The 230,686-nt window shown below is 61.9% G+C and carries 199 protein-coding genes, 2 tRNA genes, 2 pseudogenes and 2 riboswitches (2 of these 205 cut by a window edge); of the genes and pseudogenes, 102 read left to right on the plus strand and 101 right to left on the minus strand.

Features of this window, described 5'->3' with window-relative positions:
- Positions 1-1,095: the 3' portion of a class I SAM-dependent methyltransferase gene (locus tag DAES_RS12750; RefSeq protein WP_013515446.1), read on the plus strand. Its footprint begins 168 nt before the window's first position; 1,095 of the gene's 1,263 nt are visible here — the last part of the coding sequence; its start codon lies off the left edge, out of view; its stop codon occupies positions 1,093-1,095.
- An 8-nt stretch (positions 1,096-1,103) separates the two neighbouring features.
- On the opposite strand, the gene DAES_RS17650 is transcribed toward DAES_RS12750, so the two are convergent.
- The 3 genes from DAES_RS17650 to DAES_RS12760 are packed head-to-tail and all read right to left on the minus strand — an operon-like array spanning position 1,104 to position 3,905.
- Positions 1,104-2,153: a hypothetical protein gene (locus DAES_RS17650; protein WP_013515447.1), complete on the minus strand. Its 1,050-nt coding sequence runs from the start codon at positions 2,151-2,153 to the stop codon at positions 1,104-1,106.
- Positions 2,140-2,799, minus strand: coding sequence for a hypothetical protein (locus DAES_RS17655; protein WP_013515448.1), 660 nt, complete (start codon positions 2,797-2,799; stop codon positions 2,140-2,142). Before DAES_RS17655 ends, DAES_RS17650 begins: the two co-directional genes overlap by 14 nt.
- An 8-nt stretch (positions 2,800-2,807) precedes the next feature.
- Positions 2,808-3,905 carry a hypothetical protein gene (locus DAES_RS12760; RefSeq protein WP_013515449.1) on the minus strand — a complete coding sequence of 366 codons (1,098 nt, stop codon included), beginning with the start codon at positions 3,903-3,905 and terminating at the stop codon, positions 2,808-2,810.
- Positions 3,906-4,054: 149 nt separating this feature from the next.
- On the opposite strand from DAES_RS12760, the gene DAES_RS12770 reads away from it, so the two are divergent.
- Positions 4,055-5,214, plus strand: a protein-coding gene (locus tag DAES_RS12770) for an IS3 family transposase (RefSeq protein ID WP_407635878.1) whose coding sequence is annotated in 2 segments (ribosomal slippage) — positions 4,055-4,327 and positions 4,330-5,214 — 1,158 coding nt in all. Because the reading frame shifts where the segments join, the coding sequence is not laid out codon by codon here.
- Positions 5,215-5,232: 18 nt separating this feature from the next.
- On the opposite strand, the gene DAES_RS17660 is transcribed toward DAES_RS12770, so the two are convergent.
- The 18 genes and pseudogenes from DAES_RS17660 to DAES_RS17665 all read right to left on the minus strand — a co-directional run bounded on the left by DAES_RS17660 (position 5,233) and on the right by DAES_RS17665 (position 25,577).
- Positions 5,233-5,823: a hypothetical protein gene (locus tag DAES_RS17660; RefSeq protein ID WP_157864862.1), complete on the minus strand. Its 591-nt coding sequence runs from the start codon at positions 5,821-5,823 to the stop codon at positions 5,233-5,235.
- A 34-nt stretch (positions 5,824-5,857) separates the two neighbouring features.
- A protein-coding gene (locus DAES_RS12775) for an IS3 family transposase (protein WP_407635878.1) occupies positions 5,858-7,017 on the minus strand; the annotation gives its coding sequence in 2 pieces (ribosomal slippage) (positions 5,858-6,742 and positions 6,745-7,017; 1,158 coding nt in all).
- Positions 6,983-7,369, minus strand: coding sequence for an AAA family ATPase (locus DAES_RS18115; RefSeq protein WP_083808655.1), 387 nt, complete (start codon positions 7,367-7,369; stop codon positions 6,983-6,985). The genes DAES_RS12775 and DAES_RS18115 overlap by 35 nt, the downstream gene beginning before the upstream one ends.
- A 371-nt stretch (positions 7,370-7,740) precedes the next feature.
- Entirely contained in the window at positions 7,741-8,514 is a 774-nt protein-coding gene (locus DAES_RS12785) for an HAD-IA family hydrolase (RefSeq protein ID WP_013515452.1), read from the minus strand.
- 50 nt (positions 8,515-8,564) lie between these two features.
- Positions 8,565-9,956 carry a ribulose-bisphosphate carboxylase gene (locus DAES_RS12790; RefSeq protein ID WP_013515453.1) on the minus strand — a complete coding sequence of 464 codons (1,392 nt, stop codon included), beginning with the start codon at positions 9,954-9,956 and terminating at the stop codon, positions 8,565-8,567.
- Between the two features lie 34 nt (positions 9,957-9,990).
- Positions 9,991-10,917: a phosphoribulokinase gene (locus tag DAES_RS12795; RefSeq protein WP_013515454.1), complete on the minus strand. Its 927-nt coding sequence runs from the start codon at positions 10,915-10,917 to the stop codon at positions 9,991-9,993.
- Between the two features lie 32 nt (positions 10,918-10,949).
- Complete coding sequence (gene glpX / locus DAES_RS12800; RefSeq protein ID WP_013515455.1) at positions 10,950-11,939, minus strand: class II fructose-bisphosphatase; 990 nt, start codon at positions 11,937-11,939, stop codon at positions 10,950-10,952.
- Between the two features lie 321 nt (positions 11,940-12,260).
- A complete protein-coding gene (locus DAES_RS12805) occupies positions 12,261-13,064 on the minus strand; it encodes a hypothetical protein (protein ID WP_041271441.1) in 804 nt (267 codons plus the stop codon).
- A 96-nt stretch (positions 13,065-13,160) separates the two neighbouring features.
- Complete coding sequence (locus tag DAES_RS12810) at positions 13,161-14,534, minus strand: sigma-54 interaction domain-containing protein (RefSeq protein ID WP_013515457.1); 1,374 nt, start codon at positions 14,532-14,534, stop codon at positions 13,161-13,163.
- A gap of 76 nt (positions 14,535-14,610) precedes the next feature.
- Positions 14,611-15,609 (minus strand): type I glyceraldehyde-3-phosphate dehydrogenase, encoded by a 999-nt coding sequence (gene gap, locus DAES_RS12815; RefSeq protein ID WP_013515458.1) that lies wholly within the window; start codon positions 15,607-15,609, stop codon positions 14,611-14,613.
- Positions 15,610-15,828: 219 nt separating this feature from the next.
- On the minus strand, positions 15,829-16,587 hold the full coding sequence (gene rpe, locus DAES_RS12820; RefSeq protein WP_013515459.1) for a ribulose-phosphate 3-epimerase: 759 nt from the start codon (positions 16,585-16,587) through the stop codon (positions 15,829-15,831).
- Between the two features lie 9 nt (positions 16,588-16,596).
- Positions 16,597-17,670 (minus strand): class II fructose-bisphosphate aldolase, encoded by a 1,074-nt coding sequence (fba, locus tag DAES_RS12825; RefSeq protein WP_013515460.1) that lies wholly within the window; start codon positions 17,668-17,670, stop codon positions 16,597-16,599.
- A gap of 19 nt (positions 17,671-17,689) precedes the next feature.
- On the minus strand, positions 17,690-19,135 hold the full coding sequence (gene pyk / locus DAES_RS12830; protein ID WP_013515461.1) for a pyruvate kinase: 1,446 nt from the start codon (positions 19,133-19,135) through the stop codon (positions 17,690-17,692).
- A 5-nt stretch (positions 19,136-19,140) separates the two neighbouring features.
- The gene (locus DAES_RS12835; RefSeq protein ID WP_013515462.1) at positions 19,141-20,313 is read right to left on the minus strand and encodes a phosphoglycerate kinase; all 1,173 of its coding nucleotides are present in this window, start codon (positions 20,311-20,313) and stop codon (positions 19,141-19,143) included.
- 32 nt (positions 20,314-20,345) lie between these two features.
- Positions 20,346-22,361 carry a transketolase gene (tkt, locus tag DAES_RS12840; RefSeq protein WP_013515463.1) on the minus strand — a complete coding sequence of 672 codons (2,016 nt, stop codon included), beginning with the start codon at positions 22,359-22,361 and terminating at the stop codon, positions 20,346-20,348.
- A gap of 375 nt (positions 22,362-22,736) precedes the next feature.
- Positions 22,737-23,954: an NAD(P)/FAD-dependent oxidoreductase gene (locus DAES_RS12845; RefSeq protein ID WP_013515465.1), complete on the minus strand. Its 1,218-nt coding sequence runs from the start codon at positions 23,952-23,954 to the stop codon at positions 22,737-22,739.
- 170 nt (positions 23,955-24,124) lie between these two features.
- Positions 24,125-25,199: pseudogene (locus tag DAES_RS12850) on the minus strand (IS3 family transposase); the annotation flags it as partial.
- A gap of 168 nt (positions 25,200-25,367) precedes the next feature.
- Complete coding sequence (locus DAES_RS17665; RefSeq protein ID WP_157864863.1) at positions 25,368-25,577, minus strand: hypothetical protein; 210 nt, start codon at positions 25,575-25,577, stop codon at positions 25,368-25,370.
- A 203-nt stretch (positions 25,578-25,780) separates the two neighbouring features.
- Here DAES_RS17665 and DAES_RS12860 point away from each other — a divergent pair, with 203 nt between their 5' ends.
- Entirely contained in the window at positions 25,781-26,200 is a 420-nt protein-coding gene (locus DAES_RS12860) for a M48 family metallopeptidase (protein ID WP_083808656.1), read from the plus strand.
- 2 nt (positions 26,201-26,202) lie between these two features.
- Here the strand turns inward: DAES_RS12860 and DAES_RS12865 are convergent.
- Positions 26,203-27,338 (minus strand): IS3 family transposase gene (locus tag DAES_RS12865; RefSeq protein ID WP_157864856.1). Its coding sequence is split into 2 segments (ribosomal slippage): positions 26,203-27,083 and positions 27,083-27,338, totalling 1,137 coding nucleotides; the frame shifts between segments, so codons are not numbered across the junction.
- A gap of 77 nt (positions 27,339-27,415) precedes the next feature.
- Here DAES_RS12865 and DAES_RS12875 point away from each other — a divergent pair.
- Positions 27,416-27,682 carry a M48 metallopeptidase family protein gene (locus DAES_RS12875; RefSeq protein WP_269077514.1) on the plus strand — a complete coding sequence of 89 codons (267 nt, stop codon included), beginning with the start codon at positions 27,416-27,418 and terminating at the stop codon, positions 27,680-27,682.
- A gap of 249 nt (positions 27,683-27,931) precedes the next feature.
- Here the strand turns inward: DAES_RS12875 and DAES_RS12880 are convergent, their stop codons facing one another.
- The 4 genes from DAES_RS12880 to DAES_RS17410 all read right to left on the minus strand — a co-directional run bounded on the left by DAES_RS12880 (position 27,932) and on the right by DAES_RS17410 (position 37,024).
- Positions 27,932-29,146, minus strand: a complete 1,215-nt coding sequence (locus DAES_RS12880; RefSeq protein WP_013515467.1) for an ISL3 family transposase — start codon at positions 29,144-29,146, stop codon at positions 27,932-27,934.
- A 78-nt stretch (positions 29,147-29,224) separates the two neighbouring features.
- Positions 29,225-34,084 (minus strand): two-partner secretion domain-containing protein, encoded by a 4,860-nt coding sequence (locus tag DAES_RS12885; protein WP_013515468.1) that lies wholly within the window; start codon positions 34,082-34,084, stop codon positions 29,225-29,227.
- A 15-nt stretch (positions 34,085-34,099) separates the two neighbouring features.
- The gene (locus DAES_RS12890) at positions 34,100-35,863 is read right to left on the minus strand and encodes a ShlB/FhaC/HecB family hemolysin secretion/activation protein (RefSeq protein ID WP_013515469.1); all 1,764 of its coding nucleotides are present in this window, start codon (positions 35,861-35,863) and stop codon (positions 34,100-34,102) included.
- A 152-nt stretch (positions 35,864-36,015) separates the two neighbouring features.
- Positions 36,016-36,091, minus strand: a riboswitch (cyclic di-GMP riboswitch).
- 282 nt (positions 36,092-36,373) lie between these two features.
- Positions 36,374-37,024, minus strand: a complete 651-nt coding sequence (locus tag DAES_RS17410) for an IS1595 family transposase (protein ID WP_157864955.1) — start codon at positions 37,022-37,024, stop codon at positions 36,374-36,376.
- A gap of 801 nt (positions 37,025-37,825) precedes the next feature.
- Between DAES_RS17410 and DAES_RS12895 the strand changes: the two genes are divergently transcribed.
- From DAES_RS12895 to DAES_RS12910, 3 genes are all read left to right on the plus strand, one after another.
- Positions 37,826-40,081 carry an autotransporter outer membrane beta-barrel domain-containing protein gene (locus DAES_RS12895; RefSeq protein WP_013515471.1) on the plus strand — a complete coding sequence of 752 codons (2,256 nt, stop codon included), beginning with the start codon at positions 37,826-37,828 and terminating at the stop codon, positions 40,079-40,081.
- 893 nt (positions 40,082-40,974) lie between these two features.
- Positions 40,975-41,748 (plus strand): sulfite exporter TauE/SafE family protein, encoded by a 774-nt coding sequence (locus DAES_RS12905; RefSeq protein ID WP_013515472.1) that lies wholly within the window; start codon positions 40,975-40,977, stop codon positions 41,746-41,748.
- 103 nt (positions 41,749-41,851) lie between these two features.
- Complete coding sequence (locus DAES_RS12910; RefSeq protein ID WP_013515473.1) at positions 41,852-42,250, plus strand: DUF2721 domain-containing protein; 399 nt, start codon at positions 41,852-41,854, stop codon at positions 42,248-42,250.
- A gap of 130 nt (positions 42,251-42,380) precedes the next feature.
- Here DAES_RS12910 and DAES_RS12915 read toward each other — a convergent pair whose 3' ends face one another.
- The 7 genes from DAES_RS12915 to rpmH form a co-directional block, all read right to left on the minus strand.
- Positions 42,381-42,659, minus strand: coding sequence for a hypothetical protein (locus DAES_RS12915; RefSeq protein ID WP_157864864.1), 279 nt, complete (start codon positions 42,657-42,659; stop codon positions 42,381-42,383).
- A gap of 2 nt (positions 42,660-42,661) precedes the next feature.
- Complete coding sequence (gene mnmE / locus DAES_RS12920; protein WP_013515475.1) at positions 42,662-44,071, minus strand: tRNA uridine-5-carboxymethylaminomethyl(34) synthesis GTPase MnmE; 1,410 nt, start codon at positions 44,069-44,071, stop codon at positions 42,662-42,664.
- A gap of 156 nt (positions 44,072-44,227) precedes the next feature.
- Positions 44,228-45,532 (minus strand): protein jag, encoded by a 1,305-nt coding sequence (locus tag DAES_RS12925; RefSeq protein WP_013515476.1) that lies wholly within the window; start codon positions 45,530-45,532, stop codon positions 44,228-44,230.
- 45 nt (positions 45,533-45,577) lie between these two features.
- Positions 45,578-47,242 (minus strand): membrane protein insertase YidC, encoded by a 1,665-nt coding sequence (gene yidC, locus DAES_RS12930; protein ID WP_013515477.1) that lies wholly within the window; start codon positions 47,240-47,242, stop codon positions 45,578-45,580.
- Entirely contained in the window at positions 47,197-47,490 is a 294-nt protein-coding gene (gene yidD, locus DAES_RS17415; protein ID WP_013515478.1) for a membrane protein insertion efficiency factor YidD, read from the minus strand. The genes yidC and yidD overlap by 46 nt, the downstream gene beginning before the upstream one ends.
- 10 nt (positions 47,491-47,500) lie before the next feature.
- Complete coding sequence (gene rnpA, locus DAES_RS12935; RefSeq protein WP_013515479.1) at positions 47,501-47,872, minus strand: ribonuclease P protein component; 372 nt, start codon at positions 47,870-47,872, stop codon at positions 47,501-47,503.
- Positions 47,860-47,994: a 50S ribosomal protein L34 gene (rpmH, locus tag DAES_RS17420; protein WP_013515480.1), complete on the minus strand. Its 135-nt coding sequence runs from the start codon at positions 47,992-47,994 to the stop codon at positions 47,860-47,862. Before rpmH ends, rnpA begins: the two co-directional genes overlap by 13 nt.
- 244 nt (positions 47,995-48,238) lie before the next feature.
- Here rpmH and DAES_RS12940 point away from each other — a divergent pair, with 244 nt between their 5' ends.
- Both DAES_RS12940 and DAES_RS12945 read left to right on the plus strand, forming a co-directional pair.
- Entirely contained in the window at positions 48,239-48,892 is a 654-nt protein-coding gene (locus DAES_RS12940) for a lactate utilization protein (protein WP_013515481.1), read from the plus strand.
- A 110-nt stretch (positions 48,893-49,002) separates the two neighbouring features.
- Positions 49,003-49,749 (plus strand): UPF0280 family protein, encoded by a 747-nt coding sequence (locus DAES_RS12945; RefSeq protein WP_013515482.1) that lies wholly within the window; start codon positions 49,003-49,005, stop codon positions 49,747-49,749.
- 18 nt (positions 49,750-49,767) lie between these two features.
- On the opposite strand, the gene DAES_RS12950 is transcribed toward DAES_RS12945, so the two are convergent.
- The 4 genes from DAES_RS12950 to DAES_RS12960 form a co-directional block, all read right to left on the minus strand.
- Positions 49,768-50,421: a cyclic nucleotide-binding domain-containing protein gene (locus DAES_RS12950; RefSeq protein WP_013515483.1), complete on the minus strand. Its 654-nt coding sequence runs from the start codon at positions 50,419-50,421 to the stop codon at positions 49,768-49,770.
- Between the two features lie 73 nt (positions 50,422-50,494).
- Positions 50,495-50,800 carry an MTH1187 family thiamine-binding protein gene (locus DAES_RS12955; protein ID WP_013515484.1) on the minus strand — a complete coding sequence of 102 codons (306 nt, stop codon included), beginning with the start codon at positions 50,798-50,800 and terminating at the stop codon, positions 50,495-50,497.
- Positions 50,797-50,931, minus strand: a complete 135-nt coding sequence (locus DAES_RS18050) for a hypothetical protein (RefSeq protein ID WP_269077515.1) — start codon at positions 50,929-50,931, stop codon at positions 50,797-50,799. Before DAES_RS18050 ends, DAES_RS12955 begins: the two co-directional genes overlap by 4 nt.
- 127 nt (positions 50,932-51,058) lie before the next feature.
- Positions 51,059-51,865: a YkgJ family cysteine cluster protein gene (locus tag DAES_RS12960; RefSeq protein WP_157864865.1), complete on the minus strand. Its 807-nt coding sequence runs from the start codon at positions 51,863-51,865 to the stop codon at positions 51,059-51,061.
- Between the two features lie 372 nt (positions 51,866-52,237).
- Here DAES_RS12960 and DAES_RS12965 point away from each other — a divergent pair, with 372 nt between their 5' ends.
- From DAES_RS12965 to DAES_RS12985, 5 genes are all read left to right on the plus strand, one after another.
- Positions 52,238-53,224: a hydrogenase small subunit gene (locus tag DAES_RS12965; protein WP_013515486.1), complete on the plus strand. Its 987-nt coding sequence runs from the start codon at positions 52,238-52,240 to the stop codon at positions 53,222-53,224.
- Positions 53,225-53,285: 61 nt separating this feature from the next.
- The gene (locus DAES_RS12970) at positions 53,286-55,004 is read left to right on the plus strand and encodes a nickel-dependent hydrogenase large subunit (RefSeq protein ID WP_013515487.1); all 1,719 of its coding nucleotides are present in this window, start codon (positions 53,286-53,288) and stop codon (positions 55,002-55,004) included.
- A 154-nt stretch (positions 55,005-55,158) separates the two neighbouring features.
- Positions 55,159-55,713: a HyaD/HybD family hydrogenase maturation endopeptidase gene (locus DAES_RS12975; protein WP_013515488.1), complete on the plus strand. Its 555-nt coding sequence runs from the start codon at positions 55,159-55,161 to the stop codon at positions 55,711-55,713.
- Complete coding sequence (locus tag DAES_RS12980; protein WP_013515489.1) at positions 55,682-55,939, plus strand: HypC/HybG/HupF family hydrogenase formation chaperone; 258 nt, start codon at positions 55,682-55,684, stop codon at positions 55,937-55,939. The genes DAES_RS12975 and DAES_RS12980 overlap by 32 nt, the downstream gene beginning before the upstream one ends.
- Positions 55,940-56,055: 116 nt before the next feature.
- Complete coding sequence (locus DAES_RS12985) at positions 56,056-57,783, plus strand: bifunctional metallophosphatase/5'-nucleotidase (protein ID WP_013515490.1); 1,728 nt, start codon at positions 56,056-56,058, stop codon at positions 57,781-57,783.
- Positions 57,784-57,806: 23 nt separating this feature from the next.
- On the opposite strand, the gene DAES_RS12990 is transcribed toward DAES_RS12985, so the two are convergent.
- On the minus strand, positions 57,807-58,808 hold the full coding sequence (locus DAES_RS12990) for a Gfo/Idh/MocA family protein (protein ID WP_013515491.1): 1,002 nt from the start codon (positions 58,806-58,808) through the stop codon (positions 57,807-57,809).
- A 293-nt stretch (positions 58,809-59,101) separates the two neighbouring features.
- On the opposite strand from DAES_RS12990, the gene ppnP reads away from it, so the two are divergent.
- Both ppnP and DAES_RS13000 read left to right on the plus strand, forming a co-directional pair.
- Positions 59,102-59,416 carry a pyrimidine/purine nucleoside phosphorylase gene (gene ppnP / locus DAES_RS12995; RefSeq protein WP_013515492.1) on the plus strand — a complete coding sequence of 105 codons (315 nt, stop codon included), beginning with the start codon at positions 59,102-59,104 and terminating at the stop codon, positions 59,414-59,416.
- Between the two features lie 33 nt (positions 59,417-59,449).
- Positions 59,450-59,863, plus strand: coding sequence for a hypothetical protein (locus DAES_RS13000; RefSeq protein ID WP_013515493.1), 414 nt, complete (start codon positions 59,450-59,452; stop codon positions 59,861-59,863).
- 90 nt (positions 59,864-59,953) lie between these two features.
- Here the strand turns inward: DAES_RS13000 and DAES_RS13005 are convergent, their stop codons facing one another.
- On the minus strand, positions 59,954-61,204 hold the full coding sequence (locus DAES_RS13005) for an HD-GYP domain-containing protein (RefSeq protein WP_013515494.1): 1,251 nt from the start codon (positions 61,202-61,204) through the stop codon (positions 59,954-59,956).
- Between the two features lie 474 nt (positions 61,205-61,678).
- Here DAES_RS13005 and DAES_RS13010 point away from each other — a divergent pair, with 474 nt between their 5' ends.
- From DAES_RS13010 to DAES_RS13040, 7 genes are all read left to right on the plus strand, one after another.
- A complete protein-coding gene (locus DAES_RS13010) occupies positions 61,679-62,167 on the plus strand; it encodes a hypothetical protein (protein ID WP_013515495.1) in 489 nt (162 codons plus the stop codon).
- Positions 62,168-62,354: 187 nt separating this feature from the next.
- On the plus strand, positions 62,355-62,801 hold the full coding sequence (locus DAES_RS13015) for a pyridoxamine 5'-phosphate oxidase family protein (protein ID WP_013515496.1): 447 nt from the start codon (positions 62,355-62,357) through the stop codon (positions 62,799-62,801).
- Positions 62,802-62,804: 3 nt separating this feature from the next.
- Entirely contained in the window at positions 62,805-63,383 is a 579-nt protein-coding gene (locus DAES_RS13020; RefSeq protein WP_013515497.1) for a GDSL-type esterase/lipase family protein, read from the plus strand.
- An 11-nt stretch (positions 63,384-63,394) separates the two neighbouring features.
- On the plus strand, positions 63,395-64,426 hold the full coding sequence (locus tag DAES_RS13025; protein ID WP_013515498.1) for a threonine aldolase family protein: 1,032 nt from the start codon (positions 63,395-63,397) through the stop codon (positions 64,424-64,426).
- Complete coding sequence (locus DAES_RS13030) at positions 64,423-65,007, plus strand: LOG family protein (RefSeq protein WP_013515499.1); 585 nt, start codon at positions 64,423-64,425, stop codon at positions 65,005-65,007. The genes DAES_RS13025 and DAES_RS13030 overlap by 4 nt, the downstream gene beginning before the upstream one ends.
- A gap of 202 nt (positions 65,008-65,209) precedes the next feature.
- On the plus strand, positions 65,210-66,010 hold the full coding sequence (locus tag DAES_RS13035; protein WP_013515500.1) for a hypothetical protein: 801 nt from the start codon (positions 65,210-65,212) through the stop codon (positions 66,008-66,010).
- A gap of 436 nt (positions 66,011-66,446) precedes the next feature.
- Complete coding sequence (locus DAES_RS13040; RefSeq protein ID WP_013515501.1) at positions 66,447-67,106, plus strand: pyruvoyl-dependent arginine decarboxylase; 660 nt, start codon at positions 66,447-66,449, stop codon at positions 67,104-67,106.
- A 6-nt stretch (positions 67,107-67,112) separates the two neighbouring features.
- On the opposite strand, the gene DAES_RS13045 is transcribed toward DAES_RS13040, so the two are convergent.
- Positions 67,113-67,775, minus strand: a complete 663-nt coding sequence (locus DAES_RS13045; RefSeq protein WP_013515502.1) for a DsbA family protein — start codon at positions 67,773-67,775, stop codon at positions 67,113-67,115.
- 112 nt (positions 67,776-67,887) lie between these two features.
- The gene (locus DAES_RS13050; protein WP_013515503.1) at positions 67,888-69,753 is read right to left on the minus strand and encodes a lysophospholipid acyltransferase family protein; all 1,866 of its coding nucleotides are present in this window, start codon (positions 69,751-69,753) and stop codon (positions 67,888-67,890) included.
- A 210-nt stretch (positions 69,754-69,963) separates the two neighbouring features.
- On the opposite strand from DAES_RS13050, the gene DAES_RS13055 reads away from it, so the two are divergent.
- The 4 genes from DAES_RS13055 to DAES_RS13070 all read left to right on the plus strand — a co-directional run bounded on the left by DAES_RS13055 (position 69,964) and on the right by DAES_RS13070 (position 73,081).
- Positions 69,964-70,398 carry a bacteriohemerythrin gene (locus tag DAES_RS13055; protein WP_013515504.1) on the plus strand — a complete coding sequence of 145 codons (435 nt, stop codon included), beginning with the start codon at positions 69,964-69,966 and terminating at the stop codon, positions 70,396-70,398.
- 210 nt (positions 70,399-70,608) lie between these two features.
- The gene (groES, locus tag DAES_RS13060; protein WP_013515505.1) at positions 70,609-70,896 is read left to right on the plus strand and encodes a co-chaperone GroES; all 288 of its coding nucleotides are present in this window, start codon (positions 70,609-70,611) and stop codon (positions 70,894-70,896) included.
- Positions 70,897-70,944: 48 nt separating this feature from the next.
- Positions 70,945-72,600, plus strand: a complete 1,656-nt coding sequence (gene groL / locus DAES_RS13065; protein WP_157864957.1) for a chaperonin GroEL — start codon at positions 70,945-70,947, stop codon at positions 72,598-72,600.
- 109 nt (positions 72,601-72,709) lie between these two features.
- Complete coding sequence (locus DAES_RS13070; RefSeq protein WP_013515507.1) at positions 72,710-73,081, plus strand: antibiotic biosynthesis monooxygenase family protein; 372 nt, start codon at positions 72,710-72,712, stop codon at positions 73,079-73,081.
- 5 nt (positions 73,082-73,086) lie between these two features.
- Here DAES_RS13070 and DAES_RS13075 read toward each other — a convergent pair whose 3' ends face one another.
- Positions 73,087-73,617 carry a tetratricopeptide repeat protein gene (locus DAES_RS13075; RefSeq protein WP_013515508.1) on the minus strand — a complete coding sequence of 177 codons (531 nt, stop codon included), beginning with the start codon at positions 73,615-73,617 and terminating at the stop codon, positions 73,087-73,089.
- A 110-nt stretch (positions 73,618-73,727) separates the two neighbouring features.
- Between DAES_RS13075 and DAES_RS13080 the strand changes: the two genes are divergently transcribed.
- The 6 genes from DAES_RS13080 (at position 73,728) to DAES_RS13105 (ending at position 79,934) form a co-directional block, all read left to right on the plus strand.
- On the plus strand, positions 73,728-75,488 hold the full coding sequence (locus DAES_RS13080; RefSeq protein WP_013515509.1) for an aldehyde ferredoxin oxidoreductase family protein: 1,761 nt from the start codon (positions 73,728-73,730) through the stop codon (positions 75,486-75,488).
- Entirely contained in the window at positions 75,485-76,681 is a 1,197-nt protein-coding gene (locus DAES_RS13085; RefSeq protein ID WP_013515510.1) for a class II aldolase/adducin family protein, read from the plus strand. The genes DAES_RS13080 and DAES_RS13085 overlap by 4 nt, the downstream gene beginning before the upstream one ends.
- 41 nt (positions 76,682-76,722) lie before the next feature.
- Entirely contained in the window at positions 76,723-77,076 is a 354-nt protein-coding gene (locus DAES_RS17010; protein ID WP_013515511.1) for an ArsR/SmtB family transcription factor, read from the plus strand.
- 16 nt (positions 77,077-77,092) lie between these two features.
- On the plus strand, positions 77,093-78,181 hold the full coding sequence (gene arsB, locus DAES_RS13095; RefSeq protein ID WP_013515512.1) for an ACR3 family arsenite efflux transporter: 1,089 nt from the start codon (positions 77,093-77,095) through the stop codon (positions 78,179-78,181).
- Between the two features lie 34 nt (positions 78,182-78,215).
- A complete protein-coding gene (locus tag DAES_RS13100; protein WP_013515513.1) occupies positions 78,216-79,121 on the plus strand; it encodes a CPBP family intramembrane glutamic endopeptidase in 906 nt (301 codons plus the stop codon).
- 120 nt (positions 79,122-79,241) lie between these two features.
- Positions 79,242-79,934, plus strand: a complete 693-nt coding sequence (locus DAES_RS13105; protein WP_013515514.1) for a TylF/MycF/NovP-related O-methyltransferase — start codon at positions 79,242-79,244, stop codon at positions 79,932-79,934.
- A 65-nt stretch (positions 79,935-79,999) separates the two neighbouring features.
- On the opposite strand, the gene DAES_RS13110 is transcribed toward DAES_RS13105, so the two are convergent.
- Both DAES_RS13110 and DAES_RS13115 read right to left on the minus strand, forming a co-directional pair.
- Positions 80,000-80,075: transfer RNA gene (locus DAES_RS13110), tRNA-Ala, on the minus strand.
- A gap of 78 nt (positions 80,076-80,153) precedes the next feature.
- Complete coding sequence (locus DAES_RS13115) at positions 80,154-81,701, minus strand: glycosyltransferase family protein (RefSeq protein ID WP_041271795.1); 1,548 nt, start codon at positions 81,699-81,701, stop codon at positions 80,154-80,156.
- A gap of 65 nt (positions 81,702-81,766) precedes the next feature.
- On the opposite strand from DAES_RS13115, the gene DAES_RS13120 reads away from it, so the two are divergent.
- From DAES_RS13120 to ruvC, 3 genes are read left to right on the plus strand one after another with little or no spacing between them, the layout of a single operon-like run.
- Positions 81,767-82,366, plus strand: a complete 600-nt coding sequence (locus DAES_RS13120) for an RlmE family RNA methyltransferase (RefSeq protein ID WP_013515516.1) — start codon at positions 81,767-81,769, stop codon at positions 82,364-82,366.
- 54 nt (positions 82,367-82,420) lie between these two features.
- Positions 82,421-83,164, plus strand: a complete 744-nt coding sequence (locus DAES_RS13125; protein ID WP_013515517.1) for a YebC/PmpR family DNA-binding transcriptional regulator — start codon at positions 82,421-82,423, stop codon at positions 83,162-83,164.
- Positions 83,165-83,170: 6 nt separating this feature from the next.
- Complete coding sequence (ruvC, locus tag DAES_RS13130; protein WP_013515518.1) at positions 83,171-83,677, plus strand: crossover junction endodeoxyribonuclease RuvC; 507 nt, start codon at positions 83,171-83,173, stop codon at positions 83,675-83,677.
- A gap of 83 nt (positions 83,678-83,760) precedes the next feature.
- Here the strand turns inward: ruvC and DAES_RS13135 are convergent, their stop codons facing one another.
- Entirely contained in the window at positions 83,761-84,300 is a 540-nt protein-coding gene (locus DAES_RS13135) for a hypothetical protein (protein ID WP_013515519.1), read from the minus strand.
- Positions 84,301-84,465: 165 nt separating this feature from the next.
- Between DAES_RS13135 and ruvA the strand changes: the two genes are divergently transcribed.
- The 5 genes from ruvA (at position 84,466) to DAES_RS13160 (ending at position 88,207) form a co-directional block, all read left to right on the plus strand.
- Positions 84,466-85,077, plus strand: coding sequence for a Holliday junction branch migration protein RuvA (gene ruvA / locus DAES_RS13140; RefSeq protein WP_013515520.1), 612 nt, complete (start codon positions 84,466-84,468; stop codon positions 85,075-85,077).
- Positions 85,074-86,057 carry a Holliday junction branch migration DNA helicase RuvB gene (gene ruvB / locus DAES_RS13145; RefSeq protein WP_013515521.1) on the plus strand — a complete coding sequence of 328 codons (984 nt, stop codon included), beginning with the start codon at positions 85,074-85,076 and terminating at the stop codon, positions 86,055-86,057. Before ruvA ends, ruvB begins: the two co-directional genes overlap by 4 nt.
- 121 nt (positions 86,058-86,178) lie before the next feature.
- Entirely contained in the window at positions 86,179-86,334 is a 156-nt protein-coding gene (locus DAES_RS13150; protein ID WP_013515522.1) for a rubredoxin, read from the plus strand.
- A 57-nt stretch (positions 86,335-86,391) separates the two neighbouring features.
- Positions 86,392-86,631, plus strand: coding sequence for a GlsB/YeaQ/YmgE family stress response membrane protein (locus DAES_RS13155; RefSeq protein WP_013515523.1), 240 nt, complete (start codon positions 86,392-86,394; stop codon positions 86,629-86,631).
- A 400-nt stretch (positions 86,632-87,031) separates the two neighbouring features.
- Complete coding sequence (locus DAES_RS13160) at positions 87,032-88,207, plus strand: FprA family A-type flavoprotein (protein ID WP_013515524.1); 1,176 nt, start codon at positions 87,032-87,034, stop codon at positions 88,205-88,207.
- Between the two features lie 76 nt (positions 88,208-88,283).
- Here the strand turns inward: DAES_RS13160 and DAES_RS13165 are convergent, their stop codons facing one another.
- The 3 genes from DAES_RS13165 to modA are packed head-to-tail and all read right to left on the minus strand — an operon-like array spanning position 88,284 to position 90,340.
- Complete coding sequence (locus tag DAES_RS13165) at positions 88,284-88,946, minus strand: ATP-binding cassette domain-containing protein (protein ID WP_013515525.1); 663 nt, start codon at positions 88,944-88,946, stop codon at positions 88,284-88,286.
- The gene (modB, locus tag DAES_RS13170; protein WP_013515526.1) at positions 88,943-89,599 is read right to left on the minus strand and encodes a molybdate ABC transporter permease subunit; all 657 of its coding nucleotides are present in this window, start codon (positions 89,597-89,599) and stop codon (positions 88,943-88,945) included. The genes DAES_RS13165 and modB overlap by 4 nt, the downstream gene beginning before the upstream one ends.
- A gap of 3 nt (positions 89,600-89,602) precedes the next feature.
- Entirely contained in the window at positions 89,603-90,340 is a 738-nt protein-coding gene (gene modA / locus DAES_RS13175; RefSeq protein WP_013515527.1) for a molybdate ABC transporter substrate-binding protein, read from the minus strand.
- A 173-nt stretch (positions 90,341-90,513) separates the two neighbouring features.
- Here modA and DAES_RS13180 point away from each other — a divergent pair, with 173 nt between their 5' ends.
- The 5 genes and pseudogenes from DAES_RS13180 (at position 90,514) to DAES_RS13195 (ending at position 98,292) form a co-directional block, all read left to right on the plus strand.
- A complete protein-coding gene (locus tag DAES_RS13180; RefSeq protein WP_013515528.1) occupies positions 90,514-91,572 on the plus strand; it encodes a TOBE domain-containing protein in 1,059 nt (352 codons plus the stop codon).
- 102 nt (positions 91,573-91,674) lie between these two features.
- A riboswitch (cobalamin riboswitch) is annotated at positions 91,675-91,841 on the plus strand.
- A 102-nt stretch (positions 91,842-91,943) separates the two neighbouring features.
- The gene (gene metE / locus DAES_RS13185; RefSeq protein WP_013515529.1) at positions 91,944-94,229 is read left to right on the plus strand and encodes a 5-methyltetrahydropteroyltriglutamate--homocysteine S-methyltransferase; all 2,286 of its coding nucleotides are present in this window, start codon (positions 91,944-91,946) and stop codon (positions 94,227-94,229) included.
- Positions 94,230-95,132: 903 nt separating this feature from the next.
- Positions 95,133-95,999, plus strand: a pseudogene (tnpC, locus tag DAES_RS13190) (IS66 family transposase); the annotation flags it as partial.
- A 24-nt stretch (positions 96,000-96,023) separates the two neighbouring features.
- The gene (locus tag DAES_RS17990) at positions 96,024-96,176 is read left to right on the plus strand and encodes a transposase domain-containing protein (protein ID WP_269077532.1); all 153 of its coding nucleotides are present in this window, start codon (positions 96,024-96,026) and stop codon (positions 96,174-96,176) included.
- Positions 96,177-96,405: 229 nt separating this feature from the next.
- Positions 96,406-98,292, plus strand: coding sequence for a TIGR00341 family protein (locus DAES_RS13195; protein WP_013515530.1), 1,887 nt, complete (start codon positions 96,406-96,408; stop codon positions 98,290-98,292).
- A gap of 19 nt (positions 98,293-98,311) precedes the next feature.
- Here the strand turns inward: DAES_RS13195 and DAES_RS17670 are convergent, their stop codons facing one another.
- Entirely contained in the window at positions 98,312-98,554 is a 243-nt protein-coding gene (locus DAES_RS17670; RefSeq protein ID WP_049776411.1) for a hemerythrin domain-containing protein, read from the minus strand.
- Between the two features lie 31 nt (positions 98,555-98,585).
- On the opposite strand from DAES_RS17670, the gene DAES_RS13200 reads away from it, so the two are divergent.
- The 3 genes from DAES_RS13200 to DAES_RS13210 all read left to right on the plus strand — a co-directional run bounded on the left by DAES_RS13200 (position 98,586) and on the right by DAES_RS13210 (position 102,343).
- Positions 98,586-99,959: a diguanylate cyclase gene (locus tag DAES_RS13200; protein ID WP_013515531.1), complete on the plus strand. Its 1,374-nt coding sequence runs from the start codon at positions 98,586-98,588 to the stop codon at positions 99,957-99,959.
- Between the two features lie 114 nt (positions 99,960-100,073).
- Positions 100,074-100,547: a bacteriohemerythrin gene (locus DAES_RS13205; RefSeq protein ID WP_049776412.1), complete on the plus strand. Its 474-nt coding sequence runs from the start codon at positions 100,074-100,076 to the stop codon at positions 100,545-100,547.
- A gap of 839 nt (positions 100,548-101,386) precedes the next feature.
- Positions 101,387-102,343: an integrase domain-containing protein gene (locus DAES_RS13210; protein WP_013515533.1), complete on the plus strand. Its 957-nt coding sequence runs from the start codon at positions 101,387-101,389 to the stop codon at positions 102,341-102,343.
- Positions 102,344-102,495: 152 nt separating this feature from the next.
- Here DAES_RS13210 and DAES_RS13215 read toward each other — a convergent pair whose 3' ends face one another.
- Positions 102,496-104,184 carry a site-specific integrase gene (locus tag DAES_RS13215; protein ID WP_013515534.1) on the minus strand — a complete coding sequence of 563 codons (1,689 nt, stop codon included), beginning with the start codon at positions 104,182-104,184 and terminating at the stop codon, positions 102,496-102,498.
- Positions 104,185-104,335: 151 nt separating this feature from the next.
- Positions 104,336-104,422 (minus strand) — tRNA-Leu (locus DAES_RS13220).
- 282 nt (positions 104,423-104,704) lie between these two features.
- Here DAES_RS13220 and DAES_RS17020 point away from each other — a divergent pair.
- The 3 genes from DAES_RS17020 to DAES_RS13235 all read left to right on the plus strand — a co-directional run bounded on the left by DAES_RS17020 (position 104,705) and on the right by DAES_RS13235 (position 108,934).
- Positions 104,705-105,358, plus strand: a complete 654-nt coding sequence (locus tag DAES_RS17020; protein ID WP_013515535.1) for a CDP-alcohol phosphatidyltransferase family protein — start codon at positions 104,705-104,707, stop codon at positions 105,356-105,358.
- Positions 105,359-105,525: 167 nt separating this feature from the next.
- On the plus strand, positions 105,526-107,796 hold the full coding sequence (locus DAES_RS13230) for a PAS domain S-box protein (RefSeq protein WP_013515536.1): 2,271 nt from the start codon (positions 105,526-105,528) through the stop codon (positions 107,794-107,796).
- A gap of 1 nt (position 107,797) precedes the next feature.
- Positions 107,798-108,934 carry a sensor histidine kinase gene (locus DAES_RS13235; RefSeq protein ID WP_013515537.1) on the plus strand — a complete coding sequence of 379 codons (1,137 nt, stop codon included), beginning with the start codon at positions 107,798-107,800 and terminating at the stop codon, positions 108,932-108,934.
- A gap of 555 nt (positions 108,935-109,489) precedes the next feature.
- On the opposite strand, the gene DAES_RS13240 is transcribed toward DAES_RS13235, so the two are convergent.
- From DAES_RS13240 to DAES_RS13290, 11 genes are all read right to left on the minus strand, one after another.
- Positions 109,490-111,412, minus strand: coding sequence for a response regulator (locus DAES_RS13240; RefSeq protein ID WP_013515538.1), 1,923 nt, complete (start codon positions 111,410-111,412; stop codon positions 109,490-109,492).
- Positions 111,413-111,661: 249 nt separating this feature from the next.
- Complete coding sequence (gene divK, locus DAES_RS13245) at positions 111,662-112,018, minus strand: DVU0259 family response regulator domain-containing protein (protein ID WP_013515539.1); 357 nt, start codon at positions 112,016-112,018, stop codon at positions 111,662-111,664.
- Positions 112,019-112,126: 108 nt separating this feature from the next.
- The gene (locus DAES_RS13250) at positions 112,127-112,531 is read right to left on the minus strand and encodes a response regulator (protein ID WP_013515540.1); all 405 of its coding nucleotides are present in this window, start codon (positions 112,529-112,531) and stop codon (positions 112,127-112,129) included.
- A gap of 10 nt (positions 112,532-112,541) precedes the next feature.
- Complete coding sequence (locus DAES_RS13255; protein WP_013515541.1) at positions 112,542-113,468, minus strand: universal stress protein; 927 nt, start codon at positions 113,466-113,468, stop codon at positions 112,542-112,544.
- A gap of 3 nt (positions 113,469-113,471) precedes the next feature.
- Positions 113,472-114,008 (minus strand): hypothetical protein, encoded by a 537-nt coding sequence (locus DAES_RS13260; RefSeq protein ID WP_013515542.1) that lies wholly within the window; start codon positions 114,006-114,008, stop codon positions 113,472-113,474.
- Positions 114,009-114,033: 25 nt separating this feature from the next.
- Entirely contained in the window at positions 114,034-114,435 is a 402-nt protein-coding gene (gene tmcA, locus DAES_RS13265; RefSeq protein ID WP_013515543.1) for an acidic tetraheme cytochrome c3 TmcA, read from the minus strand.
- Positions 114,436-114,447: 12 nt separating this feature from the next.
- Positions 114,448-115,770 carry an electron transfer complex ferredoxin TmcB gene (tmcB, locus tag DAES_RS13270; RefSeq protein ID WP_013515544.1) on the minus strand — a complete coding sequence of 441 codons (1,323 nt, stop codon included), beginning with the start codon at positions 115,768-115,770 and terminating at the stop codon, positions 114,448-114,450.
- Between the two features lie 36 nt (positions 115,771-115,806).
- On the minus strand, positions 115,807-116,466 hold the full coding sequence (gene tmcC / locus DAES_RS13275; protein WP_013515545.1) for a TmcC family electron transfer complex membrane anchor subunit: 660 nt from the start codon (positions 116,464-116,466) through the stop codon (positions 115,807-115,809).
- Positions 116,467-116,478: 12 nt separating this feature from the next.
- On the minus strand, positions 116,479-117,738 hold the full coding sequence (gene tmcD / locus DAES_RS13280; protein WP_013515546.1) for an electron transfer complex subunit TmcD: 1,260 nt from the start codon (positions 117,736-117,738) through the stop codon (positions 116,479-116,481).
- Between the two features lie 87 nt (positions 117,739-117,825).
- Positions 117,826-118,170 carry a NifB/NifX family molybdenum-iron cluster-binding protein gene (locus DAES_RS13285; RefSeq protein ID WP_013515547.1) on the minus strand — a complete coding sequence of 115 codons (345 nt, stop codon included), beginning with the start codon at positions 118,168-118,170 and terminating at the stop codon, positions 117,826-117,828.
- Positions 118,171-118,345: 175 nt separating this feature from the next.
- Positions 118,346-119,701 carry a sigma-54 interaction domain-containing protein gene (locus tag DAES_RS13290; RefSeq protein WP_013515548.1) on the minus strand — a complete coding sequence of 452 codons (1,356 nt, stop codon included), beginning with the start codon at positions 119,699-119,701 and terminating at the stop codon, positions 118,346-118,348.
- A 192-nt stretch (positions 119,702-119,893) separates the two neighbouring features.
- On the opposite strand from DAES_RS13290, the gene DAES_RS18055 reads away from it, so the two are divergent.
- Positions 119,894-120,028, plus strand: coding sequence for a hypothetical protein (locus DAES_RS18055; protein ID WP_269077516.1), 135 nt, complete (start codon positions 119,894-119,896; stop codon positions 120,026-120,028).
- A 55-nt stretch (positions 120,029-120,083) separates the two neighbouring features.
- Positions 120,084-120,287, plus strand: coding sequence for a MarR family transcriptional regulator (locus DAES_RS13295; RefSeq protein WP_013515549.1), 204 nt, complete (start codon positions 120,084-120,086; stop codon positions 120,285-120,287).
- 8 nt (positions 120,288-120,295) lie between these two features.
- On the opposite strand, the gene DAES_RS13300 is transcribed toward DAES_RS13295, so the two are convergent.
- Positions 120,296-120,625, minus strand: coding sequence for a thioredoxin family protein (locus DAES_RS13300; protein WP_013515550.1), 330 nt, complete (start codon positions 120,623-120,625; stop codon positions 120,296-120,298).
- A gap of 196 nt (positions 120,626-120,821) precedes the next feature.
- The gene (locus DAES_RS13305; protein WP_013515551.1) at positions 120,822-123,686 is read right to left on the minus strand and encodes a sigma-54-dependent Fis family transcriptional regulator; all 2,865 of its coding nucleotides are present in this window, start codon (positions 123,684-123,686) and stop codon (positions 120,822-120,824) included.
- Positions 123,687-123,884: 198 nt separating this feature from the next.
- On the opposite strand from DAES_RS13305, the gene DAES_RS13310 reads away from it, so the two are divergent.
- From DAES_RS13310 to DAES_RS13325, 4 genes are all read left to right on the plus strand, one after another.
- A complete protein-coding gene (locus tag DAES_RS13310; protein ID WP_013515552.1) occupies positions 123,885-124,127 on the plus strand; it encodes a hypothetical protein in 243 nt (80 codons plus the stop codon).
- Positions 124,128-124,339: 212 nt separating this feature from the next.
- Entirely contained in the window at positions 124,340-124,738 is a 399-nt protein-coding gene (locus DAES_RS13315; protein ID WP_013515553.1) for a response regulator, read from the plus strand.
- 28 nt (positions 124,739-124,766) lie between these two features.
- Positions 124,767-126,014, plus strand: coding sequence for a glycosyltransferase (locus DAES_RS13320; protein ID WP_013515554.1), 1,248 nt, complete (start codon positions 124,767-124,769; stop codon positions 126,012-126,014).
- A 110-nt stretch (positions 126,015-126,124) separates the two neighbouring features.
- Entirely contained in the window at positions 126,125-126,676 is a 552-nt protein-coding gene (locus tag DAES_RS13325; RefSeq protein WP_013515555.1) for a peptidylprolyl isomerase, read from the plus strand.
- A gap of 72 nt (positions 126,677-126,748) precedes the next feature.
- Here DAES_RS13325 and DAES_RS13330 read toward each other — a convergent pair whose 3' ends face one another.
- From DAES_RS13330 to DAES_RS13345, 4 genes are all read right to left on the minus strand, one after another.
- Entirely contained in the window at positions 126,749-128,515 is a 1,767-nt protein-coding gene (locus tag DAES_RS13330; protein WP_049776413.1) for an AMP-binding protein, read from the minus strand.
- 31 nt (positions 128,516-128,546) lie between these two features.
- Positions 128,547-131,849, minus strand: coding sequence for a response regulator (locus DAES_RS13335; RefSeq protein WP_013515557.1), 3,303 nt, complete (start codon positions 131,847-131,849; stop codon positions 128,547-128,549).
- Between the two features lie 130 nt (positions 131,850-131,979).
- Positions 131,980-132,306 carry an AzlD domain-containing protein gene (locus tag DAES_RS13340; RefSeq protein ID WP_013515558.1) on the minus strand — a complete coding sequence of 109 codons (327 nt, stop codon included), beginning with the start codon at positions 132,304-132,306 and terminating at the stop codon, positions 131,980-131,982.
- Positions 132,282-133,001, minus strand: coding sequence for an AzlC family ABC transporter permease (locus tag DAES_RS13345; RefSeq protein WP_041271802.1), 720 nt, complete (start codon positions 132,999-133,001; stop codon positions 132,282-132,284). Before DAES_RS13345 ends, DAES_RS13340 begins: the two co-directional genes overlap by 25 nt.
- A 135-nt stretch (positions 133,002-133,136) precedes the next feature.
- Here DAES_RS13345 and DAES_RS13350 point away from each other — a divergent pair, with 135 nt between their 5' ends.
- The 7 genes from DAES_RS13350 to DAES_RS17025 all read left to right on the plus strand — a co-directional run bounded on the left by DAES_RS13350 (position 133,137) and on the right by DAES_RS17025 (position 141,885).
- Positions 133,137-134,621, plus strand: a complete 1,485-nt coding sequence (locus tag DAES_RS13350) for an aminotransferase-like domain-containing protein (RefSeq protein WP_013515560.1) — start codon at positions 133,137-133,139, stop codon at positions 134,619-134,621.
- Between the two features lie 99 nt (positions 134,622-134,720).
- A complete protein-coding gene (gene rarD, locus DAES_RS13355) occupies positions 134,721-135,638 on the plus strand; it encodes an EamA family transporter RarD (protein WP_013515561.1) in 918 nt (305 codons plus the stop codon).
- Between the two features lie 115 nt (positions 135,639-135,753).
- Positions 135,754-136,086, plus strand: coding sequence for an ArsR/SmtB family transcription factor (locus DAES_RS13360; RefSeq protein ID WP_236608413.1), 333 nt, complete (start codon positions 135,754-135,756; stop codon positions 136,084-136,086).
- Positions 136,087-136,154: 68 nt separating this feature from the next.
- Complete coding sequence (hgcA, locus tag DAES_RS13365) at positions 136,155-137,300, plus strand: mercury methylation corrinoid protein HgcA (protein ID WP_252989025.1); 1,146 nt, start codon at positions 136,155-136,157, stop codon at positions 137,298-137,300.
- Between the two features lie 14 nt (positions 137,301-137,314).
- Entirely contained in the window at positions 137,315-137,602 is a 288-nt protein-coding gene (hgcB, locus tag DAES_RS13370; protein ID WP_013515565.1) for a mercury methylation ferredoxin HgcB, read from the plus strand.
- A gap of 119 nt (positions 137,603-137,721) precedes the next feature.
- Entirely contained in the window at positions 137,722-139,521 is a 1,800-nt protein-coding gene (locus tag DAES_RS13375; protein WP_013515566.1) for a PAS domain-containing hybrid sensor histidine kinase/response regulator, read from the plus strand.
- A gap of 69 nt (positions 139,522-139,590) precedes the next feature.
- Positions 139,591-141,885 (plus strand): ATP-binding protein, encoded by a 2,295-nt coding sequence (locus tag DAES_RS17025; RefSeq protein WP_013515567.1) that lies wholly within the window; start codon positions 139,591-139,593, stop codon positions 141,883-141,885.
- 226 nt (positions 141,886-142,111) lie between these two features.
- On the opposite strand, the gene DAES_RS13385 is transcribed toward DAES_RS17025, so the two are convergent.
- The 4 genes from DAES_RS13385 to DAES_RS13400 form a co-directional block, all read right to left on the minus strand.
- Positions 142,112-143,125: an electron transfer flavoprotein subunit alpha gene (locus tag DAES_RS13385; RefSeq protein ID WP_013515568.1), complete on the minus strand. Its 1,014-nt coding sequence runs from the start codon at positions 143,123-143,125 to the stop codon at positions 142,112-142,114.
- A gap of 16 nt (positions 143,126-143,141) precedes the next feature.
- Positions 143,142-143,948, minus strand: a complete 807-nt coding sequence (locus DAES_RS13390; RefSeq protein WP_013515569.1) for an electron transfer flavoprotein subunit beta/FixA family protein — start codon at positions 143,946-143,948, stop codon at positions 143,142-143,144.
- A gap of 110 nt (positions 143,949-144,058) precedes the next feature.
- Positions 144,059-145,915 carry a 4Fe-4S ferredoxin gene (locus DAES_RS13395; RefSeq protein WP_013515570.1) on the minus strand — a complete coding sequence of 619 codons (1,857 nt, stop codon included), beginning with the start codon at positions 145,913-145,915 and terminating at the stop codon, positions 144,059-144,061.
- 200 nt (positions 145,916-146,115) lie between these two features.
- Positions 146,116-148,224 (minus strand): acyl-CoA dehydrogenase family protein, encoded by a 2,109-nt coding sequence (locus DAES_RS13400; protein WP_013515571.1) that lies wholly within the window; start codon positions 148,222-148,224, stop codon positions 146,116-146,118.
- Between the two features lie 316 nt (positions 148,225-148,540).
- On the opposite strand from DAES_RS13400, the gene DAES_RS13405 reads away from it, so the two are divergent.
- Positions 148,541-152,416 (plus strand): class I adenylate cyclase, encoded by a 3,876-nt coding sequence (locus DAES_RS13405; protein WP_013515572.1) that lies wholly within the window; start codon positions 148,541-148,543, stop codon positions 152,414-152,416.
- A 25-nt stretch (positions 152,417-152,441) separates the two neighbouring features.
- On the opposite strand, the gene DAES_RS13410 is transcribed toward DAES_RS13405, so the two are convergent.
- The 3 genes from DAES_RS13410 to DAES_RS13420 all read right to left on the minus strand — a co-directional run bounded on the left by DAES_RS13410 (position 152,442) and on the right by DAES_RS13420 (position 155,283).
- On the minus strand, positions 152,442-153,242 hold the full coding sequence (locus DAES_RS13410; RefSeq protein ID WP_013515573.1) for a metal ABC transporter permease: 801 nt from the start codon (positions 153,240-153,242) through the stop codon (positions 152,442-152,444).
- Positions 153,242-154,042: a metal ABC transporter ATP-binding protein gene (locus DAES_RS13415; protein ID WP_013515574.1), complete on the minus strand. Its 801-nt coding sequence runs from the start codon at positions 154,040-154,042 to the stop codon at positions 153,242-153,244. The genes DAES_RS13410 and DAES_RS13415 overlap by 1 nt, the downstream gene beginning before the upstream one ends.
- A gap of 212 nt (positions 154,043-154,254) precedes the next feature.
- Complete coding sequence (locus DAES_RS13420; protein WP_013515575.1) at positions 154,255-155,283, minus strand: rhomboid family intramembrane serine protease; 1,029 nt, start codon at positions 155,281-155,283, stop codon at positions 154,255-154,257.
- Between the two features lie 104 nt (positions 155,284-155,387).
- On the opposite strand from DAES_RS13420, the gene DAES_RS13425 reads away from it, so the two are divergent.
- Entirely contained in the window at positions 155,388-156,527 is a 1,140-nt protein-coding gene (locus DAES_RS13425) for a glycoside hydrolase family 3 protein (protein ID WP_013515576.1), read from the plus strand.
- A 48-nt stretch (positions 156,528-156,575) separates the two neighbouring features.
- Here DAES_RS13425 and DAES_RS17030 read toward each other — a convergent pair whose 3' ends face one another.
- The 3 genes from DAES_RS17030 to DAES_RS13440 form a co-directional block, all read right to left on the minus strand.
- Positions 156,576-157,049, minus strand: coding sequence for an META domain-containing protein (locus DAES_RS17030; protein ID WP_013515577.1), 474 nt, complete (start codon positions 157,047-157,049; stop codon positions 156,576-156,578).
- A gap of 119 nt (positions 157,050-157,168) precedes the next feature.
- The gene (locus tag DAES_RS13435; protein ID WP_013515578.1) at positions 157,169-158,512 is read right to left on the minus strand and encodes a TrpB-like pyridoxal phosphate-dependent enzyme; all 1,344 of its coding nucleotides are present in this window, start codon (positions 158,510-158,512) and stop codon (positions 157,169-157,171) included.
- Between the two features lie 282 nt (positions 158,513-158,794).
- Positions 158,795-159,526, minus strand: coding sequence for an SIR2 family NAD-dependent protein deacylase (locus DAES_RS13440; RefSeq protein ID WP_013515579.1), 732 nt, complete (start codon positions 159,524-159,526; stop codon positions 158,795-158,797).
- A 151-nt stretch (positions 159,527-159,677) separates the two neighbouring features.
- Between DAES_RS13440 and icd the strand changes: the two genes are divergently transcribed.
- Both icd and DAES_RS17855 read left to right on the plus strand, forming a co-directional pair.
- Positions 159,678-160,820 carry an NADP-dependent isocitrate dehydrogenase gene (icd, locus tag DAES_RS13445; RefSeq protein ID WP_013515580.1) on the plus strand — a complete coding sequence of 381 codons (1,143 nt, stop codon included), beginning with the start codon at positions 159,678-159,680 and terminating at the stop codon, positions 160,818-160,820.
- Positions 160,821-160,978: 158 nt separating this feature from the next.
- Complete coding sequence (locus DAES_RS17855) at positions 160,979-161,614, plus strand: hypothetical protein (protein WP_013515581.1); 636 nt, start codon at positions 160,979-160,981, stop codon at positions 161,612-161,614.
- A 126-nt stretch (positions 161,615-161,740) separates the two neighbouring features.
- On the opposite strand, the gene DAES_RS13455 is transcribed toward DAES_RS17855, so the two are convergent.
- From DAES_RS13455 to greA, 4 genes are all read right to left on the minus strand, one after another.
- A complete protein-coding gene (locus tag DAES_RS13455) occupies positions 161,741-163,924 on the minus strand; it encodes a glutamine synthetase III family protein (protein ID WP_013515582.1) in 2,184 nt (727 codons plus the stop codon).
- Positions 163,925-164,368: 444 nt separating this feature from the next.
- The gene (locus DAES_RS13460) at positions 164,369-165,016 is read right to left on the minus strand and encodes an RluA family pseudouridine synthase (RefSeq protein WP_013515583.1); all 648 of its coding nucleotides are present in this window, start codon (positions 165,014-165,016) and stop codon (positions 164,369-164,371) included.
- Complete coding sequence (locus DAES_RS13465) at positions 165,013-165,795, minus strand: hypothetical protein (protein WP_013515584.1); 783 nt, start codon at positions 165,793-165,795, stop codon at positions 165,013-165,015. The genes DAES_RS13460 and DAES_RS13465 overlap by 4 nt, the downstream gene beginning before the upstream one ends.
- 75 nt (positions 165,796-165,870) lie before the next feature.
- Entirely contained in the window at positions 165,871-166,365 is a 495-nt protein-coding gene (gene greA / locus DAES_RS13470) for a transcription elongation factor GreA (RefSeq protein ID WP_013515585.1), read from the minus strand.
- A gap of 367 nt (positions 166,366-166,732) precedes the next feature.
- On the opposite strand from greA, the gene DAES_RS13475 reads away from it, so the two are divergent.
- From DAES_RS13475 to DAES_RS13500, 6 genes are read left to right on the plus strand one after another with little or no spacing between them, the layout of a single operon-like run.
- A complete protein-coding gene (locus DAES_RS13475; protein ID WP_013515586.1) occupies positions 166,733-167,920 on the plus strand; it encodes a BMP family lipoprotein in 1,188 nt (395 codons plus the stop codon).
- A 3-nt stretch (positions 167,921-167,923) separates the two neighbouring features.
- Positions 167,924-169,402 (plus strand): ATP-binding cassette domain-containing protein, encoded by a 1,479-nt coding sequence (locus DAES_RS13480; protein WP_013515587.1) that lies wholly within the window; start codon positions 167,924-167,926, stop codon positions 169,400-169,402.
- Between the two features lie 8 nt (positions 169,403-169,410).
- Positions 169,411-170,463: an ABC transporter permease gene (locus DAES_RS13485; RefSeq protein ID WP_157864867.1), complete on the plus strand. Its 1,053-nt coding sequence runs from the start codon at positions 169,411-169,413 to the stop codon at positions 170,461-170,463.
- Positions 170,460-171,467, plus strand: a complete 1,008-nt coding sequence (locus DAES_RS13490) for an ABC transporter permease (protein WP_013515589.1) — start codon at positions 170,460-170,462, stop codon at positions 171,465-171,467. Before DAES_RS13485 ends, DAES_RS13490 begins: the two co-directional genes overlap by 4 nt.
- A 27-nt stretch (positions 171,468-171,494) precedes the next feature.
- Positions 171,495-172,526: a 2-hydroxyacid dehydrogenase gene (locus DAES_RS13495; RefSeq protein WP_013515590.1), complete on the plus strand. Its 1,032-nt coding sequence runs from the start codon at positions 171,495-171,497 to the stop codon at positions 172,524-172,526.
- Positions 172,523-173,902 carry a glycerate kinase type-2 family protein gene (locus tag DAES_RS13500; RefSeq protein ID WP_013515591.1) on the plus strand — a complete coding sequence of 460 codons (1,380 nt, stop codon included), beginning with the start codon at positions 172,523-172,525 and terminating at the stop codon, positions 173,900-173,902. The genes DAES_RS13495 and DAES_RS13500 overlap by 4 nt, the downstream gene beginning before the upstream one ends.
- A 93-nt stretch (positions 173,903-173,995) precedes the next feature.
- Here the strand turns inward: DAES_RS13500 and DAES_RS13505 are convergent, their stop codons facing one another.
- Complete coding sequence (locus tag DAES_RS13505) at positions 173,996-174,688, minus strand: M15 family metallopeptidase (protein ID WP_013515592.1); 693 nt, start codon at positions 174,686-174,688, stop codon at positions 173,996-173,998.
- A 190-nt stretch (positions 174,689-174,878) separates the two neighbouring features.
- Positions 174,879-175,766, minus strand: coding sequence for a PHP domain-containing protein (locus tag DAES_RS13510; RefSeq protein ID WP_041271446.1), 888 nt, complete (start codon positions 175,764-175,766; stop codon positions 174,879-174,881).
- Between the two features lie 278 nt (positions 175,767-176,044).
- Here DAES_RS13510 and DAES_RS13515 point away from each other — a divergent pair, with 278 nt between their 5' ends.
- Both DAES_RS13515 and DAES_RS13520 read left to right on the plus strand, forming a co-directional pair.
- Positions 176,045-178,567 (plus strand): diguanylate cyclase, encoded by a 2,523-nt coding sequence (locus DAES_RS13515; protein WP_013515594.1) that lies wholly within the window; start codon positions 176,045-176,047, stop codon positions 178,565-178,567.
- 92 nt (positions 178,568-178,659) lie between these two features.
- Positions 178,660-179,238, plus strand: a complete 579-nt coding sequence (locus tag DAES_RS13520; RefSeq protein ID WP_013515595.1) for a manganese efflux pump MntP — start codon at positions 178,660-178,662, stop codon at positions 179,236-179,238.
- 172 nt (positions 179,239-179,410) lie between these two features.
- On the opposite strand, the gene DAES_RS13525 is transcribed toward DAES_RS13520, so the two are convergent.
- The 4 genes from DAES_RS13525 to DAES_RS13540 all read right to left on the minus strand — a co-directional run bounded on the left by DAES_RS13525 (position 179,411) and on the right by DAES_RS13540 (position 185,170).
- The gene (locus DAES_RS13525; protein ID WP_013515596.1) at positions 179,411-180,538 is read right to left on the minus strand and encodes an HD domain-containing phosphohydrolase; all 1,128 of its coding nucleotides are present in this window, start codon (positions 180,536-180,538) and stop codon (positions 179,411-179,413) included.
- Entirely contained in the window at positions 180,535-181,737 is a 1,203-nt protein-coding gene (locus tag DAES_RS13530; protein ID WP_013515597.1) for a response regulator, read from the minus strand. Before DAES_RS13530 ends, DAES_RS13525 begins: the two co-directional genes overlap by 4 nt.
- A gap of 30 nt (positions 181,738-181,767) precedes the next feature.
- Positions 181,768-183,948, minus strand: coding sequence for a PAS domain-containing sensor histidine kinase (locus tag DAES_RS17035; protein WP_013515598.1), 2,181 nt, complete (start codon positions 183,946-183,948; stop codon positions 181,768-181,770).
- Between the two features lie 73 nt (positions 183,949-184,021).
- The gene (locus tag DAES_RS13540; protein WP_013515599.1) at positions 184,022-185,170 is read right to left on the minus strand and encodes an HD domain-containing phosphohydrolase; all 1,149 of its coding nucleotides are present in this window, start codon (positions 185,168-185,170) and stop codon (positions 184,022-184,024) included.
- Positions 185,171-185,414: 244 nt separating this feature from the next.
- Here DAES_RS13540 and DAES_RS13545 point away from each other — a divergent pair, with 244 nt between their 5' ends.
- The 20 genes from DAES_RS13545 (at position 185,415) to DAES_RS13640 (ending at position 208,751) form a co-directional block, all read left to right on the plus strand.
- A complete protein-coding gene (locus DAES_RS13545; RefSeq protein WP_013515600.1) occupies positions 185,415-186,803 on the plus strand; it encodes a sigma-54-dependent transcriptional regulator in 1,389 nt (462 codons plus the stop codon).
- 276 nt (positions 186,804-187,079) lie between these two features.
- Positions 187,080-187,355 (plus strand): hypothetical protein, encoded by a 276-nt coding sequence (locus DAES_RS13550; RefSeq protein ID WP_013515601.1) that lies wholly within the window; start codon positions 187,080-187,082, stop codon positions 187,353-187,355.
- Positions 187,356-187,358: 3 nt separating this feature from the next.
- Positions 187,359-187,742, plus strand: coding sequence for a hypothetical protein (locus DAES_RS13555; RefSeq protein WP_013515602.1), 384 nt, complete (start codon positions 187,359-187,361; stop codon positions 187,740-187,742).
- A 7-nt stretch (positions 187,743-187,749) separates the two neighbouring features.
- On the plus strand, positions 187,750-188,316 hold the full coding sequence (locus DAES_RS13560; RefSeq protein WP_013515603.1) for a GNAT family N-acetyltransferase: 567 nt from the start codon (positions 187,750-187,752) through the stop codon (positions 188,314-188,316).
- Between the two features lie 21 nt (positions 188,317-188,337).
- On the plus strand, positions 188,338-188,619 hold the full coding sequence (locus tag DAES_RS13565) for a hypothetical protein (protein ID WP_013515604.1): 282 nt from the start codon (positions 188,338-188,340) through the stop codon (positions 188,617-188,619).
- Positions 188,620-188,697: 78 nt separating this feature from the next.
- On the plus strand, positions 188,698-189,351 hold the full coding sequence (locus DAES_RS13570) for an SET domain-containing protein (protein WP_013515605.1): 654 nt from the start codon (positions 188,698-188,700) through the stop codon (positions 189,349-189,351).
- Positions 189,352-189,436: 85 nt separating this feature from the next.
- Positions 189,437-190,480: an acyltransferase family protein gene (locus DAES_RS13575; protein WP_269077533.1), complete on the plus strand. Its 1,044-nt coding sequence runs from the start codon at positions 189,437-189,439 to the stop codon at positions 190,478-190,480.
- A 183-nt stretch (positions 190,481-190,663) separates the two neighbouring features.
- Positions 190,664-191,560, plus strand: a complete 897-nt coding sequence (locus DAES_RS13580; protein ID WP_013515607.1) for a YitT family protein — start codon at positions 190,664-190,666, stop codon at positions 191,558-191,560.
- Positions 191,561-191,921: 361 nt separating this feature from the next.
- Positions 191,922-193,877 (plus strand): amylo-alpha-1,6-glucosidase, encoded by a 1,956-nt coding sequence (locus tag DAES_RS13585; protein ID WP_013515608.1) that lies wholly within the window; start codon positions 191,922-191,924, stop codon positions 193,875-193,877.
- Positions 193,878-193,879: 2 nt separating this feature from the next.
- Positions 193,880-195,166, plus strand: a complete 1,287-nt coding sequence (locus tag DAES_RS13590) for a glycosyltransferase family 4 protein (RefSeq protein WP_013515609.1) — start codon at positions 193,880-193,882, stop codon at positions 195,164-195,166.
- Positions 195,163-196,362, plus strand: a complete 1,200-nt coding sequence (locus DAES_RS13595; protein ID WP_013515610.1) for a glycoside hydrolase family 57 protein — start codon at positions 195,163-195,165, stop codon at positions 196,360-196,362. Before DAES_RS13590 ends, DAES_RS13595 begins: the two co-directional genes overlap by 4 nt.
- Positions 196,363-196,379: 17 nt before the next feature.
- Positions 196,380-200,618: an alpha-glucan family phosphorylase gene (gene glgP / locus DAES_RS13600; protein WP_013515611.1), complete on the plus strand. Its 4,239-nt coding sequence runs from the start codon at positions 196,380-196,382 to the stop codon at positions 200,616-200,618.
- A 133-nt stretch (positions 200,619-200,751) separates the two neighbouring features.
- Entirely contained in the window at positions 200,752-202,164 is a 1,413-nt protein-coding gene (locus tag DAES_RS13605) for a sigma-54 dependent transcriptional regulator (RefSeq protein WP_013515612.1), read from the plus strand.
- A 259-nt stretch (positions 202,165-202,423) separates the two neighbouring features.
- Positions 202,424-202,738 carry a hypothetical protein gene (locus tag DAES_RS13610; RefSeq protein ID WP_013515613.1) on the plus strand — a complete coding sequence of 105 codons (315 nt, stop codon included), beginning with the start codon at positions 202,424-202,426 and terminating at the stop codon, positions 202,736-202,738.
- Positions 202,722-203,078, plus strand: a complete 357-nt coding sequence (locus tag DAES_RS13615; protein ID WP_013515614.1) for a hypothetical protein — start codon at positions 202,722-202,724, stop codon at positions 203,076-203,078. Before DAES_RS13610 ends, DAES_RS13615 begins: the two co-directional genes overlap by 17 nt.
- A gap of 35 nt (positions 203,079-203,113) precedes the next feature.
- Entirely contained in the window at positions 203,114-204,364 is a 1,251-nt protein-coding gene (locus DAES_RS13620) for a KamA family radical SAM protein (protein WP_013515615.1), read from the plus strand.
- Positions 204,361-205,365: a D-alanine--D-alanine ligase family protein gene (locus DAES_RS13625; protein ID WP_013515616.1), complete on the plus strand. Its 1,005-nt coding sequence runs from the start codon at positions 204,361-204,363 to the stop codon at positions 205,363-205,365. Before DAES_RS13620 ends, DAES_RS13625 begins: the two co-directional genes overlap by 4 nt.
- Complete coding sequence (locus DAES_RS13630; protein WP_013515617.1) at positions 205,362-206,375, plus strand: D-alanine--D-alanine ligase family protein; 1,014 nt, start codon at positions 205,362-205,364, stop codon at positions 206,373-206,375. The genes DAES_RS13625 and DAES_RS13630 overlap by 4 nt, the downstream gene beginning before the upstream one ends.
- 1 nt (position 206,376) lies before the next feature.
- Complete coding sequence (locus tag DAES_RS13635; RefSeq protein ID WP_013515618.1) at positions 206,377-206,895, plus strand: GNAT family N-acetyltransferase; 519 nt, start codon at positions 206,377-206,379, stop codon at positions 206,893-206,895.
- 95 nt (positions 206,896-206,990) lie between these two features.
- The gene (locus DAES_RS13640) at positions 206,991-208,751 is read left to right on the plus strand and encodes a histone deacetylase family protein (RefSeq protein ID WP_013515619.1); all 1,761 of its coding nucleotides are present in this window, start codon (positions 206,991-206,993) and stop codon (positions 208,749-208,751) included.
- A 46-nt stretch (positions 208,752-208,797) separates the two neighbouring features.
- On the opposite strand, the gene DAES_RS13645 is transcribed toward DAES_RS13640, so the two are convergent.
- The 5 genes from DAES_RS13645 to DAES_RS13660 all read right to left on the minus strand — a co-directional run bounded on the left by DAES_RS13645 (position 208,798) and on the right by DAES_RS13660 (position 215,630).
- Positions 208,798-209,457 (minus strand): histidine phosphatase family protein, encoded by a 660-nt coding sequence (locus DAES_RS13645; protein ID WP_322785288.1) that lies wholly within the window; start codon positions 209,455-209,457, stop codon positions 208,798-208,800.
- Positions 209,441-209,611 carry a hypothetical protein gene (locus DAES_RS17680; protein WP_013515621.1) on the minus strand — a complete coding sequence of 57 codons (171 nt, stop codon included), beginning with the start codon at positions 209,609-209,611 and terminating at the stop codon, positions 209,441-209,443. The genes DAES_RS13645 and DAES_RS17680 overlap by 17 nt, the downstream gene beginning before the upstream one ends.
- A 152-nt stretch (positions 209,612-209,763) precedes the next feature.
- Positions 209,764-212,943: a beta-phosphoglucomutase family hydrolase gene (locus DAES_RS13650; protein ID WP_013515622.1), complete on the minus strand. Its 3,180-nt coding sequence runs from the start codon at positions 212,941-212,943 to the stop codon at positions 209,764-209,766.
- A gap of 31 nt (positions 212,944-212,974) precedes the next feature.
- On the minus strand, positions 212,975-214,204 hold the full coding sequence (locus DAES_RS13655; RefSeq protein ID WP_013515623.1) for a hypothetical protein: 1,230 nt from the start codon (positions 214,202-214,204) through the stop codon (positions 212,975-212,977).
- Between the two features lie 13 nt (positions 214,205-214,217).
- Positions 214,218-215,630, minus strand: a complete 1,413-nt coding sequence (locus DAES_RS13660) for a DUF4139 domain-containing protein (protein ID WP_013515624.1) — start codon at positions 215,628-215,630, stop codon at positions 214,218-214,220.
- Positions 215,631-215,849: 219 nt separating this feature from the next.
- Between DAES_RS13660 and DAES_RS13665 the strand changes: the two genes are divergently transcribed.
- Positions 215,850-216,830 (plus strand): GGDEF domain-containing response regulator, encoded by a 981-nt coding sequence (locus DAES_RS13665; RefSeq protein ID WP_013515625.1) that lies wholly within the window; start codon positions 215,850-215,852, stop codon positions 216,828-216,830.
- Between the two features lie 332 nt (positions 216,831-217,162).
- Here the strand turns inward: DAES_RS13665 and DAES_RS17820 are convergent, their stop codons facing one another.
- From DAES_RS17820 to DAES_RS13685, 5 genes are all read right to left on the minus strand, one after another.
- A complete protein-coding gene (locus DAES_RS17820; RefSeq protein ID WP_013515626.1) occupies positions 217,163-217,327 on the minus strand; it encodes a hypothetical protein in 165 nt (54 codons plus the stop codon).
- 388 nt (positions 217,328-217,715) lie between these two features.
- A complete protein-coding gene (locus DAES_RS13670) occupies positions 217,716-218,387 on the minus strand; it encodes a LexA family transcriptional regulator (RefSeq protein ID WP_013515627.1) in 672 nt (223 codons plus the stop codon).
- Positions 218,388-218,466: 79 nt separating this feature from the next.
- A complete protein-coding gene (rnr, locus tag DAES_RS13675) occupies positions 218,467-220,671 on the minus strand; it encodes a ribonuclease R (RefSeq protein ID WP_013515628.1) in 2,205 nt (734 codons plus the stop codon).
- Entirely contained in the window at positions 220,658-221,815 is a 1,158-nt protein-coding gene (gene lpxK, locus DAES_RS13680) for a tetraacyldisaccharide 4'-kinase (protein WP_013515629.1), read from the minus strand. The genes rnr and lpxK overlap by 14 nt, the downstream gene beginning before the upstream one ends.
- Before the next feature lie 37 nt (positions 221,816-221,852).
- Entirely contained in the window at positions 221,853-222,584 is a 732-nt protein-coding gene (locus DAES_RS13685) for a Bax inhibitor-1/YccA family protein (protein ID WP_013515630.1), read from the minus strand.
- Positions 222,585-222,767: 183 nt separating this feature from the next.
- Between DAES_RS13685 and DAES_RS17040 the strand changes: the two genes are divergently transcribed.
- A complete protein-coding gene (locus tag DAES_RS17040) occupies positions 222,768-223,970 on the plus strand; it encodes a sensor histidine kinase (protein ID WP_013515631.1) in 1,203 nt (400 codons plus the stop codon).
- Here DAES_RS17040 and DAES_RS13695 read toward each other — a convergent pair.
- The 3 genes from DAES_RS13695 to DAES_RS13705 are packed head-to-tail and all read right to left on the minus strand — an operon-like array spanning position 223,967 to position 226,456.
- Positions 223,967-224,395 carry a YccF domain-containing protein gene (locus DAES_RS13695; protein ID WP_013515632.1) on the minus strand — a complete coding sequence of 143 codons (429 nt, stop codon included), beginning with the start codon at positions 224,393-224,395 and terminating at the stop codon, positions 223,967-223,969. The two genes, DAES_RS17040 and DAES_RS13695, sit on opposite strands and share 4 nt — an antisense overlap.
- 28 nt (positions 224,396-224,423) lie before the next feature.
- A complete protein-coding gene (locus tag DAES_RS13700; protein WP_013515633.1) occupies positions 224,424-225,353 on the minus strand; it encodes a calcium/sodium antiporter in 930 nt (309 codons plus the stop codon).
- Between the two features lie 38 nt (positions 225,354-225,391).
- Positions 225,392-226,456, minus strand: coding sequence for a hypothetical protein (locus DAES_RS13705; RefSeq protein ID WP_013515634.1), 1,065 nt, complete (start codon positions 226,454-226,456; stop codon positions 225,392-225,394).
- 146 nt (positions 226,457-226,602) lie between these two features.
- Here DAES_RS13705 and DAES_RS13710 point away from each other — a divergent pair, with 146 nt between their 5' ends.
- The 3 genes from DAES_RS13710 to alaS all read left to right on the plus strand — a co-directional run.
- On the plus strand, positions 226,603-227,145 hold the full coding sequence (locus DAES_RS13710; RefSeq protein WP_013515635.1) for a bacteriohemerythrin: 543 nt from the start codon (positions 226,603-226,605) through the stop codon (positions 227,143-227,145).
- 117 nt (positions 227,146-227,262) lie between these two features.
- Entirely contained in the window at positions 227,263-228,360 is a 1,098-nt protein-coding gene (gene recA / locus DAES_RS13715; RefSeq protein WP_013515636.1) for a recombinase RecA, read from the plus strand.
- Between the two features lie 87 nt (positions 228,361-228,447).
- Positions 228,448-230,686 carry the 5' portion of an alanine--tRNA ligase gene (gene alaS / locus DAES_RS13720; protein WP_013515637.1) on the plus strand. Its footprint extends 401 nt past the window's final position, so 2,239 of the gene's 2,640 nt are visible here — the first part of the coding sequence; the start codon lies at positions 228,448-228,450; its stop codon lies beyond the right edge, outside the window.

Raw genomic sequence — 230,686 nt, forward strand, 5'->3', positions numbered from 1 at the left:
TGCTTGGATCCATTCGGAGGATCTGGCACAACAGCTTTGGCCTGCCAATTCCTAGGCGTCTACCCCACCACCGTTGAAGTGAATCCCTTTTTAGCAGACCTAATCGAAGCAAAATTATCTAAATACGACTGTGATAAGTTGGCAAACCTCTTTGGAAGGGTAGTTCGCTCAGCCCGAAGCAAATCAAACTTCAAAAGAATATTCGAGAAAACGCCACCAACATTCGTCGAACCAGGCGTAGCAGGCCGTTGGATCTTTGATCGCCCTGTAGCTGAACGAATTGCAGCATACTTAACCGCAATAGATAAGATTGCAGAAGGTAAAGAACACCGTCTTTTCCGAATCTTGTTGAGTGGAATTTTGATTAGGGTGAGCAATGTGATGATTAGTGGAAAAGGCCGTAGATATCGAAAAGATTGGGAAAAACGATACACTGACCCCGCACTTGTAGATCGCCTTTTCGAACAGGCAGTACGTCAGGCAATAGTTGATATTCACCGCTATTCTGAACGAGCATGTTGCGACTTTGAACTGACAAGGGGAGATTGTAGGGAAGTACTAAGGGATACAAATTCGTTTGATCTTGCCGTTTTTTCACCACCCTACCCCAATTCTTTCGACTACACAGATGTCTATAACGTTGAATTGTGGGTTCTTGGCTACCTGAAGGATCCACAAAGCAACAAAGAGCTCCGCGAATCAACACTTACTTCACACGTCCAAGTCGCGCGAAAATACGCTCTGCCGCCAGCAACGTCGATTCTATTGGAAAACGTACTTGATCGATTAAACAATGCTCGTTCAGAAATGTGGAGCAAAGCTATCCCCGATATGGTCGGTGCATATTTTTCTGACATGTCAGGTGTGATTAGTACTATAGAAAAATCTCTAGCTCCAAGAGGAGAACTATGGATGGTCGTCGGAGATAGCCAATATGCAGGCATCCACGTCAATGTCGCAGACATATTGTGCGAGCTCTCAATCGATATGGGGTTCAGTCTTGAGAAGAAGGATCCATTCCGGTCCATGCGCTCATCAGCTCAACAAGGTGGGCGCCGGGAATTGGCAGAAACACTCATTGTATTAAAAAAGTAAAACGCTTCTTAATAACGAGCATGCCTGCTTTCGGAGGCTGATGAATATAAAACCCATTGACCAAGCTTAATGTCGTAATACTCGGCCAAACACAACGCTGACCCAAAACAATCACTTCGCTCTTTGGCTATTCGCATATCAAAACAATATAATGCGCCAATTCTGCTATTTCGGTCGTCCTTATATGCTATTGCTTGCTTGACCCCCTCAACAACAATCTTCTTATAGCTCAATTTGGGTTTAGGACTACCAGAAACAGTATGGCTTCGTAGCACTTTGAGTTCCAAAACGGCATGCATCACATTGCACTGCACTGGGCTAGTGAACGGTTCTTCTAACAATATATCTAACCGTCCAGATTCACTTGTTTGCTCGGAGTATATGTGAAAACCTAGAAAATGCCCACCAAGATAATTTATTAAGGTCTCTTGAATCATACTTTCAGCCCGACTTGAAGGGAACCCATCAACCCACAAGCCAGATAATGAGCCTGGACGGAGCAAGCGCTGCCTATAGGTACTATTAACGACAGCTTCGATCCGTTCTGGGGTAATGTCAGTTGCGCCCACAGAATGCTTTGTACAATTCTCAACGTCAGCCACTCCGTTACCATAAAAACGAATTTGTCTTCCTAGTGCACTTGGATTGTATATAATCGCAGGCACATCACCACACCCCAAATGTCCACTTATCCATTCAATCAGTTGATTCCCAGTAAATGCAGAGATATCAGTATAGCTGCCCTTAATAACAGCTGGTGTAACCATCCAAAGGCGAGAGGTTAATCTGCGCAACCCATCATCAAGGGCATACTCTTCGTGAAATTCGACCCCACATGCATCTTTCGAAAATGAGGATTTAAGCAAAAAAACCGCCATGCCGTCACTCTCTAACTCAGAAGCAACGGCCTGCCGCCGAGTCACGAGTTTGTGAACCTCTCGTAAGAATCGGGTGCTCGTGGTGTGCCCGGCATCATTCCCTTTACCTGAATGAGTCGCAACAGTTTCAGCGAAGTCATCGTTTTTCCAAAGACCTAGCTGTTTATTATCCTGCGACATGGGCTCTCCGGTAGAGATGATGAACATACAGGTGAATCTTCCGACCAGGAGTTATAATCGAATCTTCCGGCATAAAATTCGCAAAATTTTCTGCAGCATTCACACTACAATTAACCTCTTTCCATTCTGCAAAATCAATAACTTCCCCTACATTTATCTGGTCACCATAGGTCGCATCTTCGTCAATAAAGGCACCAAGTTCCTCGCTGCCAAGGGCAGACAAAGCATAAGCAAGTTCTTCCAGAAAATTAAACATCTGCCTCTCATCGGCATAATCTTGAACTGAATCAAGAATAGGTTGCGCCAATCCTTCATTGATCCCGTACCGACCTTCTAGCTCCCATTGCCCATCGCTGTTTTGCATGTATTTAATATCCGAGACAGTCGCTATACCTTTCCCCACAAGTCGATCTAAGTCGTGCTGAACGTTGATATATAGTGGACCACCTTTTCGTTTGAGCAGTATCTTATCGAATGGTTCTAACTCCCAAACAGGAGCAAGTACATTTGACAAATAAGAAAACGCATGGAAATTCCGTATCGGGATTGGGGTCATGCCCGCATTGGCTGAGGCATGAAGCAACAAAACCAAACGCACATGCCGCTTAATCTCATCAATTACATGGGCATCAGTTAAACTCTTCATGTTGCCCTTTAATCCACATTAATTAGGTCATTTAATTTTTCAACATACAACTTAATATTCTGTTTAACTGCAGCAGTTTTGGCTGCGAGAGAGAACAGATCTACAATACGAGAACTACGATCTTCCTTTTCATAATCCGTCAACAAGTTTGGAATCAGCTTACCGTCCACTATATTTGACGTAATTATTAAACAATTTTTTTTATCCGGTGAACCTATTTGACTCAGAACTAGGGCTGCCTTATCAACAAATATTGCATCCAATGAAGATTCCGGCGCATCAATGATCAAACTAGTTCCGCCACCTCCAGCCGTTTCCATCAAAGCCATCCGAAATGACAAATCAATAAACTCCCGCTGACTTTCCGACACCTCATCTGGGCCACTTCGCCGACTTGCCTCAGGAAAATCGGCTCCGGTCATATCTAATGCAAAAGCAGGATACTCAATTTCTTTTTGCTGCAGTTGTCCTAACTTGGAGAACTGTGGAGACCAACTCAGGGTACAGGTTTCAAATAAAAACTCCTTAGCATATCCATCAAATGATTTCTGTATACTATCAACATGTTTATACAGAGAGTTTTTCCATGTTTCTACTAAGAAGCTAAATTTTTCCCTCATGGTGGCCACTATAATTTTTTTTGTTTCATACTTAGCTCTAAGAGAGGAAAGTTCTTCATCTCTCTTATTCAACTCCTCGTCGTCCAAAGGAATACTGTTCTTAATTTCAATTATCCGCCGAACTCGCACACCCATTGCTTCATCGAGTTGCTCTATCTCTGCCTTCTGCAAGTCATAGGCCTTTTTCACTCTTTTTAGTTCATCTTTCCTGTGGGTCAAAAAATCCTTTTTTTCGGCATAAGCGTCTCTTATTTGTTCTGCTTTTCTTCCCACAAAATCAACGACCCCATCATGAGAATCTCGATGAATACTAGAAGCACAGATAACACACTGATTGTTCTTTAGGCGATCTTGCAACACCTGTGCAGCTTTAGGGGCATCCTGCCCACATACTAAACAGAAGCCATCTGTGGCTAACTGGCCGAGTATATATTGAGCGGTCTCAGTTTGTTCTGGAAATCTTGATTGAAGTGTAAGGTATTTCATGCGTTCATATTCACGTAATGCTGACTCAAAGGAATCCTGCGCATGTAGCTCAGCACGCCGTGCCTTATTCCTTTCAAAGGATAGAGGTGGCCCCAGAAAACTGGACCACTCGTTAAGGTGGACGTATAAGAGCCCAAGGAGGCTTGAACATGTCCAACAGAAGACGTTTTTCAGCAGAATTTAAAGCCCGTGTAGCACTTGATGCATTATCCGGTGAACACACGATTTCTGAACTAGCCAGCAAGCACGGTGTTCATCCTAATCAGATCTCCACGTGGAAAAAACAGGCCAAGGAAGGAATCGTCGAATTGTTTTCCGGTAAGACTAAAAACACTCCGCAGAACAATGAAGCCCAAATCAAAGACCTCCACGCAAAGATCGGCCAGTTGCTTGTGGAGAAGGATTTTTTGCAACAAGCCTTCGCCAAAATATGAGCTGCGGGCGAAGGCGCGAAATCGTCGATAACGAGCATCCAAATCTCAGCGTCCGACGACAATGCAAAGTTCTGCAATTACAACGGTCAACATACTATTATAAGCCCATCGGCGAGTCTTCGCTCAATCTGGAATTGATGCGGAAGATCGATGAGTTGTTTATGGAATTGCCGTTTTTTGGCTCCAGACAGATGCGGAATATCCTGCAAGATACGGGATATTTTGTCGGTCGAGAGCGTGTGAGACGGTTGATGCGCAAAATGGGGTTAATGGCGGTTTATCAGAAGCCACGAACGAGCCAACCGCATCCCGGTCACAAGGTGTATCCATATCTGCTTCGAAATATACCAATTACAAAACCGAACCAAGTTTGGTGCACGGATATTACGTATATCCCCATGAAACGCGGTTTTTTGTACCTCGTTGCTATCATGGACTGGCATAGCCGCGCAGTCTTATCCTGGCGGCTGTCGAACACAATGGATACGGATTTCTGCGTCGCAGCCTTGGAAGAGGCCATTAGTTGCTATGGAGTTCCTGAAATATTCAATACTGATCAGGGATCACAATTCACCAGTTATGAGTTCACAAAGACTCTCAGAGATGCTGGCATACGGATATCAATGGATGGTCGCGGTCGCTGGATGGATAACGTCATGATCGAACGGCTCTGGCGTTCCTTGAAATATGAATGTGTGTATTTACATGAGTTGAGCACAGGAAGTGAGCTGCGTGAGGCATTGGCGTGGTGGTTTGATTTCTACAACAATCGTCGGCCTCATTTCACTTTTGACGGAATGAAGCCAATGGATGTATATCAAAGTTCCAAGCCAGAGGGGGTACCCCCTCTGGCTTGGAGTCAAAAGGCGGCGTAACCTGTAAACTTGTCCACCTTATATTCGCCGCTCAGTGGTCCGAAGAACCGAGGCCACCTCTGATATTCCCTCAATCGATTCCAGGTAACGCTCTATTTTTTCGCTATCAGCTTGTTGTAAATCTGAAAGAGATTCAAGCTCCTGACGAAGGCCGCCCGAATCTTTAACTTGAGTTTTATCAACTGCAAGCTCTTTCTCCTCTTTGAATAAGGCAGCAATGGCATTACGAATTTCTGAATCTTTCTCTAAAATTTCCCTTTCAGCTTCATACCATTTCTGAGCATCACCTTTTGATAAAAACAGTACTCTGATAAGCTGTTTTTGAGCAGTATGATCCCAAACGAGAGCCTTTCTATCTTCAAAGTAAAAAACAAGATAACGAAGTATTAATATCCAATCACCGAAGGACCATACATCAACAAGTCGAGCTATTTCATTTTGATAGAAATCCTCATCGCCACCGACCTCTCTCCCATCAATTTTGAAACTTATAAGTCTCAAATCTCCAAGGCTTCTTGTAATACAAATAGCACTCTCACCTATGCTAAGGGAAAGAGTCGCTTCAGCGTCATCAGCATTATCAGAGGTGGCCTCGGTTCTTCGGACCACTGAGCGGCGAATATAAGGTGGACAAGTTTACAGGTTACGCCGCCTTTTGACTCCAAGCCAGAGGGGGTACCCCCTCTGGCTTGGAACTTTGATATACATCCATTGGCTTCATTCCGTCAAAAGTGAAATGAGGCCGACGATTGTTGTAGAAATCAAACCACCACGCCAATGCCTCACGCAGCTCACTTCCTGTGCTCAACTCATGTAAATACACACATTCATATTTCAAGGAACGCCAGAGCCGTTCGATCATGACGTTATCCATCCAGCGACCGCGACCATCCATTGATATCCGTATGCCAGCATCTCTGAGAGTCTTTGTGAACTCATAACTGGTGAATTGTGATCCCTGATCAGTATTGAATATTTCAGGAACTCCATAGCAACTAATGGCCTCTTCCAAGGCTGCGACGCAGAAATCCGTATCCATTGTGTTCGACAGCCGCCAGGATAAGACTGCGCGGCTATGCCAGTCCATGATAGCAACGAGGTACAAAAAACCGCGTTTCATGGGGATATACGTAATATCCGTGCACCAAACTTGGTTCGGTTTTGTAATTGGTATATTTCGAAGCAGATATGGATACACCTTGTGACCGGGATGCGGTTGGCTCGTTCGTGGCTTCTGATAAACCGCCATTAACCCCATTTTGCGCATCAACCGTCTCACACGCTCTCGACCGACAAAATATCCCGTATCTTGCAGGATATTCCGCATCTGTCTGGAGCCAAAAAACGGCAATTCCATAAACAACTCATCGATCTTCCGCATCAATTCCAGATTGAGCGAAGACTCGCCGATGGGCTTATAATAGTATGTTGACCGTTGTAATTGCAGAACTTTGCATTGTCGTCGGACGCTGAGATTTGGATGCTCGTTATCGACGATTTCGCGCCTTCGCCCGCAGCTCATATTTTGGCGAAGGCTTGTTGCAAAAAATCCTTCTCCACAAGCAACTGGCCGATCTTTGCGTGGAGGTCTTTGATTTGGGCTTCATTGTTCTGCGGAGTGTTTTTAGTCTTACCGGAAAACAATTCGACGATTCCTTCCTTGGCCTGTTTTTTCCACGTGGAGATCTGATTAGGATGAACACCGTGCTTGCTGGCTAGTTCAGAAATCGTGTGTTCACCGGATAATGCATCAAGTGCTACACGGGCTTTAAATTCTGCTGAAAAACGTCTTCTGTTGGACATGTTCAAGCCTCCTTGGGCTCTTATACGTCCACCTTAACGAGTGGTCCAGTTTTCTGGGGCCACCTCTATCTGCTACTCTTTTTGAGAAACTAAGCTTGTCGGCCCGAGAAAGCTGAGTAGCTTTAAGTTTAGCATTCCCTAGACTCCCAGACTTCGTAAGGGCAGAAATGTCGTATGCTCCTGTCAGAAGACGAAACATGATATTAATAAGCGTCGTCTTGCCCAAACCGTTTGCCCCCAATATGAGGGTGAGTCCTGGCTTAAATATTATACATAACCCTTCACCGCTTTTGCCCGGATAAAGACCATAATCTTGAACAGTGAGCTTCTCGAATACGGGGAAATTGATCATATCTCTCTCATGGTTCAGATAAGTAAACAACAAGCAAGCATTTTCACACAATCATACTTCCGAATACGGCTAATCGATTATAGGCATAAACTCATATTTGACCGTTTTCAAGAGGGGGAGAGGTAATAAAAGGGTTTCAAATGCTACCATCCATTTTTTTAGTTCTTAAGATGTAGACGTTATGCCGCCTTCCACGGACTTTAAAATCTTGACGATCTGATACTCACTGAATTTTGATTTACGCATGTGAAACTCCTGCTCCTAGTTTGGGGCAGAAGTCTCTACTTTGCAATGGACCTATTATACGGGCACTTTACACAAACCACCGCCAGCAATCATACCGCTTCTGGTAATCTTATTAGAAGAATTAACTAGGAGTGGCTTGAAGAGGTAATGGGATGGACCCGCCCCTTGACAAGATGTCTTGCGGCGGCGTGCCATGCTTCAAAATGGTTTATGGTGATCGGTGTCTTTAATCCCTCCAGCGTTGTCAATCCGTGCTTCAGGCAATGAACCAATGCGATCTCCTTTCCGAATTCCTGATAACGTGTATAACCATTAGTCGTTATGATTGTCGGCACTCCTGCAGTGACAGCAGATTCCATTCCATTCTCGGAGTCTTCAACCGCGATGCAATCCATGGGGTCCAGTTCCAGCCTTCTCAGAACTTCGAGATAAACGTCTGGAGCAGGCTTCTTGCATGTAACATGTTCTCCTGACACAATAATTTCCCAATGCTCGGATTGCAGTACTCCCGAGGAGAATAAGGCTTCAACATTCGACATGGACGTTGTCGTGGCGATGGCAAGACGAATTCCTTTCTCCAGCGCCCTGTTCAAAATCTCTTTCACACCATTGCGAAGATGCAGTTTCCCAAGTCGAATGCTCTCATGATAGATTTCTGTTTTTCGAGCATGCATATCCTCGATAGAGGAAGGGAACGATTTCTCCATGCCGGAGAGCTTGGCGTAATAACGAATCCGTTCCTTGCCGCCAGTCACCTTGAGAAGCTTGCTGTATGCTTTTCGACTCCAGCGACAATCGAGACCATATTCATCAAAAACAGTATTGAAAGCTGCCCGGTGCAATTCCTCGCTATCCACAAGGGTTCCATCGACATCCCAGATTATAGCTTCAAGTGACATGTGTCCTCCTCCACGAAAAAGGAGGGGCAATTGCCCCTCCAATATAATCATTACAGGCAAAGCTGGTGGCGCCAAGTCGGGTAGAACCTGTCCGCATCCCCCGGAAAGGATTCGAATGCCCGGGCCAGTTCATTGTGCTCCTTGGCGTAGTCCAAAAGGTTCACGCCCTGTATCCAAGCGTCATGGGACTGCCTCAGCGAGAGCGCCCCGGCCGTGGGTCCATCCAAGTGCCCGAAGGCCCCACCACCAGATGTCTGGCAGATGTTTGAATGACCCAAATTATCGAAGAAGCCTGGCAGCCGCAGTGCATTCATCCCACCGGAAATCATCGGGGTTGTGGCCTTCATACCATACCATTTCTGCTTGAAGTACGGTCCCTGGGCCTCCTCCCGCTCAATCATGTAGGCCATGCTTTTGTCAGCCATTTCGCCTTCCATCTTGCCAAAACCCATGGTGCCCGTATGGATGCCCGACGCCCCTTGGAGGCGAGACATCTTACTCAGGACAAAGGCGGTGTAACCGCGTTTGGCCTGCGGCGACGTGACTGCGCCGTGACCGGCACGGTGGTAATGCAGGAACTGGTTTGGGAAGTTCCTGCGGGCGGTAGTAATAGCGGTCGGTCCGGCCACATAGCCATCGACGAGGAAAGCGACCCGACTGGCATTCTCTCCAAAGGCATTGAGGATAAATTCACCGCGGGCAATCATTTCCCTGGGGTCGTCAGCTGTGATGTTGGCGGAGAAGATCTTGGCTTCTCCAGTCTCGTCCTGAGCACGCCGCATGGCATCAGCAACGGCTGTGATGGTCTCTTTGAGGGGGGCGAACACCTGGTTACCCTGTGGTTCATCGTTCTTTACGAAGTCGCCCCCCAACCAGAAATGGTAGCAGGCATCAGCAAATGGTTTCGGGCGCAGACCCAGCTTGGGCTTGACGATGGTGCCGGCGATCATGCCACCGTTCTCGGTGGGACGTCCGAGCATGCGCCAGAAATCAGCGATGTTCTTGGAAGGCCCATCAAAGAGTTCCAAGTATTGTCGCGGCACATAGAAATCGTGCATTTTGGCGTAGGCAACATCTCCCATGCCCTGGTTGTTTCCTATGCACAATGTCAGAAAGGAGGCGAGCATGGCGCGGCCATCGATGATGTTACGATCGAAAAGCTCCACAGGATAGGCGATCTTCATCAGAGAGTCGCCGTTGCTGGCGTCACTGACTTCGTAGACCAGCGCATCGACGCCTTTGGTGAAGTCATCAGTAGTGCAGACCTCGACGTTGGTGCCGGTGGAAGACTCGGCTGCGAAGTGGGCAGCAACCTCGACATTACCGTACCCGTTGGCAGGCTTATAGATATAGGCGCACAGGACGTGATTTCCATCAGCGATCAGCTGGTCTTCCTTGAGATCAAAATTCACGTAGCGGCTTGTCTGGTCATATGCGGACATGATTGTCTCCTTTATCAAGGCACTCTCGTGCGTCTTATGCGTTCATTTTGGCGTTCATCAGGTGGTAGCAGGTCAACAATTGCGTGATGCCAAGGGGATAACTTGTTTTCTCCTCATCGCCTTCGAAGTAGCAGCCGACACCGTCGATAGTCAGGTCGTCACACTTGTCCAGATGGTCGATGATAATGTCCATGAGCGTTTCCGCGGTCATTTGCTTGATATTGCCGGTGATCTGAAGGATATCAACGGGCAGCCCCTCATCGCGCCCCAGGGTAAAGGTAAGGCACTTCTCCTTGGTTCCCGGGCGATGGTCGATGAACTCGGCAAAGTCCGGGTGATGAATAGTCGGCCTCAGAATGAGGTTCGTGTTGAGATTGGTGCCGGTCTCTTCCTCAGCCCCATCCGGGCGGTAGAAGTTGCAGACGATATCAGCAAACTTCCGTTGCGGCCTGATGTAGTTGGTTGAAACGTCGATCCTCTTGTCGAGGGAAGCCTGCACTTGATCACGGGTATAGCCACGCTTGACCGTATCCCGTTTGAACTTCCAGTCCACCCGAAGTTCCTCGTCGGGATCAAGGTAGATTTTGACATCAAATGCGTCACGCATCTTTTTGGTGTAGAAACCAAGCAGTCCCTCGACGATGACAAATTCCTTGGGCTCAATGTAAACCGGTGGATCGAAGTCACCTGTGTGGTGGTTGTAGACGGGCTTGAGAATTGCCTCCCCACGACGCAGTTGGTAGAAATTATGCTGCATAATGTCGATGTAATTGCAGTCAGGATGTAGGGCGGAAATGTTTTTTTCAGCCCGTTGCACCCGATTGAACTTATGATAATCGTCCGAACAGATGTTCGTGACCCTATCCGGGCCCAAAATCTTCTCGATACCGGCCGAGATGGTGGTTTTCCCGGCGGCTGAATCGCCCACTATACCAAGCAGTATCGGTCTGTTGCGCTGCATGGGATTCTCCTTTTATTGCTTAAAATACTGTTTTAGTCGTAATCGATGGAACTGATGCGCATGAGCTTATCGAAGCGATGGCTCGATTCGATCTTGCGTACGGTGCCGGTTAGGCCTCGCATGACCAGCGATGTGGTCTTCGCCCCCTTGCCCGTGAAGTCGACGCCCTTGAGGAAGACTCCATCGGTAATGCCTGTGGCTGCAAAGAAGATGTCATCGCTACTTACCAAGTCGTCCATCTTGAGGACCTGTTTGAGATCGCGACCGTCTTCCAGAACTCGCTCCCTTTCCATTTCTGACTGTGGGTCGAGCATGGCCTGCATCTCACCGCCGAGTACGCGAATTGCGACTGCGGCCAGAACCCCTTCCGGAGTGCCGCCTGTACCCATCATAACGTCTATGCCGGTGTCAGGAATCACGGCCATGAGCGCACCGGCCACGTCTCCGTCAGTATGTAGTTGAATACGAGCACCGGCTGTTCGAATGTCGGCAATGAGGTCTTGATGACGTTCCTTGTCCAGGACGAACACTACGAGGTCTCTGACCTCCTTGTTCAGGGATTGGGCCACCTTTCGGAGCGTGCGCTCCACCGGTTCCTCGATGTCGACCATGCCCGCTGCTTCAGGCGGGACAACCAGTTTTTTCATGTAGAAGGCTGGCCCCGGGCTGTACATGCTTCCCTCCGGGGTCATGGCCACCACAGAGATGGCATTGGGACGTCCATGGGCGAGAAGGCGTGTGCCCTCGACTGGATCAACGGCAATGTCCATTCGAGGGCCCACGCCTGAACCAACTGATTCTCCATTATAGAGCATGGGGGCTTCATCCTTTTCCCCTTCGCCGATGACAACCCGCCCATTGATGGCCATGGCGTTGAAACTGATGCGCATAGCATCAACGGCGGCGCCATCCCCATCTTCCTTGTTCCCGAGTCCAAGCCAACGTGCCGAGGCAAGCGCGGCGGCTTCAGTAACACGTGCAAGGTCCAGGGCAAGATTTCTGTCCGGCTGTCTTCTAGTCATATTTGTTTTCTCCCACAAAGGTTGTTCTTCTTACTGTTTTGAAAGAGAGACAAGGGATGGTGAATTGCGGTCACTTGATTGATTGCAGTCAATTCCCTTGCCTCTCCCTCGGAGAGGTTTTCGGCCTGCGATGTGGCCGTATCCATGACCTTGTAATTACAACTCCCGTGCCACATGGAACAAATCGCATTATAATACGAATAAGTGCATTATTATGGAGTGTTATGGCACAATCGTTTTGTGATCATGGCGTCACCATGTGCCGTGGAAGTCTCAATAGGGTGAGCTGTCAGTTGGTAAGTGTGCCGCGCATGGCACAAGTCACTGAAATACAGAACCGAAAAGATCCGCTTCCTGTGAGGTGATACCATACTCTCCGGGGAGCATCGGGCGAAGACCATCAAACGGGCTGACCGGATATTTGCAATCCGAGCCACCGGAAAAGAGTATCTCGACGTTCTTGGTCAGTGACAGTGTCCTGGCCTGCAGCACTTCATTGCTTTCAGTGCCGAAATACCCATTCTCCCTATAGGGATAGACAACCTCCACCGCATCAAGGTCCGCCGCGACCAGTTTTGCCATGAGGGGCTGCTGCCTCTCGAGGGGAGTCATCATCGGGTGAGCCCATATGGCGATGCCACCTGCTCTGTGAATCAAGTCGACGACCTCGACAGGATGAAATGGGTCAGCCAGAGACATATCCCGATCGAGATTCTCATCGGCAATGAATTGCAGTGCGTTTAGCAGGGATGGGAACATCCGGCGTTCCTGAACCAGGTATTGCAGGACAAATGTCGGATGTGGGGCCTTACCGGCAAAAGCCGCGACCCTCTCCAGGTTGACGGTGGAATCCCAGACATGGAGACGGTCGACAAACAGCGAGACGATCTCATCCATCTGCTTTTTTATGAGAGCAAAGTGCTTTTCTAGGGCCTTCCGTTGCGTATAGGAAAAGTCCATACCGAAACCTATGATTTGGGAGTCTTTGCATGAAAATTCGATGCCCAGCGCCAGCCGCAGGCGAAGTTTCGCCGCGTGTGCATAGAGCGTCTCGTCCGGGAAGGCGTCCTGCTCACAAATCCCGATGCCCTGCAAGCCGTTCTGCTTGGCCAGACTCAGCAGCAATCTGCCAGGTATCTTACTCTCCCTTGAGCGGTCCGAGTGCGTGTGCATATCATAGTGCACTGATTGTCGTGTCGTTCGAGAAAACATGCCATTCACTTAAATCCCGTATTTATTCATCTTTCTATAGAAAGTGCGACGAGGAACCCCCGAGATCCTAGACGCCTCACTTACATTTCCTCCAGCCTTGTCGAGAAAACGCATGAGCTCCTTTTTCTCGAAGTTCTCCATGACCTGATCCTTCTTGGACTGGAAGACGTCTCCTGTATCAGAAGGTGGAGGAACTGACTTGCCAATGGGACAACTGAAAGCACTTGAACCATCGATGCGTAAGGCCAGATCTTCAGGCCTGATGACATCATCCTTACACAAGATAGCGGCCCGTTCGATGACGTTTTCAAGTTCCCTGACGTTGCCCGGCCAATCGTACCGACTCATGCATTCCATTGCATCATCAGTTATACCGCACAACTTCTTGTTCAGCTTTGCTTCGGCCTTGGTGATGAGGTGATAGACCAGATACGGGATATCCATCATCCGTTCACGAAGCGGAGGGATTTCGATGGTGAACGTATTGAATCTGTAGAAGAGATCACGACGGAAGGTCTCGTTGTTCATGGCATATTCAAGATCTCTGTTTGTGGCTGCAATGACTCTTACATCAACGATCTTTATCTCGGTACTGCCGACAGGACGGATCTCGCCTGTCTGAAGGAAACGCAGCAGTTTGGCCTGAAGCTCTGGCAACATATCCCCGATTTCATCCAGGAAAAGAGTCCCGCCGTCCGCTTCCTCGAACAATCCCTTGCGATCGCTCTCGGCTCCGGTAAAGGCACCCTTCTTGTATCCAAAGAGTTCACTTTCCATGAGCGAAGAGGTCAGTGCCGTACAGTTGATAGATATATACGGCCGACTTTTCAGATGGCTTTGCTGATGAATGGCTCGGGCGATCAGGTCCTTCCCCACGCCCGTCTCACCGAGGAGAAGGACGGTTGTCGGGGTCGGTCCAACCCGTTCGATGAGATCAGATATTTCATACATCTGAGGGGACTTGCCGATGATGATGGTCTCCCCACCTGTTCGCTGATCGATTTCCCGCTTGGCAGCGCGATAACGATCTCGAAACCTGGCTTCCTTGCGTATGGATACCGTCAGGAGACGGACGAGCCTGGCGGCAGCCTTTTCCAGAATTATGACGTGTTCAGCCTTGTACATCCTGATATGTTCAGTGACAGCCTCATTGCGTGAGGCGTTGACGATGACATCCAGATTGCGAGCATTGCCAAAGGAAGGTAACGCGTTGACCAAGGGGATGCCGATGTCTTTTGCGAGCGCTATGCTCGACGGATCTGCCTGCATATCCAGCAGACAGACAATCTCGACACCGTGCACATCCTTGACCGCCTTCATGAACGGGGCACATGTCTTCCCCGAACCTGCAACCAGGACCTGTATCTTGGTGTCTTTCCACATATTCCCTCCGCCGAATGGCGGGTCTTGAAGGGACCGCGCCAACGCCGAATGTTCGGGAATGCGGTACCTCGGTTTTCTATAGAGTTGCTCCTACCTTGCGAATGAGACGGAGAAGCTGGTTGGTGAAACTCGATTCATTGTCGTACCAGATGATGCACTTGACCATTCTGGAGGACATCACGGACGTACATAGACCATCAACAACACCGCCGTAGGTCGACCCAATGTAATCGGTGGATACGAGCGGCAGTTCGGTATAGCCCATGACATTCAGGAGCGCCCCTTCCGACGCCGACTTAAACGCCGCGTTGACGTCGGCGACAGAGACATCACGACCGACATTGGCCACGAAATCCACCAGCGATACATTGGGCGTAGGCACTCGGACAGCCATGCCGTCCAGCTTGCCTTCGAGTTCTGGAATGACCTGTGTCACGGCGCGCGCCGCCCCGGTGGTCGTCGGCAGCATATTGACTGCTCCGGCTCTGGCCCGACGCAAATCCTTGTGTGTCCCGTCCAGAATACGCTGGCTCATCGTATATGAATGGATGGTGGTCATGAGCCCGTGCTCAATGCCGAAAGTCTCGTGAAGGATCTTGGCCACTGGGGCCAGACAGTTGGTCGTGCAGGATGCGTTTGAAATGATAGTATCTGATAATTTAAGTTGGTGGTCGTTGACGCCCATGACGATGGTCGCGTCACAATCAGAACTAGGTGCACTGACAATGACCTTATGACAACCACAGTCGATCATCTGTTCACAGCTGAGACGATCACGGAAAGCTCCGGTGCTTTCGATAACGATGTCGACATCCCAGGCTCCCCAGCTCCATTCGCCGGGTTTGTCGCGCGTGACGACAACCTGATGACCATTGATGGTGAATCCGTTTTCATTAGCTTCCACATCTTCGGCAAAGCGGCCGTGGACGGAATCGTACTTGAGCAGATGCGCCAATTGCGCATTGTCGGCCCGGGCATTGACCACAACGAGTTCATACCCGTCTTCATTGACAAGAAGTCTGGCAAGATAACGCCCGATGCGTCCGAATCCATTGATGCCTATCCTGATGCTCATGTTGGTCTCCCTGGCAGCAATCACCGCCATCGCTTTGCCCGTATTGGATGAACATAGTTCATCAGGGCTTTTTTCAGATCGAATACTCTTTCAATGGCATTTCCCGCTGGGTAGACGGTTTGACCCCATCTCTAAAAAAATATAAATCTAGTTTATATCAATTTATTCCAGTAACTTAATCGTTGTCTTCGGGTGTATCATCTCTTTCCGGACCAGTAGCTACCGCTCATCTCCTGATTTTCCCCGTTCACTTTGAATTGCGCCCCATCCGCACGTTGCCGTGGAGGTGTTTCCTGCCTTCGAAGACGGTGAGCAGGCCGCTGCCATGAATGTTTTGAGTCTCTCATCGTATGGAGGATGGCCAAAGAACGCTGAGCCTGAGACAAAGACATCAGCCCCTGCCTGATGCAGTTCGGCAACATTATCAGGAGTGACACCTCCATCCACCTGAATCAGGGTGTCTGCCCCGGTCAGCTTGATCATGTGAGAAAGGCCCCTGATCTTATCAATGGAAAAGGGGATGAACGACTGGCCTCCGAATCCGGGGTTCACGCTCATAATCAGAACCATATAGAGCTGCGGAAGCAGATGTTGGACGACGCTCAGCGGCGTATGCGGATTGATAGCAACGGCCGGTCGTGCGCCAAGCCTAGCGATCTCGGCCACGGTCCGCTCAAGATGGATTTCGGATTCGGCGTGCACGCAAATAAGATCGGCTCCGGCATCGACAAATTCCTGGATATATCGACCGGGTTTATCGATCATCAGGTGGACATCGAAGAAGAGATTGCTCACCTTGCGACAACGACCGATAACTGGTGGCCCGAAGGTGATGTTGGGGACGAAGTTTCCGTCCATGACATCCCAGTGAACCCATTCTACTCCTGCCTGTTCAAGCGAGGAGAGCTCCTCGGCCAGCCGACTGAAATCAGACGACAAAAGAGATGGAGATATAATGACTGTGTTCAGATTACTCATGATCACTCCTCATTGTTGGGTATTGGCAAGCGGAGCATAGGCGCCTTTGGCATAGCCAGCAGCCATGCCTTCATGTGTGGATGGCTTGATGGAGTGTGCCCAACCGGCCGATCCGAAGGCCAGAAAGCGTGAGCGGCAGACCTCTTTCATGGCTTTGGTTGCCTCGGTCAGGAACTTGCGGGGATCGAAGTTACCGGGATTCTCCACCAAGTGTTTGCGAACCGCACCTGTGGCGGCAAGACGCAAGTCGGTATCGATGTTGACCTTGCGAACACCGTGCTTGATCCCCTCTTGAATCTCGGTCACGGGAACACCGTAAGTCTGTCCGAGGTCTCCGCCGTATTCGTTTATGATCTTGAGCCATTCCTGGGGAACGGAAGACGAGCCATGCATGACCAGATGGGTGTCTGGTATGCGGGCATGGATCTCCTTGACGCGGTCAATGGAGAGAACCTCGCCTGACGGCGGAGAAGAAAACTTGTATGCGCCATGGCTGGTGCCGATAGCGATGGCTAGGGCGTCCACATGGGTTTTTGCTACAAAGTCGGCGGCTTGATCTGGGTCGGTCAACATCTGTTCACGACTGAGCTTCCCCTCGGCTCCCACGCCGTCTTCCTTTCCGGCAGTCGCTGTTTCCAAAGAGCCCAACACGCCGAGTTCGCCCTCAACAGAGACACCGCAGGCATGAGCCATGTCAGCGACCTTTCTCGTTACAGCGACATTATACTCATAGCTCGACGGCGTGCTTGAATCTTCCATAAGGGATCCATCCATCATGACGGAGCTGAACCCGTTCTGAATGGCCTGAACGCATAAACCCGGCGAAGCACCATGATCAAGATGTAGGCAGACAGGAGTGGAGGGCCACTCCTCGATTGCTGCTTGGATGAGGTGACGAAGAAAGGTCGACCCTGCGTATTTTCTGGCTCCTGCAGAGCTTTGCAGGATGACCGGGCTGTCTGTTTCAACCGCTGCCTCCATAATTGCCCGGATTTGTTCCATGTTGTTGACGTTGAATGCGGGCACGCCGTAGCCGTTTGTCGCGGCGTGGTCCAAAAGTTGTCTCAAAGAAATAAGAGCCATGGGAGTATCCTCCTGTTGGTTACCGTGTGTATTTTTCGACTCTACAGATGCGCATGGAGTTTGTTCCACCACGCTCTCCGGCAGTGTCACCGCTTGTTGTAATCACGAGATCACCGGGCTTGACCACGCCGAGCCTGACCAGTTCAGCCGCAGCAGCTTCATGCTGCTGTGATGCGCAGACCGAGGCCGGGTTGAAATTGATTGGATACACTCCCCGGTACAGCGAGACCCTACGACGGGTTTGTTCATTTTGGGACAGGGCAAAAATTGGAATGCCTGAACTGATCCTGGACATCCAAAGCGGCGTCCCGCCCGATTCGGTGAAGGCTCCGATGGCCACAGTCTCAGTATGATTGGCCGCATACATGGCCGACATGGCGACGGTCTCGTCAACATGAGTAAATTCCATGTCCACCCTGTGTCGCGAATGTCTTACCTGTTCCTGTTTCTCCGCTTCAAGGCAGATGACGTCCATTGCCGCAACCACTTCTACCGGATATTTACCAACAGCCGTCTCTGCCGACAGCATGACACCGTCAGTGCCGTCCAGGACGGCATTGGCTACATCGAACACCTCGGCCCGTGTGGGTATAGGATTGGTAATCATCGAGTCCATCATCTGCGTGGCGGTGATAACCACGCGATTGAGGCTTCGGGCTCGCTTGATGAGCATCTTTTGTACGGCGGGCAATTTGGCATCGCCGATTTCCACACCAAGGTCGCCGCGGGCCACCATGATTCCGTCAGAAACCATAATGATCGTTTCGATGTATTCCAGTGCTTCGGCCCTTTCGATCTTGGCAAGAATTGAGCCGTGCCAACCAAGCCCTGCGAGAATATCCCTGGCTTCGTCTACATCGGCTGCGTTGCGAACAAAGGAAAGTGCAAGATAATCGGCCTGCATGGTCGCCACAGCCGTCATGTCCTCCCGGTCCTTATCCGTGAGCGCCCCGGCAGAAAGACCGCCGGACAGCACGTTGACGCCTTTGCCACCGGATAGGACGCCGCCTGTGATTACAATGCAACGGACTTGGTTGCCGAGGATATCGTCAACTTCGAGGATGCATTTGCCGTCATCAAGAAGAAGGATCGTGCCAGATGATACATCCTCGGCCAGCGATGGGTACGTTATGCCGACCCTATTCGAAGTGCCGTTCTGTACGGCAACAGAGGGATCAATGATGAATGATTGACCTTCTTTTAAAACGACAGAACCGGATTCAAATCCTCGAATCCTGATCTTTGGCCCCTGCAGGTCGGCCAATACGCCAACGGTTCGGTTCAACTCGGACGCCAGTTCACGAACTCGAACAGCCATTTGGATATGATCCTGCGCAGTGCCATGAGAAAAATTGAGCCTGACAACATCGACGCCAGCCTGGATCAGATTGCGCAGGGTTGCCCTATCAGAAGTTGCCGGTCCAAGGGTTGCCACGATTTTGGTACGTCGAAGAGTATTTTTCATAATATTTATTGATGAGCCCGTGTTTCAAGTATGCTCACAGCCGGAAGTGTCTTCCCTTCCAAAAATTCAAGAAAGGCTCCGCCACCCGTGGAGATATATGTTATCATTTCGGATACGTTATACTTTTCTATAGCGGCAAGGGTATCGCCACCTCCGGCAATGGAAAAAGCCGGGCTTTCGGCTATGGACAGCGAAAGATTTCTTGTCCCCTGTCCAAACTGGTCAAATTCGAACACGCCTACAGGTCCGTTCCAGACAATGGTCCCGGCTTCTTCAAGAATTCTGGAGTAGAGAGAAGAGGTCATCGGGCCAATATCGAGGATCATTTCGTTGGCAGCAACGCGGTTGACGGAACGGAGAATCGGAGTCGCAGTCTGCGAAAACTCCCTTGCGCAGACGACATCAAGGGGGATCGGAATCTCAACACCGAGCATCTCGGCTTCATCCATCAGCTCCCGTGTGGCCTGAACCAAGTCCTGTTCAAAGAGTGACGAGCAGACATCAAACCCTGCAGCGGCGATGAAGTTGTTGGCGATACCGCCGCCGACGATGAGTTTATCCACCATAGGGAGTAGTGATTTGAGGACCGTAAGTTTTGTCGAGACTTTTGATCCGCCCACAACGGCCACGATCGGGGCCTCTGGATTCTCAAGACCCTGTTTCAATGCCTTCAGCTCCTGCACGAGAAGCGGACCGGCGCAAGCCTGTGGCGCGTATTGTGCTACAGCATATGTGGACGCCTGAGCCCGGTGGGCCGTTCCGAATGCGTCCATGACAAACACATCGCACAAGGAAGCCATGGCTCTGCCAAGTTCATGGTCGTTCGACATCTCCCCCGGAAGGAAACGGACATTTTCGACCATGATGACTTCGCCCGGATGCGGTTCGAGCCCGTGGGCCCAATCACGCTCGAACCTGACAGGAATACCAAGGAGTTCAGACAACCGGTCTGCGACGGGTTCAAGAGACAATCTCATTTCGAAAACACCAGACGTGGGTCTCCCAAGATGAGACATGAGTATCACCATAGCCCCGCGATTGAGTGCCGTGCGAATTGACGGCAGGGCAGCACGTAGTCGCTTGTCACTTGTGATAATCCCATTGTTGATGGGGACATTGAAGTCTTCCCGCATCAGCACTCGTTTTCCCATGAGATCGAGTTCGGTCATTTTCAGCATTGTCTTCCCCTATTACGATTCACAAGATCACATCAGGCAGCCATACTTGTTTTTTCCATCACCTGTTCAACCAGCGCCATCACGTTGTCGGGCGTAAAGCCGAAGTAGTCGAAGAGCTCATTGCCCGGAGCGGATTCGCCGAAACGATCAATTCCCATGACAGCTCCGTTCAGGCCTACATAGCGATACCAACCAAGGGTGGTTCCGGCCTCAATCGCGACACGGGCCGTGACACGCGGCGGCAGGACAGCGCGGCGGTAGGCCTGATCCTGCCGATCAAAGGCTTCGACGCAAGGTATAGAAACGACACGGACCTGCGTCCCCTTGGACTCCAGGGTCATGGCAGCCTCCACGGCCAACCCTACCTCGGAACCGGTCGCTATAAGAATAGCATCCGGGGTCCCGTCGCAATCCCGTAAGACATAGCCACCCCGTGAAATCTGGTCCATGGTCTCTGTTGACCTTGATTGGTACGGGAGATTCTGTCGGGACATGACCAGTGTGGATGGTCCGTCACCTCGTGTGACAGCTTGCTCCCATGCCACGGCAGTTTCGACGCTGTCACAGGGGCGCCACACGTCCATGTTGGGGATGAGCCGCAGGGAGGCGACATGCTCGACCGGTTGGTGGGTCGGCCCATCCTCACCAACACCGATGGAATCATGGGTCATCACGTAGAGGACCTTCAGTCCCATCAATGCAGACATGCGCATGGCGTTTCGCGCATAATCGGAAAATACGAGGAATGTGCCGCCATACGGGATGAAACCGCCGTGCAGGGACATACCGTTCATCATCACGGACATAGCGAATTCACGGACACCGTAGTTCATGTAGTTGCCATCCCACTCAGCAGAGGAAGCCGTCTTAGAGCCGGACCATCGAGTCAGGTTCGACCCAGCCAGATCTGCCGACCCTCCGAAGAATTCAGGAAGGACCGGCGCAAGACCTTCAATGGCATTCTGTGAGGACTTGCGGGTAGCCAGACTCTCAGCTTTGACATCGACGGAATCGATAAAATTGGATGTATGAGATGCAAAATCTTCAGGCAGCGTTCCCGTCATGCGACGAGTAAACTCGGTCGCCAGATGCGGGTAGGCCTTTTCATACTCCTTAAAGCGAGCGTTCCAACTGTCTTCGGCCATGAATCCATTCCCCTTTGCGCTCCATCTGGAATAGATCATCTTCGGAATTTCAAAAGGAGGATGGGGCCAATCCATGTTCTCGCGTGCACAGGCTATTTCATCATTCCCGAGGGGGGAACCGTGACATTTCTCGGAGCCGCAGATATTGGGCGCGCCCTGTCCGATGACAGTCTTGCAGCAGATCAGGCTTGGCTTGTCCTTATTTGCTCTGGCCTCTTCAATGGCCGCCTTGATGGATGAGGCATCATGTCCATCGACGTCACGGACGACATGCCATCCATAGGCTTCAAACCGTCCGGGAGTATCATCGGTGAACCAACCGTCAACACAGCCGTCGATGGAGATACCGTTGTCGTCGTAAAAAGCGAAAAGCTTGCCCAGCTTCAGCGTCCCAGCCAGAGAGCAGGCTTCATGGGAGACGCCTTCCATCATGCACCCATCCCCCATGAAGACATAGGTGTGGTGATCCATGATGGAGTGTCCGTCCCTGTTGAACTGGGCCGCAAACACTTTTTCCGCCACAGCCATGCCTACGGCACACGCAATGCCTTGTCCGAGCGGACCGGAAGTGGACTCCACGCCGGGTGTCATCCCATATTCAGGGTGTCCCGGCGTCCTGGAGTGGAGTTGTCTAAAGTTCTTGATATCGTCGATGGTGACGTCATACCCACTCAGATGAAGCAGCGAGTAAAGCAGCATCGACCCGTGGCCATTGGATAAAACAAAGCGATCACGATTGGCCCAGTCGGGGTTGGCAGGATTGTGGACCATGTAATCGTTCCAGAGCACTTCGGCGATGTCGGCCATGCCCATGGGAGCGCCGGGATGTCCGGATTTGGCCTTCTGGATGGCGTCCATGCTCAGGGCGCGAATGGCGTTTGCAAGTTCCTTACGTTTCGGCATGGTGCCTCCCTTCGATGTTTTCGTTAACAGTTAGAGAATCCAGGAGTAGATCCGCTCATACATTCCGCACAGATTCCTGGCGGTGGCGTTGGGCATTCCGCAACTTTTCATGCGGCAATAGATGTGCAACGGATTCAAGTAGTGACGTAACGTCTCTTTCATGATGACCTCCCGGTTCTATGCTTGACACCGGGACTACATCAAAAGACGTGCCGCAAGAGACCCCACGAAGGATCACTGCTTTTAGTTTAGTTATTGCGTGTGGTTAATAGTGGGAAATGAGTCTAAGAAAAAAGATCAGACTGTGCCAGACCTGACCCAAAAACAGTGAAGATGTGTGCGTACTGGGCCGGGAGTGGCACAGCTATCGGGGAATTATTTGGAGAAGAAATTGATGTACGACAGGAAATCGTCCAGATCTGTAGAGGGTAAGGCAGATCCAAGAAGAACACCGGATATCCATCCGGCATTGTGCGGACGGCGAGACGCACTACGGATCAAACTGCCAATGGCCTTAGGGGTTCTCAAACCCAGAAGACGTCCACCCATTTCAAGTGAAGGTCCGATCTCCTTCCATAAATAATATGGGTATTCACGTAAGGCAGCCTCATCCCAGCTCTCGCCCTTACAGGTTTTGGCAAGGACTTCTCCGGCGATTCGAGCAGAGATGATGGCATTGGTTGTTCCGTCAGAACTACATGGATTGACCAGCCCGGCGGCATCACCTACGAGAATAAAACCGTTTCCATGAATCTCCCGTATGGGATTCCCCACCGGCAAGACACCCGCTTCAATCTCACCCATCTGTTCCGCAAAGGCGAACCGTTCCTTCAATTCGGGAGAGGCCAGCGCACGCTTGAGCGCTTGCTTGGGCTTGATATTGGTGTCCTTGACTACATCCATGGGAATGGTCAACCCGACATTGGTCTGACTCGTTTCTGTGGGATGGAACCAGACGTAACCAGGAAGCACTTCTTCCGGAAAATGGACTTCAATGTTGCCCCGTATGCCAAGCACTTGGCGAAAATAACCACGGACAGCCAGGGCGCGATACTCAGGGTATCTGGGCATGTTCATCTGCCTTGCCACGAGGGAATCACTGCCGTCGGCACCGACCACGACCTTGGCGGTCCAGGACACTCCGCGACCGCCACCACGTTCACCCTTCACTCCGTATGCTTGCCCGCCTTTGACCAGCACTTCAGTTATCCGGCACCAGTCGACGACCTCAACTTCCTCTTCGGCCGCAATTTCCATCAAGAGAGCGTCGAGGAGAATCCTCCGGCAGATGATGCCCGCCTCTGATGCGGTGTCATCAATCTTGAGAATCGGCACTGTAACGGAACTAGTATCGGCTCCGTGGTAAGTAATTTTCTGAACAGGGGTATGGGGAATTTCTAGGAGGCGAGGCAAAAGCCCCAGAGAGTTTAATTCTGCGATTGCCAGGGAGGACAAGGCGTCACCGCAAGTTTTTTCCCGCGGAAATTTCTTTTGATCGAGCAGCAAAACGTGCAATCCTTGTCGGGCTGCATGGATCGCCGTACATGTCCCCGCAGGCCCTGCTCCGACCACTATTACGTCATAATCCGACATGAAAAACTCCCTTGATGAGTCTGAAGCATCATGTATACTTTCACAACTCACGAGCCAAGTGAAGAAGATAATACCTGTGTAAAGTCCCCTTTCATAGGGCCAGTTAACGGTAGAGACTCCCGACAGTTTTCGGGGGGGTTGCCCAGAGGGCAGGGGGTACCCCCTGCCCTCTGGGCAGCAAAATTTATCGGCGACATATTCCCCAGGGATTCATGAGGACGTCCCTCGTTGTACTCACGGATAAAGTCCTCCGTAATGGCCCGAACTTCGCTCAGGCTGTTGAACACGTACAAATCAAGCACTTCTTCTCTGTAGGTCCGGTTGAACCGCTCGATGTATGAGTTCTGGGTGGGCTTGCCAGGCTGAATGAACTCCAGATTCACGCCATGCGATTCTGCCCAGGCCGCCATGACAGTCCCCGAGAACTCCGGACCATTGTCCATTCGCAACCTTTCGGGATAGCAGCCACGCTCTTCGGCGACCCGATCCAGCACCCTTACCACTCTTCCTGCTGGCATATTGGTATCGATTTCCACGGCCAAGGCCTCACGGTTGTAATCATCTACAGCGTTGAAAGTCCTGAAGACGCGACCGCTGTAAAGGGTGTCCCGCATGAAATCGATCGACCAGCAATGGTTTGGCGCAAGCGGCTGGGCCACTGCCGTCCGAGAGGCTTGCGGAAGCCGCTTCTTGGCCTTGCGCTTCAGGTTCATTTTCAAGAGGCAGTAAACCCTCCAAACCTTCTTGTGGTTCCAGGGCTTGCCCTGCTGTCGAAGGACGTTGAAAAGTTTACTGAAGCCCCATGTAGGCTTTTTCTCGGCCAGTTCAGTCAAGGCTGCGATGACATCGCTATCGTCCCGCGGGTGCGGCTTGTAGGCGTAGTAGCTCCTACTGATGCCCATGGCCGCGCAGGCCTTGCGCGAGCTCAGCTCAAACGCGTTGACCATGTGCGTGACAACTTCCTTGCGTTGAACTGGCCTCAGAGTTTTTTTCGATTACATCCTTGAGCGCCATGTTTTCCAGGCTGAGGTCGGCGAACATCTGCTTGAGCTTACGGTTCTCCGCTTCGAGATCCTTCATCCGTTGGATATCGGATGCCTCCATGCCGCCATACTTTGACTTCCACTTGTAGTACGTGGCGCTGCTCACGCCGTGCTCGCGGCAGACATCGACGACAGTCCGTCCGCCTTCCACTGCCTTCAGGATCTTGACGATCTGGTACTCACTGAACTTCGATTTACGCATACAAAACTCCTGTCCCATTTTGGGCCAGAAGTCTCTACTTGGCAATGGACCTAGTTTACGGGGACTTTACACCTGTCGTAAACGAATGTTCTTATGGGCCTACCTATTGTGGGAGAGTAATAAAGTTTTTAAGTGAGTAATAAAGCTCTTTAGCAAGTAATAAAGTTGTTAAGAGAGGTAATGGCCTCGGTGTCGATTGGCGACTAAAGAAACCCGAAAGAAAGAAGAAAGAATTGGGATGGTGTCCCCGTTTTTTACGCTGATATCGACTTGTTCCTTGCCGATGATGGAGGTCTGCTGGTTCACCCAGGCGGTGGAGCCGGAGTCTTTGCCCATGCCGATGCTGGCGGAGTCGCAGGTCTCGGCAGGGGCGTCCATTCCGACCGAAGCCCCTGAATAATTAGGGAGGTGTCCCCTTAATTCCGTGAGCTAAAAGGAAAACTGAATGAAGCCCTTGCCACAAGTGGTATCAATGAAATCTTTGGTAAGCTGGATCTGATTGTCACCAAGCTGGTTGCATTAGCCAAAATCCGACATGGTGACCTCCTCGCACTGGTCGAAGAGAAAGACGACTAACAGCAATGCCAACCTACAAGGACATAGAGTATATCCTCACCCGCAGGAAGAGGAAGACTGCCAGTATCCATATTGAAAGGGATGGCTCGGTTTCGCTGATCGTACCAGACGAACTTTCCGACAATGACGTAGATACCCTCATCGAAAGCAAGCGGTACTGGATCTACAAAAGCCTTGCGGAGTGGACTGACCTGAACGCTACCCGTATCCAACGCGAGTTCGTCAGTGGTGAAGGTTTCCTTTACCTTGGTCGCTCCTACCGCCTCATGTTCGTAGAAGAACAGCGTAAGCCTCTCATGTTAAAGAATGGGTTCTTCTGCCTGCGCACCAAGAAGAATGGCAAGACTGTCTCTCCCCATGAGGCCTTCAAAGAATTCTATCGAGAAAGAGGTAAGGACAGAATCCCAGAGCGGGTGGCCCTGTGACCTTACCCCGCCGAGTATACCACCCGTAAGTTTGGGTTCTGGCTGGTCCGGTTTTCTTCATTCATGGTTCTTCCGTATTCCTCTGGGGCCAATCCGCCAAGTGCGCTGTGTGGTCGGGCTGTGTTGTAGTCCTGCCTCCACGCCTCGAGGATGTCCCTAGCCTCTGCGAGTGACTGGAACGCATGGGCGTTCAGGCACTCCTCACGGAATTTGCCGTTGAAGCTCTCCACATGCCCATTCTCCATCGGCCTGCCAGGCCGGATGAATTCCAACTGCACCCCCACGCTGGTCGCCCACTGATCCAGGGCCCTACCCGTGAACTCTGGCCCATTGTCAGAACGCAGATGCTTCGGGTATTCGCCGCGCTGGCGCAATTGCTCCAGCACCCGGACCACGCCCTCGCCCGGAATCGATGAGTCCGCTTCGAGCTTGGGGCAGCGGCGGTCCCACAGGTCAATGATCGTCAGCACCTTGATTCTGCGGCCATTGTCCAGGCTGTCACTCACGAAGTCCATGGCCCACTGCTCATTTGGGCCTGTGGGCGCGGGTTGGACCACCCGCAGGTGGCTCTGGCGCTTGCGCTTTGGCCGCAAGCGCAACGACAGTGCCTCTTCCCTGTACAGCCGCTCAACGCGCTTGTGGTTCACCACCAGACCCTCGCGGCGCAGCAGCAGATAGAGTCGGGGGCATCCGAACCGCCTACGCTCCTCGGCTAGCTCGCGTAATCGCATGCGAAGATCCTTATCGCGATCTGGCGAAGGGACGCGCCGCAACGTCCTGCGATTGAGGTCGGTCAATTGACAAGCCCGCCGCTCGGAGTAGCCGTACACCTCAATAATCTGGCGTGCGGCATGACGGCGAAGGGCGGGCTCAGTCATTTTCGGCCCAGCACCTCTTTGAGCACCTGTATGTCAAGCGCCTGATCGGCCACAAGGCCCTTGAGGCGCCGATTCTCTTCCTCAAGCTGCCGCAACCGTCGGGCCTCGGATACCTCAAGGCCCGCGAATTTGCTGCGCCACTTGTAGAACGTCGTGTCCGTGATGCCGATCTGGCGGCACAGTTCTGCCACAGGACGTCCAGCCTCCGCCTGCTTTAAAAGCCCGATGATCTGCTCTTCCGTGAACCTGCTCTTTCTCATCTTCGTGATCTCCTTTGCCGGAGTCACAAACTTATAGCTGGGATACCAAACGGGGGGAAGGTCACCTGTACCAAAAAATGCTTGATGTGCAGCCTTCAGAGATCAGAGTCATGGAACTACATCACCGCTGGGCATCATGTTCAGAGAACGGTGCTCTCAATTTCCATTGGAAGTGTATGATGGCCCCGATCACGATAATCGACTACATCGTCGTCCACGAACTTGCCCACCTCATTCAGCCACGCCACACAGATGCCTTCTGGAATGTAGTGGATAAGATTCTTCCGGATTATCGAGAACGTAAGGAGTGGCTTAAGCAACATGGTGCGGAGATGGATTTGTAAGTTGGGCTAGAGGCACACCCATGTCTATCTCTACATCAAAGAAAAGACCCGGCCAAGCCGAGCCTTTTGGGGACGTAGATAATTGGTGTCGGGGTATTAAAGGTGGGGAATTAAGGGGGCATCTCCCTAATTTCTGAAGAGTTAGGGAGGCCTTTAGGTGATGGTCAGGCCGCCAGCTGCGTTGATTTCGGTGTATTGGGCGGTCTCGTCGACATTGCATTCATCCTTGGAGGACCAGGAAAAGAAGGGTCATCCGGCTAAAGCGTACTTCGCTTCATGAATGCCCATGATTCTGAGCTTGAAGAATTCCAGATCGCGGTAGCCGTAGGCTTGACGCTTGAGCGTTTTGATCTTGTTGTTCGTTCCTTCCATTGGCCCCGATGAGATGGGGTGGTCGTACCAGGCGAGGATGCCGGAGCGATATGCTGCCATGGTTTTGCCCATCTGCATCAATGGGCCAATTCCTGACTCCATTGCCCGTTCTATCCAGCCTTGCAGAAAGCCTTCTGCTGCCATCTTGTCTGCCTGGTTCCATATCTGCCGCAGATCCTCCTTGAGGTAGTAGGACTTGGCCAGCGGCTCGTTCATCCGCAACGCCTCCTCAAGCCGACCATCCTCGCCCCGCTCCTTGTTCAGGTTCTCCGGGTTCTTCAGCAGAATCCACCGGCTACCCTTGAGCACGTTCCTGGCCAGCGTGCAGCTTAGCTCTTGGTAGAGTTTGCGCCGGACCTCAGTGAGTTTGTCGTTCATCAGCTTGACCACATGGAAATGGTCAAAAACCAAGGGCACCCCAGGCAGGTTCTCCAACACCGATCCGATGTAGGCAGTACTCATATCCGTTGCCACAGCACGGATTTTGATCCGTGAACGCTTCAGTCGTGCCCAAAACGGAATCAGCGCATCGGCTCCCTTACCGTCTCCAACGAACACGACAGCACCGCTTTGCAGGTCCATGACCAGGCTCAGGTACTTGTGCCCCTTGCGGACGCTGATCTCGTCGATGGCGATGTACTTGAGCCTGGATAGTCGCGGTCTACCGAAGCGAACTTGCAGATGGCGTTTGAGGATGTCCTTGACCCCATCCCAGCCAATGCCAAGCAGATTTGAGACATCAAGCATCGTCATCACCTTGCTCAAGGCCAACGCAAAACGCTCGAAAGCTCTGGTGTACCAGCGTCTGGGCTCGGCTATCTTGATGTCGATTCGACGAACACAGCCACAGGCTCTGCATTCCACCCGAGGAACTTCGATGGCAAGCCATACTGGCTTGAAACCGATGGGAACCGTTCGTAGCCATCGCTCCGACTGGCCCCGTCGAAGGACATCGCGACTCCCGCAGCAAGAGCAAATAACCATCTTGGGCTTTGGCCGGACAGAAAAAATCAAACTCCCGGCGACATACGACTGCCGGATGTAGTCATAGCCTTGCAGTCCGAAGGCATGGTACAGAAGACTCGTGGACATGGCGGTTCATCCTCCCGATTTTCATTGGTGTGATAATCGGTTGGACGCCATGTCCCTTCATTTTGTCAAAAGTACGCTTCACCCGGATGAACCTTTGTTCTGATACAGCCTAGACTGTAAGCCCGAGCTGGTAGTCTCCATGATTTCTGACTTTATTCCCTTAGCAGCCAAATCTACTTCCTCAAGATTTTCAGGCAGCTTATCGCCATCTCCATACACAGCCTTGCTTGCCTCTGCATACGGTTTGGCTTCAGCCTTCTGCTCTTCCGTCAAATCCGGAGCTTTGATCTGATCCGCAAGTTCAGCCACAATGGCACTCAAGGCTCCCTGCATGGGATCGCCGCCTGCAATGGCTGAGCCAGCTGCGCCGGTTGCGCCGGTGAGGATGAGATTGACCGTATCGTTCAACTGATTGGAGGTTATCTCACCTTTTGCGTAGCTTGCAAAGGTGGAACCCAGAGCAGTGCGGAAGGATTGCTCAAGGTCTTCGCCGCCGACTATGGTGCTTGTAAGAGTTTTTACGGTTGTCTTTGCCATGATTTCGCCGGGAGCGCCCATTTTAGCAAAGTCACCGGCATAGGTACTGAGCGTCCCGGCCATGATCATGGTGGCAGCCAGGGAGCGCAGACCGTCGATGGAAGCAATGCCGGATAGGTTGTTGCCCAGATCGCCACCTGCGGCAGCATCGACAAGGCTGACAGATATCTGAGCACTGAGAGACGTAACCCCGGCAGAGATGGCTGTATACATCGCCATTTCCATGCTGCTGGCCAGGATCGCCCCATTGGAGCCAGCGACTGCGAGCGTCGAAACCCCGTTGATCGTAACAAATTCGAGTCCAGTCGCTGCCAAAGCCAAACCTGACGCCGCACCCGCCGTCACCGCAGACGCGATGAGAGCGATGATGAGCATCCCGCCCGCGCCGAGGCCACCGTCCGATTTATCCCATGAATCGTGGATTTCCTGAACTGCCACCCAGTCAACATCGTCACGCTCAAGGAGGTCTTCCATCCATTTGAGGCCTTCGACGTTGGAGAGCAGTTCGGCGTCCTTGCGGACATCGCCGGTGGATTCCTTGAACTCCACGATCACGCCTTCGGGCGTGGTTATTGTCAGCGCACCGCCAGACTCTATGAGCGTGTGGATGACGGTTTCGTCGATGGCACCGACATCACTGGACGACCATGTGAGGAAGCCCATATCGGTGTCCATTTTGCGCTCATATTTCTTGTCCTTGGTCACCAGCATGGCGACCTTGCCTTCCTCGGCAATGATCTCCGTGGTATCGCCGGACTTGATGCGTGCGGACTGGAGGACGACGTCATTTTTGGCGTTGAGAACCACCTTCTCTCCCGCCTCGATTTCCGGGCGAACATTGGTGGTCGTGCTGCTCTCATCAAGAGTCATGGATTTTGCACCCATGAAGCCAGTGCTCGTAGATTCATATTTGGCGTAATTCTCAATCTGATTCGGTGCGACCTGAATGTCTCCCTCAGCTTTGAGGGTGACATTTTGAGTCGCCTTGATCTGGCTGCCTTGGAGCAAAAGACTACCCGCGCCGCTCGCCCCGGCCTCTGCCGTGACCGAGCCACCGGACTTGATGGTGGAAGCAACATTCCGTTGTTCCTTCACATCGATGGTCGTGGATTTCTTGCCACCAAAGAAGCCACCACCGCCGCCGGAGTTGTGGGAATAGAAGTCGGTCTTGTCCGTAGCTGCCGTGACGGACACGTTGCCGCCCGCCTTAATATCAACGTTGCCGTCTGCTTCGATCTGGCTACCGTGGACCGCTACATCCTGGCCTGCTTCGACAGTCAAAGCACCGCCAGTATTGATGTCACTGCGACGGTTGGTCGTGGTGTCAGTGTGGCTGTTGTAGCCGGAGCCGGATGTCGCGCTCTGCGTCTTTGTTTCCACGGTGGAGATGGCGACGTTGCCACCAGCCTTGAGCGTGGCGTCACCGCCTGCGGTCACCTCTGCACCGAGGATGCCGATATCGCGGCCAGCCTCAATGGTGAGCCCGTTCGCGGCCTCGACTTTTCCGGCCATGGCGACCTGAGTGGCGGTGGTGTCCGTGTCCTTGAACTCGACCGTGTCAGAGGCGATCACGACATCATTGCCCGCCGTGAGCGCGACAGAATCACCCCTGATGAAGCCGCCCATGACGCGGACGGAATCCGTGGCAGTCAGCCCCACATTCTGCCCGGAGATCGTGCCCTGGCGGTTGAAGATGGTATCGGCATTGATCTCGATATCATTGGCCGCAACCATCAGCCCCTGGTTGAAGACCTCACCCGATGCCTCGATCAAGGTGTCCTTGCCAATGATGACCGAGCCGCCCTGCGCGATGCGGTTCAGACTGTTCGAACCGAGGTAGACCACCGGCACAAGCACTTCCTGGCCGTTCACCGTCTGCCGCTCAAACCAAACGATATCGGCACCGAGCGCCGCCACCTGCTCGGCGCTCAGGGCGAGGCCCACGCTCAGATTGAGATCAGTCCTGGCCTGGATGGCGTTATCCATGAGCGCGACCATCTGGGCCGTGTCTGTGGCGATGCCGTCCTCGAAAAATCTGCGCCCGGTCAGCTCAAGGATCTGATTGCGCACCAATTGGGTTTCATAAAAGGCATCGCCGAGTCGCTTGTTCGCCTCGTCATTGGGATTGAACCCCATGCGGGTCAGGGCGTAATCCGAGCCATAGAAAGTGTCCAGATTGGTGAGACTCGGATCTGTCTCAATGGCGTAGTTGTGCGCCGGATTCGTATTCTCCCGGAACAGACCGTTAACCGGGATGACAGAGGTCAGGGCGGTGACGTCCGTCACTTTCTGCTGCTGCGTGGCCGGATCTGGCGCGACGATGATGCCGTTACGCTCGGTCACGCCGTTAGCCACGGCCCCGGAAGAGATGGTGACCTTGTTGCCCGCGTCAATGGTGCCGTAGGCGTAGTCGATAGGCGTGAGATACACCTCGGTACCGCCGCCCGTGGGGATATAATTGGGCGACTCGTGACTGTGGAAAATACCGCGCCCGTACTTGATGGTCGTGCGCTCGTATATTCCGCTGCCCACGTTCTCAAACGTGTTGGCATTTATGGTAATGTCGCCTGTGGCGGTCGTTATATTGCTGACCGTGTTTTTTGCATCGCCCGCTTCGATGAGGATATTGTTCTGCGCCGCGATGGTGCCGCCTAGATCATGGCCTGTGGCGGTGTCGCGGGTTACGGTGGCACGAAGGGCAAACCCGTCAGTACGGCCTATGGTGCGACCGAAGTAAACATACCGAGGGTTGTTTGCGTATGATCTGATGCTGCTCAGTTGCCCCTTTTGCGAAGCGTTCAGATAGTTAGGATTAATTGCCAGCTCGGCATCTGTCTGGGCTATGGCTGCCTGAATCTCGGCGCGGGTGTAAGCATGTTTGTCCGCCGCCAGCCCAATGGCATCCATCTGCAGCGGATAAATGAACATAATGTTTCCGCCGATACCGCTTGCAGGAGTAGGACCGATATACTGATTAAAAAGCCGAGTTGCCTGACCGGCCTGATCGTTGTACCACCACATGCAGCCTTCATCCATCTTGAGAATGTCCGCACCCTCGACCAAGGTAAATTGCGAGTTGTTGTTATGAAAACTCGTTGCCCTGAACGTCAGGCTGCCGTCCAAGGATTCGATGGAGCCCGAATCATTTTGCAGCGTGCCCATTTTCAAGCCCGCTGTCGTGCCTTCAAGGGTCATGTCGTTCTTGGACAGGATAATACCGCGATTATTGAGCAGAGTGTTAGCAACACGAAGAGTGGCGGTATCGCTAGAGTAGATAGTGCCGGTGTTATTGATATTGGTGGCAGCGATGGCAACGGTGCTGTCGCCCGCGATGAGTGCCTGATTGTCCAGTGTCCCGGCATTAATCACGACATTGCCCGCGTTCACCTTGGGTGTATCTGCCGGATCGAGCTTGGCCACGGTCACGGTTTGGCCGGTCAGGGTCGCTGTACCAACCGCCTTGACCGTGCCGGAAACTTCCACACTGTCATTTGTGGATGTCAGGGCCAGGGTCTGCGCAGACGAGGCCGCATTCTTGATCTGAATCTTACCGTCCGCCGTCATCTCCAGATGTTCGGTGGCCTGGACAATACCCTGGATATTGACGCCCACGCCCGCCTCGGTGCCGACGAGCGTGATGCGGCCCGCGTACATGCCGCCAAGGGCTGCGGAATCGATGGAGACGGTAGGCACGACAGAACCGTCCGGGACAAGCGGCGTGGTTGTGCCGGAAACAGGATTGTGACGGTTCTGACCGGTGATGATGTCCAGCCGTTTGGCATAGATGTCGGCATTGATCTGCGCCGCGCGGGTGACTAGCTCGAAGGCGTCGATGTTGTTGGTGTTGATGCCCGCACCCTCGACAAGGATGTCGCCGCCGCGAACGTCCAGACCCTGGAACGCGCCGCCGCTGAACTGGGGTGTTCCGGTGGTCAGCGTGGCCTTGGGTGTATTGATGAACCCGCCGCCGTTGATGGAAATGCCGTTGGGGTTGGCCAGAATATAGTTGGCTGACTGACCGAATATCTCGGTGTGGCCCTGAATGCTGGAACGCCCGCCGCCGGTCACCTCGTTAAGGATGGTACTCGCCGCACTGCCACCGAGATTGGCGTTGGGGGCCAAGACTCCGCCGAGCTGCGAGACGCCGGGATTGACGCTGTTGTTGAGGATGACGCCCTGTGAGGTGACATTGAAGTCGGTAAACATGTTGTGTGACATGCCGTTTTGCGGTGTCGCAATGTTGACCACGGGCACACCGTTAGGTGCCGCGTCCATGGTCGCCTGGTTCGCAGCCGGTGCACCGCCGTCCACTTGGATGCCAGCAGCATATACCATAGAAGGCGGGCACAAAATCAGCCCGATCATGAAGGCAATCAGCAGTTGTTTCAAAGATTCAAGCATGACAAACTCCCGCAACTAGAAAGAATATTTGATGGAAGAATAAAATTCGAGTTCACTCGTTTTCAGAAACGCTGGCGCATCCAGAGGGCGTGACACGGTAAAGTCCATAATCAGGCTACCGCCGGATGTACGGAAGCCAAGAGCAGCACCCTGGAGCGAGCCCTGCTCTTCTGCCTCTTTCGTGTCGCGGCGGATTGCCCCGAAATCATACCCGGCATAGAACTGCACCTGGCCCAACCACTGGGTTGTCGCTGGATATTTCGCCTTCACATCCGGCATGGTCAGAGCCAGCTCGTTACGCACATAGCCCCCGATGTCGCCGCTCAGGCTGTCGTCGTGAAATCCACGTACCGTGTAGCGGCTGCCGATACTGATGCGTTCGGAGCTGTAAAGCGTGTGTGGTGCCCATTGCCCAGAAAGCTGGGTGTTCCACGAAAAATTGGCTTGGCCCAGTTGAAAGGGCCGGAAGAAGCTGCCGTATGCGGTGAATTTGCTGAACTGAGCACGCGGCTCATCCCGCTCAGGATTTTTGTCACGCTTTGCGCCCAGGATGGGGATGCCATGGCTGTAGCCGATCTGGCCTGAAGCATACCCGCCGAGAATCCGGTGGCTGTGATTCAGGGACGCGCCAAGCGATGACAAGACCTGACTGGTGGAAGCCAACCGTGCGCCATTGAAATAGTTCTGCGTATCGCGAAGAACATGGGAAAGCGTCAGCGCGGTCTTGCTGTTGGCATCACGGTGAAGCACCCGATCGGCGGACAGGGTAGTCGTGGTCGTGTCCCCGTATGAGCTGTAATTGATACCGCCGCTTGAAACGGTGGTGCGGTAATCATAGTAACTGAGCGCACCGGAAAAGGTCCAATATCCCAGTGGTACGGAGTAAAACCCGTTGAAAGTGGCGCTCTTTTGATGTTCGCCTGTCAGCCACGCATCGGAGTCGGCGTTCATGTAGAGGTTGAGCAGGTCGTTCACCCCCACCAGATTGTCCTTGGAAAAGGAAAAGAGATATTGATTGCGTCCGGTGGAATCCTGACCGGAGTTGTCCATTCCAAAGGAGGCCCGCCATGTTTTAGACGGGGTATTGTCGACCACGATACAACTTGTGCCCGGTTTCGTGCCGGGGAGCAGTTCCATCTTCGCGTTATTGGAGGGGAGCCGGTTCATCTGATCCAGCCCCTGCTCGATATCGCGCAGGTTCAGGAAATCGCCGGTTATCAACGGGAATGCAGCCTTCAGTTCACGGATTCGTCCCTGACCGTCCTTGAACTCAATGCTTTCCACCCGTCCTTCGACAACCAGAATAACCAGTTTACCATTGGAAAAATCCTGTTCGGGAATGGCGGCTCTGGTGGTGACATATCCCTTGTCAATATACGCATTGGTAATGTCACGAATGAGATTGTTCGCATCGTTGAAGGTCAGGCATTGCCCGAGATACGGCGCTATGAGCTGGTTGATTTCCGCTCTGCTGAGGAGTGTGGCACCGGACAATTCAATGGAATGGGCCGTAAAGCAGGGTGCATCCGGCGCGGCTTTCGGCATTTCAGGAAGGCGTAAGTCCTCACCAGAGGGCGGCTTGTCCATTTCCTCCCTGTGCTGGCGTTCCAGGTCCAAACGCCGTTGTTCCTGCTGCTGCTGAATCTGGTTCTGTTGCCGAATGGCATCATCGACCGGTGCACCATGCCCCAAAACAGGTGTCAGTAGCAGAACAATAAATCCAAGAAAATAGGCAGATTTTTGAAGACGACTGAATGATCCCCCGACTGCTGAGACCACAGTCGGAGAAAGTATCCCTTTCCCATTCCCCACGTTAACCCCCTCGAAATACACACGGAAAAGGACTTCGCAAACCAACGTGCGATAGCAACAATCCGCAGGCTCTACACCAAAACATGCAAGAAGAGAGTTGGAGTTGTGACGATACTCCAATCGGTAACCCGGCTATCTCTTCTGAGATCCGTGGTTTTCCGTCTCCGCCTCACGACGAATTTGGCTTTAATAACAATCAGATATCATTTGGTTGAAGTTCCACCCCAGGAATCACCGCCAGATGAGTTGGAAGTCTATAACAAACAAAGCATAGATGAGCAAATAAATATTCATCATAGGCTTTTTCTCGAAATTTCTAACGAGTTCATCTATAATTTCTATAGTAAGACAATCTGAAGGAGAATTTAATCGGAAGGAATAGGCGTGAAGAGTACGTAGTTTAACCGTGTCAGTCTGCTGAAACGGTAATGGGATAGTAAGCTCTACTTAAAAACTTTATGGGGCTGTACCAGATAACTAGCCCATATGTTTCTTAACCAACTGTTTCAATTGTTTAAACTGACTTCGTGGATTACTGTTGTTAAAACGCCACTCACATTCCTTTAAAAATAGAGGAAAATGTTTGGCTGGGATACCATTAAATTTCCTCATATGGCGCTTGGCCTGGTTCCAAAAGTTCTCAATGCCATTGATGTGATTGTGGCTGTCTGCGAACAGTTTTGAGTGGTTGATCCTGAAGTGCTTGAACTCAGAAACATCCAATACGTTATAGCCACGCCAGCAGTCAGAGTACACGATGCTATCAGGTTGAACCTTTTCCTGAATAATTGGCAACAAGGTTTTGCTTTTGGCATCAGGAATCACCTGTGCGTATACCTTCCCGCCCCTTTTAAGAATTCCAAAAACGGGAACCTTGCCCGCTGTACCACGCCCTCTCTTGCCTTTTCGCCTGCCTCCAAAATAGCTTTCATCCACCTCGAATTCGCCAGAAAGTAACCCTTCATTATTGGTCTCTTCTGTGATGACTTCTCGGAGCCGATGAAAGTAATAAGCGGCAGTTTTAATATTCACACCAACCAGATTAGCAGCACAACGCGCTGTGGTACCAGCCACAAAATGCTCTATCAAGCGGAGCTGCTTTTCTTTCCCTAAACGGCTTTTTTTCATTGTCATAATGATAACCCAGAGGAGTTATCTGGTACAGCCCCAACTTTATTATTCAAAAAAGTAACCAAATTTGACAATAAAAACTGACGACTTAAAAACCATACTATTCAAATCTCCTTTTTTACCTCAAAAAGTTGGCTATTTTGACCTGTTCACTAAAAAACTTTATTATTCACCTACACCTATGAACATTGACCATGGTCAGGCCATGGAGATCAGTTCTCAACTTTATTACTCAATTTATATATAAGTGAAATCTGGACTTCATCTAGTTCTCGACTTTATTGTTTTTGAGGGGAAAAGGTTACCAGTAACTATGCGAGTTAGCGAGCGATACAGTTCTCAACTTTATTACTCACCGACAACCCGCAGACGACAAGTCCTGCAGTCCTCGGAATGGCAAGCGACACATGCGATGGAGTCAACCTTTCATCATTGCTGTAAAATTCCCCTTGTACGTGTTTTGCCGGACAGACGGACAGCCATGAATGGATTAAGTGGGGGCAATAGTATCCATGCGCAGAGAGGTCAGGGAAAACGAACCGATCTTTAGCGTATCCCAAGGGGGTCGTCATGCCTCTAACATACTCAGTTGGTTGTGCTTTTTTCATAGACGGGCTGTTCCGCTGTCCGCCCTGTTATCCCTTGGCTTGGAATAAAGGTGCAACGCAGACTGGGGGCTGTCCAAGCTCGAGAAAAAGGCTTTTCACGACGGACTAGAGTCGCTTCAACGGCATGGTAAGCGCACATTTTGGATCCGAAATATAAATAGAAAAATCAAAATAGTATCTGGAGCATTACATGTTTTTTTCCCAAGGATTGACTGACACCTTGTGCAGCGCAAGGCTTTCTTCGCCGCCTCGTGTTGCTCTGTTGTTTTGCGCCGTGTTTTCGCTTGGATTCATTCTCTTGCTGCCACAAAATGGCGTTGCCGCTTCCGTGACGTATGACGGGACTGACACCAATCCTGATGTGATAGGCAACCCCACGACCGAAGGCGGGGCTATAAGCATTGGTGGGTCAAGTATCGATGCGCATAAAGAGAACACTTTTTCATCAGACAATAGCGTGACCATCATTAGCGGGAGCGTCACTAAAGGAATATACGGTGGGTATTTTTTCGGAGAAACCACCGAGGGGGATGTGGCGTCCAGTCGCAACACAGTAACCATAGATCCTGGCGGTGCAACACCATATGCAGGAGGTATTAGTGTCCGTATATATGGAGGATATGCTGAATCTGAAAAGTCTTCGTCAATGACTGCCTCAGATAATACGGTGACGATCAACGGGGGGCAAGGGTATTCCGCATATGGCGGCTCGGCTAAGATCGAAAGTTACGGCAGTTACACCGCTACGGCCTCCGGCAATAGTGTCAACTTCAACGGAGGTTCCCTAGCTGACCTTGTCGGCGGGATAGCAATTTCTGCGCATGGCGGGTCAACACACGCTGCTGCCTCCGGCAATACCGTTGCTATCAGCGGCGGTACCGTTTCGCAAGTTTGGGGCGGGTATGCCGATGCAAACTCCGGCAGTGCAGACGCCAGAAACAATATTGTGACCATCAGCGGTGGCACTATCCTCTGGGATGTTAACGGCGGGCAGGCCTCTGGAGGAACCACCGGACAGGCCACACACAATACCGTGACCATCAGCGGTTCCCCGAATCTGACAGCCGCAAGCCTCTACGGGGGGAGTGCAAACTCTGAGGCTTTCAGCGGCAACACCTTGAATGTTAAAACCTCTGGGCTGACGGCGAAAGCGATTAGCAATTTTGAGCATCTTAACTTCTACCTGCCTTCCACATTGTCTGCGGACGATACCGTGCTGACAGTGACCGGCACGGCAGACCTGACAGGCAGCGGCGGGCGGTCTTCCATCGTTAATGTGGGCATTGACGGCAGTTCCTCACCCCTGCTGAAAGGCGACAGCATAACGCTCATCAACGCCGCGGCGTTGGTCACCAATGGCAGCCTCAACGCCGGGGCGAGCGGCACGGGCATGCAGGGCGTGACCCTGGTGTACAACTTTGACCTCACAGTCGAAAACAACAAGCTGTTGGCCAAGGTCTCCTCAACCGGGGCTGCAGTGAATGAACAGTCCAAGGCGCTTTCAGAGGGCTTTGTTTCCGGCCTGGGCATGGTCACGCAAGGTGCGGACGTGGCCGCCGGGCAGGGCATGGATTCTGCCGTTTCCGCGGCCAAGGCCGGGGTTGCCGGCGGCGCCGGTGCCCCTGCCGGATTTGGTGCGGTTTCCGGCGGTTCCATGCGGTATAATTCCGGCTCGCATGTAGATATCAACAGTGTCTCCCTGATGGCCGGTCTGGCCTGGGGAGCCGACAGTTCCCTCGGCCGTCTGACTGTCGGGCCGTTTGTCGAATTCGGCAGCGGCTCGTACAATACCTACAATTCCTTCAGCGCTGCCGCTTCGGTCAAGGGAGACGGCAGCACCCGCTATGTTGGCGGCGGTGTCCTTGGCCGTGTGGATCTAGCCAATGCCGGCCCCGGCAATTTCTATGTCGAAGCCTCGGGCCGGGCGGGTGGCCTGGAAAACGAATATGACTCGTACGATCTGCGCAATGCAGCCGGACGCAGCGCGGAATACGATTCGTCATCCACGTATTACGGTTGGCATTTGGGAACCGGATATGTCTGGAGCATGGCGGAGAATACCTCGCTTGACCTCTACGGCAAATACTTCTGGACGCGGCAGGAGGGCGACTCCGTCACGCTGTCTACCGGCGACAACATCAGTTTCAAGGATGTGGACTCCAGCCGTGTGCGTCTCGGCTCGCGCTTCAGCCACGCGGTGAGTGAGTATATCACTCCCTACATTGGCGCGGCCTATGAGCATGAGTTTGACGGCATGGCCCGCGCCACCACCAACGGGCTTGACATGGCTGTTCCATCCATGAGGGGCGACACCGGCACCTGTGAGCTGGGGCTTGTGTCCGCACCGTGGGCATCGGTGCCATTGTCCCTGGACCTCGGCGTACAGGGGTATGTGGGCAAACGCGAGGGCGTGACCGGCAGCTTGAAGTTAACCTATGAATTCTAGCCGCAGGAAGGCTCTGCGGCCCAGAAGAAGCCCTGCGCCTGTACAGTGTGAAGTGACCCGTCGGTGAAGCTGATTTTCGATATTCACAATGAGCGCGCAGGCCAATTGAAGCTGCTTGACGCTTTTTTGATGCGAACAGCCCGAGTCGGGGACTTGATGCTTGCTGTCTTCAGTTAACAACTTTACTGTTCGCCGACAATGTTTGTGGGAGAACAATAAAGTTGTTAACAAAAGCCGCTTCTGGTCGCTATAAACGCAGCAAACCAGAAGCGGCTTTTCTGTCAACCGCAACCGGGTGGAGCTGGCCCCGGCCTACGGCATCGTGCCCACGTCCCTGACCTCCAGTCCGTACCGTCTGGCACTCAGGTGCGGCACCTCAGGCGGTGTGGCCAGCCTGGACAACGCCCTGAGCGATGTCGCGCCCTTTGGACTCTCTCAAGCGAAGGCGGAGCAGATCGTGGAGGAGATGCTGACGACATGCCGGGAGTGGCCCCAACACTTTGCCGATTGCGGGATTCAAGAACAAGAAACGGAGGAGTAGTAGAGGCGGTTCAGGCTGATTTCCTCCTGACTCCACCCCTCGCCTGGAGATCCTGGCATGGATTTGACTATTCTGAGTTTCAACTCAGGCCAAATGAAACTGCTTCGCGCTTTTTGATGCAAAAAGCCCGAGTCAGGGACTTGAGGCTTGCCGTCTCCAGCGAACAACTTTATTGTGCGCTGTGGATTGTCAAACCAGACTGAACACCGAGCTCAGACCACCTGTAAGCACACTCGTCGACAGGGCAGCATGACGGCATGTCTTCCTGATCCGCCCGCCGCATGAAGACAACCCGGCAACGGCCCCTGAACCAAGTCCGATTGGTGTCCAAACAAACGCAAGGCAATACACAATGGATATCCTCGTCATCTGTCTGGTGAGTCTCGCCGTGTCCGGGTTGACGCTCTTTTCCGGCTTCGGCCTTGGAACCGTGCTCATGCCGGTCATGGCCGTCTTCTTCCCCATCGAAACCGCCGTGGCCATGACCGCCGTGGTTCACCTCGCCAACAACGCCTTCAAGCTGCTCCTGTTCGGCAGGCAGGCCGACTACCGGGTTGTTCTCCGCTTCGGGATTCCGGCCTTTTTCGCCAGCCTCGCCGGAGCGTGGCTGCTGATCCATGTCGCCGGGCTGCCCAGCCTGTTTCGATACGAATTGTTCGGAGCCGACTTCGAGGTCTCTCCGATCAAGCTGCTGATCGGCCTGCTCATCCTCTTCTTCGCCTGTCTCGAAATCCGCTCGAAAGGTTCGGGGTACCGCTTTGCGCCGTCATGGCTCCCGGTGGGCGGTGCGGTGAGCGGCTTTTTCGGAGGCCTCTCCGGCAACCAGGGCGCGTTCCGAAGCGCCTTTCTCCTGGGCGCAGGGCTGTCCAAGGAGGCCTTTGTCGCCACAGGCGTTGTCCTGGCATGCGTCGTGGACATCTCGCGGCTGAGCATATACGGCGGAGTGGCAGGCTCCCGGTTGATCTCGGACAATCTGCCGCTTCTTGCCGCGGCAACGGCCTCGGCCTTTGCCGGCTCGTTTGCCGGGAGCCGCCTGCTCAAGAAGGTCACCCTGACCACGGTCAGACTCCTGGTGAGCGTGCTCCTGCTCATGCTCGGAGCGGCCCTGAGCCTCGGCCTCATCTAACCAACGGTTTCATTTAGGTTTCAACCCCTGGCAGCGACGAGTCCCTGGCGCGCGACAGTGATCCCCCGACTCCTTGCCCCGGCCAATGCCACAGGAGGCACGCATGCAGATTTCCGTCACCACCCCGGCCCTGCTCTTTCCGGCCATTTCGCTGTTCATGCTCGCTTTCACCAACCGGTTTTTGTCCCTTGGCGCGCGCATCCGCACCCTGCATGACAAGTATCGGGGCGAGAAGGACGAATCCACCCGCAAGCAGATCGAGAACCTGCGCGTGCGGGTCCACATGATCCGGCGCATGCAGGGCTACGGCGTCCTCTCCATGCTCACCTGCATCTTCTCCATGGTCTGCCTGTTTCAGGAGTGGGAACTGACCGGGGCCGGACTGTTCGGCCTGAGTCTGCTCTTCCTCGTCATCTCGCTCTGGATATCCTTCCTCGAAATCCGCATCTCGGTCCAGGCCCTGGACATCCTGCTGGCGGACATGGAGCGCAGTCCGGAGTAAGGTGCGGCCATCAGCCCGCGCTTTTCCCCTCAAGGCACTCGCACGAAAAACATCCGGAGCCGACGCGTGGAAACCACCACGTCGGCTCCGGATGGTGTCATGGCACGTCCGAAGAAATGAATCGGAACCGCTAGAATTCGAGCAGCCCCAGCGGGTCAAGGCTGTCCTGCTCCACCCGGACAAAGCGGGCCACGTCGGTAAAGAGATCCTTAGATATCTCCACCAGTCGCCAGTCGCGGCCCGTGCCGAACGAGCTCCACAGCTCGGTCTCTATGCCCTGACGGATTCTGAAGGCCACGCTCTCGACCTCGGGCAGGGTACCGCCCAGGTGGGTTTGCATGAGCGGGATGAGTCCGCAGGTGACGTGGGCGACATCAATGATTTCAGTGGATTCCGGTGCGTTGTTCATGATCATTTCCCTATGCAGAAGGTGTCGAAGATGGAAGCCAGCACCTCCTGGGAGGTGATTTCGCCGGTGATGGACGAGAGTGTGACGCAGGCCGTCTCCAGCCGCACGCCGAGCAAATCGTATGGGACGGCGGCCAGGGCGTCTGCCTCAAGCTGCCGCAGCTCCTCGGCAGCCTCGGCCAGGATGGCGGCTTGGCGCGCATTGGGGGCCAGCTCGTCGGGATCGGGCTGGCCCGCGCCCGCCAGCACCCGCTCGCGGACCCGCGCACACAGGGTGTCCAGGCCATGGCCCGTGACAGACGATATCTCCACCAGTTCAAAGCCCAACCCGGCCAGGGGCGCGCCGTGGGCCGGATCGAACCCCGGCAGGTCGCGCCGGGTCAGGACCGCCAGGGTACGCTCCGGGGAGAGTACGGTGGCAAGGCTCAGAGTCCCGCTGTCCAAGGGGGCGGTGCCGTCGGCCAAGAGCAGCACGAGGTCGGCCCGGTCCATCAGCTCGCGGCCCATGGCCATCCCGGCGGCCTCGACCGCGTCTATGCGTGGAGCAGCAGCGGTGTCGGCACGCATGCCCGCCGTATCCACCAGACGGACGCTCAGGCCGTCGAGGGTGACGGTCTCCTCAAGATAATCGCGGGTGGTGCCGGGCTGGTCGGTGACAATGGCCCTGGTGCGTCCCAAAAGACCGTTCATCAGGCTCGACTTGCCCGCGTTGACCCGGCCCGCCAGGACCACCAGCGCGCCCTCGCGCCACGTCCTGGTACGGTCCACGGCCCGAAGCAGGTCCATGATGTCAACCCGGACCCCGGCCACCCCCCCGGCCAGCGCTTCGGGCGGCAGACACTCCACCTCGTCGTCCGGGAAATCCACGGCCACGGCGAGCGCTGCGCGCAAGGCTTCAAGCCGCGTCCGCAGGGCGGCGATGCGCTGGCCGAGCAGGCCAGAGAGCTTGGCCTGGGCCAGGTGCGCGGCGCTTCGGGTGGGCGCGTGGATCATCTCGGCCACGGCCTCGGCCTGGGTCAGGTCGAGGCGGCCATGCATGAAGGCGCGGTAGGTGAACTCGCCGCGCTCGGCCAGCCTGGCTCCGCAGCGCAACACTTCTTCGAGCACGGCGGCCAGCACGGCGCGGCCACCGTGACAGTTGATCTCCACCACATCCTCGCCGGTGTAGGAGCCAGGGCCGGGCATGCAGGCCACGAGAACGTCGTCAAGGACTGCGTCCCGGCCATCAACGATGCGGCCATAGTGCAGGGTGTAGGGGATGAACTCGGTGAAGGAGGCGCGGGCGGGCCTGAAGATGCGGGCGGCAATGGCCCGGCTCCTGTCGCCGCTGATGCGGACGATGCCTACCCCGCCGTCGCCTGGCGGGGTGGCGATGGCGGCGATGGTGTCTCGGGAGCGTCGGGGATCGAGCATGCCGCACTCCGGGGCACGGATCGTGCCGGTGGGGTTCTTGTGACCGCTACGCCCCGGTCCTGCCCGGTCTGGTCTGCCTGGGCGCGATCCGGGCAGGGGTGCGCGGCGAGGAAAAAAGGGGCCGGGAGGACGTGCCCACCCGGCCCCGGCGGATCGCTAGTCGCGCGAGGAGCGGTTGCCGCTTTTGCGGGTCTTGGGAACGATGAGCACGCGCTTCATGGGGCCGTCGCCCTTGGAGCGGGTGAAGACATCCTCGTTGTCCTGCAAGGCCAGATGCACCACGCGCCGGTGATAGGAAGACAGGGGCTTGGTGGACTGGGTGCGGCCCATGGACCCGGCCTTTTCAGCAAGGTGCCAGGCCACCTGACGCAGCTTGTCGTCCTGGCGCTCGCGGTAGTCGCCGGTATCCACCTGGATGCGCACCGAGGCTTCCATCTTGCGGGAGACAAGGCGGTTGACCAGATACTGGATGGAGGAAAGGGTCTGCCCTTCACGTCCGATGATCAGGCCGCTGTTCTCCTCGTCGTCGATGAAGACCTTGACCCGGTCGGATTCAAGGGTGATGTCGAGCTTGGTCTCGCCGATGATGGGGGTGAGCAGCTGGACCATGACCTCGTGCACGATCTTTTCAAGGATGACCGGATCAAAATCGGCCATGTTGGCGCGCGGCTGGTCGTCGAATTCTTCCATATCACGGACAACGGGTTCGCGGGGTATGGCGTCGCGGGGCATGGACTCGCGGGGTCCGCGATCAGGCCGGTCGCCGTTGCGCACCCTGTCCTGACGGGGTTTTTCCGGACGAGTCCTGTCCTGACGGGGCTTCTCGGAGCGCGGCCTGTCCGAGCGGGCTTTCTCGGAACGCTGGCCGTTGCCGCGCTGTCCGTCAGGCCGCTGACCTTCGCGCTGACCTTCGCGCTGTCCTTCGCGCTGGCCTTCGCGCTGGCCTTCACGTTGCCCTTCGGGACGGCCTTCGCGCTGCCCTTCGGGACGGGGCTTGCGCTCGCGGGGCTTGCGAGGAGGTTTGGCCGTCTGGTCCACGTTGCCGTTGATATCGTCTTCGGGCTCGGCTGAGAGGAAGGCGGGCTGCCTGTCGGGATCGGGCTGACTGTCAGGATCGGGCTGCCGCTCCGGGGCGGGCTCGGGGCGACGGGGCTTTCTCCCCTCCCCATCGGGGCGCGGTGCGGGCTTGGCCTTGGGCTCGGGCTTGCGGTCCTCGGCCTTGGGGGTGGTCTCCCGCTGTTCCCGCTCGGCCTCGCCGTTGAGGATGTCCGTGGTGTTGACCTGGGCGCGAGGGCGCGCCTTGACCATGGCCTTCTTGACACCCATGATGCCGAAGATGCCGGTGGAGCCGCCGCCAACAATCTCTATCTCCAGGCGGTCACGCTTGAGGTTGAAGTAGTCGCAGGCGTTTTCGATGGCTTCGTCCAGGTTCTTGCCCTGGAATTCCTTGAAGTCACTCATGTGTCTATCCTTCAGTGCCGGGGATGGAGGCCCCCGGGGGCGGTATTAGGCTTTTGCGGCCGCTTTCTTTTTTGAGGATCTGACGATCAGCAGCTGCTGTCCGATGGAGAGGACGTTGTTGAGCAGCCAGTAGATGACCAGACCGGACGGAAACTGCAGGAACATGAAGGTGAAGACGACCGGCATAAGCATCATGATCTTCTGCTGGGTCGGATCGCCCGCGCTGGGGGTCATCTTCTGCTGCAGGAACATGGTCGCGCCCATGATCAGGGGCGTTACATAGTACGGGTCCTTGGCCGAGAGGTCGGCCAGCCAGGGCAGGTCGGTGAAGGGCACATTGGCGATGAACGGGGCGTGCCGCAGCTCGACCGCGCCGAGCAGGGCCTTGTACAGGCCAAAGAAAACCGGAATCTGGACGACCATGGGCAGGCAGCCACCCATGGGGTTGACCTTGTAGGTCTTGTACAGGGCCATGGTCTCCTGGTTGAGCCGCTGCTTGTCGTCGCCGTACTTCTCGCGCAGCTTCTGGACCATGGGCTGGAGCTTCTTCATCTGCTCCATGGAGGCGTAGCTGCGCTGGGACAGGGGCCAGAAGATGAGCTTGATGACGATGGTCAGCAGGATGATGGCAATGCCGTAGTTGTGGACGTAGTCGTAGAAGAAGTTCAGGCCGATGAGCAGCGGCTTGGCCAGGAAGTCGAACCAGCCGAAATCCACGGCTTTCTCAAGCTGGTTGGGCATGGTGGCCAGCATGTCGCGGTCCGTGGGTCCGAGAAAGTAGGACGCCTTGACCGTCTTGGTGACGTTGGGCAGGAAGGTGGCGTCCTCGTTGACGGCCATGCGGAAGATGTCGTCCTGAACTCCGGCGGAAAGGGTCGCGCTCTCGCTGGCCGGGATGATGGCAAACAGGAAGTAGTTGGACTCCACGGCCCCCCACTTGAGCCCCGATGGAGAGGTTATCCCTGTTTCCTTGAGGTCGTCGCGGTCGCTCATCTCTTCGCGGCCATCGGCGCTCAGGTAGGCCACCTTGGTCGGGTTGTAGCTGTCGTCCTCGGCAGACATGGACTTGGCTGCCGCAGTGAAGGACACGGCTCCCTCGACGCCCGTGTTCCCCAGGGTGGTGACCATGGCCGACTCGGTGATGTGGTAGGTGGCCGGGTCGAATGTCAGGGTGCGCTCGATGCGGAAATCGCCGGACTGGCCGGAGAAGGTCAGGGTCTTGACACCATCGCCCTCGCCCAGGGCGAGGTTTGACCCGGCAAAGGCCCACTCACCGCGCTGCCAGGTGTGGAATTCCTTGTCGCCCGCGGTCAGGATCAGCCCGAGCGGTCCCTTGGCAAAGGCGTTGGCACCGATCAGATCGACGTTGGGGGAATCGGGCTTGATGGTCTCCCGATAGTTCTTGAGGATGAATTTTTCGAGAATGCCGCCCTGGGAGTTGAAGACCGCCGTATACAGGGGCGTGTCCACGGTTACGGCAACGCCTGCGGTGGCGATGAAATCACCGGCTGGGACGCCATGCGCCTGAGTGACGCCGGCGGCGTCGCTCTGGCTGGAGAGCGCTACGGCCCTGCGCTCGGCCTCGACCGCCTTGCGTGCCACCTCCGCCTGCTCTTCAGCCGAAGGAGCCATGAGGTACTGCCACCCGAAGATGACGATAAAGCTCAGGGCCAGGGCAATGACAAGACGGATTTGCTCCTTCTTTTCCATGGAATGATTCTCGCTTTGAGTTTGTCGGTGGGCCAAATGGCCGGGACGGGGTCATAGCCCCCGCGACACAGAGGCTGGCAACGAAGGAGGCGCCACGACACAAGAAGGCCGCCCTTGAACGCCCCGTGGCGGGTGACAGCTTCCCTGGCGTACTCTGAGCACGTCGGAGAGAACCTGCACGCCGGGGGCAACAGGGGGGAGATGAGTTTTTGATAAAACCAAATGAGCGCCAGAAAAAGTGAGCGCATCATTTCCTCTCTAAGAGGCCGCCGCTTCCGCCTTGGCGCGGGATAAAAGCGGAGAGAACTCTTCTGTGGCAAGGGCGAGGGTCAGCTGGCTGGCCTCAAGGTTCCGCTTGGGAACGACAACGATATCAAGAGGCAGTTCGAAGTCGTACTGATGCAGCCTGAAGTACTCGCGCACCACCCTTTTGATCCGGTTGCGCGCCACCGCGTTCCCCATTTTCCGACTGACGGTCAGGCCGAGACGCAGGCCACTGGGGCCGTCGTCGCGTCGCAGCACGAACAGAATGAAACGCTTGGTGAACCGCTTCCTGCCGTGCTCGTAACATGCCGTGAATTGGGGGCTGCCAAGCAGTCGGCGCTCCTTGTCCCAGACTAGACGGTTAATCTCTTGCGCCCTTTGGCGCGACGGCGACGGAGCACCGCGCGACCGTTTTTGGTGCGGGAGCGCACCAGGAAACCGTGGGTCCGCTTGCGACGGCATTTGCTGGGCTGGTAGGTACGTTTCATATCAATATCTCCTGAGAGTAGAATTTCATGGGAAAAAACTCTGTCGAACGGAAGCATATAACCGGAGCCACCACGCCAGTCAAGACCAAAATCGGCGGGCGTCCCGGTTTCGCGGCCTGACAGGGCTTCCTCGCGACCGCGGAATCTGCTACAGGTTTTTGCATCGGATGGCGAGACTTTTCTTGCGCCTCTTTCACCGGCCCTGGCGGGCGTCCACCCATTACATAAGATTATAGGAGCAACCATGGACAAGCCCATAGACGCATACTGGGACCTCGCGCTTCGCGAACTCAAGCTGCAACTCTCAGGCAACGGCTTTGACGTGTATCTGGCCGATACGGCCCTGGCCGCCGGGGATCTGGTGGTCAAAGAAATACTGCCGGAACTGAGCCCCAAGACCGTGTCCTGGGGCGGATCCGCCACTCTGCTGGCCACCGGCCTCTACGACCGGCTGCGCGCCAGCAGCGACCATGCGGCCATGGACCCGTGGGACCAGAGCCTCTCTGCCGACGAAAAATACGAACTGCGCCGCCGCGCCCTGCTGGTGGACTGTTATTTCACGGGCACCAACGCGGTCACCGCCGACGGCTGTCTGGTCAACCTCGACATGTACGGCAACCGCTGCGGGGCCATCACCTTTGGCCCCAAGAATGTCATCGTGCTCGTGGGCCGCAACAAACTGGTGCCCGATCTGGAGCGCGCCATGAACCGGATCAAGGAATACTCCGCCCCGATCAACGCCATGCGCCTGGACATGAAGACCCCGTGCGCCAAGACCGGCACCTGCATGGACTGCGATTCGCCCCAGCGCATCTGCAATGTCTGGACGATCACCGAGAAATGTCTGCCCAAGGGACGCATCAAGGTGGTGCTCATCAACGAGGACCTCGGCTTGTAGGCTGTGGAAAACATGTTCCAAACCCTGTTCCAAACCCTGTGCGCACGCCTGTTCCTTGTCGTGTTCAAACCGTGTTCCTTTCCGCTCCGGCGGGCCGGGAACCCGCGCCGATGACCAAGCGCCATCTTTCCGCAGACCGCGCCTACCGCGACAGCGTCCAGCCCCGGACAGGCGAGGTCCGCTTCCAGGTGGCCGTGGAGCAGACCGACCTGCTGGTGGTGGCCGAGGCGGACATGCGCCATGAGATGGCGGCCTTCGTGGCCCTGGCGCGCGGCGAGATCAAGACCTGGATCATGTTCCACCCGGAGTTCGCAGCCAGCCTGACCCCTGTCCACGTGCCCGATACCGCGCCCGACATCATCCGCGCCATGGCCGGGGCCGCCGCCCTGTGCGGGGTCGGCCCCATGGCCGCGGTGGCCGGAGCCGTGGCCCAGGCCGTGGCCGAGCGGTTTGTCGCTCGCAGCCCGAACCTGATTGTGGAAAACGGGGGCGACATCCACCTGTGCTCGACCCGCGAGCGCGTGGTGGCCCTGCTGGCCGAGCCGGATTCCGGGGCGCGCCTGGGCATCAGGCTTGAGGCCGGTGCCTTCCCGGTCTCCATCTGCTCGTCCAGCGGCACCATCGGCCACTCCCTCAGCCTGGGCAGCGGCGATCTGGTAGCCGTGCGCGCCAAGGACGCCCGACTGGCGGACGCGGCGGCCACGGCCCTTGGCAACCTGTTGCGCGGGCCGGGCGACATTCAGCGCGTGCTCGATCGCGCCGCCCAACTGGCCCAGTGCGGTCTCGGCGGGGTCTTTGCCCAGTGCGACTCGAAAATCGTTGCCTGGGGGGATTTGGAGTTGGTGGCCCTGGACTAAGAGGGACAGTTCACCGGATCAATCCTTGCGCTTCATGACCTCGTGGACCAGATTGCGTTCAAGCAGCGTGATGATCCGGCCATCGTGTTCGTCGCGGCCCACGGCCAGCAGCCCCTGCCCGGCCAGCCCATGAATGTATTGCTCGATGCGGTCCGTGGTGGTGACAAAAGTGTCGGCCATGGACTTGATGGCCGTGTCATAGCGCAGGGTCATGGTCCCGTTGGACGCGAAAAGGTCGAGGATACGGACCACGCCCATGCCGGTGCTCGGCACTTTCATGGCCTTCTTGGTGGTGGATTTGAGCCGGCTGACCAGCACGGTGATAATGGATGAGATGACCTTGGGCGAGTCGCGCATGTACTCCTCGAGGTCGTCCTTGGTGACCACGATGACCTTGGAGTCCTCCAGGGCGATGGCCGTGGCCGTGCGGGAGTTGTCGTCGAGAAAGAGCGCCATCTCTCCAAAAATGGAAATGGGCTTGAGGATGGCGAAGACCTTCTTGTGTCCCTCGATGATGCCGGATATCTCGATCTTGCCCTCGGTCAGGATGTAGGCCGCGTCGCCCCTGGTCCCCTCATTGAAGACCACGTTGTGCTTGAGCACGTTGCGCATCAGGAAGTTGCCGTGGGAAACCTGCTTCATCTGGACGGTCTGCTGGTGGACGATGGTCACGTCGTTGCTCCTGTGATGAATCGTTGCCTGAAAACCCGGAACCACTGGCCTTTGAGGGTGCCGCGCACCGACATCAGGACTTGTCGCGCGTTTGGCCCAGGACCGAGGCCACCTTGGAAGCCATGCCGTCCTGTCGGCCCCGGCGACTGTCCGCCGTGAAGCTGACGTATATGCGGTCGAAATCCGGCTCCAGCTCCCGGTAGCAGGCGTTGATCACGGCCATGACCTCGCCCCACTCCCCCTCCACCACCGTGCCCATGGGGCCGAGCTGAAAAGGCAGGCCCGACGCGCGGACAACCTCCACGGCACGGGCCACATAGGGCGCGAGCGACCCCGTCGCATGCAGTGGAAAGATGCTGAACTGGACGACGACGCTCACTGGCCACCTCCGGGTCTATTAATGAGAATGGCGTCCGGAATGGTCAGGGTCGTGACCCGGCCTGGGCCCGGCGCACCGGCCAGACACTGGACCAGGACAATCGGCGCGGACTCGAGGAAAATGCTTGGCATGAGCCGCTCCTTGCGCTGGCAGCGCGGCACCGAGGTTTCTCCACTCAGCCTTTTCTGCATCGCTGGCCGCAAAGAGTCAAGGCGGCACCCGCCCAGCCGACAGGGGAAAACGCAATGAGAGGGGAGTTCAACCGGCTCGTGAAAAACAGTCGTTCAGGAGGCACAGGAATCGGCCCATCATCTGCGGCCCAGGCAGGACGGGCAGCGGCCTGGCCCTGGCGGATCGCTCGGCAAGCAGGCTGAACACGAGGGGGACCACGCGCGAGTGCACCATTCCCTCGCCCGAAAAGGCCGCCAGCGCGCCGCCCGTGTCCACCGGATGCATGACCACCTCGTGGTCCTGATCCTCGGTGTACAAGGCAGCGCAACGGTCCGGCGCTGAGGTGACGAGGTATTGGCGGCAGGCCAGTGGCCGTTGGGCATGGATCAGGCAGGAGCCGTCGTGCAGGAACGGACAGGGAATGCCCAGCCCCCAGTATTGGCGGGCAAGGCGGCCCAGGGCGGCCCGATCCGTGGCCCCGGCGGAGAAGGTTGCGGTCAGCGGCGCGACCAGCCCGGCTCGGTCCAGGGCCAGGATCGCCCCGGTGAACCGCCTGACGATGCGGCTGCGCTGTGCAGCGGGCATGGCCCTGACCACATCGGCCAGATGAACGGCCTCATGCTCGCTGATGGGCACGAGTTGATGGCAACATCTGCCGCAGCCGGGGCCGCAACCGATGGCCTTGCCCGTGACGGCAAGGGTGCGCGCCGAATGGTCGTGGACCGCATCGGCCAGCGCGAAAATTGAGGGCAGCAGGCTGCGCACCGTGACAGTGCCGCCGGGCAGGGGCAGGTCCACCCGGATGGAATCGCCCAATCCGAAATCGAGCATGATCGAAGTCGCCATAATTGCCGCCTCTTCGGGCACCGAGTGGTTCGTTGTGGTGCTCTTCATGGGGTCAAGACGTTTCCTGCGCCAATTGGCGGGCATCATTCAGGCTTTGCCCGGATGGTGTTGCGTGCGAAGCCAGCGGGTCATTTCTGCCTCTGGGACAACGGAATGCATCTAGCGTGCCGGGACACTTGAAAGATAATTGCAGATGCCTATTGATTTTGTTTGTAAAGCGGGATACTACATTGTTAATTAATTTTTCCGGGGGGTTATAGCACGAACTCGGAAAAAGGATGCCAAAGATGTCACGTTTACGGTATTCGTGCCATCATTGATGGTTTAGGTCCGAGTTCGGGCGTGTGCCCGGCGGTTATGATTGAGGATAACGGTGTTCTCGTAAGTCATAACAGACTCATTTTATTACGGAGGTGTTCTATGAAATTTTCCGTAGGTCATGGCAGGGACGGAGCCGTGGAACGGCTGGAAAAACGCGGCGTCACGCGCCGTGATTTCATGAAGTTCTGCGGAACCGTGGCCGCAGTGATGGGCATGGGACCGGCTTTCGCCCCGAAAGTCGCAGAAGCCCTCACCAGCGATACCCGGCCCGACGTTGTCTGGCTGCACAACGCTGAGTGTACCGGGTGTTCCGAGTCCATCCTGAGGACTGTCGAGCCTTACATCGACGCGCTGATCCTGGATTACATCTCGCTCAACTACCACGAGACCCTCATGGCCGCTGCCGGTCATGCCGCCGAAAAGGCGCTGTGGGACACCGTTGCTGCGGGCAAATACGTTGCGGTCATCGAGGGTGGCGTGCCCACCGCTCCGGCCGGAACGGCCAACGAGCCCGGCGGACACGGCAAGGTCGGCGGTCACACCATGCTTGAAAACACCACCAAGGTTGTTGAAAAAGCCCTGGCGACCATCACCTACGGCACCTGCGCCTCCTACGGCGGCGTGCAGAAGGCCGCACCGAACCCGACTGCCTGCAAAGGCGTCGACGAGCTGTTCCCCGGCAAGCCGATCATCAACGTGCCCGGCTGCCCGCCCAACCCGTACTCCCTGGTCGGCACCATCGTGTACTATGTGACCAAGGGCGTGCCCGAGCTGGATTCCGTCGGTCGTCCTGTCGCCTTCTATGGCGAGTCCGTCCACGACAACTGCCCCAGGCAGGAATTCTTCAACATGGACCAGTTCGCCCCCTCCTTTGGTTCCGAGGAGGCTCGCAAGGGCTGGTGTCTGCGCAAACTCGGCTGCCGCGGTGTGGAGACGTACAACAACTGCCCCACCGTGAAGTTCAACCAGTACAACTGGCCCGTTCAGGCCGGCCACCCCTGCATTGGCTGCTCGCAGCCCAATTTCTGGGACGGAGAGGACTGGGACGGCAAGACCTACTTCTATGCGGATCTCACCGATCTGTAAGACTGAGTCGCGTCAGCCCGTTTCAAGCAGACTGAATAAGAATTCTTAAGGAGGATACAATATGTCTGGTTGCACTCCCAAAGCCGCTCCCATGGCCAAAGGGAAACACGATGTCATAGTTGACCCGGTCACCAGAATCGAAGGTCACCTTCGTGTGGAAGCCGTGGTCGAAAATGGCAAGATCATTGATGTCCGCAGCAGCTCCCAGCTGTTCCGCGGCCTGGAAATAATCCTGAAGGGCCGCGATCCCCGCGATGCGCAGCACTTCACCCAGCGTTCCTGCGGCGTCTGCACCTACACGCACGCCCTCGCGTCCGTCCGCTGTGTCGACAACGCTGTGGGCGTGGACAAGGTCCTGCCCCGCAACGCCACCATCATCCGTAACCTGGTGCTGGCCGCGCAGTTCATGCACGATCACCTCGTGCACTTCTATCACCTGCACGCGCTTGACTTCGTCGATGTCTCGGCCTGCCTGAACGCCGACGTCGCCAAGGCTGCCGAGATGGCCGCCGGTGTCGCCCAGACCGTCCGCAAGGACCCGGTCCTCGTCTCCAGCAAGGCAGACCTGCAGAAGACCAAGGACACCGTCAAGAGCATCGTCGATTCCGGTCGCCTGGGCATCTTCACCAATGCCTACTTCCTCGGCGGCCACCCGGCCTACGTCCTGCCGCCCGAGGTCAACCTGATCGCCACCGATCACTACCTCAAAGCCCTGCACATGCAGGTCAAGGCTGCACGCGCCATGGCTGTCTGGGGTGCCAAGAACCCGCACACCCAGTTCACCGTCATGGGCGGCGTCACCTGCTACGAAGGCCTCACCGACAAGTACATCAACGACTTCCTGGCCCTCTACAAAGAGGTCAAGGACTTCGTCCTCGACTGCTACATCCCGGACCTCCTGGCCGTTGCCGGCTTCTACAAGGACTGGGCTGCCATCGGTGGCACCACCAACTTCATGAGCTGCGGCGAGTTCCCGGTTCCGGGCGGCGAGACCGACCTGACCAGCCGGTACGTCAAGCCCGGCGTGATCATGAACCGCAACCTCGGCCAGGTGGATGCCCTTGATCCCTCCAAGATCGCCGAGCATGTCAAGCACTCCTGGTACAAGGACGGCGCGGCCCAGCATCCGTACAACGGCGTCACCGACCCCATGTACACCAGCCTGGACGACAAGACCAAGTACTCCTGGATGAAGGCGCCCCGCTACAACGGCAAAGCCGTGGAAGTCGGCCCGCTGGCCACCTGTCTGGTCAACTACGGCCTGGGTCACCCCGAGTTCAAGACCTACGTGGACTTTGTCCTCAAGGCCCTTGGCGTCGGACCCGAAGCCCTGTTCTCCACCTTGGGCCGCACCGGTGCCCGCGGTATCGAGTGCCTGATCGTCACGCTCAAGACCGACGAGTGGGTCAACGACCTCAAGGAAAACGTGGCCAAGGGCGACCGGGACATCTGCAAGGATTGGGACATGCCCGCTTCCGCCCAGGGCGTCGGCTGGGTCAACGCCCCCCGTGGCGCCCTCTCCCACTGGATCAACATCAAGGACAGCAAGATCGACAACTTCCAGCTCGTGGTTCCCTCCACCTGGAACATCGGTCCGCGCTGCGACAACGACCTCCCCGGCCCGCTGGAAGAGGCGCTGCTCGACAACACCCCCATCGCCGATCCCGAGCGTCCGGTCGAAATCCTTCGCACCGTTCACTCCTATGACCCCTGCATCGCCTGCGGCGTGCACGTCATCGACAACAAGACCGGCAATGTGAAGAAGTTCAGGATCCTGTAGTCCGCTACGGAACACGAACGCTATGAAGCGGGAGCCCGATCCCTTCGGGCTCCCGCCTTTTTTCCCAATCAAACCCTCGCGCCCCTGCTGTTGCGGCACACCCCGGAGCGCATTTGCTGTTGATTTAACCCGCGCCGTCCACTAAGTGAAAACCATGTCTGAAAGCAAAAAACGCATTCTCATCCTCGGCGTCGGCAACATCCTCTACACGGACGAGGGATTCGGCGTCCGGGTCGCGGAAGAGCTTGATCAGCAATACGAGTTCTCGCCCAATGTCGAGGTGCTCGACGGCGGGACTCTGGGCCTCAAGCTCATGGGACCGATCATGGACGCGGACTATCTGATCGTCGTGGACATCGTTCTCAACGAGGGTCAGCCCGGCGACCTGTTCCGCCTGCTTGGCCAGGACTTGAGCAAGGCCTGCGCCTTCAAGAACTCCATGCACCAGACTGACCTGCTCGACACGCTGGCCCAGTGCAGCCTGGTGGGCACGGTCCCGGACGACATCGTCCTCTACGGCGTGGAACCGGTCAATTATCAGGATCTTTCCGCCGCCCTGTCGCCGGAGCTTGAGGCCAGACTGCCCGAAGTCATGGACGCCGTGCTTGCCGAAGTGGAGCGGGCAGGCGGCAGCTTCCGCCCCAGAACCGAGTTGAACCCAGCAATGGAGAAAATCTATGTGCCTCGCGATACCAGCCGAAATTCTTGAGATCAACGACGGCGTCGCCACCTGCAAGGTGGGCGAGGGTGACACTACGGTCCAGGCATCCATCATGCTCCTGGACGAGGACGTGACCCCCGGCGACTACATCATCATCCACGCGGGCTTCGCCCTGCGCAAACTCGACCACAAGGAAGCCCAGGAAACCCTGAAGATCCTGCGCGACATGGTCGAGCTCCTTGGCGGCGACAACTACCGGCACGAGATGCTGTGACCCTTTTCCCGCGCCACGGCGAGCAAGGCCCGGAACAGCCCTGTTCCGGGCCTTTTTTCTGCGCATTCCCATTTTTTGCAAAGCCTGCTATCAGGACGAAAACTACGAGGTACACTATGCGGACGATCACTCATGTCGGCCTGATCCTGCTGCTTGTCCTGGCCCTGGCCGGGACCGCCCCGGCCCTGGAGCTGACCGTGCTCCACGTCAACGATTCCCACTCCTGGCTCGATGGGACAGGCGACACCCTGACCCTCGACGGCCAGCCCACGTCCGTCCGCCTCGGCGGCTGGTCGCGGCTGGCCCGTGCGGTGAGCGACGTGCGCGCAGCCAAGGGCAGCGTCGCGCTCCTGCATGCGGGCGACGCGGTCCAGGGCGATCTCTATTTCATGAAATTCGGCGGCAGGCCGGAGATGGAACTGCTCGACAGGCTCGGCTTCGATGCCATGACCCTGGGCAACCACGAGTTCGACCGCGGGAGCGCTTTCCTGGCCGAAATGCTCGAGTACGCCTCCCTGCCCATGCTCGGCGCCAATATCGACGCCTCAGCCGTGCCGCAGCTGGCCCGGCGGATCACGCCCTACGTCCTGCTTGAATTTGACGGCGACACGGTCGGCGTCATCGGGCTGACCGCCAGCGACACCCCGGCCCTGTCCACCCCCGGCCCGGTCCGCTTCAGCGACGAGGCCGCCGTGGCCCGGCAGCGCGTGGCCGAGCTTGAGGCACGGGGCGTGAACAAGATCATCCTGCTGACCCATGTGGGTCTTGCGCGCGACATGGAACTGGCGGCCACTGTGCCGGGCGTGGACCTGATTGTGGGCGGCCATTCCCACTCGCTGCTGGCCGACCCGGCGGCCATGAAGGCGCTGGGCAAGACCGTGGACGCAGACTATCCGGTGATGGTCAGGGGCGCGGACGGCCACGACGTGCCCGTGGTCACGGCCTGGAAATGGAGCCATGTGCTGGGCAGGATCGACGTGACCTTTGACGACGCCGGGCGCGTCACCGCAGCACAGGGGAGCCCGCTGTTGCTGGTGGCCGACGAGTTCTCGCGCAAGGATGGCAACGGCGCGCGCGTCCCCCTGACCGGCGCGGACCGCGAGGCGGCCCTGGCCGCCGTGGCCGCAAGTCCGGTGGCTGCCGTGGTTTCCGAGGACACACCAACTGCGGCGTACATAGCCCCCTTCAACGCGGGCGTGGCCTCCATGCGCCGACAGGTCATCGGCTTGGCCCAGGCCAATCTGCCGCACATCCGTGTTCCGGGCACGGACGAGAGCGGCCTCAATCTGCCGCACGGCAGCCTGCTCGCCCCGCTGGTGGCCCGCTCCATGCTCGACAGGCTGGCGGGCACAGGCTCCCCGGCGGACATGGCCCTGCTCAACGCGGGCGCAGTGCGCCACGGCCTGGACCAGGGCGACATCACCGTGGGCATGGCCTACACCCTGATCCCCTTCAACAACACCCTGTTTGTCCTGGAGATGACCGGCGGCCAGATCAGGCAGGCCCTTGAGACGGGCGTGGACCGGGGCGACGGCGCCTTCCCCTATGTGGCCGGGGCGCGCTATGTGGCGGACATGACAAAACGACCGGGTCAGCGCGTCCGGGATGTGGCCGTGGCCGGACCCGACGGCGTGTTCGCTCCGCTCGATCCGGCTCGCGTCTATCGGGTGGTGACTTACTCTTTTCTGGCCAACGGCGGCGACGGCTACACGGTCATGAACGAGGTTGCCAACCGCACGGACACGGGATTTATGGACGCGCAGGCCTTCATCGACCTCGTCACCAGGGTCAAGACCCTGGCGCCGCCGAAGTCAACGGGCGTGACCTACATCCCGGCACGCTAGCGCAGCAACCAGCGCGGGCAGTGTCAGCAGACCACCCATGAGCCAAGCCGGGCGCTTTCGAGCAGCACCTCCATGGTGTGCATGTTGGCCCAGGCGTCGGTCAGGGGGATAGGCACGGGTGCGCCATCAAGGACGGCCCTGGCGAACTGGTCCGCCTGGATGGCGTACTGGTCGCAGACGCCGAAGGTGATGGTGCGAACAGGCATGTCCTGATCGTCCTCGCGTTGCACAATGATCTGGCTCGGCACTGAGGGCGGGGCGTTGAAGGGCATAAGCAGCTCAATGCGCCCGGCAGTGCCCAGGATGTTCACCCGCTGGTGCGGGGCCAGCTGGGTGGCGCAGGTAAAGGTGGCCAGCACACCGGCAAAATCCAGCATGCCCGAAAAAAGCCTGTCAATGCCGAACCTCGGATCGCGGTTCATGAACCCGCAGACCCGTGTCGGCTCGGTGCCGAAGAGAAAGCGCGACAGGGACACGCAGTAGCACCCGATGTCCATGAGTCCGCCCCCGCCCGCAGCGGCCTGGTTGCGGATGTTGGCCGGATCGTCGTTGAAATAGGAGAAAAAGGACTGGACAGTCACGAGCTGGCCGATCTCGCCGCTGTCCACCCGCCGCTTGGCATCCTGCCACTGCGGATGGTGGCGATACATGAGCGCCTCCATGACCTTGATGTCCGGGTAGCGGCTGGTGGCGTCGATGAGCCGGTTGATGTCCTCGGTGTCCAGCCCGAGCGGCTTTTCGCAGAGCACGTGTTTGCCCGCGCGCATGGCCTGGATGGCCCAGTCCACGTGCAGATGGTTGGGCAGGGGAATATACACGGCATCGATGTCCGATGCGGCCAACAGGGCCTCGTAGCTGCCGAACCGACGGGGAATGTCCAGCGCCTCGCCCACCGCCTCGGCCCTCTCCATGGAGCGTGAGGCGATGGCCGCGATCTCGCAATACCGGCTTTTGCGCAGGGCCGGGATGACCTTTTCCCGACCGATCCTGGCAGTGCCAAGGACGCCGAACCGAACTTTTTTCATTGTCTCGCCCTTTCACCGGGTTTGCGTCCGCGCCGAAACCAGGGTCGTTTTTGCCGCAACGCACCTTCCAAACAGCCGAAAACCGCCGCCGATCCCGCTCGCTGGCCGCATCTGCGACCGCTGGTGCCGCAACAGGCCCGGCCCGCCCATCAACAGTCGATGCCTACAAAGCACCGCGCGGGTTGACGCCACGGAACTCCCCTCTTTATAACACGTTCTCCCCGGCGCGCAACTGGCGCGTCCATTTTTCAGCCACCGGGCATCGCTGGCGCGGCCCGGCACAAGGAGCCCCCATGTCGGAGTTCACCAACGTCACGGTCGAAAAAAAGGCCAACATCTACTTTGACGGCAAGGTCACCAGCCGGACCGTGATCCTGGCCGATGGCAGCAGGAAGACCCTGGGCATCATGCTGCCCGGCGACTACGAGTTCGGCACCGACGCTGCCGAGGTCATGGAGATCGCTGCCGGGAGGCTGTCCGTGCTGCTCCCCGGCAGTGAAACATGGATCGAGGTATCCGCAGGCGGGAGCTTCGAGGTGCCCGGCTCGTCCCGCTTCAAGCTCAAGGTGGCGGAAGTGGTCGACTACTGCTGCTCCTACGCCGGTTGACAGACCGCCAAACAGACACCACAAGGAGTCACCATGACCGACCAAGGCCAGAGAGTCGAATTCGACGATGCCGGACCGTATCTTTTCCAGCTGCTTGAGATTGAGCCGCAGGCCATGCTGCTTGAGGACCATCCGGTCTGCCTCCTGCAATTCGGCCAGCTCTACCTGCCGGTCAGCCTGGACGCATGCAAGGGCGTGGCCGACGCCCTCTCCAACATGAGCCAGGCCGCCATGGGACCGGAGCGCGAGGGCATGACCCCGGTGGCCTTTGACCTCGACGAGACCACGGAGCTGCCCCTGCTCACGGGCGCGGCGTCCGAGAGCTTCCAGCACGGCGAGGTCATCTATCTGGACGTGGAGTTCGGCCCGACGCGTGCGCGGCTGTGCTTCTCCATCCTGGCCGCCGCCCTGGTGGGACAGATCCTGTCCCAGGTTCCGGCAGCCTGATCCGGCCCGGAGAAAAATGAAGCAAAAGGGCGTCCCCCATGGGACGCCCCTTTTTATGCGGCTCATTTTCGGAGCAAAAACAGTGCGGAACTACCGGGGCTCGACAAAATAGGTGATGCGCGTCCGGGGTGACAGGTATTCCAGAATCTCGGCGGGCAGGTGGCCCAGCCGGATGGATTTCTCGACCCGCAGGTCGGCCTCGTCGGCCAGATCCACGATCAGGGCTTCCTTCTTGGGCACATCGGCATCGTAGAGGACCACGCTCGGATTGAGCTGATTCCTGGGGTTCACCGACATGACCATGCCCACGGCACCATTGGTCAGCTCCACCACGGTGCCGGGCGGGTACACGCCAAGGCAGCGGATGAACAGCGCCAGCAACTCCACGTCAAAAAGCACCTTCTGCTGGCCGAACATGTAGGAGAGGGCGAGATAGGGTGTCAGCGCCTGGTTGGGATCGGACGTGTTGCAGTGGTTGTCGTAGGCGTCGGCAATGGCCACGATGCGGGCCAGCCGGTCGATGCCGTCGCCCTTGAGATGGCCGGGCGTGCCGGAGCCGTCCATGCGCTCGTGATGCTGGGCCACGATGAGGACAGCTGCCGCAGGAAACACAGGTAGGGCCGCGAGCATGCCCGCGCCGGTTTCCGAGTGGCGGGCGATCAGCTCCTGCTCGGGCCTTGTCAGGTCGCCGCGCTTCTTGAGCAGCTTCTTGGGCAGGCCGATCTTGCCGATGTCGTGAAAAAGCGCGCCCAGGCCGAGCGCGGTCATGTCGTCCTTTGCCAGCCCCGCCTCCTTGCCGACCATCAGCGAGAGCACGGCCACGTTCATGGGGTGGGAGTACGCGCTCTCACCCTGGTCCACGACGTTCATGAGGTGCAGGGTGGACTCCACGTCGTCCAGAAAGAACAGGCTCAGCCGGTCCACGAATTCCATCGCCTCCTGCCCCGCCTCCTGACTGCCTGCCGAAATCCCCCTGAGGATGGCGTCAAAGGTCCGGATGCACAGGGTGAAACGCTCCTCGCACACGGCGATGCGCTGCTTCTTCTCCTTGAGCCGCCGGGTCCGGTCACGCTTGACCTGCCAGAGCCGGTCCAGGGTCTCCTGCGGGAGCGCGCTCTCCGGGGCCGGGGCCCCGGCGGACTTGCGGGCGGGCAACACGTCGGACCGCTCCGGGATGCAGATGATCTCGCGGATGCCCAGGCTCCTGAGCAGGGCTATCTGCTCAGCATCCTTGATCTTGAAGCTGTTGTATAGAAACGGGTGATCGAACCAGCTGGTTTTTTCCAGTCTGATGAATACGCCCGGTCGGAGCTGGTCCACCGAGATGCGGTATTCGGGCATGTGGGCATCTGTCATAGGATGCTAATGAATAACCCATTTCACAAAAAGATACAACGACCTTGGGCGGCTGCGCGCCCGCTCTGTCCACCCGGACTTGCCGCATTCAATATCGCCGGGACGATTGCGACACCCCTCCCTCAAGGCGTGCTGCCGCATGGCGCGGTTGACAAAAAAACACCCAATATTGTTGGGATTTTCTCATCAAAGCCGTTGATACGCAAGGGCGGCTAACAGGCATGGGCACAGCCTCCTGCTGTCCGGCACAGGGAAATGCGAAACCCACTTGCCAAGGAGCGGCCAATTATATATGTTTAAAAGTTTACCCAAAAAATGAGCAGGTTGCCAAAGGGAACGCGAAAAGTGTCCAATACCGCCATTGCCAAGGCCCGACAAATGATTTACGTCTCTCGTCTGGCAGATTCTTCTACAGCTTTTCTTGCTGAAAAAACTGCTTTTTTTAGGGGTTTTATTGTGATGACCAAGAAAAAGAAAAAATTTGCGACACCCCAGGCGCTGGGCGCAGTCTTCGTGATCCTGCTCGCCATGGCGAGCGTTGCCCTGTTCGCCCCCGGCCTGTTCATGGGCGAGCAGACGGCGAGCGACGGACTTGCTGGCACCGTTTCGGTCAAGGGCACGGTCAAGCTGACGGCCCTTGATCTTTCCAAGAATGAGGTCATGGCCCTCAACCAGGCCGTGCAGGAGCACAGGAACACCTTCAGCCAGGTGGATCTGTTCCTGGATTCCAAGGGCGGGCCTGACCAGATGGAAGGCGACACCGTCCTGGTCTGGGCCATGGTCCTTGAAACCAACGGCGAGTGCGAGATCCGGTCCTGGAGCCGCAAGGTGGCCCGGGCGGAGCTGGTCCCCCAGGTGGTGCTCTACATGAAGAAGGCGGCCCGCGAGTACGCCGAATTCCGGAAATTCCCGGATGTGACGCAGAACTTCAAGTGCCTGTACATATAAGGCCGCACAGCCGTTGCGGACACCGCTCAAGCCCCCGCGCACCCTTGCGCGGGGGCTTGAACGTTTGCGGCACCGGGCGGCTTCATGAACCGGCACCTGCCCGGATACGATCCATGCCGGAGGTTGTCATCCACGGCACGGAGGATTAAGAGACGGGGTGTCCTTTTCTGATATAATGGAGAACACCATGCGAAAAGACGTGACCAACGACCCCGCCGTGACAGGTGACATCCTGGCCAGGGCCGACGTGCTCTGGCTGGCCCTGGTGGACGCGGACGGCCCATACAGCGTGCCGGTCAACTTCGCGGCAGGTGACGGCCTGCTCTACATCCACTCGGGCAGGCGCGGTCGCAAGGCGGCAGCCCTCGATTCGGGCGCGCCCCTGGCCTTTTCGGCAGCCGTGGACATCCTGCCCAAGACCGGCGACGCGGCGTGCAAATACGGCTACCGCTTCCGCTCGATCATGGGCACCGGCGTGCCGCGCCGGGCCGAGGGCGACGACATGCGCGCCGCGCTCGACGCCATCACCCTCAAGTATGCGGGCAGGCTCCTCCCCTATGAGGACACAGCCCTGGCCGCCACGGTCGCCTACATCGTCGAGATCACGTCTCTGAGCGCGCGCATCAAGGAGTAACTCATGATCCTCTGTTTTTTCGGCGATTCCCTGACCCTTGGCGTGGGCGACGTATCCGGGCTCGGCTGGCCCGGCAGGCTGGCTGCGGCCATGCGCGGCCAGGGCATTGACGTCACCGCCTACAACCTGGGCGTGCGCAAGGACGCCACCGTGCGCATGCAGCACCGCTGGCGGGCCGAGGCCATGCTCCGCAAGATGGAAAACACGCCCTTCAGGCTGATTTTCAGCTTCGGCGTGGCCGATGTCTGCAACGATGTCCCCATCGAGGAATCCATGGGAGCGGCGGTCGCCATGCTCACCCGGGCCAGGGGCGAGGCCGAGGTGCTGGTGATCGGCCCCACGCCGGTCAATGACCGGGATAGGCGCGAGAAGATCAGTGCCCTGTCGCGCGTGGTCGAGTCCATGTGCCGCCGCCTGGACATCCCCTTTGTGCCGACTCTTGACGCCATGCACCGTTCATTCGTATACGGCCAGGCCCTGAACGAGGGTGACGGCATCCACCCCACCGGGGCGGGATACGCCGACCTGGCCGAGCACATTCTCAAGCACGACGCGGCCCGCGCCTTTTTCGGGCTCAAATAGGGGGGCAACCCATGCGATCCTTTGCCAGCGACAACAATTCCGGGGCGCATCCGGCCATCATGGAGGCCGTGGTCCAGGCCAATGCAGGCGATCTCAAATCCTACGGCGAAGACGAGATATCCATCCGCACCGACGAGGTGTTCAAGGAGTTCTTCGGCTCCCAGGCGCGCATCCACTACGTGACCACGGGCACGGCGGCCAACACCCTGGGGCTGCGGGCCGTGACCCACACGTACAACTCGGTCATCTGCGCGGCCCAGGCCCACATCAACAACGACGAGTGCGGCGCGCCCGAGGCGTTCGGCGGCATCAAGCTGGTGCCCGTGCCCTCAACCGACGGCAAGCTCACGCCCGGCAGCGTGGCCCCCTATCTCGGCCACATCGGCTTTGTCCACGCCAGCCAGCCCAAGGTCATCTCCATCACCCAGCCCACAGAGCTGGGCAAGCTCTACACCCTCAAGGAGATAGAGAATATCGTGGAGTTCGCCCACGACCGCGACCTGCTGGTGCATCTCGACGGCGCCCGGCTGGCCAACGCCTGCGCCGCGCTCGACTGCTCGTTCTTCGACATGACCACCGCGCTCGACATCGACCTGGTCTCCTTTGGCGGCACCAAGAACGGCTGCCTCATGGGCGAGGCCGTGGTCTTCCTCAATCCCGGCATCGGCCAGGGGTTCCCCTACCTGCGCAAGCAGGCCATGCAGCTGGTCTCCAAGATGCGCTTTGTCTCGGCCCAGCTCGAACGCTACCTCAAGGACGACCTGTGGCTTGAGAACGCGCGCCACGCCAACGCCATGGCCCAGCGGCTGGCCGAAAAGGCCGGGGCCATCCCCGGCGTGGAGATCAAGGGCAGCGTGGACTGCAACGCCATCTTCGCCCATATCCCGCCCAGGGCCACGGACATCCTGCTGCGCAAATACTACTTCTACGTCTGGGACGAGCACGACCACACCGTGCGCTGGATGACCTCCTGGGCCACCACCGAGGCCATGGTGGACGAGTTCGTGGCCGACATGGAAAAAGCCGTGCGGGCGGTCGCATGAAACGGGTCTGCGTCTACCTCGGCTCCAACCCCGGCCATGACCCGGCCTATGCGCAGGCCACCGACGGACTGGCCCGCGAACTGGCCCACCGCTCCATCGGCCTTGTCTACGGCGGCTCGGACGTGGGGTTGATGGGTCGGCTCGCCAACGCCTGCCTTGCCGCAGGCGGCGAGGTCGTGGGCGTCATCCCGGAACTGCTGGTGGAAAAGGAAGTGGCCCACACGGGGCTGTCCAGGCTCCACGTGGTCAAGTCCATGCACGAGCGCAAGCAGAAAATGGCCGACCTGTCCGACGGCTTCATCGCCCTGCCCGGCGGCCTCGGCACCCTGGAGGAATTCTTCGAGGCCCTCACCTGGAACCAGCTGGGCTACCACGCCAAGCCGTGCGGCCTGCTGGACATCAAGGGCTACTACACCTGCCTCGCCGAGCACATGGACCGCATGGTGAATGAAGGCTTCCTCGTCCAGGAACACCGGCGCATGGTCCTCACCGACGCCACGCCCGAAGGACTGCTCGACCAGTTCGAGACCTATGTGCCGCCTCAGGTGGACAAGTGGATTGAGAGGAAGAAGGGGCTGTAAAAGACCACTGATTCAACTGTCTATTTAGGAGATAAGACCCAACTAAGCAGGGTACCAATTTTGATTCTTTAGATCCCAGATAGATAGAGTCAGCCTTCGAGGCTACCCAGGATAGGTGCACCCTACTGTCTACCTGCAGCGAACCCTATTGACGATATCGTCAACTACGTATATCTCTCGATGTACTAATAGGAGATTCATCATGCAGATTATGCTCACAGACGAAACCAACAGAAGGCCGAGCGAAAGAAACAAATTCTTCATCTATGGTGGGATAGTGATGCCTGTTGAGGCTCTGAGCGGATTGGATGAGGGGATCAACGAAATCAGAGAAAGGGCAGGCTATAAATCAACTGATATTCTGAAGTTTGACACCAATGCGCGCCCAGAACAGGTAAGCATTGCAGACTGTACTGAGGCTAAAAGACAGGTCATAGCTTTATGCAATGAACTTGAGTGCAAATTTATCGTTCACATAATACTTCATGCCATCATTCGAAACCAGGACCAAGACCAGCACGTAAAGTGGGCAGCAGACTTTGTGATCGGGCGATATAATAAGTTTCTTAGATTGATGAATGAGGATGGGATTTGTGTCATCGACAATCTTCCGAATATGGGTCAATGGCAATATTTAGGCGAAAAGTTCTGCACCGGCCTTCATCTCCCCAACGGAAATCGTCAGCTGGATAGGATCAAGTTGTTTAGTGCGACTTGTGTTGAAGCAAGCCATGCAAACTCAGCCATGGATATTGTGCTTGGCTCTTTCAGGTACTGTGTAAACGATCCACAAAACCGTGAAGCTGCACGAGAAATGCTGAACTCAGTTGTACCTTTGGTATGGACTAAAACCCTACCTGACGGAACGAAAACAGGAAGCGGACGTGGATTGATATTCAGACCTCCCATCAATGAGATCCGGGTTGACAGCTATCGCCAAGAATATCAGACGCTCATTGACAATCTGAACACCCTTCAAAACGAACCAGATGAAGATGAATAACCCCGAGGAATTATGGAGACACCTCCCTAATTCCTGCTGCCTTCGCTTAACACCCCAGCCACCCCAGAGCATCCCTTGCACTCAAAAGTATACAACCCGTATATCAGAGTATCCAAGGCGGAACGAACTGCGCACCCGGATATTAAAACTAACCATCTCACTTCAGATTTATTCTGATTCTACTCCACTAATACATAAGACTAGATCGGCCCCCAAACATTTGACCTGAAACCACCTCTGCTACCACGCCAAGCCTTGCGGCCTGCTGGACATCAAGGGCTACTACGCCTGCCTCGTCGAGCATATGGACCGCATAATCCCACCGGCTCGGACCTCCATCATTCCGCCCCTTGCGACGAGCTGGGTTCATCCCTCCCGTTGCCGCCGACCGGCCTTGGGTGCTATGCTCGGGCAAACCTGCAACCCCGAGGTGCCCATGAAAATCGCGTCCATTGTCCCGAGCGTCTGCGCGCTCGCCCTGATTCTGGCCCTGGCCGCCCCTGCCCAGGCCGAGCAGCGGTTCGGCCCGCGCATCCCCACAGCCTACTTTGCCACCACCGGCACAGGCCAGTCCGACCAGGGCATCCCGCCCGATCCCTACGAGACTTTTTCCTACGATCTCGCCTTGCTGGAAGCGGGCATAGAGAACTTTAACGTGGTCTACTACACCTCGGTCCTGCCGCCCGAGGCCTTTGAGGTCTCCCTGGATACGGTCAAGCCGCACATCCATCACGGCTCGGTGCTGGAGACGATCATGGCCAAGGCGGGCGGCGTCAAGGGCGATACGGTCTGCGCGGGCGTGGGCCGCGTCTGGGCCAAGGACAAGTCCGGCAAGGCCATCGGCGGGTTCGCGGCCGAATACGAGCGGGTCTATGCGGGCGAAACCGTGGACAAGGCCACGGTCGAGGCGGATGCGCGCAAACAGCTCACCGCGTCCCTCAACCACGAGCTGTCCATTCGCGGCCTCGTGCGGGACGGCGAGATGCGCTTCAACATCACCTCGCTGGTGATCGAAAGGAAGTACGGCATGGCCCTGTCCGCCCTGGGTTTTGTGGGATTCATCTATCCCGACGAGTTCCCCATCAAGCGGCAGTAGGCCGGGCTACTTGCAGACCCCGGCTTCCCCAAGGGCCTTGAGCCAGGCGTCCGGGCCGTAGCCCATGACGAGGACGCCCCCGGCGATAAGCACGGGGGTGCCGGGGATTTCGGCTGTCCGGGCCAGTTCGGCCCCGGCCAGCACATGCGCCTCGTGGTCCTGCTTGAGCCGGTCGAACAGCTCAGGCAGGGTCGTGCCGGAGAGCATGGCGGGAAAGGCCTCGGCAAACTGGGCCAGCACGAGCATGCGCGCCTCGTCGAGGTCCGCGGTCTTGGGCTGACGCAGCGTGCCGTAGGCGAAATCGAGCAGCAGACCGAGCCGTTCGGTCCCTGCCGCGTCCTCGATGATCCAGGCGGCCATGTCCGAGCCGATGGAACCGGCGCGCGGGAAGAAGAGCAGCTTGAGGCTGCCGTAAAGCTCGGGATACTGGCCGAGCAGCTTGTGGCCCAGCCGGCAGTGCCAGCACAGGGGGTCGGTCACGACCACCGCCTCCATGTCGCCGGTGCCCCGGATCTCGACCACGGCGGCATCGGCCAGGGCGCGGTATTGCGGTGCGCAGCCGGGCTGGTCCGCGCTCACGGCAGGGTCGGCGGCCAACCCGGCAGCCGGGATAAAAAGGGACACCGTCAGCAACGCGGCCAGCAGGATGGGCAGGATGGATTTTCGCATGGCCGGACTGTATAGATATTCGTCCGGGAAGCCAACAGCGGAGCCGAAAAAACACCCCGCCGGAATCCCGGCGGGGTGGAGACGTGGACGTTAATACAGGACAATCACACGATCAGGCGGCCACATGCAGGGGCCGGGGGCCGGGCCTGCCGCTGCCCGGCAACCGGGACACCCCGTCGGTGGCCGCATTGGCGGCAAGGAACCGGGCCACGCCGTCGTTGCCCATGAACCGGCCAAGCACCTTGGGATCGCTGCGCAGCAGGTCCACCAGGATCAGGCCGTCCAGACAGTTGCCGAAATCCGGGTCCACGTTGAATCCGAGGATCTTGCCGCCCAGCTTGAGGTACTGCTTGAGCAGCACCGGGATGGACCGGCCAGACTCCACATCGCGCACCAGATCGGCCACATCGTCAAGCTCGCTGAAGGCAGACTCGGGCAGGGAGAAATCGATCCGGCCCAGCCGCCTGACCTTTGGAGGCCGCCTGGGCACGGCCATGCCCGCCATGTCGTGCCTGAATGCGTGCCGCTCCATGAAGCGCATGATCAGCTCGCGGGAAAGCTCGGAGTATTCGCCGGAGATGGAGACGCAGCCGAACAGCCGGGTATATTTCGGATTGTTGACCACAAAGGCGGCCACGCCCTTCCACAGGAGCAGGAGCGGCTGGTAGCTTTTCTGGTATTTCGGGGTCACGAAGGAGCGGCCCATCTCCAGGGCCGGGCCCATGGATTCGAGCAGCCCTGGCCGGTATTTGAAGAGGGTGCTGGTGTAGAGACCGGACACGCCCTGCTTGGCCAGTATCTCGTCGGTCAGACCGAAGCGGTACGCCCCGGCCACCTCGCGCTCGGCGTGATTCCAGAGGACAAGATGGCGGTAGGTGTCGTCAAAGGCGTCGATGTCCATGGGCTTGCCCGTGCCCTCGCCCACGAGACGGAAGGTCTCCTCCCTGCGGATGCCGATCTCGCGCAGGATGCGCGGGATGCGGAAGGCGTCGGCCTCGAAGACCGTGAAGTCGCCGGTGCGGATCAGGATGTTGGCGTCGGGCAGCGCGGCCACTTCGCTGGCCAGGATGTGCTTGTCGCGCGAGTTGGCGATGGGTTCCAGGGAGCGGGTCGGAACGATGGCCTTGAAGGGCGAGCGCGAATTGCCCTCCTTGCGCAGCAGATAGGTCCGAAAGCGCAGAAAATCGACAATGTCGCGATCGCTGCCGAGTCCGGCCAGCCGCTCGTTCTCGATGACGCCGCCAAGGGCCACCCGGATGGGGTGGGCCGCAGCGTGCTTCAGGTTCTCGTGGGGCAGGAGCATGGTCCGAAGCTTGGGATGGATCAGGCCCAGGGCCTGAAAAAGACCGCTGTTGCGGCCCTCGAAAAACACCGGCAGCGCAGCCGCGCCCGTCTTGCGGATGATGCGCCCGATCATGGGGTTCCAGAGCGGGTCGGCCACCATGCCCTTCTTCATCTTGAGGCTCGACACCTCGCCAGCCGGAAAGACCGCCAGCAGGCCGCCCTGCTTGAGCCATTTCATGCTCGCCTTGAGTCCGGCGATGTTCTTCTTGGCCGAGTCCGCCTTGCCAAAGGGGTCCACCTCGATGAGCAGTTCGTCCATCTCCGGGATCAGGCCGAGCATGAAGTTGGCCATGATCTTGATGTCCGGGCGCACGGAGCGCAATATCCTGACCAGGATCAACCCCTCAAGCACGCCAAAGGGATGGTTGCAGACCACCACCAGCGGCCCGGTCTTGGGCACGCGGGTCACGGGCTGTCCGTCGAGCTCGAAGCGGACGCCGAGCATGTCGAGCGCCCGGTCGATGAACGGGGCGTCGGCCTCGTCGCCCTGGAGCGCGCAGTACATGGAATTGAGGGTGTCGAGCCGAAGGACTTTCGAGAGCGGCTTGCGGAAAAGCGAAAACAGGGCATGGCGAAGGGGGTCGCCGAACGGGGAAGCAAGGTTGAGCAAGGGGCCTTTGACGAGACCGTCCATACCATCCTCCTGGATCGTGTTTGCAGGACATTACGCGCCCAGGGACGCGCCATCCCGCCGACGCGGTGACAATATCGTGCTGCCGGTGACGATTGATCCAAGGTTTGGTGACACGGCCCAGGGTCGGCCCGACGGGAACAGGTACGTGACAGACACCCAAAATATCGCTATGGGGATGACAAACAATGCAACGCGTTACAGGAGAAACGCATGACTTCACGACTCAACCTCACGGGTTTCTCCGAAGAATATCTGGTGCACATTCCGGAAATCGACGAACAGCACAGGACGTTCTTCACCCTGCTGGACACGATGGGAAAGGCGGTGCCGGACCTGTACAAACCCCTGGACGACGAGGGCGCCGACGCAATCATCGACGTGCTCGACGAACTGCGCGACTACGCCATGCTCCACTTCCGCACCGAGGAAGGGTACATGCAGGAGATCAACTACCCCGGCCTTGCCAAGCAAAAACGCGAACACAACCGGTTCATCACCGATGTCATCCGCATGCAGGGCGAACTGCTGAACGGCTCGGCCATGCCCGCCATCAAGATTCGCAATTTCATGCACGACAGGTATCGCGACCACATCCTCAACCTCGACAAACCCTTCGGCAAAACATATAAAAAAATCAAAGGGTAACCGGCAGCGCGCGGCCTGCCTCGCAATCCGGCCCGCCCTTGGTGGCATGGCCGTTTTTTTTTGCCTTGCGCGCTTGACTCTGTGTTGGTCGTGTTTATCTTTCAGCCAGCCTGGAGGAGCGCCCGGAAGGGACGCTCACGCATGCGGGACGCACCGGCCATGCCGGGCCGCGGACCGAACCGAAACAATCACAATCGGAGGTATAAAGGAATGAAGCTGAAACCGCTGAACGATCGCGTTCTGGTAAAGCGTCTGGAAGTGGAAGAGAAGACCGCAGGCGGCATTTACATCCCTGATTCCGCCAAGGAAAAGCCCATGAAGGGCGAAGTCGTCGCAGCCGGCCCCGGCAAGCTCGACGAGGACGGCAAACGCGTCAAGATGACCGTCAAGAAGGGCGACACCGTGCTGTTCGCCAAGTACGCAGGTACCGAAATTTCCGTTGACGGGGACGAGCACCTGGTCATGCGCGAGGACGACATCCTCGCCATCGTCGAATAGACGCCGCCACACCCGACCCAATCAATCCATTTTTTTTAAGGAGAATACATCATGGCAAAAGAGATTCTTTTTGATGCCAAAGCCCGCGAAAAGCTGAAAGCAGGCGTTGACAAGCTGGCCAACGCCGTCAAGGTCACCCTCGGCCCCAAGGGCCGCAATGTCGTCATCGAGAAATCCTATGGCTCCCCGATCATCACCAAGGATGGCGTGACCGTGGCCAAGGAGATCGAGCTTGAGGACAAGTTCGAGAACATGGGCGCCCAGATGGTCAAGGAAGTCGCTTCCAAGACCTCCGATGTGGCTGGCGACGGCACCACCACCGCCACCATCCTGGCCCAGGCCATCTTCACCGAGGGCATCAAGCTCGTGGCCGCGGGCCGCTCTCCCATGGCCATCAAGCGCGGCATCGACAAGGGTGTCGCGGCCATCGTCGAGGAGCTGGGCCGGATCGCCAAGCCCACCCGCGACCAGAAGGAAATCGCCCAGGTCGGCACCATCTCCGCCAACAACGACGCCACCATCGGCAACATCATCGCCGAGGCCATGAACAAGGTCGGCAAGGAAGGCGTCATCACCGTGGAAGAGGCCAAGGGTCTGGACACCACGCTGGATGTCGTCGAGGGCATGCAGTTCGACCGCGGCTATCTCTCCCCCTACTTCATCACCAACACCGAGCGCATGACCTGCGAGATGGAGGAGCCCCTGATTCTCATCAACGAGAAGAAGGTCTCCAACATGAAGGAACTGCTGCCCGTGCTTGAGCAGTGCGCCAAGATGTCCAAGCCCCTGCTCATCATCGCCGAGGACATCGAGGGCGAGGCCCTGGCCACCCTGGTTGTCAACAAGCTGCGCGGCACCCTGAACGTGGTGGCCGTCAAGGCTCCCGGTTTCGGCGAGCGCCGCAAGGCCATGCTCAAAGACATCGCCACCCTGACCGGCGGCCAGGTGGTTTCCGAGGACATCGGCATCAAGCTTGAGAACCTGACCGTCAATGACCTCGGCTCCTGCAAGCGCGTGGTCATCGACAAGGAAAACACCACCATCGTCGACGGCGCTGGCAATTCCGCGGACATCAAGGCCCGCATCGCCACCATCCGCGCCGAGATCGCCGACTCCACCTCCGACTACGACCGCGAGAAGCTCCAGGAGCGTCTGGCCAAGATCGTGGGCGGTGTGGCCGTCATCAACGTCGGTGCCGCCACCGAGACCGAGATGAAGGAGAAGAAGGCCCGCGTCGAGGACGCCCTGAACGCCACCCGCGCGGCTGTCGAAGAGGGCATCGTCCCCGGCGGCGGCGTGGTTCTGGCCCGTTGCGGCAAGATCCTGGCCAAGGTCAAGGCTGCCGACGACGACGAACAGGCCGGACTGAACATCATCGCCCGCGCCGTGGAAGAGCCGCTGCGCCAGATCGCCGCCAACGCAGGAATGGAAGGTTCCATCGTGGTGGAGAAGATCAAGGAAGGCAAGGACGGCTTCGGCTTCAACGCCGCCACCGGCGAATACGGCGACCTGATCAAGGCCGGTGTCATTGACCCCAAAAAGGTCACCCGCACCGCCCTGCAGAACGCCGCGTCCGTGGCTGGCCTGCTCCTGACCACCGAATGCGCCATCGCCGAAAAGCCCGAACCCGCCTCCTCTGCTCCGGCCATGCCGGGCGGCATGGGCGGCATGGGTGGCATGGGCGGCATGGGCGGCATGTACTAGACCATTCCCTGACCTGACCCTATAGAGAACCGGCCCGGACACATCGTCCGGGCCGGTTCTCCGTTGTGCGCTAGGCGCATCCCATCAGACCATGAGCCATGGAGACCACATGAGCCAGCCAGCCGACACGCCCGCCCCGCCCTACTACGCGGTCATCTTCACCTCGACACGCACAGACCGGGAAGACGACACCAAAGACGACCAAAACGACGGCTACGCGCAGACGGCCAGCCGCATGGTCGAGCTGGCCCAGGGCATGGCGGGTTTTCTGGGGATCGAATCCGCCCGTGACGGGCTTGGGATCACGGTTTCATACTGGGAGAGCCTGGAGGCGATCCGGGCCTGGCGCGACCACCCGGAGCATGCCAAGGCGAGGCGGCGCGGGCGCGAAGCGTGGTACAAAGCCTTTGCCATCCGCATCTGCCGGGTGGAGCGGGCGCACGGCTTTGACCACTCAGAAGCGGTCAAGAACTCTGACTGACGCCGCTACCCGATGGCTTGGCCCGCCAGGACAATGGCCTTTTCCACGGCCTGGGCAATGACCTCAGGCGGGTCGCCGACACCCTCCTCGATCAGCCCGATCTGGAGGTTCAGCTCGCGCTGCACGGCCACGGCTCCGGGGTTGAAATAGCGCTTCCACAGGGCCACGGCCTTGTCCGCCCTGTCGAGCCGGACCATGGTCAGCCCGAGGTAGAGAAAGGCGTCCATGTATTCGCGCCGGATGCGCAGGGCGCGCTCGAACTCCAGCTTGGCCTGGCGGTAGAGGCCGGTCCGGTAGAGGCACACGCCCAGACGGTAACGCACGTCGGCGTCATTCTTGTCGCTGTCCAGGCACTGGCGGTACTTCTGGCGCGCCTCCTCCCACTGCTCGTCCACATACAGGGAGTTGGCCTCCTTCATGACGTCGATGCAGGCAGCGGTGGAGGCGGCAGGCCCGGAGGCCTCCTCGTTCCTGAAACGACGCACCGCGCCGAGCAGAAAATTTCTGCGGGACTTGTCTATCTTATTCTCGGCCATGACATCCTCCGGTGCGACACCATACCCATTTCGCGGCCAGGGTCAACCGATCCCCACCGGAGCGCGGCCAACCGGTTGCCTTTTCACACTGTTCGTGGGATTCTTCGGCCATGCGCTCTCCCATTTCCGGCTGGACCGGCAAGATCCTCCACATCGACCTCGGCACGGGCGAGATGGCTGTCCAGCGCCCGTCGCGGCGGCTCTACGAAACCTGCCTCGGCGGTCGCGGGCTGGCCGGTCATTTCCTGCGCCCGGTCTGCTCCCTTGAGATCAATGACCCGGACCTGCCCCTGCTCGTCTTTGCCGGACCGCTGACAGGCACCATCGCTCCCGCCTCGGGCCGGGGGACCATCATGTCCCGCTCGCCCCTGACCGGGGCCATCTGCGACTCGTCCGTGGGCGGCAGGCTGGCCACCCAACTCAAGCGCGCGGGCTGGGACGGACTGGTCATCACGGGCCGGGCCGAAACGGTCTGCGGTATCGAAATCAGGGACGACGCGGTGCGCGTTACGCCCACCGACCTGGCCGGGACGACCACGGACGAGACCTTTGACCGTCTGGCCCAGGCCGGGCCAAGGGGCATGGCCATGGCCGCCATCGGCCCGGCAGCCGAGAACGGCTCGCCCCTGGCCTGCGTCATGGCCGACCGCCACCACGCTGCCGGGCGCGGCGGGCTGGGCCTTGTCTGGGCCGCGAAGAATCTCAAGTTCATCACCGTCAAAGGCACAGGCAAGGTCAACGTCCACGACAAGGACGGACTCAGGCAGGCGCGCGAGGACATCCTGCGGCTCACGGCGGCCTCGCCCGTGCTGCTCGGCAAACACGGCTTTTCCTGCTGGGGCACCGGGGCCCTCTTCGACCTCATGGACGCGCGGCGCATGATGCCCACAAACAACTTCGCCCAAACGAGGTTCGCGCAGGCGGGCCGACTCAACGCCGCGGCCTACAAGGCGGCTTACGGGCCGCGCAGGCACGGCTGCACCGGCTGCCACATCCTGTGCAAGAAGATCGCGGACGACGGGCGCGCCATGCCCGAATTCGAAACCATGTCCCACTTCACCGCGCTCATCGGCAACACGGACATGGATCTGGTCATGCAGGCCAACACCTTGTGCAACCGGCTCGGGCTGGACACCATCTCTGCCGGGGCCACCCTGGCCTGCTTCCGCGAGATCATGGGCGAAAACTTCACCGGGCGCACCCTGATCAAGGCCCTCTACGACATGGCCGATGGCAGCTACCTGGGCCAGGGGTCGCTCGATTTCGCCCAGTCGTGCCAGCGGCCCGAGCTGTCCATGTCGGTCAAGGGCATGGAGCTGGCCGCCTACGACCCGCGCGGAGCCTACGGCATGGCCCTGGCCTACGCCCTGAGCACCCGCGGCGGCTGCCATCTGCGCGCCTACCCGGTCAGCCACGAGATCCTGCGCAAGCCCGTGGCCACGGACCGGTTCACCTTCAGCGGCAAGGCCCGCATCATCAAGCTGGCCGAGGATGCCAACGCCGCCGTGGATTCCCTTGGCGTGTGCAAGTTCGTCTTCCTGGCCGCCGGGCTGGAGGAATACGCCAAGGCCTACACCGCAGTCACCGGCGTGGCGGTCAGTGGGCCGGACCTCATGGCCGCAGGCGAGCGCATCTGTTACAATGAACGGATCATGAACGCGCACAACGGATTCGACGCCTGCGACGACGACCTGCCCCCGCGCTTTTTTACCGAGGAAGGCTCGTCGGGCAGCGGCATCGACATCCCCCCCATCGAGCGCGCCGCGTTCCTCGAAGCCCGCGCCAACTACTATCGCATCCGGGGGCTCGACGCGGACGGCAACCCCACCCGCGACACAGCCATCCGCCTGGGGCTGGAGCCTGACCGATGAAAGCCCTGTGCGACAAATACGCCCGCAAGCTCGTGGGACAGGGATTGTGCGAGGCCGACACCCCGCTGGTGGGCGGGCTGGACGCCGAACTGGAATGGAACAAGCCGGACCCGCGCATCGCCACTCTGGCCCCGCTCTTCGACCTGCTGCCCATCAACTCGCTGGTCTTTGCCCGACCGGCAGAGCCTTACGCAGGCATCATCGACTTCCTGGCCAGCCCGGAGCCGGAAGCGCCGCCCGTGACCAGCCTGCGTCCCGAGGACACCGAGACCCGCACCTTTCTGCACGACATCCCGGTCTGCAGGGAGTTCACAGCCCAGGCCATGGCCGTGGCCCTGTCGCGGCGCAAGGCGGTCATCGTGCCGGGCCAGGGCATCGTCTCCTGCGGCACGGTCAGCCCGGAGCAGGGGTTCGTCTTCTTCTCGTCCACCCTCTTCGCCTGCTTCGTGCTCTTCTTCTCCCGCTATCTGGCCGAGGCGCGGCATGGCGCACCGAACCAACGATTCCGGGCCGCCTTCGAGGCCGCAGTGGCCCGGCTGGCCGCGCCGCGCCACGATCTGCCGGGACTGACCACCTCCCCCCTCGACACCGGGGACGCCATACTCGCGGCCATGACCGAAGCGGGGCGCGCCGTGGTCGGCCACGGGCTGGTGGACTCGTTCTTCGGCAACATTTCCTGCCGCTTGGACGACACCATCTACATCAGCCAGACCGGCAGCTCCCTGGACGAGCTTGAGGGGTGCATCGACGCCTGCCCCATGGACGGCTCCTCCACCGCCGGGCTGACCGCCTCGTCCGAACTGACCGCCCACGAGGATGTCTACCGCCTGGGTGACGCCCGGTGCATCCTGCACGGCCACCCCAGGTTCTCGGTGATCCTGTCCATGGACTGCGACAGGCAGGAGTGCCCCGACCGGGGCAAGTGCCACGTCAAATGCACCCAGTGCCGCACCGTGGAAGGCGTGCCCATCGTGCCGGGCGAGGTGGGCACCGGCTTGACCGGCCTGTGCAACACCCTGCCCCCGGCCCTGGCCTCGGCAGGCGCGGCCATTGTCCACGGCCACGGCCTGTTCACCACAAGCCCCCACGGCTTTGCCCAGGCCTTCGCCGCCCTGCTCGACACCGAGAACCGCTGCCGCGAGGCCTACTTCCACCGCCTCGATCAACTGCTGGCCGCAAAGCCCGTCACCTGATCGCCACTTGACATATCCGCTGATACGGATATGAAGTTTCTATGGAAACGTTGGCCACCCAGTTCAAATCCCTTTCGGACGCCACCCGGCTGCGGATACTCAACCTCCTGGCGGGCGGAGAGCTGTGCGTGTGCGACCTGATGGCGGTGCTCGGCCTGCCCCAATCCACCATCTCGCGGCACCTGGCCTACCTGCGCAAGCACGGCTGGGTCGATGCCCGGCGCAGCGGCAAGTGGATGCACTACCGCCGACCGCCGCAGCCCACGCCCTTCATGGCCTACGCCTTCGCGCTCCTCGACGAGGAACTCTCGACCAATGCCCAGGCCGACGCGGACACCCGCGCCCTGGCAACCCGGCTCGCCGCCGAGGGGAAGTCCCCCTGTGGCCGCGACTGACCGCAAGGAGAAGCCCATGCCCGCCGTCAAACAACTTTCCTTTCTCGACCGTTTCCTGACCCTGTGGATATTCCTGGCCATGCTCGTGGGCGTCACGCTGGGATACCTGTATCCAGGGGTCAAGGACGCCATCAACGTCTTCCAGGTGGGCACCACCAACATCCCCATCGCCGTGGGCCTGATCCTGATGATGTACCCGCCGCTGGCCAAGGTGCGCTACGAGGAACTGCACCGGGTCTTCCGCAACTACCGCGTGCTCGGCCTCTCCCTGGTGCAGAACTGGGTCATCGGCCCGCTGCTCATGTTCGGGCTGGCTATCGCCTTCCTCTCCGGCCACCACGAGTACATGGTCGGCCTCATCCTCATCGGGCTGGCCCGCTGCATCGCCATGGTCATCGTCTGGAACGACCTGGCCGACGGCGACACCGAGTACTGCGCCGGGCTGGTGGCCTTCAACTCCATCTTCCAGGTGCTCTTCTTCTCGGTCTACGCCTACATCTTCATCACCATGCTGCCCGGCTGGTTCGGGCTTGAGGGCGTGGTGGTGGACATCTCCATGGGCCAGATCGCGGAGTCGGTCTTCATCTACCTCGGCATCCCCTTCCTGGCGGGCATGGCCTCCCGGTTCATCGGCCTGAAGACCAAGGGCAGAGAGTGGTACGAGGAAAAATTCGTCCCGGCCATCGCGCCACTGACCCTCGTCTTCCTGCTCTTCACCATCCTGGTCATGTTCTCCCTCAAGGGCGAATACATCGTGCAGCTGCCCTTTGACGTGATCCGCGTCGCCATCCCGCTGTGCATCTACTTCCTGGTCATGTTCCTGGTGTCGTTCTACATGTCGGCCAAGGTGGGGGCCACCTACGAGCAGTCGGCCACCCTCTCCTTCACCGCAGCCTCCAACAACTTCGAGCTGGCCATCGCCGTGGCTATCGCGGTCTTTGGCATCGACTCGGGCGTGGCCTTTGCCGCGGTCATCGGCCCGCTGGTGGAGGTGCCGGTCCTCATCGGGCTGGTGGGCGTGTCCCTGCGCATCCGCAAACGGTTCTTCCCCCACGCCGTGAACACCCCCACCGGCGTGTGCCATGTGACTTGCAAGCCGGAGTAGACGGGGACGGACGGTTTGGGGTAGCCTCCCGGCCATGAGCATCCCGCCGTCCCGCAGCCACAAGTTGGCCCCGATCCTGTGGTTTTTGTGCCTCGTCTTCGCGGCCTCCTGGGCCGTGCAGTGGTTCCAGCTCAAGAGCGGCGTGCGCTTTGACCCGGCCAGCCCGGTGTACACGCCCACCCCGTGGCTGCTGCTGACCATGTGGGTGCCAGGGCTGGCCGCCCTTGGCGTGACCGCCTGGACCGAGCGCGGCTCCCTGCGCCGCATGGCCGACAGCCTGTCCCTGCGCACCGGACCCGCCGGGCCGTACTACCTGACCGCGCTCCTGGTCCCGATCGTCTTCGCTGTCATCCACGGGCTCAACTGGGCCGTGGGCTTCAGCGCCCCGGACCCCGGCCTGCATGCCCTGAACCAGACCTCGGCAGAGCCGCACGACCTGACCTCGCTGTTCACGGTCATGCTCCCGGCCTCCATGCTCATCGGCCCGGCCATCCAGTACGTCTTTGCCCTGGGCGAGGAGCTGGGCTGGCGCGGTTTCCTGCTGCCCCGGCTGATGGTCCTGGGCAAGCCCATGGCCTATCTTGTCCTGGGCGTAGCCTGGGGGCTGTGGCACGCCCCGCTCATCCTGGCGGGTTTCAACTACCCCGGCCATCCCCTGGCCGGTCTGGGCATGATGTGCGCCATGACCTCGGCCCTTGGCCTGTTCATCAACGAGATGACGCTCGGTTCCCGCTCGGTGTTCCTGGCCGCCTTCATCCACGCGGCGGTCAACGCCCAGGTCCAGGGCGTCTGGATGTGGCTCTTCCCGCAGGCCAACCCGCTCCTTGGCGGCAGCTTCGGCCTGATCGCCGTGCTCGTCTGGCTGGGTGTGGGCGTGCTCACGGTCCGCCTGATGGCCCGCAGCAGGGCGCGGGAGCAGGGGTCGCGGATTCCCCTCTGATCCCCTGGCCTTTGATCGCGCCGTCCTGACACGGCGTGGCACACCATTTGCTTTCATCCGCAAAAAACGGAACACCCGTCACAATTCCGGCGGGACCATCCGGCATTGCGGAGGAAGCGCATGCAGATAGAGAAGCACCAGCTGGCCCAGGCCCTGAACCTCGTCCTCGCCGACACCCCCGACGCCTGGGAGGCGGGCTATTATGGCCGGCTCATGGCCGACTGCATCGGCAGCCAGGACTACCAGTACCCGGTCTTTGACTACGAGTACAAGGACCGGCGCATCCTCTACACCCATGTCCACAACGCGGTGATCCGTTCCGGCCCCATGGATTTCTTCGAGTTCGGCGTGTTCCAGGGCGAGAGCTTCAGGTCGTGGATGGAGATCAACACCCACCCGGCGTCCCGGTTCTTCGGCTTCGACAGCTTCGAGGGGTTGCCCGAGGAGTGGCGCTCCAGCAACCTGCCCAAGGGGCATTTCTCCACCAACGGGGCGCTCCCGGACATCAACGACCCGCGCGGAACCTTCATCACGGGCTACTTCAACAAATCCCTCCACCCTTTCCTGACCGGCTATGAACGCAAGAACCGCATGGTCATCCACATCGACTCGGACCTGTGCTCCTCCTGCCTCTACGTGCTCATGACCATGAACCCGTGGATCGCACGCGGCACAGTCATCGTGTTCGACGACTTCGGCCCGGCGGACGAGTTCGCCGCCTTCCACCACTGGTACACCTCCTGCTCACGCACCTGGAAGATCCTCGGCACCCGCACCGACCTCGTCAAATTCGCGGTGGCGGTCACCAACTAGTCCAGCCTGACCCGACGCAAAAAAGGGAGCTTATGGCATGCGCCATAAGCTCCCAGACTGTTTTCTGGTGGAGACGAAGAGATTTGAACTCTCGACCCCTGCCTTGCGAAGGCAGTGCTCTCCCAGCTGAGCTACGTCCCCTTGGGTTGAGGGTAGTTATCCCTTTTTGCGGGTGGCGACAAGTGTTTTGACAAGGGGCGGGAGCAGATTGTGCCGGGGTCAGAGGCCCAGCGCGGTGAGGACCGTGTCCGCGCGGTGGGCGTAGGTATGCTCGGCCAGGATCAGGGCGCGCCAGTCGCGGCGCAGGCTGTCGCGGGCCGCAGGGTTGGCGCGCAGCGTTTGGAACCGGGGCAGGATGTCTGCCGGAGCGGCAAAGGTCACGGGGGCGGTCAGTTCCTTGGGGAATATGGCCAGACCGGGGTTGGCGTCGGTCAGCAGCAGACCGCCCGCGCACCAGACGTCAAAGTGCCGCTGGGTCAGGCCCGCAGGGAGCTGCATGCCGGTGACGTTGAGGCAGGCCGAGGCCGCGCGGTATACCGCTGGCAGGGCTCCGTAGTAGTCGAGCGGCGGGCGCACCTGGGCCGTGACGCCCGGCGCGTCGCGCCACCCCTCATCGCCGAAGATGATCGCCTCGGGTCCGGCAGCGGCCAGACAGCGCGCCCGCCACGCGTATCCGGCGGCCTCGGCCCCCACGCCCACCCGGCGCACCGCGTTGCCCGGCCACAGAGGGACAGGGACGCGCTCGCGCCACCAGTGGGAGTCGGGCCGCTGGCCGCGCGCAAGCATGGCCTCTGCCTCGGCCAGCAGGGCCGGGTCCGGGGTCAGCCCGGCAAAGAACTCGCGCTTGCCCGGGAACTCGGAGCGGCCCACGAAGACGAGTTTGTCCGCAAGGTCACTGGCGCAGTCGGGCAGCGGGCCGCTGGCGGCGCGGTCCCCGGCGAACAATTCCGGGCTGGCCGCCAGGGGCAGGTGTTTGACCCAGCGCGCCCCGCTCTCCACCAGCGGACCGATGAAGGTATGGTCCGTGACAAAGAGTCGCGCCTGTTGCCAGAAGCCGGACTTGATGCCAGTGAGCAGATTGAAGGGATTGTCCACCAGCCAGACCCCCACCCTGACCCCGGCCTCGCGCAATATCTCGAAACCAAGGCCGAACGGCTCCAGTCCCCGGAAATTGACGCTGAAGAACAGGTCGGGCACGCCCTGGGCCAGGAGCCGGGGCAGCTCGGTGCCGGGCGAACGCTCCAACGCCTCGCGGTCCACACTCAGGACGCGCAGCCCCCTGGACTCGAAGGCCAGGGCCAGCTCGCGGGCCAGCATGCCGAGTGGGTCCGAGGGGAGCCAGACGGTCTTGCCATGCAGGGTGCCGGATGCGTCCTTTGCGCCAGGGCATCCGGATCTGGCCAGGGCGACCCTGGCAGCCAGGGGGGCGAAAAAGCACGGGAACGCCTTGAGCCCGGGCCGGTAGCGGACAATGGTGGCCGAGGCAGCGCGCTCCGGGGTGAACGCCTCTGGGGCAAGGGGCGAGAATCCAGCCGGGACGGCAGCTAGCCAGCCGTCGATCTGGTCGGCCATGGCCGGGCAGTCGAGGTAGGCGGCAGTGGCGAATTGGGGAAAGTGCGCGGCAGTGGAGGCCGGGTCCGGACCGAGGCCGAGAAAGATCACTTCGGACCCGCCGGGCAGGACTTCGAACTGGGCGGGATCGTCGGGCAGGGACTGGGCGTTGCCCAGCTCGTTGACGATGCGGACTCTGACGGGGCGGTTTGCCATGCTGCACTTGGCTTTTTCGGCGTATTCGGCTAGGAATCGCTCCACGCCGAGCAAGGAGCGCTGCCATGAAACAATATCAGGACAAATACTTCAAACGGGCCAAAAAGGAAAACTACGCGGCCCGGTCCGTGTACAAGCTCAAGGAGATGGACAAGCGGTTCGGCCTCTTCAAAAAGGGGCAGACCGTGCTCGACCTCGGCGCGGCCCCCGGCTCGTGGACCCAGTACGCCGGAGAGCGCGTGGGGCCGGAAGGGCATGTCCTGGCCGTGGACATCCAGGACACCAAACACACCTTTGCCGCCAACGTCACCTTTCTGCAGGCCGACGTGTTTTCCGACTCGCCGGAGCTGCTGGCGGCCATGGAACCGCTCGCGCCCTTTGACCTTGTTATCAGCGACATGGCCCCCAAGACAACCGGAATCAAGTTCGCGGATCAGGCCAACAGCCTGGAGCTGTGCGAGCGCGCCTTCGAGGTGGCGGCCAAGCGGCTGAAGAGGGGCGGCCACTTCGCGGTCAAGATATTCGAGAGCGGCGAGACCAAGGCCTATACCGACTCACTGCGCCCTCACTTTGAAAAAATCAAGCATTTCAAGCCGTACAGTTCAAGATCAGAGAGCAAGGAGATCTTCATCGTCGCGCTTGGCTTTGCGGGGATAGACGGGTAGAATTCCCGATTATTTTTGATAACAACGCTTTTTCGAGCATATTCAGGAGGACATATGGCCGGACACAGTAAATGGGCGAACATCCAGCACCGCAAAGGTCGCCAGGACGCCAAGAAAGCGAAATTCTTCACCAAGGCAGCCAAGGACATCATCCTGGCGGCCAAGGCGGGCGGCGGGAACCCGGAGGACAACTCCGGCCTGAGACTGGCCATCCAGAAGGCCAAGCAGGTCAACCTGCCCAAGGACAGGATCGAGAACGCCATCAAGAAGGGCACGGGCGAGCTGGCGGGCGGCGACTTCATCGAGGTCATGTACGAGGGGTACGGCCCTGGCGGCGTGGCCCTGCTCGTGGACGCGGCCACGGACAACCGCAACCGCACCGTGGCCGAGATCAGGCACACCTTCAGCAAGCACGGCGGCAGCATGGCCGAGGCCGGAGCCGTGTCCTACATGTTCAGCAAAAAGGGCGTGATCATCTTCGACAAGGAGAAGTTCACCGAGGACCAGCTCATGGAAGTGGGTCTGGAGGCCGGAGCCGAGGACATCATGGACGACGGCGATTCCCTGATCGTGCACACCGCGCCCGGCGACTTCATGGCCGTGCAGCAGGCGTTCACCGACGCCGGGATGGCCTTTGAATCCGCCGAGGTGGGCCGGGTTCCCGAGAACCTCATCCCCGTGGATGTGTCCACAGGCCGCAAGACCATGAACCTGTTCGACGCCCTGGAAGACAACGACGACGTGCAGAAGGTCTACCTCAACGCAGATTTCCCGGACGAACTGTTCGAGGACGAGTAGTCGGCCATGGGCCAGGACAGCGTGGTGGTCATCGGCCTGGACCCCGGATCGCGGGTGACAGGCTACGGCATTGTCCGCGAGTGTTCGGGCCAGGCCGAGCTGGTGGTCACCGGCACCATCCGCACCCCGGCGGGCAAGGACATGGGCACGCGCCTTGGCGTCATCTACACCCGGCTGGCCGAGCTGATCACGACCCACTGCCCGGCAGAGGCGGCCATCGAGAATGTCTTCGTGGCCAAAAACCCCTCATCAGCCCTCAAGCTGGGGCAGGCGCGGGGCGCGGCCATGGCCGCCTGCGCCACCCACGGCCTGAGCGTGGCCGAATACGAGCCGAGCAAGGTCAAGAAAAACCTGGTGGGCGTGGGCGGCGCGCCCAAGGATCAGGTGGCCTTCATGGTCGCCCGCTGCCTGGGCATCCGAAAACCCGACTGGCCCGAGGATGCCTCGGACGCCCTGGCCGTGGCCATCTGCCACCTGAACGAGCGGCGCATGCGCAAGCTCATGGGCGGCTGATCGCATCACTGAAGAAGCACAAGAAAAGGTTCATCCGACACTGGCCGGATGAACCTTTTTTTCGTGCGCCGGATCGCGGGCGGCTACTGCTTGCCCTTGCCCTTTGCCTTGGATTTGCCCGTGTCCGTGCCCATGGTGTCGTCCGCGCTCTTCCCCTTGCCCTTGCCGCTGGACTTGGCATTGCCCTTGGCGTTCACCGAGGGGTGTACGCCGGTTTCATTGGCAATGGCGCCCCAGCCCATGCCGGAGGCGCGCATGGACTGGATTTCGGCGGGTGAGCGGCCACTTTTCCGGGCAATGCCCTCGACCCTGGCGGTGTCGAGCTTCTGCTCGGCATACCGGCACTGCTCGCGGGCCTGCTCCAGGTCGCGATTGGCCGTGCGCTGCTGCTCCGGGGTGCCGCCCCTTCTGACCTCGTCGTACACTGCCTGGGCCTTCCTGACCCGCTCGTCCGCCTGGGCCGCGTCCTCGACCACGGCCCTGCCGACCAGCGAGACGAGATCGTCCGTGCTCAACGGGGCTGTGTCCTGGGCGTTGACCAGGGCGGGCATGCACAGCGCGGCGGCCAGGATCATGGCCTGGAGAATGCCTCTGAGACCGGATTTCGTGACGAAAAGTTGCATGACAGCTCCTTGTGTTGGGGTGGGGGTATAATTCCTATACGCCTTATGCGGCAAAAGAGTCACGGGAAATGCGACAATCCTTGTCGCGGCGGTCCGCGTTCGGGCCGCGCATTCCCTTTGAATGTCTCGCGCCAATGGGGTACACCATGGGCACGGAGGGGACGCATGATCGGATATCTTCAGGGAACGCTGCTCGCCGCCCATGACAAGGGGCTGGTGCTGCTCACCCCCGGCGGCGTGGGCTACGAGGTGGCCGCGCCCACGTCGGTCCTGGCCCGGCTGCCCGGCAGGGGCGGCGAGGTGTCGCTCTTCGTCCACACCCAGGTGGGCGAAAAGGCCATCGATCTCTTCGGGTTCCTGGAGAGCGACGACCTCGACCTGTTCCGCACCCTCATCTCCATCGACAAGCTGGGGCCGAAAAAGGCCCTGGCCATCCTGTCCATGTTCGATGCCGAGCACCTGCGCGAAGTGGCCTATCGCGAGGACGCGACCACCCTTTCGACCGTGCCGGGCATTGGCCCCAAGTCGGCCAAGCAGATATTGTGGCACCTCAAGGACAAGGTCAACAAGCTCTCCCCTGCCCCGTCCAGGGGCAGCGCCAAGGTCGAGGGACCGCGCGGCGAATACCTCGACACCCTTGCGGGTCTCAAGGGGCTGGGGTATTCCGAGGATGAGGTGAGACCCATGATACTGGAAATCTTCGACGCCGAGCCCGACCTTGATGCCGCCGGAGCCATCCGCGCAACGCTCAGAAAGATAGCGGCGGCCCGGTCATGACCAAGAACACGCTCCCCGAGGAAAGCGTCCGGCCCCGCCGCCTTGGGGACTTCATCGGCCAGGACGAGCTGCGCGCCAACCTCGATGTCTTCATCCGGGCCGCCACCGAGCGCGACAGGCCGCTCGACCACACCCTTTTCTACGGCAACCCCGGCCTGGGCAAGACCACCCTGGCGCGGATCATGGCCAGCGAGCTGGGCGTGAACATGGTCACCACCTCCGGCCCGGTCATGGAGCGCTCCGGCGACCTGGCCGCCATCCTGACCAACCTCGACCGGGGCGACATCCTGTTCATCGACGAGATCCACCGCATGCCCGCCACGGTGGAGGAAGTGCTCTACCCGGCCATGGAGGATTTCCAGATCGATCTGATCATCGGGTCCGGCCCTGGCGCGCGCACGGTCAAGCTCGACCTGGAGCCCTTCACCCTGGTGGGGGCCACCACGCGGCTGGGGCTTTTGACCTCGCCTCTGCGTGACCGGTTCGGCTGCATCTTCCGCATCGAGTTCTACTCGCCCGAGGAGCTGGGCCGCATCGTGGAGCGGGCCGCCACCATCATCGGCGTCCATGTTGATTCCGGGGGCGCACTGGCCATCGGACGGCGGGCCAGGGGCACCCCGCGCATCGCCAACCGGCTCTTGCGCCGCGTGCGCGACTACGCCCTGGTCCACGGCGACGGCACGGTCACCCGCGAGATCGCCGAGTCCTCCCTGGAGCGGCTCGAAGTGGACCAGCACGGGCTGGACACCATGGACCGCAAGATCCTCTCGCTCATGGTGGAGAACTTCAACGGCGGGCCTGTGGGCCTCAAGACCATCGCCGCTGCCTGCGCCGAAGAGGTGCGCACCATCGAGGACATCTACGAGCCCTACCTGATCCAGTGCGGCTTTCTCAAACGCACCCCTCGGGGCCGGGTGGCCACGGCCAAGGCCTACCAGCACCTCAAGATGCGCATGGACGACCGCCTCAATCTGCTCTAGCCCCTCCGGCGGCCTGGCCGCTCTGTCCAACCCTCTGGACCGGTTCCGGCATTTTCGGCCTTGTATCCCCGTTCCTTTGTGGTATCCTCAAACCAACAAACCCCTTTGGAGGATGTACAACATGGAAAGATGGGAATGTCCGTGCGGCTATGTGTATGACCCGGCAGAAGGCGACCCGGACCACAATATCGCCATTGGCACCCGGTTCGAGGATCTGCCCGACGACTGGGTCTGCCCCCAGTGTGGCGCGGAAAAGGAGTATTTCGAGAAACTGTAGGCGCGTCGCGCCCCGCACGCCGGGCCGCGAACTCGGCCTGGACGCAAGGAGAATCACATGGGAATCGTCGCTTTTCTGCTGATCGGCCTGCTGGCCGGATTCCTGGCGGGCAAGATAACCACAGGCGGAGGGTTCGGGCTGGTCGGCAACCTGGTTGTCGGCGTGGTGGGCGCGGTGGTGGGCGGGCTGACCTTCGGCCTGCTCGGCTTCCAGACCACGAGCCTGCTCGGATCGCTGATCACGGCCACTGCCGGGGCCGTGATCCTGCTCTTTCTCATCAGCCTCGCCCGAAAATGACGCCAGAAGATGACGCCAGACATGGGCAAAAAAACACTTGCGCCGCAGCCAAAGTGGCGTATGGTGAAGCCAAGAACAAAGGAACGTTTCCAGGTAACGCCAAACAAAACCATGATTCTTTGAATCGGCTTCGGTTTCAGGCAACACCCAACAAACAGGAATCCTTTGGCTGAGGCGTTGTAACACGGCAACATCTCGACAAAATTTACGAACAGCCCCCGCATCGCGGGGGCTTTCATTTTTCGGCTTGTGCACTTCCTTTGAGCGGATTGGACAAAGGCGTGTCGCTGCTGTCAGATTTGGTGTATGCACAGACCATGACCAGCGGCAGCCACAGCTGGCGAGCCCGCACCTGACCGGGCTTCAGGTCAATTCCCCCACCCTCTGCAAGGAGACTGCCATGAGAAAGATAGTGGAATCGGTATATTGGGTCGGCGTGGTGGACTGGGACAGACGTCTTTTCGACTCCCTCATCCCCCTGCCTGACGGGACGACGTACAATGCCTATCTCATCCAGGGCAGCGAAAAGACGGCCCTGCTCGACGCCGTGGACCCGGACTTTGCCGGGACACTCATGGCCGCGATCGACACCGTTTCCAGGATCGACTACATCGTCTCACACCATGCGGAGCAGGACCATTCGGGCTCCATCCCCATGGTCCTGGCCCGCCACCCCGGAGCCAAGGTCGTGGCCACGGCCAAGGCCAAGGCCATGCTCATGGACCTCATGCCCATCCCCGAAGACGCCTTCATCGTCGCCGCGGACGGGGACACGCTCTCCCTTGGCGACAAGACCCTCACCTTCATCCACACGCCCTGGGTCCACTGGCCGGAAACCATGGTCACCTATCTGGCCGAGGACAAGATTCTCTTCAGCTGCGACTTCTTCGGGTCACACATCGCCAGCAGCGACCTGTTCGTCACGGACCAGTGCCGGGTGCACGAGTCGGCCAAGCGCTATTTCGCCGAGATCATGATGCCCTTTCGCAACGTCATCGCCAAGAATGTGGACAAGCTGTCCGGGTACGACATCCAGACCATAGCGCCCAGCCACGGCCAGATTTACGGCCAGCCGGGCTGGATCATGGACGCCTATCGGGAATGGGTGTCCGCGTCTGCGCGCAATGTCGTCACCCTGCCCTTTGTCTCCATGCACGGCAGCACCCGGCTCATGGTCGACCACCTCACGGCGGCGCTGGCAGAGCGCGGGGTGCGGGTCGAGCTCTTCAATCTGGCCGTGACCGACATCGGGAAGCTGGCCATGTCGCTGGTCGATGCCGGAAGCATCGTCCTTGGCGTGCCGACAGTGCTCGCCGGGCCGCACCCGCTGGCCGCCTATGCCGCGTTCCTGGCCAACGCCCTGCGGCCCAAGGCAAAATTCCTGTCCATCATCGGGTCATATGGCTGGGGCGGCAAGACCGTGGAGACCCTTGCCGGGATGATCCCCAACCTCAAGGTCGAGGTGCTGGACCCGGTCCTGTGCAAGGGATTGCCCAAGGCCGAGACATACGCCTCGCTGGACGCCCTTGCGGACATGATCGCCAGCAAGCATCGCGAAAGCGGATTCCGGGCATAGCCTTTGGCTTCAGCGCACGGCGACCCAGGACCGGCATGAAACCTTCACAAAGGCGCAGTCGTTCCAACCTGTTGCGTTATTGTTGCGGGAGCAGGCACTGCCGGTGCAGCCAGTCGGGCGCGACCTGTCCGTTTTCCACGGCCATGACGGTGTCGCCGAGGAAAACGGCCTCCTCCAGATCGTGGGTGACATGCAGGATGGGGATGTCGAGCTCTCCCTTCAACTCCTTGAGACGGGCTCGCAGGTTCCTGCGGGTGGCCACATCCAGGGCCGAGAATGGCTCGTCGAGCAGCAGCAGGACCGGCTCGCGGGCCAGGGCCTGACAGAACGCCGCCCGCTGCCGCTCCCCGCCCGAGATGGCGGCGGGTTTGCTGGCTGCCAGGTGCCGGATGCCGAACATGTCCATGAGCGCGTCAACCCGGTCCATGTCCGTGGCGGCAAAGGCCACGTTCTTGCGGATATTGAGATGGGGGAACAGGGTGTATTCCTGAAACACGAGGCTCAGCCCACGCTTGCGGGCCGGGACAAAGACGCCGGAGTCCGGGTCGGCCCAGGTCTGGCCGCCAAAGGTGATGGCTCCGGAGTCCGGGCGCTCCAGCCCGGCCAGCAGACGGATCATGGTGGTCTTCCCTGCCCCGGACGGCCCGACCACGGCGGTGATCTGGCCGGGCGCGCAGGAGAAGCGCAGTTCAAGATCGAAGTGCTTGAGCCGCTTGGTCATGTCAGCACAGAGCATCATGGCCGCCTCGCGTTGATTTTGTTGATGATCATGAGGACCGCGAAGCTGACCGGGACCAGGGTCGCCGACATCAGGAACGCGTCGTTGAAACGCATGGCCTCCACGGCCTCGAAGATGGCGATGGACGCCACCTGGGTCTTGCCGGGAATGCTCCCGCCGACCATGAGGATGACGCCGAACTCGCCAAGGCTGTGGGCAAAGACGAGGATGGACGCCGCAGCCAGCCCGCCGATGCAGTTGGGCAGGATGATCCGAAAGAAGGTCGCCACGGGCGTGAGGCCGAGAATGGCGGCGCTTTCGAGCAGACGCGAGTCCATCTTTTCGAAGGAGGCGCGCAAGGGCTGGACCGCGAAAGGCAGGTTGAAGATCAGCGAGGCGATCAGAATGCCCGCAAAACTGAAGACCAGCCTGCCTCCGGTCAGGTCTTCCCAGGCCGCCCCGGCCAGCCCGCGCGGGCCCATGACCACGAGCAGTCCGAATCCAAGGACCGTGGGCGGCAGGACCATGGGCAGGGTGACAATGGCGTCGAGGACGCTCTTGCCCCGGAACCGGCCAAACGCCAGCACACACGCCAGCGGAGCGGCCAGCACCGGGATGAGCGCCATGGTCCAGAACGCCAGCTTCGCCGAGAGGAGGAGTGGTGTCCAATCCATGGGCTATTTGTATCCGTACTTCAGCTTCATGGCCTGCACTTCCGGCGAGGCCAGAAATTCGGCAAAACGCGCCGCCGCCTCGGGGTTGGGCGCTTTCTTGAGGATGCAACCCGCCTGGACTACCGGGGGTGCCTCATCCACGACCACAAAGCAGCCCTTCTTGCCCTCTTCCGTGAAGATCGAGGAATAGGCGATGAAGCCCACGTCAGCCGCGCCCGAGGATGCGAACTGGAAGACCTGGGAAATGGACTGGCCGAACACGAGCCTGGGCTGCACCGCGTCCCAGATCCCGGCGGCCTGCAGGGCCTTCATGGCCGAGGTGCCGTAGGGCGCGGTCTCCGTGTTGGCGATGGCGATCTTCTTCACCGCCGGGTCCTGCAACGCAGCCTTCCATCCCTGTGCGCACAGCTTCGTGTCGAGCGACCAGAACACCACCTGCCCCTGGGCGTAGACAAAGGGTTTTTGGGCCAGGCCGTCGGCATAGAGCTTGTCCGGGCGGCTCTCGTCGGCGGCCAGCAGCATGTCAAAGGGGGCGTCGTTGACGATCTGCCCGTACAGCTTGCCGGTGGAGGCATAGGTGGCCTGGACGGTCAGGCCCGTGGCCTTCTCAAAGGCCGGGATGATCTCATCCTGCATGATCGACGTGAAGTTGGCGGCCTGGGCTATGAGCAAGTCTGCGGCCAGGGCGCTCGACGGCAGGACAAGGGCAAGAACAAGCAGGAATGGGGCTATCCGTTTCATGGTCCTTCCTCGGGGGGGTGCGGGTTGCGGGTTGCGGATTGCGGGTGCGGGTTGCGGGTTTCTTTACTTTGACCGGTACCTGTGCAAACCTTGGCCTCATATATGAACGTATCGACACACAACGCAACCGTGTCACGCAATTGGGAAAAAGCGTGACCATACCCGGACACGCCATGCCAAAATCCAGAATGGTCCCCCGCCACTGCCAGCGCGAGCTGTTCAGCGTTGCCGACGACGTGCATCACCTCGACGCGCAGCAGCTCCAAAAACTCACCGACGCCTTCGCCATATGGCGAAGCAGCGCCAGACGGCCCGACAGCGTCCGGGCGCGAGAGCGGGTCGGGCTGACTTTTCTCCTGCTCCGGCACACGGGGGCGCGGCTGGGCGAGGTGCTGGCCCTTGATGACCGCACCGCCTTCGACATGCAACGCGGCGTGGTGCATCTCGGCCTGAAGGAAAGCACGCGAGAGGTGCCGCTGCCCGAGAATTTCTGCGCCGAGTTGGAGCGGGTACTGGAAAGCCCCATGGCCTGCGGCCTCAGGGGGCAGTTCTTTCACCTTGATGCAGGATATCTGCGGCGGATCTGCTATGAACGCGGCAAGGAATGCGGGCTGCCCAGGGAGCTGGCCAACCCGCGCGTGCTGCGCAACTCCCGCGTGGTGGAGATGCTGCGCGGCGGCGTGCCGCTGGCCGTGATCAAGCCCGTGCTCGGCCAGTCGTCGCTGGATTTCGCATCGGGCCTGCAACAGTTCACCCAGGAGGATGTGACCGCCATCGTCCGGCTCGCCCAGACCGACATGCGCACGCGCAGCAGCGCCCGCAACTCCTTCATCGGGCATGTGACAGCCCTGCTGGCCGATACCGTGATGGCCGAGGTAAGCATGCAGAGCCGATCCGGCGTCACCATCCACGCCGTGATCACCGCCGACAGCATGCGCGCCATGCGCCTTGAGGTCGGCACTCCCATCGTGGCCACGGTCAAGGCCCCGCTGGTCAATGTCATGCGCGCCGGACAGACGGTGTCAGGGAGCGCCCGAAACCGCCTGCCAGGGACAGTCCTGCGCGTGCTCGATTCGCCCGTGATCGCGGAGATCACCGGACGCCTCGAAGAAGGGACCGAAGTCTGCGCCCTGGTTTCCGGCCAGAGCGCACGGGACATGGCCCTGCAACCGGGAGACGAGGTGGATTTCTGGTTCAAGAGCCTCTCGGTGGTCCTCAACGCCATCCGGTAGGTTCGCCCCCCCCGCTACATGATGAAGTCCGTGGACAGGAAGTTGGAGCTGTGGTCGGGACACCCGCCACATTTCCGTTTGCCAAGAGCGCGGAAGCTGTATATCTGTTAATCTTGATATATGCATATGGCAAGAAACGGAAAACGGTGAAAAACCGTTGCGGACGCGCCGCTGTAACCGGCAAAACCCGCCCGCATCCACCCGTCAGGGGAAGGGTGCGGGCATGCATGGGGCCGGGAGCCAGAAGACGTCTTGCCTGGATGTGTTCCGGCCCGCGCCCGTTTGCGGTCGCGGACCATCTGCTTCGGACGTTGACCCGCCCGGAGCTGGCTGGAAACTCCTTGTCTGACACCTTGTAAAATGGAGTGGACATGAACGCGCACGTACTTGGTTTTCCCAGAATGGGAACAGGCCGCGAACTCAAATGGGCTTTGGAGGATTTCTGGCAGGGCAGGCTTGACGAGAGCGGGCTTCTGTCTGTGGCGTGGGAACTGAAGGAAAGGCACTGGGCGATCCAGGCCCAGGCCGGGCTGGACTCGGTCTGCGTCGGGGATCATTCCCTGTATGACCATGTGCTGGACACGGCCATCATGGTCGGGGCCGTCCCGGAGCGGTTCCTGGGACACGGCGGCGGCAGCGGTCTTGACACGTATTTCCGCATGGCCCGCGGCGACGCGGACGCCAATGTCCCTGCCATGACCATGACCAAATGGTTCGACTCGAACTACCACTACATTGTCCCGGAGATAGGGCCGGATACAACCTTCACCGGAACGTCCGGCCAGCTTGCCCGGGACATTCATCGGGCCGTTGGCCTTGGCTACAACCCGAGACCGATCCTGGTGGGCCCCCTCACCTTCCTGCTCCTTGCCAGAGAGGTTGGCGGCGTCAGCCGCTGGGACCATATGGAGGCATTGACCAGGGCCTATTGCGACATCCTCGGTGAACTGGCCGGCCAGGCCCGGTGGGTGCAGCTGGACGAGCCCGCCCTGTGCCTCGACCTGCCCCCACAGGCCGCAGAAGCCGCCCGCCATGCCTATGCGCAGCTCGCCAAGGCGTGCGGCCCCTCGCAAATCCTGCTCGCGACCTACTTCGGGGAGTTGCGGGAAAACCTTGGCCTGGCTGTCTCGCTGCCCGTGGACGCCCTGCACCTGGACCTCGTCCGGGGACGCGCCCAGCTCCAAGAAACCCTTGCCGTCATGCCGCAGAGCATGCACCTTTCCCTCGGGCTGGTGAATGGCCGCAACATCTGGCGGACAGACCTCGACGCGTCGGCGAGGCTCGTGGACATTGCCTGCGCCGCTCTGGGTGAGGACCGGGTGATGGTCGCCTCCAGCTGTTCGCTGCTCCATGCGCCCATGGATGTCGAGAGCGAGAACGCACTGGATCCGTCCCTCAAGCAATGGATGGCCTTTGCCGTCCAGAAATGCGCCGAAGTGGCTGCCCTGAAAGGGCATGGGAGCGCCGCCGCGCCAGCCCTGTTCGCCGAGAACCGAGCCGTTCTGGCCGCACGAAACGGAAGTGCCCTGGTGCACAATCCCGCTGTGGCGCAACGCTTGTTGGCCATTGACGAATCCATGCTCACCCGCACCTCGCCCGCCGTTGCGCGGGCCACGGCCCAGCAGGCGCGGATGGGGCTGCCCCTCTTCCCGACCACGACCATCGGCTCGTATCCCCAGACCGCCGAAATCAGGCAGGCCCGGCTGGCGCACAAGCGGGGAGAACTCTCCGACGCCAGCTACCAAGAGGCGATGCGCCGACAGATAAAGGAGACCGTGGGCCGCCAGGAGCGGCTGGACCTCGATGTCCTGGTCCACGGCGAACCCGAACGAAACGACATGGTGGAGTATTTCGGCCAACAGCTCGACGGCTTCTGCTTCACCAGCAATGGGTGGGTCCAGAGTTATGGCAGCCGCTGCGTCAAGCCGCCGGTCATCTTCGGCGACGTGTCCCGGCCAGGGCCGATGACGGTGGACTGGGCCGTCTACGCCCAGAGCCTGACCGACCGCCCCATGAAAGGGATGCTGACCGGACCCGTGACCATCCTCTGCTGGAGCTTTGTCCGCGACGACATTCCAAGGAGCGAGGTCTGCCGCCAGATCGCGCTGGCCGTGCGCGACGAGGTCCGCGACCTCGAAGCCGCCGGAATCAGCATCATCCAGATCGACGAGGCCGCCCTGCGCGAGGGCATGCCCCTGCGCGAATCCGAGCGCGGGCAGTACCTCCGGTGGGCGGTGGACTGCTTCCGCCTCGCCTCGTCCGGGGTGGACGACGCAACGCAGATCCACTCGCACATGTGCTACAGCGAGTTCAACACCATTGTGGAGTGGATAGCCAGGATGGATGCCGATGTCGTCAGCATCGAGGCGAGCCGGAGCGGCATGCGCCTGCTTGATGCGTTCGACGCCAGCCGGTTCCCGGCCCGGATTGGACCGGGCATCTACGACATCCACAGCCCGCGCATACCCGATGCCGAGGAGATTCTCCAACTCCTGCGCAAGGCGTTGCGCGTTGTCCCGGCAGACCGCCTCTGGGTCAACCCGGACTGCGGTCTGAAGACACGGGCCTGGCCGGAAACCCTCGCCTCGCTGCGCAACATGGTCACGGCGGCCAAACAATTGCGCGCCGAGCACCTGGAGGGAACACGGGCAGAGTGATCGACAACCCCGGCTGACTGCACAAGCCCTCATCCCCTGGCAGGGTGGGGGCTGTGCGCCCGGCCCGGCTTGTTCATGAACCGCCCGGCCCGGCATCGACGCCCGACTGCACACTTCATTCACTGCATTCTGGAAAGCGGAGGGGAAAGGCTCAAGAACCTTTGCGAACCCTTGACAGATGTCAAAACTGGCCTCCGGCGACAGACGATTCCGGGTGCTTTGACCCACCACTTTGACCCAGAGGGGTCAAATCACGCCGAAAGAAGACAATCGTGCAAGTTGCCGGATAAAAAAGAAAAAGGGTTGCGGCCTGTTAGCCGCAACCCTTGATCATTCTGGTGCCGAAGAGAAGACTCGAACGTCTAGTTTTTCGGCAGAGCGGCAATGATTTGATTTTATTAGTCTATTTTGTTTTGGCGTGTCCTTTGTGCATGAAGAATGACCTAGCATTTTGACCCGGCTTCAGCAAGGGAGAGATGTTATGCTTTTTGGAATATTCCCAAATGCCTCGACTCGTGATGAAGTCGGCTTTGAATCCTTATCAACGGCGTGAAAGGCCGTAACCAATCAACCGGAAGATCGCTTACCTGCGTTATTTCAATGGGTTGAAATGCCATATTCACCATGAAAAACATAGTTGCCTTTGAGAATGACACTTGGGTGACACGTAAATTCTAACTGAGGGCAGACGAACTGAGCCAAATAGACCTTCATAATCCCTTGAATGCCATTTTTGACAATCCTGAGCGATATGCCATCGTTGATGTTGTGTCAGGCTGGAAAATCGCTCAGGTTAGGTATAAGATACATGCACAAACAAATTTGTTGTAAGCGCACAATGAACCCCTTCTTACAGCAGCACCCCATCGATGCCATGATGCCCTTCATTTCAAGGAGGAGCATCCTGTGCCGCCGCAGATCATTCCCAAGGGCATCGCCACATCGGGTCTCCTGGCCTATGTCCTGGCTTCCAAGTTTGTTGACGGACTGCCGTTCTATCGTCAGGAGCGCATGTTCACACGACTGGGCCTGGATGTATCCCGGAGCACCATGTGCGGCTGGGCTTTTCGGGCTGCCGAAGCTAGCGAGCCGATCATGGAGCTTCTACACGAAGAGATTCTGTCTGGGCCGGTCCTGAACCTGGATGAGACCACGGTGCAGGTGTTGAAAGAACCTAGCCGGAAGAACACGAGCAAATCATATATGTGGCTCGCCCGAGGCGGACCTCCTGGAAAACCCGGCGTACTCTTTCACTATTCGCCCTCGCGTTCCGGCAAGATTGCCGAGGAGTTGGTGCGTGACTTTTCTGGCTACCTGCAAACCGATGGGTATGCGGGGTATAACGCTCTTGGGGAGCGAGAGGGTATTATCCATATGGGCTGTCTGGCGCACGTGCGGCGTAAGTTCATGGACGTGCTCAAGGCTGGGACTAAGAAACGCGGCACCGCCCAGGAGGTGATCGATCTCATTGCTCAACTCTACGGCCTGGAAAAGCAGGCTCGACAAGCGGGCTTTGATGCGGATCGCATCCTGGCCATGCGTCAGAGCCAGTCCAGTCAGATCATGGACACCATCAAGGCTTTGCTTCTGGGGACAGACCAAGCCGCAAAAAGCCTACTTGGTCGCGCCATCTCTTAAGCCTGGAGGCAGTGGGAACGAGTTGAAACGTATCGTGAAGATGGCATTTTGCTGCCGGATAACAATTTGGCCGAGAACGCCATCCGTCCTTTGGCGGTCGGTCGGAAGAACTGGCTTTTCTCCGACTCGCCCAGAGGCGCTGCTGCAAGCGCGGCCTTGTACAGTCTGGTCAAGACTGCGAAGGCTAATGGGCTGGAACCTTTGCGGTGTCTGCATTTTCTCTTTGAAAGACTACCGGGCACGAAGTCGGATGACGAAAGAAGAAACTTGTTGCCGCAGTATATTGTCGCTGAAGAGTTGGCGTGTTAATAGGATGGCAAGGATTGGAAGAAGGCAAAAAATTTGCGCTTACAGTTATTTAAACGCTATGTTTCAACCAAGGGGGAAGAAAGGGGGCTTGGGTGTTGTGTGGCAAAACTCCTGACGGAAAAGTACTTGATGGGTACTCTCGATTTTTTTTCTGAAAATGGCAGGACAACGTTTGTGCTCGCTCTGCCTGGGTGAATTCGCGGGCTCATTCGGAAAACATGAGGGCAATATGGCTGGAGCTGACACGATATTTATCGCGTGCGACGTTCAGGACGCTGATTTCGTCAGAAGCGACATAGCGCCCCTTTTCGAGGAGCGACCTGTCGAGATCTTTTTCTTTGGCGATACGCAGGAGCATCTTCCTCCGGACCAAAGCCTTGTCGTGACCTATCTCGGCGACCGGAACGTCGCAAAGTTCATCCAAAGGGCGATCATCCACCGCTTCATCATTGGAGTATTGCCGCATCCCGATATGAAGCGTTCCGGGGACAACTTCGGAGTCGCAGGAACTCTGGCGGACGCCGTGGAGGATATCCTTTCGGGGGGGGACTGTAAAAAAATGGATGTTCTCTTCTGCAACGAGCACGTGGTTCAAAGCTTGGTCGTCGCCGGAGAGGTTTTCAGCGTTCGACTTGGCGCAAGAGAGACGAGCGACTTGTCCAGGAACATCTTGGTCCTCTGGCAACTTTTGCAGACCAGAAAGCGGCTACGTTTAAAGCCCATCAGCGTGGCCACCGAGGAAGACAAGTCGCTGGACACGGCCGCATTGGGCATCGTGGTGGTTGAGCAGGGCAGAAACTCCCTTCTTTCACGTCGCGTGCTCAAGGACCCTCCGTGCAACGACGGCATGGTAAACATCTTGCTGTTCGCCCCCCGCAGCGTTCTGGAGATTTTCTGGTTCATCCTCTCCTCCTTCGTCGTTTTCGGCAAGAACGGCGGACGGCTGCCGCCCTTCGCCGGGCACATCAAGTCAAGGACGCTGCGCATAAGCGGTTCAACGTCTTTCGATTATTCCCTTGACGGAGCGCCGATGAGCGCTCCCGAAATCCTACTGTCGGTTTCCCCGAAGGCCCTTCGCTTTCTGCCGGGCAGGAATATGGAGGATTACGCCGACGAGTGCGAGCAGAAGGAGAAATTAAGGGTGGGCGCCCTGCCGGTCGGGCAGGCGAGGCTCGACCTCTCAACGAAGCCACTTCCCTGGGTGCGGCACGCCTCGGCCGACGAATTCCGGGAGCTTTTTTTGCTGCTCAAGAGCAACGCCACGGCTTCCCGGTCCTTTCTGGCCCTGATGGTCCTTTCCACCCTGTTGGCGATCGTCGGCCTTTTCGCGAACTCCGCATCGGTCATCATCGGTGCGATGATCCTCGCGCCCCTCATGGGGCCGATCATCTCCCTGGCCATGGGCGCGGCGCGGCAGGATGAGACGCTGCTGGCAAACAGCGCCAAGACACTGCTTGTCGGGTTGATGATCTGCGTGGGAGTCGCCACGTTGGCGACGCTTCTCATCCCACTGCGTTCGCTGAACGGCGAGATATCCGCCCGCCTGAGCCCTACGCTGCTGGATCTTGGGGTGGCGCTTATTTCCGGAACCGCTGGGGCCTACGCCCATGCGCGCGAGGATATCGCCAAAAGCCTCGCCGGAGTGGCCATCGCAGTGGCGCTCGTCCCGCCGCTGGCCGTGGCGGGCATCGGCATCGGCTGGGGTGAGCGGGCCGTCTTCCAAGGCGCGTCCCTGCTCTTCATGACCAATCTTGTCGGCATACTCTTCGCCGCCAGCATAACGTTCCTTTGCCTTGGATTCGCGCCATTCCAGCGGGCTCGGCGCGGCGTCCTGCTCTCCCTGGCCTTGGGCCTCGCCGTAAGCGTTCCGCTCTTCTGGAGCTTTGAAGGGATGGTCGAAGAGCAACGCATCGTCCGACAGCTGGAAGGCGTGACAATAGACCAAGTCGTAATCCAGGGGGTGGCCATCCGTCGGGAGACGCCGCTGGTCATTTCCCTGAGAATGCTTTCCCCTGAAAACCCGACCGCCCATCAAGTCGACAGCATCAAACGGAGAATCGAAGACATCATCGGTCTGCCGACCAAGCTGGAGTGCGCGATCGTTCTGACCCGATAGGGAGGGCAAGTACGCAGTATCAGCAGGGATCCACCGGTTCAAGATACGGAAAGAACTTTCGGTCCTCTTCGAGCAAGTGGTTCTTGACGATCTTGATTGCCATGAGATTGAACAAATCGGCCACGGAGGCTTTCTTCTTGAATTTATGCAAGACTGAACGGATATCTTGAAGAAGCGAGTTGTGTATCCTGCTGTGGGCGTCCGCCTCCGGATAGAAGTGGGCGATCGTGTGGTCTATGAGATCCTGAGAGATGGCGTTCACGATTTGTTTCTTTGTCCATCAAGGGGGAAATATGTCAGAGAGAAAACACAAGACGGTCGTCGATTACTGCCATGACGGGCTTTCAGACCAACATATCTTTGCCAATGCCTTTCGCTACGCTTCAATTGGGATGGCCCTCGTGGGCCCGGATGGCACCTGGCTCAAGGTAAACAATGCCCTATGCTCCATGCTTGGCTACACGAGTCGAGAGCTATTGTCGAAAAAATTCCAAGACATCACACATCCCGAAGATCTTGAAGAAGACCTCGTTTACGTAAACAGAGTACTAGCAGGCGCTATCGACACCTACCAGATGGAGAAGCGATATTTCCACAGGGACGGCCATATTATCGACGTGTTGCTTAGCGTATCATTGGTCAAAGAATCCGACGGCACCCCGCAGTTCTTCATATCCCAAATTCAAGACATTACACGAAGAAAACAGGCCGAGCAGGAGCTCCTCCTAGTCTCCCAACAAGACCCGTTGACCAAGGTGGCAAACAGGCGCTTCTTCATGGAACACGCCACACGTGAGTTAACGAGAGGCAAGCGATTCCATGAACCCCAAGCTATTTTAATAATTGACATAGATCATTTCAAAACAATTAACGACAAACATGGCCACGACGTGGGCGACGAGGTACTCAAAGCAATGGCCACCGCATGCAGCAAGGCTCTGCGAGAAGTAGATGTTTTCGGACGCATAGGTGGTGAAGAGTTCGCGGCAATGTTGCTCAACACGAATGACAGTGTTGCGCGAATTGTCGCAGAGCGTGTAAGGGAGAGCGTCGAAAGGCTCTCGGTCAATGTCGGAGGCAAGGAGATTCCGTTCACCATAAGCATCGGGCTTGTATCCTTCTTGGGCGGCTCCAACACCTTGGATGACCGCATGAAAATGGCAGACAAGGCTCTATATCGAGCAAAGGAGTCTGGCCGCAACCGTGTTGAAGTCCTAGTTGATGTTGTTGAACCGAGCGGTGTAGTGCCTGAGCGCCTACGTTCAACGTTTGTCCGGTTTGAATGGGAAGGAGCGTATGAATCAGGAAACCAGTTAATAGACAGCCAGCACATGCATCTTTTCGCTTTGGCCAATGACTTGCTTTCGGCGCTTATAACCGGACTTCCGGATTCGCAAGTCGAAGCAGCTGCAGTCGCACTTATCAATCACACCGAACAGCACTTTCGTGACGAGGAAAAAATATTTTGTGCGGCTGGATATCCAAAAGCTCAGGAACACACCGCAATTCACAAACAGTTGATCCGAGAAATGCATTCCATTTTGAAATCCTTCACTAAGGGTCAGGAAACGGTTGGTGGTTTTTTTACATTCCTTGCGCACGATGTGGTGCTTAATCATCTGCTAACTGAAGATAGAAAGTTTTTCTCACTGTTGAGAGAGCCTTGATCTATTCGTATATGATCACTTCAAATCGCTTCATAAGCACAGATTTTTCTTTTTTTACTGTATAAGTTGGGATTTTTTTGTAGTGTTCGTTTTCAATAAGTAAGGAGAAGAGGCATGAGCGAAGCTATAAAATGGAATGATAGTCTATCGCTAGGATTGGAAGTAATCGATGAACAACATAAAAAATTATTAAAGATTGTTAACGAGCTGATTTGCTGCTTTGATCGTGACGATAGAGATCATTTTTTGAAAATAAAATTTTCTGAATTGCGCGAATATACAGTAGTTCACTTTCATGATGAAGAAGATTATATGGTTAAAATTCAGTATGACAAAATTACTGAACACAAAAAACAGCATGATGATCTAAAAAAGCAAGTTAAATCGTATCAAGCATCATTCTTCCACCACGAATCAATAACGAAAGATCAGTTAATTGAATTTTTTAGAAACTGGTTACTTGAGCATATTCTAGACCATGACATGAGTATCAAGACTTTTTTGGTTCAGAAGGAGGAAGACGATATCCCCGCTGATGACAAAGAGAAAAATTCTGATGATGAAACCAAAGACGATTCACCAAAATGAAGCGATCGGAAGGGCCTTGTTGAGGTTGGTGAAGCTTTGGAACTCCATCCATACCCTGACCAGGGACGACATGACCACTTCCTCAAGGAAGGGTCGAGTATCAGGTTATAACCATATCACTACAGAAAGTGGATTCCTGTGCTCACCACACGGCCTGACGGGCTCTCCATCCCTTGAGCCGGAGTCGAACCCGCCATCCCTCTCGCCGTCGCCTGCGTGGATGACGACGCAAGTAAAGTCGAGATGGCAAGGCCGACCGGCCAGGGCCGGTCGCCCGAAGGGCCTGGCCTTGCCATCTCGGCTGCTTGCGTCATGCTCGCGGAAAAATCGGCGGGAGGACAGAAACCCCTCCGTCGAACCTTGCGCGGCGATTCTCCAGGATGATACGACAGGGCATAACCAGTCAGGTTGAGTAACCAGAAGGAGGTAAAACGCGATCAGGCGCGTTCATAAGTTTTGACGACAGTCTAAACTGATGAACGCTTAAGTAGGCACTAACGTGCCGGAACACCAAACACTTCGCTGCCGTTCATTTCCAAACGGCACACTTTCACATCCAAACACCAGGCTGAAACACAGCACCCCCGCCGGACAAACGACAGGTATCTAGAAATCTGCCGTTGTCGAAATTCCCCCACGGCCACCGCTTATGCGCAGGACGAACGAGCCTGCGTGGTGGCACCCCTTATTGAATGGATTCTCAGGATTTTTCCTTCTGTGGGAAACGGACATTGATTTGTCCCGTGTCGGTTGTTGTGTGGCGCGTTCGCGCCATAGGCGGACCCGTGGGTTCGCTTTGTCCCGGGGCGCTGCCCCGAACTTCAGGAAGGAGATTCCATATGAAATCCATCAGTCTGGTACTGGGCGCGAACAGGGCAACCTTGTCCGGTCCGCGCTCGAAACAACACAGAATCCGGCAGAACGCCAAAGCCTTCGCAGGCCGGTTGCGTGAAGCGGGGTTTGGGGTCCGCAAATGGACCAACATTTCCAACAAACATTTTGCGGCCGTGGCCGACAAGATGAAAGAACAGGGCGTGGGTGACGGGCGCATAGCTGAAATATTTTCGGCAGCCCGTCACCTGTGCGAAGCATACGGCAACACCCGCATCAGTCCGACCAATAACGTGTTCGGCGTGAAACGCGGGACCATTGCCAATGCCAACAGCAAGGCGGTTGCCCCTGAGTTCGTCTTGGGGGCAATCGCCAAACTGGAAGCTGAATCCTCATATGAGCACGGTCCCCGGTGTGCCGCTCAGATCCGGCTTCAGTACGAACTGGGGCTCCGACGCGAAGAATCGGCAAAAGTCGATCTGATCAACGATTGGGACAAGGAAGGCCGCACCCTTCACATCCAGTATGGCCCGAAGGGTGGACGGCCCCGGACGCTGCACAATCTGTCCGACCGGCAGCAGGATGCTCTTGAGCGAGCTCTGCCATACGTCAGTCAATCCGACAGGCCGGGGATTCATAATCTCATGCCGAGCGGCATGGGCGACAAATGGCAGGAAAAGCTGTCGTACGCGGCCAGGCTTTGCGGGTTCACCAAGAAGGAAAGTGGGTGGACGCTGCACAGCAACCGCCATGAACGGTTTCATCACATGTACGTCGAGCACACGGGTTTTCAGCCGCCCAACCAGCACGATTCCGTGGAAGCCTTCCAGGAGGCCGCGCGGGACACCGCTGGGGACGAATGGCCCAGGCTCGACGCCGAAGCCCGTGACGACATCGAAGTGACCGCAGGGCATTCCGCAGGACGGCGGGATGTGTCCGATGCTTACCTTGGCAGCAGTCAGTGACAGGACCCCGCTTTGGCGGGGTTTCCTTCTGGGCGTGAGGTTCCATGGAGGAGACACACCGCTCGGGCGATGTGTCTCCTCCATGGAACCGTCCTTTCCTCCAGTCGGCTTGGGGCCGACTGGAGGAAAGGACTATCGCCAAATGAGGACCGCTACCTGGGAACGAATTTCGATTTTGCCAGATGAGACAGGTCCACCCCGTAGTCGAGGTGGGCTATGACCTCATCGAAGCACATGGAGGCCGGAAAACGTCCTCCATATCTTTCTGCGGACATCTTCTTGAGCTTGTGGCCAAAGGTCTGTTCGAACGGGTCGTCCTGCATCTTCTTCTGCTTGAAGAAGTTGGAAAACGTGTGCCGCAAGCTGTGAAAATCCTTAACCCCATCTGCTTCCTCCAGGTCGATGGAATTTTTGAAGCAGCTGAATCTTTCGCCAAGCTTGTGGCCGTATTTTTCTTTGATCTTGACGAGTTCGGGGAAAACCCGCAGGTGCCCATTTTCGGCCTGTTGTTGGGCAAACTCCGGGAAGCGCAACGTTTCAACGAGGAAGGGATGAAGCGGGAGAAGGCGTTTGGCGCTTGGGTTTTTCAGCTTCTTATTGGCGAACCCATGAACATTCCTTTTCTTGTTGACATCCAGCACCCACAGCCCTTCTTCCTGACGGACATCTTCAACGTGGAGTTGGCACACCTCTTCACGCCGTGCGCCCGTGAAAAGGGAAAGAAGGGGGCACCAGAAGTCGGACGGATGCAGGAATGTGTCCTCGACGTATTGGGGCGCGTTGAAGAGGTTTTCCAGATCCTTGGTCGTATACGGAGAGCGGTGTTCCGTTTCCGGTTTTTCTTCTTTGATTTTAAGGCGGTGGGCTGGGTTGGTGGGAATAAGCTGCTCGTCCTCGCACCACGTCAAAAACGATGAGATGTTGGTCAGGTTGTTGTTCACGGTGCTGACGGCAACCGTGTTGTCCGGTTCAAGGGCGACCATTTCTTGGATGGTTTTGCCCTTAAATCGTTTGCTGTTCCGGAACCGGGGGAGCTGGAGCAGGGTATCCCTTACATGGCGCACGGCTTGGCGGTCCACTTCATTCATCGGAATGTCGCCGAGGACATCTGTCAGGCTGTTGAGCGTGGACATGATGTCCTTGGCGCTGCCCTCGCTCCAGCGTTTGGCGGCGATCCTGTCCGCCTTGTAGCGTTTCAGGGCCTCGGAAAGCAGGATTGGGGACTTGGTTTCCTGTGCAGGAGGCTGTGGAGCCGCTGGTTCAGGCGGCAGAATGGTGTTTTCAAAGGCATAGTCGCCTTCGGCCCGTCGGCTGATAATCCGGTAGTAGGCGATGAGGGTTTTCGTAAATTCGTGGGCGAACTCATCCGTCAGGTCAAAGGACTGGGGCGGCCCGAAAACGTCTCCCTCGGCGGCGAGAACCATGTATTCCCGCATGGTGTCGTAGTCGCGGGAGACCAGAAGCCCTTTCAGGTGGTCGATGAGTTCTTCCGTCTTTCCCGGCACGTATTGCAGAATCGGATTGGGCGGGGTCAGGTTGTTGATGGATATCTGCTCATTCTCCTTGAGGAAGCGTTCAAGGAAATCCCGCAGAAACAGCTTGATGCGGTCAAAGTCGTCCATGGGGAGCTCACCGTCTTGTATCCTGGTCAGGACTTGTTTTACGCCGGAGGCCAGGATTCGGGCCTTCGGCCTTGCTTCGGCCAGGTATCCCGTGCGCAGGGACATCCTGATCTCGGAGCGGCCCAGCGAGTGGCGTAGGGCGTTCGGAACAACGTGACGAAAGTAGTAGGTCGTGCCTTTCAAGTAAAGGTGATTCGGGGAGCGAGCGATTCGCGGCATGTGACGTCTCCGGCGGTAGACGATTCCGGGTGCTTTGACCCACCACTTTGACCCAGAGGGGTCAAACCACGCCGAAACAAGACGATCATGCAAGTTGCCGGATAAAAAAGAAAAAGGGTTGCAGCTTGTTAGCCGCAACCCTTGATCATTCTGGTGCCGAAGAGAAGACTCGAACTTCCACGGTGTTTCCACCACATGGACCTGAACCATGCGCGTCTACCAATTCCACCACTTCGGCACGTTCAGAGGAAAGTAGGAATAGCCGCAGCCCGGTCACATGTCAACAGACGAATGCAGAAAATTCCGGAAATTGGTCCCAGGCACGCCCGCCCCCCCCGCCCGGGCCGCAGGGCCTTGCGGCGCAAAGGGCGCGCCGCGCGCTTGTTCTCTCCACGCGTCAGGCCCTCTTGACAAAACCGTGGGCGTGACAGACAGTTACAATCACTGTCACTCACCGGGACACGGCTGGTGCCCAAGGAGCCGGACGCGGCGAAGCCTCCCACAAACAGCATGTGACGCCATGGACTATTTCAACGACGAGGAGCGGGCCAGCCAGCGGGATTTCGCGACCATTCGCGACCGCGTCTTTGCCCCGGCCACCTACCTGCTGGCCCGGCTCGGCGTCACTCCCAACCAGATTTCCGCAGCCGGGGTCGGCTTTCTCGTCCTGGCCGGGCTGATGCCGCCCTCCCTGGCATGGCTGGGCACCTTGGGCATGGCCCTCTACGTACTCTGCGACGGGCTCGACGGTCCCCTGGCGCGCAAGATGGGCAACACCCATCCCGGCGGCCTGCTGGTGGACATCGTGGCCGACCAGCTCGGCGTGGTCATCCTGCCCGCCGCCGCGGTCTACCATTTCGGAGCCTGGGGGCCGGCCATGGTCCTCTTTGCCGCCTCCTACGTCGCCTTCATCGGGCTGGTCATCTACGCCAACGAGCTGAAGGTGGAGCTGCGCCGGTTCATCCGCTCCAAATACGTGTTTTTTCTGCTCTACCTCGGCTCGCTCCACCTGGACACGGATCTGGTTTCCTATTTCTGCGGCTTCTTTGCCCTCTATCACCTGATGGAGATAGGTGTAACCCTGCACCGCATCTACATATTTCACGCGGCCCGCCACGCCGCCGCGCCCCCTGGCGAGGCAGCCCCACCCCAGAAAAGGCGCAATATTCCCTGACCGGGCCAGGGCCGTCCCTTGTCCCAACGTCGGCAAAGCGATCCATTTCAGACTATTACGGTCTGCAATGGATTTGCCTTGACATACCGTCTGTTTCCTGCTCATTTTTCGGGCTAGAATCCGCGGAATTTCCTACCGGATTGATTCACAAAGGGGCCAGACAGGACATGATCGGGCTTATCAAGCGAATCAGGCAGAACCTGATTGCCCAGATTATCGTCGCAACCGGCGGCATCATGCTGGTGTGCACGCTCATCCTCATTTACCTGAGCATCGGCTTTGTCAACTCCCACACCATGTCCGAGCACATCATCACCGCCGACATGATCAGCAAGACCATCAAGCTCGGGCTGCACAACGCCATGCTGCGCAACTCGCGCGACGAGATAGACCAGATCATCATGAAGGTGGCGGAGATCAACCCCATCACCTCGATCCGGGTCTTCAACAAGGAGGGGGAGATCAAGTTCTCCAACAATGATGATGAAAAAGACACCCTGGTCGGCCAGGACTCCCCGTTGTGCCAAGCGTGCCACCAGAGCGACCCGCCCCTGACCTCGCTCAGCCGCACGCAGCGGGTGCGCGAGTTCTATTCCGAGACCGGCGACCACCTCTTCAGCGTGCAGACCCCCATCGAGAACTCGGCGGAATGTTCGGGCGGCCCCTGCCACTTCCACCCGGCAGACGACGCCATCCTCGGCACCATGGAGCTTGTCTTCTCCTTTGACTCCACCGATGTCCTGGTTTCCGACTACCGGTCCGGCCTGATCGTCCTTGGGACCATCTTCTTCATCATCACCTCCGGCGGCATCTTTGTGGGGCTTCGCCAGATCATCACCAAGCCGCTCTCTCTGCTCATAAAAAGCTCGCGCGACATCGCCGAGGGGCGGGCCACCCGCGCGGATGTGCCCACCACCGCACGCCCCGACGAACTGGGCGAACTGGCCCGCTCGCACGAGGCCATGGTCCGCGCCCTGCACGCCAAGCAGCAGGCTCTCAACGAGAAGATGCTCGAATACGAGCTGCTCTTTGACAACGTCCCCTGCGTGGTCACGGTTCAGGACCGCAACTACAAGCTGCTCGAATACAACAAGGAGACCCGCGAACGGTTCAGCCCGTTTCCCGGTGCCTACTGCTATCAGGCATACAAGGGCATCAACGAGCGGTGCGAGGAATGTCCGGTGGAGAAGACCTTCCAGAACGGGCTGGCCCATTGCAGCGAGGAGAGCCGACGCAACCCGGACGGCACGTACTCCCACTGGATCGTCCACACCGCGCCCATCAGGGATGTGAACGGCCAGGTGACCAAGGCCATGGAGATGTGCCTGGACATCACCGAGCGCAAGAAGCTCGAGGAGCGGCTCAAGGAATCGGAGAAGAAGTACCACACCATCTTCAACAACGTGCCCAACTCCATCTTCGTGGTGGACAACACCACCTTGAACATCCTCGACTGCAACACCACGGCGTCGTCGGTCTATGGCTACACGCCAGAAGAGCTGATCGGTCGCCCCTTCATCACGGTCGTCCACCCGGACGAGGCCGAGCGCATCCGCGCGCAGTTGCAGGCCTTTACCGCCATCAATCAGGTCAAGAGCGTGCGCAAGGACGGAACGTCCTTCTTCGTGGACATCATGCAGGCGGTCTCGGCCCACTCGGACATGGAATACCTCCTGATCAGCACCACCGACATCACCGAGCGGCTGGAGGCCGAGCAACTGCTCTTCCACGCGGGCAAGATGGCCACCCTGGGCGAGATGGCCACAGGCGTGGCCCATGAGCTGAACCAGCCGCTCACGGTCATCAAATCGGCCAGCAATTTCTTCATCAAGAAAGTCAACGCGGGGGAGACCATCCCGGCCCAGACCATCGCCACCCTGGCCCGCGAGGTGGACAGCTATGTGGACAGGGCCACAAAAATCATCAACCACATGCGGGAGTTTGGCCGCAAGGCGGACCAGGGACTGGAGCGGGTCAACGTCAACGACGCCATCGGGCGCGCCTTCACCCTGCTCACCAAGCAGTTCGAGGTCCACGGCATCACCGTGCGCTGGGAGCTGGCCGACGGCCTGCCCGCGGTCATGGCCTCGCCGGACCAGCTGGAACAGGTGGTCATCAACCTCCTGGTCAACGCCCGCGACATACTTGAGGAGAAGACAGACGCGGCCAATTCTGATACGCCACTGATAACCGTGCGGTCACGAACGGACGGCAACAGGGTCTTCATCCAGGTGGAGGACAACGGCGGGGGCATCCCCGAACCCATCATCCACAAGATTTTCGAGCCGTTCTTCACCACCAAGAGGGTCGGCAAGGGAACCGGGCTGGGACTGTCCATCAGCTACGGCCTGATCAAGAACATCGGCGGGGTCATTCATGCGGAAAACGGTGAGGCCGGAGCGCGGTTCACCATAACACTTCCAGTCGCGGACAGTTGAGATGCAGCACACAGTATTACTTGTCGATGATGAAGAGGGAATCCGCACGGTCCTCAGCCTGGCCATCGCCGATGCCGGGTACGAGGTGCTGACCGCCCAGACCGGCGCACAAGCCCTTGAAATGCTGGGCAAACGCGAGATTCCGCTGATCGTGACCGACATCAGGATGCCGGGCATGGACGGCCTTGAGCTGCTCAAACGCATCAGGAAGGAATGGCCCGACAGCGAGGTGATCATGATCACCGGCCACGGCGACATGGACGTGGCCATCGAGAGCCTGCGCCTGGGCGCCGGGGACTTCATCACCAAACCCCTGCACGAAAACGCCCTGGAAATCTCCCTCAAGCGCGCCGTTGAGAAAATCTCCATCCGCGACCAGCTGCGCGAATACACCGAAAACCTCGAACACCTCGTCCTCGAAAAGAGCAAGGAACTGGTCGAGGCCGAACGCATGGCCGCCGTGGGCCAGACCGTGGCCTCCATGTCCCACGCCATCAAGAACGTGGCGGGCGGGCTTGAAGGCGGCATGTTCGTCATCGAAAAGGGCCTTGAGCTCGAAAACCGGGAATACCTGCGCCAGGGATGGGAGATGGTGCGCCGCGACGTAGAGCGCATCAAGAACCTCTCCATGGAGCTGCTCGACTACGCCAAGCCCGTGACCATCACCCCGGTGGACGCAGACCCCAACGGTCCGGCCCGGCAGGTGCACGACCTGATGGCCAAGCAAGCCGAGAACTGTGGCGTGCGGCTCGTGCTTGACCTGGACGAGTCGCTGCCCTCCATGCGCATCGATCCCAACGCCATCCACCAGTGCCTGACCAACCTCGTGTCCAACGCCATCGACGCCTGCCAGGACCGCCTTGAGGGCGAGAAAAAGGTCGTCATCCGCACGCTCGACGGCGGCGGCATGGCCGTGCGCTACGAGGTGGCGGACACGGGCCACGGCATTGCCCCGGAGATCCTGACCCGGATATTCAACTCGTTCTTCACCACCAAGGGCAGCCGGGGCACAGGCATCGGCCTGATGGCCACCAAGAAGCTGGTCAAGGAAATGGGCGGGGCGATCATGGCCAACTCCGGCATCGGCCAGGGAGCCACCTTTACCATCACCATCCCCACCGCCCACGTCACCACCTAGGCAGGGGGCGGGAAAGCGCCCGATTGCTTCGTTGCTTCGAAAAGGGCAAACCCTCGCGTAGGAAGACTACGCTTCGGGCTTGCCCTTTTCTCGCGCCTGGCACTCGAACACTTTCCCGCCCCCTGCGCACAGCCCGAGTGGGGGATGGGGAAGAGCGAAAAGACCGATTCTGCGTTTAGGAAGACTATGCGTCGCGGGTGCATTATTATCGCACACTGCGGGGTCTTTTCTCTTGGTTCCCCAGCTTGGGGGCAGGCGTGATGTGGCGGGTTGGCTGATTATATCGCAACTCTTTTGCGTGCCACACACCGCAGGATGTTGACGGCCCCGGCCACACGCTCAGGCTGGAAAAAAATGTTCGCGTGCCAGGCGCGAGAGTGGGGCGAGTCTCCCCTCTCCTCTTCCCGCCCCCCGCCTCCCCTTCCGAAGCAGCCGTTTAGGGGACGCAGGGGGGTCGAGTGCTAGGCGCAAGCGTGGGGCAAGACCGAAGCGTAGTCCACTACGCGAGGGTTTGCCCCGCGCGCAGCAACGACGCAATCGGCCCTCCTGCGCCCCCTAAACCTGGACGCTGAGTTCGCGGGGGATGGTGACTATGAAGGTTGAGCCGTGACCCTGCTCGGAGTCCACGGAGATGCTGCCGCCGTGCTGCTGCACGATCTCGTTGGCCACGAACAGGCCGATGCCGGTCCCGGCGATGCCCTTGGACGAGAAGAAGAGCGTGAACAGCTTGTCGCGGGTTTCGTGGTCCATGCCCGCGCCATTGTCCGTGATCTGGAAGGCGACCTGGTTGGCGTCGCCGTAAATCTTGAAGAGCACGTTGCCGGGCGCGTCGGGCTCGTTGGCGTTGCAGGCGTCGATGGCGTTCTCAAGGATGTTGCCCAGGGCCGAGGCGAGGATGGAGGCATCCGCCTTGATGGAGCCCAGGTCCTTGGCCAGATCGAGTTCGAGGAGCACGTTCTTGGCCTCGGCCTTGGTGGACATGGAGGTGTAGGTGTTCAGGGCAAAGGTGGCGACATCCAGCACCTTCCAGTTCAGTTCGCGCTTTTTGGCGTAGTAGAGGATGTCGAGCACGGTCTGCTTCATGCGGCCCGTGAGGAATTGCAGGTCGGTGAAGCCGTCCTCGACGCGGGTGAGGTTCTTGTTTTCCAGCCCGGCGCCCAGGCGGTAGATGGCGCCGTCGATGCCCGTGAGCAGCCCCTTGATGCCATGGGCCGTGGAGCCGAGCAGGAGGCCCAGGGAGGTCAGCCGGTCCTGGAGCTTCCTGATCTGGGTGATGTCCGTGATCATCTCGATGGCCTCGGTGATGGCCCCGGAGGTGTCGCGGATGGGCGCGCTCCAGATGAGGACGTTGATCTGCTCGCCCTTACGGTTGGTGACCACGCTCTCCATCTGGTGCATCTCGCCGTCCTCGAAGGTCTTGATGAGCGGACAGTCGCGGCACGGCGAGGCGCGGTGCATGATCCTCTCGTAGCACAATCCGCCTTCGAGGTCGCCAAGGCCCTCCTTGTGGCGGGCGTTGGACGAGAGGATGGTGAAATTCCTGTTCTGGACCGAGATGAAGCACGGGGTCTGGTCGAAAAGCTGCTGGTACTTGTGCTGGGTGGTGCGCAGCTCCTCGCGCAGTTGTTCGGCCTCGCGCAGATCGACCATGAATTCGAGGATCAGCTCGACCTCGTTGTCGCTGGCCGTGATGGGCACGGTATCCACGGCCACCGAGTGGCGGTTGCCGTTGATGCAGCGGACCACATGCTCGGCCCGGCGCGCCGCCTTGTTGGCGATGGTCCGGGCCACGGGACATTCCTGCTCGCCGTCGCCCAGGTCGTCGTACATGGCCCAGCTTTTCTCCCCCACCAGGTTGCCCAGGCGTTCGCGGTAGTGGTCGTTGATGGCCACCACCTCGCGGTTGCGGTTGTGGATGGAGACAAACATGGGCATCTGGTTGAACATGCTCAAGTTGTCCAGGTTGGAGGCAAAGGCGTCGAGGCTGGCGGTCAATCCCTCGAAGAGTTGGCGGGCGGCCACGCGCCGCTCCACTTCCACAAGCTGGGCGGATTTTCTTTCGACCAATTCCTCAAGGTTGCAGGTGTGCCGTTCCAGCTCCCGGCGCATGTTGCTGCGCTCCTCGGCCCGATGCAGGGCAAAGCTGAACACGTCGAGATTGATGGGCTTGGTGATGAAGTCCGAGGCGTCGTATTTGAGGCTCTGAATGGCCACGTCGATGTCCGCATGGCCGGAAATCATGATCACCTCGGTCCTGGGCTCGATGCGCTTGATCTCGCGCAGGAGGTCCACGCCGCTCATGCCGGGCATGCGGATGTCGGTGACCACGATGGGATACTGTCTGGACTTGAACAGTTCCAGAGCGTCGGCGACGTTGGCAGCCGCATCGACCTCGTACCCGGCGTCCTTGAGGGTGATGGACAGGACGGTGCGAATGCCCTCTTCGTCGTCCACCAGCAGGATGGGGAGATGGCTCATAGCAAAACAGGGCCTCCATGCGATTTTCGCCGCAGCGAAGACGCGACCCTACACCACCATGCGCCTTTTCTCAACCACGCTTTTGCACAGGACAAAAAGACACCTTACCTGGCGGAATGATTCCCCTTTTGCCAATTTTGGCAACCGAAAAGAATCCTGTCCGTCGGCTTGTGCCTGCCCCTGTTGCGTCGTGAGGGCTTTCCCCGGCGGCGGGGGCACGCCGCCGGGGAGAGCTCGTTGCATGTATCCCTAGGAGTCGAGGGCCTTGTGAATGGCTCCGAGGAGTTCCTTGGGATTGAAGGGCTTCTTGAAAGAGGCCACAGCGTTCTTGATGGCCAGATGGATGCCGGAAAGGCCACTGACCACGATGACCGGGATGTCGTTGTAATCCGGGTCCTGTATCATCTTTCTGTAGAATCTCGGGCCCCATTCGTTGGGCATTTCGAGATCCAGGGTTATGAGATCCGGCTTTTCCTTCTTGAGCTGCTCCAGGGCGTCGGCGACATTGGACGCCGTGCAGGTCGTAAACCCGTCATCCTGGAGGATATCTTCAAGATACTTGACGATATACGGATCGTCGTCGATGATGAGTATCTTACGAGACATATCTTGACCCCCTCATGTTGATCGGCGCTCGATCCCCGGGCCGTTGGCCGCCAAGGAAAGCCCCTGTTGTTGTAGTGTATCTGACCTGTTTCATGGTCCGCTCCGTACTCACTTCATTTGCAGTGCATGGTCGATGATGGCCTTGATCTCTTCCACCTTGGGCGGTTTCTGGACATAGGCAAAGGGGTCTGGATAGGTGGATTTGCCGATTCCCATGATCTTCAGGGCGTGCCTGAAGGTGGTGGCACCCACCGCCGAGAGCATGATGACCGGAACCTGCCTCAGCTCCGGGTCTTCCTGCAACCCCTGATACATGACCAGTCCCCCCTCTCCGGGCATCATCACGTCGAGGATGATCAGATCCGGTTTGAGTTCCCAGGCCCGCTCAAGTCCTTCGCGGGCATTGCGAGCCAGGTGGGGCTCATACCCGCTGGTCTCAAGAAGCGTCTTGAGAAACAGGCGGATGTTGAGTTCGTCGTCCACCACCAGGACCCTCTTCGCGGTACTGTTCATGTCGTGCCGCCTAGCGTGCGTCCGCAGCCCAGTCGGAATGATTGATGCTTGCCACCGGGCAGGAGGAGCGCAGGACCACTTCCTCCAGGGTGCTGCCTATCTCAGCTTCCTCGGACGGGATATCCTGCGAGTGATGGGCCATGACCACGAGGTCGCCTTCCTTCTCGCGGGCGTACTTGAGTATCTCCACATAGGGTATCCCCTCGCGGCACTCCACCTCGAACATCCCGAAGTCACCCATCTGGGCGATGTAGCGGGTCTGGATGCGCTCCCTGGCTCCCTTGAGCCCGGCCTCGATCTGGGCCTGGGTGGGCTTGCCGCCGAGGTCGCCGGACTGGAGGTTCAGCGCGTGGAAGATGTAGAGCGGACAGCCGATGTCCCTGGCCGCCTTGAGGGCGAACTGGAACGCGGCGTCTGCGGCCTTTGAGAAGTCCGTGCAGAAGATGATGTTGGAGAACAGGTTCCAACACGTGTTGCACGGGCGGTTGATGATCAGCACCGGGCACTTGGCGCGCTTGGCCACTTCCAGCATGGTGTTACCCATGATGGAGCGGTGGCGTCCGCCGCCCTCGTCGGACCGGGTGTTGGCTCCCATGACGATCAGGTCCACGTTCTCCTTGCGGGCGAGCCGCAGGATCTCGGTGGCCGGAACGCCCACGGCGGACTGGATGCGTGTCTTGTAGCCATATTGCTTGAGTTGGTTGTCATATGTGTTGGACAGTTCCTCTCTGACCCAGGACTCGTAGTCGTCGCCGAGTCCCTCCCTGCTGCCGGTCCGGACATCCGTCACTTCCAGGCTGAATCCCCGTGAGGGGACGCCAAGGACGTGAAAGAGGATCAGCTCTGCGTCTTCGCGTTCTGCCAGATCAAAGGCGATCTTGGCCGGGCTGTCGCAGACAGGAGTGCCGCTGGTTGCAAACAGGATCTTGTTAAACATGTCCTACCCCCTAATGCTACAATGTTCCGGGATCCGCTGGAAGCCAAACTCCCAGGCTACCCCCTCAATGAACTCGAACAGGGTGTAATCCGTCTCGAATTCCATGATGTTCACCGAGTCACCGAACACAGAGTGCTTGAGCAGCCCGAGCTTCACCGGCATGTCCAGCAGGCTGTCCAGCTGAAAGAGCCGGAGCTCCTGCTCGACGCCGTTGAACCGCCCGGACAGGGTGCAGAGGATGTTGAACCGGGGTTCGCCCGGAAAACCGATCATCTCCACCCGCTTGACCAGCTCCATGTGCGTCAGCATTTCCGTGACGCACCCGGAGCCGGGGCACTGCCCGCACTCGTCCAGAAGAGGCGGAATGAACACACTGATCGCCTGAAACTCCGGGTAGCGGCGCACCATCTCGATGAAGGAGCGCAGGGTGTACCCGTCTTCGAGACGCACCCTTCCCGCCAGGGCGGCCAGAGGCGTTGCCACCTCGGTGCCCGGCTCGGAGAGAATGACCCCGTTTCTTGCAAGCGATACCGTATTCATCTTCCCTCTCCGTCTCCTTCTGGCGCTACTTCCGGTGGCACTCGCCGCAGGCGACCGGCCCCTTGGCCTGGTCGGTGTGGCAGGTGATGCACTGGCGGTGATAGGCGCGCATGAGAGGAGTTTCATTATTTACAGGGTTGACCGGATGGCAGGACTCGCAGGTCTCGCCTTCGCTCGAATTTTCCATGTCCATGAGGCCGTCGTCGGTCCTGCCGTGATGACAGACCACGCAGTCTTCAAGCTGCGCCTTTTCGTTGTGGGCGTCGTGTTCAAAGGCGACCTGGGGCCTCTTGAGGACACCGAAGGCCTCGGCGGGCACCACGGTCATGTCGTCCTGGGAGAAGGCCATGGGGGCCAGATAGACGACCACAAGGGCCGCGACGGCGGCGATGAACGCCAAGGAGTGTCTCAGATGTTTCTTATGCATGGTTGGTCTCCCTTACATTCCTTCCGGCTTTTCCATGATCGCATAGATGATGTCGCCCAGGAACTTCGGGTGCATGCCAAGCTCGTAATAGCCGATGATGTCGTCCAGCCCGCCGTGGCAGTTGTGACACGGGCAGACAATGGTGTGGACGCCGGTTCTCGCCAGCTGGTCGGCCTTGGCCTTGTTGCCCGTCATGCGCACGTTCTTGAACGGCGGGCCGCAGTTGATGACGCCGCCGCCCGCGCAGCAGCAGTAGTTGTGCTCGCGGTTGGGGGTCATCTCCACGACATTGTCGCACAGCATGTGCGTGACTTCCCGCAGCTTGTCCATGAGGCCGCGGCCGCGGATGATGTTGCACGGGTCCTGGATGGTCACGGGCTCCTCAAGCTTCTTGGGGATCTTGATCTTGCCTTCGGTCAGCAGCTCCCAGAAGTACTCCACCGAGTGGACGACTGGCACCGGCATGTCGGCATAGCCGAGCCAACGGTTGCCCATGTCGTAGATGGAGCGGAAGGCGTGGCCGCACTCGCCCATGACGATCTTCTTGACACGCAGCTTCTGGGCGGACTCGAAATGGGAACGCTTGAGGCGGCCCATGTTCTCGAAATCGCCCACGAACATGCTCATGTCGCTGTTGTCCCAGCCGGGAGTGGAGGGCATGGTGTAGTCGACGCCCGCCACATGGAAGATGGCCGCAGCCTGGTAGATGAGCTGGGTCCGGAACTTGGGTTCGGGCCCGATGACCGAGTAGTAGATTTCGGCCCCCTCCTTGTCCAGCGGGATGCGAATGTCCGGGAACTCGTCCCTGGCCTCGTCCTCCTGCCACTGCAGGCTGTCGATCCACTCGTCGTCCTTGACCCACATCTGGTTCATGGTGGAGGCGTGCGAGTTGGAGGTGTCGCGGATGTACTGCGGCACCACGTCCAGCAGGTAACAGATGCGCCGCATCATGGACATGGCGTAGCCGGTGTCGATGCCGATGGGGCAGTAGTGGGCGCACCGCTTGCAGAGGTTGCACTCGGTGTAGGCGATCTGGGCCATCTCGTAGATGCGCGACGGCTCGACCTTGCCCTTCTTGTTTATCAGTTCGTAGATGGTCTCCGTGGTCTTGCTGACCGGCGAGTAGCTGGGGTCATTGTCGTGGGAGACATAGTAGTGACACGCCTGGGCGCACAGGCCGCAGCGCATGCAGGTCTCCTGATACGCCTTGAGCTTGGCCCCGGTCTCACCCTTGAGCACCCGGTTGACCACTTCCTCGATCCGCTCCGTGGTGAGTTTTGCAACCCCCCCCGCGAGTCCTGGATCCTGTATTATTCTGTCCGCTATCTGACTCATTGTTTTGTCCTCGTATTGCTGTGGTTGGATCGACCGCTACCAGTCACGGACACGGCGCACCCCGCCGAACTCTGAGCCCATGTACGCCCTGGTGAACACGGCGAAGAGGGCGTGGCTCAGGCGGGTGAACGGGATGAGCGCGATGAGCAGCTCGCCCGAGAGCACATGCAGGGTCGTCATCAGCAGGGAGGGACCGACCTGATGGTAGGCCAGCACGCCGGTGACAAAGGGCAGGACAACCAGCAACAGCGCGAACCAGTCCTTGCACCGGGTCACGTTCCTGACATGGGGCAGCGTGAAGCGGCGCACCGCGAACACGGCGCAGGCCCCGATGACCACGAAGCTGGCGATGTCGCCGTACTGCTCGGGCAGGCTCATCCAGCTGACACCAAAGGCGGTGTCCCAGATGACCACATGGGCGCCCAGGAAGATGGCCACCAGGAAGAACCCGATGTGGAAGGCGAAGGTGGCTATGGTCATGAGCGGATCGCCCTTCCAGCCCAAGGTTCCAAAGGGGATGAGCCAGTGGAAGATGGAGCGCAGGGAGTAGGGCAGGCTCATGTAGGCGAGCGACGCGCCGTCCTTGGCCTTGGCCAGGTTGTACATGCTCACCAGCCGGTAGATGGCGCCGAATATGAACACGGCCCACGCGAGCCAGGCCAGGGGGCCACTGACGAAGGTATAGATTTCTATCATGGCGTCCACCCCCTAGAACCGGGCCACATCCGCGACGATGCGGACATAGCTGTTGTTTTCGATGGCCCTGATGAGCACCTTGGAGCCGTCCGGGCTGAACACCGGGGGCCAGGCGCGGTCAAAGCTCTTCTCGTACGCCTTGCCATTGACCAGGATATGGAACTTGCCGCCCTTCTCGACCACGGCGGCGGCATTGGCGCTGTTGGCCGAGAAGGCCACGGGCCAAGCCATGTCGTAGGTGCCGTCCCACGCCTTGCCGTTGATCACGATGCGGAAGTTCCTGTTGTATTCGCTGGCCAGGATGGCGGCGCGGTTGCCGTCAGGGCTGACCACCAGATCGGTGACGATGGGGAAGGTGGCGTCCCAGGGTACGTTGTCGCAGGCCGCGGTGAACTTGCCAAACCCGGTGGCCACCACGCCCCACAGCTTCTCGCCCGATGCCGAGAACTGCAGGTTCAGACACTGGACATAGCGGGGAGCCCACAGGATGTTGCCATCCTGAGCCACGCCCCACTTGCCGCCGGTGCGAACAGGGGCGACCACGTTACTCCCCTTGGGATGGAAGGCCGGCTCCCAGACCTGCTGGAAGGTCTTCTGCCAGGGCTTGTCATCCACGGCGATGGTGTAGTCGAAGGTGGTGATCCTGGCCTGGGCGGCCACGCGCGCGCCGTCAGGGCTGAAGGTCGGGGTGAAGAGGTTGACGTAATGTCCGTCCCAAACGTTGCCATCCACGGCCACGCTGTAGACGCCCTTCATGAACCCCTCGATGTCGGCCTGGGCCAGCGAGACCACCTGGACCACGGCGGCGGTATGCGTGCCGCACGGGCTCAAGGAGTACTGGTTGGCGTTCTCGAAATAGGTGTCCCAGGGAGTCCCGTTGAGGGACACGCAATACCTGTTGTCGTTCTTGGTCATGGTGGCGATGGACGATCCGTCGGGAGTGAACTTGGTCTCCCAGGCGTATTCCGCGAAATCGCCCCACGGCTCACCGTCGATGGCCAGCGACCACTCCATGTCCTGCTGACACAGGGCGGTCAGCCTGCCGTCGGGCGAGTAGCGCAGAAACCAGAGCTTCTCGAACGGCGTTTCCCAGACCTCGTTGTTGGTCCGCACGGAGAACTCTCCGTCGCCGACCTTGACGATGGCGGCCAGGGTCTCACCGTCCGGGGAGACGTAAGGCTCTTCCTGCCATTCATGTTCCTGAAGAGGGGAAAGGGAATCAACGACCGTTTTGCGGCCAACTTCCCAATCCCATGAGGAGATTCGTCCCATAGCACCCCCTTGTGTTGTGTCGCCGCATGGTTGCGGCGGGTTAGCCCCTTTCGGGGGCCGTATTCCTTCCACACTGGGGGTCGATCGTCAGCGGGCCGTCCTGGCGGACCTCCCGGGCATGATCATCTGGTCCATCCGGTCTTCGAGGTAGGCGGCAAGCACCGCCTCTATCGGACCCTTGACCCAGGGGATGATCTGCATGCCCATGGCTTCGAACCCGTTTCGCACCGCGGTGCTCAGGCCGCCGCAGATGACGATGTCGACACCCATGGTCTTGAGGTAGGCCGGAAGGGATGCGGCTCCCGCGGTGGGCATGGCCGTCATCCCGCTTCGGACGACGCGCCCCTCTTCCAGCGTGTACAACCTCAATTCCGTTGCTGTTTCCAGCAGGGTCGCCACCCGGTTCTGATAGCCTGCGATACAGATATCCATAGATCCTGCGTTTCGTTTTACGACCGTTGTACTTTCGCGGGCTGGCGACGCTTCCCTTGATGCACAGCCCGTACCATTCATTTTTATCACGTTATTCAAACACGTTACACCATCAGCACCAGTGAACAACTCGCACAATTCGACTTATTTTGCTGCACTTTTTCCGACATATGCATCATTTTGCTTCACTCCGGTGCAGTATCCTACGCACCGTGTCGCGCGAAATGCCCAGATCCCGGGCTGCCGCGCTCTTGTTGCCCCCGTGCCGCTTCATGGCCGCGAGCACCACGTGGCGCTTGTGATCGTCCATGCCCGCCGAGGGGTCGGCGTCGCCCGGCAGGCAATCCGCGCCGCGCGGCTCCTGGGCCTGGGGCTTGAGGTATTCGGGCAGATGCTCGGTGTGGATCATCTCGCCAGGGCAGAGGATGAAGGCGTACTCGATGATGTTCTCCAACTCGCGCACATTGCCGGGAAAATCGTGGCGGAAGAGTATCTGATGGACGTTCTCGGACACGGTGCGGATGTTCTTGCCCTTGAGCGAGTTCTGCTGGCGGATGAAGTGGCTGACCAAAAGCGGGATGTCCTCGGTGCGCTCGCGCAGGGGCGGGATGTCCATGCGCACCACGTTGAGCCGGAAGAAGAGATCCTGGCGGAACTCACCCTTTTTGACCATGCCCTCCAGGTCGCGGTTGGTGGCGGCCACGAAACGGACATCGGCATTCACGGGCCTGATCCCGCCCAGGGGCTCGAAGACCTTCTCCTGGAGCACGCGCAGCAGCTTGACCTGGAGCGGCTGGGGCATGTCGCCGATCTCGTCGAGAAAGAGCGTGCCGCCCTGGGCCAGCTCGACCCGGCCCGGCTTGTCCTTGCGCGCGTCGGTAAACGCCCCGGCCTTGTAGCCGAACAGCTCGCTTTCGAGCAGCTCGCCGGGCAACGCGCCGCAGTTGACAGCCACAAAGGGCTTGTCCTTGCGCAGGCTCTGGGTATGGATGGCCCTGGCGAACAGCTCCTTGCCGGTGCCGGACTCGCCGAGCAGGAGCACCGTGGAGTTGGACTGGGCTATGGGCGGCAGTATCTGAAGGGTGCGGATCATGTTCGGGTTGTTGGTGCGGATATCCTCCACCGAGTACCGCTCCTCCACCTTCTGCATGAGCTGGTGGATGGGGGTCAGGTCGCGGAAGCTCTCCACGCCGCCCACCACCTTGCCGTCCTTGTCGCGCAGGGGCGACGAGCTCAGCCCGATGGGGATCTTCTCGCCGTCGGCGCGCAGCAGGAAGCCCGACTTGTTGCGCACGGGCAGGCCGCTCTTGAGACAGGGGCGCATGGGACAGGCCCCGTCGCAGACGTTGGAGGCGAATATCTCCCAGCACTTCTGGCCCACAGCCTCGTCCGGGGGAATGCCGGTGATCTCGCCCGCGGCCTGGTTGAAGAACGTGATGGTCCACTCAAGGTCCACCGTGAAGATGCCCTCGGCAACGGAATCCAGCACGGATTCCAGCGGAATGTTCCGTGGCAGCCGAACCTGCGTCACTCAGACCCCCCTGTTGCGGGCCGCCCACCGAAATGGCCGGGCCTGCCCGCACCTCCGGCATAGCAAACTGCATCAAAATACGCCAGTTCAAATCCGCCGCATAATCACGCACCCGCGTGGCAGAATATTTCACCGGATTTTCCGGGCTCCGCCATTTTGCCTTGACAGCACACTGTTCGTCCTGAAGTCCCCTTGGTCTTCAAACAACAGGAGCGCGCCTCGTCTGGACCCTCTGTTTTTCGTGGCCCGGCCATCATGCGCACCGTGGCCGTGATGACCATCCTCGTTGGCGCGTATTCATTGTATGTGGACATGGTCGCCGTCTGACCCGGCCAGACCGGCCCGCACCCGGCACGAAATCCTGCATGCACGGAGGGACGCGATGCCCAAGACCGCGAGACTGACCCAACTGATAGTGGGATTCTACGAACGACTCTCCTCCTGGGAGCACGGCGTGGTGCGCGACACGGGCGTGACCCTGACCCGGATGCACGCCCAGCTCACGCGCGACATCACCGCCCCCCTGACCGACAGCGAGCGCGCGGCACTGACCGCCATTTTGGAGAAGATGATCCGGGAATGCTGAGGGACAGCTCAGGAACGCTTGCCCGAGCCGATGCTGCTGCTGATGAATTCGTCCAGGGTCTCCGGGTCCGAGTCCCCGATCAGCCGGTCCACCTCGCGCCCATCGGAAAAAATGAGGAAGGTCGGGGTACCCTTGATCATGAACCGCTGCATGGCTGTATCGAGATAGTCCTGAGCGTAGAGGTAGCATCTCAGGCTCTTCACGTGCTGCTTGGAGGCCTCGTCCAATGCCCGCGACTGGGCGCGGAACCGCTCGTTGCGCCTGAGGAAGGCAACCAGGAACGGCTGCCCGCCAAACAATTCCAGTTCAAACGCCTGGGGCTTCATCGTCTTGACCATCACCGCTTCTCCACAATGCTCGTGCGTCGTCCCAGTCCCTGTCCGGTCTCCCGGAGCCGTTCCCCGATGCCAGAGGGGCGACTGCACCCGAACACTACCAGCACTGCCGAAGCATTGCATCATATCAAAGCGTTAGCGGTGTTATAACTTGACGCGACACCCCTGGCCGGACCGGCCAGACGGCGCGGCAGCGGGCTCAGTCAGCCAGCCCCCAGCCCTTGAGCCTGCGGTACAGGGTCGCCCGGTGGATACCCAACTGGCGCGCGGCCCTGGCCTTGTTGCCGCCGCACCGCTCCAGCGCGGCGAGGACGCCCTCCCGGCCCGTTGCCCGGCCAGACGCGGCCACCGGGCCGGTAGGCGGCCCGGCCATGGGCGCTCCCTGGCCGCTGCCGAACATATGGTCCACGAAATCCCGGCGCATGTGCTTGAGCAGAATCTCGCCGCCCGGCGACAGGATGCACGCGTGCTCCAGAATGTGGCGCAGCTCGCGGATGTTGCCGGGCCAGGCGTAGCTCATGAACAGGTCCATGACCTCGCCCGCCACGACCTCGAACGCCTTGCCGAACTGGCTTGAGAACAATTCGAGAAAATGATCGACCAGCAGCGGGATGTCCGCCTGTCTGGCCCGAAGCGGCGGCAGGGACACGGGCATGACGTTGAGCCGGTAGTAGAGGTCCTCGCGAAACGCCCCGCGCCGGACCGAGCCGCGCAGGTCCGCGTTGGTGGCGGCGATGATGCGCACATCCGCCACACTGGTGCGCGATTCGCCCACCCGCTCGTATTCCTTCTGCTCCAGGAAGCGCAGCAGCTTGAGCTGAATGAGCGGCGAGATGTCGCCGATCTCGTCGAGAAAGAGCGTGCCGCCCTCTGCGGTCTGGATGCGGCCCGCCTTGTCACGGATGGCCCCGGTGAACGCGCCGCGCACATGGCCGAACAGCTCGCTTTCGAGCAGGCTCTCGGTCAAGGCCGAGCAGTTGACCTTGACCATGGGGTGCCCTGCCCGCGACCCGCCGTAGTGCAGGGCCTCGGCCACCAGCTCCTTGCCTGTGCCCGACTCGCCGAGGATGATGACCGTGGAGTCCAGGGACGAGAGCTGCTCCAGGAGCCTGTAGATGTCCTGCATGGCCGAGCTGCGGCCTATGATGCCCCGGAACCCCTGCCGCTCCTGAAGCCGCTTTTCGAGGTCCGCGATGCGCGAGATGTCGCGCACCACCAGCACCGCGCCCGAATGCCGCTTGTCCTGGTCGATGAGCGGAGTGCAGTTGAGCTCCGCCGTGCGCACCCCCAGGGCCGGGATGGTGAATTCCGCCTCGTAGCCGTGCACGGACCGACTGGTGCGCAGCACCTGCTTGAGCACGCTGAGGCAGGCGTTACCCGGCACCGGCAGCACCTCGGAAAAATGGACTCCGTTGGCGCGCTCGCGGTCGATGCCCAGGAGCGATCCCGCCGCACTGTTGGTGGCGATGACCCGAAGCTCGCTGTCCACGGTGATGATGGCGTCCGGGATGCTGCGGAAGGTGGCTTCGAGGTTGAGCCGATATTGCTCCTTCTCGGCCATGGCCAGACCCAGGGCGCGCTCCGCCTCCCGGCGCTCGGTGATGTCGCGGCCCACGGTCTGGATCTCGCTGACCGCGCCGAACTGGTCGAGTACGGCCCGGTTGGTCCAGAGGACCCAGCGCTCCTGGCCGTCGTGCCGGGTGACGCGCTGCTCGCGGTCGAACACGGGCCTGCCTGCAGCGGCCTCCCTGAGCCAGGCGCGCTGGTCCCGCCGCTCCTCCCCGGCCATGATCGGGAAAAATTCGCGGCCCACCACTTCATCCTCGTCCACGCCGAAGAACTTGGCATACGCCTCGTTGACAAAGGAGAGCGCACCGTCTGGCGTGTAGCGGCAGATGAGTTCGGTCTGATCCTCGACCACAGCCCGGTAGAGGCGCGCGCCCTCGCGCAGAGCCTCCTCCACCGCCCGGCGGTGGGAAACGTCCTGCACATAGGCGGTGCATATTTCCCGGCCCTCATGCTCGAACTGACTCACGGACATCTCTGCCGGAAAGAGTGTCCCGTCCTTGCGGCGATGGCGGGAGAGGGGCACCCGCTCCACCCCGGCGCGGATGGCCTCCAGGACGCGCTCAGACCCGTCCAGCAGCTCTGCCATGTCCAGCCCGGGCATGGCTTCGTCGTACCCGTAGAGCTTGCGGGCCGCCTCGTTGCAGTCGAGGATGACGCCGCTCTCGCGTTCGAACACGAGAATGGCGGCGCGTGCGGCCTCGCACACGCTGCGGTAGCGTTTTTCGCACCCGGCCAGCCCGGCCTCGGTGCACAGACTGGCCGTGATGTCGCGGGCAATGACCACGAACCCGGCCAGACAATCGCCGTCGGGCACGGGCCGGATCAGGATGTCGAGTGTGGAGCCATCACGCTGCTCCCGGAGGCGCTGCGGAAGCAAGGTGACCCCGGCGCGGGCCATGGCCTCGCCCTGGAGCCTGGCCGAGCCGTCGGGCAGGAGCGACAGGTACGGCCTGCCAACCGCATCCGCTGCCGGGCATTGGATCAGAGGCACTCCGCGCTCGCCCGCCCTGAGCACCCCGCCCTCCTCGTCAAGCAGCAGCACGGTCTCGTCGCCCGCGTTGACCAGCGCGCCGAGAAAACCGGACATGCGCGCAAGCCGCCTGCCGCGGTCGCGCTCGCGGACCATGGACGCCTTCATCTCTAGGCCCAGGCAGACGAGCATCAGGAACCGCCTGCGGTCCACGGGCTTCTTGAGATACGTCATGGCCCCGAAACGGACCACCACCCCGCCGGGGTCGTCCATGTCTGCGTCCACCAGCAGGATGAGCGGCACCTCGTAGCCCGCGTCCCCGGCCACGCGCAGCAGGTCGTAGCCATGGTGGCTGCCCAGATCCAGGGCGGCAAAGATCACGTCCGGCTCCACCCTGGCCATGACCGCGCACGCCTCGGCCATGGTCCCGGCTGTCTCCACCCGGTGTCCCTTGCCCGCAAGGGTGTCCGCGATCAGGCCGCGTATGTCGTGGTCGCCCTCGGCGACGAGAAAGATCGGGGCCACAGGCAATTCTCCTGAAAAAACCCATACATCACTTACGCACCGATAACCAGCTTAAAGACAGTCGCAACCAAGGGAGAACACACAAGGTGCGGGCCGCGAGCTGCCGGGCGGACAATTGCACTACCCATTTTACAGGCAACCGTGTAAAGGACAGATGTGGAGGACCGTTTTGTCCCATACTACAGCAGGAGGAGTATCATGTCTGCGTTCACCGAAGCCGATCTGCCTCTGGAACTCAACGACGGAGAGATCATCACCCTGGCCGACGGCACGTCCGTCCGCTTCGAATCGAGCGGCGAGGCCAAGGACATCATGATCAACGACGGGTTTGCGCCTGCAGCGACCCTGTTCCCCGGAAACGAGCACGTGTTCGATGCTGGCGGATGCACCTACAGGCTGTCCTGTGAGTTCGGCAATTCCATGCGCGTCGAAAAGCTCTGACGCCACGGCCCCCTTGATGGAACGCCCGTCCCCGCCATGCGCAGGACGGGCGCGTTCATTGTGCCCGCCCGCCTCCGCCTGACCACACGCTGAACCGCCAAGCGAACACTATTGGCTTTACTTTTTCTCCCGGCTTGATACTTTCGAGGTCTGGACTGCGACAACTGCCTCAAGGCATCAGGGATCGATTCCACAGGATAACGGAGACTGCGATGGCCAAGATACTCGTTGCCGAAGACGACAGGATATCTCAGAAACTGGCGGTCAAGATCGTCGAGGACCTCGGCCATACGGCCTTTGTCAGCCCGCACGGCAAGCACGCCTACGAGTCGCTGACCGCGAGCAACCGGTTTGACCTGCTGATCACGGACATCATGATGCCGGAGATGGACGGCCAGCAGCTCATCAAGACCCTGCGCGGCGACCAGCAGTTCATGGACCTGCCGATCATCATCATGTCCGCCGTGGTGGGCATGAGCGAGATTTCCAACCTGCTCAAGCTGGGGGCCACCCTGTTCCTGGCCAAGCCCCTGGACCGCGACGAACTGCAAAACTATATCCGCCGGTGCCTGGTAAAGGTCGAGGGCTGTAAAGCCAAACCCGCTGCCTAGCGGACCACGCCCCGCCGATCCGGAACCCATGCGCATACTCATCACCCACAACAACTTCCCGGCCCAGTTCAGGCACATCGCCGAACACCTCGGACGCACCCCCGGCAACCAGATCGTCTTCGCCACCAAGACGGCCCGCGAGGAGTGGGTCATCGAGGGCGTGAACAAGGCGGTCTTCACCCCCGTGGGCAAGGAAGCGCACGGCTATCCCCTGGCGCGCGGATTCGAGGACGCGGTCCGCCACGGGGCCGGGCTCCTGCAACTGTGCATGGCCCTGCGCAAGCAGGGATTCGTCCCGGACGTGATGCTCGGCCATTCCGGCTGGGGGCAGTCCATGTTCCTGCGCGACGCTTTCCCGGACACGCCCTTCATCGGCTATTTCGAGTGGTATTACGGGGCGGACAGCCCGGAAACCACCTTTGACCCCAAGCCGAGAACCGAGGCGGAAAAGGCCGCAATCAGGCTGCGCAACACAGCCATCCTGCACGATCTGGTGGCCTGCCGAGCCGGGGTCGCGCCCACGGGCTGGCAGCGCTCGCAGTTCCCGGTCGAGTTCCAGCCCAAGCTCATCCAGGCCCACGACGGCATCAACACCGTCTATTTCTCCCCGGCGGACGAAGGGTTGCTGCCCATCAAACAGCTCGACCTGCCGGGCGCGGACCTGACCGGGGCCACCGAGCTGGTGACCTACTGCTCGCGCGGGCTCGAACCCTATCGCGGGTTCCCCCAGTTCTACGAGGCCCTGCCCGCCATCCTCGACGCCCGGCCCGGCTGCCATGTGCTCATCGTGGGCGAGGACCGGGTCTGCTACAGCCCGAAACTGCCGGACGGCCAGACCTACAAGTCGGTCATGCAGGACCGGGTCACGGTGGACCCGAGCCGGGTCCACTTCACCGGCCCCCTGCCCTACGGCAAATACAAGCAGGTGCTCCAGGCCTCCTCGGCCCACGTTTACCTGACCTGGCCCTTTGTCCTGTCCTGGTCGTTTCTCGAAGCCATGTCCTGCGGCTGCCTGCTGGTCGGCTCGGACACCGAGCCGGTGCGCGAGGTGCTCAGGCATGAGGAGAACGGCCTGCTCACGGATTTCCGCTCGTCCGAGCGGATCGCCGCGAGCGTTGTCCGCGCCCTTGAGCACCAGCAGGAGCTGATCCCCCTGCGCCGCGGGGCACGCCAGACGATCCTGGACAAGTACTGCCTGAGCAAGTGCCTGCCCATCCACCTGAGCCTGCTGGCCAGGGCGGCCAAGGATGGTCCGGGCCGCTTCAAGACCCCTTGACAGACCAACAGAAAACAGACGATTCGTCCTTAACTGACCGCCCGTCATCCCCGCGCCCTCGGCGCGATGGCGCGCCCTGGCAAGACAACCCCAAATACACAGAGATGACCATGAAAAGAACCGTGACCACTGTTTTGGCCTCCCTGCTGCTCTCCCTGCTCCTGGCCGCCGCCGCTCTGGCCGCGGACCCGGAGAACACCCTCTATCTCGACCTCGAATACGGGCGCGTGACCATCGAGCTGCGGCCCGACCTCGCCCCGGCGCATGTGGCGCGCATCAAGGAGCTGGTGCGCACGGGCTTTTACGACGGCATCGTCTTCCACCGCGTCATCGAGGGGTTCATGGCCCAGACCGGCGACCCCACCGGCACCGGCACCGGCGGCTCCGGAAAGAATCTCAGGGCTGAGTTCTCCCTCCAGCCCTTTGTGCGCGGCACGGTGGGCATGGCCCGCGCCCAGAGCGAGCACAGCGGCGACAGCCAGTTCTTCATCTGCCTTGCCCCGGCCCCGTTTCTGAACGGCCAGTACACGGTCTGGGGCCAGGTGACCTCGGGCATGGAGTACGTGGACAAAATCCGCAAGGGCCAGGGCGCAAGCGGCATGGTCCAAAGCCCGGACAAGATTGTCAGGATGCAGGTGGCCGCCGACGTGGCCGCGAAATAACCGACCGCAACGCATGAAAAAAGGCGCGGCCTCCTTGGAGAGGTCGCGCCTTTTTCGTGGCCGTGGCACGGGTCAGTTGTCGAGGTAAATAAACCGCTTGATCTTCTGAGTCGGGGTCTTTTCAAAGGGCTCGACCTGCTCCACCACGCGGGCGAGGCGGGCAAAGGTCGAGACCTTGCCGTTGACCTCCTGGCGCACGTCCTCAAGGATGCCCTGGACCTTGGCCCTGACCTCGGACTCGGTCATCTTCTTGACCCCGAATTCGTCGTCCAGGGCGTCGTAGTTGAGGTAGATGCGGGCCGAGACCTTGCCGCCCGCCTCGTAGACCATGGACTCCATGACAAAGTCGCAGGCGTTGATGAAGGATTCGACTTCCTCGGGATAGATGTTCTCGCCGCTTGGGCCGATGATGACGTTCTTGAGGCGGCCCTTGATGAAGAGGTAGCCGTCCGCGTCGATGAGGCCCAGGTCGCCTGTCTTGAGCCAGCCGTCCTCGGAGAAGGTGTCCTCGGTGTCCTTGGGGGCCTTGTAGTATTCGCGCATGACATTGGGGCCTTTGGCATAGACCTCGCCCTCGCCCGTGACCGGGTCCGGGTTCTCTATCTTGAGCTGCACGCCGGGCAGGGCAGGGCCGATGGCCCGGAGCCGCTGGCGGTCCGGCGGCGCACCCGCCAGGAGCGGCGATGTCTCGGTCATGCCGTAGCCGATGGCATAGGGCACCTCGCCCTCGCTCAGGAAGCGTTCCACCTCGGGCGACAGGGCCGCCCCGCCGATGCACATGCAGCGCAGGCTGCCGCCGAAAGCCTCGATGAGCTTGCGCCCGGCGATGCGCGAGACCTTCCTGCGGGCCACGCCGATCTTCATCAGCCCGCCCATGACGCCCTTGCCGGAGAGCTTGGGCTTGATGCGGCTCTTGTATATCTTCTCGATGATCAGGGGGACCACGTTCATGACCGTGGGCTTGACCTGCTCCATGGCGGGCAGGAGGGTCTTTGGCGTGGGCGGCTTCTTGAGGTAGTGGACCGAGGCCCCGCAGTAGACCGGGACGAGCAGCCCCACGGTACACTCGTAGGTGTGGGCCATGGGCAGCACCGACAGAAAACGGTCGGTCTCGAAAATAGGGATGGCGGCCACCCCGGCCACGACGTTGGCGACCAGGTTGCCGTGGGTCAGCACCACGCCCTTGGAATGCCCGGTGGTGCCGGAGGTGTAGAGGATGGCGGCCACGCTGTCCGAGGTCAGGCCGGATTCACTCCTGTCGCCCTTTTCACCCTTGCCGCTCTTGCGGTCGATAAACCGGCGCGCGGCCTCGCCAAATTTTCCGAGCCGCTCGCGGCCCATCTCCACGGCCTCCTCGAAATTCGTCCTCACTTTGTCCTCGTTGACGATGGAGAAATCGTCCATGACCACCACAGCCTTGAGGCTGGGGAAGGTGCCCTCGTCCACCTTGTGCATGTAGCGGTTGGACGCGATCACGACCTTGGCCTCGGAGTGCCTGAGGATGTGATGCACGGCGCTGATGTGGAACTCCTGGAGGATGGGCACGGCAATGGCACCCAAAGAGACGATGGCGAAATAGGTGATGGCCCAGTTGGGCATGTTCTCGCCGATGATGGCCACCTTGTCGCCGGGGTTGACGTTGTTGGCCACCAGCATGGTGGCCACGTCGTGCGCCAGATCAACGAACCGGGCGTAGGTGATGGGATCGCCCCCGACAAAGCTCAGGGCGGTCCGGTCAGGATACCGGCCAGCTGTCGCCTCGAGCAAGTCCTTGAGGGTCATTTTCTCGGTGTTCACGGTGTCCTCCGGGTGTGCTGCGCGCTCATCGCCCGCATGCATACCATGCCGGGCGCAGGGGTCAAGTCCGGGATCAGAACCTGGCCGCGCGGGGCACGAGGCCGGAGAGCACGCGGACGAGGTCGGTGAAGTCCACGGGCTTGGCCAGATAATCGTCCATGCCCGCGTCGAGGAACTTCTCGCGGTCGCCCTTCATGGCGTGGGCGGTCAGGGCGATGATGGGCACCAGCGCCTTGTTGCCCAGGCTGTCGTCATCCCGGATCAGCCGGGTGGCGGCCATGCCGTCCATGCCGGGCATCTGGATGTCCATGAGCACGATGTCGAACGTGCCGGAGCGCACCCGCTCCAGGGCCTGGAACCCGTCCTCCGCCGTGACCACCGCGTGGCCGAGCTTCTCAAGCAGCCGCAGGACCGATATGCGGTTGACCGGCTCGTCCTCCACCAGAAGCACGGACAGGGGCCGGACGCTGGCCGGGATCGACAGCGTGTCCGCGTCCACATGGTCGTTCTCGCTGGCCTCGCGGACTTTGAGGAAGAGGTGAATGCGCGTGCCCTCCCCGTCGCTCTCCACGTATATCTCGCCGCCCATGAGGTCCACCAGCCGCTTGACGATGCCAAGGCCGAGCCCGGTGCCGCCATACTTTCGGGTGTGGGAGCCGTCCACCTGCGAAAAGGCGCTGAAGACAGAGCCGAGCATGTTCTCGGGGATGCCGATGCCGGTGTCGCTGACCGAGAGGAACAGGCGCATGGTCTGGTCGGTCGTATCGGCCCGCTGGACCCAGGACTCGACCGTGATCCGGCCCGAAGGGGTGAACTTGACCGCGTTGCCCACGAGGTTGAAGAGGATCTGCCGGATGCGCGCCTCGTCGCTCAGGATCAGCGGCGGGACAGAGGCATCGGTCTCCACGGCCATGACCAGCTGCTTCTCTGCGGCCTGGACCGAGAAGTTTTCCAGCACATCGGCCACCACGTGCCTGATGTCCAGCGGCTCGGACTCCACCGTGAGCATCCCGGCCTCCATCTTGGAGAAGTCGAGCACGTCGTTGATCACCCGGAGCAGGCTGCGCCCGGATGTCAGGGCGGTGTCCACATAGTCGCGCTGCTCGTCGTCGAGCTTGGTGCCGCCCACCAACTGGAGCATGCCGAAAATGCCGTTCAAGGGGGTGCGTATCTCGTGGCTCATGTTGGCCAGAAACTCGCTCTTGGCCCGGTTGGCGGACTCGGCGATCTCCTTGGCCTTGACCAGCTGCTGGGCCGAGATCTTGCGCTCCTCCTCCACCCGGATGGTGGCGGCCACGATGCCCATGAGCTTGCCGTCGTTCTCCGACGGCTCATAATCGCCTCGGAACAGGACATAGAGCGCGCCCACGGGCCTGCCGTCCAGAAAGACCAGATCCCCGACAAAGGTGGACGGACTCGCTGCGCTCGCCAGCGTATCCTGGAGCGCAAAGGGCGTGGATTGCAGGTCGCGCACCACGAACACGCCCTGACCGCGCCCGGCGAGCATGGCCGCGAACACGCTCTCGTCAACGCAGTCCGCGCTGATCGCGCAGGCGGGCGCACCCCAGGCGCTGACACAGGCGTTGCCTCCTTTTTCGAGCCGCTTGTAGCAGGCCACCTGCCCGCCCAGCAGCTCACGGATCAACCCGGTCAGGCTGGAGATGTTCTCGTCCGGGTCGGCAGTGAATCCGAGCACGCAGGTGTTGATGCTGGACAGCCGGTTCTCGGTGCGCCTGCGCTCGGTGATGTCAAAGGCGATGCCCGCCATGCGCAGGGGCGAGCCGTCGTCAGCCCGGAGAAAGACGCGCCCCCTGGCCCCGAGCCACCGCCACTCGTCGGCCTCGGTGCGCAGGCGGAACTGGACTTTGAACACCAGCGCCCGCCCGTCCAGGCAGCGCTGCAACTGCTCACGCACGCTAGCCGCATCTTCGGGATGCAGCCGACTGAGCCAGTCGTCGCTGCGGCCTGCGAGTTGATCCTGCCGACAGCCGAGCAACTCGGCCCAGCGCTCGTTGGAGACGACCCGGTCCTCGCCTATGTCCCAGTCCCAAAAGGCGATATCGCCGCCGCGCACGGCCAGATCGAGCCGCTCCTCGCTCTCGCGGCGCGCCTCTTCAGCTGCCACGCGCTCGGAGATATCGAGCACCGTGACGAGCTTGTGCTCCTGATCGCTCAGGAAGACGGTACTGACGAAAAGCTCCACGTCGCGCACCTCGCCCCAGGCGAGCCGATGCTGGACTATCAATTGTTTGCTGCCGTCCAGGGCCAGGTTTTCGTCCTCATCCGGCTGCCGCAGCCGCAGGCCGTGCAGACTCATGCCCACCAAATGGCCGGGCCGGAACCCATAGAACCTCTCCGCCGCCGGGTTGGCCTCCATGATCCGCAAGGTGGCCGATTCGACGAACAACTGGGGCAGCTGGTTGTCGGTAAACATGGCCCGATGCCGCTCCGCGCTCTCCCACAGGGCGCTCTGCGCCCGCTTCCTGATCTCGGTCTCTTCCTGGAGTGCCTTGTTCTGGCAGTCCGCCTCGGATCTGGTCAGAAAGAGGCGGCGGCCTAGCCAGACTGTGGCCCCGGCCAGCAGGACCAGGACGATCACCCCGGCCCAGAATGTCGCGACTTCGGCCCCGATGCGCCCGGCAGGCGAGAGCCACTGGCGCGCACTGGCGTGATAGGCCGACCTCTCATCCGCCTTGAGTGCGCCCAGGTCCGCGTCCAGCGTCTTCAGCAGCTCGGGGCTGTCCGCCCGGACCGCGAAACGGAGGCTGACCGGATTGAACAGGATGGGGGCCTCGCGCACACCCAGCTCCTGCATGTGGCGCAGGCCGAAGAGCCGGTTGGCGATCCCGGCATCCACCTCACCTTGGCGGATGGCCGAGAGGACTGCGTCGTAGCTGTCGAATTCGAGCAGGGTGAAGCCCACGCCCATGCCCCCGGCCAGCCGCTTGAAGGACTCCACGTGGGGGCAGTCGCGCCTGACGCCCAGCCGCCTGCCTGCGAGGTCCTGCACGTTGGACACCGCCAGGCCGTCCACATAGATGGCACCCCAGTCGGAGAGGATGGAATTGGTGGTGAAGACGATGCTGTCGAACAGTTTATAGACAAAGGGCGTGCCGACGCAAATGTCGGTTTCCCCGGTGCCGAGGCGGTCCAGGCATTCGCTGGCCGATCCCTGGACAAAGGCGATATCCCAGCCGCGCCCCTGCGCGATGGTCCGGAGTATGTCCGGCGCAAGGCCCAGAACCGCGCCATCCTCGTCGGCATGGGAAACGGGCGGATTCTCGAAATAGCCGACCCGCACCACCCCTTGGGCCGGGAGGGCGCTGAAGAACGTCAGGCAGAGCAGTGCTGCCGCGAAAGCGATGCGAGGTTTCACCAGTCCCCCAGAAGGTTCTGACCGGCCAGCATCCGGTCGCCACCGATATGGCCGTCATGGTCTGGACTTTGATACCCGAACTCAATCGATTAATCCATTATATATCGGAGGGTGGCCCGACGGGATCCGGCTAGCCGAGGAACCAGCGGCCTGCGGCCACCAGCCCCATGCCCAGGGCCACGGTGCCGAAGAAACTGCGGGTCCGCCAGGCCAGAAAAAAGGCAGGGATCGCAGCCAAGAGGAACAGGTTCCCCGGAGTGATGTCAAAGGACGCGTCCTTGAGCAGGAGCGACGGGAACAGCATGGCCGAGAGGACCGCCGTGGGCACGTAGGAGAGCCAGCGCACCACCGGACCGGGCAGTGAGCGCGAGGCCAGCAGCAGGACCGGGACCACGCGCGGGACGCAGGTGACCAGGGTCATGCCCGCGATGGTCAGGAAGACTGCCGTTTCATCCATGATTCCACTCCTGCGCCAAAGGTGGCGCCGATGATGGTGGCGATGATCACGCTGAACCTGTCGGCCCCGGCCTGGACCAGGGCGATGGAGGCCAGCCCGGTGAACCCGGCCACAAAGACGTGCAGGCCGTTGCGCATCTGCATGGCCAGCAGGGCGATGAACATGGCGGGCAGGGCGTAGTCGAGGCCCAGGGGGCGGATGTCCGGGATGGCCGATCCGGCCAGATATCCTGCCCACGAGGCGAGTACCCAGGCGAGGTGAGCCACCGCGTTGATGACGAACGAGACCGGGCGGGCCGTGTCACCCCTGCCGAACCGGGTGGAGTGCAGGGCAAAGGTCTCGTCCGTGACCTGATAGGCGAACAAGCCGAGCTGCCAGCGCGGCCACCCCTTGAGATTCGGGGCCAGCGAGGCGGTCATGAGCAGGTGGCGCAGATTGACCACCAGGGTCGTGGCCACGATGGACAGGGGCGGCATCCCGGCGGCGAACATGGCCACCGCGATGAGCTGGGCCGACCCGGCGTAGACGAGCAGGGACATGAGCACCGTGTTCAGAGCGGTCAATCCGGTCTTGTGGGCCAGCACGCCAAAGGCCGCGCCCACGGGCAGGTAGCCCATGACGATGGGGGCCGCCTGCCGGACGCCCGACAGCCATGCGCCCCGCGCGCCGTCCGTTTCCATGGTTGTGGTGGTCATCTGCCGCTTCTCCTGCATGGTCTTGTTTCCTTCTCCTGGCCGGGGCTTGCAGTAAAGGGGAAAATCTGCCATCGGTACAGATACAGAATACGTCAATTTCATACGGAACAGATTACCCGCAACAGGCAGGATCCCATGCAGGACACAGGCACGGAGCGCGAGGCATTCCGGTATCAGGAGGTGGCCCGACAGGTGCTGTCCATGGTCGATGCCGGGGCGCTCGGCCTGGGCGACAGGCTGCCCTCGCTGCGCACCCTGAGCGCCAACCTCGGGGTGTCCATCTCCACGGTCAATCAGGCGTATGTGGAGCTTGAGCGCACCGGGGTGATCGAGTCGCGCCCGCGCTCCGGGTTCTTCGTGCGCCAGCGCGCGGCCCGGCTGCCGCGCACCGGGAGCGCGGGCGAGGGCGCGCCCCAGGACGGCCCGCGCCCGGTGACGCGCGGCGGCCTGATCCAGACCGTGCTCGAATCCGTGGGCCGGGCCGACACCGTGCCGCTGGGCGTCATCGCCCCCGGAACCGGACTCCTGCCCCTCAAGGAGCTTTCCCGCATAACTGCGGCGGTGGTGCGCGACGATCCGGGCCGGGCCATGGGCTATGCCCCCATCCCCGGCGACCCGGAGCTGATCCGCCAGATCGCTTTCCGCTCCATGGAACACGGCATGGCTGTCGCCCCGGCAGACCCGGTGGTCACGGCAGGGTGCATGGAGGCCCTCTATCTCGCCCTGCGCTCGGTCTGCCGGGCGGGCGACACGGTGCTCATCCAGTCGCCCACCTATTACTGTTTTCTGCAACTGCTCGAAACCCTGGGCCTGCGCGCCGTGGAGATTCCGTCCGACCCGGTGACGGGCGTCCGCCCGGCAGACCTGGACAGCGCCCTGCGCGCCTATGACATTGCGGCCTGCGTCCTGGCCCCCAACTTCAACAACCCGGACTCCAGCCTGACCCCGGACGCGGCCAAAGGGGAGATCGTCTCCCTGCTCGCCCGCCGCGCCATCCCCCTGGTGGAGGACGACGTGTCCACGGATCTGCACTTCGCGCCCGTGCGGCCCGGCACCTACAAGCAGTTTGACCGGGCCGGGCTGGTGCTGTTGTGCTCGTCCTTTTCCAAGACCCTCGCGCCGGGCTTTCGGGTGGGCTGGATGCTGCCGGGCCGGTTCCGGCAGAAGGTGCTCGAAATCAAGGCCACCACCAATGTCTCCACCTCGGCCCCGGCCCAGATGGCCATAGCCGAATACCTGCGCCAGGGCCGCATGGAGCGCCATCTCAAGCGGCTGCGTGCCGCCCTGGAACGGCAGATGGACACCATGCAGCTCCACCTGGGCCGACACTTTCCCCCAGGCACCCGCGTCACCCACCCGGCTGGCGGCGCGGTCCTGTGGCTCGAACTGCCCGACACCGTGGATTCCGTGGAGCTGTTCTTCCGGGCCAGGGCGCACTCCATCGGCATTGCACCGGGCGCGATCTTCTCCACGGGCGACGGGTTTGCCAACTACATCCGTCTGAGCTGCGGCGCGCCGTGGACAGAGGCGCTGCACCACGGCATCGAGACCCTCGGCGCCATGGCTGCGGCCATGACCGATGAAAAATGCCCGGCTACCAGAAAAGCTCCAACCCCCTGACACTCAGGCGAATTTCCGCTTTACCGCCGGGTCGCGCGGGCGTACCGTTCCCCTTCCCTGCACACTGCGCAGGCCAGCTTCACAGACAAGGGAACGGCCATGAACCAACGACCGCACAGCGAAATCACCGCCGGATTCCTGGCCGCCTTTGCCGCATTCATCGCCTGGGGGCTGCTCCCGATCTACTGGAAAGGGCTCATGGGCGTGGCCCCGCTCGAAATCCTCTGCCACCGCATCCTGTGGTCCCTGGTCTTTATCGCCATCATCCTGACCTTCAAGCATCGCTGGGCCGAGACCTTCGCCCCGCTGCGCTCGCCGCGCAACCTCGTCATCCTGACCCTGAGCAGCCTGACCATCGCCAGCAACTGGCTCCTCTACATCTGGGCCGTGAACACGGGCAATGTCCTGGCCACCAGCCTGGGCTACTACATCAATCCGCTGGTCAACGTCCTCTTCGGGGTCGTCTTCTTCCGCGAGCGGCTCAACCCGCTGCAAACCGCGGCCATCGGTTTGGCCGCCCTGGGCGTGGCCAACTCGGTGGTCAGCTATGGCGACTTCCCCTGGATTTCCCTGACCCTGGCCGTGACCTTTGCCTGCTACGGGCTGCTGCGCAAGATCGCCGCCGTGGAGTCCCTGCCCGGCCTGTTCCTCGAAACCATGGTCCTGGGTCCGGCAGCCCTGATCTATGTCCTGCACCTTCTGACCAGCGGGACGAGCGGATTCCTGGCGGGCGACACGCGCATCGACCTGCTCCTGGTGGGCGCGGGCGCGGTCACGGCCCTGCCGCTGATCGGGTTCGCCTTTGGCGCGCGCCGCCTGCGCCTGACCACCATCGGCCTGCTGCAATACATCGCCCCCTCCATCGCCTTTGCGCTGGGCGTCTTTGTCTACCATGAGCCCTTCGGCCCCTCGCACCTGCTCACCTTTGCCTGCATCTGGTCCGGCCTCGCCCTGTACACCATCGACTCGGTCCGGGCCATCAGACGCCACCGCCGCACCAAGGCCGACACCCACTGACCCGCTGTCCGGGACACCACCTTCCAATCCGCTTGACACGCCCCAAACCATCGCCTATCGTCGATCAACGATGAAAGGCGCAGAGAAAAGACCACACCCGACAGCGGCGACCGCCATGGACACCAACATGAACACCACCATGAACATGAACGACCTGGCCGAGGCCTGCAAGGCCCTGGGCCATCCGGCGCGCCTGCGGATACTGGCCCACCTGCTCAAGGAGGACCGCTGCCAGTGCGGCGGCATCGTGGAGATCATGCCCCTGGCCCAGTCCACGGTCAGCCAGCACCTCAAGATCCTCAAGGAGGCCGGGCTGGTCACGGGCGAGATCGAGGGACCAAGGACCTGCTATTGCGCTGACAAGGACGCCCTTGCCCGGCTCGTCCGGGCCATGCAGGCCCTGAAGGACTGTGGCGAGAGCGGAAACGAAAAAGGGAGCGACCTGTGAACGGCAACACGGATTTTCCCATGAAAGAGGGCAAGACCCCGGAGGGCTTGACCTCCCTGGACGCCCTGATGGCGCCGAGCGACATTCAATCCTGCGCTCCTGCATGCGAGCCGGACAGCGACGCGCCCTGCTGAGGCCCCAAGCCCGACCCCCGTGCCGGGGTCTTTGAGCGGCCTGGATACGCCCTCGAACCCTATGTGGACGGCTTTGTGGACACCCCTGTCGGCCCGGTGCCACGGGTCCGCACCCGCCTCTTGGCCCGCGACCGGCTCCAGACGGCCACGGTGCGCATGGGCTATGGCCGCTACGACTACAAGGTGGTGCCCGGCCTCTACTGCGTGGGCACGCCCACATCCGACTCGCCGGTCATCGTCACCGGCAACTACAAGCTCACCTTTGACGCGGTCCGGCGCGAACTTTCAGACCTCGACGCCTGGCTGCTGGTGGCCGACACGCGCGGCATCAACATCTGGTGCGCCGCGGGCAAGGACCTCTTCTCCACCGACGAGGTGGCCTACAGCGTGACCCGCACCCGGCTGGCCGAGGTGGTTGCCCATCGCAGGCTGATCCTGCCCCAGCTCGGAGCCACGGGCGTGGCCGGCCACGCGGTCCGTCGGCAGTGCGGCTTCTCGGTGCTCTGGGGCCCGGTCCGGGCTGCGGACCTGCCCGCCTTCATCCAGTCCGGCAACACCCCGGACGAGGCCATGCGCACCGTCACCTTCACCCTGCGCGAGCGGGCCGAGCTGATCCCGGTGGAGCTGTTCATCCTGGGCAAGCCGCTCGGCCTGACCCTCCTGGCCGCCTTCCTGCTCTCGGGCATCGGGCCGGGCATCTTCTCGCCCGGCGCGGCGTGGGCGCGCGGGCTGGCCGCGGCCTGCGCCACTCTGGCAGGCATCGCGGCGGGCGGTGTGGCCGTGCCGCTGCTGCTGCCCCGGCTGCCCTGGCAAAGCTTCGCGCCCAAGGGCGCGCTGGTCGGCGTGGCCACGGGTGCGCTCAACGCGCTGCTCTTTGCCCAGACCCTCGGCCTGCTGGAATCAGCGGCCCTGATCCTGTGGACCACGGCCACGGCCTCGTACCTGGCCATGAACTTCACCGGCTCGACGCCCTACACCTCGCCCACCGGGGTGGAGCTGGAGATGCGCCGGGCCATCCCCATCCAGGCGGGCGCGGCCCTGTGCGCCCTGATCCTCTGGATCGCCGCCCCGCTCATCTGACACGAGAGTCACCTATGACAGAATATCGATACATCAACGGGGTGGCCACCCTGAAGCTCGACCAGGACGCCTGCGTCGGCTGCGGCATGTGCGCCACGGTCTGCCCCCACCGCGTTTTTGCGGTCAGCGAGCGCAAGGCCGGGATCGTGGATTTCGACGCCTGCATGGAGTGCGGGGCGTGCGCGCGCAACTGTCCGGCCAGCGCCATCGCGGTCAGGCCCGGCGTGGGCTGCGCCTCGTACATCATGGCCGTCTGGCTCGCCCGGCTGACCGGCAACAAGGTCAAAACCACCTGCTGCTGACCCGCGCCCCGTGTCCGGGAGCAAGCAAGCGGCCACCAAACGCCGAATTCTAGTGGCGCGGCTCACTGGCGTCTGCTAGCATCGCATGATCGATCCTCCTGCAACAAGAGCACACGATCATGGACACACGCAGGCTTTTCATCCTCCCGGCACTCAAGGCGGCTGCCATTTACGCCGTCTTCGGCGGCCTGTGGATCATCCTCACCGACCGGCTGCTCGAAATCATGGCCCGCGACCTGACCTCTTACGCTTCCCTGCAAACCTACAAGGGATGGCTCTACATCGTCATCACCGCCGTGCTGGTCTTCTGTCTGGTCAGAAACCTGATGCGCAAGGCCGTCCTGGCCATGGAGGAGATAGAACTCGGCGCGGAACGCTACAGGCTCTCGGCAGAGGGTGCCCACATCGGCACCTGGGACTGGGACATCAAGACAGGCGACATCGTCTTCAACGAGGAATTCGCCCGGATGCTCGGCTATGAATTCGACGCCTTCCCGCCCTTTTACGCGAGCTGGGAGGCCCTCGTCCATCCCGACGACAAGCCCGGCGTGCTCGCGGCCCTGACCGATCACCTCAAAGGAAGGACCGAAGAATTCACCAGCGAATACCGCGTCCTGACCGCAGACAACCGCTGGAAGTGGATCCTGGACAAAGGCCGGGTGTTCAAGTGGGACGAGGTGGGCAAGCCGCGCCGGGCCCTTGGCGTCCACATCGACCTGACCGAGCAGCGCGCCGCCGAGGAGGCCCTGGAGTCGGCCAAGGAGGTCGCCGAATCCGCCAACATAGCCAAGACCCAGTTCCTGGCCAACATGAGCCATGAGATACGCACCCCATTGAATGGCATCCTCGGCATGCTGCGGCTGCTGCGCGATCACGACCTGCCCCCGGAACAGGCCGAATACGTGACCACCGCCGAGACATCGGGCCGCAACCTGCTGGCCATCCTCAACGATGTTCTGAGCCTTTCCCAGATCGAGGCCAACGCCGTCCACGTCTGCCAGGAAGGGCTGAACCTGCCTCTGCTGGCCGATGCGGTCCTGCGCGTGTTCAAGGCGCAGATCGACAACAGCGGCGTGGAACTCGGCTTCACCATTGATCCGACCATTCCGCATGATCTGTGCGCCGACCAGGGCAAGTTGCGCCAGATTCTCTTCAACCTCGTGGGCAATGCCCTCAAGTTCACCCGCAACGGGTCTGTCCGCATCGACATCACCGCTGCCGACGACAGGCGGCACCCCGGTGACATCATTCTCATCTTCGCGGTGGAGGACACGGGCATCGGCATAGCGCAGGACCAGCTTGTCTCGGTGTTCGCGCCCTTTACCCAGGCCGATGGATCATACGCCAGAAAGTACGGCGGGGCCGGGCTTGGCCTGCCCATCGTCAGCCGCCTCGTCTCCCTGCTCGGAGGGTCGGTCTGCATCGACAGCCAGCCGGGCCAGGGCACCCTCGTGGTCTTCTCGGTGGCCGCCCGTGCCGACCACGGGCTACCGGCTTACGCCGCAGAGCGGCCCGCGCCGGTCGCGCACAGCAACTCCTACGCCATCCTCGTGGTCGAGGACGAGGCCGTCAACCGACTGACCGCAGAGCGGTTTCTGGAAAAGATTGGCCACCGCCCCACCAGCGCACGCAGCGGGACCGAGGCGCTGGCAGCCCTCAGGAGCGCCCCCTTCGACTGCATCCTCATGGACATCCAGATGCCGGACATGGACGGCATCGAGACCACGCAGGCCATCAGACGGGCCACGGACATCGGCCACAACGCATCGATCCCGGTCATCGCCCTCACGGCCCACGCCCTGCTCGACGACCGGGAGAAATTTCTCAAAGAGGGCATGGACGGCTATGTGCCAAAACCCATGACCATGGACGAGCTGGCTTACGAGGTCAGCCGGGTCATGGAAAGGGCCGCGTCATGAGGCGCATGCCCCCCAGCCGCCCCGGCCCGGCCCATTCCAGAACCTGAAACCGGCATCCGACAACGGGACATGGACACGAACAACGACATCAGGAACAACACCGGGGCCGACGCCTGGAAGATGAAACAGGGGCTGGTCCCCACAGTGGCCACCTACTGCCTCGTCGCGCTCATCGCCAGCCTGATCATCGGCATGGCGGTTGCCCGATCCCTCTCGGATATCTCGAAGCTGGCCACCGCCACCCGCGACGAGGTGCTTCCGGCCATCATCGACCGGCAGCGCACTGCCTTGAACCTGGAGCGGCTGGGCCGCTTCGCCGAGACCATCCATCACTCACGGGACAGCGGCATCCGGCGCCAGTTTCTTTTGGCCGGGCGCATCCTCTCCCAGGACTCGGTCTTCGAGGAGAACGAGACCATCAACCAACTGGTGGTGGCCGCCTATGCCGACATCGAGGCAATCGCCCGGCTCCGGGACCGCCGGGACCAGCTCGACGACGAGGCACTGGCCGTGCTGCATGGGTTCTCGACAGGCGGCGCTGATATGGACGCCCTCCTCGGCATCGCACCAGGCAGGGAGCTGGCCCGGCTGCTCTTTGAGGCGGACAGGAGCATTGACAGGGAATCCATGGCCCGGCTGGAATCGCAATTTCTCCAGCTGGCCGGGCAGGCCGGGACGCCCGCACCCAGGGTTGCGTCCAGCCTGGACAACGCCCGGTCCTTTTTCCGGCTGCAGGCCGAGGTCCTGGAAACGGACGCCACCTGTCTGGGCCTGTGGCTCGGAGTCAACGAATCCTTGGAGTTCATGGCCGACAGCCTGTCCATCAACGCCGAGGTCACGGCGGATGACCGTTTCACCTCCATCGCCGGGCTGGCCGACCGGGTCATGCAGACCGGGCTGCTGGCTGCCGGGGCGCTCATGCTGGCCTTCGGGGTGCTGCTCTACTTTTCCCAGCGCGACATCGTCACGCCCATCCTGCGTTGCGTCCACGGGTTGGAGCGGATGGCCAGGGGGGAGAGGGACGTGGTCCTGCCCGAGGCGCGGCTCAAGGAACTGGACGCCATCCGCAGCGCGGTGGAGCGGTCCGGGTCGCTCATGGCCCAGCTGGCGGAGCGGACCCGCGAAACCCAGGCCACCAACGAGGCCCTCAAGGCCGAAATGGAAGTGCGCCGCGAGACCGAGCGCGAGCTGGCCCTGGCCAAAGAGCGCGCCGAGGCAGCGGACCGGGCCAAGACAGACTTCCTGGCGGGCATGAGCCACGAGATCCGCACCCCCATGAACACCATCCTCGGCATGGCCGACCTGATGCTCGAAACCGACCCCACCCCGGTCCAGCGGCAATACATCGAGGTTTTCCAGTCATCAGGCGCGATGCTGCTCGGCATCATCAACGACGTGCTCGACCTCTCCAAGATCGAGGCGGGCGAGGTCCGGCTCGAAACCGTACCCGTGGACATGGCCGATTTCCTGAACCGCACCCGCGAGATCGTGGCCGGACGCGCCGCCCAGAAGGGGCTCGCTTTCCGCATCGAGCAGGCGGACCACGCGCCAAGGCGGTTCCTCGGCGACCCGGTGCGGCTGCGCCAGGTGCTGGTCAACCTCATCGACAACGGGATCAAGTTCACCGAGTCGGGCACTGTCCGCCTCGCCGTGGGGCAGGCCGCAGACCCCCCAGGCCGCCTGACCTTTGCCGTGACCGACACCGGCATCGGCATCGCGCCCGAATCCCAGGAGCAGATATTCCAACGCTTCACCCAGGCCGACGCCTCCACCACGCGCAAATACGGCGGCACAGGCCTGGGGCTGGCCATCTCGCGCAGGCTGGTGGAACTGATGGGCGGCGAAATCCGCCTTGAGAGCGCACCGGGGCAGGGCTCGACCTTCTCCTTCACCGTGGATCTTCCCGAGGCGAACGGCGCAGAAGCCGACCCTGCCCCCCTGCCGCCCGATGCCCTGGATATGGCCGCCCTGCTCGCCAGTACACCCTGCGCCGTGCTGGTGGCCGAGGACTCGGACAGCAACCGCGCCCTGCTCGAACTCTACTTCAGGGACACCGGCTGCCGCATCGATTTCGCCGTGGACGGGGGCGAGGCAGTGCGCAAATTCGAATCCGGCAGCTATGATCTCGTCCTCATGGACATCCAGATGCCCGGCATGGATGGCTACGAGGCCACCCGGCGCATCCGCGCCCTGGAGGCAGCGAGGGACAGACACCCCACACCCATCGTGGCGGTCACAGCCAACGCCTTTCAGGAAGACCAGACACAGTGTCTGGCCGCAGGTTGCACCGACTACCTCGCCAAGCCGGTCAGCAAGCACGCCCTGCTCCGATGCGTCGCCCGCCACGCCCGGCACAGCACCTAGCCCGACGCCCCATTCCCGGAGCGACCCAGAGTATTGACAAAGCCCACTCTGGCAGGCTGTTGAGAAAGGTTCGAGTGCTAGGCGCGAAAAAAAGGCAAGACCGACGCGTATATACAATACGCGAGGGTTTGCCTTTTTTGAAGCAACGACGCAATCGGGCCTTTGTCAGCAGCCTGAGCCGCCCCGTTCCCGGAGCGGCCCCTGCCTTGATTTTTTACAAGGCGGATCAGCCGAGCAGTTCGTTGACCTTCTTCATGATGGCAAAGGCGTCGCCCACGTAGAGAACATCGCACTTGCCCTGAGCCCAGCCGCATCCGGCATCGGTGTTGATGGCCCGGCGCTCGGCTATGAACCGCCAGCCCACCACGTGCGGCTCCTCGCCGTGGCAGCAGGTGGAGAGGCCCTTGGCGTGACGCGGGGAGGCCCCGGTCTGCCCCACCTGATGCATGTGCGTCAGGTACGAGATGACCGCGTTGCCCTCGCCGGAGATGTCCACCAGGGATTTGGACGAGCCAAGCGAACTCTTGGTGGCGTTCAGGAAGGTCAGGATGGTCTCCTCGGCCACGTCCACATGGATCGCGCCGTCGGCCTGCTTCTTGGTCCAGCCCGCTCCGGCCACCAGGAGCACGCGGGCGTCGGGCCGGATGGTCTGCTGGTCTGCCGAGGGGCATTCCAGCCCGGCCACAGTGGTGCGCACGGACGAGACATCCACGCTCAGCGCCTCGACCTCGGCCTTGCCCGCGCCGGAGAACGGCTCGGCGCAGCCGGAGTCAAGGGTCAGCACCCAGGGCCGCTCGCTGCGCGTCAGGGTGCCTTCCATGCGCTGGCGGTAGAACCAGCGCCGGGCCACAGGCTGCCCGCCCACCACGTCGAGGCCGCAGAGGTGCGTGTCCACGCGGCCCTCAAGACGCACGGCCAGCCCCGGCAGGGCGCGGCTGAAGCGCGAGGTGGCCGGGGCCACGATGATCTGCGCGCCGCACGCCCTGGCCATGGCCTCGGCAGCGGCCAGATCCGAGGCGTAGCGCGCATCCGCAAAACCGGGACCGGACACGCCGAATATCTTCGCGCCGCAACCGGCCACGCAGTCCGCGGCAGCGGCCACGTCAGCGCCGATGATGCCCACGGCCAGCGTGTGGCCCAGCTTCTCGGCCAGCCCCTTGGCAGCGGTGAGCGTTTCCAGGGCGGACTTGTGCAGGGTGCCGTCGCATTCGGTGTGTGCAAGAAAAAGAACAGTACTCATATCGGATATCCCCTTGCTACGCCTTGAGCCATTCGACGATTTCACGGGCCATCTCATCCACCGGCAGGTCCTTGACCACGCGGGTTTCGCGGCGCTGCTGCGGCACGGCCACGGCAGAGAGCTTCAGCCCGGAGCCGGACAGGTCGGCGGGCTTGGCCTGCATCAGGGCGGGCATGTTTTTCTGCATGTTCTGCATGCCGATCTGCGGGTTGTTGGGCGGCTCGGGCAGCTCGCCCGTGGCCCAGCCGAACACGGCAGGCGCACCGGCCACCACCGAGTTCTGGTACGCGCCGCCCTCGACGCGCTCCTTGACCTCCATGGTCCCATCGTCGCGCACGGTCAGCTTATCCACACCCTGGAACTGCTCGGTCACGCCGAGCATCTCGCCCACCATCTGCATGACTGCGCCCGATCCGCGCGAGGCGGACTGCCAGCCACCAAAGAGCAGCATTTTCGAAGTGTCCAGAGCGGCGATGCCCTTGATGGTCCCGGCCAAAACGCGGGCGGTCTCGTAGCTGTCGGTGAAGCCCGAGGCCGAACCGTCAGCCACCACCAGCTCGAACGGGGCCTTCTGGCTGACAGCCATCATCACCTGCTGGAGCTTGGCCTTGGGGGCCAAACTGACCAGCCAGACGCGGCTGCCGGGATGCTTCTTGGCCAGGGCGGCAGCCTCGTACAGGGCGTGCCCGGCCCAGGGGTCGAGCACTGCCGGGAGCATCATCTCGTTCTTGAGCGCCCAGCCGGTCGGCCCTTCGATTGGGGCCAGGGTCTGCAGCGGGTCGGGCACGATGCTGCCACAGACCACTATGTGAAATTCACTCATTCAATTACTCCTTGGAATGATTCCCGAAACCCGGCCATACCGGATCGCGCGGGCAGAGAGTCCGCATTCGTTTTGTCGGCGCGCCGTGGGGCGCACCCCGTGCGTATAGCCTAATTCTCGACAGAATGCAGCCCGCCCGAACCGGCTCCAAAACGGACGTTGGTCCGCTCCTTGTCCTTGGGGTCTGACTTGCTGCAATTCCAGATGCATGCGCCGCAGTGGACGCACTTTTCACGGTCAAAGAGCGGCGCGCCGCCCTCTGTGTTGACGGTGATGGCCTGGCCCGAACACGCCTCGATGCAGACCTGCTCGCGGCACGCCTCGCAGGTGTAGGGGTCGGCAAAACGCACATGATCCGCATAGCCGGGCGCGGCCTGCACCTTGCCGCCCATGAGCAGCGCGTCCTGGTGCGAGACCAGCAGGGTGCCGTCGAGCGGAATCTGCGGCCAGCCCACGCGGTCCATGAGCGCGTCATGCAGCGATTTGCCCTGCCGGGCGCACTCGGCCCGGATCTCGCGGATCTCGCCCTGGGCGATGTATCCCTTATAGTAATCCTCGACGGTCGGAATGCGGTCCTGGGGCTTGCGGGCGCTGCCGGGCATGTTCACCAAGCCGTTGGTCAGCCCGGTCAGGGCCATGCCGAGAAATCCCTTCATGATTGATGCGGTGAAGCCGTCGCGCGATTTTTCCGCCACCTTTGCCTCGGCCTCCACCCAGGAGGCGCGGCGTCTGGCCACGTAGGCGGCTTCGAGATTTTCCCTGGTGTACGGCTTGCCCGCCTGCATCAGTTCGAGCACGGCCTCGCCGAGCATCACGCCCGTGGCCCATGCCTCATCCACGCCCGAGCCGGTCAGCACGTTGGTGGAGCCGGACCCCTCGCCGATGCGCGCAAACCCGTCGCCGCACAAAAACGGCTCGCCGCGCCTGCCCGATTCCTGGAGCGATTTGGCGCCCCAGGAGCGCATGGTCCCGCCTTGAAGCCGCTTCCACAGGTACGGGTGGAGCATCCAGTGCTGCATGGAGCGGTAGGCGGTGCGCACCGGGTTGTCGAACCACGAGGGCACAAAGATGCCGAGCGAGGCCACATTGCCGGGATAGACATAGAGAAAACCGAAGATTTCCGGCTCGGGATAGCCGATGGTGTGCAGCACGGTGCCGGGCTGCCAGTCGCACCCCTCGGGCAGGTCCACCACGCACTTCATGCCGATGGCCCACTCGTGTTGATGGTTGCCCTCGGGCAACCCCAGCTCGCGGTCCAAATGGCGGCCCACCGGGCCCACCGGGCCGTCGGCCACCACGGTCAGGGCGGCCTTCATGTCCATGCCGGGCATGGAGCCAGGGCCAAGCGCGCCATCCTTGCCCACGCCCTGATCGACCATGCGCACGCCCCTGACGGCCCTGCCCTCCATGAGCGGCGCGGCCACCGGGCTGCCGGGCCAGATCTGGGCCAGACCCGTGCCCATCAGGTTGGAACCCACCCACTGGTTGAACTGGCCGATGGAAAAGATCATGCCCGGATGTTTCTTAAGAAACGGCGGCACATAGGGCAGCTCAAAGGCGTCGTCCTCCATCCAGCGCGACAAGGCCTTGTCCGCCAGCCTGAAGGCGCCGGGCCTGCGGCTCGCGCCCACGGGATCGCGCAGATAGACCACCTTCTCGTCCGTGACCTCATGGGCCATGGGGATCTGGCTCAGGTCGAGATCGGGAAACGACGCCCTGATGGCGCGCCCCTTGGTGACCACGCCGGACACGCCGAACCCGATGTCGTCGGCGCGCTCGTAGCAGATCACCTGCGGCGGCATGCCCGGCATGACCGCGCTCTCCACCGCCGGGGTGCCGTCCTCGCGCTTCAGCCCGCGCGTCAGGGTGGTCAGAAACCCGCCCGCCGCCGGGCCAAAGCCCACACAGACGATGTCGGTCTCCATCTCGGCGCGGGGTACTTCAGGGGTGTCCGTGGAATCGCTCATGGTGCCTCCGAGGCTGCCTCCGGCGGTCAGGGAACCTTTTGAAAAAGGTTCCCTAAACCCTCCCAAAATTTTTTAGCGAAAACGCGGCTGGGAGCGCTTGCGAGCCAGATGGAATGCGCAGCGGCGTTTTGGGTCTGGTTTCATTATCAGGAAAAGCGCGGGAGGGTAACTTTCGAAAGAGTTTCCCTCCCGCATTTTCATTACCCCATGGGATAATCCAGCGCCTCGGGGATCATGACCTCGGTCAGGGCGTTGCCCGCGCGGTCCTTGGCCTTGCGCGAACCAGCCATGCACATGTCGATCCTGGCCTTGAGGGCGCGGAACTCCGGGAGTTCGTCCCGGCAGCAACCGCCATGATCGCCGGGCAGACTGTCCGGGGCGTTGCACTTGCATTCATTGAAGCCATAGACCAGCTCGGTGCAGATGCGGGCCACCTCGCCAGCGGCCCGTGCGGCCTGGACGTGACAGATATCCTTGTAGAAACCGGTCAGATCGTCGATGCCGTCGGCCAGGGTCGGGCTCATGGGGCCTTTTTCGATGAGTTCCATGACATCGCAGGCCAGGAAGTAGGGTCCGAGCAGCCAGCCCAGGGCATCGGCCATGGGGAAGGTCACGCCCTGGCGTTTGTTGTGGAAGAGCTTGCGGCCCTCGTCGTCCGTGGTGTTTTGCAGATGGTTCAGGGTCCACTGCCACAGCTCCATGGCCGAGGCCAGGACAAAGCCGCCCAGGCCGGGCACGTCCCGGCCAGCGCGCTGCATCTGGCCCACCCAGGCGGTCATGATCGCCTGGAAGACCTCGCTGGTCATGGTCAGGGTCAGGTGACGGCGCTGCACGGCCTCCGGGCCTTCGTAGGTGGCCTCAAGCTGGGTGTCGGTCCACTTCTGCATCAGGAAGCCGGGGCAGTCCTCGGTGATGCCGTACCCGCCGACCATGGCCACGGCCTCGCGCATCATGGTCGCGCCAACCCCGGTGTTCCAGAGCTTGACGCCGGGGTTGAGCACGCCCGCCAGGGCCTCCATGTGGGCATACTGGACCAGGGTGTCGGCCTTGAGGGCCTCAAGGCGCGCCTGATCGCGCTCGGCGACCGGGGCGTATTCGAGATCGATGAATTCCTTGACCTGATCGCCGATGGCACGCAGGGCGGCCATCTGCTTGCGCGGGCCAGTCACGCCCTGGGCCTCGAAATGGGCCTCCTTGGCCTTTTCGATGGGGTCAAAGGCGTCGGCCAGCCGGGACGCGGCAAAGGCCAGGGAGCAGCCCGCCTCGCCCGAAGCCCAGACATCGATGAGCCGCTGCAGGGAGTCCTCGTTGATCTGGATGCCCTTGTCGAAGCGCGGGGAGCCTTCCTTGCAGGAATCGCCGCCCCGGAACCGGTTGCGGTGGTAGCGGATGACCGGCTCGACTGCCGAGAGCAGCTTGGCCGAGGACATCAGGCCCACCGGGATGCGGGTGCGGTGGAAGACCGCGCCGATGATTTCGGAGTGGGTGTATTTGGGCACGATCACGCCGTCCACCACCTCGTAGCCGCCGATGATGCGGCTGGCCGGAACCTTGAGATTGAGCACGGGATCGCGGGTGGAGGAAAGCTGGTGGACCATCTTGAGGGTGGGCGCACCCCGGTCAAAGAGCCCTTCGTCCGTGTCTTCGAGGATGACCATGAACGAGCCCTTGATGCGCTCGTCTGCGGACTCCACCGCTGCGGTGACGAAGTTGGCGAAGTCCATGTTGGTGATGAACCGGCCCCGCTTGTCGATCTGGAGGACCGGCTCCTGGCCTTCCTTCCACTCGGCAACAGAGGCCTTGCCGCAGAGCACGCCGGTGTCCACGCCCACATAGGGCAGCGGCTCGGTCAGGGCGAACGCCCCGCGCCAGATCTGGCGATCCTCGCCCGGCTGGGGCGGCACACACTTGCCCATGTAGAAGTCGCGCTGCTCCGGAGTGCCTTTCTCGTGAATGGGGGCCAGGGCCAGATTGGAGGCCAGCGAGCAGGTGGCCGCACCCGCGTCCACCCAGGACAGCTCAAAGGCGACCAGGGCCAGGGCCAGGTTCTTGGGGCCTTCGATGAAACCGCCCTGATGAGGGTCCATGAACAGCGCGGTCAGGCCGGCTTGGTCAAAGGCGGTCAGCAGTTCGCTTTTCTGGTCGGTCCACTCGTGGGTGTTTCGCGCGCCCTCGGCCACCAGCTTGGCCACCACGCCGCGCGCGATGGAGCGGGCGGACTGCACGGACATCTGGAGGTCGAAACGGTCGGAAAAACGCCACATGATCTGACGGACGTCGTCTCCCGGAAGAGTACGCAATGTATACATAGAACCTTTCCTGAGTTTGATTTGATGCCGGAATTCTGGACTATATAATAGTAGTTGGGCACGATAGGGCATGTTCCCCCACGAGTCAAAGTTTTTTTGGCCTTCAAACACCCGTTTATCCCGCATCCTGCCTTGATTCCCGGACATTACCGCCTGCAACGGCAGCGATGGGCCAAACCTGGCCGAAGGGTCGGACCGGATGCAGCCAGAGGGCGGCCAGGGGCAAAGTTATAATCCCGCCGCGCGCTAACGCCTTTGACTTCCTCCCCTGTTGGCGGCAAGGTTTGCCAATGCCCCGCACCGGGGCCGCAACGCCATGACACAGAACCAACCGAGCATACCCCCCCTTCTGGACGCCATCCGGGCATACCGGGCCGCACCGCTTTTGAGCGGTACAGCCGACCTCGCGCAATTGGCGGACGCGTTTGTCCAGGCAATGGCCGCGCTGCCGCCCGACCATGCGCACGGCTCCCAGGCCAATGCCGCGCCCGTGGCCGAGACGGTCCTCAACCTGTTCCGCATCGCCCAGTCGTCAAGCGATGCCAGCACCCTGCGGACCTGCCTCAGGGCCATGCTGCGCGCGGGCCGATTCGGGCGCATCCTGTCCAGCCGCATCATCCTCGGCATGACCGTGTCCCTGCGCGAGCTGGCCGCCGTGATCGCTCCGCTCCCGGCCCAGGACAGGCTGGCCCTGGCCCACGAGATGCTGCGCGAGCTGCCCGGCTCCCCTGACAAACTCCTGATGGCATGGCTCGAAGACCTTGTCCGCCCCCTGGCCGATGCCCCGCCCGACGAGCTCTCACCCTTTCTGGTCGCCCTGGGCGAGGTCGGCGAGCCGCTGGCCTTCCCGGTCCGCCAGACGATCCTGCATGGCCAGTTCGGCCAGTGGATCGAGCCCAGGGTCCGGGCCGGGACGGCTGGCAACGAACTCGACCGCCTCTGCCGCATGCTCATCGCCCTGGACTCGCCGGAGTTGGCCGGAATCCTGGCGGAGACCATCGCCTCGGACACGACCTCGCCCACGCCACTGGCCCTGCGCACCGTGGCCGGGCTGGCCGAGGGTGGGAACAAGGGCATCCTCGACATGTATCTGGCGGTGCTCAAGACTCTTGGCAGGCGCCGTGACGGGCAGGCACTGATCGGGCCGTGCCTGGACGGCATCATCGCCCAGGACAGCCCGGCCACGGGCAGGCTCATGGCCACCATCCGTCTGAAGATGCCCTCCATGCGCAGGGCCTCGACCAGCCGGGTTCCCCTGCTCGGCGACACGGCCTACGCGGCGTACATCAATGCCCTGCCGCCTGAGCACAGGGCAGGGGCCGAGGCGGACGCCCTGGCCGCCCTGCGTACAGTGGCCCCGGATTTTGTCGAGAGCGTGAGCCGGTCCGGCACGTCGAGGGGCCGGCCCATGCCCGCCTTGAACACGGGCGGCGAACCGGGCCAGACCACGGGCAACGGGCTGCCACCGGCCTGCCCCAAAACCGGACTCCTGACCCGCCTGCTCGGAGCGCGCCGCAAGACCCTGCAAAAGGTGCTGCCCACCACCCGAAACGTCCGCAACATGGACCTCCCCTGCTCCTGGGTGGAAAACATGGAGCTGGACGGTCGCGAGCTGACCGGGCTGAACCTGGCCGACTCGACCTTTGACAAGGTCGCCTTCCTGCGCGCCAGGATCGCCGGATCAAGACTGGAGCGATGCGCCTTCACCGGGGGCGCGGCCACGGGCTGCACCTTTTCGGCCTCGGATTTCACCGGCGCGGACCTGACGGACATGACCTTCACCAAGTGCTCGTTCAACGATTGCGACTTCACGGGCGCGGCCTTTGCGGGCTGCACCTTTGCGGACTGCCGGTTCCGCAACTGCGCACTGGGCGGGGCCGCGTTCCTGGGCGTGAAGATGACCCTGACCGGGTTCGCGGCCTCGGCCCTGGCCGGAGTCACCTTCCACGACACCCGCGCCCGGTCGTGCCGGTTCGAGGACACGGACCTGACCTGCGCCGAGCTGACCTCCTGCGAATTCAAGGGGATCGAGTTCATGGACTGTATCATCCACGCCGCGCGGCTCACCAACGTCACCCTGTACTCCGCGACCATGCCCGGCTCCACCGTGACCGGCTGCCACCTGGACAACACCGACGCGCCCCACGCCTTTTTCCTGGCCAACCGTCTCGACCAACTCACAGCATCCGCCGACGCCCTGGCGGCGCAGGCCACCACAGCCTCCGACGACGCCGGGGCGGGCATCGCCCCCGAGACCGTCGGCAGGATCATGCGCGTGTGGTCGCGGGAGCTGACCTTCATGCGCCGCGAGCAGCGCATCCAGGGGTTCAACCGCAAGCGGCTGGTCCGCGCCATGGGTCGGCTCGACCGCGACAAGCAGGCCTACCTGCGCATGCTGCCCCACCTGCTCGAAACCGATGTGTTCGAGACGCGGTTTACCCTTGAGGGAGTGCCGCCCTGCGAGGTCTGGGGCTACACCCCGACCCTGTCGGCCATGGAGCTGACCCGTCAGTTCTTCCCCAAGATCAGGCCGTCCGGGACCAGGGCGCGGGTCCGCATCCTGGCGGTCTACGCCATGGGCAGTCTCGGCACCGTGGCCCAGACGGCCCAGTCGGACATCGACTGCTGGGTCTGCTTTGACGGTGACATCGACCCGAACGCCGAGGCCGGGCTGCGCCGCAAGCTCGACGCCCTGGGGCTGTGGGCCGAGAGCGAGTTCGGGATTGAGGCGCATTTCTTCCCCATGCGCATGGACGACGTGCGCGACAACCGGTTCTCGTCGGGCGACGAGGAAAGCTCCGGTTCGGCCCAGGCCCTGCTGCTCAAGGAGGAGTTCTACCGCACGGCGGTGCGCATCGCGGGCAAGCACCTGGCGTGGTGGGTGATCCCTGCCGGGGCGGACAAGCCCACCTACGATGCCTGCATCCAGTCCGCGCGGCGCTACCCGGTCATGGGCCGCCCGCGCCTGGAGGATTTCGGCCATCTCGCGCCCGTGCCGCCGGACGAATATTTCGGGGGATCGCTGTGGCAGATGGTCAAGGCGGTCCACTCGCCCTTCAAGTCCGTGCTCAAGCTTGGCCTGCTCGAAACCTATGCCGACCCGGCCACCTCGCCCCTGCCCCTGTGCGACCGGATCAAGCGCAACCTGTTCCTGAACCGGCGCGGAACGCGGCGGACCGATCCCTACGCCAGCCTCTTCAGCACCCTGCGCGCCTACTACGCCGACCTGGGCGACGCCGAGGCCGCCCGGCTGCTGACCGAGTCGTTCATCTTCAAGGCCAACCTGCGCGACATCCTGTTCTTCCTGGGCCGCCCGGCCAGGGCCGAGGACATGAGCCTCGTCGCCACCCTGTTTGGCAGGGAGTGCGCGGAACCTGAGCAACGATGCCACACCAACGTGGCCTGGACCTTTGAAAAATCCCTGAAGATGGGCGCCTCGGTACGCCGCTACATGGTCGCCACCTACGAGCGCATCCAGCAGGGTCTGTCGGGCAGCGGGCGGACAGACGCCCAGATCAACGCCGAAGACCTGACCCGCATGGGGCGACGCATCGCCGCCAACTTCTCGCCCAGGCCGCACAAGGTCATGCGCGTGCCGTTCATGGACGCCGCCGGGGGCGGATTCGCCATCCTCCACTTCTCGGCCAGCAAGGCTCCGGGCCGCAAGCCCGCCTGGCTGGTGCGCGGCGGCTCGCGGTCCGAGGCCAAGCTGGCGTCGTCCTCGCTCCAGCTGCTGCACAAGAGCGGCGACCCGGTCCACATGCTCGCCTGGCTGCTGGCCAACCGGCTCTACAGCCCCAGGAGCCTGCTCCAGGGTGACCGGACCATGGCCCCCATCTCCCTGGCCGATCTCCAGAAGCTCATGCCCGCCATGCACGAGTTCTTTCCCTTTGACCAGACCTTCGAGCGGGACATCAACGAGGGATTGAGTTCAGAGCGCGTCATCCGCGCCTTCTTCATCTTCAACCTGACCACCGCGCCCGACTCCCGGCGCATCGAGCAGGCCTCGATCGTCTACTCCACCAACTGGGGCGAGATGTACTGCCGCTCGTTCGACAAGCCCGGACCGGAACTGGAACGGCAGCCGTCCCAGTTCCTGGCGGAGAATCTGGCCCACCCCATTGCCGACATTCCGGAGATGATCCTCTTCATTCCCAAAGGCTCGCAGTGCAAGCGGGTCAACCTGTTTTGACCGTGGTGGGGCGGACGCGCCCCGGTCAGGACCGCTTTTGCGGCAGCAGGAACGAGAGGAAGAAGCCGACAGAGGCCACGGCGATGATGGACGCGCCCGAGGTGATGTCAGCCAGATAGGAGACCGCCAGCCCGACCACGGTGAAGAGCGCGCTGAGCAGGGCGGAGAGGACCATCATGGCCCCCAGCGAGCGGGTGCGCCGCTCGGCGATGAAGGGTGGGATGGTCAGAAGCGCGATGACCAGGATCAGCCCCACCACCCGGATGATCATGACCACGCTCAAACCCACCATGGAAATGAGCAGACAATAGAGCATATCCACGGGCACGCCCCGGCTGCGGGCGAACTCCTCGTCAAAGCTCATGACCAGAAACCCGCGATAGAAGGCGAGCACCAGCCCGGTGACAAGGCAGGCCAGCCCGGCCATGATCCAGAGATCGGAACGCGGCACGGCCAGAATGGAGCCGAAGAGATAGCTCATGAGGTCCACGTTGTAGCCGGGCGAGAGGTCGAGCAGGATGACGCCAAGGGCCATGCCCGCGGCCCAGGTGACGCCGATGACCGTGTCGGCCCGCTCGCGGGCGCGCAGGGTGACCAGGGCCATGAGCAGCGCGGCGCACAGGGTGAAGCCCGTGGTCACGGGCAGCACGGGCAGGCCGAAGAAAAAGGCCAGCCCAACCCCGCCGTAGGAGGCGTGGGCAATGCCGCCGGAGATGAAGACGATGCGGTTGACCACCACCAGGGTGCCGATGATGCCGCAGATGAGGCTGGCCAGCAGCCCGGCCATGAGCGCGTTGCGCATGAATTCAAAATTCAGGATGTCCATCACGACTCGCCCCCGTCGCGGTGGCGGCCCAGCACCCGGTGCGGCACGTCGCCGTGGGTGACCAGCTCCACCGGGCAGCACGGCTCGCCGTCGTCGCCATAGCCCATCTTGAACATCTCGCCGGTCAGCGCGGGTGCCTTGTGGAAATGCAGGGTGCGGTTGACGCAGGCCACGGACTTGACCCCCGAGGCCAGGGACGAGATGTCATGACTGACCATGACCACGGTCATCTCGCGGTTCAGCTCGGCCAGCAGCCGGAAGAGCGAGTTGCGGCTCTTCGCGTCCACGCTGGCCGTGGGCTCGTCCAGGAGCAGCAGCTCCGGGTCGCCCACCACGGCGCGGGCGATGAACACACGCTGCCTCTGCCCGCCGGAGAGATCGGCCAGGGCGCGCTGGGCGTGGTCGAGCATGTCCACCCGCTCCAGGGCGCGGCGCGCCCGCTCCCGCTCGTCGCGCCCGCCGCCGAATCCGGCGATGCGCCCCAGGCCGGGGCTGACCATGCCCATGCGCACGGCGTCGAGCACCGAGATGGGAAAGCTGCCGGAGACATGGGTGTGCTGGGGCAGGTAGCCGATGCGCCCGCCCGCCTCGCCCACCGACGCGCCCAGGACACGGACCGTGCCGCTGTCGGGCTTGAGCAGGCCGAGCATGACCTTGAGCAGGGTGGACTTGCCGCCCCCGTTGGGTCCGAGCACGGCCAGAAAGTCTCCGCGCTCCACCGCCAGATCGACGTTCTCCAGCACCGGGACTCCCCCGAAGGACAGGGTCAACCCATGGATTTCTATGACATGCTCAACCACTGGCGACTCCCGGATAGTGCATTGCCCGCCAACGAGGCGACCCTAGCAGGCTGTTGAAAAACGTCCGATTGCTGCGTTGCTTCAAAAAGGTCAAACCCTCGCGTACCGGAAGTACGCTTCGATCTTGGCCTTTTTTTGCGCCTTGCACTCGAACATTTTTGAACAGCCTGCAAAAACCAGTTTTTCAACGCATTCCTAGCACGGCCCCTGGATCATGCCAACCAGGCAAAACCCCATGCCGCTCCCGGCAGGGCCAGGGCCGCGAGGTACAGGGCTGCGTCGGCCCGCGGGCCGGGCAGCCCGGTGCGGCTGGCAGCAAGACCGGCCACGAGCCCCAGCGACAGACCGGCCACAAAGCCGAACAGGTGTGCGCCGAGATCAGTGTTTTCCCCGACTCCGAGCATGGCCAGGAGACCCAGCCCGGCGGCCACCGGCACCAGGGACGAGCGCACGAACCGGGCGAAGCGCCGGGCCAGGCCGCTGCCGCGCTCCCGGACGCCCAGGCCGTGCATGCCGCCGCCCACGGCAAAGGGGGCGATGGCGGCCAGCACGCCCGCCGCGCCGAAGGTGGCCGTTGAAAACCCGATGGCGTTGTGGGGCGCGGCCAGGGCCAGGGAGTTGAGCAGGTTGCCCAGCCCGCCGGCCAGGAAGGTCAGCAGCCAGGCCAGCCCCGCCCCCAGCCTGCGCGAGGCGAGCCAGACAAAAATCCCGCCGATGGTGGCGTTGCCGAGCACATGCGCCCCGTCCCCGTGCAGGGTCAGGGCCGTGAAGAGCCGCCACCACTCGCCGCCGAGGATGCGCCCGGCATCGGCGCTGCCAAGCCCCACCCACAGGGTCGGATACAGCCCCCAGCCGGGATAGGTGCGGGTGTAGGCCCAGAAAAACAAGAGCAGCAGGGCCATGACCGCCACCGTGGGCTCATATCCGCTCACCGGACGCAGGTCGGGCAGGTGGACTCCGTGGCGTCCTGGCGCGTTCTCCTCCAGGTAGAGGCGGATCTCGGCGGCGGCGCGCTCCACGAACCACAGCTGCACCTGCACCGAATGCCCGCCCCCCTCGCCGGGCAGCCGCCGCCGCTGCCGGTGGGGAATATGGCGCGAGGAAAGGACCAGGGACCACAGCCCCGCCGTGGCACCGTCCAGGGCGGGCGCGTCCTCCCCAAGGATCACCGGGGCCAGATCGGTCCAGGACGGCCTCAGGGTCCGGCGCAAAAAGGACTGCGGTGTCGCGTCGCTGTGCATGGCGACACTGTAAGGCAAATCAGGGCCGGGTCAAACCGGTTTCCACCCTTGCGCGATGCGGCCCGGCAGACTATGAACGGGAAAAACCACCACCAGGAGCCGCCATGCGCAGACTCTCGCCGCCCCTTGCCCCACTGATTGCCCCGCTGATCGCCCTCTTTCTCCTGTTCTCCCTGCCTGCCGCCGCAGCCGGGACAACCGCCGACACGAGCGCGTCCCAGGACCTCGACGCCATGATCGGCCAGATGCTCATGGCCGGATTCCGGGGCTTCACGGTGGATGAACAAAGCCCCATCGTGCGCGACATCCGCGAGCGCAATCTGGGCGGGGTTGTCCTCTTCGACTATGATGTGGCCCTGGCCAGCCCGAACCGGAACATCGACACCCCGGCCCAGGTGGCCCGGCTGACGGCGGCCTTGGCAGGATTTGCCACCACGCCCCTGCTGGTGGCCGTGGACCAGGAGGGCGGGCGGGTGCAGCGTCTCAAGCCCGCGCGCGGGTTCACGGGGTCGCCCTCGGCCAAGGAATTGGGCGTCATGGACGACGCAGCCATCAAGGCCGCCGGGGCCGGGGTGGGCGCGACCCTGCGCCAGGCGGGCTTCAATCTCGATTTCGCGCCCGTGGCCGATGTGGACGTCAACCCGGACAGCCCGGCCATCGGCAGGCTTGGCCGCAGCTTTTCCGCTGATCCGGCCCGGGTTGGCCGCTGCGCCGGACTGTTCCTGGCCGGGCTGGCCAGCCAGGGCGTGACTGGGTGCCTCAAGCATTTCCCCGGCCATGGCAGCGCGGGCACGGACAGCCACCTGGGCGTCACCGACGTGACCGCCACCTGGACCTCCGACGAAATGAAGCCTTACCGCATGCTTATCGAACAGGGCGCGGCCCGGATGATCATGACCGGGCACATCTTCAACGCCCGGCTCGATCCGGACCATCCGGCCACCCTGTCCCACGCCACCATCACCACCCTGCTCCGGGGCGAGCTGGGCTTTGACGGCGTCATAATCACCGATGACATGGACATGAAGGCGATCACCGAGCGGTACGGTCGCGACGAGGCGGTCAGGCTGGCCATCGAGGCCGGGGCGGACATCCTGCTCTTCGGCAACAACCTGACCTATGACCCGGATGTGGTGCGCCAGACGCACGCGCTCATCAAGGCCATGGTCCGGGACGGCGTCATCAGCCAGACGCGCATCCGCCAGTCCCATGACCGGATCATGCGGCTCAAGGGGTCGCGTTAATAGCGGGACGAACTTTCGGTCCTTTCGGACACCAAGAGGCGGCGCGGCCTACCAGAACAGGCCCGGCGCGGAGGTGGAGAACTCCAGGGGTCTGGCCGACTCCTCCATGATCAGGTCCAAGGCGTCGCCGTCGAGCTTGAGGCTCGCCACGCGCCCGAGAAACGACAGGTAGGTGTACTGCTGCTCGTCTTGGGACGGACCGCAAATTTTCTCTTCCACAGCGGCCAGAGAGCTGAGGTGCAGGGTGGCCCCTTCCAGGGTGTAGGTGCCGCTGAAGACGGCGCATCCGGCGTGGCCGGCCACCGTGCCATCGGGCCGCAGCTCCAGGGTCAGTTGCTCGTCGCCCACCACGTTGCGCCCGGCCAGGGAGTGCAGAACCCATGTCTTGCCCACCACCTGATCCCTGGCGGCTTCGGGATTCGCCGGAGCGACCTCCTTGGAGCCGCAGCCGACTCCGAGGACGAGAACAAGGACCAGGGAGAGGACGGCCAGAGGGGCCGCGAAACGCTCTTTCATGGGCATGGGGATTCTCCTTTCCATTTTACCCCTTGGCAGTAACAGGACGCGCGCTTTGTTGGCAAGGCGCAAAAGGCCCGGCCCGCGCAACGCGGGCCGGGCGCGTCAAGCCGTCCTGCTCTTCGCTACTTGATCACCGGGCAGCGCTTGAGGGCTTCCTCAATGTCGCGCTGGGGCAGTTCGAAGTTGGTCAGCAGCCCCTGGTTGAAGGCGTCGTAGGAGGCGAGATCGAGCAGGCCGTGACCCGAATAGAGGAACACGATCACATCGTCCGGCCCGGCGGTTTTGGCCACCTCAATGGCTCCCTTGATGGCGTGCGAGGTCTCGGGCGCAGGCAGGAATCCCTCGGTCTGGAGGAAGAGCCGGGCCGCCTCGAAACACTCGGTCTGGTAGTAGGCCACGGGCTCGCACAACCCCTCAGCCACCACATTGCAGACAATGGGCGCGTCGCCGTGGTAGCGCAGGCCGCCCGCGTGGATGGGCGCGGGCATGAAGTCATGCCCCAGGGTGTGCATCTTGACCAGCGGGGTGAGCCGGGCCATGTCACCGTAATCGTAGCGGTATTCGCCCCTGGTCAGGGTCGGGCAAGCCTTTGGCTCCACCGGGATGAAGCGGACCGGGTCGCCCGCCAGCTTCTGGGGCAAAAACGGCATCACCAGCCCGCCGAAGTTGGACCCGCCGCCCACGCAACCGACGAGGTGGGTGGCCTTCTCGCCGATCATGGCAAGCTGTTTCTGCACCTCAAGGCCGGTGATGGTCTGGTGGATGATGACATGGTTGAGGACCGAGCCGAGCGCGTACTTGGTGTTGTCGTGGGTGGCCGCGTCCTCCACCGCCTCGGAGATGGCCAGGCCCAGCGAGCCCTTGCAGCCGGGGTCGCGGGCCAGCATCTCGCGCCCCGTGCGGGTCTGCTCGGACGGCGAGGCGAAGATGGTCCCGCCGTAGGAGTTGATGAGCATCTTGCGGTAGGGTTTCTGCTCAAAGCTGACCTTGACCATGTAGACCACGCATTCCAGGCCGAACTGGGCGCAGGCAAATGACAGGGCCGTGCCCCACTGGCCCGCGCCGGTCTCGGTGGCCAGCCGCTCCACGCCCGCCATCTTGTTGTAGTAGGCCTGGGGCACCGAGGTGTTGGGCTTGTGCGACCCTGCCGGGGAGACGGACTCGTCCTTGTAGTAGATGCGGCATTTCGCGCCGATGGCCTTTTCCAGCCGGTCCGCCCGCACCAGGGGCGAGGGCCGCCACAGCCGGTAGACATCCTGCACTGCTTCGGGAATGTCGATGAACCGCTCGCCGCTCATCTCCTGGGCGATGAGCGAGTCGGGAAATATGGGGGCCAGCATGTCCGGGGTGATGGGTTCCATGGTCTCCGGATTGAGCGGCGGAGCCAGGGGCGTGGGCAGATCCGGCATGGGATTGTACCACTGGGTGGGCATCTGGTCCTGGGACAAAAAGATTCTCTTGGGCATCGACTTCCTCCAAACAGTTGCAAACCGTTCCCCGGCCAGACGGACCATCCGCCCTGGCCGGGCATAAAAAAACCGCCGGATCAACTCCCGGCGGCTCCACTGGTCCCCAACTGCGCGCGACGAAGCGCCGCCGTCGCAAGGACGGCGGGCACGCCGGGGCGCGCGTTCAGGACAGGGGCCGCTTGACGTTGCGCCAGCCGCGTCCGCTGTAAAAGGTGTATGAAACAGGTCTGTTCATGGTCCCACCCGGTACGCCGGATTCCGGTCCCAAGTCAAGGCGGCTCACCCGGCCATGCCTGCCACCAGTTCGGGCAGGATGTCGCCTGCCCGGCCATGCAGGGCAAAATCCATCAGCCCGGTGACGGGCGTGGCTTCCACATTGATCTCCACAGTGACGGCCCCGCGCTCCCTGGCCAACTGGTGGAACGAGGCCGCAGGCTGGACCAGACCCGATGTGCCGATGGCGAGAAACACGTCCGCCCGGTGCAGCTCCTCCACGGCCAGCCGCAGCACGCCCGGAGTCAGCGGCTCGCCGAACCAGACCACGCCGGGCCGCAGCAGGTGGCCGCAGGCCGGGCATTCGGGCAGGGGCGGCAGGTCGCCGTGATCCTCGCGCACATGGGTGCAGGCCGTGCAGCGCACCTGCCACAGGCTGCCGTGCATCTCCACCAGCTTTCGGCTCCCGGCCCTGGCGTGCAACCCGTCCACGTTCTGGGTGATCAGAAGAAAATTCGGAATCTGCCGTTCCAGGGCGGCCAGGGCGTGGTGGGCCGGGCCCGGTTCGCACCCGGCCACCAGCCCGCGCCGCCAGTGGTAGAACTCCCAGACCAGTCCGGGCCGGGCCGCAAAGGCGTCGGGCCGGGCCAAGTCCTCGGCCCGATGTGTCTTCCACAGCCCGTCGCGTCCCCGGAAGGTGGGCACCCCGCTCTCGGCAGACACGCCCGCGCCGGTCAGGACCACCACCCGCCTGCCCGGATCAAGCAGCGCCTTGACCATCTCGATCTTCGCCCGCATCACATCCCCTTGTCCCTGGTTTCAGACCGCCGCGCGCCCTTCTGACCGGACCGCTCGCTTGCAATCCGACCGAATAAACGTCATAGTCCGCTTCCCGAATTCACTCAACCAACCAGACACATTGCTGTTTCGTCGCACGAAGGAGGACGCATTGGCTGAAAAGACCATCTATTACATCGAAGGTGACGGCATCGGTCCCGAAGTATGGAAGGCGGGCCGCCCCGTGCTCGACGCCGCGGTCGAGAAGGCCTACGGCACAACCAACGCCCTGAACTGGGTGGAGCTGCTGGCCGGGGAACGTGGCTATGCCGAAACCGGCGAGCACCTGCCCCAGGCGACCATGGACGCCCTGGCCGGGGCCGAACTGGCCATGAAAGGCCCGCTCCAGACGCCGGTGGGCAAGGGGTTCCGCAGCCTCAACGTCACCCTGCGCCAAGTCTTCGACCTCTATGCCTGCATCCGTCCCATCAAATACTTTAAGGGAATCGAGTCCCCCGTCAAGCGGCCCGATCTGGTGGACATGACCGTGTTCCGCGAGAACACCGAGGATGTCTACGCGGGCATCGAATACCAGTCCGGCAGCCCGGAGGCCAGGAAGCTCATCGAATTCCTGACCGACCAACTGGGCGCCAAGGTGGACATCACCGCGGGCGTGGGCATCAAGCCAATGACCCCGGCAGGCTCCAAGCGGCTGGTCAAGCGCGCCATCGACTTTGCCATCGAGCACGGCAAGCCCTCGGTGACCCTGGTCCACAAGGGCAACATCATGAAGCACACCGAGGGCGGCTTCCGCGCCTGGGGCTATGAGCTGGCCGAGCAGGAATACGCGGGCAAGGTTGTGCGCGAGGGCGAAGACGGCAGCGGCGTGATCATCAAGGACCGCATCGCGGACGCCATGTTCCAGAACGTGCTCATGTACCCGGAGCAGTACTCGGTCATCGCCACCACCAACCTCAACGGCGACTACATCTCCGACGCCCTGGCGGCGCAGGTGGGCGGCCTGGGGCTGGCTCCTGGCGTGAACATGGGCGACACCCTCGCCTTTTTCGAGCCCACCCATGGCACGGCCCCGACCATCGCAGGCAAGGACATGGCCAACCCCGGCTCCCTGATCCTCTCCGGGGCCATGCTCCTGGAGCACATCGGCTGGACCGAGGCCGCGCAGCTCATCCACGCCGCCGTGGAAAAAGCCCTTACGGGCAAGCGCGTGACCGTGGACCTCGCCTCCCAGATCGCGGGATCGACCAGGGTCGGCTGCCAGGAATTCGGCGACATCCTGCTGGCAAACCTCTAGCGCCTGATTGCAAAGCATCGTCTACAAGGCCGCTCCCGCACTGTCGGGGGCGGCCTTTGCGCTGCCCGGCCCGCGCCATGCCTCAAGCGTGTTCGGGCCAGAATCAGTCAGGTTTGTTTGACCGGGCCGTGAACCTGGGGTAGGTACAGGGCATCACCATGACTGCACGAATGCCCCACCTGCTGCGCTTCATGCGGGCCGCGCCCTGGCCGTACATGACCGGGCTGGCCTCGCTGCTGCTTGCCTGCGCCCTGGCCGGGCTCGGGTTGTCGCATCTGGCCCAGACCAATGCGGCCCGGGCCGCGATCTTCGGCGGCTGGGGCACGGGCTGGTTCGTGGTTGCCCTCTTTGCCCTGGCCGACGGCGTCTCCCGCTACCGCGAATACCAACGCATCAAGGCCATGCTCCTGCGCTACGGCTATTCCGAGCGCATCCTCGAGCCCCTGGCCCGCTCGCGCTGCCAGCGCGACGCCGCCCTGCTGGCGGCCAGCGAGGCCGGACACGGCGACTGCGCCCGCGCCTACTTCACGGCCCTGGGCTACCGCTGGTACCACATCCTGCCCGACTCGGTCATGCGCAACCCGCTGGCCTTCCTGCGCCCGAGCTTCCTGCGCTCGTCCTTCCTGCCCGGCAAGAAGGGCGTGCGGACCGGGACACCACCCGCTCCGGCCCGCGCCCACCATCTGGCTCCGGGCCACGCGCCGCACCACGGGCCACGCCGCCCGGCTGCCCGACCGGCTGCCTACCCGGCAGGCCACCGCGCGCAGGAGTGCGACCCGTCCGACCTCGCCTGACACCCCTGGCCTGACGCCTCTGATCCGAACCTCCCACGCCGGGCGTTCCTGCCGCTCCCCATACTTTGCCCACGAAAAAGGCCCGCCATGACGGCGGGCCTTTTGTGTTTCGGTATCCGGGGGGCGCTACTTGATGAAGAGCATCTCCTGGTAGCTGGGCAGGGGCCACAGGTCGTCGGCCACCACGCCTTCCAGGGCGTCGGCCACATGGCGCACGGCCAGCATGGCGGGCAGGATCTTCTTGGTCTTGTAGGCGGCTTCCTCTTCCACGGACTTGAAGTTCTTCTTCTCCATCAGCTTTTCCAGGGCCTCGGTATTGGCCTGGAGCAGGCGCAACTTGTCTGTCACGTCCTGGAGGATGGAGGTGGTGGGCTCGATGCCAGCGGCCTTCATGCTGGCGGCGGTGGAGGCCAGCTCGCCCTGGTAGCGGATGGCGGCGGGCAGGATGATGGTCCTGGCGATCTTGCCCACCAGCAGGGCCTCGGTCTTGATGCTCTGGTTGTACTGCTCGTGGTAAATCTCCACGCGGGAGTGCAGCTCTTCGGCGGAGAGGACGCCATATTTGACAAACATGTCAACCACATCCTTGTCGCCGATGACGGGCAGGCAGTCGGCCGCGGTCTTCATGTTGGGCAGGCCGCGCCGCTTGGCCTCCTTCTGCCATTCCTCGGAGTAGCCGTCGCCGTTGAAGACGATGTGGCCGTGCTTCTTCATGATGGCCTGGATGACCTTCTGGCAGGCCGCGCCCAGCTTGGAGACGTCGCCCTTGGTGATCTTCTCGATCTCGTCGCAGACAAAGTCGAGCGACTCGGCCAGTATGGTGTTCAGGGCCACCTGGGCACCGGCGATGGACTGGTTGGAACCCACGGCGCGGAACTCGAAGCGGTTGCCGGTGAAGGCAAAGGGGCTGGTGCGGTTGCGGTCGCCCGCGTCCATGGGCAGCGGGGGCAGGGTGTCCACGCCCACGGTCAGGCAGTCCTTGGTCTTGCAACCCTTGAGGCTGCCCTTCTCGATCTGCTCGAAGATGTCGGTCAGCTGCTCGCCAAGGAAGATGGACATGATGGCGGGCGGAGCCTCGTTGGCGCCCAGGCGGTGATCGTTGCTGGCCGAGGCGACCACGGCGCGCAGCAGCTTGCCGTATTTCTCCACGGCGCGGATGGTGGCCGCGGTGATGGTCAGGAACTGCATGTTCTCGTGCGGGGTTTCGCCGGGGTTGTACAGCGATCCCTGCGTCGGGGTGGAGAGCGAATAGTTCAGGTGCTTGCCCGAGCCGTTGATGCCCGCAAAAGGCTTCTCGTGCAGCAGGCAGGCCATGCCGTAGCGCTTGGCCACCGATTTGAGGGTGGTCATGAGCATCTGGTTGTGGTCGGTGGCCAGGTTGGACTGCTCGTAGATGGGAGCGATCTCGAACTGGCCGGGGGCCACCTCGTTGTGGCGGGTCTTGACCGGCACGCCCAGCTTGTACAGCTCGCGCTCGACCTCAAGCATGAAGGAGAGCACCCGGCGCGGAATGGAGCCGAAGTAGTGGTCGTCCAGTTCCTGGCCCTTGGAGGGCTTGGCACCGAACAGGGTGCGACCGCAGACCATCAGGTCGGGCCGGGCAAAGTAGAAGTTGCGGTCCACCAGGAAGTATTCCTGCTCGGGACCGGCGTTGGAAACCACCATGTCGCCGTTGTCGGTGCCGAACAGGGCGAGGAAGCGGCGGCCAACCTTGTTGATGACCTGGTTGGCGCGCAGCAGCGGGGTCTTCTTGTCCAGGGCGTGTCCCTTCCAGGAAACGAAGGCCGTGGGGATGCACAGGAAGGTGCCGTTGGGGTTCTCAATGATGTAGGCCGGGTTGGTCACGTCCCAGGCGGTGTAACCGCGTGCCTCGAAGGTGGCGCGCAGCCCGCCGGAGGGGAAGCTCGACGCGTCGGGCTCACCCTGGATGAGCAGCTTGGGGTCGAATTCGGCGACGGCACCGCCCTCGCCGTCCGGGGTCAGGAAGCCGTCGTGCTTCTCGGCGGTCAGGCCGGTCAGGGGATAGAAGACATGGGTGTAGTGGGTCGCGCCCTTGGAGAGCGCCCATTCCTTCATGGCCGCGGCCACGGGCCCGGCAATGGCGGGGTCCATCCTCTCCCCGGTCTTCTTGGTCTTCAGCAGGGACTTGTACACGTCCTTGGGCAGCATGGACTTCATGACCTTGTCGCTGAAGACGTTGGACCCGAAGATCTCCGCCGGAGAGGTCTCCGCGAAATTCAGGGGCTTGTTGGTGGGCTTGTAGTTGGTCACCGCCGCGATGGCGTTCTGACGGGTCTGGTATCCGCTCATGAAAAACACTCCTTCATGCAAAAAATATGGGGGAATTTCCCGGCCTCTGCCGGACCAAAGGGCAACCTGTCCCTTGTTGTCTTGGCCGCCATATACCAAGGACCATGCCAAACGTGGAATACACATTAAATACAGATAATTACAAAAATCTCATTCACTTTTGCCTTTCAAAATCATACGAAAATGTAGCACAAAAGGGGTTTTTATTCCCTTTGTTGTTCCATTTTTGCAATTTTTTTTGCAATAATCCACAACCGCTCAGAATCCATGGGGATATTAATAACATTAATGCGAAACATTTTTGTCCATTTACGCCGCAAATCCAGCACGAATCTGATCGGTGCCCGGCCTGGGCCGGAAAAATAATGACAAATTTGCCACTTTCGCAAACCGATGCCGGATCAGGCGGAATCTTGAGGGATGCTGCCCTGCAACCCGGTGAGGTTAAAACGGCGGCAGCGAGAAGAATTCGAGGTTTTGCCGTGTGGCCGGATGGCGAAAGCGTAAGGCCGAGGCGTGGAGCCTGAGCTGGCCCGGGGCCGTGCCCGTGCCGTAGAGACGGTCGCCCACGATGGGATGGCCAAGCCCCTTCTCGTGGGCCGAGTGCAGCCTGAGCTGGTGGGTGCGCCCGGTCAGGGGCATGAACTCGACCCTGGTGCGCCCCTGTTCCACGCCCAGCTTGCGCCAGCGGGTGACACCCGGCTTGCCCTGCTCTGGATCATAGACATGATAGGGCCGGTTGTCCGGATCAAGCCGGAAGGCCAGCTCGATGATGCCGGAATCCGGGCCCAGCACGCCGTCGATGAGGGCCACATAGCGCTTGCCCACCAGCCGCTCCATGAACTGCACGGACAGGGCGCGGTGGGCCTGGGCCGTCAGGGCCAGAACAAGCAGCCCAGAGGTGTCCTGATCCAGCCGGTGGACCGAGGGCTGGTCAAGGCACTCCGGAAGCAGGGCCTTGAGCCGGTTGACCACGCAGTCCTGGTTCTCCGGGCCGCGCCCCGGCACCGAGAGCAGACCGCCCGGCTTGTCCACCACCACGAACAGCGGATCGCGGTGCACGATGACCAGGCCGTCGGGAATCCCGGTCATGCCCCTTCCAGGCCGCAGAGCATGTAGCCGAGGATGCGGCCGCACTTGTCCTTGCAGGAGGCGTAGACCCCGCCGTGCCGTCTGGTCCCGGAGCGGTTGTCGCGGCCAACGTAGAACTCGGCCACGCCGAGCGGCGTCAGGGAGTGCCGGGCCGCGTAGCCCAGGAGCTTGGGCGCGCAGCAGTCCGCCGTGCCGGACGGGATGCCGCTGTCACCCAGGACGATCCGGGGCAGGGGGTGCAGCTCGCGGCGAAAATTGGGGATGCGGTACAGGGCGTGGATGTCGCGCATCAGGGCGCGAGAGATGGCGCGCCGCTTGTCGGCCAGCGCTGTCCGCTCCGGGCTGCCCTGAGGCAGGGCGGCCATGTCGCTGCCAAGACGCTTGATGAACCGCTCCACGCCGAAGCTCATGGCGGTCAGGGCGTCCACATCCACCAGCGGGGGAACCCAGCCGGGCACGCGCCACACGCCGTTGAACTGGCCGGAGAACGCCTTGAGCACCCCGGTGCGGCCCTGCCTGTCGCGGCAGACAAGCACGCCGAACATATGCCCTCTGGCCTCGCCAAAGAGCGGCGCGGTGGAAAAACGCGGATCAGCCAGGCTCTCGTCCTCGTGGAGGTCGATGCGCCCGGCCCTGGTCAGCGCGCGCAGCAATTCCCTGGCCGGACGGGCCGCCGGCCCCACGGGCAGGACATGCTGCCGCCCGCACCGGGAGCAATACCCGGAACACGCGACGCGATCATCGGTTTCGACAGATATTCCGATAGGTTCCATCAGCATTAAAATTCAGTGACCCCAACGCGATGTGCGCTGGGGCCACTGTACACAGAAGCCTGTTGAGAACCAAGTGCAAATTTATCGGATGTTCAACCCTGCGGCACCGAGGAACTGGATGGAAACGATCTCGTACTCGATGCGGCCTCGCGGAGCGTCCACAATGGCCTCGTCGCCCACTTCCTTGCCCATCAGGGCGCGCCCCATGGGCGAGAGCACGGAGATGGAGCCGCTCTTGTGGTCCGCGTCGTCCGGGCCGAGCAGGGTGAACCGCTTGGTCTCCTCGGTGTCCATATCCTCGATCTCGACAGTGGCCCCGAAGATGGCGCGGCTGCCGCCCAGGGTGTCGAGGTCGAGCACGTCAAAGAGCGGCATGCGCGAATTGATGTAGGTGATGCGCGCCTCAAGCATGCCCTGGCGTTCGCGGGCCGCGTCGTATCCGGCGTTCTCGCTCAGGTCGCCTTCCTCCCTGGCCTCCTTGATGGCCTGGATGATGGCGGGTCGCTGCGCCTTGAGCTCTTCAAGCTCCTTCTTGATCTTTTCAAAGCCCTGTTTGGAAATGGGAATCCTGTCCATTGCGTCGTTCCTCTGCTGTGTGTCGATATAAAAAAAAGAAGCAGATTGCGCGGCTTCTCATGAGAGGGTCCGCGCCCCTGCGTTCGTTGTCCTGCGTCCGTGACGTATGAATAGATAGAACATGGACGCGCTTCGGTCAAGTGCCGACCACCCATTTTCGGCAGCCCGGGCCAGGGCGGGTGGCCAGAAAGCGCACGCAGCAGTTGACACGAACAGCCGGAGTAATTCACTGATATGCTTTTGACGCGGCGAAAGGCAGACGCGCCTTCCGCCATTTCAGCGACCCATTCGAACGGGCCGCGAAATACCAACCGCATGCCGGCCACCCCCTGATCCCGGTCGGCAGGCATCCGCAACGGAGGATACGATGTCCAAGCTACGCACGCTGCTTTCGGTTGCGCTTCCAGTGGTGATCCTGACCGTGCTGCTCTCCGCCGGGCTGGCCGCGGCCAAGGATTTCACCATCGGCCTGATCCTGGTCGGCCCTTACAATGACAAGGGATACAGCCAGGCCCAGTTTGATGGCGGCAAATATGTCGAGGCCAAGATGCCTGGCGCAAAAATGATCTACCTCGACAAGGTCAACCCGGCAGACCGGCCCGGCCTGACCATCCCCCAGGTGGTGGACGACCTGATCGAAAAGGGCGCGGACCTGATCATCGCCGGGTCCGACGACATGAAAGACGGCATCCTCGAAGCCGCGGCCATGCACCCGGACAAGACCTTTGTCCATGTTTCCGGCGACGCGACGTGGGGCGGCAACGGCCCGGCCAACCTGGGCAACCTCTTTGGCCGCATGGAGTATCCCAAGATGATGGCCGGATTCACCGCGGCCATGACCACCCAGACCGGCAAGATCGGCTTCCTCGGCCCGCTGATCAATGAGGAGACCCGCCGTCTGGTGGCCTCGGCCTACCTCGGCGCGGCCCACGCCTGGACCACGGTGCGCGGCAAAGACATTAAAGACCTTTCCTTCAACGTCAAATGGATCGGCTTCTGGTTCAACATCCCCGGCGTCACCGCCGACCCGACCCAGGTGGCCGGTTCCTTCTACGATTCGGGCTGCGACGTGATCATCTCCGGCATCGACACCCCCGAGGCCGTGACCGTGGCCCGGCAAAAGAGCGGCCAGGGCAAAAACGTCTTCGCCATCCCCTACGACTATGAAAAGGCGTGCGAGGGCCAGGGGGCCATCTGTCTTGGCGTGCCCTACTTCAACTGGGGTCCGGGCTTCCTGCGCATCGCCAAGCAGGTGCAGGACGGCACCTACAAACCCGCTTTCGAGTGGGAAGCGCCCCACTGGGCCAACATCAACGACCACGACAAGTCGCCCGTGGGCTTCATGCCCGGCGAGGGCATGACCGCCCAAACCCAGGCCAAGCTCGACGAGTTCGTGGCCCGGATGGGGTCGGGCCAGCTCGACCTGTTCACCGGCCCCCTCAACTACCAGGACGGCTCGGTCTTCCTCAAGCCGGGCGAAAAGGCCACGGACAAACAGATCTGGTACATGGAACAGCTGCTTGAAGGCATGACAGGACTCTCCAGCGCCAAGTAGCAGATGATCGTCTTACAGGACATCCACAAGCACTATGGCCGGGTTCGGGCCAACGACGGCATCAGCCTGACCCTCGAACCCGGCCATATCTACGCCCTGGTGGGCGAAAACGGCGCGGGCAAAAGCACCCTCATGCGCGTGCTGGCCGGGCACACGCGCCCCACCTCCGGCACCATCGGCCTGGGCGGCCACACCGTGGCCCACCTGACGCCGACCCTGGCCCGCGAGCACGGGGTGGGCATGCTCTACCAGGACCCGCTCGATTTCCCGGCCATGCCCGTCTGGGAGAACTTCCAGCTGGGCGCACCCAAACGGACCAAGGGACAGGTCATTGATGTCATCGGCGAGCTCTCCTACCGGCTCGACGCCTGTTTCCTGCCCGACGAGACGGTCTCGTCCCTGACCGTGGGCGAGCGCCAGCTGCTCGAATTGCTGCGCTTGCTCGACCTGGGAGCCACCACCCTGATCCTGGACGAACCGACCACGGGCATCACCCCGGAGCAGAAACGCGACCTCTTCAACCTGCTCATGAAGCTGGCCCGCGAGGAAAACCACACCATCGTCCTGGTCACCCACAAGCTCTCCGAAGCCCTGGAGATGGCCGATGCCATCCTGGTCATGCGCCAGGGCGCGCTCGTCGCCACCCTGACCCCGCCCTATGACGGGCGGGAACTGGTCCGGCGCATGTTCGGCGAGGCGGCAGAAACCCAGCCTGTGAGCGCACCCGAACCGACCGAGTTTAATGCCTCCCCACGGCTGCGGCTGGACAGCGTGACCCTGGCCGGTCCCAAGTATTCCATGGGGCCGATGAATTTCTCGGCCCGGCCCGGCGAGTGCATCGGGCTGGCCGGGCTGGACGGCAGCGGCCAGGAACTGTTCCTGCGCGGCCTGTGCGGGCTGGACCGCATGCCCGGCGGCACCCTGACCCTGGATGGCCGGACCTACACGACAAACGATTTCGCCACCTTGCGACGGGCCGGGGTCCACTTCGTGCCCGCCGACCGGCTGGCAATGGCCCTGTTTCCGGCCCTGACCCTGCGCCAACACGTCGCCCTCGCCTTCCCGGAGCGCGCCAACGGGCTGGACGCCTTCTACCAGAGCCAATGCGTGGAGCGGTTCAACCTGCGCGCCCACCCGGACACCAGGGCGGACGAGCTTTCGGGCGGCAACCAGCAGCGGCTGCTGCTCTCGCTCATCCCGGACAACGCCGCCCTGCTGCTCATGGAACACCCCACGCGCGGCCTTGACGCGGGCTCGGCCCGACAGGTGTGGTCCCACCTCAACGACCGCTGCCGGGCGGGCGCGACCCTGATCTTCTTCTCGCCCGATCTCGACGAGGTGCTGGAGCACAGCCACCGGGTGGCGGTCTTCTATGACCGGGCCATCGCCGCCATGGTGGACCGCGCCCAGGCCACCACCGAGGCCGTGGGTGCGCTCATGGCAGGCAAACACCCCGACGAAATCCTGGGGGGCGGGCAATGACGCGGGCAATGGCGCGGACATGGACAAAATCCCCGGCGCTGGCCGAAGCCGGCTGGCTCGGCGCGGCCATGCTCCTGGCCCTGGGGTTGACCATCCTGGTCACCCTGCCCTCGGGCGCGCCTCCCTTTGAGACCATCGCCGTGCTCTTCGAGGGCGGGCTCGGCTCGGTCTCCAAGCTCGGCCGCGTGCTGGCGGGCTGGGTGCCGCTGACCCTGTGCGCCGTGGGCCTGCTCGTGCCCTTCACCGCCCGGCTCTGGAACATCGGCGTGGAGGGGCAGGTGGTCATGGGGGCCATCTTCTGCACCTGGGCCCTGCGCCCCTTTGACAGCGGCGGCGTGCCCGAGATTCTGCTGGCCATGGGCGCGGGCATTCTGGGCGGCGCGCTCTGGGCGCTCCTGGCCGGGCTGCTGCGCGTGTTTGGCCGGGTCCACGAGATTTTTTCCGGCCTGGGCCTCAACTTCGTGGCCCTGGGCGTGACCCTGTGGCTCATCTTCGGCCCGTGGAAACGGCCCGGCGTGGCCTCCATGTCCGGCACCGAGCCCATCGACGCATCCCTGTGGCTGCCCCGGCTCGGCTCCATGACCGTGAGCTGGGCCGCCCTGGCCCTGGCCCTGGCCGCCGTGATCGGGGTGGGCCTGCTCCTGCGCCGCACCACCTGGGGGCTCAAGCTGCGTGCCGTGGGCGAGAACCCCAAGGCCGCCACCCTGTTCGCGCTGGGGCCGCGCCGCCGCCTGCTCCAGGCGTTCATGCTTTGCGGCGGGCTGGCCGGGCTGGCCGGAGCCATCCAAGTGCTCGGCGTCTACCACCGGCTGCTGCCGTCCATCTCGTCGAGCTACGGTTACACCGCGCTGCTGGTGGGCATGATGGCCTCGTTCCGGCTTGGGCCGGTGCCCTTCATCTGCCTCTTCTTCGCGGTGCTCAATGTGGGCTCCATCCAGCTCCCCCTGCAACTGGGGCTTGATTCGTCCCTGAGCGGCGTCATCCAAGGGGTCATGGTCCTGTCCGTATTCCTGGTCCACGGCCTGCGCCTGTGGCTGCGCCAAAGGGGGGAATCGGCATGAACGGCATGACCGACGCCATTGCCCTGGCCCTGGCCGCCGTGCTCATGGCGGGCGCGCCCCTGGTGCTGGCCACTCTGGGCGAGACGCTGACCGAAAAGGCGGGCATCATCAACCTGTCGCTGGACGGCTCCATCCTGCTGGCCGCCATGGCCGCCTTTGCCGTGTCCGCCACCTTTGACAGCCCGTGGCTCGGCGTGGCGGCAGGCATGGCCGTGGGCGCAGCCATGGCGGGCGCGCTCGGCGTCATCGGCATCTATCTCGGGCAGTCGCAACTGGCCGTGGGCTTCATCCTGACCCTGCTGGCCCGCGACCTGGCCTATTTCCTGGGTCACGGCTTCTCGCGCCAGCCCGGTCCTGACCTCGGCGTCTGGACCATTCCGGGCCTGGGCGAGGTGGCCCTGATCGGCCCTGTCTTCGGCCCCATCTTTGGCTCACGCTCGCCGGTGGTCCACCTGAGCCTCGCGGCCATCTTCCTGTGCTGGTGGTGGATGTACCGCACCGAGGGGGGCATCCGGCTGCGCGCAGTGGGCGAATCACCCAGGGCCGCCTTTGGCCGGGGCATCCGGGTGCGGCTGGTCAGGCTGTGCTATTGTCTGGCAGGCGGCGCGCTGGTGGGCATGGCCGGGGCCGCCTACTCCCTGGCGGTCAAGCCCGGCTGGGGACGGCCCCAGGGGTGCGAGGGCGCGGGCTGGATCGTCCTGGCCATCGTCATCTTCGGCGGCTGGCATCCGGTGCGCGCGGCCCTTGGCGCCTTCTTCTTCGCCGCGCTCCAGGTATCGGGCATCTATCTTCAGGATATCTTTCCGTCCATTCCGGCCCCGGTCTTCCAGGTGGCCCCGTTCCCCATGATGATCCTGACCCTGCTGGCCGCGAACCTGGGCCGCGCAGGCCGGGTGCAGGATATGATCCGCCGCCATCCTTTCCTCAAACGGCTCTCCCAAGGCTGGTCCATCGACCCCCCGGCGGCGCTGGGCCAGGACTTCGACCCCAGAAAGGGACTATAACGACCCTGACAACACAAGGAGGCGTCCATGAGCAAACCGAAAATCTTCATCACCCGTCGAATCCCGGACGCAGGCATCGACATGCTGGCCGAGGTGGCCGAGGTGGTCGTCAACCCCGAGGACCGCACCCTGTCGCGGGCCGAACTGCTGGCCTCGGTGGCCGACTGCCAGGGCGTCATCGGCCTGCTCACCGAAAAAATCGACGCGGAATTCTTCGACGCCGCGCCCAAGCTCAAGGGGTACGCCAACTACGCCGTGGGATACGACAACATCGACGTGGCCGAGGCCACCCGCCGGTCCATCCCGGTCTCCAACACGCCGGGCGTGCTCACCGACGCCACGGCAGAGTGCGCCTGGGCGCTCATCTTTGCCACGGCCCGGCGCGTGGCGGAGGCGGACCGGGTCATGCGCTCCGGCGCGTGGCAGGGATGGGGACCGCTCCAGTTCATCGGCCAGGGCGTGCGCGGCAAGACCCTGGGCATTGTCGGCGCGGGCCGCATCGGCACGGCCATGGCCCTGATGTCCCGCGGGTTCGACATGCGGGTGCTCTACACCAGCTCGTCCGGCAGGCGCAACGCGGTCCTTGAGGACACCCTGAAGGCGCGCCTTGTGCCCTTTGACACCCTGCTGGCCGAGGCGGACTTCATCTCCATCCACACCCCCCTCACACCGGACACCCGCCACCTCTTCGACGCTGCCGCCTTTGGGCGCATGAAGCGCACGGCCTGCATCGTCAACACGGCGCGCGGCCCGGTGATCAAGGAGGACGATCTGGTGGACGCCCTGAAGAACGGCGTGATCGCGGGCGCGGGGCTTGACGTGTTCGAGCGCGAACCGGCCATGGCGCCGGGGCTGGCCGGGCTGGACAACGCAGTGGTCCTGCCCCACATCGGCTCGGCCACCGTCGAGTCGCGCACGGACATGGCCACCCTGGCGGCGCGCAACATGCTCGCCATGCTGGCCGGGCAGCGGCCAGAGACCTGCCTCAACCCAGACATATTCGGCCCGGCCTTCTTTGACGCGGAACGCAGTGACCGCAAGGGCGGAGCCAAGGCATGACCACGGCCTACGCACAGCGGCGCGACCACCTGCTGGCCATCGTCAACCGGGCCATCGAGGCCGTGGCCCCGGAAGGGGCCATGCGCAAGGCCATATCCCGCCACGGCGACATCCTGAACGTGGCCGGGGAGCAGTACGACCTGACCGGCTTCGAGCGCATCCTCGTGCTCGGCGCGGGCAAGGCGTCCGCGTCCATGGCCCGCGCCCTGGAGGACATCCTGGGCGCGCGCGTGCTTGACCGCTTGTTTCACGATGGGCTGGTGATCACCAAATACGGCCACGGGTGCGACCCTGGTCGCATCCGGGTGATGGAGGCCGCCCACCCCGTGCCCGACGAGGCGGGCCAGCGCGGGGCCGAGGCGCTCCTCGACCTCGCGGCCACGGCCACGGAGCGCGATCTGGTCTTCTGCCTCATCTCGGGCGGGGCCAGCGCCCTCATCCCAGCGCCCCAGCCGCCCGTAACCCTGGCCCACAAGCAGGAGACCACGAGCCGCCTGCTCGCCTGCGGGGCGACCATCGACGAGATCAACGCCATCCGCAAACACCTCTCGGCCATCAAGGGCGGGCATCTGGCCAAGGTTCTGGAACCGGCCACAGTCCTGACCCTGATCATCTCCGACGTGGTGGGGGACCGGCTGGACGTCATCGGCTCCGGCCCCACTGCGCCCGACAACGCCACCTTTGCCGACTGCCTGGACATCCTTGATCGCTTCGGCCTGCGCGAGGCTGTGCCGCCCCAAGTGACCGCCCTGCTCCAGGCCGGGCAGGAAGGCAGGCTGCCCGAGACCCTGGGCAGCGACGATCCCTGCTTCGCCCGCGTGCGCAACCTGATCATCGCAGGCAACGCCCAGGCCCTGGCCGGAGCAGCCGAGGCGGCCCGCGAGCTGGGCTACGCGCCGCTGGTGGTCGAGACCTCCATGCAGGGCGAGGCGCGGCAGGTGGCATCAGACCTCGTCTGCGCGGCCATGGGCATCTGCGGCGGCGACGGGCCCAAGCCGCCCGTGTGCCTGCTGGCCGGGGGCGAGACCACCGTGACCCTCAAGGACGGAGGCAAGGGCGGGGGCAAGGGGGGCCGCAACCAGGAGATGGCCCTGGCCGCGGCCATCCGCCTCTTTGAATCCGGCCCGGACAGCGCGCGCATCGGCATGGCCTGCGTGGGCACCGATGGCACGGACGGTCCCACGGACGCGGCAGGCGCGCTCGTGCTGCCCGACACCCTGGGCCACTGTGATGCCACGGGTCTGGCCGCCGCGCGACGCCATCTGGACGACAACGACGCCTACACCTTCTTCTCCACCGCCGGGACCATCCTCAAGACCGGCCCCACGCGCACCAATGTCATGGACATCGCCGTCATCCTCGTGGACCCGGCCTGACCAGGGGCCCGGACCGGACCGGCCAGCCCTCACACAACAAGACCGGCGCGCAGAGTGACTGCGCGCCGGTCTTGTTGTCAGCCCGTTGTCCGGCTAGCGGACCGGAAAGTCGAAATAGGTGCCGGGGAACGGCTCGTCCTCAAGGGTGAAGTGCCACCATTCCTCGGGCAGGGGGCGGAAGCCGTGGCTGACCATGACCCCCTGGAGCAGGGCGCGGTTGGCGCGCACCTGGGCGGGCATGGCCGGGCTGTCGGGCCAGGAGGCCGGGCCGAAGAAGTCGAACGGGGTGCCCATGTCCAGCGCTTCGCCCGTGGTCAGGCCGATGATGGTCAGGTCCACGGTGGAGCCGCGCGAATGGCCCGACTTGGCCGCGATGTAGCCGTCACGGAAGAGGTTGGCCTTGTCCACGTCCGGGTAGAACTCCGCCTTCATGCGCGTGTCGTCCAGATCTGCCGCCCAGCGCACGAAATGGTCCACGGCCCGCTGGGGCCGGTAGCCGTCGAACACCTTGAGCCCCAGGCCGAACCTGGCCAGGGCCTGCTGCACCCCGGCCAGGGCGCGGGCCGCCTGCACCGTCAAGATGACGCGCGGGGCCTCGTAGCCGTCAACAGGCTCGCCCACGAAGTTGTGATTGGTACAATAGCGCACGTCCAGCGCCACGCCGGGCACCGCGTCCGCGACGTAACAGAATCCCTCGGGCAGCTGGGCCAGGGCCGGAACGGCCAGCAACAGGCACAGGGCAAGGGCCAGCGGCACGCTGCAAAACGGATTGCGGGAGTGGGTCATGAGCGCACTTCCTTGATTTGCGGATGAAAAAGGACTGTCCCGGGAACGCAGAATCCCGTATCCGGCCCATACCTGAAACCGCAGCCGCAGACAACCGGGGCGATCAATCCCACGATCCCGCAACGGGTTTGCAACAAAAAAAGGAAGAAGGCGAGAAATGCCCGCAAGGGCAAGGGCCAGCGTGCGGGTATCAGAGCGTGGGGAGCACGCTGTAGGTCAGCCCCACGGCGATGGCTGCCGCGCGGGTCTGCTCCGAGGTCCGGAGGCACCGCTTGACCAGCCCCTCCTTGAGCACGCCCTGGAGGCTGCGCAGCAGGCGCAGGCTGTTGACCGAGTTGACTTCCGAGGGCTGGGTCAGGGCGTAGGGGGCGAACCGGATTCTCCGGCGAAGAAAGTCGAGGGGGGCTTCGGCCCCGGCCATAGGGATTTCGGTGCAGCCGACGATATACTGCTCGCCGGGGTAATGGGCATCGCTGCTCACGGCCCAGCCGAGTCCATCCCCGCGATCCTCCATGGGCAGGTCGATGGTCCGGTCCAGTCTGAGCTGAGTCTTTTCAAAAAGCTGCCCGGCACGGCTGCCTGCCAACCGCGAGTCAAAGGTCAGGGCCGAGCCGTTGTGGATCTCCACATAGTCGGTCATGCCCAGGAGTTGTGAATACCCCCGGCGGCTCAGGACATTGCCGGCAGAGGTGCGGCCCAGGTGGAAGGGGTGGGGCACGATGGACAGGGCGCCGGTGTCGGCGGCGATGCGGGCCACGTCGCGCACGGACCAGCCAAAGGTGCGGAACTGGTCCAGGCCCCAGCGCAGATGATCCTCACTGTCGTAGAGAAAGATGATGTCGATGCCCTCGGCGGACACGCTCTCCACGCCGGGGATGATCACGGTCTTCAGGTCCGCCGCGGTCTCGGCCAGCCGCTGGTAGGCTTCGAGCGGCTTCTTGTAGGAGTGCTCGGTGGACGCAAGATAGTCCAGGCCGTACTCCCCGAGATACCACTTGATCTTCCCAAGCCGCAGGGCCTTGCTCCTGGCTGGCATCCGATGGATGTTGGCGTGAAAATGAAGATCGAATGTCAGCATGGGCAGTGTGTTTTTGGGATTTCCTTTGGGGATGACAAGTGCGGGAAGGGGCCAGCCGTTCCAGGGGCGTCGTGTTGAAAACCATGTAGCCACTCCTGGCGCTTTGTCAAGGGAATGCGCCGGGCCGCCGCGCGCGGGCCGGACCATGGAGCGGCTTATGCGGATGCCGGCAGAGATAATCATTGCCTTTCCCCTGCCATTTCAGTCAACATGGCATCGTCCGCAGGCAGGGACCGGAACGGTGCGACACCAAATAAACAGGACCAGGAAACGTGCTCATGCGATTCTTCCTCCGCGCCCTTGTGGCCGCCCTCGTCGCTGGCGCGATCTGCCTTGTCCTGCGCACCCAGATCATCCGCGAGCACAGGGGGCATCAGGCATCAGTCATCGCGCAGCAGTTGGCCACCCTGCGCACGCGCTTCGAGAAGGAGGTCATAAGCAACCTCCTGCGCATCCAGGGCGCGGCCACCTTCATCGCCGTCACTCCCCAGCTGGACCAGGAGACCTTTGAGCGCTACGCGGCCACGGCCATGCGCGGGGCTCCGCTGCTCCGGAACCTGGCCGCCGCGCCGGACTTCGTGATCACCTATGTCTATCCGCAGGAGGGCAACCGGCAGGCCGTGGGGCTCGACTACCGGACGATGCCGGGGCAATGGGAGCAGGCTCTCCTGGCCATGGTCCGGGGCGATCTGGTCGTTGCCGGGCCGATCCCCCTGGTCCAGGGCGGAACAGGGCTCGTGGGCCGCGCCCCGGTGCTCGTCCGCCACGGGAACACGGACCAATTTTGGGGGCTGGTCTCCTCGGTCATTGATATCGAGCGGCTCTACGAGGCCGTGGGCCTGCGCACCTACACCGACCTCCAGCTCGCCATCCGGGGGCTGGACAGCAAGGGCGAGGATGGCGCGACCTTTTTCGGCGACCCGGCCCTGTTCGACCCGGCGCGCGAGGCCGTGCTCGCCTCAGTCGTCTTCCCCGCCGGATCGTGGCAGTTGGCCGCCCTGCCTGTGGCGGGATGGACTGCGATCCCGCACTTCCTGCCCATCCTGTACGGGCTGGCCCTCCTGCTCTACGTCGGCACCCTCGTCCTCGTGTACCGGGGGTTGGTCAAGGACCGGGAACTAATACGCATCAGGGACACCCTGACCGAGGCCCAGGAAGTCGCCCACCTGGGCAGTTGGGAGATGCATTTTGGCACCGGCGTCCTGTGGTGGTCGGACGAGACATACCGCATCTTCGGCCTGGACAGGAATGACTTCACGCCAACACTGGAAACCACCTTCGCCCTCTTCCACCCGGAAGACGCGGAAAAAAACCGCAGTAAATTCCTTGCCGACCTCCAAGCGGGCGAACCCTACGCCATCACCCACCGCATCGTCAGGCCCGACGGCACCGTGCGCCACCTCTTCAGCCGGGGGAAGAACGAGCTCGGCCCGGATGGCCGTCTGTCCCGCGCCATGGGCACGCTCCTGGACATCACCCCGCTCAAGGAGACCGAGGCCGCCCTGCGCATGGAGGAGCAGAAGCTGCGCGCCATGAGCGATGCCTCCATCGACGCCATCATCATGATCGACGCAAAGGACACCGTGCTCTTCTGGAACAGCGCGGCCACCCGGCTCTTCGGCTATGGCGAGAGCGAGGCCATGGGGCAAGTCCTGCACGAACTTATCTGCCTGCCACAGGACTCGAAGGCCGCAGTGCACGGCTTCCCCCACTTCGCCCGCACCGGCATGGGGTCGGTGGTCGGGAGCGTTCACGAGTTCACGGCCAGACGCAAGGACGGCGCCATCTTTCCTGTGGAACGCTCGGTCTCGTCTTTTCAGATGGATGGCAAGTGGTACGCGGTGGGCATCCTGCGCGACATCACCAAGAAACTCGAAGCGCGAAGAAAGCTCGAATCCTACGCCAGGCGGATCGCCCTGGCTTCTGACGCCGGCGGGGTCGGGGTCTGGGAGTGGGACATCGCCAGCGGGACGCTGACCTGGGACATCCGCATGCATGAGTTGTACGCGGTCAAGCCCGGCGAGTTCAGCGGGCTGTATCAGGCCTGGACCAGCCGCGTCCATCCCGAAGATCTGGCCGGGGCCAAAGACTCTCTCGACAAGGTGCAGACCGAGGGGGGGAGCTGGAACCACGAATTCCGCATCCTGCTCCCGGAGGGCGGCGTGCGGTACATCCGGGCCGCGGCCAGAGCGCACATGGATAACAGCAGCAAGGTGGCCAGCATCATCGGCATCAACCAGGACATCACCGAGCAGCGGCTGGCCGAGCAGGAGCTGGTCCGGCTGGCCACCAAAGACAGCCTGACCGGGCTCTTCAGCCGGGGCCACTTCATGGAACTGGGCACCAGGGCCGTGGAGCACGCCAGACGCTACGGCGAACCACTCTCGGTGGTCATGTTCGACGCCGACCGGTTCAAGGCGGTCAACGACACCCACGGCCACGATGTCGGCGACATGGTGCTCAAGGCCATTGGCCGGGCCGCGGCCCGAACCCTGCGCGACGTGGACGTGCTGGGCCGCATCGGGGGCGAGGAGTTCGCCGCCGTGCTGCCCCAGACCACCAGGGAGCAGGCCCTGCTCGTGGCCGAACGGGTCCGCGCGGAGATCGCCGCCAGCCGGATCGAGGTCGATGCCGACACGGTCCTGTCCGTGACCGTGAGCCTTGGCGTCTGCGTCATGGACACGGCTCCTGACACGGATCCTGGCACGGCCACCGCCTCCCTCGACAAACTCCTGAAAGGCGCGGACACGGCCCTGTACAAGGCCAAGCAGAACGGACGCAACAGGACCGAATCCGCCTGACGCCCGCCCCGTCCATTTGCCCTTGCCTGCGGTCGCCGGAGAGTCTACCCTTCCGGCTTTGTCACCCTTCACCCGCGCAAGGACCGCCGCCCATGGGACCACTCGAACTCATTGTCATCGCCATCGCCCTGGCCATGGACGCCTTTGCAGTGGCCGTGGCCACCGGCGTCACCCTCAAGGCCGTCAGTCCGCGCCAGACCTTTCGCCTGGCCTGGCACTTCGGCCTGTTCCAGGCGTTCATGCCCATCCTCGGCTGGCTGCTCGGCCTCACGGTCAGGGATCACATTGAGGCGTTCGACCACTGGATCGCCTTTGGCCTGCTGGCCTTCATCGGCGTGAACATGATCCGGGGAGCCTTTGCCCAGGAAAAATCGTGCCGGTCCGACCCCACCAGGGGCATGACCATGGTGGCCCTGTCCGTGGCCACCAGCATCGATGCCCTGGCTGTGGGCCTGAGCCTGTCCATGCTCGGCGTGTCGGTGTGGTGGCCCGCGCTGGTCATCGGGCTGGTGGCCCTGGTCTTCACCGCTGGCGGGCTGCACCTGGGCAAGACCATGGCCCGCGCCGGATGCCTCGGCAAATGGGCCGAGCTGGCGGGCGGGGCCACCCTCATCGCCATCGGCCTGAACATCCTGCGCGAGCACGGCGCGCTCTCGGCGATTCTTGCCTAGCTGGCCGTTGAAAAAGTCAGAACATGCAGGCTGTTCAAAAATGACGAGATGCCAGGCGCGAAGACTCGCCTACAGTCGCTGAACGTCCGCAGATCGCCGTTTTTCAACAGTCTGCTAGCGGACGACCTGCCCTTTCCAACAGCGCAGCGGGCGCGCCGGGACGGGCACCGGATCAGCCGCCTTCCACCGGAACCAGGACGCGCAGCCTGCCCGGCAGCCGCTGCGCCTTTGCAAAGTTGTGGACGCGCATCAGCGCCGTCTCGGTGATCTCGGTTCCCTCGGCCATGATGTGGACCTTGTCCAGGCTCCACAAGGGCTCGTCGAGAATCATGCCCTGGCGCAAGTCCTTGAGTTCCAGATCACGCCTGACATAGCCGTCGCCGCCAGCCGTTCCCAGTTCGAGGATGTCGAGCACCTTGGGATCGTAGACCCCGGCGCGCCCGCGCAGGGCGTCGATGGCGTCCTGCTTGTCCATGCCGCGCTGGGTATGGGCATCGTAGTCGAGGCACACCTTGAGGATGCGCGCCTCAATGGAAAGCGACGGGGTATCGGCCAAGGAGTCGTTCTGGTGCAGGATGATCTCGGACACCCGGCCCATTCTCGGGATGCGGGCCAGCATCCCGGCGGTCACCATCGGGTGCATGTCGAACGCCTGCTGCTCTTCCGGGGTCAGGGTCTCGCCCCGAAAGACCTTTTCCAGCACAGTGTCGGTCAGGGTGACGCAGCCGAGCTGGCAGAGCATGGCCGCGAGGTCGAGGCTCAGGGTCTGCCGAAGGCCCAGCCGCTGGCTCACATAGGTCGCCAGCCGCCGGACCCGCTCGCTCCGACCAAAGGCAGCGGGATTGACCAGGCCGAGGATGTCGGTGAGCACCTTGACGCTGCCGCGCAGGGTGCCGCGCAGCAGCTCGCGCTCCGCGATGACCAGGGAGTATTGCCCCATGGCCACCTCAAGGGTGCGGATCATCTCCTCCATGGAGCTTGGCTTGGTCAGGAACCGGAAGACCGCCCCGTCGTTGACTGCGGAGATGGCCGCATTGACATCGGCGTGCCCGGTGAGCATGACCCGGACCGTGTCCGGCGACAGCTCCTGGACCTTCTTGAGAAATTTTATGCCGTCCATGCCCGGCATCTTGAGGTCCGAGACCACCACCCCGTAAGGGCCGGAGGTGCGGAATTTCTCCAGCCCCTCGGCAGGGCCTGGCGCGGTGTCCACTGTGAACCGCCTGCGCAGCGAGACCCGGTAGGTGTCGAGGATGTTCTGCTCGTCATCGACAAACAGCACCTTGGGGTCGCTCTTCATTTGTCCTCCAGGTGGCTCCGGCACGCATCGCGCCAGACCACGTAGCGGTCTGTTTTGCCCACGGCCTCAAGCCAGTCCATGTCGATGGAGGGAAACACATAGTCCCCGCCGCCCTGCCGGATCTCGTGCTGGAGCGCGTCAGCCGCATGGACCACAAAGGACATGCTGAATTCGCTTGCCGCGCCGTCTGGCGCGTGGTGCCCGTTGACGGCCTCGACCACCTCCTTCTTGAATCCCCACAGCCCGGCCAGATACGCGCCCACCTCGGCGTGGCTCACGCCGAGCTCTCGCCGCTCGATGGACAGGACCGGCCCCTTGCCCTGCCTGGCCTGCTCCACCACTGGCAGGTACGCCGCAGGCATCTGGGTGACAAAGACCAGCTTGCCTATGTCATGGAGAATCCCGGCGATGAAGCACCCCTCGATAAAGGTATCGTCGCACGATTCGAGCACGGCCACGACCTTGGCGAAATAAGCGGTCTGAAGGCTGTGGTTCCAGAGTTTCTTGATGGAGTAGCCGGGCACGCCGGTCGGGTCGGCCTCGCTGAGCAGGTGGACGCCCAGCACCAGCCCCTTGAGGGCCTCGACCCCGAGCAGGGCCACGGCATGGGCCGGGGAGGTGATCTTCTCGTAGAAGCCGAAAAAGGAGGAGTTGACCACCCGCATCAGGGTGGCGGACATGCCAATGTCCTTTTCCACCAGCTTGGCGATGCGCCGCAGATCCGGCTCGCTGCTCTCAAGCTCCCGCTCGATCCGGATGTAGAGGTCGGGCATGACGGGCAGCGACTGCAACCCGGTGACGATGGCCCGCACGGCCTCGTTGTCGAGGATGTGCCTCAAGTCCGTCACCCGGCGGATGGTCGAGACCACCGTGTCCGAGCTGCACGGCTTGCTCAGGAACTGGTGGGCGTGCCTGACGGACTTGAGCACGGCCTGCATCTCCGAATAGCCGGAGAGGATGATGCGCACCGCGCCCGGCTGCCGCCGCTCGACCTCCTTCAGAAAGTCCGCGCCGTCCATGCCCGGCATGCGCATGTCGGCGATGACCACGTCGAACTGCTCGCGGTCCACATATTCGAGCCCTTCCAGGCCGGTGGTGGCAAACCGGCAGGTCCACTCCTTTCTCTTGGCGTAGAGCAGGGTGCGGAAGCCGTCGAGGATGTTCTGGTCGTCATCGACAAAAAGTATGGTTCGTTTCATTGGCTTGGTCCTCGCGGGTTGCATGCGGCATTATTCTGCTGCGGGCAGGCGGATGATGAAGGTCGTGCCCTTGCCCACTTCCGACTCGACATCAATAACGCCGCCGTGCCGCTCCACAATGATGTCATGCACGATGGCGAGCCCCTGCCCGGTCCCCTTGCCGACCTCCTTGGTCGTGAAGAACGGGTTGAATATCTTGTCGCGGATATCCTGGCTGATGCCCGTGCCGGTGTCGGTGAAGCTGATGACCACCTCGTGGTCGCCCCGTCTGGTGGAGATGGTGATGACCCCCTTGTCACCCGAATTGCCCACCACCTCGCCGATGGCGTGGGCCGCGTTGACCAGGATGTTCAGGAACACCTGGTTGATATCGCCGGGCAGGCATTGGACCATGGGCAGGGCGTCGAAGTCCGTGATCACCTGGGCCACATATTTCCACTCGTTCTTGGCCACGGTGATGGTGTTCTCCAGGGCCGCGTTGATGTCCACGGCCTTTTTCTCGCCGTCGCCGGGGTGGGCGAAGTTCTTCATGGCCCGGACGATAACGGCCACGCGCTCGGTCCCGCTCAGGGCGCGCGAGCACGCCTTGGGCACCTCGTCGAGGACGAATTCGAGGTCCGCTTCGTCCTTGAGCCTCTCTATCCTCTCCACCAGATCATCCCGAAACCCCGCCTCGCGGCAGGCTTGGGCCAACTCGGCCTGCAGGGCCATGATGGCCGCCATCTCGCCAAAGGCCTCGTCCACGAAACGGATGCTGTCGCCCACATACTGGATCGGGGTGTTGATCTCATGAGCGATGCCCGAGGCCAGCTCGCCCACGGATTCGAGCTTCTGGGCGATGTGCAGCCGCCGCTCCAGGTTCTTGCGCTCGGTAATGTCGAGCACGATCACGCCCAGATGCTCCTCCCCCCGAAGCTCCATGGGGACAAGATACCGTGCCACGGGAAAGGTCTGCCCGTTCAGGTGCTTGGCCACGCCTTCGGTATAGGCGTTATTTTTGATGGCTCCGGGGCACAGCAGGGACTCCAGCTTGTCGGCGGACTGGGCAAACGCCTCGGAGCACGGCCTGTCGGCCAACTGCCAGGGGGAAAGGCCGAACATGGTGTGCACCACGCTGTTGGACTTGACCACATGGCCGGTCCGGGGATCGAGAATGAAAAAGGCGGCCCCGATGCCCTCCAGCAGGGCGGACACGAGCTGGCCCGACTCGCGGGCCTCGATCTCGGACTCGCGCCGCTCGCGGATCTCTATGGAGAGCTGCACCGTGCGCATCTTGAGGTCCGAGGTGCGCTTCTCCACCTCTTTCTCAAGCTCGTCGCGCATGGCCTGAAGACGGATATTGGGAACGATGTAGAGCTGCTTGCCAATCAGGTGGATGACGATCATGAGCAGGAGCGTACCCAGCCCAAGGGTCGCGACCATGCCTACCGTGAGCATGCGCACCTCCTCGGTCACCTCGCGGCGGCTCATCTCAAGCCGCAGGACAACGTCCGGAACCGAGGTCTCCTGCTCGAAGACCAGCGCCGGGGGCGGCGCCTCGCCCACGGTCACGGCTGGCACGCCGCCCCAGAGCAGCGACACCCGGAACAAGTCGTCGCCAGCCAGATAGGGGGACAGGGGATCAAGGGGGACATAGGCGGACAACAGGCCCACTGGCACCCCCTGGCGCAGCACGACACAGCTCAGACGCCATTGATAGCCGCCGGTCCGAAGCCTGACCAACCCGACCCGCCCCCGCGCCCCCTGGGCCAGCAGTTCCTGAAAACCCGCCCCCTGCGGAGCCAGCAGGGCGGCCCGCTCCGAGGTCGCGCTGACCAGCCCGCCGTGCGCGTCTTGCAGGCTGAAGGCAGAGTCCCGCTCCAGCATGAACAGGGAATCCATGAAGCTCCTGACCTCGCCAAGGTTCTGCGGACGCTCCAGCCCTTCGCTCAGGACCGGGAGACGGGCGTACTCGGCCAGCAGGACGCGGCTGGCGTCCAGGCCCGCGTCAAAACGCTGCCTGCGATACTCGAGGGCGGCGGTGGCCCTGTCGGTCTGCATCCGCAGCACCCTGTCGCCGATGAAATGGAAGATGACGTACAGGCCGACCGAGAGCTGGAACAGGAACAGGCCGGCCACGCCCCAGTTGAACAGCCTGGAAAGCGAGGTGTTGCTGACCCCCTGGTCCTGCCTCCCCAGCGTCTCGCCGCCCCTGTCGGTTTCTGAATTCATGCTGGATACCCCGCCTTTGCGCGTGTTGCGGCCCTTGCGTGACCGCCCGGCCCCCGCCTGCCCGCCAGATCCGCTACGCCCGCCTTTCGGGCATGAGCACCTTGAACGGCTGCCGGATAGAGCTGCGCCGCCCAAACGCCTTGAGCTTGGCGATCATGCTGGCGGTCACCTCCATGCTCTTGCGGCACAGCACCAGCCCGTCCGTATCGGCCACGGGTTCGTCCAGAATGATGCCCGGATACAGCTCGTCGATGGTCATCTCGCCGAGGGTGTAATGGGCGGCCTTTCCCAGGCACCCTTCAAGGTAGTACATCAGCTCCGGATCGTAGCGTTCAATGTGCTCCTCCAGGGCGGTAAAGGCCGCACTCGGCTTGCCCGTGCGCATCAGGGCCGTGTCGTAGTCGAGGACCAGCTTGAGCATCCTGGAGCCAAGGGGGATGTCCTCCCCCTTGACGGAATCGAGCGGAACGCCCGAACCGTCGTAGTTCTTCTCCTGATAGGCGATTATCTGCGCGACCTTTTCCATGCGCGGGATTTTCTTGAGCAGTTCCGCCCCAAGGGTGGGGTGCATGTCGAAAAGCTGCATCTCCTCGCCGTCGAGCGCCCTGCCCGCCTGAAGCTTGGCCAGGGTCTTGTCCGGAAGCAGAATGCACCCCAACTGCGAGAGCATCCCGGCCAGCTCATAGAGCCAGCCGCTCTTGATGCCCATCTGCTCGACCAGGTAGGTCATGTGCCGCTTGATCCGCTGCGACCGGCCAAAGGCCTCGGGATTGACCAGGGAGACGATCTCGGTCAGCAGCTCCACAGTCCCCTTGAGGGTCTGCTTGAGCAGCACCTTCTCGGCCATGACCAGCCGGTACTGCTTCAGCGCCGCCTCGATGGCGAGAGCCAGGTCGTCGAGCGGGCAGGGCTTGAGCAGAAAGCGGAAGAGCTGCCCCCTGTTGACCGCGTCCATGGCCAGATTGAAGTCGCCGTGGCCGGTGAGCATGATCCTGACAGCGGTCGGCGCCTTCTCCTGAACCACGCCGAAGAAGTCCATGCCCGACATCTTCGGCATCTTCTGGTCCGAGACGATGACCGCGTACCGCTCGCCCGCCTTGAGTTTGTCCAGGGCCTCGTCCGCCCCCTCGGCCAGATCCAGGTCGAACTTCTTCCTGAAGCTGGCCCGGAAGGTCTTGAGGATGTTCGGGTCGTCATCCACGAAAAGCACTCGCTCCGACATGTTCGCCTCGCTCCCGCCGCGCGCCCGGCACACGGATGCATGTTTCCGACACGTTGCGACTGTGAAACATACTGAGCGATTCTGGAATTATAAGCAAGATCGGGTGAACATTATTTCTCTCACTCCGTCTGCGGCCAATATGCCGGGGGGGCGCGTTTGCCGTTGTCCTCGGCCCGGTTTGCCGCTATGGCTTGGCTGATCGTGGGGCGGCTCGGCAGGGCACCCCGGCAGTTCTGAGGTAGCCATGAGAAAGATGCTCGTCATAACCCGCGACAGCAACCGGTCCGAAAAGATCGGCCGCCTGCGCTATCATGATCACGAGGTGGTGGCCGACCACCCGGCCCGGCCCGGCGACGATGCCGAGATCGACACCCTGTTCGTGGATGCCGGGACGCTGCTCCACCAAAACGACTCGGTGGGCGAAGCCCTCAAGGCCCTGTGGGAAAACTATCCCCAGGCGTCCATCGTGGTCATGACCGACGAGGCGCACACGCAACTGGCCATCGACGCGGTCAAGGCCGGAGCCTTCGACTACCTGACGCACCCGGTCGGCCCCGAAGAGCTGGGGCTGGTCATGGACAGGGTCCACCAGTCCGATGTCATGCAGTCGGAACTCGACTACCTGCGCGGCCAGTTCTGGAACGAGGAGGCGCTGGAATTCGTGGACACGCGCAGCCGGATCATGCGCGATGTCTTTGCCAAGGTCAGGCAGGTGGCCGGGACGCGCACCACCGTGCTGCTCACCGGCGAGACCGGCACAGGCAAGAGCCTGATGGCCAAGCTCATCCACGCCCACAGCAACCGCAACGACAAGCCCTTCATCAGCGTCCACTGCGGGGCCATCCCCGACACCCTGGTGGAGAGCGAATTGTTCGGCCACGAGAAGGGTGCCTTCACCGGCGCGGTGCGGCGCAAGCTCGGCAAGTTCGAGCTGGCAGGCGGGGGCACCATCTTCCTCGACGAGATCGGCACGGTCACCCAGTCCGCCCAGGTCAAGCTGCTCAACGCCATCCAGGAGCGGGTCATCCAGCGCGTGGGCGGCGAGGCGGACATCCCGGTGGACGTGCGCATCATCGCGGCCACCAACGAGGACATGGGCAAACTGTGCGACGACGGCCTGTTCCGGCGCGACCTCTTCTACCGGCTCAACGTCTTTCCGGTCTGCATCCCGCCCCTGCGCGAACGGTACGAGGACATTCTCAAGCTGTCAGAATCCTTCATCAAGCAGCTCAACAACCTGCTCAACAAGGACATCAAGGGCATCCACCCGGACGTGCTCGACGCCTTCAAGGAGTATCCCTGGCCCGGCAACGTCCGCGAGCTGGAGAACATCATCGAGCGCGCCTGCATCCTGGAGACCGGCCCCATCCTGCTCCCCCCGAGCTTTCCGCCCGATTTCTTCACCTCCCACGGCGAGGTCATCACCTCGCCGGTCAGGACCGGCCTGCCCCTGAAGGAGGCCCGCCAGATCACCGTGGACCGGTTCGAGAAGCAATACTTAAGCAGCGTACTCGAACAGTGCGGGGGCCGGATCATGGACGCGGCCAGACAGGCCGGGATCACCACCCGGCAGCTCAACAAGCTCATGAACCGGCACGGGCTGACCAAACGCCAGTTCCGAAGGACCAGATAAGACCCGGCAGTTCCTCTTTCCAAAAAACAAGAATTTTCAGTTCTTGTTGCATATCAAACACCCGTAATGTCATTGCATTTTTCTAGCGACCCCGGCAAATCCCACCGCCATACGGCTGATTTGCTTCGCCATTTCAGCCCCGACGCGGCAAACAGGAACCGCCGGTTCCTGCATAAAGCCCCTCGCCTGGGCAACAATTCCATTATTACAACATGTTATATTCTTGGCACGCTGTCTGCTACTTGAGTCCACCCACGCGAGCCGTGGGGCGACACCATGCAGCAACACGCCGACACCACGCCCGCCCGCAGGGAAACCATCAGCGGATTCATCGTGCCCATGCAGTGGGACGAGCAGTTCCGCGTGACTGAAATCCTCATCGCGTGCGAGGCCGAGCGCGACGTGCAGGTGACCAACCTGCACACCTTCCCGACCCTTGTCTCCATGGCCCGCAAGCGGGCCTCCATCACTGGAACCGTCCGCAAGGTGGGCGGCATCGAGACCATCCACGTCGAGAGCTTCACGCCCATGGAAACGACGGACTTCGGGTAGGCGATGCCACGCCACGCCTGCATCATCCTGTGCGCCGCGCTGCTGCTGGCCACACTCGCTCAGAAGGTCACTGCCGAGGAGCAGCCGGACGAATCCGTCCGGGTGCAGGGTCTGGTGGTCAGTTCCAGAAACGGACTGGTCATAAACGACGGGACCAGGGACTATCTGCTCCTCGGCGTTGACGATATAGGCATCGAGGGTCGCGTCTGCGTCATTGTCGGCACCCCGGTCCAATGGTTGGGCCGGGCTGCCATCAGGGTTCGGGAAGTCATATCCCTCCCGGACGAACGACAGCCCAGGGATCCCATAGGCACCGGGCCTTTGGCCCCAGCCCCGTGCGCGCGGCAAGGCGTCCCATTCAACCTCAGCACTGCCCCGGCGGCATGAGCATCCCATGGACAATTCCATCACCGAACAAGACAGTGAACAGACACCCGTACGCGAAGTCTACATCTCCAACGGGGTGGCCCCCGAGGATGTGGAACAGCTGCTCGACATGGCCGCCGCATGCGGCCTGTTCAACGAGGAAGAACTGAGCACCGCCGAGGGCATGGTCTGGGACTGCGCCTACCAGGGCGACAGCGACGCATGCCGGTTCATCCAGGCCAAGACCAATGATCCGGACGGCCACACGCTGGCCGGATTCCTCTGCTATGGCGAGATCGCCCAATGGCCGGACAGCTTTGAGCTGATCGGCATTTCAGTCACCCCCAGCCTCCAGCGCCAGGGCATCGGCTCGGCCATGCTGGCGGAGATGCAACGCCAGATAGAGACCAGGGGTGGCCAGAGAATCCTGCTCGAAACAGAAAGCGGACGTTCGTTCGAGGGCAGCAGGCGCTTCTACGAGGCCAACGGCTACGATCAGGAGGACAGGTTCCTCAAGCAATTCATTCCAAAAGATGGAAGCGTGGTCTACCGCAAGGACTTCGAGTCCGATGCCAAGGGCAGCGAATCCCAATAGGACGCAGGGAGAAACAGCAGCGTGTCAGCAGATATTTACGACGATACCATTTACGGACAGATCCTGCCCATTGAACGGGAGGATGAGGAAGAAGAAGAGGACTCCAGCCTCATGATCCTGGTGGACGGCGAGGAGCAGTACCTTGTGGAACCGGACAAGAACGGCCTGAAGCTCATGGACCACATGGACAAATGGGTCACGGCCCAGGGCACCATCACCGAGGAGGGCGACGAACTGCTTATCCGGGTCAGGGACTTCACCCTCGACGACGACTGGAGCTACGGGGATGACGACAACTGGTAACGCCCCCGGCACAACGCGCAACCTCTACCGGACCAGGCGAGCCGCCCGAGACCGCAGGCACCAAGTGAGAGAAACACTGTGATCCATCCGAACACCGAAGTACGTTTCGTCAACGCAAACATCGGATACGGCGTGTTCGCCACGGCGGACATCCCGCGCGGAACCATCGTCTACGTCAAGGACCGCCTGGAGATCGAACTCAGCGACAAGGATTTCAACGCCCTGGACGAATGCCACAGAGCCATTGCCGGCAAGTACTCCTACATTGACGAGAAGGGCGTGCGCATCCTCAGCTGGGACCACGCCAAGTACGTCAACCACCGGTGCGACTGCAACACCATCAGCACGGGCTACGGGTTCGAGATCGCCATCCGCAACATCTGGAAGGGCGAGGAGATATGCGACGAGTACGGCCTCTTCAACATCGAGGAGGAGGTGCCCCTGTCATGCAACTGCCACAACTGCCGCAAGACCCTGCGGCCGGACGACATCGAGCGCTTTCACGAGGCCTGGGACATGCAGATCCTCTCGGCCATGGAAAAAGTCATCGACGTGCATCAGCCGCTGATGGAATTCATGGACCCTGAGGCCCGGAAACGGCTGCGCGCCTATCTCTGCGGCCAGGAGCCCTACACCTCGGTACTGGCCCTCAGGTGCAACCGCAGCATCGGCGGCGCGAGCCACGCCTGCGCCGAGATACCGCAGCCCGAGCCCCTGCGCCTGGGCGGCTAGACCAACACGCGTTTTCAGCGGCAGGCGCGCGCCTGCCGCCCCTCGGGCCAGGATATCGGAACACGGGAGGCTTGCCCTGGGAATCATTCGGCTCCTGCTCGCCATCGCGGTGCTCAACTCCCACTTCACGGTGGCCCCCCTGCCCATGATCCACGGGCATGAGGCAGTTTTGTGCTTTTTCGCCATCTCCGGCTTCTACATGGCCCTGATCCTCGACACCCGCTACGGTTCGGCCCGACAGTTCTACCTCAGCCGGTTCCTGACCCTGTACCCCGCCTATGTCCTGGCCGTGGCCTTGAGCGTCGGTCTGGTCATGTCCCTCGACGTCCACCCCATGAGCTCCAGGGCCGAGATGGCCATGCTCCTGTCCGACCCGGTCACCTTCCTGGTCATGGCCTGGACCTCTCTGGGCATCCTGGGCCAGGAGCTGCTCTTCTGCCTCTCGCCCGCGCCGAACGGCGGGCTCCAATTCCTGCCTGCGGCCCGCGACTCCATCTGGCGCAACGCCCCGCTCATCCAGGGGTGGTCGCTGTCGCTCGAAATCATGTTCTACGCCCTGGCCCCGCTGCTGGTGCGTCTGCGCTCCCGAACCTTGCTGGCCCTCGTCTGCGCCAGCCTCGCCCTGCGGCTGGCCGTACCCCTGGCCGGGACGGAAAACGCCGTGTTCTTCAAGCGGTTCTTCCCCCTGGAGCTGTGGCTCTTTGCCGGGGGCATTCTGTCATACCGGTTCCACGCCCTGCTCCCCAGGCGGCCCGGTCGCTTTGACTATCCAGCCTTTGCCGTGCTGGCCGCAGCTCTGCTGCTGGCCGGGCTGATCCCCCAGTCCGTGGCCCAGTTCGTCCTGCCCTGCGTCGTCCTGGCTACCATGCCCTTTGTCTTCCGCAGCTTCGGCCAGTTCCGCTTTGACCGCTTCACCGGCAAACTGAGCTATCCCTTCTACCTCTTCCACTTCAGCGTCGTCGCCCTGTTCGAGACCTTGGCGGACTCGCCAGAGGGGTGGGACATCCTGCTCGTCTCCCTGGCCGTGGCCCTGCTGGTGCATGCCCTGTTCGAGCCGGGCGCGGAGATGCTCAAAAGGCGGCTGCGCAAAGGCCGCCCCGACCTCGCCCCCCTGCGTCAACAAGCGTAGGAATCCGGCTCCGGCACGCCCGGCCAGCGCTCCCTGGGCAGACCCCTTCTGGCCCGGCCCCTGGCCGACCGGCCTTGATCGCCCACCCGTAAAAGAGTATGCCCCAATGGGGGCGCCCGGTCCGGCAAGAGGCCGCAAGGACCGGCCCCGTCGTTTTCACGGACTTTTTGAAACGGAGCGCTGATGTCTGACGCGGCCACATCCCGGCTCGGCAAGGGGCCGTCATTCCGAATGGATTTCTCCTATTCCCTGTGGTGGAACCTGCTGCTCATCACGGTTGGCGCATTGCTCGTGGCCGTGGGCATCAAGAGCCTGGCCGTGCCCCACGAGTTCATTCCGGGCGGCCTGTTCGGCCTGGCCACCCTGATCTACTACACCACCGGAACCCTGAATCCCGGCTGGATATATCTGCTCCTCAACGTCCCGCTCTTCGTCTTCGCCTGGGTCAAGGTCAGCCGACGCTTCTTCTGGTACAGCGCCTACGCCACTGCGGCCACCACCCTGTTCTACGAGCTGGCGACCATCCCCATCCAGGTGGAGAACCAGCTCTACGCCAGCGTGGCCTGCGGCGTCATTTCCGGTTTCGGCGCGGGCATCGTGCTGCGCTCGCTGGGGTCCAACGGCGGGCTCGACGTGATCGCGGTCTATCTCTTCCAGCGGTTCAACATCGGCATCGGCAAGGTCTACCTCGGCTTCAACGCGGCCCTGTTCAGCTTAAGCCTGTTCCGGCTGCCGCTGGACCTGATCATCGCCTCGCTCATCCTGGTCTTCATCACCGCCGTGATGGTGGACAACACCCTATCCATGTTCAACCAGCGCAAGGTCGTCTTCATCATCTCCAGCCACGCCGACGCCATCAGCCACGACATTCTGCACTCCCTGCGCCAGAGCGCCACCTTTCTGCGCGGCTTCGGAGCCTACTCGCGCCAGGAGAAGAACGTGCTCATGACCGTGGTCAACAACGTCCAACTCAAGAAGCTGGAGGAGATCACCTTCAGCCACGACGAGAACGCCCTGTTCATCGTGGAGAACACCTTCTCGGTCCTGGGCTCGAGTTTTTCCAAACGGAAAATCTACTGACCGCCCAACCCTCAAGTCGACGAGCATAATGGAAACGGCACTCAATTGAGTGCCGTTTCCATTATATTCGACCATATTTCATTCCGACAACGATCTTCCACCCATCCCCCACGAAACGGCAACAACGCGCACCGTATCTCATATGGCGGCACAATGCCCCGGGCCAAGCCTGTGCGGCGAACATCCCCCTCCGGCGTGCAAAGACCCCCTCCCCGCGACGGTTTGGAAAAAATACCATCGCGCTCAAAGTTTTCTCTTGCTACTCGCGACCTTTTCTTATCTAACTCAAAGATGGGAAGACAGTGTGCATGGAATGGTTCAACGGACTGCAACGGTATTTCACACCAACCCGGCGGACATCATGATACGGATTTCCAGAGACGAATGCATCAACACAGAAACCGCGACGCGCAAGGAGTGGCTTGATACCAACGGCATCGGCGGCTATGCGTCGAGCACCATCATCAACTGCCACACGCGCAAATACCACGGCCTGCTCGTGGCCGCGCTGACCAAACCCAAGGGACGGTTCGTCCTCCTCTCCAAGGTCGAAACCTCGCTGGTCGGCGGCGACAGGGAGTTCATCCTCTCCACCAACAAATATCCGGGGGTCTACCACCCCACCGGGCACCAGTTCGTGGACTCCTTCGAGCAGGGGCTGTTTCCGGCCATCACCTACCGCATCGGCGACGTGGTCATCAAAAAGACCATGATGACGGTTTACGGCGAGAACACCGTGCTCCTGTGCTACGAGATGCTGGAGGGCAAGGTCAGCCCCATCATGCGCCTCAGGCCCCTGCTGGCCTACCGGGACATCCACGCCCTGGCCAGGGAGAACATGTTCCTGCGGCCCAAGTGCTTTGTCGAGAAGAACGGCTGCATCATCGAACCCTACGAGGGCATGCCGCCCCTGCACATGGGCACCAACCGGGCATCGGAATTCTTCCCCGGCCCCAAGTGGTCCCTGAACCTGGAATACATCATCGAGCGCAACCGGGGCTTCGACTATCAGGAGGACCTGTTCTGCCCCGGCATGTTCGAGACGCGGCTGCACAAGGGCAAGCCGGTCATCTTCGCGGCCTCGGTGGAGCCCCTTGGCAACATGGAACACAAGCGCAAGGGCGAGGTGGCCCGGCGCGAGGCGCTCCTCGAGGCATCGAAGGACCGCACCAAAAGCGTCCACTGGGTCAAATATTTCGGGGACCAGTTCCTGGTCCGCAACACGTCCGGCTTCGCCTCGGTCATCGCGGGCTACCACTGGTTCGGCGAGTGGGGCCGCGACACCATGATCGCCCTGCCCGGGCTGACCTTCCACGCCGGGCGCCTGGAGTTCGGCGAGGAGGTGCTGGCCGCCTATGCCGGGCTTGAGCGCGACGGGCTGCTGCCCAACTATCTCGACCAAACGTCCGAGCACCTGGCCTACAACTCCATCGACGCCTCCCTGTGGTTCTTCTGGGCAGTGCAGGAATACCTCAAGGCCAAAGGGAGCCGCGCCTTTGTCATGGAGCGCGTCTACCCGGCCCTCAAGCACATCGTGGCCGCCCATCTGGACGGGCGGGTGCCCCTGTGCTCCATCGCGCCCGACGGGTTGCTCTATGCGGGCAACGCGTCCACCCAGCTCACCTGGATGGACGCCCAGGCCCATGGCAGGCCCGTCACCCCGCGCCACGGCGCGCCGGTGGAGATCAACGCCCTGTGGTACAACGCCCTCAAGTTCTTCCTGGAACTGGCCGGACCGGACGACGAGGCGCTGGCCGAGCGCGCCAGAGAGGCCGCCGCCCGGCTTGAAGCCAGCTTTGTCAACAAATTCTGGAGCCACGACGACCGCTGCCTGTGCGACGTGGTCAACGGCGACCGCCAGGACCGCTCCATCAGGCCCAACCAGGTCTTTGCCGTGTCCCTGCCCCACAGCCTGCTCGACGTGGCCCACATGCGCGACGTGGTCAGCAAGGTCCAGGCCCACCTGCTGACCCCCTACGGCCTGCGCACCCTGTCGCCGCGCGACCCGAAGTACTCGCCCTTCTACCGGGGCGACGCCGCCTCGCGCGACTCGGCCTACCACCAGGGCATGGTCTGGCCGTGGCTGGCCGGGCATTTCGGCGAGGCGCTGCTGCGCCAGGCCGAGGACAAGGCCGGGGCAAGGGCCTTCCTGCGTACCTACTTCAAGCCCATCCTGCGCGAGTTTCCCAACAATTTCGGCATCGCCTCGGTGCCCGAAATCTACACGGGCAACCCGCCGCACCTGCCCAAAGGGTGCATTGCCCAGGCATGGAGCGTGGGCGAGGCCATCAGGCTGAACAAGCTGTTGAGGAGCTGATCATGCGCGTACTCATGTTCGGGTGGGAGTTCCCCCCGTATATATCCGGCGGTCTCGGCACCGCCTGCCTCGGTCTGACAAAGGGCCTGGCAGGGCTGGGCACGGACATCGTGTTCGTGCTGCCCAAGCTCGAATCCGGCGAATCGGGCGGACACCTGACCCTGCTGGGCGCCAACCGCGTCCGGGCCAGGGTCGGCATCTCCGAAATCCTGGCCCTGCGCGAGCGGGTCAAGGTGCTTGAGGTGCTCTCGCCCCTGCGCCCCTATCTGACGGAAAGAGAATACCGCAGCATCCTCGAACACGACGAGTTCATCACCGCCAAGGACATTCTGGGCGAGGTGGAGAACGTGTTTGCCGGCGGCTACGGAAGCAACCTCATGGCCGAGATCGTGCGCTACAGCGTGGTGGCCGCGCACCTGGCCGCGTCCGAGCGGTTCGACGTCATCCACGCCCACGACTGGATGACCGCCCCGGCGGGCATCGAGGCCAAACGGGTCTCGGGCAAGCCGCTCGTGGTCCACGCCCACGCGCTGGAATTCGACCGCAGCGGGGACCATGTCAACCAGCAGGTCTATGACATCGAACGGGCGGGTTTCGAGGCCGCGGACCGGATCATCGCGGTGAGCCACTACACCATGGACACCATCGTCAAGCGCTACTCCATCGACCCGGCCAAGATCACCGTGGTCCACAACGCCGTGTCCAAAGAGCGGCGCTTCGGCCAGATGCGGCTGCAAAAGCCCCTCAAGGAGAAGATCGTCCTCTTCCTTGGCCGCATAACCTTCCAGAAGGGGCCGGACTACTTCGTGGAGGCCGCAGCCAGGGTGCTGAAGAAAAACCCGGACGTGCGCTTTGTCATGGCCGGGACGGGCGACATGTTCCCCCGCATGGTGGAGCGCATGGCCCAGTTGCGCATGGCCCACCGCTTCCATTTCCTCGGCTTCGTGCGCGGGGCGGACGTGGAGCGCATCTACGCCATGAGCGATCTCTACGTCATGCCCAGCGTGTCCGAACCGTTCGGCATCACCCCACTCGAGGCCATGGTCTACAACGTGCCAGCCATCGTCTCCCGGCAGTCGGGCGTGGCCGAAATCCTCGACCACGCGGTCAAGGTGGACTTCTGGGACGTGGACAGGCTCGCCTTCGAAATCCTCGACATCCTCGGCAACGAGGCCCGGGCCAGCGAACTGGCCGTGAAGGGCGTGGAAACCCTCAAGAAGATCAAATGGGAAATCGCGGCGGAGCATGTCCTCAACGTCTACATGGAACTCGCCGGAGGTGCGCGATGATCTCCGTATGCCTCTACTTCCAGGTGCATCAGCCCATGCGGCTCAACCAGGGATACTCGTTCTTCGACATCGGCCTTGGTCACGACTACCGCGACGACACGGCCAACCGCGATATCCTGCGCAAGGTGGCTGACAAATGCTATCTGCCCGCCAACCGGCTGATGCTCGATCTGATCAACGAGTTCAAGGGAAAGTTCAGGATATCCTACGCCATCACCGGCGTGGCCATGGAGCAGTTCCAGGAGTTCTGCCCCGAGGTGCTCGAATCCTTCCGCGCGCTGGCCGAAACCGGCTGCGTGGAGTTCATCGGCGAGACCCACTACCACTCCCTGTCGTTCCTCTTCTCAAAGGAGGAGTTCCGGCGGCAGGTGAAGATGCACGACAAGGTGCTCAAGGAGTTCTTCGGGGTCAAGCCAGTCACCTTCCGCAACACCGAGCTGATCTACAGCAACGACCTGGCCCTGGAAGTCGAGAAGATGGGCTACAAGACGATCCTGGCCGAGGGCGCGGACCATGTGCTGGGCTGGCGCTCCCCCAACTTCGTCTACCAGCCAGCCGGGTGCTGCAAGCTCAAGGCGCTGCTCAAGAATTACCGTCTCTCGGACGACGTGGCCTTCCGCTTCTCGGACCAGGGCTGGAGCGAGTGGCCGGTGACAGCCGAAAGATTCGCCAAATGGGTCCACGCCGTGGCCGGCAACGGCGAGGTGGTCAACCTGTTCATGGACTACGAGACCATCGGCGAGCACCAGTGGGCCGAAACCGGCATCTTCGAGTTCTTCCGCGCCCTGCCGGGAGCCATCCTCGACCATCCGGACTTCACCTTCAAGACCCCTTGCGAGGCGGCCGCCGGGCTCGACCCCAAGGCCCAGATCGACGTGCCCCACTTCACCTCCTGGGCCGACCTGGAGCGCGATGTCACGGCCTGGCTCGGCAACCCCATGCAGGATCAGGCGGCGGAGCTGGCCTATGCCCTGGAGGACCGGGTGCTGGCCACGGGCGACGATGACCTCATCGCCACCTGGCGGGAGTTGCTGACCAGCGACCATTTCTATTATATGTGCACCAAGTGGTTCTCGGACGGCGACGTGCACAAGTACTTCAACCCCTATGAGACCCCGCATCAGGCGTTCATCACCTACATGAACGCCCTCAACGATCTGACATTGACCGTGGACCGCAGACTCGGCAACAAGTGACCGCAGGAGTGAACCCGATGGAATCCAGTTGGCTGTTCGAAGTATCGTGGGAAGTATGCAACAAGGTGGGCGGCATCCATACCGTCATCAGCAGCAAGGCAGCCGAAGCCATGGCCGCCTTTGATGGCCGCTACGTGGCCATCGGCCCCCTGCTCGACCGCAATCCGGGGTTCGACCCCTGCGACCCGCCCGAGGAATTCGCCGCCACTCTGGAGCGGCTCAAGCAGCACAACATCCCCACCAGCGTGGGCCAGTGGGACATCCCCGGCAGGCCGTGGGTTCTGCTCGTCGATTTCCAGGGGGCCTTCCCGACCCACGACAAGCTCCTTTTCCAACTGTGGAACGACTTTGGCGTGGACTCCATGACCGGCGGCTGGGACTACATCGAGCCGCTGGTCTTCAGCACCACCGCGGCCATGGTCATCAAGGAGATTCATGACGACGTGGAGGGCGTGTCCGAGGTCTTTGCCCATTTCCACGAATGGATGTCCGGCGCGGGCGTACTCTACCTCAAGAAACAGGCGCCCGCCGTGGCCACCCTGCTGACCACCCACGCCACCATGCTTGGCCGGGCCATGTCCGGCTCCGGGGTGGACATCTACGAGCGGCTGGAGGAGATCGAGCCGTCCCAGGAGGCCAAGGCATACGGGGTGGCGGCCAAGCACTCCATGGAGTCCGTGGCCGCGCGCGAGGCAGACTGCTTTGCCACCGTGTCAGACATCACCCGGCGCGAGGCGTCCAACCTGCTGGGCACCAACCCGGCTGTGGTCACCTTCAACGGCTTCAACCTCGAAGGCTTTGCCGAGCCTGTGGCAGTGGAAAAAACGCGCAAGACCGCCCGCAACCGGCTCATCGACCTCGCCTCCCGCTTTCTGGAGCGCGACCTGAAGCCGGACAAGACCCTGCTGGTGGCCACCAGCGGCAGATACGAGTTCCACAACAAGGGCATCGACCTGCTCATCGAGAGCCTGGCCCAAGTGGACGGAGAGCTGGCCAAGGCAGACTCGGACATGACCGTGGTCACCTTCCTGCTGGTCACCTGCGGCTACGCGGGCTTCAGCGAGGAGGCGCGCAAGCGGCTCAAGGACGAGCACTACAGCATCGAGAAATACGGCGGCATCGCCACCCACCATCTCGGCGACTCGGACCGCGACTCCATCGTGCTCAAATGCCGCGAGATGAAGCTGAACAATGAGCCTGCCAACCGCTGCTGCGTCATCTTCATTCCGGTCTACCTCGACGGCAACGACGGCATCCTCAACCTGGAATACTACGACGCCCTGGCGGGCATGGACCTGACCGTTTTCCCCTCCTTCTACGAGCCGTGGGGCTACACCCCCATGGAGAGCGCGGCCTTTTACGTGCCCACCATCACGGCGGACCGGGCCGGTTTCGGCCAGTGGGTCATGGAGCGGCACCCTGGCGGGCACCCCGGCGTCATGGTCCTCAACCGGCTCCGGGACAACTTCCGCACCGCCGCAGGCAAGCTGGCCAAGACCCTGCTCGACTTCACCCGCTGGTCGCCCGAGGAGCGCGCCTTTCGCCGCGGCGAGGCCCGGCGCATCGCCGAAGAGGCCACCTGGAAGAACTTCTATCCCCTCTACATCGAGGCCTATGAACTGGCCGCGGGCATCCGCACCGAGCGGGTGGCGGGCGTGCAACGCATGGCCATGGCCCCGGGCAAACTGTTCAGCTTCACCGGCGTCAACACCACCCAGCCCAGGCTCAAGTCCTTCTCGGTCATCACCGACCTGCCGGACAACCTGGCCAGATTGCGCGACCTGGCCTCCAACCTCTGGTGGGTCTGGCACCGCGACGCCCAGGAGATATTCGAGGGCATCGACGCCCAGCGGTGGCAGCAATGCGGCCACAACCCGGTGGAATTCCTGAACGCACTGGACCCGGAGCGCATTGCCCATGTGGCGGACGACGCGGCCTTCATGGGCCGCGTCAAGGAGGTACTCGCCCGCTTCGACGCCTACATGGCCGAGAGCGGCAAGGCGGATCACGGAGGCATTACCTGGAGCAACCCCATCTCCTACTTCTCCATGGAATTCGGCCTGCACGAGTCCATCCCCATCTACTCCGGCGGCCTGGGCCTCCTGGCTGGCGACCACATCAAGTCGGCCAGCGACCTCAACCTGCCCTTTATCGGCGTCTCGCTGCTCTACAAGAACGGCTACTTTCACCAGCGCATCAACGGCAACGGCGAGCAGGTGGTCGAGTACCACGAGAACAACTTCGCCTCCATGCCCATCATCCCGCTGCAAAACGGCGACTCGGACCGCGTCCTGGTGACCGTGGACCTGCCGGGCCGCCCCATTTACGCCCAGGTCTGGGAGGTGCGCGTGGGCCGGGCCAAGCTCTATCTGCTCGACACCGACGTGCCCGAGAACTCCCGCACCGACCGCGACATCGCGGCCAAGCTCTACGAACCGTCGTCCAAGGGACGCATCGAGCAGGAGATCCTGCTCGGCGTGGGCGGCGTGCGCATGTTCAAGACCCTGGGCATCACCCCCTGCCTCTACCACCTCAACGAGGGCCACTCGGCCTTCCTGCTCTTCGAGCGCATCCGGCAGCTCATGCGCCTTGAGGGCGTTGATTTCGCAACGGCCAAGGAGATCGTGCGCGGGTCCACCTGCTTCACCATGCACACCCCGGTCCCGGCGGGCAACGAGCGGTTCGAGCGCTCCCTGGTGGAGAACTACTTCCGCGGCTACGCCGCCGAGATGGACGTGCCCTGGGACGCCCTGTGGAACCTCGGCCACATGTACGCCGAGGAGGCGGACCACCTGAACATGACCGTACTTGCCCTCCAGCTCTCCTACGTCAGAAACGGCGTCAGCAAGCTGCACGGCGAGGTCTCCCGGCGCATGTGGATGGACCTGTGGCGGGGCTTCCTGTTCAGCGAGGTGCCAGTGGGCCACATCACCAACGGCGTGCACATCACCACCTGGCTCGACGAACGGCTCAGGCGCGACATTGAGGAGACCTGCAACATCTCGGTCCACTCGGCCCTTTCCGACGACATCGACTGGGCCGGGCTGGACGACATCGACGACCGCCGCCTGTGGGACACCCACATCGCCCTCAAGCACCGGCTCTACGACGAGATCCGCCGCTCCATCTCCAACCAGTGGGCGCGCGAAGGCGAGCCGCCAAACCGGCTGCGCACCTTCCTCGACACCCTCAACCCGGACCACCTGACCCTGTGCTTCGCCCGGCGGTTCACGGCCTACAAGCGGCCCACGCTGCTGTTTCACAACCTGAACAAGGTCAAGGAACTGTTCCGCAACCCCGAAAAACCCATCAACATCATCTTCGCGGGCAAGGCACACCCGGCAGACACCATCGGCTCGAGCTTCATCAACCTCATCTGCCGGCTGGCCAAGCAGGACGACTTCCTTGGCCGGGTCATCTTCCTTGAGAGCTACGACATCCGGCTGGCCCGCCTGCTCGTCTCCGGCTCTGACGTGTGGCTGAACAACCCCACCCGGCTGATGGAGGCCAGCGGCACCAGCGGCATGAAGGCCGCCCTCAACGGCGTGCCCAACTGCAGCATCCTCGACGGCTGGTGGGACGAGGCCTTTGACACCAAAAACGGCTGGGCCGTGGGCCAGGGGCTGGTCTATGAGACCCAGGTCAACCAGGACATCGTGGACGCCGACAACCTCTACGCCGTGCTCGAAACCGAAGTGGTGCCGGAGTTTTACGACCGGGGCGACGGCGTGCCCCACGGCTGGATCAAACGGATGAAGGAATCCATGAAGACCGCCTTCAAGCAGTACGGCACCCACCGCATGGTCCGCGACTACATCAGCGACATGTACCTGCCCACCCTGGCCCTGGCTGCGCGGCGCAACAAGAACAAGTACGCCCTGGCCAAGGACGTGGGCACGTGGCAGCGGCGCATCCCGGGCCGCTTCTCCACGGTCAACATCAAGGAGATCCGGGTGGAGGGCATCCACGGCGACGTGTTCATGCTCGGCAACACCCTGCGGATATCGGCCAAGGTGGACAAGGGGCAATTGCTCCAGGAGGAGATGCTGGTGGAACTGATCGTGGCCAGCCCAGGCGAGGATACGGTCCTCGACTGCAAGCCGCTCAAGCTCAAGCACACCGAGGGCAACAACCTGGAGTTCCGGGTCGAGTACACCCCGGCCTCGTCCGGCACCTGCCGCTACGGCATCCGGGTCATCCCGGTCCATCCGGGCCTTGGCACCAAGTACGAGACCCGCCTGATCCGATGGAGCTGAGCAACCGGACCGGAACGCATCAGGCCCGGAAGCGCCCCCGCCAGGGAAGCGCCTCCGGGCCTTTCCGCGCCCTGGCGCAATTCCCCTTGCCAGTTCAACTCTCCGGGATTACAGCGGTCACGAGGAACCAGACATGCGCAAATACATGATCGCCACCCCGGACAACGCGGCCCACGACACCCTGGAGACGATCCTTGCCCCCTCGGGCGAGGGCGAGACCTTCTCGGACATGGCCGCCCTGCGCTCGGCCCTGGCCACCCGCCCGGTGGACGTGCTGTTCGTGGATTATGGCCTGCTGACCGAGGGCGGATTGTCCCACCGCGACGGCATCAGCGCGGTCTGGCAGGGCCACCAGGACGTGGAGATCGTCATCCTGGTCCAGCCCGACGAAATCCGCCGCGCCGTGGACGCCGTCAAATCCGGCGCGTCCGACTATCTGACCTATCCGGTCAACGCCGCCGAGGTGCAACTGGTTCTGGAGCGGCTGGACAAGAACCTCATCCTGACCACCGAGCTGGACTACCTCAGGGACCAGTTCTGGAACGAGGAAGCCCTGCGCGTGGTCAGGACCAACAGCCCGGCCATGCGCGAGGCGTTCGCCAAGGTCCGCCAGATGGCCGGGACCAAGACCACGGTGCTGCTCACCGGCGAGACCGGCACGGGCAAAAGCCTCATCGCCAAGCTCATCCACTCCCACAGCGTGCGGCGCGACGCCCCGTTCGTCAGCGTCCACTGCGGAGCCATCCCGGACACCCTGATCGAGAGCGAGCTGTTCGGCCACGAAAAGGGCGCCTTCACCGGCGCGGCCAAGCGCAAGATAGGCAAGTTCGGCCTGGCCGAGGGCGGCACCATGTTCCTCGACGAGGTGGGCACCATCTCCCAGCCCATGCAGGTCAAGCTTTTAAGCGTGCTCCAGGACAAGACCATCCAGCGCGTGGGCTGCGACCAGGACATCCCGGTGGACGTGCGCATCATCGCGGCCACCAACGACTCGTTGCGCGACATGTGCGAGAAGGGATTCTTCCGCAAAGACCTCTACTACCGGCTCAACGTCTTTCCCATTGAGATACCGCCGCTGCGAGAGCGCAAGAGCGACATCTTCTCCTTTGCCGAGGTCTTCATCCGCCACTTCAGCAGCCAGCTGGGCAAGAGCATCAAGGGGCTGCACCCCAAGACGCTGGACGCCTTCCAGCGCTACTCCTGGCCCGGCAACGTGCGCGAGCTTGAAAATCTCATCGAGCGCGCCTGCATCCTTGAGCGGAGCGAGCTGATCACGCCCGACAGCATCCCCCAGGATCTCTTTGCCCCTGGTCACGGCCCGGTCACGGGGCGCACCGACATCTCCATCCCCCTGGGCCGGGCGAGACAGAACGTGGTGGACGCCTTTGAGCGCAGCTACCTGGCCGAACTGCTCGAAGCCACCCACGGCAGGATCAAGGACGCCGCCCAATGGGCCGGAATCACCCCGCGTCAGTTGCATAAGCTCATGTCCCGCCATGGGTTGCAGCGCCGGGACTTCCGCACCCAGGGCAAAAAGGTGAACTGACACTTCACACTGAACCTTTTCGGAACCCTCAGTTCACACTTTTTCGATATCCCAATTATTTCAAGATATTCTCTGTAAATCCTCCGACAGGACAGCCCCTGAGCCAGCCTCTGCCCGGCCCAGCCGCGGAAACAGGAACTCGCGGTTCCTGCCCATCCACAGGGGCCAGTCAAAATATTCCTTGTTTTTCAGACTATTACACAGTTGGCCCCATATATGCTTTGCAGTGCCGACCCCGTTTATTCACCAAGGAGCATGCATGGGACACAGGACACGCAAATCCGCGCCTGAAAGCGAGACCGTCATCGGCGTGCTCATTCCGCACGGCTGGGACGAGCATTTCAGCGTCACAAGCATTTCCCTGGCATGCGACGGCGAGAGAGAGATCGTCATCAACAACCTGGATGCCCACCCCGGGCTGCTCGTCCTGCTGCGCAAGCGGATCAGCGCCACCGGCGCAGTGGTCCGTGACGAACAGGGGGAATCCATGGCCGTGCAGTCATACCGGCCTCTCAAGGAAAACGACGGCAACGATTTTGAACCAAAGGGAACGACACATGAAAATTCGCTCTAGCGTTTGGGCGGCCCTGCTGCTCTTGCTGGCATGCGCGACGGTCGGGTTCGCGGCGCAGGCCAGGGCAGCGGAGCTGTTGGAAATCGAGGCGGACATCACCGTGGAGGGCATTGTCGCCGTCATGGACGACGGGGTGTTTCTCGACGACGGGGTCCGGCTCTTTCTCCTGATCGACATGGAGGACCCGAGGTACGAGGGCATGACCGTGGAGGTCTTCGGCCAGTACCTGCTGGTGGACGAGATGCCCGCCATCAAGGTCCAGGAGATCATCGTGCTTGATGAAGCCCCCCGCGAGCGGGAGCAGAACACCCCTGTCGGCACGTCCGACAGCAATGGGTGACGACGCCAACCATTTCACCAAACGAGGACACAGCAATGATTGAGATCGCAGCATGCACCGAACAGGAGCCTCCCCTTCCCCTGGTTTCCGAGCATGAAACCGCCGAGGAGGCCCGCACCGACGCCCCCCATGGCGACAGCGCCTACCCGTCCCTGCGCGCCTTTTGCGAGCACGTTTTTCCGGGAGTGACCGAAGCGCAGTGGAACGACTGGCGCTGGCAGATCGACAACCGCATCCTTGACGTGGACATGGTTGAAAAGATCCTTGGTTACTCCCGCGCCGGGTCCATGCCCCTTGGCAAGGGACTGCCCATGGCCGTGACCCCCTACTACCTCGGCGTGGCCGCCGTGGCCGGGTCCGCGAGCCTGCGCCGGTGCATCGAGCCGACCATCCACGAATTCGTCATGGACCAGAGCGAGGCCGAAGACCCGCTGGGCGAGGAAGGCCACATGGTCGTGCCCGGCATCGTCCACCGCTATCCCGACCGGGTCCTGTTCCTGGCCACCGACTACTGCTCCACCTACTGCCGCTACTGCACCCGCTCCCGGCTGGTGGGCAGGAATGGCCGCAAGCACGACACCAAGAAATGGAAAAGCGCCATCGCCTATATCAGGAACACCCCGGCCATCCGCGACGTGCTCCTGTCCGGCGGCGATCCGCTGACCCTGCCCGACGACCGGCTCGACTGGCTGCTCACCGAGCTGCGCGCCATTCCCCATGTGGAGATCATCCGCATCGGGACCAAGGTGCCCGCCGTGCTGCCCCAGCGCATCACGCCGGAGCTGACGGCCATGCTCAGGAAGCACCATCCGCTTTTCATCAGCCTGCATTTCGCCCACCCGGACGAGCTGACGGCAGAGACCGTGCGCGCCTGCACCATGCTGGCCGACGCGGGTATTCCGCTGGGCAGCCAGACCGTGTTGCTCAAGGGCGTCAACGACGACACCAACACCATGAAGCGGCTCATGCAGGGGCTGCTCAAGGCGCGGGTGCGTCCCTACTACCTCTACCAGTGCGACCCCATCCCCGGCTCGGCCCACTTCAGGACGCGCGTGGAAAAGGGGCTTGAAATCATCCAGGGGCTGCGCGGCCACACCTCGGGCTATGCAGTGCCCAGCTACGTCATCGACGCCCCGGGCGGCGGCGGCAAGATTCCCCTGCTGCCCGAATACTACGTGGGCCGCGACGAGCGCGGCGTGATCCTGCGCAACTACGAGGGCAACATCTACACCTACCCCGATCCCGAACCAGCCACCGCCACCCGGCTCCTTGAGGAAGTGGAATGAATATCGGCATGACCTACGACCTCAAGGACGACTACCTCAAAGAGGGGCTGTCGTGCGAAGAGGCCGCAGAGTTCGACTCCGAGGTGACCATCGCGGGCATCGAGCGGGTGCTCACCGGGCTCGGCCATGCGGTGGACCGCATCGGCAACATCTCGGCCCTGGTCGCGCGCCTGGCCGCGGGCGACCGGTGGGACATGGTCTTCAACATCGCCGAGGGGCTCCACGGCCTGGGGCGCGAGGCCCAGGTTCCGGCCCTGCTCGACGCGTGGTCCATTCCCTACTCCTTCTCCGGGCCGGAGCTGATGGCCCTGACCCTGCACAAGGGCTGGACCAACGCGGTGGTCCGCTCCCTTGGCGTAGCCACCGCCGACTTTGCGGTGGTCACCCGGATCGAAGATGTGGACTCAATGTCCCTGCCCTTCCCGCTCTTTGTCAAACCCGTGGCCGAGGGCACCAGCAAGGGCATCACCGAGCGCTCCCTGGTCCGCGACCCCGCGGCCCTGCGCGAGGTCTGCGCCGACCTGCTGACCACTTTCCGCCAGCCCGCGCTGGTGGAGACCTACCTGCCGGGCAGGGAGTTCACCGTCGGGCTGCTGGGCAGCGGCGACGAGAGCCGCGTGGCCGGGGTCATCGAGGTCAGGGCCGTGGGCAAGGGCGACGCCACGGCCTACACCTATGAAAACAAGCAGGACTGGACCCGGCGTGTTGCCTACGAACTGGTGGACGACGAGGTCGCCATGGCCGCCGCGAGCCTGGCCCTCAAGGCGTGGCGGGGCCTGGGCTGCCTGGACGCAGGCCGCATCGACGTGCGCCTGGGCGCGGACGGCGCGCCCCGCTTCATCGAGGTCAACCCGCTGCCCGGCCTCAACCCCGAGAGTTCGGACCTGCCCATCCTGTGGCGCCTGGGCGGCAAATCGTATGACGCCCTGATCCGGGAAATATTTCACTCCGCCGCCCGCCGCAAGGCGCGAAACAACGGCAACCGCGAGGTCACACCATGAGACGGACCGCAGCCATCGTCAGAAACCGGGTCCCGCGCGGAGCCGCCAGCGACGTGGCCGATGTCATCGACCAGAGCCGGTTCGTCAGCCGTGTCCTGCGCGAGCTGGGCTGGAGCGTGGTCGAGGTGGAGCTCGGCTCGGACCTGGGCGAGGCCGTGAGCACGCTCCAGGGCATTCGGCCCGGCGTGGTCTTCAACCTCGTTGAGAGCATCATGGATTCCGACGAACTGGCCAACCTGACACCGGTCATCTTCCGCAAGCTCGGCCTGCCCTTCACCGGGGCGGACAGCTCTGTGCTGTTCCTGACCAACGACAAGCTGGCCGCCAAACGGCACATGCAGTCCGTGGGCCTGCCCACCCCGGCGGGCGTGGACGAGACCGGCCTCAAGCGGGGCCGCTTCCCCGGGCCGGGCCGCTACATCGTCAAGAGCCGGTGCGAGCATGCCTCCCTGGGCCTTGACGAAACCTCGGTGGTCAATGTCAAGACCGCCGACGAGTTGCTGGCCGCCATGGCCGCCCGCCGCCACAAGCTGGGCGGGTCCTGCCTGGCAGAGCGGTTCATTGATGGCCGCGAGTTCAGCGTCTCCCTGCTCGAAACCGCACACCACGCCTCCGTGGTCCTCGGCTCGGCGGAGATCGTCTTCCGGGCCGACATGCCGGTCAAGATCGTGGGCTACGACGCCAAGTGGGAAGAGGGGTCGGACGCGGACCTGTCCACGGTGCGCGGGTTCGCTTTTCGCAAGGCCGAGCCCGGACTGGCCGCGCGCCTGGAGCAGACCGCCCGCGACTGTTGGGACGAGATGGGACTGAGCGGCTACGCCCGTGTGGATTTCAGGGTGGACGCCGAGGGTGCCCTGTCCATCATCGATGTCAACGCCAACCCCTGCCTCTCGGAAAACGCCGGGTTCATGGCCACGGCCAGGGAGTCGGGCAGAAAGCCGTCCGATGTCATTTCGGCCATCGTGGACGGCGCGCTCAGGCGGCACGTCGGCGAAAGAAAGGCGGCCTGACGTGAGCGAACCTGAAATCGTCCCCATGGACATCGAGTTTGGTGACGAGCTGGCCGTGGAGGATGTGCGCACCCTCTGCGCCCTGGCCGCCGAGACCCGCTTCTTTTCGGAAGAGGAGGTGCTCATCGTGGAGGAGCTGGCCTGGGCGGCCATCACCGAGGGCGAGGAGAGCGGCTACCACTTCCTGCTGGCCCGGCCCGCAGGGGACAGACAGGCCGCGCCTGTCGGTTTTGCCTGCTTCGGGCAGGTGCCGTGCACGTGCGGCAGCTGGGACCTCTACTGGATCGTGGTCGATCAGGCCATGCAGGGCCACGGCCTGGGCAGGCGCATCCTGCGCGAATCCGAGCGGCGAGTGCTCGCCCTTGGCGGGCGCAAGATGTTTCTTGAGACCTCGTCGCGCGAGCAGTACACTCCCACCAGAGGCTTCTACGAGGCGTGCGGCTACCGGCTCGAATCACGCCTGCTCGATTATTATGACCGGGGCGAGGACTGCCACATCTACACCAGAACCCTCGACTGACTGAGCGCCGAGCCCCGCGTCCAGAACAGCGCCAGACGCCGGTGGCCCCGCCGGGCCTGAATACACCCGACCTGGAAAAACCAAGGACGGACGCCATGTTCAAGATTCGCCCGGTCTACGATGTCCGCCTGCCTGCGGATCAGGTCGCCGTGACCAGGGTGCAGGCCATCATGCACGAGCGGTTCCCCCTGCTCGACGCGACCGAGATAGCGCAGTTGCCCGACCTGATCGCCAACCCGTTTCTCAAGCGCTACCGCTCCATCCTCTTCGTGGCCGAGAACGGCAAGGCCGAGGTGCGCGGGTTTGCCCTGCTCTGCCATTTTCCGGACCTCGACTTCTGCTACCTCGACTTCATCTCGGTCAGCCTGCGCCACGGCGGGGGCGGCATCGGCTCGGCCCTGTACGAGCGCATCCGCGAGGAGGCCCTGGCCCTGGGCGACACCGTCCTGTTTTTCGAATGCCTGCCCGATGACCCGGCCCTGTGCCCGCAGCCCGACATCCTCAAGGAGAACAAGGCCCGGCTCGCCTTCTACGAACGATACGGCGCGCGTCCCATCACCGGCACGGCCTACGAGACCCCGCTCACTCCGGGCGGCGATTGCCCGCCCTACCTGGTGGTCGACCCTCTGGGCAGACGGCTCAAGCTGACGCGTGCCCGCATCCGGGCCATTGTCCGGGCCATCCTGACCCGCAAATACGGCGACATCTGCCCGGCGGAGTACACGGACATGGTGGTCGCCTCCTTCACCACCGGCGATCTCGCCCTGCGCCCGCCGCGGTATGCCGCGAGCGAGACCACAGCGCCCGCCACGACCATGAGCCGCGACCGGCGCATCGCCCTGGTGGTCAACGACCGCCACGACATCCACCATGTGCGCGAGCGCGGCTACGTGGAGGCACCGGTGCGCATCGCCAAGATATACAAGGAGCTGGAGCGCAGCGGCCTGTTCGATGAACTGGCCGTGCACCACTTTCCGGAATCGGTCATCACTGCCGTGCACGACAAGGGATACGTCGATTATTTCAGGCGGGTCTGCGCCGGGCTGCCTGCGAACAAGTCCATCTACCCCTATGTCTTTCCCATCCGCAACGCCGCCCGCCCGCCGCGCGAACTGCCGGTGCGCGCGGGCTACTACTGCATGGACACCTTCACCCCGCTCAACGGCAACGCCTGGAAGGCGGCCAAACGCGCCGTGGACTGCGGGCTGACCGCGGCCCAGGCCCTGACAGACGGTCGCAGACTCGCCTACGCCCTGGTGCGCCCGCCCGGCCACCATGCCGAGCGCAAGGCGTTCGGCGGGTTCTGCTACTTCAATACCGGCGCCGTGGCCGCCCACTGGCTCTCGCGGCTTGGCCGCGTGGCCGTGCTCGACATCGACTACCACCACGGCAACGGCACCCAGAACATCTTCTACAAGCGCGACGACGTGCTGACCCTGTCCATCCACGGCCACCCCCGGTTCGCCTATCCCTATTTCAGCGGCTTCACCGAAGAGACGGGCAAGGACCAGGGGTTGGGCTACAACCGCAACTTCCCCCTGCTCGAACGGGTGGACGGCGAAAAATACCGCAACACCCTGATCCGGGCGCTGGCCCTGGTCCGCGACTTCGACCCCACCTTTCTCGTCGTCTCCCTGGGGCTGGACCCGGCCAAGGGAGACCCCACGGGCACATGGAGCCTGACCGCCCGCGATTTCGCGGCCAACGGGCAGCTCATCGGCAGGCTCGGCCTGCGCACCCTGGTGGTCCAGGAGGGCGGCTACCTGATCCGCTCCCTGGGAATCAACGCCCGCAGCTTCTTCCAGGGGTTGCACACCGGCATGGCAAGGGACGCGGCCAAGGCCGCCCAGCGATAGACGGGCAAGGCGGTCTCCAGGGCTCCGCTCTTTTGCGATGGCAAGGTCAGGAAGGGGTTGAATTCGACTCTGGGGTCGCCTGGCCGCAACGCAGGTTCGTCCCCAGGACAGTCCACCCGTCCCCGGTACGTTCCAGCACATTCAGGCCGCAGTAATCCTGGTCGATGGAGAAGAGGGCCGACAGATCGAGGCCTGTGGCATGGCAGAGCAGCGCCCGGTTGAACCCGCCGTGGGCCACGGCCAGGATGTCGCCCGACAACGGTTCGAGCGAGTGGAGGAAGCGGACGGCGCGCGTCTGCACGTCGCCAAAACTCTCGCCTCCGGGCGTGCGGTATCCGGCCATGTCCGCGCCGCGCCGCTCGTACTCTCCGGGGTATTGGCGGCGCACCTCGTCCACGGTCAGTCCCTCCCAGTCCCCCAGGGCGATCTCGCGCAGCAGGGGCGTCGGTGTGGCCGTCAGTTGCCGCCCGGCCAGGACGAGCCGGGCCGTCTGCCGCGCGCGCTCAAGGTCGCTGCACACGACCGCGTCAAAAGACACCTGGGCAAGGGCTTGGCCCATGGCGCGGGCCTGAATGATTCCGTGGGCATCAAGCGCCACGTCGCGCTGCCCCAGAAAACGTCTGGGCGTCACCTGGGCCACCTGGCCGTGGCGCAGCAGATACAGCCTGATCCCTGATCCGGGGTGGAACTCAATAGGAAAATGGATACTTGCGCCCGTCCTTCTCGTAGCTCTTGCTCTTGTCGAAGTTGAAGGATTCAAGCTCCTGCTTTGGCCTGCACTTGGGCTTTCGAGCCAGATACAGGACTAGGGCCAGTCCGACCACGGCCAGACCAGCGGCGATATATATGTAGATGCTCACTTTATCTCCTTTGCTGAAACATCCGCCGCCCGCCCGGCACAGGGCCGGGCCGGGCGGCAAACGATAGTATCCTAGAACCTCTCCACCCAGTCGTCAACACGCACCGCTGCCACCTGGCGCAAAGACCGCCCGCACCATCCGGCCCGCTCCGCTTAATCGCGCAGGGTCTCTTGGCGCACGGCCTCGACGGTCATGCCCGGCCTCAGCGTGTAGGGTTTGCCGAATATCTCAACCGGCAGCGCCCTGTCGCCCTGGTGATAGGCGGTCATGTTGACCCTGTCATGGGTGATGCTGAGGTCGAACCAGACCTTGCGCCAGACAAAGCTCAGACGGACCTCGCCCCAGTGGGGCGGCAGGTCCGGGTCCACCTTCATGGGCGTGGACGACATGTTCAGCCCGGCAAAGTCCTGCTTGACCACCTCCAGGGTCCCGGCCATGACGCCGGTATGGATGCCCTCGATGGTGGTGCCGCCCTGGGTGTCCTCGATGTCGCTGTGCATAGCCTCCATGAACCAGTCCCAGGAGACCCCGCTCGGATGGATGTAGCGCGAGATGACCGCGTGCACCACCTTGGACAGGGTCGAGCCATGGCTGGTGCGTTGCTCGTAGTAGTCGTAGTTGTCGCGCAGCAGCCTGATGGGGTCGTCGATGCGGTGTCCCAGTTGGGTCAGAATGCGGGCCACCTCGTCCGGTTCGAGCACGTACCAGATCATGAGCGTGTCCGCCTGCTTGGCCACCTTGTAATTGTCGGGCGAGTCGTTCTCGGCCTTGAGGATGCGGTCCATGCGGTGGATGGAGTAGAACCGCTTGCGGTACCCCTCCCAATCCAGTTCCTTGAGGTCCATGTAGCCGTCGAACTGGCTGATGATGCCGTCCTTGGTCATGATCACGTTGAGCTTGGTGATCATGTCCTTCCACTTGGCCACCTCGCTCCCGGTCAGGCCGATCCTGGCGGTCACCGCATCGCGCACCTTTGGCGGCAGTGCATCAAGGGTTTCCAGCGCCTTTTCGAGCAGCCAGACCACCATGATGTTGGTGTAGGCATTGTCCCTGACGCCCGGCGTCGGGCTGCCCGGCAGCCTCTCGTGGAATTCGTCTGGACCCATGATGCCCTCGATGTGGTACCTGCCCGTGACCTCGTCGAAGCGGGCGATGCCGCCCCAGAAGCGGGCGATGTCGAGCATCATCTCGGCCCCGAATTTCCTGAGGAACGACGTGTCGCCGCTCCATTCGACATAGCGCCAGACATTGACGAACACGGCGATGGAAACGTGCCGCTGGCGGCGCGACAGGTCCGGGTCCCACTTCTTGGATTCCGGGTTGTAGTGGACCTCCTGGGTCTCCTCGGAGCCGTCGTCCGCAGTCTGCCACGGGAACATGGCCCCGACCTGCCCGTTTTCCCTGGCGTATGCCCTGGCCGCGTCGAGCCGGTTGTAGCGGTACATGAGCAGGGAGCGGGAGATTTCCGGATAGTTGGAATCAAAAAACGGCAGGATGTACAGCTCGTCCCAGAAGATGTGGCCCCGGTACGCCTCGCCGTGCAGGCCGCGGGCGGGCATGCCCGCGTCGCGGTCGACGTTGTGTGGGCTGGCCGTGACCAGCAGGTGGTAGATGTGCAGTCGCAGCACGCGCTGCACAAACCGGTCGCCCGTGACCCGGATGTCCGCCTTCTGCCACAGCCCCTTCCAACTCCTGGCGTGGGGGCCATGGACCCCGGCAAAGGTGCGCACACCGCGCAACCCGTCGAGGCACAGCTCCATGAGGTCGCCCGGCTCCTGGTCCAGCGAGGTGCGCACATAGACGAACTTCTCCAGGGTGTACCGGGTGTTCTCCATGGCGGACACGCACACTTCCTCGGATACCCTGGCCTCGTTCTGGACCACCTTGCGCTGCACGCGCAGGGGCTTGCCGTCTACGAGCACCACGCACTTGGCGGCCATGACCACCTGATAGCGCGAGTGGCTGGTCTCCATGTGCAGGAAGATACCGTCCGGGGTTTGGCCGCCGCCGATCCGACGCAGGTGGCGGGTGTTGAGCGAGGCGTAGCGGGCCACGCCATTGTTCTCGACATTGCCGTCGATGGACGAGCGCAGGGTGATGCGCGACGAGTAGTTGAGTGGCGTCAGGTCGAAACGCAGAGCGCACAGGTGGCAATCGGCCATGGACACGAGACGGCGCGAGGCGATGCGCGTGATCCGGCCCACCTGATCCTTGACCACCATGTCGCGCGACATGACCCCTGTGCGCATATCCAGCCTGTGGGAGTAGCTGAGAATCTCCATGGACAGCGGACTGACGAACTCGCCCTGGCCGATGCGGAACTCCACGGGCAGCCAGTTGGGGCAGTTGACCATGTCGTTGTTCCAGACATCGCGCCCCTGCACCTGGCTGGCGGTCTTGTTGAACACCCCGGAGATGTAGGTGCCGGGATAGAAATAGTAGGATGAGCACTCGCACTCGTAGGCCCCGCGCGTGCCGAGGTAGCCGTTGCCAACAGCGGTCAGGGTCTCGCGCAGCTTCTCGTCGCCGGGGTCAAACCCGGAGTAGGTCAGGTACCACTCGTCGCTGGCCATGCCCGTCTCGAACCAGTCGAAGAGGTCGTCGGCCGTGATCTCGCCGAGGTCGGAGACGACCTTGTCCGCGCCAAAGCGCAGCAGCAGCTCGCCCGGCGTGTTGCGGGCCACGCCCAGCGTCATGCCGAAATTGCCCGCGCGCCCGGCCTGGACCCCGGAGATGGCGTCCTCCACCACCACGCATTCGCCGGGATTGCAGCCAAGCTCCCTGGCTGCGGCGATGAATATGTCCGGCTCGGGCTTGCCCTTGAGGCCGCGCTCTTCCGAGACCACGCCGTCCACATGGGCGTCGAACAGGGTGTCGATCCCGGCCAGCTCAAGCACGAGCATGCAGTTGCGGCTGGAGGTGGCCACGGCCACACCCACCCCGCGCGTCTTGAGGGCATCGATCAGACGCACCGAGCTTGCAAAGACTTCCGGGCCTTCCTCGCGCAGGATTCTCTGGTACAGCTCGTTCTTGCGGTTGCCCACGGCGCAGATGGTGTCCGTGCCGGGCGAATCGTCCGGCTCGCCGGCAGGCAGCCGGATATTGCGCGATTTGAGGAAGCTCAGGACGCCCTCGAAGCGGGGCTTGCCATCCACGTGATTCTGGTAGTCCTTGGTCCGGTCAAACGGCTCGAAGGGGACGTTCTTCTCTTCGGAGTGGAGTTTGAGGAACTCGTTGAACGCGGTCTCCCATGCCTGGGCATGGACGCTTGCGGTTCGGGTGATCACGCCGTCAAGATCAAAAACGACGCCTTTGAGAGCAATTGCAGCCACAGTATCTCCTTGGTCTAGAATTGGTCCCCGGTCACGGAGACAGGGAGCCCATGATCGCCACCAGCATGTCCGGCTCCGGGACGATCACCGCGTTGGCGGTCAACCCTCTGACCCGCCGCGACAGCTCCTCATTTCGGGTGACGTAGATGGCCCTGGTGTCGGCGGCCATTTGCAGGGCGGCTTCGAGCATGGGCACGTCGCTACCCGTGTCGCCGCAGATGAGGTGCGGGCCGTGGACCATCTCCAGGTCCAGCTCGGAGCAGAGGTATTTGACCCCGTCGCCCTTGTCGAAATCCTTGAGCCCCGCGCCAGCGCTCTCAATGGTCAGGATGATCTCCACGTCAAGCCCGGTGTCCTCGATGCGCAGGAGCTTGTGGTCCGGGTCCAGCTCGCCCGCCAGCCCGCGCAGAACATCAAGAAAAGCCAGGGATTCGTCCGCGGGAATCGAGCCGCCGATGTCCTGGCGGGCCACGGTGGACTGGCCGAACTTGAACTGGAGCCCAGAGCCGATGAGCGAGAACTTCTCGTACTGCGGCTGCGCCACCAGGGCTGCCAGCCGCCGGTTGAGGGCGTCCATGGCCCGCTGCTTGTCCGGCGTGATGGGCAGGCGGCGCACCCGGCCCTCCAGGTCGAGGCACTCGCGCCCCTTGGACGCGGCGTAGTAGATGTGCCCCTCCGGGTTGACGCTGATCTCGATCAGACCCGCCAGGGGGGCCGAGGTCAGGATCACGGGCCGCTGCACCCGGCCCATGGCGAACCGGGACAGGAAAACCGCGTTGTAGACGGACTGGATCGAGGTCAGGTAGCGGGCACAATAGTTGTTGATGGTCCCGTCGCGGTCGGTGATCAGGCAGTTGAGATGCAGCCCGTCCAGCAGCTCCCGCCCGGCGGCCACATGATCCTCGAAGCCGGGATGCAGATCGGCCAGGAATTCGAGGAAGGTCTCCTCGCCCTCCTCCAGGAAGAAGAGGTCCTTGCGGGTCTCGTTGATCTCGTAGTCCATCTCCAGCCCGATGTCGCGCTCGCCGTCCAGGGAGAGCACCCGTCTGCCACCGGCCTTGGGCACGTCCTCCAGCGAGTTGAGGGCGTTCCTGAGGGAGGGGACGACATCCGGCGGCACCTCGTCGCCGCGCAGGATGGCGGCCACCGCCCTGGACCGCACCCGCCGGGTGGCGGCCATCAGCGCGTAGAACTCCTTGAGCGTGCCTGTCCTGGTCGGCGCGATCTTCAGCGTCTCAGGAACCGCCTGAACCTCATGCATGGCTGCCATCCTTCTAGTAGGTCACCTGGACGGTGTAGTTGACAACGGTCGGCTTGCCGTCGTGTGACGGCGGCACGGTCAGATCGAATTGCAGGCTTCCGGAATCGGGCGTGGTATAGGCCTGATCGGCTGCGGTCACGGTCCACTGGCCCGGATAGCCGTCAGTCAGGCTGATCGCCTGAGGCGCTTTCTTGCCGTTTTGCACCTCGATGCGCCACGTCATCTCCACGGAATTCTTGCCCAGCCTCGCAAAGCCGGTCTGGGTGCGCGTGACCGCCACGTCAAAGGAGCGGCCCAGGGTGAGCCTGATCTCGCCGCCACGACCCACATGGCCTACCTGGGACTCGCCCGCCAGGAGCAGCCGCTTGTCCGAGGCGGGCATGAAGACGCGCACCAACCCGGCGGGCATGGGCTTGCCAAGGCCATTTTTCTCGATGTTGTCCAGGCGCAGGGTCAGGTCCGCCGCCTGTTTGACCGGGCCGGACATCTGGCCGATCCCGGACTGGAAGCGGCTCGAAAGCTCCTGCGCAAGCGTTACGTTGGGAGCCGAGAAGAGACTGAGCTGAACCATGCCCGAACCGGGCAGGTCCACCGGCTGCTCCACGGTGTAGACGTGGTATTCGGAAAACGACTCCTCCACCGGCTGTGCTGCCGAGTCCATGCCTTCGTTCATGGCCCTGGTCATCATCAGCCCCTTGGCCATCCGGGGGGCCGGAGCCTGGCGCACATCGCCCGCCACCAGCTTGAGGGCCGCCCCGCTGTGGCTGTAGCCCGACTGGTTTTCCAGCGTGGCCCAGGCGTCCAGGGAGCCGGAGTCACCAGAAGGCCCCACGGTCAAAGTATAGTCCGCCCGCCAGGTGAGCCCGCCCATAAGGTAGGTCAGGCGCACGTCCTGCTTGCCTGCGTTCTCGTTCTCGGTGAGCAGAGCCAGGGTCGGCTCCCGGGTCAGGTCCGCTGGCAGTTCGGGGAGGAGCAGGGCCTCGTAGCTGCCCACATAGACCTCGTCGCCCACCAGAAATATCGGCGCGCCCTCGTTCGAGAGCAGGGTCGCCTTGCGCAAGGTCCGGGCCGTGGCGTCCGCCGGGTCCGGCAGGATCACGGTCAGCTCGCGGCCCACATAACGGTCGAGCAGGCTCTGCACCGTGATGGGCTGCGAGGCGTACTCCAGGCCGAGGACGCGCATGCCCGGTGCCGAGGCGCGCACAGAGCCGGGCTCCAGGGTGGCGGGGACATCCTTGAACACGACCCTGGCCGGTCCCTTGGGCAGGGTCACGCTGCGCGTTTCCTCCACCAGGGCACGGCCAGAATTGTACACGGCCAATGCGGCCCCGGTGGTTCCGGCCCCGTGCGAGACTGCGGGCAGCGCCAGAGGCAGAGCAAGAGACAGGACTAGGGCAAAGAAATTAAAAGTGTTTGATTTCGACATATTACGTTCTTCTCCATCTTGAGTAAACACGGTTGTCTTGCGAAAATTGAGATGCACTCTACCTGCAAACTACATTGCCGCGCCGGGATTTGCAAAATTTTTACTCCAATTCTCTGTCACTGTGCCGGAAAGGCCTGACCAGCCCGCTCCGTTTCGTCGCAGAATCGAAGTCTGGAACACTCGCCATGGACAATGATTTCTGTTACTCCGGGTTCAGCCATGAAAATACTCATCGTCGATGACTGCACGGCTTCGGTGTCATCCATGAAGGAAGTTCTCGCCAACGCGGGATACACCACGACCATAGCCGTGTCGCATTTCGAGCAGGCCATGGCCGTGCTCTCGGCCTCTGCCGAGACCGATGCCTCTGTGGACCTCGTCATCATCGGCGTGGACATGCCGGGTATCGGCGGCATCGGCGCCGTGCTGACCATCAAGTCCCACCGCGCCTACGAGGACATCCCGGTCATCGTGGTCACCGAGCACAACGACGAAGCGATCCTGGACCAGGCCTTTGCCGCCGGAGCCTCGGACTACATCGTCAAGCCGGTGAGCGCCATCGAGCTGCGGGCGCGGGTGCGCTCGGCCCTGCAACTGCGGCGCGAGATGGTCAAACGCCTGCTGCGCGAGCGCGAGCTGGAGCGGCTGGCCCGCAAGCTGGAGCGCATGTCCAACCTGGACAGCCTGACCGGGCTGGCCAACCGCCGCTGCTTTGACGACACCCTGGTCAAGGAATGGGTGCGCAATGGCCGCGCCGACGCCCACCTGGGGCTGATCATGATCGACATCGACCACTTCAAGCACTACAACGACGCCCTTGGGCACGTTGACGGCGATACCTGTCTGCGCCGCGTGGCCGAGGCCATCAAGGGGGTGGTCCATCGCCCAGGCGACATGGTGGCCCGCTACGGCGGCGAGGAATTCGCCGTCATCCTGCCGGGCACGGACTACACCGGGGCCATGGCCGTGGCCGACAACATCCACGCCAGCGTGGCCCAAACCAGCATCGAGCATCCCGACTCCGCTGTCAGTTGCGTGGTCACCGTATCCATCGGCGTATCCTCGGGCATCCCCACCTGCGGTTCCACCCCGGAGCAACTGATCCAGGCCGCTGACCGCGCCCTGTACGAGGCCAAGGAGGCAGGCCGCAACCGCACCCGCAGCACCTGCCTGCCCGGCCCGGAAGACCTCCGCCAGTAACGCGCCCCCAAGATCAACCCTGGCCCGGTGTAGAACGGACTGGCCGCTCTCCCTGCCCTTTCCCCCCGCCAGCCCCGGCATGCCCAGGCCACCCACGCGCACCAAAGCACCGCAACCCCACGCACACCCCCGCAGCAGCCTCCCCCGGCGCACCGAGACAGAACCCGCCATGCAGGCAAGCCAACACGGGAAAGGCCGAAAACGAGGAAAGCATGGACCGACCGCATCGGGGAATGCGTCCGGCCCATGCTCAACAGGGATGGGGATGGCGGAGGAGTGTCCGGGGAAACGGACGCCGCCTTGGGAAGTATGGTTTGAAAACTCCGCCGCGACTAGCGCAGGAAGTGGATGGACAGGTACGACCCGCAGCAGGGGCAGACCTTGACCGGCGACTCGGCGCAGTCGCCCTTGAGAATGACCGCCTCCCAGGGAATGTACCCGTCGAGGGTGTACTGGACCTTCAGCTTGTGACCGCACTTGCAAAAACGTTCCTGCATGGCTCTTCTCCTTGATCAGCGTCTGGCGCGATTTCGTTGCCTTCATGGCAACGTGAGTCCTTGATAGACAAACCAAGTCACCGTGTCAAGTAATAATCTACATTTGTATCATAAAAATTTACACTCTTTCTCAACAGGTGAACAACGCCCGCTCTCGTGAACCGCCCGCCACACAACAGGCGCACACGCCTGCGGGAATAACCCACGGGATATGAATACTAAAAGCAAGCCCGAATGGATGGGAGACAATGAAAGAGCGCGGAACAGTGGGAGAGACACAAGGCGCAGGCCCGAAACACAGCTCACCACGGGTGAGCCTGGAGCGTGGGCCCGGAGCGTGGGTCTGGACGGTTTCTCCCCCCGGCCAGACGCGCCGGAGGGGCGGATGCTAGCGGTATTCCCGCGAGGTCCAGAGGATCTTGCCGATGACGCGGACGTTGTTCAGCTCGTCGCCGGAGAGGTGGATGGGCGAATAGTCCATGTTGTCGCTGCGCAGGACCAGGATGCCGGGCAAGCGCTCCACGCGCTTGACCATGACCGTGTCCTCCACGCCCACGGCGTAGATGGAGCCTGAGAGGATGTCGCAGCGGGCCTGATCGATGAGGACCATGTCGCCCTCCTTGATCTCCGGCTCCATGGAGTTGCCCACCACCTCCATCAGGACCATGTTGGCCGGGTTGCCACGCGAGCGCAGCCAGTCGGACCGGAAAGAGTAATACCCCTCCACCTGCCCCTCGGTCTCAAAGGAACCGCCCCCGGCGCAGAGCCGGGCGCGGACCTTGGGAATCTCGTGGTAGGGGGTGTCTGCCGGGTCGCAGGCGGCCTCTGCGCGCACGGCCCCCTTGCCCTTCTCCAACCAGAGCGGGTTGAGGCCGAACCGGGCCGACAAATCAAGAATCCATCGGGGTGGCACGGTTCCCTTGCGCTTGGACAGGGACACGGCTGCCCGACCCACCTCCAACTCGCGGGCGAGCTGGGATTGGCTGGCGATGTCCGTCTCGGAACAGAGCCTTGCGAAGAATGCGTCAAAGTCGTTGCTCATCATTGCGCCTTGGTTCATAAGGTGTTGCTCCAATGACAAGCTGTTTATCAACGATATACGAACTAGTCAACAAAAACTTGCACCCCTGTGTAGCCGCTCAGATGAGGTCCTTGTAGTCCTTGGCCGAGTCGGCGATGGATTTGAGGGTGAAGCTCAGTTCCAGCCGCTCCAGGCTCGCCTCCTCCAGCACCACCTCCACGGACTGGCCGAGCTTGAACGCCTGCCCGGTGCGCTCTCCCACCAGCATCTCGCGCTGGGGCCAGTAGGTGTAGTAGTCGTCGTCCATGGACGAGAGGCGGACCATGCCCTCGGCCATGACCTCGCGCAGCTCCACATAGAACCCGTAGTCCGTGATGTGCGAGATGACGCCGCCGTATGTGCCGCCCACCTTGTCGCGCATGAACAGGACCATGACCCGCTTGTGGATCTCGCGCTCGGCGTCCATGGCCGCGCGCTCGCGGCCCGAGAGATGCCCGGCCACGTTGAAGAGCTTCTTGCGGCCCGGAATGGCCATGGACGGCTGGCTCTCGTCCTTGGCGGCCAGTGCGCCCTTGACCAGCCTGTGGACCACGAGGTCCGCATAGCGGCGGATGGGCGAGGTGAAGTGGCAGTATTCGTCCGAGGCAAGGCCGAAATGGCCCTCGTTGTCGGGCGAGTACTTGGCCTGCTTCATGGAGCGCAGGAGCATGCGGTTGACCACGTATTCCTTGTCCGTGCCCTTTTGCGAGGCGATGAGCAGTTGCAGGGCGCGCGGGGTTATCTCCTTGGGCATGACCACGCTCGGATCGGTCTGGCCCAGGAGGCGGAAGAGATTCTTGAGCCGCTCCTCGTCCGCCGGGGGATGGATGCGGAACAGGCAGGGCAGCTCGCGCTCGGTGAGGAACCGGGCCACGGCCTCGTTAGCCGCGATCATGAACTCCTCGATGAGCTGATGGCCGAAGTGGCGGATTCTGGGCCGGATGTCCTTGGTGTCGCCATGCACGTCAAAGAGGATCTCAGGCTCGGGCAGATCAAAGTCGAGGCTGCCGCGCCGGGTGCGCAGACCGTTGATCTTGCGGGCCAGCTCCACGGCCAGCTCCAGCATGGACAGGACCGGTGCGAGCGCGGCCCGCTCCTCTGCCTCGCCATCGAGCACGCCGCGCTTGATCTGGCCGTAGGTCAGCCGCGCCTGGCTCCTGATGACCGCAGGGAACACCTCGGTCCGCCGGGTCACGCCCTGGGGATCGGCCTCCATGCGGGCGACCATGACCAGCCGGTTGACATCGGGGTTGAGCGAGCACAGGCCGTTTGAGAGCCGCTCCGGGAACATGGGCTCCACGGATTGGGGGAAATAATAGGAATTGCCGCGCTCCAGGGCCTCGCGGTCGAGCGGTGTGCCCTCGTGCACATAGTGGGCCACGTCGGCGATGGCCACCCAGAGGACGTACCCATTGCCCGCGCGCTCCACCAGGATGGCGTCGTCGAAATCGCGCGCCGTGGCCCCGTCGATGGTCACGAACTGGCGGCGAGTGAGATCACGCCGACCGGCCAGATCCTTGCCCGACGGCTCCTGCGGCATCCCCTCAGCCTGGGACAGCGCCCCGGACGGGAAGCGCAGCCGGATATTGTGGTTGGACTTGACCAGGGCCTCCTGCACCGAGATGTCCGTCTCGGGACCGAGGTAGGCCGTGATCTGCCCTTCCCACATGGTCGGGTCGATGCGCTCGCCGGGCGCGCACAGGGCGATGTCGCCGGGACGCACCTCGATGGTCTCGTCGGCCAGCCCGGCGATGATGCCGAACCCCAGGCGCGGGTCCGTGGGGCGGCAGAGCCACTCGCCGCCGCGCATGCGCTTGTGGATCTTGACCGGCAGCACCTTGCGCCCGCGTTCCAGGACGCGGACCACTCGGCCCTCGTTGTTGCGGTCGCCCTTGTTCTCGCGGACGATGGCGGCCACCACCTTGTCGCCGTGCCAGGCATCGCCGATATCGCGCTGGTTGATGAAGACATCCCGCCGCCGCGAATCCTCGGGCACCACGAAGCCGAAGCCGCCGCGCTGGATTTCGAGCCGCCCGGTGATGCAGTGCATGGCCTCGGCCAGCCCGTAGCCGCGCCGGATGCGGATGAGCTTGCCCTGCTCCACCAGCTCGTGCAGCATCTCCTTGACCGCGCTCTTCTCCTTTTTCTTGAGCTTGAGCTGGCGGATGACCTCGGCCCCGGACATGGGCCTGCGCACCTCCTTGAACACCCTGAGCACGGTTGCCGGGGACAGGGGCGGAGTGGCGGGACCGGGGCCGGACTGTTTGCGCCTATTCTTTGCCATGGGTCTGCTCCTCGCTTTGGGTGTCGGACTGGTCGGCCTGCATCGGCTCCATATCTTCGAGGCTGTCGGTGCGGCGCAGGTTGAAGGCGTCGAAACGGCGGCTCCACCAGACGTTGAACGGCTTTCCCGACCCCAGGATGGACGGGCCGAAATCCAGGCGCAGGTCGAACTGCCAGAATTCCTCGGAACACATGGGGCCGAGCTTGACCGCGTCCTTGGGCGTGCACAGGATCGCCTCGCAACCCAGGCGGCTGGCCGCAGCCTGCATGGCCAGCACGTCGGCCTTGGTAAAGGCGTGGTGATCGCGAAAAACCAGATGCCGGGCCGGGGGATAGCCGAAAAACCGCGCCGCCGTGCGCCTGACCTGCTCCGGGTCGCCCACGCCCGTGACCAGCAGATAGGCCCCGCCGCCGAACCCGGCCTCGGCATTGCCGTGCAGCACATGGCGCACGCCGGTCGGGCGAATCTGAAAGCTGAACACGGGCTTGCGGAACCGCTCCAGCCGCTCTTTGATGAACGGGGTGAGCCGGGCGAAATTCTCAGGCCCGATCTTGATCATGAAGGCGTCGGCCCGCTTCAGGGCAGAGACTGGCTCCCGCCACGATCCGGCGGGGATGACCCGGTTCCACTGCCCGGCCAAGTCATCGGGCCGCAGCAGCACGAGATCGAGGTGGCGCTTGACCGCCAGATGCTGGAAGCCGTCGTCCAGCACCACCAGTCCGGGGTGGAACTGCTGCATGGCCCAGCGCCCGGCGCGGGTGCGCACCGGGTCCACCACCACCCTGGCCTTGGGATGCATGGTGGCGAGCATGAGCGGCTCATCGCCCGCCTCCTCGGCCAGCGCGCCCGGCTTGACCAGATAGGGATAGGTCACGGGCCGGGCCTTGTAGCCGCGCGTGAGCAGCAGCGCCTCCAGGCCCCGGCTCTCGGCCCAGCCGAGCAGCCAGCCGGCCACCGGGGTCTTGCCCGTGCCGCCCCAGCCGATGTTGCCCACTGAAACAGTGAGCGCGCCCGGCTCCCACGAGGGAAGCAGGCCGCGCCCGTAAAGCCCCGCCCGCATCCGCATCCCCGCTCCGTAGGCCCAGGAAAAGGGCGTCAGTATCGGGGAGAGGGACCGTTGCAGCGCGTCTATGGAATGTGACATCGCAAAAAGGGGAGGCCTTCCGGCCTCCCCGAACGCGCTATCTGCGGTCGCCCATGAGCCGGAGCAGCATGAGGAAGAGGTTGATGAAGTCGAGATACAGGGTCAGGGCGCCCAGGATGGTGCCGCGACGGATGGCCGCGGTGTCTCCCACCGGGACGTTCTCGCCCATGGTCTTGAGCTTCTGCGTGTCGTAGGCGGTCAGGCCGAGGAAGATGATCACGCCGATGACCGAGATGGCAAACGCCATGGCCGAGCTCTGCATGAACATGTTCACCACCATGGCGATGATGATGCCGATGAGGCCCATGAAGAGCAGGCTGCCCCAGCTGGTCAGGTCTTTTTTGGTCAGCAGGCCGTAGGCGGACATGGCCCCGAACATGCCTGCGGAGATGAAGAAGGTGGAGGCCACGGACTCTGCGGTATAGGCCAGCAGGATGGGCGTCAGGGTCAGTCCGTTCAGGCCGCTGTAAAGCATGAACAGGCCGGTGGCCGTAGCCGGGTTCATGGTCGAGATGCGGGCGCTGAGGTAGAAGACGATGCCCAGCTCGGCAAAGAGCAGAATGAAGACCAGGGTGGACATGCTCGCCGTGCCGGTGGCAGGGTCCACCACAAAGAACATCTGCATGAGGGCCTGGGAGTTGATTACGATGTACGACACGAGGGCGGTCAGGGCGAGGCCGCCGCTCATCCACCCGTACACGCCGCGCATGAAAGCATTGACGACCTCGGTTTTCGCCATCTGGCCGGATGCGCTGGGATATTGACTCATGAATATTCCTCCAAGTTTTGTTCTCTGGTTCTGGGTCGGAACAGTGCCGACATTGATATCAATTAATCAGCTTTTCCGCACGAGGCAAGTGAAAGCGGTTTTCTGCACATAAATAATTTGACGCACTGTCGGAATAGGGCAGTATGAAATGGATAGAACTCTTACGCGCAGGAGCGGCCCGTCATGGCGTCCAGGCATTGCAATATCGCCAAAGTGCATGTTGCCGGCGACAAATCCGTCTTTCTCCCTGTTTCCGGCTCGGACAAGCCGGACATATCCCCCATGGTCCTCGCCAAATGGCAGGGCCTGGCCGATCTGGCGGCCAAGTCCATCGGCGTCGCGGCAGGGCTGATCATGCGCCTGCACCCGGAGGATATTGAAGTCTGTACAGCCAGTGCCGCCCAGGACATCTACAAGTCAGAGGACAGGGAACGCCTCGGTCTTGGACTGTACTGCGAGACTGTGGTCGGCACCCGCGACATCCTGAACATTCCCGACGCCCTGGCCGACGAACAGTGGAAGAGCAACCCGGACATCCGGCGGGGCATGGTCGCCTACCTGGGCATGCCCCTCAAGTGGCCCGACGGAGAGATATTCGGCACCATCTGCGTGCTTGGCAGGGAAGCGCATCCCTTTTTGGACCTGCATATCGAGATACTGGCCCACCTGCGCATGGCCGTGGAGACCGACCTGCACATGCTCTCGGAGCGGCAGCGGCTGGAGCGGCTGTGCCATGAGAAGGACCTGGCCCTGCGCGAGGCGCACCACCGGATCATGAACCACCTGCACATGCTCTCCGGCCTGATCCAGCTCGGAGTCTATGGCGAGCCGTCCACTGCGGAGGAAATAGCCGCCCTGCTCGGCGACCTGACGGACCGCATCCGGGCCATTGCCATGCTCCATTCGCACATCGCCTCGGCAGAAGGGGCGCAGGTGCCGATCAGCGACTTCATCGAGACCATCGCCGTGACCACCATCGACACCCTTGCCAGCAAGGACATCGACCTGAAGCTGGACCTCGCGCCCATGGCCGTGAACCGCCGCACGTTCTTTCATCTGGGGCTCTTGGTCAGCGAGCTGATCACCAACGCCATCAAACACGCCTTTGCCGAGACCTCGCGTCCGGAGATTCACGTCACCCTCAGGAACATCGACGAGAACGCCTTCTCCCTCCAGATCCGCGACAACGGTCCGGGACTGCCCGCAGGCCTCATCCCCGAGGAATGCACCTCCATAGGCATGATGCTCATCAGCGACCTGCCCGTCCAGATGGGCGGTAGCCACTCCATCCGTACCGACCACGGCGCGGTCTTCGATTTCACGCTGGAAAAGCGGGCCGGGGAACCGGACCCGCCACTGGAGCAGGACAAGCCAAAGCAGGCTTAGCCGCGCGGGAAGCGGGCCTCGGCCTCCCTGATGGAGATGACGGCCATGCCCACCGGGGCCAGGGTGATGGCCGCCAGCTTGAGGTGCTGCCACCCCCACGGGATGCCGATGATGGTCACGAAGCAGCCCAGGGCCGAAATAACATGGCCCAGGCACAGCCACCACCCGGCAAAGACGAACCAGAGAACATTGCCGATGATGCCCCACTCCGAGGTGCCGATATCCCTGCGCCCGGTCAGGATATCGCGCCGGATAAGGGTGCGACCAAAGGGGACCAGGGCGAACCCGGCGATGACAAAGGCCGAGCGCGCCCAGGGCAGCCCGATGATGGACACGGCCATCAGGCACCCGGCCAGGAGCCAGCCCAGCGCCATGAACACCCCGCCCATCACGAACCAGATCACATTGCCGAGAAATGAGAGCATGCCGCCTCCGTCATATCATGAAGAGCTGTCAGCCCGTAAAATCGTTGATCCAGCGCAGCAGGGTGATGCCCACCAGGAGGCCGCCTTCGAGCCGGGTGATACGCCAGCCGGTGCGCAGCATGACCAGCACCAGCCCGACCATGACCACCAGGACGATGAGTCCTGACCCGGCCTCTGGCGACACGGGCAGGGGCTTGAGCAGGCAGGTCAGCCCGAGCACACCGGCGAAATTGAAGAAATCCGAGCCGATGAGATTGCCGAGCAGCATCTCGTTCTTGCCCTTGACCGAGGCGGCGAGGCAGGTGACCAACTCGGGCAGGCTCGTGCCCGCGGCCACGATGGTCACGCCGATGACCCACGACGACACGCCCAGGTCCGTGGCAATGGAGGTAGCTGCCGTGACCATCAGGTGGCCGCCGCCGGAAATGGCCGCAAAGCCGAGCGCGAGCATGAGCCAGTCGCGCCAGGACGCGGCGCGTCCCTTGATCTCCTCAAGCTCTGCCTCGCCCGGCGACTCGCGCTTCACGCCGAGATAGACGAGGTAGCAGACCAGCAGGCCCACCAGCACCGCGCCAAAGACCCTGCCCATCTCCCCGGTGAAGGAGACAGCCAGGATGCCCGCCGTGGTCAGGAAGAGCAGCAGCCCGTCGCGGTAGACAATGGTCCTGGTCGTCACCAGCGGCCTGATCATGGCCATCAGGCCGAGGATGAAGCCGAGGTTGAAGATGTTGGAGCCGACCACGTTGGACAGGGAGATGTCGTTGTGGCCGCGAAAGGCGGCGTTCACCGTGACCAGGAACTCCGGGGCCGAGGTGCCCATGGCCACGATGGTCAGGCCGATGACCAGCTCCGAGACATTGAACTTGCGCGCGATGAGCGCCGCCGAGGTGACGATCCAGCTGGCCCCGAACCAGAGCAGGGCGGCAGACACGGCAAAGGTGAGAAAATCTATCAGCATGAGTCAATCCTATGGCAGATGACGGGGCGGGGCAAGGGCTACTTGCCACCCGCTGCCTGCGTTTTCTTCCACTCCCGGACAATCTCCGGCCTGGGCTCGGCCCAAGGCAGCGCGGTTTCACGCGAGGGCGCGACTTCGATCGTGTCGACGGCGCCGGCGCGGCGCACGGTGACGCGCACCAGCTGGCCCGTGGTCTCGAAATGGCGGCGCGCCCGGGTGGCGTAGGAGGCGACCAGGGAGGCCGCGTCGCGCACCGCCTCGGCGGACCATTCGCCCGCCAGGGGACGGGCCACGGCCAGGGGGCCGGGGAACTCCGCGAGCTTGAACACGTAATCGTCCGGGCCAAGGCACGCCTCAAGCTCGACGTTGTCCTCGGCAGTGCGGCCAAAGGCGAGCCAGTGCGGCCCGGCCCAGTATTGCCTGCCAGCGCGGGCAAGGCGAAAATCCACCGGCTCGGGGCGCGGGCGGTACAGGAGCAGCTGGACAAACCGGGCCGCGCCCTGGACCTCGGTCAGGCAGCACCCTCCTGCCGGGGTGGGGATCTCGGTGAAGCCGTAGCGCTCGGCCAGTTCGTACTGGGGCCTGCGTCCCCGGCCCCGCCAGTCGAGCAGCCGGGCGCGGTCCACCAGCCCGGATTCCTCCATGGGCGTAGGCGGCAGGTTGCGGGCGCACAGGGGCCGCAGGAGCAGATCGCGCACCCCGGCCCGCTTGGTGATGACGTTGAGGGCGTCGGCGCGCTGGCTCATGGGCCGCTGGCCGAGCACCTCGCCGGACACGAGGAAGGCGGCGCCGTATGCGGGCATCAGCTCCACGGCCCGACCAAGCATGGCGATCTTGCAATCGATGCACGGGTTGAGCCACTTGCCGAACCCCTGGGACGGGCCGGACAGGAGCATGTCCACATAGCGGTCACTGATGTCCACCGCCTCGACCTCAATTCCGTAATGATCCCGCCAGAAGGGAATCAGGTGCGCCTTGCCGAAAAAGGGCGTCATGAAGTGCAGGCCGAGTACGGCAAGACCCTGGTCCATGACCGTGCGCATGGCCAGGATGGAGTCCAGCCCGCCGGAGAGCAGCGCAAGGGCGTCGTATTTCCTGTTCATGGGTGCGACCCTTATTGGAGAATCGGGCCGAGGTCAAAGGGATACCGCATCGGCCAAAACGGCCAAGAAGTATCTTTTTGTGGTAACATCCCTCAATTGCGCGTAGCGAACATGGGAACTGCAGTTTTCGGCCTAGGAGACCATCCATGACCAAAATCAACTGGAACGACGAACTCAGCGTCAATGTCCCGGCCATTGACAACCAGCACAAGGAGCTCATCAGGATAGCGAATGTGCTCATCAACGCCGTCTCCCTCGGACGCGATGATCGTGTGGTGGGGGACGTCATCAGAAAGCTCCGCGACTACACCGTGTTCCACTTCAGCAGCGAAGAAACTCTCATGCAGGACATCCGCTACCCCAAGCGGGCCGAGCACGAGGCGGAACACAGAAGACTCAAGCAGAGCGTCAAAAACTACCAGCGGGTTCTCTACAAGAAAGAATCCATCACCCCCCACGAGGTTCTCGACTTCCTGAAGGAGTGGCTCCTGACGCACATCCTGACATTTGACCGCGAACTCGCGCGATTCATCCATGCCCAGGAAGCCGCCAAGGCATTGGCCGAGGAGCAGGCCCAGGCCATAAAGGGCATGACGCCTCCCAACGGCCCCGCGCCGGACTCGCCCAGCTCCGAGTCTTCGCCACCCGTAGACGCAATTCCCAGCCGTGGGGACTCATCTGAAACGTAGTACGCTATAAAAACTGGCATTTTCACCCAAGCATATCCCTGTTGCCCGGCGGACGCGTATCTGGTATCCAAGCGTGTTGCTCATTCGTTGCGTCTGTAACACCCGGAGGAAATTCACATGGCACGAAAAGCCGTCGACGCCGACGCCTTGCGCAAGGAAGCTCTCGGCACTGCCCTGACCACCATCGAGCGCAAATTCGGCAAGGGCGCCATCATGCGCCTTGACGACGAGGCGTCCCACGCCATCCCCTTCATCCCCACGGGTTCCATCGGCCTGGACATCGCCCTTGGCATCGGCGGCGTGCCGCGCGGCCGCGTCATAGAGATTTACGGCCCGGAATCGTCAGGCAAGACGACCCTGGCCCTGCACATCGTGGCCCAGGCGCAAAAACAGGGCGGCAACGCAGCCTTTGTGGACGCGGAGCACGCCCTTGACCCCGGCTATGCCAAGCGGCTGGGCGTCAAGACCGACGAGATGCTCATCTCCCAGCCCGACTATGGCGAGCAGGCGCTGGAAATCGCCGACCTGCTGGTGCGCTCCGGCGCTGTGGACGTGATCGTCATCGACTCGGTGGCCGCGCTCATCCCCCAGGCCGAGCTGGAAGGCCAGATGGGCGAGACCCAGGTGGGCGGTCAGGCCCGGCTCATGTCCCATGCCCTGCGCAAGCTGACTGGCACCATCCACAAGTCCAACTGCGTGGTCATCTTCATCAACCAGATCCGCATGAAGATCGGCATGACCGGCTACGGCAACCCGGAGACCACCTCTGGCGGCAACGCGCTCAAGTTCTACGCCTCCTGCCGGCTCGACATCCGCCGCATCCAGACCCTCAAGGACAAGGACGAATCCTACGGCATTCGCGCCCGGATCAAGGTGGTCAAGAACAAGGTCGCCCCGCCCTTCAGGGAGGCGCTGGTGGACGTGCTCTACGGCCAGGGCATCAGCCGCACCGGCGAGCTGATCGACATGGGCGTGGAGCTCGGCATCATCGAAAAATCCGGCTCCTGGTTCGCCTTTGGGTCCGAAAAACTCGGCCAGGGCAAGGAGAACGTGCGCCAGCTGCTTGAGGACAACCCGGATATCGCCGGGGCCATCGAGGAAAAACTCATGGCCCACCTGGGATATCGCGGCGAGCCGGCAGCAGGCAAGCTCACCCGGTCGACCAGGGACTCGGCCGGGGACTCGACCGGGGACTCGACCGAAACCGACGACTAGACACCGTATACGCCCGGCAACGGCGCCTCGGCCACCCGGCCCGGGGCGCTTTTGTCTGGAACCTAATTTTGTGGAGAACACCGAACCATGCACGCTGCTGAAATCCGCCAGAGATTCCTCGAATATTTCCAGGAGAACAACCACGCCATCGTGGAGTCGTCGCCGCTCATTCCCAAGGACGACCCCACCCTGCTCTTCACCAACGCGGGCATGGTCCAGTTCAAGCGGCTCTTCCTCGGGCAGGAAAAGCGCGAGTACAGCCGGGCCACCACCTCGCAAAAATGCCTGCGCGTGGGCGGCAAGCACAACGACCTGGAGAACGTGGGCCGCACCGCGCGCCACCACACCTTCTTCGAGATGCTCGGCAACTTCTCGTTCGGCGACTATTTCAAGGAAGACGCCATCCGCTACTGCTGGCAGTTCCTGACCGAGGAGCTGAAGCTGCCCAAGGACCGCCTCTATATTACAATATATAAAGACGACGACGAGGCAGGCGAGCTGTGGCAGAAGGTGGCGGGCGTCCCGATCGAGCGCATCTACCGGCTGGGCGAGAAGGACAACTTCTGGTCCATGGGCGACACCGGCCCGTGCGGCCCGTGCTCCGAGGTCCACTTCGACCAGGGCGAGCATGTGGGCTGCGGCCCGGAGTGCGGCATCGGCAAGTGCGACTGTGACCGCTACCTCGAAATCTGGAACCTCGTGTTCATGCAATACGACCAGGCCGAGGACGGCACCCGCACGCCCCTGCCGCGCCCGTCCATCGACACGGGCATGGGATTGGAGCGCATCGCCGCCGTGTGCCAGGGCGTGGCCTCCAACTACGAGACCGACCTTTTCCAGTCCATCATCCGCTACACCGCCGAGCTGGCCGGGGTGAAATACCGCGAAAATCAGGAAATCGACACCGCGCTCCAGGTCATCGCCGATCACAGCCGGGCCATCGCCTTCCTCATCCCGGATCAGGTTCTGCCCTCCAACGAAGGGAGGGGGTACATCCTGCGCCGCCTCATCCGCCGCGCCTGCCGTTTTGGCAAGCTCATGGGCCTGACCGAGCCGTTCCTGTGGAAGACCGCCAGCAAGGTCGTGGACGACATGGGCGGCCATTTCTCGGAGCTTAGGGATTCCAAGGAGTTCATGATCGAGGTGGTCCGGGGCGAGGAAGAGGGCTTTGCCAAGACCCTGGACAAGGGGCTGGACATGCTCGAAGCCGAGCTGGCCGAACTGACTGCGGCCAAGGCCGCCATCGTGCCCGGCGACACCGCCTTCAGGCTCTACGACACCTACGGATTTCCCATCGACATCGTCCGCGACGTGGCCGAGCGCCAGGGCATGAGCGTGGACGAGCCGGGCTTCGACGCCCTGATGCAGGAACAGAAATCCCGCTCCAAGGCAGCCTGGAAGGGTTCGGGCGACAAGGACGTGGCCGCAGTGTTCCACACCCTGCTCGAACAGGGGATCACCAGCGGATTCACGGGCTACGAGACCATGGCCGACCAGTCCGAGATCACCCATGTGCTCAGCCCGGCGGGCGCAGTGGTCGAGCGTCTTGCCGCGGGCGACACCGGCTGGGTCGTGACCCGGTCCACCCCGTTCTACGGCGAATCCGGCGGCCAGACCGGCGACACCGGCGAAATCGCGGCCTCGTCGGGCCGGGGTGCGGTCACCGACACGGTCAAGCCGTCCCAGTCGCTCACCGCCCACAAGGTCGAGATGGCCCAGGGCGAGCTCAAGCCCGGCAACTCCGTGTTCCTGACCGTGGACCGGGGCCAGCGGCTGGCCACCATGCGCAACCATACCGTCACCCACCTGCTCCACGCGGCCCTGCAAAAGGTGCTGGGCGACCACGCCCGGCAGGCAGGCTCGCTGGTCGGGCCGGACCGGCTGCGCTTTGATTTCACCCACATCAAGGGACTGACCGTGGAGGAGATTGGCCGCGTCGAAACCCTGGTCAACCAGAGTATCCTCGACGCCATCCCGGTCAGCCGCGAGGTCATGAGCATCGAACAAGCCCAGACCAAAGGGGCGACCGCCCTGTTTGGCGAAAAATACGGGGACACGGTCTCGGTCATTGAAGTGCCCGGCGTGTCCATGGAATTCTGCGGCGGCACCCACCTCGACAACACCGGCATCGCCGGATCGTTCGTCATCGTCAGCGAGTCCGGCGTGGCCGCAGGCATCCGGCGCATCGAGGCGGCCACCGGCGGCAACGCCATCGCCTACTTCAACGAGCGGCGCGCGGCGGCTGCCGAGGCCTCGTCCATGCTCAAGGCCCAGCCCGCCGAACTGCCCGCCAGGGTCCGCGCCCTGCAACAGCAGGTCAAGGACA

Source organism: Pseudodesulfovibrio aespoeensis Aspo-2 (assembly GCF_000176915.2).
Classification (GTDB): Bacteria; Desulfobacterota; Desulfovibrionia; order Desulfovibrionales; family Desulfovibrionaceae; genus Pseudodesulfovibrio; species Pseudodesulfovibrio aespoeensis.

Bases quoted from the DNA above. Each gene is read 5' to 3' on its own strand.
- DAES_RS17650 (WP_013515447.1), bottom strand. From the start codon at position 2,153: ATGTCGCAGGATAATAAACAGCTAGGTCTTTGGAAAAACGATGACTTC.
- DAES_RS17655 (WP_013515448.1), bottom strand. From the start codon at position 2,799: ATGAAGAGTTTAACTGATGCCCATGTAATTGATGAGATTAAGCGGCAT.
- DAES_RS12760 (WP_013515449.1), bottom strand. From the start codon at position 3,905: ATGAAATACCTTACACTTCAATCAAGATTTCCAGAACAAACTGAGACC.
- DAES_RS18115 (WP_083808655.1), bottom strand. From the start codon at position 7,369: ATGATCAATTTCCCCGTATTCGAGAAGCTCACTGTTCAAGATTATGGT.
- DAES_RS12785 (WP_013515452.1), bottom strand. From the start codon at position 8,514: ATGTCACTTGAAGCTATAATCTGGGATGTCGATGGAACCCTTGTGGAT.
- DAES_RS12790 (WP_013515453.1), bottom strand. From the start codon at position 9,956: ATGTCCGCATATGACCAGACAAGCCGCTACGTGAATTTTGATCTCAAG.
- DAES_RS12795 (WP_013515454.1), bottom strand. From the start codon at position 10,917: ATGCAGCGCAACAGACCGATACTGCTTGGTATAGTGGGCGATTCAGCC.
- glpX (WP_013515455.1), bottom strand. From the start codon at position 11,939: ATGACTAGAAGACAGCCGGACAGAAATCTTGCCCTGGACCTTGCACGT.
- DAES_RS12810 (WP_013515457.1), bottom strand. From the start codon at position 14,534: ATGTGGAAAGACACCAAGATACAGGTCCTGGTTGCAGGTTCGGGGAAG.
- gap (WP_013515458.1), bottom strand. From the start codon at position 15,609: ATGAGCATCAGGATAGGCATCAATGGATTCGGACGCATCGGGCGTTAT.
- rpe (WP_013515459.1), bottom strand. From the start codon at position 16,587: ATGAGTAATCTGAACACAGTCATTATATCTCCATCTCTTTTGTCGTCT.
- fba (WP_013515460.1), bottom strand. From the start codon at position 17,670: ATGGCTCTTATTTCTTTGAGACAACTTTTGGACCACGCCGCGACAAAC.
- pyk (WP_013515461.1), bottom strand. From the start codon at position 19,135: ATGAAAAATACTCTTCGACGTACCAAAATCGTGGCAACCCTTGGACCG.
- DAES_RS12835 (WP_013515462.1), bottom strand. From the start codon at position 20,313: ATGCTGAAAATGACCGAACTCGATCTCATGGGAAAACGAGTGCTGATG.
- tkt (WP_013515463.1), bottom strand. From the start codon at position 22,361: ATGCCGAAACGTAAGGAACTTGCAAACGCCATTCGCGCCCTGAGCATG.
- DAES_RS12845 (WP_013515465.1), bottom strand. From the start codon at position 23,954: ATGTCGGATTATGACGTAATAGTGGTCGGAGCAGGGCCTGCGGGGACA.
- DAES_RS17665 (WP_157864863.1), bottom strand. From the start codon at position 25,577: ATGGACGCCCCTGCCGAGACCTGCGACTCCGCCAGCATCGGCATGGGC.
- DAES_RS12860 (WP_083808656.1), top strand. From the start codon at position 25,781: ATGCCAACCTACAAGGACATAGAGTATATCCTCACCCGCAGGAAGAGG.
- DAES_RS12875 (WP_269077514.1), top strand. From the start codon at position 27,416: ATGCTTGATGTGCAGCCTTCAGAGATCAGAGTCATGGAACTACATCAC.
- DAES_RS12880 (WP_013515467.1), bottom strand. From the start codon at position 29,146: ATGTCCACGAGTCTTCTGTACCATGCCTTCGGACTGCAAGGCTATGAC.
- DAES_RS12885 (WP_013515468.1), bottom strand. From the start codon at position 34,084: ATGCTTGAATCTTTGAAACAACTGCTGATTGCCTTCATGATCGGGCTG.
- DAES_RS17410 (WP_157864955.1), bottom strand. From the start codon at position 37,024: ATGAAAAAAAGCCGTTTAGGGAAAGAAAAGCAGCTCCGCTTGATAGAG.
- DAES_RS12895 (WP_013515471.1), top strand. From the start codon at position 37,826: ATGTTTTTTTCCCAAGGATTGACTGACACCTTGTGCAGCGCAAGGCTT.
- DAES_RS12905 (WP_013515472.1), top strand. From the start codon at position 40,975: ATGGATATCCTCGTCATCTGTCTGGTGAGTCTCGCCGTGTCCGGGTTG.
- DAES_RS12910 (WP_013515473.1), top strand. From the start codon at position 41,852: ATGCAGATTTCCGTCACCACCCCGGCCCTGCTCTTTCCGGCCATTTCG.
- DAES_RS12915 (WP_157864864.1), bottom strand. From the start codon at position 42,659: ATGAACAACGCACCGGAATCCACTGAAATCATTGATGTCGCCCACGTC.
- mnmE (WP_013515475.1), bottom strand. From the start codon at position 44,071: ATGCTCGATCCCCGACGCTCCCGAGACACCATCGCCGCCATCGCCACC.
- DAES_RS12925 (WP_013515476.1), bottom strand. From the start codon at position 45,532: ATGAGTGACTTCAAGGAATTCCAGGGCAAGAACCTGGACGAAGCCATC.
- yidC (WP_013515477.1), bottom strand. From the start codon at position 47,242: ATGGAAAAGAAGGAGCAAATCCGTCTTGTCATTGCCCTGGCCCTGAGC.
- yidD (WP_013515478.1), bottom strand. From the start codon at position 47,490: ATGCGCTCACTTTTTCTGGCGCTCATTTGGTTTTATCAAAAACTCATC.
- rpmH (WP_013515480.1), bottom strand. From the start codon at position 47,994: ATGAAACGTACCTACCAGCCCAGCAAATGCCGTCGCAAGCGGACCCAC.
- DAES_RS12940 (WP_013515481.1), top strand. From the start codon at position 48,239: ATGGACAAGCCCATAGACGCATACTGGGACCTCGCGCTTCGCGAACTC.
- DAES_RS12945 (WP_013515482.1), top strand. From the start codon at position 49,003: ATGACCAAGCGCCATCTTTCCGCAGACCGCGCCTACCGCGACAGCGTC.
- DAES_RS18050 (WP_269077515.1), bottom strand. From the start codon at position 50,931: ATGCCAAGCATTTTCCTCGAGTCCGCGCCGATTGTCCTGGTCCAGTGT.
- DAES_RS12960 (WP_157864865.1), bottom strand. From the start codon at position 51,865: ATGAAGAGCACCACAACGAACCACTCGGTGCCCGAAGAGGCGGCAATT.
- DAES_RS12965 (WP_013515486.1), top strand. From the start codon at position 52,238: ATGAAATTTTCCGTAGGTCATGGCAGGGACGGAGCCGTGGAACGGCTG.
- DAES_RS12970 (WP_013515487.1), top strand. From the start codon at position 53,286: ATGTCTGGTTGCACTCCCAAAGCCGCTCCCATGGCCAAAGGGAAACAC.
- DAES_RS12975 (WP_013515488.1), top strand. From the start codon at position 55,159: ATGTCTGAAAGCAAAAAACGCATTCTCATCCTCGGCGTCGGCAACATC.
- DAES_RS12980 (WP_013515489.1), top strand. From the start codon at position 55,682: ATGTGCCTCGCGATACCAGCCGAAATTCTTGAGATCAACGACGGCGTC.
- DAES_RS12985 (WP_013515490.1), top strand. From the start codon at position 56,056: ATGCGGACGATCACTCATGTCGGCCTGATCCTGCTGCTTGTCCTGGCC.
- DAES_RS12990 (WP_013515491.1), bottom strand. From the start codon at position 58,808: ATGAAAAAAGTTCGGTTCGGCGTCCTTGGCACTGCCAGGATCGGTCGG.
- ppnP (WP_013515492.1), top strand. From the start codon at position 59,102: ATGTCGGAGTTCACCAACGTCACGGTCGAAAAAAAGGCCAACATCTAC.
- DAES_RS13000 (WP_013515493.1), top strand. From the start codon at position 59,450: ATGACCGACCAAGGCCAGAGAGTCGAATTCGACGATGCCGGACCGTAT.
- DAES_RS13005 (WP_013515494.1), bottom strand. From the start codon at position 61,204: ATGCCCGAATACCGCATCTCGGTGGACCAGCTCCGACCGGGCGTATTC.
- DAES_RS13010 (WP_013515495.1), top strand. From the start codon at position 61,679: ATGACCAAGAAAAAGAAAAAATTTGCGACACCCCAGGCGCTGGGCGCA.
- DAES_RS13015 (WP_013515496.1), top strand. From the start codon at position 62,355: ATGCGAAAAGACGTGACCAACGACCCCGCCGTGACAGGTGACATCCTG.
- DAES_RS13020 (WP_013515497.1), top strand. From the start codon at position 62,805: ATGATCCTCTGTTTTTTCGGCGATTCCCTGACCCTTGGCGTGGGCGAC.
- DAES_RS13025 (WP_013515498.1), top strand. From the start codon at position 63,395: ATGCGATCCTTTGCCAGCGACAACAATTCCGGGGCGCATCCGGCCATC.
- DAES_RS13030 (WP_013515499.1), top strand. From the start codon at position 64,423: ATGAAACGGGTCTGCGTCTACCTCGGCTCCAACCCCGGCCATGACCCG.
- DAES_RS13035 (WP_013515500.1), top strand. From the start codon at position 65,210: ATGCAGATTATGCTCACAGACGAAACCAACAGAAGGCCGAGCGAAAGA.
- DAES_RS13040 (WP_013515501.1), top strand. From the start codon at position 66,447: ATGAAAATCGCGTCCATTGTCCCGAGCGTCTGCGCGCTCGCCCTGATT.
- DAES_RS13045 (WP_013515502.1), bottom strand. From the start codon at position 67,775: ATGCGAAAATCCATCCTGCCCATCCTGCTGGCCGCGTTGCTGACGGTG.
- DAES_RS13050 (WP_013515503.1), bottom strand. From the start codon at position 69,753: ATGGACGGTCTCGTCAAAGGCCCCTTGCTCAACCTTGCTTCCCCGTTC.
- DAES_RS13055 (WP_013515504.1), top strand. From the start codon at position 69,964: ATGACTTCACGACTCAACCTCACGGGTTTCTCCGAAGAATATCTGGTG.
- groES (WP_013515505.1), top strand. From the start codon at position 70,609: ATGAAGCTGAAACCGCTGAACGATCGCGTTCTGGTAAAGCGTCTGGAA.
- DAES_RS13070 (WP_013515507.1), top strand. From the start codon at position 72,710: ATGAGCCAGCCAGCCGACACGCCCGCCCCGCCCTACTACGCGGTCATC.
- DAES_RS13075 (WP_013515508.1), bottom strand. From the start codon at position 73,617: ATGGCCGAGAATAAGATAGACAAGTCCCGCAGAAATTTTCTGCTCGGC.
- DAES_RS13080 (WP_013515509.1), top strand. From the start codon at position 73,728: ATGCGCTCTCCCATTTCCGGCTGGACCGGCAAGATCCTCCACATCGAC.
- DAES_RS13085 (WP_013515510.1), top strand. From the start codon at position 75,485: ATGAAAGCCCTGTGCGACAAATACGCCCGCAAGCTCGTGGGACAGGGA.
- DAES_RS17010 (WP_013515511.1), top strand. From the start codon at position 76,723: ATGGAAACGTTGGCCACCCAGTTCAAATCCCTTTCGGACGCCACCCGG.
- arsB (WP_013515512.1), top strand. From the start codon at position 77,093: ATGCCCGCCGTCAAACAACTTTCCTTTCTCGACCGTTTCCTGACCCTG.
- DAES_RS13100 (WP_013515513.1), top strand. From the start codon at position 78,216: ATGAGCATCCCGCCGTCCCGCAGCCACAAGTTGGCCCCGATCCTGTGG.
- DAES_RS13105 (WP_013515514.1), top strand. From the start codon at position 79,242: ATGCAGATAGAGAAGCACCAGCTGGCCCAGGCCCTGAACCTCGTCCTC.
- DAES_RS13115 (WP_041271795.1), bottom strand. From the start codon at position 81,701: ATGGCAAACCGCCCCGTCAGAGTCCGCATCGTCAACGAGCTGGGCAAC.
- DAES_RS13120 (WP_013515516.1), top strand. From the start codon at position 81,767: ATGAAACAATATCAGGACAAATACTTCAAACGGGCCAAAAAGGAAAAC.
- DAES_RS13125 (WP_013515517.1), top strand. From the start codon at position 82,421: ATGGCCGGACACAGTAAATGGGCGAACATCCAGCACCGCAAAGGTCGC.
- ruvC (WP_013515518.1), top strand. From the start codon at position 83,171: ATGGGCCAGGACAGCGTGGTGGTCATCGGCCTGGACCCCGGATCGCGG.
- DAES_RS13135 (WP_013515519.1), bottom strand. From the start codon at position 84,300: ATGCAACTTTTCGTCACGAAATCCGGTCTCAGAGGCATTCTCCAGGCC.
- ruvA (WP_013515520.1), top strand. From the start codon at position 84,466: ATGATCGGATATCTTCAGGGAACGCTGCTCGCCGCCCATGACAAGGGG.
- ruvB (WP_013515521.1), top strand. From the start codon at position 85,074: ATGACCAAGAACACGCTCCCCGAGGAAAGCGTCCGGCCCCGCCGCCTT.
- DAES_RS13150 (WP_013515522.1), top strand. From the start codon at position 86,179: ATGGAAAGATGGGAATGTCCGTGCGGCTATGTGTATGACCCGGCAGAA.
- DAES_RS13155 (WP_013515523.1), top strand. From the start codon at position 86,392: ATGGGAATCGTCGCTTTTCTGCTGATCGGCCTGCTGGCCGGATTCCTG.
- DAES_RS13160 (WP_013515524.1), top strand. From the start codon at position 87,032: ATGAGAAAGATAGTGGAATCGGTATATTGGGTCGGCGTGGTGGACTGG.
- DAES_RS13165 (WP_013515525.1), bottom strand. From the start codon at position 88,946: ATGATGCTCTGTGCTGACATGACCAAGCGGCTCAAGCACTTCGATCTT.
- modB (WP_013515526.1), bottom strand. From the start codon at position 89,599: ATGGATTGGACACCACTCCTCCTCTCGGCGAAGCTGGCGTTCTGGACC.
- modA (WP_013515527.1), bottom strand. From the start codon at position 90,340: ATGAAACGGATAGCCCCATTCCTGCTTGTTCTTGCCCTTGTCCTGCCG.
- DAES_RS13180 (WP_013515528.1), top strand. From the start codon at position 90,514: ATGCCAAAATCCAGAATGGTCCCCCGCCACTGCCAGCGCGAGCTGTTC.
- metE (WP_013515529.1), top strand. From the start codon at position 91,944: ATGAACGCGCACGTACTTGGTTTTCCCAGAATGGGAACAGGCCGCGAA.
- DAES_RS13195 (WP_013515530.1), top strand. From the start codon at position 96,406: ATGGCTGGAGCTGACACGATATTTATCGCGTGCGACGTTCAGGACGCT.
- DAES_RS13200 (WP_013515531.1), top strand. From the start codon at position 98,586: ATGTCAGAGAGAAAACACAAGACGGTCGTCGATTACTGCCATGACGGG.
- DAES_RS13205 (WP_049776412.1), top strand. From the start codon at position 100,074: ATGAGCGAAGCTATAAAATGGAATGATAGTCTATCGCTAGGATTGGAA.
- DAES_RS13210 (WP_013515533.1), top strand. From the start codon at position 101,387: ATGAAATCCATCAGTCTGGTACTGGGCGCGAACAGGGCAACCTTGTCC.
- DAES_RS13215 (WP_013515534.1), bottom strand. From the start codon at position 104,184: ATGCCGCGAATCGCTCGCTCCCCGAATCACCTTTACTTGAAAGGCACG.
- DAES_RS17020 (WP_013515535.1), top strand. From the start codon at position 104,705: ATGGACTATTTCAACGACGAGGAGCGGGCCAGCCAGCGGGATTTCGCG.
- DAES_RS13230 (WP_013515536.1), top strand. From the start codon at position 105,526: ATGATCGGGCTTATCAAGCGAATCAGGCAGAACCTGATTGCCCAGATT.
- DAES_RS13235 (WP_013515537.1), top strand. From the start codon at position 107,798: ATGCAGCACACAGTATTACTTGTCGATGATGAAGAGGGAATCCGCACG.
- DAES_RS13240 (WP_013515538.1), bottom strand. From the start codon at position 111,412: ATGAGCCATCTCCCCATCCTGCTGGTGGACGACGAAGAGGGCATTCGC.
- divK (WP_013515539.1), bottom strand. From the start codon at position 112,018: ATGTCTCGTAAGATACTCATCATCGACGACGATCCGTATATCGTCAAG.
- DAES_RS13250 (WP_013515540.1), bottom strand. From the start codon at position 112,531: ATGAACAGTACCGCGAAGAGGGTCCTGGTGGTGGACGACGAACTCAAC.
- DAES_RS13255 (WP_013515541.1), bottom strand. From the start codon at position 113,468: ATGTTTAACAAGATCCTGTTTGCAACCAGCGGCACTCCTGTCTGCGAC.
- DAES_RS13260 (WP_013515542.1), bottom strand. From the start codon at position 114,008: ATGAATACGGTATCGCTTGCAAGAAACGGGGTCATTCTCTCCGAGCCG.
- tmcA (WP_013515543.1), bottom strand. From the start codon at position 114,435: ATGCATAAGAAACATCTGAGACACTCCTTGGCGTTCATCGCCGCCGTC.
- tmcB (WP_013515544.1), bottom strand. From the start codon at position 115,770: ATGAGTCAGATAGCGGACAGAATAATACAGGATCCAGGACTCGCGGGG.
- tmcC (WP_013515545.1), bottom strand. From the start codon at position 116,466: ATGATAGAAATCTATACCTTCGTCAGTGGCCCCCTGGCCTGGCTCGCG.
- tmcD (WP_013515546.1), bottom strand. From the start codon at position 117,738: ATGGGACGAATCTCCTCATGGGATTGGGAAGTTGGCCGCAAAACGGTC.
- DAES_RS13285 (WP_013515547.1), bottom strand. From the start codon at position 118,170: ATGGATATCTGTATCGCAGGCTATCAGAACCGGGTGGCGACCCTGCTG.
- DAES_RS13295 (WP_013515549.1), top strand. From the start codon at position 120,084: ATGCCCAAGACCGCGAGACTGACCCAACTGATAGTGGGATTCTACGAA.
- DAES_RS13300 (WP_013515550.1), bottom strand. From the start codon at position 120,625: ATGGTCAAGACGATGAAGCCCCAGGCGTTTGAACTGGAATTGTTTGGC.
- DAES_RS13310 (WP_013515552.1), top strand. From the start codon at position 123,885: ATGTCTGCGTTCACCGAAGCCGATCTGCCTCTGGAACTCAACGACGGA.
- DAES_RS13315 (WP_013515553.1), top strand. From the start codon at position 124,340: ATGGCCAAGATACTCGTTGCCGAAGACGACAGGATATCTCAGAAACTG.
- DAES_RS13320 (WP_013515554.1), top strand. From the start codon at position 124,767: ATGCGCATACTCATCACCCACAACAACTTCCCGGCCCAGTTCAGGCAC.
- DAES_RS13325 (WP_013515555.1), top strand. From the start codon at position 126,125: ATGAAAAGAACCGTGACCACTGTTTTGGCCTCCCTGCTGCTCTCCCTG.
- DAES_RS13330 (WP_049776413.1), bottom strand. From the start codon at position 128,515: ATGCATGCGGGCGATGAGCGCGCAGCACACCCGGAGGACACCGTGAAC.
- DAES_RS13340 (WP_013515558.1), bottom strand. From the start codon at position 132,306: ATGGATGAAACGGCAGTCTTCCTGACCATCGCGGGCATGACCCTGGTC.
- DAES_RS13345 (WP_041271802.1), bottom strand. From the start codon at position 133,001: ATGACCACCACAACCATGGAAACGGACGGCGCGCGGGGCGCATGGCTG.
- DAES_RS13350 (WP_013515560.1), top strand. From the start codon at position 133,137: ATGCAGGACACAGGCACGGAGCGCGAGGCATTCCGGTATCAGGAGGTG.
- rarD (WP_013515561.1), top strand. From the start codon at position 134,721: ATGAACCAACGACCGCACAGCGAAATCACCGCCGGATTCCTGGCCGCC.
- DAES_RS13360 (WP_236608413.1), top strand. From the start codon at position 135,754: ATGGACACCAACATGAACACCACCATGAACATGAACGACCTGGCCGAG.
- hgcB (WP_013515565.1), top strand. From the start codon at position 137,315: ATGACAGAATATCGATACATCAACGGGGTGGCCACCCTGAAGCTCGAC.
- DAES_RS13375 (WP_013515566.1), top strand. From the start codon at position 137,722: ATGGACACACGCAGGCTTTTCATCCTCCCGGCACTCAAGGCGGCTGCC.
- DAES_RS17025 (WP_013515567.1), top strand. From the start codon at position 139,591: ATGGACACGAACAACGACATCAGGAACAACACCGGGGCCGACGCCTGG.
- DAES_RS13385 (WP_013515568.1), bottom strand. From the start codon at position 143,125: ATGAGTACTGTTCTTTTTCTTGCACACACCGAATGCGACGGCACCCTG.
- DAES_RS13390 (WP_013515569.1), bottom strand. From the start codon at position 143,948: ATGAGTGAATTTCACATAGTGGTCTGTGGCAGCATCGTGCCCGACCCG.
- DAES_RS13395 (WP_013515570.1), bottom strand. From the start codon at position 145,915: ATGAGCGATTCCACGGACACCCCTGAAGTACCCCGCGCCGAGATGGAG.
- DAES_RS13400 (WP_013515571.1), bottom strand. From the start codon at position 148,224: ATGTATACATTGCGTACTCTTCCGGGAGACGACGTCCGTCAGATCATG.
- DAES_RS13405 (WP_013515572.1), top strand. From the start codon at position 148,541: ATGACACAGAACCAACCGAGCATACCCCCCCTTCTGGACGCCATCCGG.
- DAES_RS13410 (WP_013515573.1), bottom strand. From the start codon at position 153,242: ATGGACATCCTGAATTTTGAATTCATGCGCAACGCGCTCATGGCCGGG.
- DAES_RS13420 (WP_013515575.1), bottom strand. From the start codon at position 155,283: ATGCACAGCGACGCGACACCGCAGTCCTTTTTGCGCCGGACCCTGAGG.
- DAES_RS13425 (WP_013515576.1), top strand. From the start codon at position 155,388: ATGCGCAGACTCTCGCCGCCCCTTGCCCCACTGATTGCCCCGCTGATC.
- DAES_RS17030 (WP_013515577.1), bottom strand. From the start codon at position 157,049: ATGCCCATGAAAGAGCGTTTCGCGGCCCCTCTGGCCGTCCTCTCCCTG.
- DAES_RS13435 (WP_013515578.1), bottom strand. From the start codon at position 158,512: ATGCCCAAGAGAATCTTTTTGTCCCAGGACCAGATGCCCACCCAGTGG.
- DAES_RS13440 (WP_013515579.1), bottom strand. From the start codon at position 159,526: ATGCGGGCGAAGATCGAGATGGTCAAGGCGCTGCTTGATCCGGGCAGG.
- DAES_RS17855 (WP_013515581.1), top strand. From the start codon at position 160,979: ATGACTGCACGAATGCCCCACCTGCTGCGCTTCATGCGGGCCGCGCCC.
- DAES_RS13455 (WP_013515582.1), bottom strand. From the start codon at position 163,924: ATGAGCGGATACCAGACCCGTCAGAACGCCATCGCGGCGGTGACCAAC.
- DAES_RS13460 (WP_013515583.1), bottom strand. From the start codon at position 165,016: ATGACCGGGATTCCCGACGGCCTGGTCATCGTGCACCGCGATCCGCTG.
- DAES_RS13465 (WP_013515584.1), bottom strand. From the start codon at position 165,795: ATGCTGATGGAACCTATCGGAATATCTGTCGAAACCGATGATCGCGTC.
- greA (WP_013515585.1), bottom strand. From the start codon at position 166,365: ATGGACAGGATTCCCATTTCCAAACAGGGCTTTGAAAAGATCAAGAAG.
- DAES_RS13475 (WP_013515586.1), top strand. From the start codon at position 166,733: ATGTCCAAGCTACGCACGCTGCTTTCGGTTGCGCTTCCAGTGGTGATC.
- DAES_RS13480 (WP_013515587.1), top strand. From the start codon at position 167,924: ATGATCGTCTTACAGGACATCCACAAGCACTATGGCCGGGTTCGGGCC.
- DAES_RS13485 (WP_157864867.1), top strand. From the start codon at position 169,411: ATGGCGCGGACATGGACAAAATCCCCGGCGCTGGCCGAAGCCGGCTGG.
- DAES_RS13490 (WP_013515589.1), top strand. From the start codon at position 170,460: ATGAACGGCATGACCGACGCCATTGCCCTGGCCCTGGCCGCCGTGCTC.
- DAES_RS13495 (WP_013515590.1), top strand. From the start codon at position 171,495: ATGAGCAAACCGAAAATCTTCATCACCCGTCGAATCCCGGACGCAGGC.
- DAES_RS13500 (WP_013515591.1), top strand. From the start codon at position 172,523: ATGACCACGGCCTACGCACAGCGGCGCGACCACCTGCTGGCCATCGTC.
- DAES_RS13505 (WP_013515592.1), bottom strand. From the start codon at position 174,688: ATGACCCACTCCCGCAATCCGTTTTGCAGCGTGCCGCTGGCCCTTGCC.
- DAES_RS13510 (WP_041271446.1), bottom strand. From the start codon at position 175,766: ATGCTGACATTCGATCTTCATTTTCACGCCAACATCCATCGGATGCCA.
- DAES_RS13515 (WP_013515594.1), top strand. From the start codon at position 176,045: ATGCGATTCTTCCTCCGCGCCCTTGTGGCCGCCCTCGTCGCTGGCGCG.
- DAES_RS13520 (WP_013515595.1), top strand. From the start codon at position 178,660: ATGGGACCACTCGAACTCATTGTCATCGCCATCGCCCTGGCCATGGAC.
- DAES_RS13525 (WP_013515596.1), bottom strand. From the start codon at position 180,538: ATGAAGAGCGACCCCAAGGTGCTGTTTGTCGATGACGAGCAGAACATC.
- DAES_RS13530 (WP_013515597.1), bottom strand. From the start codon at position 181,737: ATGAAACGAACCATACTTTTTGTCGATGACGACCAGAACATCCTCGAC.
- DAES_RS17035 (WP_013515598.1), bottom strand. From the start codon at position 183,948: ATGAATTCAGAAACCGACAGGGGCGGCGAGACGCTGGGGAGGCAGGAC.
- DAES_RS13540 (WP_013515599.1), bottom strand. From the start codon at position 185,170: ATGTCGGAGCGAGTGCTTTTCGTGGATGACGACCCGAACATCCTCAAG.
- DAES_RS13545 (WP_013515600.1), top strand. From the start codon at position 185,415: ATGAGAAAGATGCTCGTCATAACCCGCGACAGCAACCGGTCCGAAAAG.
- DAES_RS13550 (WP_013515601.1), top strand. From the start codon at position 187,080: ATGCAGCAACACGCCGACACCACGCCCGCCCGCAGGGAAACCATCAGC.
- DAES_RS13555 (WP_013515602.1), top strand. From the start codon at position 187,359: ATGCCACGCCACGCCTGCATCATCCTGTGCGCCGCGCTGCTGCTGGCC.
- DAES_RS13560 (WP_013515603.1), top strand. From the start codon at position 187,750: ATGGACAATTCCATCACCGAACAAGACAGTGAACAGACACCCGTACGC.
- DAES_RS13580 (WP_013515607.1), top strand. From the start codon at position 190,664: ATGTCTGACGCGGCCACATCCCGGCTCGGCAAGGGGCCGTCATTCCGA.
- DAES_RS13585 (WP_013515608.1), top strand. From the start codon at position 191,922: ATGATACGGATTTCCAGAGACGAATGCATCAACACAGAAACCGCGACG.
- DAES_RS13590 (WP_013515609.1), top strand. From the start codon at position 193,880: ATGCGCGTACTCATGTTCGGGTGGGAGTTCCCCCCGTATATATCCGGC.
- DAES_RS13595 (WP_013515610.1), top strand. From the start codon at position 195,163: ATGATCTCCGTATGCCTCTACTTCCAGGTGCATCAGCCCATGCGGCTC.
- glgP (WP_013515611.1), top strand. From the start codon at position 196,380: ATGGAATCCAGTTGGCTGTTCGAAGTATCGTGGGAAGTATGCAACAAG.
- DAES_RS13605 (WP_013515612.1), top strand. From the start codon at position 200,752: ATGCGCAAATACATGATCGCCACCCCGGACAACGCGGCCCACGACACC.
- DAES_RS13610 (WP_013515613.1), top strand. From the start codon at position 202,424: ATGGGACACAGGACACGCAAATCCGCGCCTGAAAGCGAGACCGTCATC.
- DAES_RS13615 (WP_013515614.1), top strand. From the start codon at position 202,722: ATGAAAATTCGCTCTAGCGTTTGGGCGGCCCTGCTGCTCTTGCTGGCA.
- DAES_RS13620 (WP_013515615.1), top strand. From the start codon at position 203,114: ATGATTGAGATCGCAGCATGCACCGAACAGGAGCCTCCCCTTCCCCTG.
- DAES_RS13625 (WP_013515616.1), top strand. From the start codon at position 204,361: ATGAATATCGGCATGACCTACGACCTCAAGGACGACTACCTCAAAGAG.
- DAES_RS13630 (WP_013515617.1), top strand. From the start codon at position 205,362: ATGAGACGGACCGCAGCCATCGTCAGAAACCGGGTCCCGCGCGGAGCC.
- DAES_RS13640 (WP_013515619.1), top strand. From the start codon at position 206,991: ATGTTCAAGATTCGCCCGGTCTACGATGTCCGCCTGCCTGCGGATCAG.
- DAES_RS13655 (WP_013515623.1), bottom strand. From the start codon at position 214,204: ATGCATGAGGTTCAGGCGGTTCCTGAGACGCTGAAGATCGCGCCGACC.
- DAES_RS13660 (WP_013515624.1), bottom strand. From the start codon at position 215,630: ATGTCGAAATCAAACACTTTTAATTTCTTTGCCCTAGTCCTGTCTCTT.
- DAES_RS13665 (WP_013515625.1), top strand. From the start codon at position 215,850: ATGAAAATACTCATCGTCGATGACTGCACGGCTTCGGTGTCATCCATG.
- DAES_RS17820 (WP_013515626.1), bottom strand. From the start codon at position 217,327: ATGCAGGAACGTTTTTGCAAGTGCGGTCACAAGCTGAAGGTCCAGTAC.
- DAES_RS13670 (WP_013515627.1), bottom strand. From the start codon at position 218,387: ATGAACCAAGGCGCAATGATGAGCAACGACTTTGACGCATTCTTCGCA.
- rnr (WP_013515628.1), bottom strand. From the start codon at position 220,671: ATGGCAAAGAATAGGCGCAAACAGTCCGGCCCCGGTCCCGCCACTCCG.
- lpxK (WP_013515629.1), bottom strand. From the start codon at position 221,815: ATGTCACATTCCATAGACGCGCTGCAACGGTCCCTCTCCCCGATACTG.
- DAES_RS13685 (WP_013515630.1), bottom strand. From the start codon at position 222,584: ATGAGTCAATATCCCAGCGCATCCGGCCAGATGGCGAAAACCGAGGTC.
- DAES_RS17040 (WP_013515631.1), top strand. From the start codon at position 222,768: ATGGCGTCCAGGCATTGCAATATCGCCAAAGTGCATGTTGCCGGCGAC.
- DAES_RS13695 (WP_013515632.1), bottom strand. From the start codon at position 224,395: ATGCTCTCATTTCTCGGCAATGTGATCTGGTTCGTGATGGGCGGGGTG.
- DAES_RS13700 (WP_013515633.1), bottom strand. From the start codon at position 225,353: ATGCTGATAGATTTTCTCACCTTTGCCGTGTCTGCCGCCCTGCTCTGG.
- DAES_RS13705 (WP_013515634.1), bottom strand. From the start codon at position 226,456: ATGAACAGGAAATACGACGCCCTTGCGCTGCTCTCCGGCGGGCTGGAC.
- DAES_RS13710 (WP_013515635.1), top strand. From the start codon at position 226,603: ATGACCAAAATCAACTGGAACGACGAACTCAGCGTCAATGTCCCGGCC.
- recA (WP_013515636.1), top strand. From the start codon at position 227,263: ATGGCACGAAAAGCCGTCGACGCCGACGCCTTGCGCAAGGAAGCTCTC.